This is a genomic window from Mangrovibacter phragmitis, from assembly GCF_001655675.1.
GTDB classification, from domain to species: Bacteria; Pseudomonadota; Gammaproteobacteria; order Enterobacterales; family Enterobacteriaceae; genus Mangrovibacter; species Mangrovibacter phragmitis.
Genome location: NZ_LYRP01000001.1, coordinates 346,030 through 576,715 on the forward strand (window position 1 = coordinate 346,030; position 230,686 = coordinate 576,715).

Here is a 230,686-nt window from a genome sequence, read left to right on the forward strand (position 1 = left end):
ACGAGCGTACCCATTGCTCAAGGGAGTCAAGTGAATTACAGGCATAAGCAGCACCAACCAGCGAACCAATAGAGCAACCGGCAATAATATCCGCATGGATACCTGCCTGTTCAAGGCCCCGAATAACGCCAATATGCGCCCATCCTTTTGCTGCGCCTGAACCTAAAGCCAGCCCAATCTTAGTTTGTCTCATCTGTTTATCTGGTGTCCCCTGGTAACATGCCGTAGCATCACACCTCACTACGTTAGTATATTATTTAACTGTCACTTAATTGTGAATGTATGTTTAAAACAGGAGTATTTTGTGTCATCGGTATGTCCTTGTGATAGCGGTTTGGAGTATAGCGCATGTTGCGGCCCCTACCTGACTGGAGGTGTATTCGCACAAACACCGGAACAATTAATGCGCTCTCGCTATTGTGCTTTCGTGCTTAAAAATGCGGATTACCTTATTAACACCTGGTACCCGGATTGCCATGCAGAGCAATTGCGTAATGATATACAGGCAGGTTTTGAGCATACTCAGTGGTTAGGGCTGACGATTTTTGCCATACAGGATGGCAGCTATGATGGCGAAGGATTCGTCAGTTTTGTCGCCCGTTATCGCGACGAGCAACATGACAGCGCAATAATCGAACGTTCCAGGTTCTTAAATCAAAACGGTCGGTGGTATTATATTGACGGAACACGGCCTGAATTTGGCCGTAATGACCCGTGCCCTTGTGGTTCCGGGAAAAAATTCAAGAAGTGTTGTGGTCGCTGATTCGTACTAACAATGCTCATTTTATGCAAACACCATTCAACAGGATTGACCTTGCGATGCAAGCGCTACAGCGAAAAGTACTGAGAACTATTTGCCCGGACCAGAAAGGTCTGATCGCCCGTATTACCAATATTTGCTACAAACACGAACTGAATATTGTTCACAATAATGAGTTTGTGGACCACCGGACCGGGCGTTTTTTCATGCGTACCGAACTGGAAGGTATATTTAATGACTCAACGTTATTGGCCGATTTAGACAGCGCATTGCCGGAAGGTTCTGTGCGCGAACTCAATCCAGCAGGGCGCCGACGTATTGTTATCCTGGTTACCAAAGAAGCGCATTGCCTTGGTGACCTGTTGATGAAGGCAGCATTTGGCGGGCTGGATGTAGACATTGCGGCAGTAATTGGTAACCATGACACCTTACGCACACTGGTTGAGCGTTTCGATATCCCTTTCGAACTGGTTAGCCATGAAGGTGTGACACGCGAAGAGCACGATAAACTGATGGCTGACGCTATTGAGGCTCATGATCCTGATTATGTGGTTCTGGCTAAATATATGCGTGTATTGACGCCCTCGTTTGTCTCCCGTTTCTCAAATAAGATAATCAATATTCATCACTCCTTCCTTCCTGCATTTATTGGTGCGCGTCCCTACCACCAGGCTTATGAGCGTGGGGTTAAGATAATTGGCGCTACTGCCCACTATGTAAATGATCATTTGGACGAAGGCCCGATAATTATGCAGGATGTAATTAATGTTGATCATACCTTCACAGCCGAAGAGATGATGAAAGCGGGCCGGGATGTAGAAAAGAATGTGCTGAGCCGTGCGCTGGATAAAGTGCTGTCTCAGCGCGTCTTTGTTTACGGCAACCGCACAATTATTCTCTGACGACTAATAATGAACTGTTTGGTTTTAAAGCTTTATGGGCAAAAAGCATGCAAACAGTTCATTTTCATGAAGCCGAAGCTTTACAGCGCCGTTTCTTTTGATATGATGCGCCCCGCTTCCTTATCAGGAAGCAGGCCAGTGGTGGGGTTCCCGAGCGGCCAAAGGGAGCAGACTGTAAATCTGCCGTCATCGACTTCGAAGGTTCGAATCCTTCCCCCACCACCATCTTTCACTTGACTGTTAAGTGATGATGTCGAGTTTTATTTTATCGTTGGTTAGTTTTCTACAATTTGGTGGGGTTCCCGAGCGGCCAAAGGGAGCAGACTGTAAATCTGCCGTCATCGACTTCGAAGGTTCGAATCCTTCCCCCACCACCATCCTCGCCAATTCATCCTTATTAAATCCCAATAAATATTTTTGCATATTCTCCCGTCCGGGGAAGGATGAGAACCTTCGATTAAGGTTCGACCCGAACGTATGTGAGGGAACGTTGCTTCAGCAACGGCCCGCAGGGCGAGGAACGCAGTGACGAGTTATCCTTCCCCCACCACCATCCTTGTGAAGTCATCCTTATTAAATACCCAAACTCATTTTTGCATATTCTCCCGTCCGGGGAAGGATGAGAGCCTTCGATTAAGGTTCGACCCGAACGTATGTGAGGGAACGTTGCTTCAGCAACGGCCCGCAGGGCGAGGAACGCAGTGACGAGTTATCCTTCCCCCACCACCATCCTCGCCAATTCATCCTTATTAAATCCCAATAAATATTTTTGCATATTCTCCCGTCCGGGGAAGGATGAGAGCCTTCGATTAAGGTTCGACCCGAACATATGTGAGGGAACGTTGCTTCAGCAACGGCCCGCAGGGCGAGGAACGCAGTGACGCGTTATCCTTCCCTTCTACCCGACGCTAATGTGATTTTTGTCGCATTATATTATCTTCCTTAAGATTCCATAAGAAAGATTAAGCGCCAGAAAGAATAAAAATGGTTTTATTTTTCATATTGTTAAGCAAAACATTAGTCATATATTAAATACCTCGCTACCGATTTTGTGCACTGAACATAACTCTTCCGGGGTATGGGTGAGTGCGACAATATCATTCACAATCATACACAGTTGATGTTCATGCTGAGGCCAGTATTAATATGCCCGTTCCCCGTGTAAGCACAAAGCTGAGCCAGTTTATGGTGCCGCTCATTATGTTGCTGGCTGTGCTCGGCGCGACCGGAATGGCCACATGCGTATGGTTAAGTCAGGAAATCGTTACCAGCAAATCAGGGATTAAAACAACGGACATCATTCACACAAAGACATGGCAACTATTACCTTTAATTCCCCTTGCCGAAACCAACAGCCGGAAACTGGCTGAAATCCAGAGTATCTTGTTTTCCACCAGCCTTGGTAAAGCTGCACGCCATGACAACCAAAAACATCAGTTGGATACATTACAGACTGACTGGCGTTCTTCTTTGTTACCTGCGCTGTTATCTGCAACATCCCCCCAGGCAGTTACTCCGCAACTTGAAGCTTTCGCAAAAAAGGTTACAGACCTTAATCAGGTTTTTGATGCTCATGCTGCTCAGCACATAAAACAAGCTATTTTGATTCAAAAATGCCTCGCTGTAATGCTTGCGTTACTTGTCGTGCTAATCATCATGCAATTGCGCATTACCCGCTATGGCAGCAAAAAAACCAGGCAATCACAGTTGCTCCCCCCTGAGCATGCATCATTTATTAATAACGCAACGGTTCTCTATCGAATTAACCAGATTCTGAATGGTGAAGGTTCGATTTGCCAACGCATCCCAGGCATTTTATATGAGTTGCAGTCAGTTACGCCGTTACAGAACCTGCAACTGCGTATTTATGAACATGATGAGAATCAACACTATTATGAAGTCAGCTATACGGCACAAAAAGAGACAGATTGCCTGAATTGCCCTCGAGGTATTAACCCGGCACCGCTAACTGGTACACCTTTATGCTGGCGCTTACATAATCGCCAGCATTTTTACGGTATTTTGCTGGGTGAGTTGCCTGAGTCGGATGAATTATCTGGCGAACACTCGCAATTAATTGAATCTGCAGCATCAGCGATTACAGCAGCTCTCGCTGTAGAGCAACATCAGGTTCAACAGCAACAATTTCTTCTTATGCAAGAACAATCTGATCTTGCCAAAAACTTGCATGACTCACTGGCCCAGTCACTGTCCAGTATGAAAATGCAGGTGGGTGTACTACAAATGCAGAGCAATACACTCGACAACGATGCTCAGACACTTGTCGGCCAGCTACGTCATGAATTAAACAGTTCATGGGTACAGATGCGCCAGTTATTGAGCACTTTCCGCCTGAACCTGAATGAACCGGGCCTGAAGACAGCACTGGAAGACTGTTGTGAAGACTTTAGCCAGCAGTTGGGTTTTCCCGTTTCACTCAATTGGCAGGGTATATCTTCACATATTGCGGAACACCAAATACTCCACCTGATTCATATTGTTCGAGAAGGGCTGAGTAATGTAGTGCGCCATGCCGATGCAACCGAGGCGAGCATTACTGTTGAGGAGAATAATGGTTGGGTAACACTAACACTCTTTGATAATGGTTCAGGTATTCCTGAGGACATCAGTGAAAATAGTCACTATGGAATTTTGATTATGCGTGACAGAGCACAAAGCCTGAACGCAAAGTTATCCCTTCAGACACCACCTTCTGGTGGCACAAAAATTACTGTTCATTTCCGGGCAGCCAAACGCCACTTGCCCGTTTCGACGCAATAAACGTTTAATCACGACTTTTCAGAAACTTCTGCACTGAATCCGGCATGTTTTCAATCCGGTGCTAAACTGGCTTTAAGCACTTGTTCACTGGATGATTATGTGGAGAAAATAATGGCTGAGGAACCCGCAACTATTCTGTTGATTGATGACCACCCCATGCTAAGACGTGGTGTAAAGCAACTGATTGGCCTTGCCCCTGATATTCAGGTTATAGGTGAAGCCAGCAGCGGTGAGCAAGGAATAGCAATGGCAGAATCTCTGGATCCGGATTTAATTCTGTTGGACCTGAATATGCCTGGAATGAATGGACTGGAAACGTTGGATCATCTGCGCCAGAAATCACTCTCCGGCCGAATCGTTGTATTCACCGTGTCTAATCTTGAAGAGGATGTGGTCCAGGCACTGAAACGCGGAGCAGATGGTTACTTACTAAAAGACATGGAACCCGAGGAATTACTGGTCGCATTACAACAGGCGGCTGCCGGTGAGATGGTGTTAAGTGAGACACTGACGCCGATACTCGCCGCCAGTTTGCGCAACAACCGTAATGGTGCAGAGCGCGATGTCAACCAACTGACGCCCAGAGAACAGGATATTTTACGGCTGATAGCACAAGGGCTACCCAACAAGTTGATAGCCCGCCAGCTTGATATCACCGAAAGTACCGTAAAGGTTCACGTTAAACACTTGCTGAAAAAGATGAAACTCAAATCACGGGTTGAAGCCGCAGTATGGGTACATCAGGACAGAGTCTTCTAATTTTCTTCTGGTATTAATTTATACGTCGTTGAAGTATCAGGAAGATCGGCGGTTACCGGTGGTGTCAGTTTAAGCGTTATCCAGTTGGAGGTAACTTTCTGTCCCTTGGTATCTTCAATGATAACTGACAGCCGCCACTGGTTAGTTGCACCTTCTGCATCGTCCCAGTGCGGCATTATTACCGTCCAGCCAGTAGTGCTGAGACGTTTTGCAGGCGCAGTCAGACTCAGTGCCTGGGTATCCCCCTGCCAGCTAATATTACGAATACTATAGCGGTTGCGTAGTTCAATCTTGAGGCTGACAGTCTCACCCGGCTGGAGATCCCACGGTGGAGTGGCCAGCCAGGCACTTAGCGTTTTACGCTGCTTATATTCCAGCACCGGAATATTATTACGTTCTGGCGCATCATAGCGGCTCCCGCGTAAAGACTGTACTGTCGCCACTTCATCTGCAGAAAGCTGCCTGCCCAGTGCCACACCAAACCGGTAGTTAATCTTCAGCCCCAGATTGTTCTGCACTTCACCATTTTCACCCTGCTTATGTTGGGCGGTTAATGTCAGTAGTGGCACAGGAGTATAATTCAGCCCAACATTAACCGCATAAGGGTTATGGTAACCGGTACCACTGTCGAACAGATCTACATGTTGACCAAAATATTGCTCAAAGCTCAGTGTAGTGCTGATGTGGTGATAAAAAGGTAACCATGCACGGGCATTGATATCATAACCCCGGGCAAGCCTGCGGCTTCGTGTAGCACTACTGTTGCTCCACCCGGTCAAGGGATAGTAATAATTAGCTGAAAGACGCAGAGACTGCCCCCAAAGTTCAGCACCCAACCCGCCACGTTGTGCGTGCCCGTGCATTAATAAATCATAAAATGAGTTATAACCAACCAGCCAGTTGCCTTCACTCCAGCGCTGCCCTATTCCGGCATTGCCCACCACGCCTTCATCCTGGTCGCTAATACTCAATTGTGTCCATGTCAGGCCTTGTGCATCTTCGTTCCACGGGGTAAACAGCGCCCCCTGAGTACCGGCAAAATTTCCGTCCTGATCAACCAACAGACTGAAACTTGCCTGCCCTGCCGGAGCAAGCAGACTTTGTGCTTCTTTTGCTACCCGGGAAGAAATGTAAGAACGCGCATTATCAAATGCCCAGTCTTTGAAAATAACCGATGAATTATCAGTAGACGTATCGCTCGCGGAGCTCAGCCCTTTAAGATACTGAGAGAGTGTTTGTTCAAATTCACTTTGAGAGGTAGTAGTACCACCGAGGTCGGGCAAATTTTCCCCGGCTGGAACACTCTGTGACCCCGTATAAACGGTTTCAGTCGCAGCGCCTGCATTACCTGCCCACCAGGGAAGGCCAGTCAGCAAAAAAGTCGAACAGAAAAAAGAATAAAAACGCATCAATCAGCTACAGCTGTAATCCAGCCCGTTATACCCGTTTTAAAGATAAAGGAAGAGTTCTTCACTTTTATGACTCCGCGTCAAAGTACCAGTTTACTGGCAAGGACTATCATCATGCCATACAGATAATTCCAGAAACAATGCCTGAACCAGAGGGAAGTGTGATGCAAAAGATTACCCTGATTGCAAATGGCGCTGCTTATGGCAGTGAATCACTGTTTAACTGCCTGCGCCTGGCGATTGCATTGAGTGAGCAACAATCGCCGCCAGCGCTTAAACTGTTTTTGATGTCTGACGCGGTTACCGCTGGTCTGCGCCAGCAAAACCCGGCAGAAGGCTACAATATTCAGCAAATGCTGGAGATCCTGACCGCACAAAACATTCCGGTACGCTTATGTAAAACCTGTGCCGACGGGCGTGGTGTAAGCGCATTACCGCTTATTGACGGTATTGAGGTCGGAACCCTGGTTGAGCTGGCAAAATGGGTGCTGGAGGCGGATAAGGTGTTGACTTTTTGAAGAAATGCTACGCAAGTAGTACACCTGGTACTACCAGAGAGGTCTCAAGTTTCCTTTAAAGTTGGCCGATACTATGCAAAACAACGCAGTAAAGGCCAACCAACATGATAAATTCAATTCGCGCAAGAATTTTGCTGGCTGCAACAGGATGTTTAGTTATTGCCCTGATATTAAATACGGTCATTAACTACCAGGTCACTCGCAAGGATAATATCAATCAAATAAACCAAATACTGCAGAGTACAGCGGACAGCCATACTTTGGCTATCCATGACTGGGTCAACAGCAAACTGACTATGATTTCATCCCTTCAGTCAGTAGCATTACAAAGTGATCCCCTGCCTTTTTTCCGGCAAGTCGCCGCTGCTGGCGGTTTTACCAACGTGTATGTTGGGTATGCCAATAAAACAGCGAAGTTTACCGACCCAACCGGTGTGCCAGCAGATTACGATCCAACTGCCCGCCCGTGGTATAAACAAGCTGTCGCCGCCAATGCACCTATTGTAACCGCCCCTTATGTTGATGCAGGTTCAGGTAAACTGGTGGTGTCTTTCGCCGTTCCCGTTAGTGCAAATGGCCAGATAGAAGCTGTCGTTGCCGGGGATGTTTCCATGGATACCGTTGTGAATAATGTTCGCAGTATTCACCCCACAGCTAACAGTTCCGGGATGCTGGTCAACCAGGACGGAACCTTGATTGCTGCCACCAATGCCAACCTTGCGCTGAAACCGTTCGATAACCTGGTTAGTGGTATTTCATTTGCCGCATTACGCCAGGCAAAAACCCTGGAACAGGGACGTATTGATGGTGCGAGTAAGTATTTATCGGCGGAGCAAATTGGCGGTACACAATGGTATCTGGTGGTTGCACTGGATCAACAGGATGCCACTGCGGGTATGAGGGCACTCTTGAAAGGCTCTGCACTGGCTTTACTGATACTGGCTGTGATATCTGCCGGGCTGATGCATACACTGGTTTCAACAGTATTAAAACGGTTATCTTCAATTCGTGATGCCATGCGCTCAATCAGCAATGGCACGAATGATCTTTCACAACGCCTGCCGGATACAGGTAATGATGAAGTGTCGCAAATTGCCCATGCTTTCAATGCATTCTGTGACAAACTGGCCGGGGCTATGGAACAAATCCGCGAATCCAGTGCATCAGTGAAAATCGCTGCCAATGAAATTGCCGCAGGCAATCAGGACCTGTCGACACGCACCGAACAGGCGGCCTCCAGTCTGCGTGAAACTGCCAGTGCGGTTGAACAAATTTCCGCATCAGTATCCAACTCAACAGATGCAGCAGCACAGGCCAACCAGCAAGCAACAGCAGCGTCTCAGGCAGCTGGCCGGGGCGGTGAGGTTGTCGCTCAGGCAATCTCAACCATGCAACAGATTGAAGATGCTTCCCAGCGTATTGGGCAAATTACCAGTGTGATTGATGGTATAGCATTCCAGACCAATATTCTGGCTTTAAATGCTGCAGTGGAAGCGGCGCGCGCAGGAGAACAAGGGCGTGGATTTGCCGTTGTAGCTGGTGAAGTACGTAGCCTTGCACAACGCAGTGCTCAGGCGGCAAAAGAGATAAAATCACTGATTGAAGATACAACACAGTGTGTTGAAAGCGGGGCGCATTTTGTAAGACTGGCAGGTAACAGCATGGAGGAAGTAGCAGGAGGCATTACCAACGTATCAGGAATTATGCGTGAAATCACCATTGCCACCAGCGAACAAATGCTTGGTATTCAGGAAATTAACCAGGCCGTTACCCGTCTTGATCAGATGGTACAACAAAACGCTGAACTGGTCGTCGAATCCGCCGCCGCCGCGGATGCCCTGCAAATGCAGGCTGGCGAACTGGCGGAAACAGCCAGCCTGTTCCGAATTAAATAACGTTATTCAGCCAGTCACTGGTGGTATTTTGCGCTGGCTGAATTGATTCAAGCATATTGTCATTAAAGTTTAAGCATTACATTTTTATTTGATCAAAATCAGAAATTCCCGGCGCACTCTTTGGTGTTATGAGGCGAGTGATTTGTGAGCAAACTCACGTATCGGGGGGACGAATCAGACACGGAGGTCTGTTAATTTATTCTGATGGGGTCAACTAATAATGGCTGTGGTAAAGACTACTTTGAAACTGTTTGGCGGCGATACTGTCATAGTACGTTGCTCAGACAATTGTCACATTCATCTGAGTGCAAATGATTGCGGGCGGACCGGGATTGATGCAGAGATCATGAGCGTTCAAAACCGTAATACTGCTTACCTTGCGGTACCTTTTAGCGGTATCTGGAATGTGCTGATTGACAGCCACAGCCAGTCGCTGGAGCATGCGATTAGCTACGTACCCGCTTAATCAGCGACCAGTATTACAGGCTTGCATGTGTTTCATGCCGGGGTGAGACCCGGCATTTTACTGTACAGGCACAGCGATTAAGCACCAGGCTGGTGCAATGCCTGCACAAGGTAATTAAGCCGCTCCATATTTTCATCAACAATACCCATTTTCTGGCACTGCTGTGCAAGGGAAAACAAGTATTGGGCGTTGGTTCCCAGCGGCCCACTGGCCCCCGCAATTAAAGGTGCAATTACTTCTGGCCGGGTATCCCCTTCAAACAACGGATGCTGTGCGTCCATGATGAAAACCAGGGCATCAATGTCACGCCCGTCATCCAGAGCAATATGGCACCAGGTTGGCAGATAACACCCGGTTATCATTTCCCGCTTCCAGAGTAGCGGTAGTTCAGCATCCAGTTCAGTTTCCGGGATGCGATAGGCCATACCTATGGTTTCGCCTCCTTCGCGCAGCGCCAGCATTCTGCCGGGTTTACAGGCAGTTCCGCGTCCAGCTGTAAGACGTAAACAAAATGCACGGTGCCAGCCCGTTAATTTGCCGGCGCGCACATCGTCAAATTCAAACGCGGGATTCCACATCAGAGAACCATAACCAAAGATCCACACAGCACCGCGTCCCGGGCGACGTGCCAGTGTCTCACATAGTGATGCCTGCCGCTGCTCACCCGTCCATAACAGTGTTTCATCAATATCACCGAACGCGGTACGGCAATCTGCTTTTAATAAAAAATCTCGCGTTAACACAATACCCTCCTACCACCAACTGCACAGAATCAACAAACTGCATCAAATAATCCTGTCGTTTCTGTTTACGCCATCTGTACTAAACAACTCTGCTCACAACGCTCCTGACAACTGTGTAAAATATGCAAAACACATACCCGAAATCAGACATCACTATGAGGAAGCGGTTTTAGTTGATATCGGCTTTTTTTTCTGCGCCTCCAGTGCGCTTAATCAAAAAAACACAGATACACTATCAAAACAGGGCAACGCGTTGAGACTTGATCGTTTTTTCATATTGAGCAGGCAGCGAAACCTTGCATTTGATCACTGATAACCATCAGGTAAAACAGAGTAAATATGGCAAATTTTCCCTGTCATTCTGTTAAGTTAGCGCTTTTTGCATGCGAATAAATACGGAACAAGATAATTCAATGTCCGGGCCTTTTTGTCACCTGCAATTGTCATGATACCGGGCCTGTGTCAGTCAGTTTTGGGTCCAACACGTTAAGGAAGTTAGTTATGGGAAACCAGGATGTAGTAAAAACCCGCCATAAAGAGACATCACTGCTGATGCCGTTAATTGCGGTTGGCGTGTTGTTTTTTTGGGGATCAACCACCAACTTAACTGCAATAATCGGCATTAACATGCTTGCCCTTGCAGGTATCCTGTTTAGTGCATTTAGTGTTGTACGCCATGCTGATGTGCTGGCGCATCGTCTGGGTGAACCTTTGGGTTCGCTGATCCTGACGTTATCTGTTGTTATTCTGGAAGTCAGCCTGATATCCGCGTTAATGGCTACAGGAGACGCTGCGCCAACGCTCATGCGGGATACGCTCTATTCCATCATCATGATTGTTACGGGTGGGCTGGTCGGTTTTTCCCTGCTGCTAGGCGGGAATAAATTTGCTACCCAACATGTAAACCTGTATGGCATTAAGCAGTATTTGATGGCGATACTCCCCCTTGCCGTCATTGTTCTTATCTTTCCTGCTGCATTACCCGGCGGTGACTTTACCACTGGCCAGATGCTCATCATTGCGTTAATCTCGGCAGCAATGTATGGCATTTTTTTACTGATCCAGACCCGCACACACCAGAGCCTGTTTGTCTATGAACACGAAGATGACAGTGACGATGATGATCCGCATCACGGTAAACCCTCTGCGCACAGTAATATCTGGCATGCCTGCTGGCTGCTCGTTCACCTGATTGCAGTTATTTCAGTCACCAAACTGAACGCCGTTCCTTTGGAAGGATTACTGACTCATCTGAATGCCCCTGTGGCTTTTACCGGTTTTTTAGTCGCGCTGTTGATTTTGTCGCCTGAAGGGCTTGGTGCTATCAAAGCGGTGCTGAATAACCAGGTTCAGCGGGCGATGAATTTGTTCTTTGGCTCAGTTCTGGCAACTATTTCTCTGACAGTGCCAACAGTAACGATCATTTCTCTGCTCACTGGCCACGCACTGACTTTCGCCCTCGGGTTGCCAGAAATTGTGGTGATGTCCACGGTGCTGGTGTTATGCCAGGTATCTTTCTCTACCGGGCGAACCAATGTGCTGAATGGCTCCGCGCATTTAGCGCTATTTTTAACCTATTTGATGACTATTTTCGCCTGAACATTCCCCGATAAAAAAACCCCGCCGGCAGGTGCTGTTGCGGGGTTTTATTTTGGATTTGAGCAGAACTTAGTTGCTGGTATCGAGTTCCGGGAAGCTTTTCACCAGATCGTCAATCGCTTTCATCTGCACCAGGAACGGTTCCAGTTTATCCAGCGGTAACGCTGACGGGCCATCACAGCGTGCATGTTCCGGATCCGGGTGCGCTTCAATAAACAGGCCAGCAATACCTGTCGCCATGCCAGCACGAGCCAGTTCAGTAACCTGTGCGCGGCGGCCACTTGATGCTGCACCAAACGGGTCACGGCATTGCAATGCGTGCGTCACATCAAAAATTACCGGTGAATTGCCAGAAACTTTCTTCATAACACCAAAGCCCAGCATATCAACAACCAGGTTGTCGTAGCCAAAGTTACTGCCACGATCACAAAGAATTACGTTTTCATTGCCGCCTTCACGGAATTTCTCAACGATATTTCCCATTTGCCCCGGGCTGATAAACTGCGGCTTTTTCACATTAATTACTGCACCTGTTTTCGCCATTGCTTCAACCAGGTCGGTCTGGCGCGCCAGGAATGCCGGAAGCTGTATTACATCGACAACTTCTGATACCGGTTGAGCCTGTTGTGGCTCATGCACATCCGTAATGATTTTCACACCAAATGCAGCTTTCAGCTCCTGGAAAATTTTCATCCCTTCGTCAAGCCCGGGACCACGATATGAGTTAATGGATGAGCGGTTAGCCTTGTCGAATGACGCTTTAAAAACGTAAGGGATACCCAACTTTTCGGTAACCTTGACGTAGTATTCACAAATACGCATCGCCAGATCACGGGATTCAAGCACATTCATGCCACCAAACAAGACAAATGGCAGATCATTCGCCACACTGATGTCACCAATGTTAACCACTTTTTGCTTCATATCTTCGCCTTATTGAAGGTTTAAGCCACAGCATGAACGTTAATGCAACGTCACTTGCTTGTGGGAAAGAGTATTTATTTGAGCGCGGATCATCTCGCTTACCGGGTCTTCAGGGCACTGTTCAACAAAATAGTTCAAATCGTTAAGTGCTATATGCTCACAATCAAGTTGTGCATAAATCAGCCCCCGGTCACGAATTTCATACGGGTCTTCCGGGTTGAACTGCAATAACACTTCGCTGGCCCTGAGTGCCAAAATCAGTTGCTGCTCTTCCATCAACGCAGTTTTCAGCGTGTAGAGCATTTTATTAATAACCTGCACATTATCCGCTTCGGTAAGGTCATCTTCGAATAATTGCGCCATGGGGCTGATGTTACCTTTAAGCCAGACATCCAGGGTATGCCGGTCCAGATGTTCACCGTTAAAAGGGTTAATCAGCATCATATCGCCGTCCATCCAGTCAGCCCGCAAGATAAGTTGAGTTGGGAACACAACCGGCATCAAAGGCAGAGCGAGTTGCTCAGCAAGCCATAGCAAAATAGCCCCCAGCGCCACCGCACTCCCCTGCCTGTTTTTCAGGACATTATCCAGCCACAATGCGTCTGACAGCCGATAAACACCGCCTGCATCTTTAAAGCCCCACTCACCGTAAAACAGAGCAAGCAATTTTTCCATTTGCCGATCGGCATCCCAGCCCATGCTAATTTCTTCGCGCGCCTGGCTAACCAGTGTATCGAGTTGTTGCTGAACTTCCCATGACGGAAAATCATCGCGTATTAATTGAGAAATCAGAATCATACCATCACATAACGAGGTGTGATTAAACTCGAAATTGTCTAACAACTTCATAATATCCCCAGCAGTGGTACTTGAGTGGTGGCAATTCGGAAAATGATATAAAGCACCACCAGTGCCAGCAAAAATGCAAACCAGCGAACCTGCGGGTTGCGTGGCCCACGGCCTAACGCAATAAACCCTAAAACAATGTAAATGATAACGCCAAATAGCTTTTCAGTCAGCCATGCGCCTTGTGGGGTAAATGGATAGAGATGCTTTAGCAGCATGAGCGCCACACCGCTTGCCAGTAGTAAAGTATCGTTTACATGCGGAACAATACGCACCCAACGCTTACCCATAACCGGAGCATTGCTGTGTAACCACCAGTAACGCAGTACAAACAGCCCAACAGAAATACATAAAGTAATAATATGCACCCGTAACACGACCAGCTCAGCCATTATTATTCCTCCGGCATACTGTAGCGCCCAAGAGTCAGGCGGTCGTTATTCCCATAATCTTTGACAGTTTCGACCTGGTTATAGCCTGCAGCACAGAACAACGCACGCACTGATTCCCCCTGCTTCCATCCATGTTCGAGTAATAACCAACCACCGGGGGTAAGGACGCCCCGGGCCTGCGACACCAGCTCAGCTAAATCAGCAAGCCCATTCTCTTTGGCTACCAATGCGCTGCGCGGCTCAAAACGCACATCGCCCTGCCCGAGATGTTCATCTGTTTCATCAATATAAGGGGGATTACTGACTACCAGACTGAACCGTTGAGAACTGACTGCGGAAAGCCAGTTGCTTTGCAAAAACTGGGCATTGGAAATGCCTGAACGGGCAGCGTTACGCCGGGCGAGTTCCACCGCTTCCGGAATCAAATCAACACCCGTGACCTGGCAGTCAGGGCGTTCACTGGCAATTGCCAGCGCAATCGCGCCAGTTCCTGTTCCTGCATCCAAAATCTGGCATGCTTCTGCCGGTATGCGCGCCAAAGCCTGCTCGACCAGGCATTCGGTATCCGGCCGCGGTATCAGCGTGTGTGGCGAAACATAAAGTGGTAGCGACCAGAACTCACGCTCACCCAGGATATAAGCAACGGGCTCGCCATTTTTTCGTCGGGCCAGCAATGTTTCAGCCTGATGGTACTGTTCCGGGCTTAGTTCAGTTTCACCAAACGCCAGCAAAAAGGTGCGCCCTTTGCCCGTTACATGACTGAGTAATATTTCCGCATCACGCCGCGGGCTGTCGCTGTCACAGAGATGCTCAGCCGCATGGGCCAGCCATTCACTAAAATCCATTATTCCTGCTCAGACAGTGCAGCAAGCTGGTCTGCCTGGTATTCCTGAATCACAGGCTCGATCAGCATATCCAGCTTACCTTCCATCACTTCGTCCAGACGATAAAGAGTGAGGTTGATTCGGTGATCGGTCACCCTTCCCTGAGGGAAATTATAGGTCCGGTTACGGTCAGAGCGATCACCTGTTCCCAACAAGTTACGCCGGGTTGTCGCTTCTACCTGTTGTCGGCGGGACTCTTCCTGTGCACGAATCCTCGCGCCCAAAACAGACAGCGCTTTCGCTTTGTTTTTATGTTGGGAACGTTCGTCCTGACATTCCACCACAATCCCTGTCGGTAAGTGAGTGATACGGATCGCGGAATCAGTGGTGTTAACATGTTGCCCACCCGCTCCGGAGGAGCGGAAAGTATCAATACGTAAATCAGCAGGGTTGATATCTGGCATTTCTGCTTCGGGCAACTCCGGCATAACCGCAACGGTACAGGCAGAAGTGTGAATTCGCCCCTGAGATTCTGTAGCCGGCACACGCTGCACACGATGACCACCGGACTCAAATTTCAAACGCCCATACACTCCGTCACCACTCACCCGGGCAATCACTTCTTTATACCCACCATGTTCACCGTCGTTGGAACTCATTATCTCAACCTGCCAACGGCGAGATTCTGCATAGCGGCTGTACATACGGAATAAATCACCAGCAAAAATCGCTGCTTCATCACCACCTGTCCCTGCGCGCACTTCCACAAAAGCGCTACGTTCATCGTCGGGGTCTTTAGGCAACAGCAATAACTGAAGTTGTTGCTCCAGGCTTTCCTGCATCTTGCGCGCCTGGTCCAATTCTTCCTGCGCCATTTCGCGCATTTCCGGGTCACTCAGCAGGCTCTCTGCGGTTTCAATATCTTCTGCGTTTTGCTGCCATTGCTGGAAACAACGCGATACATCAGCCAGTTGAGCATATTCACGCGACAGTGCGCGAAAACGCTCCTGATCCGCGATAGTCGCAGCATCACCCAGCAACGCCTGAACTTCTTCATGGCGCTCGTACAGGGCTTCCAGTTTGGCAACAATAGAGGGCTTCATGGATTGAAGATTACCTTTGTAAAAAGAGAAATGGGAAAAGAACTAATCCAGCCCGAGGCTGTTGCGCAGGAGTTGCAGGCGTTCTTCATCGCCATCACGGGCGGCCTGCTGTAAAGCTTTTGTTGGGGTATGGATCAGTTTTTGTGTCAGTTTACGGGCAAGATCCTGAATGACAGCATTCGCATCTTCGCCCTGAGCCAGAGCAGCAAGTGCGCGTTCAGCCAGATCATCGCGAACATGCTCAGCATGAGCACGGAAATCCCGAATCGTTTCTGTCGCGCTCTGCGCACGCAGCCATGACATAAACTCGCCTGTTTCCTGGGTAACAATGGCTTCAGCCTGCTGCGCTGCTGCCTGGCGTTGAGCCATATTATGCTCAATGATGGACTGAAGATCGTCCACACTATAGAGATAAGCATTAGGCACATTGCTGACTTCTGGTTCGACATCCCGCGGTACAGCAATGTCAACCAGCAATACTGGCTGATTTCGGCGTTTCTTCATCGCCCGTTCAACCATTCCTTTGCCAATAATAGGTAAAGGACTGGCAGTGGAACTGATAATGATATCGGCCTGATATAACCGCTCATCGACATCACCAAGGGTGATAACCTCTGCACCCACTTCCTGGGCAAGCAGTTGTGCCCTTTCCCGGGTGCGGTTCGCGATTATCATCTGTTTGACTTTATGTTCACGCAAATGCCTTGCGACCAGCTCGATGGTTTCGCCCGCTCCCACCAACATCACGGTGACAGAAGAGAGTGACTCAAAAATTTGCCGGGCAAGCGTACAGGCAGCAAAAGCGACAGAGACTGCACTGGCGCCGATTTCTGTCTCAGTGCGAACACGTTTTGCCACCGAAAACGACTTCTGGAACATTCTTTCCAGCTCGCCAGACACAGAGTGTTCACGTTGTGAATCTGCGAACGCTTTTTTAACCTGACCAAGAATCTGTGGTTCACCTAAAACCAGGGAATCCAGGCCACTGGCAACCCGCATTAAATGGCTGACTGCATCGTTATCTTTATGCCAGTACAGGCTTTGGCGAACATCAGCTTCATCCAGTTGATGGTAATCACACAGCCAGCGCACCAGTTGCTCTTGCAGGTCGCTTTGCTCTTCAACACTCAAATACAATTCAGTACGGTTGCACGTTGATAACACCACGCCACCCTGTACCTTAGGCTGCGCAAGCAAGCTATTAAGCGCATGATCAAGGGTCTCTGGCGTGAACGAAACACGTTCCCGCAAAGAGACTGGGGCTGTTTTATGGTTAATACCTAACGCTAATAGAGTCATTTCTGGCGAGTAGTACCGACATCACTATGGATTTCTGGATGCATCATACAATATGCGTCATATCAATTAAAGTAAGCTACCGCTTTCGGAGTAATAGATAATTTTATGATTTATGACAACTTGCCCATAGACGCTATGGCCTGTGGGCGATAGCATGCGTGCAACTGACCATAAAAGGGATGTCATTGTGATAACTTTTTCTTCTGCCCGGCTGTTACGCCTGGTCCCACTTGCCAGCCTGATGCTGACTGCCTGTGCACTTAACTCACCAAAACAACCGGGTAAAAGCCCGAACTCCCCACAGTGGGTTCAACGTGAAAGTGCAATTAAAGCGGTGACGCAATACCAGACCCGCGGCGCTTTTGCTTTTCTTACTGAGCAACAAAAGGTCTATGCGCGTTTTTTCTGGCAACAGACTGGCGCAGATAAATACCGCCTGTTGCTTACTAACCCACTTGGCAGCACAGAGCTGGAGCTGGATGCACAACCAGGTCAGGTGATTCTGGTTGATAACAAAGGCAAACGTTATGTTTCTGATAACGCCGAAGAGATGATTGAAAAACTGACAGGTATGTCGATTCCGCTGCAAAGCCTGCGCCAGTGGATGGTTGGGCTACCAGGCGATGCTACCGATTATACACTGGACGGGCAGTATCAGTTAGACACGCTCAATTACACAGTTAATGGCAAAACCTGGCACGTCACTTATTCCGGTTACAATACGAAAGTTACTCCTTCGATGCCCGACAATATGGAGTTAACCAATGGTGACCAGCGCATCAAGTTGAAAATGGATAACTGGATTATTAAATGACAACGTTGTGGCCAGCACCCGCTAAACTGAATTTATTTCTCTACATTACTGGTCGCCGGGCTGATGGTTACCACAACCTGCAGACTCTGTTCCAGTTTCTGGATTATGGCGATACGGTTGAGGTAACTCTGACGGACAATGGTCAGATACAGTTACAAACACAGGTAGCTGGCGTACCCGAAGAACAGAACCTGCTGGTGCGGGCCGCTCGTTTATTGCACAGCTACGCACTGAGCAAAGGACAGATTGCAGCGTCCTGTGGGGCGTTATTGTCAGTTGATAAGAAACTCCCGATGGGCGGCGGCCTTGGTGGTGGTTCATCTGATGCTGCGACAGTTTTGGTTGCACTGAATGCGCTCTGGCAAGCCAGTCTCACTGAAGATGAATTGGCCGCACTGGGTTTGCAATTAGGTGCAGACGTGCCTGTGTTTGTGCGTGGGCACGCAGCCTTCGCCGAAGGCGTGGGCGAGCAACTCACGCCTGCCACACCTGCTGAAAAATGGTATTTAGTGATTCACCCTGGCGTGAGCATATCCACACCATTGATTTTTACTGATCCGGATCTGCCCAGAAATACACCAGTAAGGTCTCTGGAAACGTTACTAAAATGTGAATTCAAGAATGATTGCGAAGTTATCGCAAGAAAACGTTTTCGCGAGGTTGATAGAGCGCTTTCCTGGCTGTTAGAATACGCGCCGTCGCGCCTGACTGGTACCGGTGCATGTGTTTATGCTGAATTTAACACAGAAGCGGAAGCCCGTCAGGTTCTTGAGCAAGCCCCGCAATGGTTACAGGGTTTTGTGGCTAAAGGGCAAAATCTTTCGCCGCTCCTTCGCAGCCTTCGGGGAATCTGAGTGCAGGTGACAACGTCACCCTTGTTCCAGACGTTGCATGCTGCGCTTAATTAATACACCGGATGGTGAAAAAACGGCCCCCATTAGTTACTTTCGCCATCCCACACTGGACGCATGCCTGAGGTTCTTCTCGTGCCTGATATGAAGCTTTTTGCTGGTAACGCCACACCGGAACTAGCACAACGTATTGCCAACCGCCTGTATACTTCTCTCGGTGACGCAGCTGTAGGTCGTTTTAGCGACGGCGAAGTAAGTGTACAAATTAACGAAAATGTTCGCGGTGGTGATATTTTCATCATCCAGTCCACTTGTGCTCCCACCAACGATAATCTGATGGAGCTGGTTGTCATGGTTGACGCCCTGCGTCGTGCATCTGCAGGCCGTATTACCGCCGTGATCCCCTACTTCGGATATGCCCGTCAGGATCGTCGCGTGCGCTCCGCTCGTGTTCCTATTACAGCAAAAGTTGTTGCTGACTTCCTCTCCAGCGTTGGTGTTGACCGTGTTCTGACTGTCGACCTGCATGCCGAACAAATCCAGGGTTTCTTTGATGTCCCGGTTGATAACGTTTTCGGTAGCCCGATTCTGCTCGAAGATATGCTGCAACTGGAACTGGATAACCCCATCGTGGTTTCTCCGGATATCGGCGGCGTAGTGCGTGCCAGAGCCATTGCCAAACTGCTGAACGATACCGACATGGCGATTATCGACAAGCGTCGCCCTCGCGCTAACGTTTCTCAGGTAATGCATATCATTGGTGATGTTGCTGGCCGTGACTGCGTACTGGTAGATGACATGATCGATACTGGTGGCACCCTGTGTAAAGCGGCTGAAGCACTGAAAGAACGTGGTGCAAAACGTGTTTTTGCCTATGCCACTCACCCGATTTTCTCAGGCAACGCTGTAACTAACCTGAAGAATTCCGTCATTGATGAAGTGGTAGTGTGCGATACCATTCCTCTTGCTCCGGAAATTAAAGCACTGCCAAACGTGCGTACTCTTACGCTGTCTGGCATGCTGGCTGAGGCTATTCGCCGTATCAGCAATGAAGAATCAATTTCTGCAATGTTTGAACATTGATAGCATAATTTACGAAAAACCCGCTCAGGCGGGTTTTTTTTGTTACCAACTCAATTTGTAATACTAATTGCCTCCTTCACTGGTTTGACCACCTTGTGATGCGCATCTGGGTGCTGGATTGTGAAACGATCAATTTTTTCTCACCTTATGCCGTTCTATGCATTAAAAGAAGCTTGCCTGCAGCAAAAGTACACACTGGCACGTTTTTACCGTGACCTGATAGCTGGTCTGACAGTTGGCATAATAGCCATACCATTAGCTATGGCCCTCGCCATTGGCAGTGGCGTTGCTCCGCAATACGGTTTATATACTTCAGCAATTGCCGGTATTGTAATTGCTATTACAGGAGGGTCGCGGTTTAGTGTCTCCGGCCCAACTGCAGCATTTGTTGTTATCCTCTACCCGGTATCACAGCAATTTGGTCTGGCTGGGTTATTGATTGCTACCATGCTCTCCGGGGTCTTCCTGATACTATTTGGGCTGGCTCGTTTTGGTCGGCTTATTGAATACATCCCGCTACCGGTTACTCTGGGTTTCACTTCAGGTATCGCCATCACCATTGCCACCATGCAAATCAAAGATTTTTTTGGTTTAACACTGGTTCATGTCCCTGAACATTACCTGAATAAACTCTTCGCACTGATAACTGCACTTCCTACCCTCAACTGGGGCGATACTCTGCCAGGAATTGTCACACTGGGTACGCTAATTATGTGGCCTCGCTTAGGGATCCGCTTCCCCGGCCATTTACCTGCACTGGTTGCCGGGTGTGCAGTAATGGCAGTGGTTAAAATGATGGGTGGAGATGTGGCAACAATCGGGTCACGCTTTCACTATCTGTTACCCGATGGCAGCCACGGAAATGGTATTCCGCAGGTTTTACCTCAACTAATGCTTCCCTGGACTCTGCCTGGTAGCAGTTTTACCCTCTCCTGGTCTACCGTTCAGGCCTTATTACCTGCCGCATTCTCTATGGCAATGCTGGGTGCTATTGAATCCTTACTGTGCGCCGTTGTGCTCGATGGTATGACCAGCACCAAACATAATGCCAACAGTGAATTACTTGGACAGGGCTTCGGCAACGTGATTGCGCCATTTTTCGGGGGAATTACTGCAACAGCAGCTATAGCCCGCTCTGCCGCCAATGTGCGCGCCGGGGCAACCTCACCTGTTGCAGCAATTATCCACGCAATCCTGGTTTTACTGGCAATTTTACTGCTCGCCCCCTGGCTTTCCTGGCTGCCACTGGCTTCAATGGCCGCGTTGCTACTGATAGTTGCCTGGAATATGAGTGAAGCCCATAAAGTCATTAACTTATTCCGCCGCGCGCCGCCGGATGACATTATCGTGATGTTGCTGTGTATGTCGTTGACAGTATTGTTCGATATGGTTATTGCCATCAGCGTGGGTATTGTGCTCGCATCTTTATTGTTTATGCGGCGCATAGCACAAATGACTCGTCTGGCACCCGTTGCTCAGCCGCTGCCAGAAACCGTCCTGGCAACCCGCATTACAGGCCCGTTATTCTTCGCTGCCGCAGACGGCATTTTTGAGCAACTGGTTGGGCAAATAGCAGGCAAACGCGTGGTTGTACTGAACTGGCATGGTGTCACCTTACTGGATGCCGGCGGGCTCGCTGCTCTTGAGCGTTTTATCAACCGCCTGCCGGAAGGCACTGAGTTACGTATTTGCGAACTGGGCTTTCAGCCATTACGAACACTTGCCCGGGCGGGAGTAAAACCCATCGCTGGCAAGCTCACATTCTTCCCCAGTTTTGAAGATGCAATCAAAGATATCCTGCAAACTCAATGAGGTAATAAAACAGTACGCCCCAGCCGGGAACCCGGCTGGGGCGCAAAATAAGAAGATGAAAGCGATTCAGCTGTGGCGATGCTGTTTACGCTGGCAACGCTTATCGAAGTGGCGAACCCACCAGTAACGGTCAGCAACCGCCTCATGTCCACTCACTCGCGCACCAACCAACCAAAGTATGGCACCCGCGAATATACCAAAGATAGCGCCATGACCCAGCATCTCAGAAATATTCAGTTGAGGTAACTGATTCAGGACGGACAAACCAACCCCGGCAACCATCACCACGAGACCAAACCCCATTAAAAAATTGCCGAGTAACGAAGCGTTTTTACGTTTCATATGTCACCTCCGGTAAAAAGTGGTTCGGTGGGGCTCCCCCCTCCTTTGATTAAAGTATAAGCAAAACATTCTGGCGCAGTGTGCGTACAGGATCACAATAATGGCGTTAACATGACATTCTTTTACAAATAACTATTTGAATAAATGTATTTTATAATGGTTACCCCTATGAATTATTCCTTTTTAGCCCTGTTATTTCCCCATGAGAACAGTATCTGACTGCGCAATAAAAACAGTCCTGGGTACAAAACAGCATTTCCTGATCGTGCTTTGTCATCTCCGTGCCGACCCGCTAAAATACAGCGCACTTATTTAATGCAGGAAGATGCATGTGGCTATTAAGTTAATTGTAGGGCTGGCGAACCCTGGCGCGGAATACGCCGCGACCCGCCATAATGCTGGCGCATGGTATGTTGATTCACTCGCACAACGTCATAACCAGTCTCTGAAAGATGACCCGAAGTTTTTTGGTTATTCTGCCCGTATTCAGGTTAATGGGAGTGATGTCCGGTTGCTGGTTCCTACTACGTTTATGAACCTGAGCGGCAAATCAGTGCTGGCGATGGCGAGCTTTTATCGCATTATGCCGGATGAAATTCTGGTTGCACATGATGAGCTTGACCTGCCGCCCGGTGTGGCGAAATTTAAAACAGGTGGCGGCCACGGCGGCCATAACGGGCTGAAAGATATCATTAGTAAACTGGGGAATAACCCTGGATTTCACCGCTTGCGAGTGGGTATTGGCCACCCTGGCGATAAAAATAAAGTCACCGGTTTTGTACTGGGGAAACCACCATTATCTGAGCAACAAGCAATTGATGCGGCTATTGATGAAGCCGTGCGCTGCACAGATATTTTATTCAAAGATGGCCTTACTCTGGCAACAAACCGCCTGCACGCCTTCAAAGGCTAGATGTTTGCCACACTCTGGTGCGGTTGAGCGGATTTCTTGCTGGCCGCGCCGCACATGCAATTGCCGCCCTTACATGGCGCTTTGTGTGTATAATAGCTATCAGACTATTTTATTCTTCATCAGGTTAATTATAACCCTTTGATTTAAGTGATTAAGGTGATCTAAACCATGGGATTCAAATGCGGTATTGTCGGCTTGCCGAACGTGGGTAAGTCCACATTGTTCAACGCACTCACTAAAGCGGGAATTGAAGCCGCAAACTTTCCGTTTTGCACCATTGAGCCAAACACTGGTGTTGTGCCCATGCCAGACCCACGCCTGGATAAACTGGCAGAAATTGTTAAACCACAACGGATTTTGCCCACCACGATGGAATTCGTTGATATTGCCGGCCTGGTTAAAGGCGCATCTAAAGGTGAAGGCCTTGGTAACCAGTTCCTGACGAATATTCGTGAGACTGAAGCGATTGGCCACGTTGTGCGTTGTTTTGAAAACGACAACATCATTCATGTGAACAATAAAGTTGACCCGGCTGACGACATTGACGTTATTAATACTGAGCTGGCGCTGTCTGATCTGGATACTTGCGAGCGCGCCATTCATCGCGTTCAGAAAAAAGCCAAAGGCGGTGACAAAGACGCCAAAGCTGAACTGGCTGCATTGGAAAAATGCCTGCCACAGCTGGAAAATGCTGGCATGTTGCGTGCACTCAAAACACTGACAGATGAAGACAAAGCGGCTATCAAATACCTGAGCTTCCTGACACTTAAGCCGACGATGTATATCGCCAACGTCAACGAAGATGGTTTTGAAAACAATCCGTATCTGGACACAGTGAAAGAAATTGCAGCTGCTGAAGGCTCTGTCGTGGTTGCCGTATGTGCTTCTGTCGAATCAGATATCGCTGAGCTGGATGATGCAGACCGTGACGAATTTATGGCTGAACTGGGCCTTGAAGAACCCGGCCTGAACCGTGTAATTCGTGCAGGTTATGAACTGCTTAACCTGCAAACCTACTTCACTGCTGGTGTGAAAGAAGTCCGGGCCTGGACTATCCCTGTTGGTGCCACCGCACCGCAAGCTGCGGGTAAAATCCATACCGACTTCGAAAAAGGCTTTATCCGCGCACAAACTATCGCTTATGAAGACTTTATAACCTATAAGGGTGAACAGGGTGCGAAAGAAGCCGGTAAGATGCGTGCTGAAGGGAAAGACTATATTGTTAAAGATGGCGATATTATGAACTTCCTGTTCAACGTCTAATTCGTTTCTGTTGTCTCATGCGATCTCAGTAAATCGCATGAGGACTGGAAAACCCCATAAAATCCACGCACTTGCGTGGATTTTTCTTTTCATAATGTCTCAACTCATCTCATAACCGCGCAGTCAAAAATGAGTACAGACATGAGTACAATCAGTTTTCATCTTCATTTTAGGTGAGTACAATAGCGGTATAAGAAATAGACAAGGACTCGCTATGCTCACTGATACGCAATGTCGCACTGCTAAGCCGAAAGAAAAACTCTATCGACTCAATGACTTCAATGGTCTCTACCTCGAAGTGAAACCCAACGGCAAAAAGGCATGGCGCTATCGGTTTAAACTCAACGGCAAATCCAGCATGTTCGCGTTGGGTGAGTACCCAACGGTCAAACTTGCCGAAGCTCGAGAGAAATGTGAGCAAGCGCGTAAACAAGTCGCGGATGGAGTTAGCCCGACACAGGCTCGCCAGTTAGATAAGATTCGCAAGGTCAACGACGCATCCAACACCTTTGAGCTGATCGCTAAAGAGTGGTTGCAGATGAAAGACTGGGCCGAAATTACCAAAACGCGGCGACTGGATATGCTCGAACGAGTGGTTTTCCCTGCAATTGGTAAGCTCCCAGTCAGAGAGATCACTCCACATCACATTCTTAAAATTCTTCAGGAAACGGCTAAGCGCGGCGCTCCGACCGTTGCCGCTGAAGCCCGCCGCACCATTTCATCCGTTTTTGAACTGGCGGTGGCGACGCTAAGAGCAGATAGCGATCCTGTCTGGCCAGTGCGTAAGGCGATTCCGGCGAATAAGACACAGCACAAACAGGCATTAAACCCACAAAAAATCGGGAAGCTGTTAAGCTGTTTTGATAACAGTCGTGGCTCATACCAGGTTAACTATTGCATGTGGCTCATGTGGTGGACGCTGGCGCGACCAGCCGAAGTAACTGAGGCTGAATGGACAGAATTCGATCTCGATAACGCACTGTGGACCATTCCGTCAACGCGAATGAAAGCCCGCAGAGAACACGTTATTCCCCTTCCCTCCCAGGCTGTCAACATGCTCAGAACGCTACAGGGATTAACCGGGCATCGACAGCACCTTTTTCCGGGCAGGGATAATCCGAAAGGTCCAATGACATCGCACTCCCTGCGCCAGCTACTTAAAAGCCTCGGCTGGAGTGGCATTTATAGCCCCCACGCTACAAGAACTACAGGAAGTACGCGTTTAAACGAATTGGGCTATCGACCTGATGCTATTGAGGCCCAACTTGCGCACGCTGATACCAACAATGTTCGTCGCACATACAACCATGCAACTTATCTTGATGAGCGAAAGGTTATGATGCAGGAATGGGCTGATAAGCTTGAAGAATGGGTAGGAAGCGCGCGCAGCACTATTGATGTATCGTAAACCATGATGCATTGGTGTTTTATTATTGATTAACATAGACATTTATTGAAATTTAATTAAAACCTACAATTCAACCTATAGTATATGCAAACAGTGCATACGAGATGCTCATAGTTTTCGGGATCTTTATTCATGGCGCATCGCCAGATACTTACAAGCCCTATAAGAACCCCCTGACCTGCCCCAAATGTTGCGACGTTCGTCGCGCCAGATGGCTGGCATACCCGTACATGCAAAGGTTGTCTGAGCACGAAGGCTTAAGAAGTCATAGAAAAAAACAGTCATAAACCGTTCAAACTGAGGACGCATGTCTCAAATCATCATGAATGAGAACGCGCTATGTAGATGGCACTGAATGCATTAAATGATTCAGAAATAGGTAGACTCCACCTCCACTGGATCTTTCAGTACAGAACCAGCATCTGTTCCCAAGAATAACAGACATATCGTCCGAAGACGCCACCTCTCAGGCTTCGATGGCATTGGCACGTGATCACCCGAAGGCGCTTCTCTCAGATCACTCGGTACACACTGGTACTGAAGCATTGGCAGTTGTCCCATGAACAACGGTGTTACACAGGGATAGTAGATCAACGTTTATTATGAGATCAAGAATTACCTTACATTAACGGAAGTCCTTTTCGCTGACTGACAATTGCTGATAATATGACTAAAAAATGAGATAGGGATGAGCCCATAAATGGAAAATAAAGCAGACCACGCTCTTTCATTGATGATAAAGTTTTGCCTGTTTGAAGAAGATTGTTTTCCTGTTCTGAAGAACCATTTTGGCAATGACTGCTATAATAGTGCATTGAGCAATTATCAATCAAACTACAAAAGATACGTTCACCGGTATGTCGCCTTATCACATATTTATCACTCTTTAATAAACTGCTCATCGCTTTTTGATATGAACGTGAGATTGTATCTCAGGAAACAAATCATCGTCAGAGAAGAACAACTGGACAGATTTTCCAGAGCGATGCACGAAAGTTTTGTTCAACAGCTTTTCATTCAATATGCCAAACTTGCTGAAGCATTAATCGATGATATCCCTGACGATGGCAAGGACCCGGCTTCACACCACGACAAATATCGTGATTTAATTACCAGAAATAATCTTGAAGAAGTTTACTCACCTTTATTACGACTACTGAAAAAAATAAAAGACAGCAGCATTCAAACTTTACGCAATAAAATATTTGCTCACCCTTTTAAAGATACCAGGAAAGTTATTGCATTTTCATCACACATTGCCGTTGAAGAAATATACAAGACATTGAGGGTTCTTTGTGACGAAGACAAAAAAGACCAGTATGACAAAGAAGAAAGAAAAGTTCTTTTCTTTACAAACAGTCATATTATAAAAGGGGAGAAATCCAAAAAACACCTGTATATCATCTATGAATTTATGAAAGAGCTCAGAATGAATGCCTTTCTCAATATCGACCCATACATCAATCTGGAGCGTCAGGAAGCCATTGATATGATAAAAACATCACTGCTGATAAACACGCCGCTCATTGTACAACAAAAACAAAATACACTAAAACTCCAGTGAAATTCATTCAATATGATGCCGATGGTATCAACCCATCAGCATCACTATAACCAGTTGATGGAGATGGCACTCCACAATGGTTATCAGACCTTGTGCAAGGCGCCATTCTTTTTAATATAAACAGTGATATCCGGAAATTTTGATTTTACCTCTGTCAAATCAAAACGCTGATACCCCTGATCATCTGATATATGTTCATGAATGTTATCCAAACAGAATGCTGGCATCATAACCGGAATAGTTTTAATACCCATTTCATGTGCAATGAGGGATCTGTTTCGCCCCTGGTAAAACTGAACGGTGTGTTTCGCCAGACTTGATATCTGGGGAAAGTCAAATCGCGCCCCCGCCTGGTATCTGCCCCTCCATTCACTCTGTTTCACTAAACACTTATCCGGAACGGGCTCGCCTATTGCGTTTGACGCATGCTCCGCTAACCATGCCGTGTCCACAAACGCAATCACTGCTGTACCGTTAATAATTGTGGGCTGCATATCTCCCAGCAAGCCAATATCGATAAAGCAGTCATCCTTTCTCACGCACGTATATTCGAATGAACATTTGTACTTCACAACAGACTCCTCATATATTTCTGTAACCCCCGGCACAACCGGGCCAGTCAATTAACTTACCGCCCAGACCTGAATTCACGGCTCCCCGAAAACAGTACGACAGATTTAGCCCCTCTTGAGAGAGCCACATACAGATTGCTGGCACTCATGCTGCCGGCATCCAGTATCAGGGCATGATCACACTCCAGCCCTTTCAGAAGGAGTGTCGAGCCAATAGATCTGTGAGTAATTCGTCTGTCTCCCTGGTACCTTCGCTGCTCCCGAACCACCGAGGCAGCCTCATAAATACTCATCTCAGGGGAACTGACAGACAAACTTAGCGCATCCTTCAGGGCCTGACAGGCTCCGGAGCGGAAAACACGTGTTCCCTCTTTTTCCTCCAGATGCTGTAGTGCAGAGCGAGTATTATGCCGGGAAGGCTCTCTGACAAGCGTAACCAGCGCATTTTCAAGCAAGGAGGCAGCGGTGCGATTTCTGCCCGCCAAAATGCGACTGACGCGACGTAACGTCAGGTTTACTTCCACATTCGTCATCATTTCAGTCGCAATACGCAGTATTCTATCCAGCATACCGGAGCCAGTATCTTCGCTATCCAGCCCCTGCGCCATTCTCATCACATCACTCAGATCGACGGGTTCAACCACATCAATTCCATTTATGCGCTGCGCAAACTGGTGTCTGGACGTGACTCTGCGGGAATCACCCAGCACCAGAAGTGAGTCATCAGGATATTGCCGCAACAGCGCGTAATATTCCTGTTGCTGGCGTACAAGGTTTGCATTCTGATCGCGCGTCAGTGAATGGAAACGGACAAAATCAGGACAGGACGCCAGGTCAATACTCTCATCGTTGAGCAGTTTTTCCCTTACATCCAGAATCCATTCACCCAGCGCAGGAGCATTCACATTATTCCAGCGCCATGGGGTATCTAAGGTTGTCAGAACCGGGAAGCTCACCTGAACCGTATCTCTCCAGTGAGGCATCGGGCCACTGAAGCTGAATATACACTGCATGGGATCGCCAAACACGACGGTGGGCAGAAGATGAGATAAGGCAACGGTCATCTCATGTTGCAGAACATTACAGTCCTGGTATTCATCGACCAGCAGACGTGAATAGGAAGCTCTGACGGCTTCATTGATATTACCCTCCCGGAGCAGCGCAAGCACTGATCGCCGAAGCGAGGGGTAGAACTGGTTAGGCACTTCCGGCCCAACATCCACAGGACACAGGCCTGGAAAACTGCCTGCAATTCTTAGCGCCCACCCGTCAATGGTTGTCACAACATAGTTCTGTGAGGGGACAGAGAAGCGTTTAAGCCGTTTCTTCAGCGCGGTAACCCCGGCAGTGGTGTGTGTTAGCACAAGATAAGGCTTATGCTGGGCAACACTGAGCACTTCGGTTATCAGATGTGTTTTCCCACATCCGGCCGGGGCAACAACCAGACCTCTGCGGGCACCCAGCACGGCCTCAATGCTCATCCCTGATCTCCATGATTAGCCGCCCAGTTACGCAATCCCCTTATCTTGGCACGGAACGCCTCATCGAATAAGCGGATATGGGGTGCGATAATGTTTTCAGCAAGGATCTCAGCTTTTCCAATGGATTTAAACCAGCCATATTTACCTGCGGCTTTCGCCACCGGAATTCTCATTCCATCTTCAGGCGCATGGGTACAGTTCTCAAAACCATAAGCATTCTGAGAATAGTTCTTAATATTTTGGTCAACTCTTTCTTCACCATTAAGCTCAGCGGCAAGCATAACAATATCGCGTATCATTTCGACCGGACACCATCTCAGGAGAGCTCCTTCTGTTGAAAGTTCCTCCCCCCACTCGAAAACAGTGACTCCACTACGGCGGCAGGCTTCAGTCTGCTGCCTGTGCGCCTCTTCCGTAATATCAGAATCTTTAAGTAACGCGGTTCTGTAACCCAACTGAGCAAATACGCGGGCCCGCTTAAAATAATTGTCACCCCCACTGCCATCTACGGCAAAAACCCCCCGTTCCTGAAATCCAGGGTGTCTGTTACGCTGCCAGATGAGATCAATTCCACGAATGAACCCGACCTCTGTACTCCCTTCCCCCACGATGACCGCTTTACTGAAAAAGGCTTCTGCGCAGGCACGTAGCGTGGCCTGTTCCTGATCGTCGCCAGTTAACGTCAGAAATGCATGTGATGGGGCCGGAAACCCGGCGTCAGATTTACGCATAACGCAAAGTTGTGTTGCCTTCAGCTCACGAAGTACGTAGGGAGAGTGCGTGGTAATAAAGACTTGTGCCAGAGGCTCAGCGTCACGGGACCCTAATTTATGCAGGAGCCGACTGATCCTGTATGGCTCAAGCCCATATTCAGCTTCATCAACCAGTATTATCCCGGGGTTACCCACCGCTTTTTGCAGGCCGGCAACAAGCAGCCGGGATGATCCGGTCCCCAGCATTCGTAATGGCGTGCTGTCACTGTTATGCAGGCTGATGGCGCTATTGGACAGCGAAACACCATTCACATCGAGAAGCGCCTTTAATTCACCGAGTGGAACACCGAGCTCATTCGCTATGGTCTGCACCTCACCCAGAATGCCCTCAAGCTGCGGCATCTCCTGTGCAGCAAAGTTTTGCCGGGTCTGACGAGAGAGTTCGGCCAGGGTTGAGGTGACATTGAAGGTTTCTTCAGAAAGTTTATGAAGCACCGAGCGGTTACCCCAGGCCAGATGATGATGGGCAACGGTTCCTAGGCGTGTAGGATGAAGGCATTCTCTGTGCTTCCACTGAAGTCTTTTCTCTATCCCCTCTTCCGCCGCCCGTTCAGAAAACAGAAACCAGTCAGGTTCAAGATCTTCGTTGACCATCAGTTTCAGCGTAATGACCATCTCATCATTTTGCTCAGGCTCGTCATGAATTTCGCGAGTGTTTAGATCAAACCCGCGAAGAAACCGGCCATAATGCTCCAGATTGAGTATGCCATCATCAAGCTTGCCGAGAGTGGCGCTGATAGAGATGGGATCACCGGTGTTCATCAGATGGAAATCAGCATCGCTAAATGAACAGGAACGTCTGGCCCCCAGCACCAGGTCAATAGCATCAAGAAACGTGGATTTCCCAGAATCCCCCGGGCCGATAAGACAATTAAAGCCCGGGCCGGGATACCACTCTGCCTGTCTTATTGACCTGAAATTTTCGATACTGATATGCCGGATCACTGCCATCTACTTTCTCCCTGCGCAGAAATGCTCGCGCTTTATAATCTCACATGGAAAATATCATGGCATAAGATGAGGGACATTTTTATGATACAAGTGGTTATCCGGGAAAAATGAGCAAAGGCGAATTTTTCGTTTGCCGCTAAGCGCTTAATGGAACGAGAGCCTTATTGTACTTTATGCTTTGGGGCCACGTTGGCTTCCCCACATCAGCTCACGTATTTCAATCTGTTCCGGGGTTATAGGGGAGGCTTTAGGTATTTTGCCCTGTCGTTCATCCCGCAACTGCTTTACCCATCGCGTCATGGTAGAAAGACCCACATCCATAGCACTGGCCGCAGCTGCAACGGCGTAGTTCTGATCAAGGACCAGTTGAGCGGATTCGCGTTTAAACTCTGCGCTGAAATTTCTTTGTTTCATTGAGGCACCTGTAATGTTCTGAGGTGAGCATATCACCTCTGTTCAGGTGGCCAAATTCAATAAACCACTACAAATGGCCCTTTAATGCTTTTTCTCTATCAAAAGATATGGATGGGACCGGTCCGTTACCTCTTCATAAGAAACAAACCCATCGTGCTCCAGTGCACAAACCCCCTTATGGCCGGTAACGTAATCGTATACAGCCCGGCTTTCCAGGCCCTGTAACATGTGCGACAGCAGTTTACGTCGCATCACATCTGACTTCCTGCGTTTACACGCTGCCACATCTTTGTAGGTAATGTTGAAAGATTGCCCTACCGCGTTAGTAACGCATTTGCCATAACGGTTGGTTTTAGCAGTGCCTTCATAATGATCCAGCAGTAAAGCCAGATCTCGTCTCAGGGGTTTCAGAAGGTGCTTCCAGCGTTTCAGTACTCGCTTTGCTTCTGCCTTACCTAGCTCACGATTCAACAAGCGTCGGGTACTGGATTTAAGCGATAGCGTAACGAACCCAGCGTTGAATACGCTAGAAAACCTGAATTGTTTCACCAGTTCTTCAGCAATACGCAATACCCGGCAGATATATTGAGTTTCCAGCATCTCCAGCGACTTGGCCGGAATGCCAATACTCAACAACTCATGTCGTAGTATCTCAAGCTGGCATCCCTTGATGTCATAGTTGTGACCACGTGCCAGGCACGCCCATTTCATGTTAGACGGCAGACTTTGAAAGCCAGTGCCAACCTCAAAGGATCTTCCGCCAATGTACGCGGTTTTATACGACTGCCTGTAAGAAACCGTTAGCGGTGATTCCTTCACCAAATCCACACCTGTTTCAGCCAGTCGCGACAGGAAGTTGAAAATGAATATTTTGTTCTTCTTCGTGGAATTCTCGTTATAGTAATCCAGCAATGCATCCAGATTGATTTCAAGTGGTTCAAGTTTGTTCCAGACACTCACTACCAGCTCCCTGAAGGCAACGTTAGGGATATCGCGTTTAGACTGCTGATGTTTAGCGTTCTGCCCACGGTCGATTGCGACTCCAATCATTTCATCAAATGAGTAGCTTTTACGCTTGGTGAAAATATCCGACAGATAATGGTAGCGATCCTTACGGCTAAGGTATGCCTCGCGGTCGTTGCCAAACAACTTACGCAGGAAACGTTGAGAAACAGCATATTCCCGGCAAGAACTTTGAGCATTGGAATACCCGGTTAGTTTTATGATCCCGGCATTTTTCAGTGCTTCCATTGCACGCTCATTGGTCGCCCCACTTTTCTTAAATACTCCGGGAAGTTTCTCCCAGCCTAATTTAAATGGAACAGGCACAGAATAAGACCATTTTTTATTCGCTTTAATCTTTGCTTTTTTCTTGTTTTTACGACTACAGGTCGACACACATATAACATGCTGAAGAAATACTGCTATATTACGATAAAATGGACGCCGAAGACTTGGCACACCATTATAAGGAATACTGAAAACGACCGACTTGAAATAGTCCAGCGTTGAATCTGTCACTAGGATATTGTTATGCGTAATATATGGTTTCATAATTCACCTGTATATATAGGCAGAGCACCATGCCCTGACCCCATTTATTTACAACTGAATTACTCAAATCTTGTGTGAACCCAACAAGGTTCAGATGCTGGATAATGATCATAATATTGGAGGCTGGAGCCTCGTGATAGCTGATACTGGATAATGGCTATAGTATGTAATGACATATATACAGTAATATAGAGATAGAGTGTATACAGAGCATAATAGATACGTCTATATACCTTGTAGACGTAAATAGCGATTAAATATCAGCTTGGTCAGAATGGGATTAGCGGATACGTAAAACGTTACCGGTTATTAAGAGGTGCAACTCTCTCCCGGTGATATTGAATAGCGGTTGTAGGTGCATGTTATTCTCTGGTTTTATTCTTTTGAAACCTCGAATTTGCTCAAAACCGCCGCTCCTTGCAACTGTCAGAGTTAGGGAAAGCCATCGGCGGTTTTCCCCTACCATTGTACGAGATGCGAATCTGACACTAAACAGCAGCGGTAGCTAGCTGGTCTACTAGGTCAAAATCCGGCAACGTTGGGCGGTCTGGAAGGGTGTTTTTTTGCAGGTCACTCATTTCAGTTCTGCCTGTTAACCGATTAATCAGTGAAGTAACTGGCCTCTGAATCTGCCGGGCTGGTCTCCGTACAACAGGCTGATGACGAAGCGGACAGCATCCTTGCTTAGGGATGAATTGCTGGTGAAGGACAGCAACCCGACTCTGCGTTGAATGCAGAATTGCACAGTCAGAGACCAGGCTCGCCTACAAAGCCGCAATCACTAAATCACTTTTTTCAAAGCGCTAAATGTTTTCATCATAGTTAGCCTGCCAGTGCTGAGTAGTGTTGATCACCCATTTTCAACAACTGGGCGAGTTAACGCATCTACATCCCCTCCCGATATCCTCTTTGAGCGATTTCAGCGAAAAGCTCATCAACAAACCTTGTTGCGATTATGGGTATTCAGCGACAGAATAGTCATCACAATCGATCCGCATTTCAACAGATTGCGATCACTTACAACGTAAGGTTAAGAGGCCTATGAATACCGATTTGATGCCCAATTTCTGGAAGCTGTCACATGGCTGGAAGGAGTTCTCATTCCTGGATATGGTCGAATGTATTGATGAAAAGCTCGTCTACATTCACCGCACGACCGCTGGTAAAGGGCAGTCTTCCGTCAGCCAGGCAGAGGAGTTTGTAAACGCTCCGATTGGTGATTACTTCTACCTGACTCACGGTAATCAGGGTGTATACCTGCTTGGTCAGTTCACTGGTCCGGTTAACTACTTCACAAAACACAGTGATGGTTGGATGGACAGGCCATTCCGGCTGATTCACAAAGCCAATGCCAGAGAGGCGTATTATGGTGTCGAGAAATGGTGGACACCTAATCACAACTCTACCTTTGTTAAGGTTCCGCACCACGAATATGATTTATTTGAAGAACTGATATTGACGCCCTATTTCAATATTAACCTCAAAGAATTTTAACTTAAAAAGCGAGCAAATATGAAGGGAGTTTTAGAGAAATGTACTGTGGAAGACTTTAACTACATATCGGCCACTCTGGATAGCTATGTATCTTTCACAAACGATAAGCGCAGAAAAACACTATTATCTGCATATCAAAACAACCCAGCATTGCATGCTGAATTAATATCACTTATTGACACACAAATAAAATACTTCGGTTCTTCCGATTTAGCTTATCTGAAGAGGCATTTAATTAATGGGGAAGGTTCTATTCCGGCCACGGAGATCATTGATGATGTATGCAAAAAACTAAAGGTCAATGTTAAAGTCGGCGGCTCGATAGAATCAAAACTTGAAAAGCTGGTGCTCTCCGTTGTTGAGAAGGAACTATTAAGCAAGACGCCAGAAGAATTATCAAAATGTTTCAATGAACTGGGAGTAGGTGATATTGACAGAGAGGAGATAATCTCCCATATCAAAAAGAATGGCAAAGTGGCAATTTTACCTATTGTATTTCAGATCCTTGGCCCCAAAATTGCACTTGGGATCGTAGAAACCATTATCGTCAGTCTCATCGCTCAGATGATTGGAAGGGAGGCGGCGAAACAACTCGTCAAAGAGTTACTCAAGCGTAACCCCTGGATTAATAGCTTAGGACCCATTCTATGGGCTATATCTGGAGCATGGATTGCTTATGATCTGCAAGGTCCAGCCTATCGCAAAACCGTGCCAATTTGCCTGTATCTGGGGATCGTAGCTTTGCGTGATGGCGAAGAAATGTTTTAAGGTAAAAATGGAGTGGTTATCAGCCACTCCATTTAACCTTTACCATGCTGTAAAACTATTCTGTCATAAACTTATCGAACTTACTGCATACAAAACAGTAGCGACGACCAACTTGCTTACGCTTATAGATAATCTGAATAGTACTGTACTCCTTATTCGTATCGGATAATAATACCCCTTGCTTTGTTAATAATGTCAGAATGCCCTTACGCTGAGATTTCGGCAAGCAGTTATGTACCAGATCCTTATCAACTGCATATACCGTACGTCCTTTAACTTTGTGGATAATGACCGTTGCCTTTTTAATCGCCGTTTGAGTCACGCGATCATTTCCAATCAGATTTAAAAGATCATCCTTTTTGATAAAATCAATAATTGCATCAAACGAACGACCTAATGGTGACTTCATTACCTCAGGTTCAGATAAAACCACCTCAAGGGAGTCCAGGTAGCAGGTTGAGATCCCCTTCATCACATCCTGCTTTGTAAAGGGTAAAACACCATATTTCACAGCCATGGAACCTGCTACATAAGCGATGGCAAAACGTTTGGCAATACGTACCTGAATGCCGGAGTTACGATCGACCTGATGCTTGTTGAGGAAGAACTCAATGCCTTTTTCAAGCTTCCGTTTCACACTCTCACGATCATCCTGAATATCCGCTACCAGGCGCTTGAGAAATGCAGGTTTGGCACTACCGTAATATCGGTGAGTTGCATCCTTTATCGCATGAACAAGTTCGTTGCTGGAATTAATACCATCTGGCAGTGATTCGAAGATCCCCATTTCAGCACCAGCATCTGCATTAACGTCGATTACACGCACATTTTCGCCTTCAAGGCGCTCAACGTTCCCGGAAGCAGCAAGTTGTTGAAGACTGCACTCACCCGTACTGAAAATACTTACCTGCCATTCAGCAACTTTGTTCTCATACATTGCAGAGCGTGTTTTCCCTTTACCACCCGATAACGTATACACGCGGTTCTGCATGATTTTAGCGGCTGCCAGTACGTCTTTATCTAACAGCTTCGACTCATCGAGAACCAGGTAGCTGTCGTTATGGGCCACGGCAATCTCCTCAAGCCCTTTATCCGTATTGTTCCACAGTACGACAATGTCTTTCGGCGATCCTGCTAATGACGCCAGCATGTAGGCACTGGAGGTTTTTCCTATACTACTCATCCCCCATAAATGAAACCCGCCCCCTTCCATACCTGAAAGCTTAAGGAGAAAACCTGAAAATCCGCAGCACAGAGCTAACATAATACGCGAGCTATATAGTGCATATGGAGCGACATTCATTTTCCATAATTTTAATGTCTCCTGTTTATCCTCGACTGATAAATGATTTTTAGCACCAGGATGCAGTACAGGCTTATCCCCTTTAACTTTTCCAATAACTATATCGTTAACACGCAAATAAACATCACCATAAAAACCTGGCTTATAGCACAGTGTGATTATCTTATCGGTTTCCTTAATTACTTCTTGATGAGCTTGAATCCAGTATTCTTTAGTCACATTGGGATTATGCCCGCACGTTAATAACGTTTTTTTTAACTCCAATACACTGATAAGTGCCTTGGCTGGTACAAGCACACGGGTCGACTCCATCTCTTGAAAATCAGTGATTTTAATAAGTCGGTATGCAACTGGACATGATTCGGAAATTTTTGTACGAGCCAACAATGTAACAAATAGCTTTTCTTTTTTATTATTCAATATCTCTTTATATTCTTTCATTTATAGTTCCTTATCGTATTTAAAGATCACATCATAGTTGCAGTAATAAACATCAGAATTAAAGCATGAGAGTTCCCTTGTATGATTTCTCACACAACACTATTATTTTATTTAAAATTGCAGAAATAGTTTACAGCTGGTACATATCGCTAATAGATTATGACATTATTTTAATATTAAATGGTCGCCATACTTCCTTACTTTATACATAAAGGTTAATGTCTGTATTCCCTGCTTATCCATCATAACTAAAGAATGAGCATGCTGTTTCGGGCGTAATCTGAACTTCTTAGTTCGGCGCTTAGGTTTAATACTCTTATTGTTGATAAGTATAGGCTTGTTTTCTTTATACGATTCAACGCGCCACCATATAGCCTTGAACAAGTAACTTATTTGTTTCTCCGGGTTGTCTATTCCTGTATCAAACATTGGTCTGGAAATGACACTCTTTCTGGTCGACATATTGTGCTTGTTTTTCATTCTGTTCCGAAGTTTATTTAATGCCTCCTCTTCATTGAAAGTGATTAAGTGAAAATGAGGTAGCCACAATCCAGTGTCTATATGGTAATCCATTTCGAAACCACCAATCACCATATACTTGAATCCACATTCTTTTAACCACCGCCGGAGACGTGCAATCAGTGCATCTGGCGACCATATGGGTGCTTCTGCATCTGTGAACGCATCCTGGTAGAAAATCAAGGTCACACTACGCCATTTATGTGTCTTGTTGCATAATCGCAGGACTTCCCTTGTCATCTGTAGCCGGTATCGCCTATGGCATTCCGGGCATGCTGCGCTGTTACAGGGGTATTTCGGGTGGCATTCCGTTAATTTTTCACAGAGCGCTTTGTAACATGCTCCGGTATATGTGGATAAACTGGCAATCCTGAACACCCTTTCCTTCCTTGCCTGCTCTGGTGTTTCAAAGCCCGGTATAGATAACGCCAACATTTCAAGCTCCGGAGACAGACCGGCCAACGGGATTCGCTTATTCAATATCAACATTATTCCTCTTTTTTTGATGGCCTCTCATTAATCCATTTATAAATATCGGCCTCATACCATGCAACAGCACGGCCCCCTGTTACTGATACCTGAGGAGGAAAATTGTTGCTGGCGAGCATCCTGTATAATGTCGCGCGGGACATTGCACACAACCTCGTTACTTCATCTATTTTAATTAACCGACCTTTATTCATAAGTCCTCCTGCGTTTCGTTGAGAACATAATAGCGGATTGAATTTCGGTGGCAATATCCCTACCTAGTGCGAAAATATATGTGCTTCTCACTCTTTTTTCTGAAAGTGAATAATGATTGCTTTAAATCGGAAGATGGATTATTTATGTGAGAAGCACGTGGATGTTTTTTATGCAAACACAAAAACAATCATTTATTTTAATCTTGTAAAATTAATAATCACGGAGTTTTAAATGGAAACCAACAATTCTGACACTAATAAAAACAGAGAAACAGTTAGTTATGCTAAAAATTCAGAAGATCCGTCTAATACCACTCACACCAAAAAGACAAGAAAGTCCCGAAACGCCCGCTATAAGAGTAAAACGGAGTCAATTCATGAGAAATCGGGGTTCACAACGCTAAAGCTGCGTGTCGGGCAGGATGTCATGCAAAAGCTGGAGGAAATCTACCGGGATCATCGGGGCTATGAACTGAATGAAACCCGTAAAGATCTGGATGCCCTCAGCAAAGTCGTCAGCTACTGCGTGAGTAAGTTCTATAAAGAAATGTATTTGCAGAAAAAAAAGGGGGCATTGCCTGACATTCTTCCGGCAAAAACACCGCGCGCACAGGAGCTGTACGACCTGTACCAGGCCGTTACCCACAGGGCATTGTCTGGTATGCCCCATCAAATGATTGCCATTGAGATGGAACACGACAGATACCAGTCTCCTGCCAATATAATTGCCAGTCGACGGGGTTCACGCAAAACGCCATTACCCTGGAATGTTTCTCAGGTTGATGATCTGCTGAGCATTCAGTGGGTAAACGATGAAATCAAGAAGCTTAATGAGAAAGAGATTCATCATCCCCCTATCCAACCTGCTGCCGTGGATAATCTGAGTGATTCTGAAAAGTGACTGGTGGTGGATTGCCTCAGAACGTGTAATGTTACTGCAACAGCGACTAACGGGGAGATAAACAATGACATTTGATATCGACTATGACGCACTGCGGGCCTCAGTATTCAAACAGCATTATGTTCCTGCTGTTGAGTCTATCGGAAAAATTGGGCGTTACTGGTTTGGAGGAACAAGGCAGGCCGCCTCAATGGTGGCATCCTTGTTAAGAGAAAGTGGGATGTCGATCATCTTGCATAATGCACCACCTCGCTGGGAATTCGTGGTTTACCTGACAGAAAGTAACGTCGATAGTGACGACTTAGATGAAATTGCGCTTCGTCGACATGAGCTGATTGAACAAGGTGTTGCAGAACGGGATTTACCTCTTTAATCATCACCAGCACCGTAAACTCTGTGATGCTTTGGCTTTCATACCCTCACCACGATAGTCATAGCGCGTCGTCGTGGATATGTCGCTGTGGCCTGCCAACTGGCGGACGGTGTTGATATCCACGCCCTGTTCCAGCAAACGGGTGATGAAGGTGCGCCGCATATCATGCGGGGTAAAACGTGCTATGCCTGCCGTTTGCTGTAACTCAGCCAGGATACCCGTTAACCCGGTTGTTGTCAGAGGCTGGCTGGCGACCTTACCGTTGCGCTGGATACGGTTGAACAGTGCGCTGTCAGCTTCATCTGCGCCAACTTTCAGCCACGCGCGGATAGCCTTATCCACTGCATCCGCTACGTGAATTTCACGGTATTTGCGCCCCTTTCCTTGCCTCACTGTCAGAATGCCATTGTTATAGTCCCGGCGCTCAAGTTTGACCAGTTCCCCGGCCCGCAGGCCCGTTCCGCAAAGTGTCAGCACAATAGCGGCATCACGGTAGCGCCGTATCGGTTGCGGATGCTGTTTTGCGGCCTGAATCAGCGCGCGGATTTCCTGCCTGTCCAGCGCCCTTCCCTTGCGCTGGATATCGCCGCTCACGCGCTTTACTGACCGGATACGTGCCAGCGTTTCGGCATTCATACAATTGAGGTTAAAGGCCGTCTGCGCCACGCCCCGCAGTGCTGATAACGCCATGTTCACCGACGACACGGCGTAACCGTCATCCAGCAGTGCCGCTCGTACTTTAGCGACGGCAGCGTAGTTAAGTTGTTCCCACGGGTAGTTATCTGCACCCACACCGCGTTTAAGTATGCCGGCACTGCGGTTTAACAGGCTGGTGATACCTCTGCGCCCCGAGGGAGCCAGACCGGCAATATACGCATCAAACACGGTTGTTTGTACCACCGAAACGACCTGACGCAACGCAGCCCCGCTCATGCGCGTAACCCGCAATAACGTACATTAAACCAGGTAACTTTCAGCATCACACTAGCCCCCGTTCAGCCATTGATACCGTTTCCGTCCCCGCCACGATAAAGTGATCAAGTAACCGCACATCCAGCATTTCCAGCAACTCCTGTAGTTTTTTAGTCAACTTGATATCGCAACGGCTGGGTTCAGGCTCGCCGCTGGGGTGGTTGTGGACAAGGATGACTGCGGCGGCATTATGTTTCAGTACACGCTTAATAACTTCGCGGGGGTGAACGCTGACCGTGTTTAATGTGCCCCTGAACAGTATTTCACGGTGCAGCAGCTGATTCTGGTTATCGAGCAGGATGATGCCAAACTCTTCATGTTCAAGCGGTGCCAGCTCAACCATCACACACCGCCGTACATCATCAGGGGAGCAGAGTTGAACGCCACGCTGGTAGTACCGGCTGATAATATCACGCGCCTGGTCAAGGATACGGGTTTCATGCTGGGTAAACATGGTCATTTCAGAACTCCCGTTCAATGAAGTAAATAGCGTCGGGAAACAGCTGGCGGCGGGTTACGCCAGTACGCAGGGAGAAAGCTTTACGGGGCATAGTGGTTCGCCCGTTACTGTCGAAGAAACAGAGCGTTTCTTCGTCCATTTTGACCAGAAGGGACCAGTGAAACTGGTCGCTGAGCATAATTAGTCGGGAGTGGTCAGTAACGTCAAGAAACCGCTGCATTTCCCTGAACAGTCGCCCGTCTGTTACTCCCCGCTTCCCTGCAAAGGGTCTGGTGATTTGGACCGGGAACTGGCGGCTGTAGTGCCCTTTCTGCAACACCTGCGCTATCAGCCAGTCCAGACGCTCCTCTTCAATCCCTTCAGTCAGCCACTCATGCAAAGGCCAGCGCTGCTGGTAAGCCTGAATAAGCCGGTTCATTAACGGGCGTCGTTTCACTCTGCCGTCATACAGCCAGCTCAGCATATTAACCATGCAATAAGCACCGCAAAGACAGTCCAGTTCGCCCTGTTGAGACGCACGTATCCCTCTGTCAGTCGTCACAGATAATTCCTCATAAAGTAGTGATGGTTAGTGCAGAGGGATTAACTTTCCCACAGGACGGTAATGGTGTAGACGTTCATGGCGTGATACTGAATAAAGTTGGATTGCCAGAGTTCAAATAACTCCCTTCCGGCGTTAACAGGCAAATCACCAACATGGGCAAGAAAGACATATTGCTGACTCCAGCTGATATCAATTTCCTTTTCCAGTTCAGGATAAACCACTCCCATATAACTGAAGTCGGTGATGTAATCGAAACACCATTCGTCATTGCGAGAAATAAGCCGTATTTCGACAGGATGATAACCGCCCTTTTCAGCGCTGTAACTCAGGTCTTTAAATAACAGACTGACAGCGGCTATTCTGGCTTTATGCGGTGGGGGATTTCCTATCTCTTTAAATATGACGTTAATTAATTCCTGACTGACTGGCATAGTCAGCCCTTCCTGATGTATTTTATTCACTTTAATTCCATGTATTGGTTGACGGATAGTTCATTAACTTCACTCAATGGAGTGTCAACAGAATCAAGTCTGTGCAGATCATACTTATATGCCCATTCATTGACTGCCTGATAAGGACGAACACAATCAGTCCAGTATCTTTTCATATAACTTGCCTCACAAAAGGCAGTGTCGTTAATGTCTATGCCATAATACTTAATGAAGAGTTTATTAACTAACCTCTGCCATTGTAATAATGAATACACAATATCCCCTGTTAGATATAGTCAGACCTGTGTTCTTTAAATACAGTCAACCCTCCAGTGAAGGATTAACAAAATGAACGTTTAAAGAATGTGATGATTTAAATGGCTGGTTGCAATTAATAACACTATCCAGCAATGAAATTATAGCAAAAATATACTTTCATTGCAAATAATAACAACGAGAAACAAGTTCGTAATTCAGAACGGAAATAACTGAAAACAGATTTTTATTCATTAATAAGTAATGGCATACTTTACATTCCGCCATGTCAGACGGGCCAGGGTTCCGGGGTGGTTCCTTCTGTCTGACATGGCGGAAAACTGACGCTATCACACCTTCCCGTTCAGCTTTTCACAGAGGCGCTTACGCTCATCTTCGGGCAGCTTCATGATTTGTACCGCCAGTTCAGAAACATTGGGCCCCTGAGACATCAGATCGTCCTTTACCAGCCTGAGGGCCTGCTCCATCAGTTGCGCCCGCGAAGCTGGCGACATATTGCGATACAGCTGCACCCAGAGGCTTAGCTGGCGATCACTGTCGTTGAGAGTAAACGCTTCGCCCTTAGCCCTGTTTCTCTCATCATCAAGCGACATTGTGGCTGCGCTAATATGGTAAACAACGCCTTTCCCGGCAGTCCTTTTACGACGTATTTCCGGGTGCAGGGATGCCAGCTTTTCCAGGCGCATCCTGGCGCCACGCGCAGTGCCCGGCATCCCCTCAATATGAGTGAATTCCTCTGCTGTCAGCCAGTCTTTAGCCTCTTCAACAGAAGCTTCAGGATGAGTAGGTATAACCGAAACTGTTCTCTTACTGCTCATATAAATGTCACCAGATATCAATGCGTTAATATGAAAACCAATAAATAGATACCAAAAGAACTTGAAAGGTATCTTTTATTCGCATTTAATATCCATGTACTGATTCCATGGAGTTAATACTGTGCGTAACTCAACAGCATCGCAGAAAAAGCAGAGCAAAGGAAGTTCAGGGAACTGGCATCGTGCCGATATTGTGGCAGCACTTCACAAGCGAGGGTTAACGCTGGCGTCACTGTCACGCAGTCACGGCCTTGCGCCACGTACATTAAATAATGCCTTAGAGCGTCATTACCCCAGAGCTGAGCGCATTATTGCCGGGGCTCTGGATACGACACCGGAAACATTATGGCCGGAAAGGTATGCCCTTAAAAATGGACCTAATAGCAGGTAAAGGATGCAGTCATGGCAACCACCATCACTGAAATAACGGAATGTTTTGAGTATTTTTTCAGTTCTCTTTATCGCAGGGAGTTCGTCAAAACCCTGCGTCTGAACGAATGTAGCGAGCGGGAATTACTGCCTCTGGTACGTTGCTATTTGCTGGGTTGGTTTGCAGATAATGTCTCACCGGAAGTGAAAAGCAAGCTGCCAGGAACTGTATCCGGACACGGTTACATTGATTTTGTCATTGATGATGTAGCCGTTGAGTTTGCAGTACGTAAACCAACTGCGGCACGTTCCAATGTCTCCGCGACCGTCAACAGTAGAGAAGTAAAGAAATTGATGAAGCACGATGGCAAAGCCTTGCTTGTGCTGTTTGACTTCTCTGACACGCCTTATTCAGAAGAACAGATCGAATCCTTCCGCAACTGGCCTTCTCTTGGTCGAGGGAATCATCGCAAGTCCGCATTCAACGTCGTTTATTTCTTTGTGGAAAAACGCAGACCGCTGGCACTGGGGAAAATCACCAAAAACATCCGTATCACTTAGCAGGGAATCAAATAATGAACAGAAAACTGTTGGCCTTATTGATGGCAGCCATAACGCTACCTGTCGCAGCAGAGCAGTACGTAAAACCCGGAGCGGTTCTGACCCTGAATCCGGAAAAGGGCAATGCTGAATTCAGCATTAATGCCTCAACAGGAGATGGCTCGGGCGTATGCAATATTGAGGGGACGGCACAGCAAATAGCTGCCGGAGAAAGTCAGAAGCGTCGCTGGGTCTGGAATGACAATACCAGCCAGTGTGTTGCAGTAATTAGTACACTGAAAAACGGTAAGGCCAGTGTTATGACTCGTAGTTGCGAGGGATACTGCGGGGCTTCTGCGGCAGGCGCAATGGATGGTCTATTTAATAAGAAGTAATAAATGCCTAAATTAACGAAGGAATCTAATATGAAAAGAACAATGCTTCTGGTATTAATAGCAGCTGGTTTGCTGACTGGTTGCGGCGAGAAAACGCCAAAATGTAGTAGTGACGATGCAAAAAATCTTGTCGTAGATATTGCCAGAAAGACAATCGAGAAAGGTATGACGCTGGATAAGGATGTGCATATTTCTGTAGAAAATGTCAGAACAATTAGCCACGAATCAGGTCTGGATGTTTATCAGTGCGCGGCTGATTTAACGTTCACAAAACCAGACTTACAAAATTCTTTGCCAATCACCTACCGGATACAGAAAACTGATGATAATAACGGCCAGTTCTACATAAACGTATCAGGCCTATAGTTATCTTCACTACGTATGGATTCCTTTTGGGTGATACTAATGATAATTTACCCAAAAGGAAAAATTATAAACATGATCATTATTTACACCCTCAATTCTATTGTTAGAATTCATTGATTGACAAGCCAGCATTCAAGTAAAATAAAAAACAACCTTCTCATTAATGCCCTTTGATTATTAGTTCAAACCAGCAAAACAGATGAACGATTGCTAATATATATATAATTGTTGAGAAGAAAGCACATTCCACTAGTAGCGCGCACAAACTTTGTATATTAACTAATAAACGGCCTTTAAGAAACTTTAGGCCGTTTATTTTTTAATAGCTATTAACTTCATATTCTTAAGCGGTTTGTTACTCCACCTTATCAGCCCCCAAATTTAGGAAAAATATAACCTGAGCTATTAAATAATATTTCTCATTTTCATCTATTCACTCCAAATTATCACTAGAGTTGAGGTTACTGGGCACTTCTATATTTCGCATCTTATACATCATATTTGCGTTTAAGCGAGCTTGTTCATTAACACTGAGAAAATCAATTCGCCCATTCGGTAATTTTCTAACTTTTAGCACTCCCTCCATGGATACATTTGGTCCCACATGAAACTTACCTTGTTTCATAATGTTGTGTAAACAGTAAAATCGAAGTTCGAACTCCGATCTTGTCTGCGGTGTCTCGAATGTATCAAAATTCATATATTCTCCAATGTTATTGGAAAGAAACTAATCCAATAGGTTTTAGATCTAACTCAAATACCCAAATCAATTTAAAGCCATGCGGTAACTTGAGAGCATTTACATCAATAGAGAGATAGCAACCCTCATTGAAAGGCGCTCCTTCATATGTTTCTTTTAGTCGTCCTGACTTCCACCAATTTCGTTTTAAATTTGAGCTAGTTGCTCCAGTGATCCTCATGAAATGCGTTGTTGGTATTGCAGGTGTAAAGCTACCAAAATACGCAGGTAAAGCTTCAACATTAGCACAAGTGTCAATCACGCAAGTATTATCCAGTGAAGGCTTATCTAGTGATAAGAAGCGCCCTGAAGGAAGAGGAAGGTTTTCTGGCTTATCAGATAAGTATGCAGTTAGTCTTACTAACCTCATTTTACCTTCAAACCAAACCCTTTCACAATAATCTAAGTAAATACTATTCCCATGCAACGGTGTTGGTTTCTTAGTAAGAAGCCATTGTAAAGCTGGAGAGTCAAAGTTTGTAATCCTCAAGTTATCTAAACGAGTAGGATTATATTTTCTAAAAATATTTTCAATATGTTTGTATTCTGATTCGTTTGCAACACTATGTAATGCTACTTGAAACGCGTTACAAACTCTATCCGACCAGCGGTTAGGGCATTTTGCATTCCCATAATAACCTTCAGCCAACAATTGTTCCAACTCCAAACATACTTCTATAGATAATGGTGAGCATGCCTCTTCCAATAGTGACTTGGCTTGGGCCACTATACTGGCGCTTGTTAAGTTTAGTTTCTCAAGTCTTGACCAATTAGGTTTAATGCATTCAGCCCATGGAGGTAAGTCAACATCATTCGATCTGCCGTTATCAACCTTATTACAAAAACGATCAGTTAGCGTATCCAAAGCTTCTGCTGCAGATTCAAAACCTTTCATGGCAGCTTGTCTAGCAATGTGTATTAGAGTTGCATATCTTCCAACATGCTTACAGCCCTGTTTTATAGAGCTAAAGTCGAGTTCTTGGGCCAGTGTCTCCCAAATTTGCTTTGTTGTAGACATTTGCTTAAGAACACCGCAAATGACATCAGGATGAATGCCCATATCCATTGAAAAAGCTTTGGCCCCAAAAAGTCGGACAAATTCTGGGTAACTTTTTGATAACCAAATCAGCATCTCAGACGCTTTTTCTCGCCTTAACCATATAGGGTGCTCAATCGCATGAAGAAGCAAAGAGGCTAAGCAATGAGATAATTCGTTATTATCACTCTCTTCTAGAAACATATAGCCAGCAGTTTCTTTGTCCGCAGCACCAACCATGAGGCTCGTGTGCTCGTTAGTTACTTGAAGAAGTTCTGCTTGCTCCTCATCAGAAGAATGGCTCGCTAGCCACTCTATTAAGCCGTTTGCTATTCGCCAACTTTCCGAATGGCGTTCATTGAGTATTAAAGGTGAATACAGCTTAACTAAATCAGAAACTGAGCTATCTGTGTTCAAAAGTAGAGATTGCCCATCCGTGATCGCAGAAACCTGACCTGTCCATATTGGCCATCCACCACTTTGAATATCCATCAATCCTGTAATGATTTCTTTTTGTGCTTCCGAAAAATTACGGCGTCGTAGATATCTCTCAGCTTTGGATAAAGCTGTAGTGGCTTCAGCGATTGAACTTCGAGAGCCAAAAAGTCCCGGCATATAGATAGAGTCGTAATCTTCTTCATGCTTATTTTCTCGATTCTCGTCCTTAACTGTACTTTCTTCAGGTATTGTAACTGTTGTTTTTTTGGTCTCGGGTGAAATCGTATATGTAGCGAATCTAGCTTCAAATGTCTCTGTGTATCGTTCTGGTATGGATGAAGCAATCAATACGATAAATTCTGAACAATCTTTTTTATTTTCAAATTCAGATTCACAAATAATTTCTAATCGGTCCATGATCATGGTGAGGGCGTTATCGACATCAGAAACCTTATCAATCAAAAGATTGTAGGCTTCGGCAAATCTATTAATATAGCGAGAGTCACCAAATTGAAAACTCTCTAATAACGCCCAACAAAGCTGCCAATTAGCACTTGAGATTAATGGTTTAATGAGGGACAGAATCGAATCCTGCTCATCCAATGCTCCTCCGGGAAAACGAGTTCCTTTTAATGCAGATATTCTATCTATGTCACCTTTAGTTACCTCCTGATGCATCTGCTCTAAAGTTCCATAGGTTTGTCTTATAAAATATTTAATCGCACTGGAAAAGTCATTACGTGAACATAAAGCACCGAGGAAATCACGTTTAGCGTATCGAACGAAGCGCTGAAACGTCATCTCTCCAGCCGCTGCATCAAGCAGACCAGCAATTTTACTAAGTTCACCTGATGCTAAACTTGATGTATGGTTTAGAGACTGAAGAACGTTGACGCTTAGCCCAAACTGATCTTCTTTATACCAGCTCGGTCCCATTGAGAATGATAAAACAAGTTGATAAGTTTTTATTGCTTCGTCTGAGGCATCCAATTTGGTATAAAATGGAACTATGCTCAGCAACTCTGGAACAAGTTCATATCTATTCTCTAAGTTAGAAACTACGAACTCTTTCCAGCGATCCACCAGGACGAACACTTGATCTTCTACATTTGGGTCCATTGGCTTACTAACAATATTTGTTAGAACTAGCTTTATAATTCGTCTAAATCCTTCAGAGTAGATGCCACATTGGGAACTAAATTGGTTCTCGACAAAGTCAAGCAAGTTACCAATCTTATCAGGATATACATCAGTCATTAAAATCGTTAATGATTGATATATTTGGGGGACTATGCTTTCTGGTAAACCGTAGGCGTCCTCCCATTGGATACGCTGTGCAAGATTAAACTTTAAATAGTCAAAAACATCCTGATTTAAAATCCCCCAGACTTTTTGCAAGCCTACATCGTCCTCAACTTCTTTGAATCTTCTAGCAGCACCATCACACCAAGCTACGACGCTAAATATTGAATTGAGGCCATTTAACCAAGTATGTGGAGATATATTAACTAAGCCAGGGTAGGTAAATTCAGGGTCAATAAACGCTTTAAATCTCCACGCTGCCATTCCGTTCTCTAATTTTTCGTAATCAACAGAAATATTGTCGTCTGCAATGCATGCTATCGGTGTAGGCTTGTTACTAGGCATTTCACCTAAAGCAACAATAATGTTTTTAGGTGCGCCCTGAGACACAAAACAATCGATTATACTAGGATGCACTTTCATTTCTTCACTGCACCCCTCTGAAATTAAGATGTTTATGTCAGAGAATACTTGATTAAGTAGAGCCTTTTCAGTATTTACACCGTATCTCTCACATAGCCCTTGATATAGCGGGGCTGCAAAAACAATTGGCTCTGCCACCTCCTCTAATGGTCCGTTATAAAACCCTTTCAATTGACAAAGGGACATATATTTTCCAGTTAAGCACATAGATGCAGCTTGCAAGTAAGCTGCCATCTCTCTTATAAGAAGCTTACTAACTTCCTTATCTTTTGAAGTTCTTTTGATATTTTCCATCCAATAGCATTGGAAATTAGTAAGTGAAGTGCGTGAACTATTGTCTCCAGCGCGAATCCTTAGAAAGTACTGCTGTAATTGAAGGTCATAAATATCCAAGAATTCTCTATAAGAAAGCCCATTTCCGTTATACACTTTTTCAAGTTCTTCAGTTAAGTTCTTATCTACAATTCTTAATAACTCTAAAGCTTCCCTATAGCTGTGAGAATCAACTAGCTTCAATGCAATTGTCAGTGCTTCTTCCAGCGGAATAATTAACTGCTTATATCGACTTACATGTTGCAAAACATCTTGTGCTTTTCCTATAGAGATCAAAGCATTTGCTGTTAAATCAGCCGATTGAGCAAATAGAGTGTTATACCGAAATCGAATTCTTTGGTTAAGCAGAAGGATTCGTACCGTTTCAACTAAACTACCTAGCTCAGTTGCTACTCTCAAAACACCTTTAAGATCTTCGAGGATAGTGTCGGGCTCAACCCCTTGGTAAACGCAATCATCAACCCAGTTTTGAGTACATAAAGTTACCAAGCGTGCTTTATCTTGCCCATCAGCTTTAAGTCCATGGTAGATTAAGTTAAGTACACAATACTTTTCGTTTGTTTGCTTTTTACAGTGCTCAACAAGCCTCGATTGAACATCCTGCTCTCGTAATGCTGTCTTCTCAAGTAGAAAGTCAGAAAATGAAGAGTGATAGATTGTTGTCTGATTTGGAGACAACAATAAGTGCTGTATTCTTGCTAAAGTGCTAATCAATATAGACTGTTCGTTTGGGTTCAAAATTTTAGTGAAGTGGTTAATAGGGATACCCCAACGCAAACGAACAGCAATTGCGAGTAAATTTATGGCATCATTATCTTCCATCAGCTTCAGCCATAGTAAGTCATAGTATTTTCGAATACTGCCATCAATTAACGGTAATTTACTGAGTTCATCATTACTCGTGCCGGAGTTGGCGAGATCGATTAAATAGCGAAGATATAATGGGTGTCCCTGGACTCGTTCGCAGATTAAGTTTACAGTTTTTGAACTTACGTGATCCCCTGTAAGGGCTCTGTAGCAAAAATCTTTAACAGCATTATCTGTAAGAGAGGGCATAGAAATACATGCTTCACTTCCAAGTCTTTTACCTAATCGAGTTGCAAATTGCTCATAGTTTGGTGCGGAAAGCACGATTACCAACCCAGGAAGTAATGACATAGGTAACAGTCCAACAAACTTATTAAGAGCTTCAGCATCTTGACGTTCAACTTCATCTAATCCGTCAATGAACAGCACTCCTTTCACATTTCTTGAGGAGAACACGTCACTCAGTTTAATTAAAAGTTGTTCTATCTTAGTTATTAATTCTGGATAATCACCATTTTCTATACGTCCAGGTGACCCAGTGATGAAAATCGAAACTTGCATATTTAACCAATTGAAGAACTCTTGTGGCTGGGCTAACTGGGTGGCATTCTTGGGGCTTTTCAAGGGTGTAAAACTGTATGTACCGAAATGTTCTAAAGTAGTGTCTATAGGTTTGTATGTTTCACAAAATGTTGACTTACCTATACCATGTGCGCCATTAATAAATAGGTAGCTGTTGTTTTGCTCAATAGCAAATTTATCAAATTGCTTAATAAATGAATTTCTAGTGGCTAAATCTTGTCGCTTATAACCATCATCATTAGTTTCGACATTAAATCCATATACTTTCAAAAAGTTGCGTATGCTATATATAGAAACAACACCAATTGTTTTTTCTACGGAAACTCTAATAACGCCCACACAAGTGCCGTTACAAACCACTGAAGCTCCAGAAAATCCTTTGTAGTCATCTAAAGATAATGCTTCATCTATGCTGATCTCTATATCAGATCGTAGTTTAGGCCTGTCAAATATCTGAACAATTGTTCCCTCTAAACGGTGCCCCATTGTTAATTTATCAACAGGCCACCCGTAGGAGTAAAATCGGTTCCCCCCAAAAGGCAATATGCCACTAAGTTTGATTGGAGAAATATCACAATCAGTTTCTAATTCTACTAAAGCGATGTCTAACTTTGCGTCATGACCAAGAATATGAGCTTTTATTACTGAGGGGGAGGAGTTAAAATTAAATGCTACACTAATCTCCGAATCACTATCAATTGCATTGGCTACGCAATGCCTCGCAGTTAATATTATTCTCGGTGTTATTAGTGAGCCTGTACCAGATTCATCACCACATTCAATCTTACAAGTCGCTACTTTCATTTCTGTATCTAACATGATTGTTCCTTTGTGATCTCTATCCAACCAGTCGCGTTTTCTTCAACAATGAAAGTTGCGCCCGTAGTTGCTTGGAAATCTCTAATTTCTCTCGATTCCGGGGTCGAATAGTTAAAATAGAGAGTCCTTGTAAAACTCGCTTCCCTATCTACTATTGCTCGAAGAAGTTCAATATCAGGATGATTGTGTTTGCTACCATCCGAGGAAATGAAATACCTTGGGGCATCTATAACACTGAGTAGTTCAGGGCTAGTGTTGTAGTTACTTCCATGGTGAGATATTTTGATTGCATCAAACATCATGACCTCTCCTTGAGACTTCAGTCTCTGGACCTCCATCAAAATATCTTCTGCCAATGCATCTGCAAGCATTAATAATCGAATTCCATCTAGTTCTATAATAGTTGCAATAGAACTAGCATTAGTCGGTGAGTCATCCGGTTTGTATATCTCCTCAAGGCTTTTATTGCACCCGGCAGATATGAGGATTTCTCCTTTTGCCTTCATTTTATTGCTGTGCTCAAAGTTAAGCTCAAAAGCATCGTCAATAGCTTGGTTTGTGCCTACAGGCCCCGTAAAACCATAGCGCCTTAAGTCTTGTTGCCAAGATTTAATTAAACTGTTCAATCGAGCTCTTGACGGTGTAAGTACCCTTACTAAACCATCTTGAAATTGCTTAAGTTGCACGGAGTCGGTACAAATGCTTTGTGTGCCATCCGTTCGATTCCACACATACCCTCCAGCTTTGATCAAAGTTGCTAATGTCGAACCTTGTCTGGCGCTGATCTCATTAAAGCCTGGGAGGGAACTGAACTCTTTCGGATGACCTCGCTTAATAATGGCGTCAATCACTTCAAGGTCTTCAGGTGGTAGAGCAGTTTGATTTACTGAAGTCAAGCTTCGTAGACTGTTGTGCCAAACATCTTCAATAGAAATAATGTTTTTAACATTTGAATCACCGTTTGAGGCCAGAAGGCGAATGATCCCCCCAATGTGATCAGCATCGATATGAGTGATGATAACTAAATTTAAACATGCATTTCTAGCTGCTAACTCTTTGAGATCTTTATGTATGTATGAATTGAAGGTACTGGGGTACCCACCGTCTATAAGGATGTTAGTTCTATTGGTACTTAGAAGAAAGGCATCTCCATTTTGGGCTGGGTACATTTTGATTCGCACGTTAAATCCTTGGGGCCGTTATGATCCTACAACTAAGCCAAGTATAAGCAATTTATCTCAAAATTACAGGATTTAACAGGATTTGGTACGCAATTTGTATGAAATAAATCATGATGTTATGATTAGTTCAGTTGTATTCACTTACTGATATACCCTCATAGTTAAGGCCCGCTATCCAGGCTTTCCATCGATTGACGTATCAATGGCATTCGAAATGCCCGTTACCAGCAAAAATCGCTCTGTCAAATAAGATATATTCCTGTGAAAGTGCTTACAATTACACTTCCACTTATTGAATACTCGACAATCCCATCGAATCTATTCATTGATAAAGAAAAAGCCGTATCACACAATCCGGGTGAACAAGAATTGGCTGTAGCTGTGATAACTAGCCTCAGTTGATAGCATCAGCTAAAGTGAGTACAGACATGAGTATATAAACAACATTAAAAAATTAAAAACATTAAATATCAATTAAATAACAGAAAAATCACGGCTCAACGTCTAAATAAGCTTTGTTGTCTCATGAGATGTCAGAACATCTCATGAAGCTCACAAAACCCGCTAGAATCCACGCAATTGCGTGGATTTTTATTTTTATGAAGGCTCATGAATCTTGCTACAGCGCAGTTAAAAACGGCAGAATTACCTGCCAGAGTATTGCCAGGCACCAATTTAACAAACAAGTAATAGTGCGCCTCCATAACCGACCAACTTCTCAGTATGTTTTGCTCAAGCTGACCGCTATGGCTCTTCACCAACGCTACAGTGTTTACTACTCATGCGACCCTGTGAACTGATGATTTCAGGAACAATGGAATCATAATTCATGTACACACGTTGGTGGGCAATAAAGCTATTATTTGAGTATTGTTGATCAGGTGATGTTGATAGCAACCAGCACACAAATGGCATATAAAATGTGATGTTTAGAGTAACACCCTGCTTGCCAACAGTTAATGCTTAAAATATGACCAGCCTCAGAGATACACTAAATTTTGATGTTTTGTTCAACACTTTCGCGATTAGATTGAAAGATCGATTTTTGATGAAACCCGCAGGGCACCTGAATATATAACTCATTGATTTAAAACAATAAAATTAAATTACATACCCCCACACTCTTATTTTGAATATAAATCGACTCAGTAATTACCGCACCAACAAGTAAAAACCACTCATATAAATTAATATTAAATATCGTGAACTAATATTGACCTGATATTAAAACTGGCGATACTCAATATGGTTAGTGATAAGAATGGGTTTAGTGATTAAAAAGACGCCACAAATTCAATTGAGTTAACTATAGGAAATTTTATTTCCCGAAAACTGTTCTGGCCGTTACCATGAATAAAACGCTCTCATTGATTCAGTTGTTTATATTTTCTTCTTCCTCTTAATTCTATCTATAGATAGACGTCTTGATCTCATTGTTTTATAGTGCATTATAAAACAAAAAATAGCGAACAAAAATAATAACACCACGACAACGAGGAAACCAATAACCATATTAACCTCCCAGAAAAAACTATTACTACAAACTACCAATAGGTGTATTAAGTGTCAATTCACTAATTTTAAATAAGATTTAACTCAATATATCCATTCATTACTAATAAATATTTTTTATAAAAAACACGATAACAAACACATAGTGTGTTTATTTTAAGCACCAGACATCATTGGAGCCAGTGAATTTATGAATACGCCGCCACACATGAAAATATCACACATCACTAAAATAAACGCAGCGATTCTTATGGATTTATACAATATGAAATTGATATAATAAATCATTTAACTCGCATCGACTTACCATTTAAGAAATGAGAATAACCTCAGTAAAAATAACCAAACGAATAGGATATACCTTACACATTGCAGTTTCTATAAATGCGCTTCTATTTATTTATTAGCACCTTGCATGAAAATTAAAAATAAGAAATTCCCCAATTAACAATTAGTTATTATTGTGTTAAAGATCTAGAGCAAGAAAAATCTTATGCCTCTGGAGAGTTGCTTTGTTACTCTGCGTGAGGTAATGAACTTTTCTTTTGAAGTCACTTTTATTATTACACACAGCAACCGGGATACGAGGGCGTTATGGAAAGAAAAATAAATGTTTATTTATATAAAATATCCTGCAATTATATACGACAAGGTATCATTTCCATCCTTCATGAAAACATTGATTCTAATGTAAGAATAAATTTTGACTCGTGCATAATAAACGGTGACTCGTTAGTGATAACAAAGGGGAACTTCACTCCTTTCACAACACAAGATGGGAGGTTTATAGTAATACCAGAAAGAGTAACCATTGACACTTTTTTGGATATTATAAAGAATTTCATCTATGGAAGAATCAGTGATGAAGTGAAAAATATTAGCTTAGGTAATAGAGAACTAGAAATCCTCTCAGGGATAATTTCAGAAAGGAGTGATGATGAAATATCAAGATCAATGCAAATACAAAAGAAAACTGTATCTTCTCATAAGGACAATATAAAAAGGAAAATCGCAGCAAATTCAAGAATAGATCTTTTCTATGCATTTAGTTTTTTTGATTTCAACGACCACAAAATGAAAATAAATGAACTTGAAATAATTCACAATAGAAACATGCAAAATAAAAAAAATCAAAGTAATAGCATTGACTTCTACATGTAATAAGAAAAGAGCTAAGAAAAGGACTTCTTAGCTCTTCCATAGGAATTCACAAAATCATTAAGCACAGCATCTTCTATTGGCGTTGATATTAAATACCCCTGAAAGAACCCCACACCCATAGTTCTCAACATGTTTAATTGATTATTATTTTCAACTCCCTCAGCCACGCAAACAGCCCCTGTCAACGAGCAAAAATAGATAATTGTTTTTATCAAAGAAATGCATATTTCACTATTTTCAATTTTATCTACAACGTTTCTGTCAATTTTAACCCCATTAAACTTTATAACCTGAAGAGGGTATATCGTACTATCATAAGAAAGTATATCATCAAGGTATAAAGTACAACCAATATCTTGTAGAGTATTCATAACCCCGGCTATTCTTACATTGCCATTCAGTTTTATCTTTTCAGAAAACTCTATTGCCAATAATCTTATCCAATCCGCTGAAAAAAGTTTTTTTTGGGAATTAATAATCATTTCAACGAATCTTTCGTTGATTACCTCAGCGCCTGATATATTAAATGAAAAGAAATAACAGCCTTGATATGCATTAATTTTATTCACTGCAATATTAATAAGATAATCAGCTAATGCTAACCACGTTTTTTTGCTTTTAATCATTGGTAAAAATGCATCAGGCAGCAGTATCTGGTTATCATTTTTCCAGCGTATCAAGATTTCAAAACCAATCAGCCTGTTAGTTCTATTAATAACAGGCTGAAATACTGCGTAAACAGAACCATCACTCAGACCAGCTAAAAAGAGAGTATCTGTATCATTCATTGGTTCACCCTCAAGAAATACATCCAATATTCTTTACGTTTTATTCATTATAGATTTCATAAAAAAAAGCCCAACCTGGTTGGGCAATAAGTAAACCAGTAATAGTTTATTGTTATGAAGAAACTGATAATTTCCTGTTGATTATGATCATAAGCACAATCAACAGAATTGAAAATTATCGCAAAGTCAAAAATTTCGTTTTTTATTTAATGTGATGGCGTAGTGGTGGTGGTTGTTGTGGTTGTCGTTGATGTATTTGATGCATTCGACCCGCTCCCGCCCATGGATAACAGCATTACACCTGCCACGGCAACGACAACAGAGGGTACTATTATAGCTGAGCTACCAACCCCATAAAGTGGCGCGTTGGAACCAGCCGCGGTACCATAACTTTTCACTGGCTGTGGGGTAGTGTTCGCAGGTGTAGCTTCAGCAATATTCAAACTAGCTTCTTCAGGTTTTACCACCTCCCCATAAATATCTTTTTCAGCTATATTAGAATTCGCCCTCGCGCTCTCCAAAAATACTTTATCTGGGGATGCAACATAATCCTCCCGCGCTGCATATGCAGAATTAGCCAGCATTACAAGCATCACGCAAATAATTTCTTTCATATGTCACCATCAGTAGATAATCTCGCCACAAAAATAATCTACCTGAAATTAACGCTCATTTTCTTAAAGTAAGAAATTCCTCGTTTAATAATCAAAATAAACAAGACAAATCCCAACCTTCAATAAAAAATGAGATTTTTTCCATTCTTTATTGAAGTTTCCCCTAAACCGTCAGCAAGCGAAAACATATAAACACGCTGGTATAATTTCAGGCACAGTGACCACTCATGGCCTGTGTACAGGTATTACTGAGTAATTTAGTCATCATCTGAATTGGTCGGGGGGATTAGCTAATCAGCGTACAAGCTGCATGCGTGATATAATATTTAGGACGACACATTGCCGGATAACAGTTGAATGGCCAAACAGAATAGATTAACCCTCACCTCTGCGAATTAAAACAATACGGCTACACAAGCATCATCGCCCGGGTCTTTTCTGCCACACGCTGCAAAATTGCCTGCGCCTGTTCAAATGACTGAATGTTGGTATAGCCAATTAACAGACCATAACGTTTCTGTTGCTGCATATACCAACTGGAGAGTGGCCGCACACAGAGTTCATGTTGCCTCCAGAGCTCAGCCAGCGCGATATCCTGCATACTGCATTTCAGAAAAGCGACAATATGCATACCACCGCCAGTCAGTTCAAACTCAAACAGGTCTGGAAACACAAACTGGATGGCATCCAGCATCAAACGGCGGCGCTGCTGGTAGAGAATGCGCATCTTTTTAAGGTGTCGGTAAAAATGCCCTTCGTTGATAAACTGCGCCAGAATTTTTTGCGGTAGCAGAGGCAAACCGGTTTCCAGTATTTGTCCCAGTTCGCTGAAGCGCCTCAACGTTCCCAGTGGCATCACCAGGTAGCCAATACGCATTGCTGGCATTATGGTTTTGCTGAACGTTCCGGTATAAATTACCCGTTCGTGTGTATCCAGGCTCTTCAGTGCCGGGATCACTTTCCGTGTATAGTGAAACTCGCCATCGTAATCATCTTCAATAATCCAGCTATTATTTTGTTGTGCCCATTCCAGTAATTGGTGTTTTCGAGGTAATGACAGGCTGACTGCCAGCGGGCTTTGATGGGTAGGTGTAACAATGGCAAAGCGCGCATCAGCGTGATTGCACTGTAGATAGTCAACATTAATACCCTGCTGGTCAACCGGCACATAATGCAAATTAGGTGCAATGTGTTTTAGTAATTGCTGGCCGAGGAAGAAGCCCGGGTCTTCAAATACCACTTTATCATTCGGCTGTGCCAGTACCGACAAAATTAGTTGCAGGCTGGCACGATAGCCGCTGGTGATAAAAATTTGTTCAGCCTTGCAGTTCAACCCACGTGAAATATTCAGATAGTTTGCGATAGCTTCACGTAGCGGCTGATACCCCATCACCGGCGGCACTACCATCTCTTCAGGCCGCAGGCTGCGAGCCACTTTACCCGAAAGCAACAGCCATTTTTTATGTGGGAATGCATCCAGTGCCGGAATACCCAGCCGCAGTTCACTTTTGCTTTCGCTTGTCGGAGAACTGGGCACAGGAATTGGCACAGCAGTAACAATACTGGTCATAGCGGGCACATGGAGAGCAGGGTTGACACGCGTACCTTTCGCCCCCTGGCTAACAAAATACCCTTCACCAGTCAAAATCTCATATGCGGCTTCCACCGTTTTGCGGGCTACCTGTAGCTCACTCGCGAGCACACGAATGGCCGGTACACGGTCACCTGGTTTTAACCTTCCATCCAGAATCTGCTGGCGGTAGCGCCCATAGATCTCTTTATATCCCGTCATCGACTCTATATGTCCTACTTGTTTTATCTAATTTTGACCCTTTTTAACCAGACATACCAATTTAAAATGCCGTCACCAACTCAACAAATGAGTACAGGCCGAGATGAGAATTGCACATTACGACACACCAGAAGAGCTCGCCCGCTGTTATACGCTTATGTGCGAACTGCGCTGCAAGCTTAAGAGTAAGGCTCAGTTTATCAGCCAGGTACAACGCCAACAGAAACAAGGCTATCGGCTGTCTGGCATGGAACAAAACGGCAAACCAGTGGCGCTGGCAGGTTACCGCCTGCTGGAAAATTTTATTCATGGCCGTTTTTGCTACGTAGACGATCTGGTAACTGCCCGGACAGCCCGCAGGCAGGGTTTTGGCGCAGACTTGCTGAATAACCTGGCAGTTGTTGCTCGTGAATACGGCTGTAGCCGGATGGTGCTTGATACCGCCGTCAGCAATACACAGGCGCAGGCGTTTTATCAGTTCTCAAGCTATAGCGCATGTGGCCTGCATTTTTATCGGGAACTCAACTGACAAAGCAAGCGTTATACACAGCACACCATTCACTGTTTACTTTAAAATAGGAATACATCATGTCGTCACGCGTTGATCATTTTCAAACTATCCCCGCGCTCATTAAAATTCTGAGCGATGCTTCGGTTGCATCAGGAAAAACAATGCCGGACAAAAAGCTCCGTCATCTGATGGATATCCGTGCCTCGCAATTAAACCATTGTGCGTTTTGCCTTGATATGCATGTCAAAGAAGCAAAATTGCATGGGGAGCGTGAACTTCGCCTTTACCATGTGGCAATCTGGCGTGAATCCCCCTTGTTCACTGCTAAAGAAAAAGCCGCTCTGGCACTCACTGAAGCCCTGACCCACATCGACAACCGGGGTGTAAGCGAGGCACTTTATAGCGAGTTGAGTGAACATTTTACACAAGAGGAAATTTCAGCGCTGACCTTCAGCATTGCCATGATTAATGCCTGGAACCGCCTGCAGATATTGTCCCGGGCGGTACCTGGTACACTCGACAGCGCTTACGGTCTGGACCGGGCTGATTTAAGTTAATTTTTAACCGCCAGTGGTTCTGTCACTGGCGGTTTTATATCAACATTGTTCTGCAAAAATACACCGGAGTGGTAACGCTAATTCATATTCTGCTCCGCATTATCTGAAACGATTTATGACTCAAGCGACTATACCATCTGCTTTACCACACAATCTGCAAAGCCAGCTATCATGGACGCGAGGGTTTCGGGTACCTCCAGTGGTAACAGGTGCCCGGCACCAGAAATGACATTCAGCCTGGCCTCTGGTATCCGGGGTAAGAGTTCTTCCTTGAGTACATTGAGGCGCTCTACTTTATCCTGGTCACCGGATATCACCAGGGTTGGCACGCTGATTGCGCTTACGCAGGCCGTAATATCTTCTCTCATTGCTTCGTCCGGCCACGCTTTTTTTGCCTGAATACTTCCCTTCAGGCTGTCCTCAATCACTTGTTTGCGGTGTTCTGCACTGAGTGTTTTGGCAGTCAGCACATGATCAATCACATATTCCACTGATTCACATGACGAATAAGCACTCTTCAGCACCGTGCGCTCTTCATCAGAAAGGTGCATCGGTGTAGGGGGTGATGGTGCGACTAAGATTAACCCTTCAAGCCCTTGCGGTTGGCGTGATGCAATCAACTGTGCCACTTTTCCCCCCATAGAGTGCCCAACCAGAATGTAACGCTGTATGCCCAGTTTCTTAATCACTGCTTCTGCATCTGCAGCCAGCCCCGCGATGTCATAGCCATCTGTCGGCTTGCCAGACTCCCCCCATCCCCGGTGATCATAAGCAATAGTCTGGTAGTCATTGGGTAAAATGTTAATCACGCTCTCCCAGGTACGCGATGAGCCGCCATAATAATGTAGAAACACCAGCGCAGGCACTCCCTCCCCCCGTTGTGTTACGTGAAGATGCGTATCATTGATATCGAGTTTCATTGTCTGTCTCCTCTGGTTGAATGCCTGTAAGGATAAATTCAACATCAAGGATTGATAATCCATAAAAAACTATCGACAATCGATAACACAGTTATTGAATGGGATAATAAATGGACCGGTTAACAAGCCTTGCGGTTTTTGTCGCAGCCGTTGATGAAGGTAGCTTTGCAGCTGCTGCCAGACGTTTTGGGCTATCTCCAGCCATGGCAGGAAAGCATGTCAGCGCTATTGAAACCGAGGTGCATGCACGGCTTTTGCAACGCTCAACCCGCCAGTTAAGCCTTACCGATGCCGGATTACTCTATTACGAACGCTGTAAACAGATTCTCGAAGCCTACGACGAAGCAGTCCGGGAAGCGGGTGATATCCAGACGAGTGCGCGGGGTACCTTGCGGATTGCAGCACCTGCCACATTCGGGGAGATGCATGTGTCGGGTATTGTGGCCCGATATTTGACAGATAATCCTTATGTGAATGCAGAAGTGTTGCTGGGAGACCACTACACAGACCTGCTGGATATCCGTGTAGATGTGGCGATACGTATCGGTAGACTAACCCGTTCACAGTTAGTCACGCGCAGGCTGGCACCATGCCGTATGGTGCTCTGTGCATCCCCAAACTGGCTTGCGCAAAATGGTACGCCATGTAAACCTGAAGACTTGCATGATGCCCCCCGGCTTGCCTTTAGTGAGGCCGTCTCTGAAGGCAACTGGACACTTATTGATGCGCAACAGCAAGCCTTCACACTCAAAGGCCCTTGCCGATTACTGGCGAATAACACGCAGTTTCTCGTTGCATCGGCACTCGCCGGCATGGGGATTGTTTACGCACCCACATTTGTGCTGGGTGAGCATATCCGCCGCAAGACGCTAATTCCGTTACTGCCTGGCTATACCCCCAGCGAACTGGTTATTCAGGCGGTATACCCCAGCGCATTACATATTCCGGCTAAAGTACGGCACTTTGTCGATTACCTGGCACAGGCTTTTGGTGATAATCCTCCGTGGGATAAACCTGAATGAAGTCTGCACACCGGTATCCCGAGTTTATGGCTCCTGGTCCTTCTGGCCTTCGGGGTAAAAAAGGATGTGTCAGGGATTAAATATGACAGAGCTTTCGAAGAAAACCGGGAAGGGGTTATTGCGCAACACCCATGCGAACCAGCCTTTAAAGGAAAGATAATTGCTGCTCTTTATAACGGGATTAAAGAAAAGCGCGGACAACCTTTGGCAACGTCAAAACAGATGTGATTACCGATACACAACCAGAGTTCGTGCGCGGGAACTTCTGCAAGAACATACCCCCGCCCCTGAGGAAAGAATACATACCCGGTAAAATGACGAAGCACATATTACCATTAGCTGTTTCACCTGATCTGGCAGTAATTCTCGCAGTATTGCCTGAACTACCATCACGCCACACCATAATGTGGCGTGATTTTACTGAGCGCAACACTGGTTAGCAGCCAAATAAACTAACAACTGCTTATTTCAACAAGCGTACTTTAACGGATTTCCCTTTGATTTTACCTTGTTGCAATTGCTTCCAGGCGTGACGCGCAACGGACTGTTTCACCGCAACATAAGCATGCATTGGGTGGATGGCGATTTTACCAATATCGGCTCCGTCCAGCCCAATATCTCCGGTTAATGCCCCCAGAATATCACCAGGGCGCATTTTTGCTTTTTTACCACCATCAATCGCCAGGGTTGCCATTTCAGCTTCAAGCGGCAATACCTTGCCAGTGGCAGGTTGTGGGCACCAGTTAAGCGTTATGTGAAGCATTTCTTCCAGCACATTTGCCCGGGTGGCTTCTTCTGGCGCACACAGGCTCACTGCCAGGCCACTTTCCCCGGCTCGCGCAGTACGTCCAATGCGATGTACATGGACTTCCGGGTCCCAGGCCAGTTCAAAATTCACCACCATTGCCAGTGCTTTTATATCAAGCCCGCGCGCAGCTACATCGGTTGCCACCAGCACACGGCTGCTGCCATTAGCAAAACGTACCAATGTCTGGTCCCGGTCGCGCTGCTCCATATCGCCATGCAACGCCAGCACACTCTGGTTACTGGCGGTCAGGGCATCGCACACTGCCTGGCAGTCCTTTTTGGTATTACAAAACACCACACAGGATGCTGGTTTCTCACGGCTCAACAGAGCCTGCAGTACAGCAATTTTTTGATTGCGGGGTACTTCATAAAACTCCTGTTGTATCGCCGGGAGCGCTTCTGCTGTATCTATTTCTATCGCCAGAGGTTCATGCTGGTAGCGTTGGCTGATTGCCGCAATGGCCACAGGCCAGGTGGCAGAAAACAGCAGCGTCTGGCGCTGAGCGGGGGCAAATGCGACCACCTCATCGATAGCTTCAGCAAACCCCATATCCAGCATGCGATCTGCTTCATCCAGCACCAGAGTACGTAATGCAGACAGGCTCACGGTCTGCTTGTTCAGGTGGTCCAGTAATCGTCCGGGCGTTGCCACGATAATATGCGGTGCATGGGTCAGTGAATCACGCTGCGCATTAAATGGCACTCCGCCACAGAGTGTCAGCACCTTAATATTTGGCGTGGCACGCGCCAGACGGCGCAGTTCACCTGCAACCTGATCGGCTAATTCGCGTGTCGGGCAAAGCACCAGAGACTGGGTAGTAAATTGTGTCGCATCAATATGCTGCAACAAACCAAGACCAAAGGCTGCTGTTTTACCGCTTCCGGTTTTTGCCTGAGCCCGGACGTCTCTTCCACTAAGAATGGCTGGCAATGCCGCGGCCTGAACCGGCGTCATCGCCAGGTAGCCGAGCGTTTCAAGTGTCGCGAGTTGTTGGGAAGACAGAGCGTTAAGTTCAGCAAATGAGGTCACAGTAATAATTCCGGATAAAAGCCAGTGGGCGGCAATAATACCACCCCTCACCTGAATTGCATGGCGAATTATTGACTCAGGAGATGAATGCTTATGGGCTGCGCAACGCGTGGCTCCGAACGTGCCTCAATAAAAGAGTGCTGTGTCTGTCATATTGTGAAATTTATGAGTCAAACTGCATAGTGTATTCAAGAACCCGCTATTATCGTCGCTGCCCAAACGCCGTAACATCGACTGGTTAATTAAAGAAATGGGAGATGTCATGGAGAAGCGAATACTGGGTAACAGCGGGCTGGAAGTTTCAGCTCTGGGCCTGGGCTGTATGCGCATGAGTTTTGCCGACAAACCTGCAAATAAACAAGAAATGGTAACCCTGCTCCATCAGGCCGTGAGTCTGGGAGTAACTTTTTTCGATACAGCCGAAGTTTACGGGCCTTTTACTAATGAAACGCTACTGGGTGAAGCTTTTGCCTCTGTGGATAAAAACAAACTGGTATTAGCAACCAAATTTGGCTTCAAACACAACCCTGAAACTGGCCCCTCACCTGCTGAAGGGTTTGACAGCCGCCCGGAGCAGATCAGGCGTGTTGCCGAGGCTTCACTGAAACGCCTGAATGTTGATTGTATTGATTTATTTTATCAACACCGTGTTGACCCAAACGTGCCGATTGAGGATGTCGCCGGTGCAGTGAAAGACCTGATTCAGGAAGGAAAGGTAAAGTATTTTGGTTTATCTGAAGCCAGCGCCGATATTATTCGCCGGGCTCACAGTGTCCAGCCTGTCGCCGCACTGCAAAGTGAATACTCAGTATGGTGGCGTAATATCGAGCAGGAAATTTTACCCACTTGTGAAGAGCTCGGCATTGGTCTGGTACCTTACAGCCCGCTTGGACGGGGCTACCTCACAGGGACAATTACTACAGCAACCACTTACGATAAAAGTGATTTGCGCAGCCACAACCCGCGTTTTACAAAAGAAGCTATTGACGCAAACCAGGTGGTTGTCGATCTTCTGGTACAAATGGGAAAACATTACCAGGCGACACCAGCACAAGTCGCTCTTGCCTGGTTACTGGCACAAAAACCCTGGATTGTGCCCATTCCCGGGAGCCGCTCTCTGCCACGGCTTCAGGAAAACCTGGCGGCAGCCAACTTGTCACTAAGTGAACAACACTTGAAAGAAATAAATCAGGCGCTGTCTGCCATCAAAGTGGTTGGCGACCGTTATTGATTTATCCGTTGTCTTAAGCAAAAGCCAGTACATTTTTTGCTGGCTTATTTTGCACAAACTATTCGGGCTGGCTTGAGCATTCGGGCGAATAGCGCAGCGCCTCAATCAGTTTTGCAAATGCAGCGGTATGTTGTTTACGGCTTGGATAATAAAGAAAATAACCCGGGAATGGGTCGCACCAGTCTTCCAGTACAGCAATAAGCTCCCCTGATGCAATACCTTCACTTGCAGTATCTTCCGGAATATACGCCAGCCCAAAACCACTTTTTGCCGCATCCACGCGTGACGCCAGGGTATTTAAAGTCAGTTGCCCTTGCACCCGAACTTTGATTTCCTGTTCCCCACGCATAAATTCCCATGCATACAACCCACCAAGCGTGGGCAGGCGCATATTTATGCAGTTGTGTTCCTGTAATTCGTAAGGTGTTTTCGGTTTACTTCGTTTAGCAAAATAGCCAAGTGACCCAACTACCGTCATGCGCCAGTCCGGGCCGATACGCACGGCAACCATATCGCGAGCCAAATGTTCACCCAACCGAATTCCTGCATCAAAACGCTCACTGACAATATCCCGCAGTCCGTTATCAATGGTCATTTCCACATTCACATCGGGGTATTGTTCAAGGAACGCTTTCAGTGCTGGCCATACTGTAGATTCGAGCGCATGTTCACCCAACGTCAGACGAATATTCCCGGCGACTTTATCGCGCATGTCCGTGAGTGAAAGCAGTTCAAGTTTTATCTCATCCATATGTGGGCGAATAGCATTGATCAATTGCTCGCCTGCTTCCGTTGGCGCTACACTCCGGGTGGTTCGGGTTAACAAACGAATACCCAGGCGTTCTTCGAGCCCTCTTATGGCATGGCTCAGGGCCGATTGAGAAATGCCCAGTTGTGCTGCTGCCCGTGTGAAACTACGCTCACGGGCTACAATTATCAGGTAATAGAGGTCGTTAAAATTGTCTTTCAGCATCCGGCACGCCTTTGCTCACTGTTTTCCAAATTTTGCCAGAGAGACAGGGTAACGTCATTTTTAACCTGAACATACGAATTCGTGCGCCAGCCAGGCTCCTGACACTCATTCTTTTGGTGAATGGATGCTGTAACGAAATGCATCAAAGGTAAATTTTCCGGAAATTTCCTTTTTTACACTGATAACTGTCTGTTCTCTTTTATAATCAATTAAGATTTTCATATGGTTGAATACAGTTGATGGCAATAATCAGGAGGAGATCGGTTGATGATGAAGTCCGTTCTGCGTCGCCCAAGAACGCTTTTTCTTGCCATCCAGGTTGCCCTCAGTGGCGCAATACTTGGTTTAAGCCCCGCCCCCGCCCTGGCAGAAGAAGGGCTGAATAATTATCCACAAACCCCTGACCAAACGTTGGGGCCACTTTTTGCCGAAGTGCAGCGTTCAAAATTGTTTGCGGATCAAAAAACATTTACTGATGCGGTGGCCAAAAGCGATCCGCTGATGATCCTTGCGGATTACCGCATGCAACAACATCAGTCCGGGTTTGATTTACGCCACTTTGTTGCGCTCAACTTCGTGATGCCCCATGAGAGTGAGAAATACGTGCCCCCCAGTGGACAGTCGCTACGTGAGCATATTGACAGCCTTTGGCCTGTACTGACGCGCAGCACCGATAATGTTGATGAACGGGACTCATTATTGCCGCTTCCCAAACCTTATGTTGTGCCTGGCGGCAGGTTCCGTGAAGTTTATTACTGGGACAGTTATTTCACTATGCTGGGGCTTGCCGAAAGTGGGCACTGGGATAAAGTGCGCGATATGGTGGAGAATTTTGCTTCGGAGATAGACAAGTGGGGGCATATTCCTAATGGCAACAGAACGTATTATCTGAGCCGTTCGCAGCCTCCGTTTTTCCCGCTAATGGTGTCATTACTGGCAAGCCATGAAGGCGATGACGCATTGGTTAAATGGCTGCCCGAAATGAAAAGAGAGTACGCATACTGGATGGCGGGAAGCGACCAACTGGCACCGGGTGAAGCACACCGCCGGGTGGTTAAACTGGCAGATGGCGCGGTTCTTAACCGCTACTGGGATGATGAAGATACGCCTCGCCCGGAGTCCTGGCTGGATGATGTAACAACAGCGAAGCACTACCCTTCACGACCAGCCACAGATATTTACCGGGATTTACGGGCTGGGGCTGAATCTGGCTGGGATTTTAGTTCTCGCTGGATGGATGACCCGGAGCAGTTAGGTTCAATTCGTACCACCAGCATTGTGCCTGTCGACCTGAACGCAATGATGTTTCTGATGGAAAAAACGCTGTCCCGTGCCAGCAAAGCAGCTGGCGACAACGCCGGGGCCAGTCGCTACGACAGCCTTGCAGATAAACGCCAGCAATCTATTGAGTCCCATATGTGGAATAGCAAAGAGGGCTGGTATGCCGACTATGACCTCAAAACCCACAAAGTGCGCAGCCAGTTAACAGCCGCTGCTCTTTTCCCGTTATATGTCAAAGCGGCAGCGACTGACCGCGCCCAGAAAATGGCGAAAATAACGGAAGAAAAACTGCTCAAGTCTGGCGGTATCGCCACAACACTGGTGCGTAGCGGGCAACAATGGGACTTGCCGAACGGGTGGGCACCTTTACAGTGGGTAGCGGTCGAAGGCCTGAAGAATTACAACCAGTCAGGGCTGGCGACGGAGATAACCTGGCGTTTTCTGACAAATGTCCAGCACACCTACAACCGTGAGCACAAATTACTGGAGAAATATGATGTCACCACAACCGGTGTCGGGGGAGGTGGTGGCGAATACCCACTCCAGGATGGCTTCGGATGGACCAATGGTGTAACGCTTAAAATGCTGGACTTGCTATGTGGTAAGAAATCGCCGTGTAATGATGTCCCAGAGACTCGCCCGGCCACAATTACAAACACAAACATGAGTACTGGACCTGCCAGCATACCTGTCGCCACGCCAGCCACTTCAGCCTCCCCGCTACCGGAGGCAGCCAATCCGGTGGCGGCAGGGAAATAATCCATCCACCACCCGCACCCCGCAGATACTGTGCGGGGTGTTATAAATACCTGAAGTCTCACCCGTACCTTTCGTTTGTACTTATCACACACCATTTCTGCCTGACAGGCTCGCCTGCAAGGGCTGGCAACTTTACACTTTTACATTAATACTTATTAATACACAGCTATGCGTAAGTTTGCCTTAAGTTTCTGGCAACTACGCCGATAACGAAAAAACATCTGTCAGGTGTAACTACAAGGAAATACCGGTGGGTAATTACAGTGAACAATTTTTAAAGCAAGGGCAGCTCGCTGTTCTTGGTGTGCTTAAGGATTTAGTAAAGTCCCAGTCGCCTGTGTGCGTGTCATGGTCTAAAGGGCAATTTATCAGCCGGATGTTATCGGTTGATACTGGAGGGTTGGTTATAGACTATGGCAGCCAGGACAAGGAAAACCAGGAAGTATTAAAAGCCACGTCTGTAACCGTGACGGCTGAAACTCAGGGTGCCAAAGTCGAATTCACACTTAATGGTATGACTTCTGATATTTATCAGGACTTACCGGCTTTTACCAGCTCTTTACCCGACAGCCTGTGGTATGTTCAGCGCCGCGAATTTTTTCGTATTACCCCGCCTGCTCACCCGCCTTATTTCTGCCACATTCTGCTTCCCGGTGAAGAGAAATTTTCAGGGATGATTCAGGATATTTCACTTGGCGGCATGGGAATTTTATTACGCCAGGCATTACCTGCCAGTATTACTGAGGGCATGATGATTCCGCAGGTTGAAATTGATATGCAGGAGTGGGGTATTTTTAAGTTCGATACCCAACTACTGGCTTTGTCAGAGCGCAAAATTATTGACAATAAAAATGAAACGGTCACTATGCCGCGCCTGAGCTTTCGTTTTTTGAACCTGGGGCCAGCTCAGGAGCGGGATTTACAGAAAGTTATCTATGAACTCGAGCGGGCAGCCCGGCAGAAGGCTGACCGCGTGAAATAGGTTACATCGCATCCAGCGCTTTGTTGATTTTCCACAAATAACGCGGCGCCTGTGCAGCAGGGTGTTTTTTTACCACATGCTGGAAAAATGCGTCGCGATCCAACTTGTTGATTTTCTCAATCGCTGTGGCTCTGTCTGAAGAAAACGAACGTAATAGTGCTCCCGCTCCATTTGCATAGGAGACAGCCAGTGCGTCCTGCATCACTTCCGGGTTCTGGATACCTGCCAGCGGCCCTTTCTCGAGAATGCTGAGGTAAGCGGCGCCAACCGAGATATTCCGTTCCGGGTTTTTCAGTTCACTGTCCGTGGGTTGCCCTGCCCACCCCATCCGTCGCCAGACATCTTTTCCAGCTGTAGAAGCTTTGATCTGCATCAGACCGACTGCATTAGAAGCACTGACAACATTCGGGTTACCTCCCGACTCAACAGCAATAATTGCCGTAATTAACTCCGGGCTGACACCCCATGCGCTTCCTGCCTGCTGGCTTATGGGCATCCACTGCTTTGCCCGTGCCACAGGCAACGTCGGGTCCCAGGGTTGTTGCTTGTATTCATGGCCTGAACAGCCTGCCAATAAGACTATTAAAAACAGTAACCACCTGGACTTCACATACCGCATCCGTCTTCCCTTCATCCTGTTTATAATTACACCAACCACGCTGGCGACGAACACCTGTTGATGACAACGCAAGGTGTACGCGGCATCATACTCAAATACATCGCCAAGTCAGCAAGGAATTCGCATGCCAGTTATTCATCTGATTGCCCCTTCAGGTTATTGTGTTAAGCAAGAGGCCGCACTTCGTGGCGTTGAAAGGCTGGTCAGCGCCGGACATGAGGTAGAAAACCAGGCAGTCATTTCGCGTCGTTTCCAGCGCTTTGCGGGTGATGACAACGCCAGGCTTTCCGACCTTTCCGAAATCGCCCAACTGGGTAACAGCACGGATATCGTTTTAGCGGTTCGGGGGGGATATGGCATGACCCGGCTGCTTGAGTCTATCGACTATGGCGCAATTGCACACCGCCTTGAACAGGCACCCCTGGCGATTTGCGGGCACAGCGACTTTACTGTGTTCCAGTTAGCTTTGCTGGCCCGGCATCCACAAGCCATCACATTCAGTGGGCCAATGCTCGCAGGTAATTTTGGCTCTGAAGATCTCAACACTTTCACCTGGAACCACTTCTGGCAGGCGCTTCAGGAGCCTGAATTCACATTACAATGGGTAAGTGACAGTACGCCATTTGAAGCCAGTGGCACCTTGTGGGGGGGCAATCTGTCCATGATTGCTTCCCTAGTTGGCTCGCCATGGTTACCCAATATTGAAGGCGGCATTCTGGTTCTGGAAGACGTGAATGAACACCCTTTCCGGGTGGAACGCATGCTAATGCAACTACTGCGCGCCGGTATTCTCAACAAGCAGCGGGCCATTATTCTCGGGAGTTTTAATGGTACTACCCTCAATACTTATGATGACGGCTACAATTTCGATGTCATGTGTGATTTTCTGCGCAGCAAGTTGACTGTGCCGCTGGTCACCGGGCTTAATTTTGGTCATGAAGCCCGCACAGTCACTCTGCCTTTGGGCGCTGCTGCCCGGTTATCTCATCAGGGTGACATGGCAATGTTGACACTTTCTGGCCATCCCGTTTTACGCCGGTAAAAATAAACGCTATTTCACAGTTTTCATTAGTGAAAACTGTGATAGCGTTTAAGAAACAAATGCTTTACTGCAAGGAGACAGGTGGTCTTGGACGCTGATGTTATTTTTAAGCTTTTTATCCTGGGGTCGTTACTGGTTACCTGTAGCATTTTACTGAGCTCATTCTCATCACGTCTTGGCATTCCTATTCTGATTATATTCCTGGCTATCGGGATGCTCGCCGGAGTGGATGGTATTGGTGGGATCCCGTTCGATAACTATCCTCTTGCATATCTCATCAGTAACCTTGCTCTGGCCATGATTCTGCTGGATGGCGGAATGCGCACCCAGGCAAGCTCATTCCGGGTTGCGCTCTGGCCTTCTCTTTCCCTCGCAACTGTTGGGGTACTGATAACCTCAGGCTTGACAGGTATTGCCGCAGCCTGGCTGTTTAACCTCGATTTAATGCAAGGGTTGTTGATAGGAGCGATTGTCGGCTCGACTGATGCAGCCGCAGTGTTTTCTATGCTCGGAGGTAAAGGGCTAAACGAACGTGTCAGTTCCACGTTGGAAATCGAATCCGGCAGCAATGACCCAATGGCTGTGTTTTTAACCATAACGCTGATAGAAATGATCCAGCGCCACCAGACCGGGCTTGACCTGATGTTTCTGGTACACATTATCCAGCAATTTGGTTTGGGCATTATCCTTGGGTTGGGCGGTGGCTGGGTATTACTGCAGACCATTAATCGTATCACCCTGCCGCACGGGTTGTATCCATTACTGGCTCTCAGTGGCGGGATAATGATTTTCGCCATCACCACAGAACTCAATGGCAGTGGGATCCTCGCCGTTTATTTATGCGGTTTCCTTCTGGGTAACCGGCCAATTCGTAGCCGCTTTGGTATTCTGCAAAATTTCGATGGCCTTGCCTGGCTGGCACAGATTGGCATGTTCCTTGTGCTGGGGTTGCTCGTCACGCCATCTAATTTGTGGGCTATTGCCCTGCCCGCCTTGTTATTGTCTCTGTGGATGATTTTTTTCGCCCGCCCACTGTCCGTACTGATTGGTTTGTTACCCTTCCGGGGTTTTAATTTACGTGAACGGGTTTTCATCAGTTGGGTAGGCTTACGCGGTGCTGTTCCGATTATTCTGGCCGTCTTCCCCATGATGGCAGGTCTGGACAATGCGTCACTGTTCTTCAATGTGGCCTTTTTTGTGGTACTGGTGTCACTCTTTTTGCAGGGCAGTACACTGGGGTTTGCAGCAAAGAAGGCCAAAGTTATCGTGCCACTGACTGGCTGGCCTATTTCACGCATCGGGCTGGATATTCACCCACGTAATCCCTGGGAACAGTTTGTCTACCAACTCAGCGCCGAAAAATGGTGCATCGGAGCAGCACTGCGTGACTTGCAAATGCCGCCAGAGACCCGAATAGCCGCGCTGTTTCGCAACAATACCCTTCTGCACCCTTCCGGCAGCACCCGGCTTGAAGAAGGTGACATCTTATGTGTGATTGGTCGCGAACGCGATTTACCTGCCCTTGGGAAATTATTCAGCCGCACACCTCCTGAGTCGGTCTCACTGGATCAGCGCTTCTTTGGTGACTTTGTCCTGGATGCCAGCGCTCGTCTGGGCGATGTTGCGGTCATCTATGATTTGGAACTGTCTGGCGAGACAGACCACGAGCAAAGTGTGGGCGAGATGTTTGTTCACATACTGGGCGCGGAACCTGTGGTGGGTGACCAGATTGAATACGCAGGTATGATTTGGACCATCGCTGAGAAAGAGAACAACCGTATAAGCAAACTCGGGTTACGCTTCGCTGACGAGGAGCAGCAATAGGATTCTCTGTCAGCCTGTCGCTCCCCCGGCATGAAGACGCCATATCCCGGAGGAGCGACAAGAATCTAACCAGTAAGTTACACTGTCACAACCGGGACGCGTGGTGCAAGTGCACACAACAACTCATATCCAATTGTTCCTGCTGCCTGTGCGACATCATCTACCGGTACATTTTGCCCCCACAGTTCTACAGGCGAGCCAATATTCGCATGTGGACAAGGGGTTAAATCAACGGCCAGCATATCCATGCTCACGGCCCCGGTGAGCGTTGTCAAAACCCCATCAACCCAGACGGGCGTGGCATCAGGTGCCGTTCTTGGGTAACCATCAGCATAACCTGCAGCAACAATACCGATACGCTGCGTTTTTGTTGCATGATAACGGCAACCATAACCAACAGTATCACCGGCGTTCAAATGCTGAATACCAATTATCTGACTTTGTAATGTCATTGCCGGCCGCAGGCCAAAGGGGGCGATATCTTGTGGCCTTGCTGATGGTGAAGCACCATACAGAATAATTCCGGGTCTGACCCAGTCATAATGGGTTTCAGGGCACCATAACACAGCGGCAGAATTTGCCAGTGAGTGGGGAAGGTTCAGACCTTCTGCAGCCTGCCTGATTAACCGCATTGCGTCGTCTGTTCCACCTGGCTGGTCAGCCTTAGCGAAATGTGCCATCAGTGTCACTTCCCCTACCTGCGCCAGGGACCGCAATTGCTGCCAGACAGCATTCACTTCTTCCGGGCGAAATCCGAGGCGGTTCATCCCACTGTTCACTTTCAGATAAACATTAACGGGTTTACGGGCCGGGCTGGCGGCCAGCATAGCCAGTTGCCAGTTACTGTGAACACAGGTTGTTAACCCGTATTCATGGCACAAAGCCAGTTCACCTGCATCAAAAAAGCCTTCAAGTAGCAGGACAGGCCCGTGCCAGCCCGCCTGTCTTAGCCACAATGCATCTTCAATATTCAGCAAAGCAAACCCATCAGTACCCGAAGCCAGTGTCGACCAGATACGCTTCAGCCCATGCCCATAGGCATCCGCTTTCACAACACTCCAGACTTTCGCATGGCCGGCCTGCTGGCGAACCTGGTGCAAATTATGGCTGATGGCCTGTAAATCAATGGTGGCATTAATTGGGCGGGTCATGCGCCCTCCCCGTGGTGCACACCAGGATTGACCGATGAATGGGCAGGCCTCACTTGAAAGCCTGGCTGATAACGTACAACCCCAAGGTCGGCTGATTCGATATCGGGCTGGTGACCGGAAACCAGGTCAGTGATAAGCTTTCCTGACCCACATGCCATCGTCCATCCGAGCGTACCATGCCCGGTATTAAGCCACAGGTTACGCAACCGGGTTGGCCCAATCACCGGTGTCCCGTCTGGTGTCATTGGGCGCAACCCCGTCCAGAATGTGGCCTGTTCTACATGACCGCCTCGTGGATACAAATCGCGCACAACCATTTCCAGTGTTTTACGTCGCCGTTCTGGCAAGTCCAGATTGAAACCAACAATCTCTGCCATACCGCCTACCCGAATGCGCTGATCAAAGCGGGTAATGGCAATTTTGTAAGTTTCATCCAATACCGTTGAAACTGGTGCACCTGACTCACTGGCTATAGGGATAGTCAGCGAATAACCTTTCAACGGATAAACGGGAATAGACACTATCTCACTAAGCAGTGATGTAGACCAGGCACCCAGAGCCAGTACCCAGGCATCCGCCTGCAATACTTCATTGCCACAACGCACTCCGGCAAGTTTGTCACCTTCTACCAACAACTGGTCAATTGCCGTATTGAACCTAAAATTCACTCCGGCATCCTGCGCCATTTTGGCAAGATTTTTCGTGAAGAGCTGGCAGTCGCCGGTTTCATCATTTGGTAACCGCAGGCCTCCAGTTAGCTTATGCGCAACTTCCGCCAATGCGGGTTCAACTGCCCCCAATTCAGCTGATTCCAGTAGCTGATACGGTACCCCTGCCTCCCGGAGCACAGCTATATCTTTTTCTGCGCTGGCAAATTGTGCGGCAGTGCGAAACAACTGCAGAGTCCCTGCCTGACGGCCTTCATACTGAATCCCGGTATCTTTACGCAAAGTTCGCAGGCAATCACGGCTGTATTCAGCAAGACGTACCATGCGCGCCTTATTCTGCGCGTAGTGCGTTGCATCACAATTACGCAGCATCTGCCACATCCACCGCAGTTGTGCCGCAGAGCCATCAAGGTGGATAGCCAACGGTGCATGGCGCTGAAACATCCATTTAACTGCTTTCAACGGAATACCCGGTGCAGCCCAGGGAGCTGCATAACCAGGTGAAACCTGCCCGGCATTACCCGCACTGGTTTCTTCTGCTGCCTCTGGCTGACGGTCAACCACGGTGACATCGTGGCCTGCCTGGCGTAAATACCAGGCACTCGCTACTCCAACCACTCCACTACCAAGCACCACCACTCGCATATCCAACCCCAATAGTCGATAAAGAATAATCATCTAGTCACAAATTGATAACCCAGATGAAAATGTTATTCAACATATGACTTTTTTATGGTGAGCACTGTCACAACCTCACATACCAGCCAGATGTAGCGCTAAATTCTAAAAAAATATTGCCGTTGTTCTTTTGCAGAGGAAAATGCTGTCAGCATGCAATTAACCACAAAAAATTGTGTTTAACTGATGATGAAAAATATAGGCCAGCTCACCCTAAGTTGCTGGTGTGATCTATGCTTATGGAGACGGTTCCTTTTATTACCGGAACTGAAACTTGAGGGCGCGCTTATGGTCACATTGACAGCATCCGAAACACGGAAAGAGAAACGTCTGAGTGATGGACCCGACTGGACGTTTGAGTTACTGGATAGCTATTTGCAAGAAATTGACAGAGTTGCCAGGCATTACCGGCTTAGCACCTATCCACACCAAATCGAGATTATTACCTCAGAACAAATGATGGATGCCTATTCCAGTGTCGGTATGCCTATCAATTACCCTCACTGGTCGTTTGGTAAAAAGTTCATTGAGACAGAGCGAATGTACAAACATGGGCAACAAGGGCTTGCCTATGAAATAGTGATTAACTCCAATCCCTGTATTGCTTACCTGATGGAAGAAAACACGATGACCATGCAGGCGCTGGTCATGGCACATGCCTGTTACGGGCACAATTCTTTCTTCAAAAACAATTATCTGTTCCGTAGCTGGACAGATGCCAGTTCTATTATTGACTACCTTATCTTTGCCCGAAAATACATTACGGAATGCGAAGAGCGCCATGGTGTGGAAGAAGTGGAGAAACTGCTCGATTCCTGCCATGCCCTGATGAACTATGGTGTGGACCGCTACAAACGGCCGCAGAAAATCTCGCTTCAGGAAGAAAAAGCGCGCCAGAAAAGCCGTGAAGAATACCTGCAAAGCCAGGTGAATATGTTGTGGCGTACATTACCACGCAAAGAAGACGAAGAAAAACTGGCTGATACCCAGCGCCGCTTCCCTGCGGAACCACAAGAAAACTTACTGTATTTTATGGAGAAAAATGCGCCGTTGCTGGAACCATGGCAGCGTGAGATTTTGCGCATTGTCCGTAAAGTCAGCCAGTATTTTTACCCACAGAAGCAAACACAGGTCATGAATGAAGGCTGGGCGACATTCTGGCACTACAGTATTTTGAATCACCTGTATGACGAGGGAAAACTCACCGACCGCTTCATGCTGGAGTTTTTACACAGCCACACCAATGTTGTGTATCAACCGCCTTATAACAGCCCCTGGTATAATGGCATCAATCCCTATGCTCTTGGCTTTGCGATGTACCAGGATATTAAGCGTATTTGCCAGTCGCCTACTGATGAAGACAAATACTGGTTCCCGGACATTGCCGGCAAAGACTGGCTGGATACCCTTCATTTCGCCATGCGTGATTTTAAAGATGAAAGCTTTATCAGCCAGTTTATGTCACCCAAACTTATGCGTGACTTCCGTTTCTTTGCGGTACTGGATGATGACAGAAATAACTTCCTTGAAATCTCCGCTATTCACAATGAAGAAGGATACCGCGAGATACGTAACCGCCTTTCCGCACAATATAACCTGAGTAACCTCGAACCTAATATTCAGGTATGGAACGTAGATTTACGGGGCGACCGGTCACTGACATTACGTTATATTCCACAGAGCCGTGCTCCACTGGATAAAAGCCGCCGCGAAGTAATGAAACATGTTCACCGATTGTGGGGCTTTGATGTCATCCTGGAGCAACAAAACGAGGATGGCAGCGTTGAGTTACTGGAACGTTGCCCGCAACGTAGTACTTAATACGTATGAAGTCGCCAGCCAGATGATGCAAGACGCCAGCTTCTGCTGGCGTTTTTATTTTACACAAGATACGTAAGCGCCACGCTTAAACCAGAATGACCATAGTTCAATAATCACCTGTTTAAGCCTGTACCCCAATGAACACTTAACGTGTTACTGGCGCCCGCGAATGGCGAGGTCACCAGGCATAGTTTTATGCATCCGGTGCCAAATCTCACCACTCTCACGCCCATAGGTACGTACGACATCATAAACCTGATCCACCAATCCGTCTTTACAGATAGTAGCCAGTTTATGGTAGAAGCCAAGGGCAAGACTGCGGGCTTCAGGGCTTGAGAAATAGTGGCGACCGATCCGGGTATACAGCCCTTTCATCCCGTTAAGGATCAAACCATAAATAGGGTTACCGGAAGCGAATGCCAGACCACGGAAAATATTGTAATCCAGGTCGGCAAAGGCATCAGCATGGTCTTCAACTGCACTGGCTTTATCCAGCACCTGCGTAGCCTGATCCGGATGCTGGCGAAATGCAGTACGAATAAAAATGGTGGCGATATTAGTGCGAACAGACAGTAAGTTATCAATCAACTGTGGGACACTATCGTGATCTAGACGGGCAAGGGTTTCCAGAATATTAAGACCGGATGTTTCCCAGAAATTGTTCACTTTTGTCGGCTTACCATGCTGAATGGTTAGCCAGCCATCACGCGCAAGACGCTGGAGTACTTCGCGTAAAGTAGTTCGGGTTACACCAATAAGCTCTGATAGTTCACGTTCTGCCGGTAAAATTGAACCGGGAGGAAACCGATTATTCCAGATACTTTCAATTATGTACTCTTCAGCGAAACCCGCCGGGCTTTGCGCCTTAATGACCATAGAGTGATTTCCAGTTACACAAGTTCTGCAAAATAGACTCATCATACCAGATGCCACAAACGCCAGGTACCCTGTCACCAGAGGAAAAAAGGGATCACGGTATTATTTTTGCCAACTTTACATTGCTGCCAGACAGGCTTCGCCCTTGATCCAGCGGTGGCTGCCGGGTAACCTGATGAAAGTAAAAAAGCAACTTAGTATTTTATGTCGAGGAATAACATTTAATCCATGGAAATATCTATTGGTCGTGCGTTATACCGCAATTTTCTGGGGCAGTCCCCAGACTGGTATAAGTTGGCGCTACTCATCTTTCTGGTTGTTAACCCGCTCTGCTTCTTTCTCATCAGCCCTTTTGTTGCGGGCTGGTTATTAGTTGCAGAATTTATCTTCACCCTGGCGATGGCTCTCAAATGTTATCCATTATTACCCGGTGGTTTGCTGGCGTTTGAAGCGCTGGTGATAGGTATGACAACACCAGAGCGAGTACAGCATGAAATTGCGGGTAACCTGGAAGTCATTCTGCTGCTGATTTTCATGGTGGCGGGCATCTACTTCATGAAACAATTACTGTTGACGATTTTCACCCGGTTACTACTGGGGATTCGCTCTAAGGTTATCTTGTCCATGGCTTTCTGCCTGGCAGCAGCATTTATGTCTGCATTTCTTGACGCCCTTACAGTAGTCGCCGTTATCATCAGTGTGGCCGTTGGTTTTTACGGTATCTACCACAGGGTGGCATCCAACAGTGGAGAAGAAGGTAACATTCTTGATGACAGCAGTCTGGAAACAGACAGCAGATCTATTCTTGAACAGTTCCGAGGCTTTTTACGCAGTCTGATGATGCATGCCGGTGTCGGAACGGCTCTCGGCGGTGTAATGACGATGGTTGGCGAACCACAGAACCTGATCATCGCCAGTGCCGCTGGCTGGCACTTTAAAGACTTTTTACTGCGTATGGCCCCCGTTACCGTTCCAGTACTGTTCTTCGGAGTCATCACCTGTATTCTGTTAGAAAAGACCCGCACCTTTGGCTATGGTGACAAGCTTCCTGAAAAAGTTCGCCAGATCCTCCACGACTATGAACTGCGCAGTAGCAAAAAGCGAACTCGTCAGGATAGAGTGCGCCTTGTAGTACAAGGCATTATTGCGGTATGGCTGATTGTGGCTCTGGCCTTCCACCTGGCAGAAGTTGGCCTGATTGGTTTATCGGTGATTATTTTCGCTACTGCGCTGTGTGGGATAACCGATGAGCATGCGATTGGTAAGGCTTTTACCGAAGCACTGCCTTTTACCGCATTGCTCACTGTTTTCTTTTCAGTGGTCGCGGTTATTATCGACCAGCATTTATTTACTCCGATTATTCAGTTTGTACTCAATGCCAGTCCCCACGCTCAGCTCTCCCTGTTTTATTTATTTACTGGTGTATTGTCATCAATCTCAGATAATGTGTTTGTTGGAACGGTTTACATTAACGAAGCCAAAAGCGCACTTGAAGCAGGTGTCATTACGCTTAAGCAGTATGAACTGCTGGCGGTCGCCATTAATACCGGGACTAATCTGCCATCCGTCGCTACGCCAAATGGTCAGGCCGCGTTTCTGTTTTTGCTTACTTCAGCACTGGCACCGCTTATTCGCTTATCTTACGGACGAATGGTTATAATGGCATTGCCTTATACTATTGTTCTGACACTGGTTGGGCTGTTCTGTGTTGAATTTACACTGATCCCCATGACGGAGTGGATGCAGGTACACCACTGGTTTACTGCCCCGACTTTGTCGATGGTGGAATAACAAAGAGCCAGTCAGACCCAAAGGACCCCGGATACTATACGGGGTTCTTTCGCTGGTTCAGATTTTCTTACGCTATTATTTTATATTTTGCTGGCGCTATCAGTAAGTTGGGGTAGACTGCCACACAGTAATATATCCGGGATAAAAATTATGTTGCGATATTTAAACCAGTGTTCGCGAGGTCGTAGCGCCTGGCTATTGATGGCGTTCACGGCATTGGCGCTGGAATTAACGGCGCTTTGGTTTCAGTACGTCATGAAGCTACAGCCCTGTGTTATGTGCATTTATGAACGTTGCGCCTTGTTTGGTATTTTAGGTGCCGCACTGCTTGGTGCTATTGCGCCCAAGACACCTTTGCGCTTTGTGGCGATGATTATCTGGGTTTACAGCGCCGTGCGTGGGTTACAGTTGTCATGGGAACATACCATGCTGCAACTTCACCCTTCGCCATTTGCCGTTTGCCCTTTCAGGGCTGACTTTCCAACCTGGTTACCCCTTGATAAGTGGGTACCGCAGGTGTTTGTCGCGACAGGTGACTGTTCAGTACGCCAGTGGGAATTCCTGACACTGGATATGCCGCAATGGCTGGTAGGGATTTTCGCAGCTTACCTGGTTGTGGCCGTCCTGGTTATTATCGCGCAACCTTTTAAACCAAAACGTCGCGACCTGTTTGGCCGTTAAGCAACAGTACATCAATTTAAGGGGGGCACACTGGCCTCCCTTTTTATTTGCACCATTCACAGGGAATTTATCTGTGGCGATGATTTCTCGCCTCGAGATTACGGAGTGTGGTTATTACATCAGCTACAATGAAACACATTCCGATAATAATACTTACGGCTGCAACCGGGATCAGTGGATACGGGTCATGTAATATGCCAGCAGCATCAGCTACGGGAGGAAAAGCATAATACGCAGCCAGAAACGCGACAGTGGCCACTAAAAACGCGAACAGCCAGATACCCCGAATCCACTTTTGCATGCTATTCAACCCTGAATGTGTCAAAACAAACAAAACAGTAACGCTACCGGAAAACTCATAGGCCAGGTTGCGCCAATCAGCAATGCACTTAATCCCCGAATCACTGGCCTTTCCTTTGCCAGTAAAAAAGTAATCAGCGCACACACAAATGCCATTGCGCCATAAAAAACCAACATTTTTTGATAAATCGTCATAATTTCACACAAAACGTCACTTGACTTGCTGGCGTAATATGCGCGTTTTATTGATACAGATCAAGCTTATCACATTGAGATTTATGACATGCAGGCGGCAGGTAACGAAAGAAGCAGGAAACAAACGGTTCGTAACAAACTGGTGGCATAGAGAGATATCAGCCACCAAAAAATAAGCATTAACTGTTGCCTGAAACCGGGGTTACTTTGCCCACCCAGGCTTATTCAGAATATGATCTTCCCAATCGAGTACATCCGACTCACGTACTGCAATATGGCGTACTGAAATACGCTCACCATGCATGGCGGCTTTAGAACCGGTTCGCAGCGGGTGCCAGACAGGCAGTGACTTGCCCTCACCTACCAGGCGATATGCGCAAGTTGGTGGCAACCATTCAAACTGCGTTAAATTTTCGCGCGTGAGCTTGATACAGTCGGGCTCATACTCAAAACGACGCGAATAGTTACGGCACTGACAGGATTTAATATTCAGTTGCTGACAGGCGACATTAGTAAAATAAATCTCGTCAGTCTCTTCATCCTGCAATTTGTGAAGGCAACACTGCCCACACCCATCGCACAACGACTCCCATTCAGCATCACTCATTTGCTCCAGGGTTTTCACTGCCCAAAATTCTTCTGCCGCCATTATCTCGCCCAATATCAAAAATAAGCTGCACCTTATAAACACTCTGCCCACAGGATGCAAGTTTTATAAGGTGACCAATGCGCTATAGCACTCGGGTAGACACGGACTTCCCGTCAAACACCACTTCCAGGTTATCACCACTGTTTAATGGCCCAACACCTTCTGGGGTGCCCGTGAGTATTACGTCACCGGGACGCAGAGTGAAATATTTGCTCATATAAGCAATCAGCGGAATAATCGGTGTGATCATATCTTCCGTATTGCCTTGCTGGCGCCACTCACCGTTAATTTTTAAGCCCAGAACCGTATTCTGCGGGTCATTGGCAAAATCTTTTGCAGGAATAAAACCGGAAACTGGACATGCGTTATCAAATCCTTTTGCTTTTTCCCAGGGGCGCCCGGTTTTTTTCAGTTCAGCCTGAACCTGACGTAAAGTCAAATCGAGCGCGACACCATAACCCGCTATCCCCTGAATCACTTGATCAGTTGTCGCCTGACGCAAGGTGGTACCAATGAGTACGGCCAGTTCAACTTCATGATGAATTTCACCCAGCCCTTGCGGTAACGCCAGCGGTTGTTTCAAATCGCACAATGCAGTTTCTGGTTTGATAAAAAGTACAGGCTCTTGCGGCGTTGCGCTGCCCATCTCTTTAATATGCTTTGCGTAGTTACTCCCCACACAAACCACTTTATTTACTGGATAATCGAGCAAACAGCCCTGCCAGTCATGATGCTGATACATGCTAATCCCCTGTAAATGTTATTACCTTGTTGATAAAACAACTATTACGGTCAGCAGGAAGTGTGTCAACGACAAAATAGTAAGGTGTTGAAAGAAAACAGGCAGCGGTGAAATACGCTGCCTGCCAGGGGGAATATTAATTTTCACCCTGTTCTTCGCGGTGCTGTTTCAGTAAATCTTCCACAGGCGGTGGGATCTGTAAATAATACCCCTGGGTTTCAAGGGCTTCTCTTACGGTCTCAATATTGGCATTCGCCAGTTTTTTATTGCCATTAAGCGGTAAAAGCATGGTCATAATTGGTTTACCAAAACCGGCCATTAGCGCTTCCGGCACCCTTGAAAAATCGTCTTTTTTTTCAACATACAGATAGGTCTGGTCGCGCTTGCTACTTCTATAGATCACACAAAACATGTTTTTTACTCTGAATCATTCGCTGGTGACTTGCTTCAACATATTCAGGACTATAACATGCCTGCTATGCTTGGGATATCATCCCGTATTTTCGGGAATTTAAACTGAATTGAGTAAGGCCAGGATGTCAAATTCTCCCATTGAACTAAAAGGCAGTAGTTTTACACTCTCCGTGGTTCATTTGCATGATGCAAACCCCGCGCTTATCCGCAAAGCTCTTGAAGACAAAGTGGCCCAGGCTCCGGCTTTTTTAAAAAATGCCCCCGTCGTTGTGAATGTCGCCGATGTTGATGGCGCAATAACATGGCAACAGGTTAATGAAGCAATCAGTGCATCGGGTTTGCACGTTGTTGGTGTCAGCGGTAGTAAAAACCCGCAATTAAAAGCGCAAGTTGAAATGGCTGGCCTTCCTTTGCTAACAGAAGGTGTTAAACCTCCTCGCCCTGCTCGTGAAGCAAAGCAAGACACGCCCTCCGCCTCTGTTGCCCCCGAATCCACTGTTTACAGAACTCGCCTGATTGATACCCCGGTCCGTTCAGGGCAACGTATCTATGCGCAGCACAGTGACCTGGTTGTCACCAACCATGTTAGCGCCGGCGCTGAATTGATTGCCGATGGTAATATTCATGTTTATGGCACCATGCGCGGCAGGGCTCTGGCGGGTGCTGCGGGTGATAAAGACGCGCAAATTTTTTGTACTCACCTGGTTGCAGAACTGGTTTCAATTGGCGGTGTTTATTGGCTGAGTGACCAGGTTCCAACTGATTACTATGGTAAAGCGGCGCGGCTGAAACTGGTCGGCGGCGCTTTGACGGTTCAACCTTTATACTAAATAAGCCCTTTAACAAGGAACTCCTCTATGGCACGCATTATTGTTGTTACATCGGGTAAAGGGGGCGTTGGCAAGACTACGTCCAGCGCGGCCATCGCTACTGGTCTGGCCCAAAAGGGAAAAAAGACCGTTGTTATCGATTTTGATATCGGTCTGCGTAATCTTGATCTGATAATGGGTTGTGAACGCCGTGTGGTTTATGACTTCGTAAACGTGATTCAGGGTGATGCCACGCTCAACCAGGCGCTGATTAAAGATAAACGTACTGAGAACCTGCACATTCTTCCTGCCTCGCAAACGCGCGATAAAGACGCGCTCACCCGTGAAGGTGTGGGGAAAGTGCTTGATGAGCTTAAAAAAATGGAGTTTGATTTCATTGTCTGTGACTCCCCTGCCGGCATTGAGACTGGAGCATTAATGGCTCTCTATTTTGCCGATGAAGCCGTTATCACCACCAACCCTGAAGTCTCTTCTGTTCGTGACTCTGACCGTATTCTCGGTATCCTTTCATCTAAATCACGCCGTGCAGAAGCGGGGGAAGACCCTATCAAAGAGCACCTGTTGCTTACCCGCTACAACCCAGGCCGGGTTAACAAAGGTGATATGCTGAGCATGGAAGATGTGCTGGAAATTCTACGCATTCCGCTGGTCGGTTTGATTCCTGAAGACCAGTCTGTTTTACGTGCATCAAATCAGGGTGAACCTGTGATTCTTGATACAGAATCAGATGCAGGTAAAGCCTATGCCGATACGGTAGACCGCCTGCTAGGCGAAGAACGTCCTTTCCGCTTCATTGAAGAAGAGAAGAAAGGTTTCCTCAAACGCCTGTTCGGAGGATAAATTATGGCATTGCTCGACTTTTTTCTTTCGCGAAAAAAGAATACCGCCAATATTGCAAAAGAGCGCTTGCAGATAATTGTGGCAGAACGTCGCCGTAGCGAAATGGAACCTCAATATCTGCCCCAGCTAAAACGCGATATTCTGGAAGTGATTTGCAGATACGTGAAAATTGATCCTGAGATGGTCACCGTACAGTTAGATCAGAAAGGTGATGATATTTCAGTGCTGGAATTGAACGTAACACTACCCGAAACGGAAGAGACCAAATAACACCGTCACTGTGCCCGGCGATACAGGGCTCCAGCCGTGACAGGCCCGAAAGAACCTGTCACGGCTGTGTTTGTTGCGGGTTAATACTGTGTCAGTAAAGACCTGAGTGATTCGCCCAGTAAATTTGCCCGCCAACCATTGGTCAGTTCCGGCGTTAACCCCGGTTTCAGTTGCCAGTGCCAGTTCAGTAGCTGGTTTATCTGGCGCCGTGAGGCCAGCAACTCAGGACTGAGCCCACACTCTTCTCCCACCTGCTGTACAACGGTTTTAATCGCCTTAAAGGCTTTACGGTAGCCAGGCATGTCTATCAGGCTGCTGATTGGCTCTGGCAGTTCACTTTCAGGCATTGCCTGAGCCTGTTCAACAAGGCTTAGCAATGTTTTGCCATGATAACGAATTTCACTGCCATTCAGCCCCATGCCATCCAGCTCACCCAGAGTACCGGGTAAATAACGGGCTACTGACAACAGGTTTTCTTCTCTTACAACAAAGTTAACCGCGAGATCACGCTTACGGGCCTCACGTAAACGCCAGGCTGCCAGAAGCTTCAAACAGCCCAACTGCCGTGGACGCAATTGCCATGCGTTGCCAATATCACGCCAGGCTTCATCTGGTTCAGTGACATCACTGCGACGCTGCATCATAAGCTGGCATTCGTCCAGTGCAGCGGGCAGCCAGCCACTGCGCTGCGCTTCCTGGTACAGTTTCCCCGCCAGTGGGAGTAAATACCAGACATCAGCTGCCGCATAGTCACACTGTCTGGTGCTGAGTGGGCGTGCCAGCCAGTCGGTCCGGGATTCACTTTTATCCAGTACTACACCGTCATATTTCTCAACAAGTTTGGCAAAGCCAGTGGAAAGTGGCATCCCGGTGAATGAAGCCAGCACTTGCGTATCAATCATATTGACCGGCATGGTACCAAAACTGTGAAGAAACACTTCAAGATCCTCACTGCCTGCATGGAGATATTTGACGATATCAGGGCATGTAAGCAGCGCGATAAAAGGTTGCCAGTTAGTAATAGTGAGCGGGTCAATTAACGATAAACGTTCCCCGTCAAACATTTGTACTAACCCCAGTTGAGGGTAATAAGTCCTGGTGCGGACAAATTCAGTATCAAGCGCGAGGGTTGTGTGGACTGCTGCTGCCTGGCACACATCTTCAAGGGATGAATCACTGGTAATTATCTGATAGTTCAAAACAATTTCTCTATCTTTAGCGCATTACCCAAAAAAAACGCCAGGATCACCCGGCGTTATGGGAGATGGATTAAATTCTCAGGGCTTATTGTCACCTGCCTTCAGCACTTCGTCACGTAATTCTCGCCGTAAAATTTTGCCTACATTTGATTTGGGCAATTCCGTGCGGAACTCAACCTGCTTCGGCACTTTATAACCTGTGAGCTGGCGGCGACAAAAGGTTATCAGAGCTTCTTCCGTTAATGACTCTTCTTTTTTTACCACAAAAAGCTTCACCATTTCGCCGCTGGCCTGTGAAGGCACACCTACTGCTGCTACTTCCTGTACACCGCTATGTTGCATCACAACATCTTCGATTTCATTCGGGTATACATTAAACCCAGATACGAGGATCATATCTTTTTTACGATCAACAATCCGCAGGAAGCCTTCGTCGTCCATCACAGCCACATCGCCAGTCCGCAACCAACCGTCCTGCATAATTTCTTCTGTAGCATCAGGACGGTTCCAGTAACCTTCCATAACCTGCGGCCCTTTCACACACAGTTCTCCCGGCTCACCAGGCGCAACACACTCGCCTTCATCGTTCACCAGGCGTACATCAGTTGAGGGGACTGGCAGGCCAATGCTACCACTGTGATAGTCAATATCATGCGGGTTTACACTCACCAGAGGAGAACACTCTGTCAATCCGTAACCTTCAAGCAAGTAATGCCCGGTCAGTTTTTCCCAGCGCTCTGCAACTGCGTGCTGTACTGGCATCCCTCCTCCCGCCGCCAGATGCAGCGAAGAGAAATCAAGTTTCTGAAATTCCGGATTGTTCAGCAATGCATTAAACAATGTGTTCACTCCGGTCATGGCGGTGAACGGGTATTTCGCCAGTTCTTTTACCAGGCCAGGAATGTCACGTGGATTGGTGATAAGCAAATTCTGCCCACCCAACTCAATGAACAGCAGGCAGTTCATCGTTAAGGCAAAAATGTGATAAAGCGGCAGCGCCGTTACAACTAATTCTTTGCCATTGAATAAGAGCGGCCCATAGGTGGCTTTAACTTGTTCAATATTGGCCAGCATATTGCGATGAGTAAGCATCGCCCCTTTCGCCACGCCAGTGGTGCCGCCGGTATACTGCAGAAATGCCAGTGCCGAGTTTTCGATTTCAGGTTTCACATATTGCATGCGATAGCCCTGATGCATGGCACGACGAAAAGAGATGGCATCCGGCAGATGATACTTCGGTACCAGCCGCTTCACATATTTTACGACAAAGTTAATTAACGTACCTTTTGCCGTGGAAAGCTGATCCCCCATACGCGTCAGGATCACATGCTTCACCGGGGTATTTGACACAACCTTTTCCAGTGTGTGAGCAAAGTTTGAAACAATGACGATTGCGCTGGCGCCGCTGTCTTTCAGTTGGTGTTCCAACTCCCGCGGCGTGTAGAGTGGGTTAACATTCACCACCACCATGCCTGCCCGCAAAATACCAAATAATGCGACAGGGTATTGCAACAAATTGGGCATCATCAACGCAACCCTGTCACCGGGGTTCAGACCAAGGCCTTCCTGGAGATAAGCCGCAAATGCCCTGCTGCGCTCTTCCAGTTTGCGAAATGTCATGGTTTCACCCATGTTAATGAATGCCGGTTGGTCTGCATAACGCACACAGGAGTGTTCAAATAATTCGACCAGGGATTGGTAACGATCAGGATTGATCTCAGCCGGTACATCTTCCGGGTATCGGTTTAGCCAAACCTTCTTCAACGCATCACCTCTGTATGTTGTATTTATCGTCATCTCAACCCCAAAAAAACAAACAAAGAATTAACATTATATTAACTCAGCGTACCAGTTAACTCTGTTATGCTGTTTGCAGGTTGCGAAGCGCGTCACTAATTATTTTTCCGTCCATGAAAACAAAGAAACAGCGACAAAGTCACTGTTTCTAAATACTCAAACCCGGACTTCTGTTTAACCGATTATTCAGTCACTACTGATTCGACACGCGCCGGACCATAGTTGTAATACCCCCAGGGTGCCGGGCGCATGCGCAAATGGTAGCCTGAACCCCACATCCATGGGTCAACAATATCAGGTGGGCTGACCACTTGCTGAACCACTCTCCAGCGTTTGAACCCGGTCGCTTTCATGACCATCCAGGTATACTGGCTCTGGCCAATTTTACCTTTTTCGGTTCCGGTAATCGGCCCGACAACAGTAATAAGATGCCCCCGGTAATCAACCGGGTCGAGGAAACCTGTGACATCGGCGTAAATGCGCCCTATGGACGCCTGCCCCAGTACTGGCCTGGCGCCATCATCCAGCGGCATCACCGCAATCTCAAGGCGAGTTTTACCGTCCAGATTCTGCAACCCAATAACTTTGCCACCAAAACGCGCCTCTTCACCTACATACAAAGAAGGTGCATTCATCACTCGCACTAAATCCATTTGCGGAGTTGGGCTGGTGCCTTTGATAGCATCCGGCACACTCACACACCCGGTTAACAGCAGGCAGGCCACTAACCCCAGGCCATAAATACCACGACGCACTGAACCACCAGCCATAAAAAACTCCTTACTCCGCAAGCAGGTGCTCTTATTCCCGACCTGGTAATTTTTTCCAGGCCACTTCATTTCTAAGGTATACAGGTTCAGCCTGTTCAACTGCTATCGTTTTTTGTTGCAGAACGGCCTGTATTGCAAACGGCAACATATCTTCAGCCATCGGCAAAGAAACACCTCCAGGTATCACGGACAGGCCAGTATCTTTCGCCATTTCAGGCCAGGCTTCCCACCCGGTTCCTACAGTAGCCCATTCACCATTGAGTTGTTTTAAACGCGCAGTTACCGCCTCAGGCTTGCAGACACGTTCAGTTTTTTCTCCGTGCCACTGACCTGCAGCGTCGCGCTGATATTCGGCCCAGTAAACTTCGCCCATGCGAGCATCAATAGCACACAAGACTCGGGTTGCCCCTGACAGACGAAACGCCCCCTGTGCCATTGTCGCCAGTGTTGATACACCAGCCAGAGGCAGTTGCGCACCAAGCGCCAGCCCCTGTGCGATACCAATACCAATACGCACGCCTGTAAAACTGCCCGGCCCACGGCCAAAAGCAAGAGCATCAACGTCAGACAAAGAAACACCGCTCTGGTTCAGTAATTCCTGCACCAAAGGGAGAATACGCTGCGTATGCTCGCGAGGGCACAATTCAAAGTGGGCGTATGTTTTACCGTCGTTCCACACGGCGACAGAACATGCTTCGGTGGCGGTATCAATAGCCAAAATTCGCATGGGTGGTACTAACCTCAGGACAAAGATAATTACAAAATGGCGCGCATTCTAGCACACCCCAGGGCAAATTACTCCGCCGGCTGTTGGCGCAAAAATGCCGCCGCACGTTCAATATCCCTGGTGCGTGGTGCGTCAGGCAGGCTACCGAGAAATATCTCGCCATAAGGCCGCATCACCAGCCGTGGGTCGCAAATTACTAACACGCCACGGTCACTGGTATCACGAATCAATCGCCCCACGCCCTGCTTAAGGGTAATCACCGCTTCAGGCAGTTGCACTTCATCAAAAGGCTCACCACCCCGTAACCGACAATCTTCCATACGCGCTTTCAGTAACGGATCATCGGGAGATGTGAACGGCAGTTTATCGATAATGACCAGGGAAAGCGCATCTCCCCGAACATCAACGCCCTCCCAGAAACTGCTGGTCGCCACCAGTAAGGCATTACCTGCTGAAATAAATTGCTCCAGCAACTGAGCCTTACTGGTTTCGCCCTGCAGCAATACTGGCAATGTCATCGTGGCACGAAATTGCTCAGCCAGGTCGCGCATCATTGCGTGCGAAGTACACAACACAAAACAGCGCCCGTTATTCGCTTCTATTAGTGGGCGAAGCATAGATGCAAGCTTGCGCCCGGCCCCGGGCTTGCCCGGTTCTGGTAACCCCCGCGGGACACATAACAGTGCCTGATGAGCGTAATCAAATGGGCTTGGCAAGAGTAATGTCTGCGCATCATTCAACCCAAGGCGGTCAGTAAAATGGTGTAAATCATCATTTACTGACAGCGTCGCAGAGGTAAACACCCAGCACCCTTTTTTCTCTTTAATCACTTCAGTAAATTTATCTGCCACACTGAGCGGTGTCAGCGCCAGAGTAAAGTTACGGCTGGTGCACTCATACCAGTAGCTATAGCCTGTCTGGCTGGTTTCCTTGAGGCGCTTCAGACGCGCCCGATACAGTGTGACACGTTCAAAAGCCGCATCCAGTAGTGCTGAACGACCCAGAGATAATTTTGCCACGTCATAACACAGCTCAAGGGAGTCATCTAACAGCAACAAAGCGCGTTGCACTGCTCCATCAGCCAGTAAGTCCCTCAGATTGCCACGAAAACCCGGCTCTCCTAACTGCAGGCGGAAATCCAGCGTGCTCTGGGTGAGTCTGTCGGCACACTTCATTAATTGTTGGGTATCTTTGACTTCAGTTCGATAAGCAATGGCAATATCTTTGGCGACATCAAGCAACTGGCGGCTTGAAAGGGACTGACCAAAGTACTGACTGGCGATGTCAGGTATCTGGTGCGCTTCATCAAAAATGGTAACATCGGCATCGGGAATGAGCTCAGCAAACCCACTGTCTTTGACTACCATGTCGGCCATAAACAGGTGATGGTTGACGACCACAATATCGGCATCCATCGCCTTTTTGCGGGCTTTTACCACATAGCACTCTTTATAACGCGGGCAGTCAGCCCCCAGACAGTTATCATTGGTGCTGGTCACCAAAGGCCAGACAGGCGCATCTTCCGCCACACCACGGCAGGTGCTGGTGTCTCCGTCTTCAGTTTCACTCACCCACTGGCGCAGAATCATCAGATCGCTCAGGGTTTGTACCGGCAAATCGCCACCAGCCAGCACTTGCTGCTCCAGCCGTTCAAGGCATAAATAGTTGCTGCGCCCTTTCAGCAACGCCTGCCTGCCAGTGTAGCCCAGCGCACGGGCAATGGTAGGCAGGTCTCTGCTGAACAGCTGATCCTGCAAGGCTTTTGAACCGGTGGAAATAATCACCTTTTTATCTGCCCGCAAGGCAGGAGCCAGGTAAGCATAGGTTTTACCCGTTCCCGTACCTGCTTCAACGACCAGTGAATGGCTGCCGGTAATCGCTGCACTTACAGCCTGTGCCATCTGCCTTTGTGCTTCGCGCGGTTTAAAACCGCTGATAGCCTGTGCAAGTTGCCCATCTGACGCAAAATCGTCTGCCACGTTTCTTCTCCCTAATGCCTGGCTGGCAGGCGTAAAGTGATGCCGATTATGTCAGGGGTGGCAAAGTTGTGCCAGTCATGGTGATTCTGACAAAACATTGTGGCACTCTGTGGGATTGTTTAAGAGTTATCGAGGAAAAAAGATGACGATTGTACGCCTGAATGCTGAGGACCGCTGGTCTGACGCCATCATCAATAATGGAACGATGTATTTTACCGTAGTCCCGGAAATTGAAGGGACCGATGCACAGCAGCAAGTTGAAAACTGCCTTCTGCAAATTGAGGCTATGCTGCAGGAACGCGGGGGTGATAAAACCCGCCTGCTTGATGTTACCGTATTCCTTGCAGATAAAAACGATTTTGCCGCACTTAACCGCGCGTGGGACGCCTGGGTAGTGCACGGCAAAGCGCCGGTACGCACAACCGTTCAGGCTCTACTGATGAAGCCAGACTGGAAAGTAGAAATTAAAGTTGTTGCTGCGATTTAAATCAGACCCTTCACAGGGCCTGTTACCGGGCCCTGTCAGCTTTGCGGTTCGTCATCGTCTTCAAAACGAACCGGAATTGCTTCACCAGTAAACGTTTCACGTATTTCTTTCGCGACCAGAGCAATAGCCTCGCCACTACTCATGCCCTGAGCCATTAAGGACTGAATACGTTCAACAGCCTTTTGTTGCTCTTCATGGCTTAACGCGGGTAAACCTGCAAACATAATCAACTCCTGATAAATTAACGGCTGATTATTTCATGCTACCCGGTACAAAGCCAGATAACATGAATGCTGTTATTCTATTAATATTGTACTGAAGACGATTACCATGCCTGCTAAGTTGCACCAACTGACTCTCCCCTGGCACGCAGATGCCATTACCCACTATTTTGCAAAGCTGAGCAATAAAACCTGGGCAATGTTGCTCCATTCCGGGAATGCTGATCACCCATACAGCCGGTTCGATATTTTGGTTGCAGACCCTTGTGCCACTCTGGTAAGCCGACATGGTTTATCTGAGTGTTATGATGGGCAGAACACGACTTCACTTCATGGCGACCCACTGGCACACCTGGATACGCTCCTTGAGCGTTTTCCGTTTACTCCCAATGTGGACGAATCACTTCCTTTCCAGGGCGGTGCGTTGGGCCTGTTTGGATATGACCTTGGTCGCCAGTATGAGCGGTTGCCTTCGCATGCACAGGCTGATTTACACACACCTGACATTGCTGTCGGCATTTATGACTGGGCACTGATTGCCGACCACCAGCATCAGGCGCTCACACTCATCAGTTGGCAGGATGTCAACGCACGCCTCGCCTGGCTTGAATCTCAGAAGCCAGACAACCCAGTTCCTTTTAAGTTGACCTCGGCCTGGCAGTCAAACATGACACAAGCTGAGTACCGCCAAAAGTTCAACCAGATTCAGCACTGGTTGCACAGTGGCGACTGCTATCAGGTTAACCTTGCACAGCGTTTTTCCGCACGTTACCAGGGTGACGAGTGGCAGGCGTATCTGGCGCTGACTGAAGCGAACCGGGCTCCATTCAGTGCCTTCTTACGCCTGCCCGGCAGTACTATACTCAGTGTTTCACCTGAGCGGTTTATTTACCTGTATGACAAACACATTCAGACGCGCCCCATTAAAGGAACGCTACCGCGCCTGCCAGACCCGGAGGCTGACAAGCGCCAGGCAGAGCGGCTGTTGGCTTCCACCAAAGATCAGGCAGAAAACTTGATGATTGTCGATTTGATGCGTAATGATATTGGTCGTGTGGCTGTTACAGGGTCTGTACGTGTTCCCGAACTCTTTGTTGTTGAGCCTTTTCCGGCGGTACACCATCTTGTTAGTACAGTAACTGCCCGTTTACCTGATGATAAACGGGCATGTGATCTCCTGCGCGCCTGCTTTCCTGGTGGTTCTATCACTGGTGCGCCGAAAATCCGGGCTATGGAAATTATTGAAAGCCTGGAGCCTCAGCGGAGGAACGCATGGTGCGGCAGTATTGGCTACCTGAGTTTTTGTGGCTCGATGGATACCAGTATCACCATTCGCACACTGACTGCCGAGCAAGGTTATCTGTACTGCAGTGCCGGTGGGGGTATTGTGGCTGACAGTGAAGCAGACGCGGAATATCAGGAAACATTTGATAAAGTCAGCCGTATTCTTGGCGTATTAACGGAGTAACTGATGCACTTCAATGAGTTATCCATGGAGATGTTTTTATCGCGCTTTCAGTTATTACAACCCGGCACTGGGGAAATGTCACGCAATGCTCGCCAGGCCGCAGTACTGGTGCCGGTGGTCCGCCGTCGACAACCGGGTTTATTGCTGACACGCCGCTCTCCCCGCCTGCGTAAACATGCAGGCCAGGTTGCCTTCCCCGGGGGAGCCGCCGACAGTACAGACCCATCTCTGGTAGCAACAGCATTACGCGAGGCCTGTGAAGAAGTCAGCATTCCTCCTGATGTGGTTGATATTATTGGCGTGCTCCCTGCAGTGGACAGTGTCACTGGTTTCAGTGTTACACCTGTTGTCGGCGTTATTCCTCCCGGTATTCATTACCACGCCAACCAGGATGAAGTCGCTGATGTGTTCGAAATGCCGCTGGCAGAAGCATTGCACCTGGCCCGCTATCACCCACTGGATGTTTACCGCCAAAACAACGCGCACCGGGTTTGGCTTTCCTGGTACCAGCACTATTTTGTCTGGGGAATGACCGCCGGGATTATCCGCCAGGTGGCGTTACAAATCGGCATGGACACCTGAATGAATGGCAAGGCAGAAATCCTACACTGGCAGGCTTTCCTATTAGCGAAATTGAGCGTATTCATTAGTTAAATTCATGTGAATAGTTTCCTACCGGTAGCGATAAACTTTTACACTTAGCCCAGTTTTCTGCCATATATCAGCGTTTATTCAGGAGTGAATTCGTGATTAGTGTCTTCGACATGTTTAAAGTGGGTATCGGCCCGTCCAGCTCTCATACTGTCGGCCCCATGAAAGCGGGGAAACAATTTGCCGATGACCTCGTCACGCTCGGGCTGATTGACCGGGTAAGCCGTATTGCGGTTGATGTCTATGGTTCCCTGTCATTGACTGGTAAAGGGCACCATACCGATATTGCCATTATTATGGGGCTGGCAGGCAATCAGCCGGATAACGTTGACATTGATTCCATACCTGCATTCATTCGCGACGTTGAAAATCGTGGAAGGCTCTTGATCGCTGGCGGTCAGGCTGAAGTGGATTTTCCAAAAGATGATGGCATGCGTTTTCATAGTGAGAACCTGCCTCTTCATGAAAATGGGATGCAAATTCATGCCTGGGACCAAACCTCGCTGATTTACAGTAAAACCTGGTACTCTATTGGTGGGGGTTTTATTGTTGATGAAGAACATTTTGGCCAGGCGGATGTCTCCCCTGTCACCGTTCCCTATCCATTTGATTCAGCCAAATCACTGCTCACCCACTGTAAAGAAACCGGGTTATCGCTGTCTGGTTTAGTGCTTAAAAATGAGCTGTCTTTGCATTCACGCAAAGATATTGATGACTATTTTGATGTTATCTGGCACACCATGCGTGCCTGTATTGACCGGGGCATGAATACCGAGGGTGTGTTGCCGGGCCCATTGCGTGTTCCCCGCCGGGCATCCGCACTGCGTCGCTTACTGATGTCCAGTGGTAAACTGTCCAATGACCCAATGAATGTTATTGACTGGGTCAATATGTTTGCACTGGCTGTGAACGAAGAAAATGCCGCTGGCGGACGTGTGGTGACAGCCCCGACAAATGGCGCCTGCGGTATTGTTCCCGCAGTATTGAGTTACTACGACCATTTCATTGAATCGGTAAGTCCGGATATCGCAATCCGTTACTTCCTGGCTGCCGGTGCAATTGGCACATTGTTCAAAATGAATGCTTCTATTTCTGGCGCAGAAGTCGGTTGCCAGGGTGAAGTGGGTGTTGCCTGTTCTATGGCTGCTGCGGGTCTGGCTGAATTATTGGGTGGCAGCCCTGAGCAAGTTTGTGTTGCCGCAGAAATAGGAATGGAACATAACCTTGGGCTGACTTGTGACCCGGTGGCAGGCCAGGTGCAGGTGCCCTGTATTGAACGTAACGCTATCGCGGCAGTTAAAGCTATCAATGCCGCGCGCATGGCTCTGCGTCGCACTTCCGAACCCCGCGTTTCACTGGATAAAGTTATCGAGACAATGTACGAAACCGGCAAAGATATGAATGCTAAATACCGGGAAACATCCCGTGGTGGGTTGGCAATCAAAGTTCAGTGCGACTGACTGCCCATACACCTTCTTTTCAGCCAGCCGGCTCACGATACAGCACGGCTGGCAACCTTAGCCTTATAATAATAAGAACAAATCCTGGATATTTTTTTAACCCTGTAACTATTTCCACTACACTAAAATTATTCTGCATTACCATCAGGTTACTTAAGGCAAACGGCATGCTCAGCGCCCAACGGATGGTTCATCAGCATCAGCGTAAACGGATTATTCTCTGCCTGGTTCTCGGTTTTGTGGTAGTAGTGGCGACACTTTCTGTCTGCTTCTTCCTGAATAAGACAACGCATCAGGCTGCACGCCTCACCTTGCAACAACAGGCGCGCCACGCACTGGATACCACACTTACGCCATTAATGGCATTGCAACTGCCCGCTTCGCTTTTAACTGCCAGTTGCCAGGATGCCTCACTAAAATTACGCGAGTACGTTGTTGCCCGGCCCTCTTTGCGAGCCATCGCTCTGGTACATAATGGTGAGGTAACCTGCTCAAGTTTGTTTGGGGAGCGTCACGTTCCACTTAAAAGCCGGCAGCCCTGGTTCCCGTCTGTATCCAGGCATATCTGGCTTGAGCAGGACAGGCTATTACCACAACATGATCCCGTTCTGGCTATTTGGTTACCCACGTCAGCAGATGGGATGAGTGGCAGCCTGCAAGTGGTGAATGTAGGCTACCTGGCTGATTTACTCTGGGTCACACAATCAGATTCTGGCGCTAAACTTGCCATCGATGTTGGGGATACCTGGTTTATCCATGGTAAAGGGCTTAGCCAGAAACTGGCACCGCAGCCTGGCGAGTCCATATCCACTACACAGTTGTCTATCCCTGGCATTTCCATCTCACTAATTGGCCCGTCAATAACTCGTCTTGCCATCAGGGATCTGCCTTCTCAACTTCCTCTGGCATTATTGTGTTCACTGTTTGCAATGTGGGCAATTTTGATAACGACGACTAAACGACTGAGTTTCACCCGCGAGCTGCAAACCGGAATTGCAGCTAAAGAGTTTGAGATTTACTGCCAGCCATTATTTAACTCTGCAACGCTAAAATGTACTGGTGTTGAGATACTCTTACGCTGGGATAATCCCCGTCAGGGCCCAGTCTCACCAGAAACATTTATCCCTATTGCTGAAGAAATCGGCCAGGTTGCCAGCCTCACACGCTATGTGTTGTATGAAACGGCTATTCGTACTGACTGTTTTCCCGAAGAAGCTGATTTCCATATTGGTATAAATGTCGCTGCAAACCATTTTCAACGTGGCGAGATACTCGACGACATTAAGCAATACTGGAGTGCACAGAAGCCCGTGCAACAACTGGTGATGGAACTGACAGAGCGTGACAGGCTGGAAGATGAAGATATCCAGTATATATCAGCAATGAAAGCATTGAGCGTTAAACTTGCTATCGACGATTTCGGTACCGGACACAGCTCATTACAGCGTCTGGAAATGCTTAAACCGGATATTCTTAAGATTGATAAAAGCTTTGTTGCAGCCATCGGTTCAGATGCAGTAAACACGCCTGTTATTGATTTGATTATTGCGCTCGGGCATCGCCTGCATATTGATATGATTGCTGAAGGTATCGAAAATCATGAACAGGCAAAGTACTTGCGCGAACATGGAGTATCAACGCTGCAGGGTTTTCTTTATGGCGAGCCAATGCCCGTTGAGGAATTCAGTGACTGGCTGGCCCGGTATGAACAGGCCGGCCCGTCACCGGCAGGAGAGTAATGCCTTACCCGGACAGGCTGCCTGTCAGCATTGGGTCACGCGCAATGTGCACCTGCTCCACCCGGTACGCATTCACTTCAAGGATAGTAATCACCAGGCTGGCAATGTACAGCTTATCGCCAGCCTGCGGCATTTTGCCTTCGTTGGCAATAACCAGGCCAGCAACCGTCGCCACACCGTTCTCCTCAGTCAGGCGTTCTTCCAGGCCAAGGTAATTTTCCAGCGCATGTAAATCCGTACTGCCTTTCACCAGCCAGCCATTTTGGTCTGGCTGAATATCCAGGGTCTCATCCGCGTCCGGAAACTCGCCAGCAATGGCTTCCAACACATCCAGCGGCGTCACCAGCCCCTGGATAACACCAAACTCATTACTGACGATAACGAAACTCCCCCGGGCACGACGCAATATACCCAGCAAACTGATGGGATCCAGTGTTTCCGGCACTACTATACCCGGAGAAGAGGCTGCGACAGCGGCAATATCTTCACCTTTGTTTAGAGCTGCCAACAACGACTTCGCGGTTACTACACCAATAAGTTCATCCAGTTCACCGCGGCAAACAGGGAACAGACTGTGGGGCGATGACATCACCTGGTCACGCACATCATTCGCCCCACGCGTCGCATCCACCCAACTAATGTCATTGCGAGGCGTCATGATAGTGCGTAATGAGCGCGATGACAGACTCAGTACGCCATTAATCATATAACGTTCTTCGTCAACAAACAGTTCTTCCTGACGTTCGGGGGGTTCATGTTCTGCCACATTGCCAGATAGACGGCGTTTGCCCATCAGCCCCAGAATTGCGCGGGCAGTTCTGGCGCGTAAAGGTAGATGAGCATGCTGGCGCACCGCATTACGGTGTGCTATCTGGTTGAAACTCTCAATTAAGATAGAGAAGCCAATTGCTGCATATAAATAGCCTTTCGGGATATGAAAACCAAATCCTTCCGCCACCAGACTAAGGCCAATCATGAGCAAAAAACTCAGGCATAACACCACTACTGTCGGATGCGCGTTAACAAAAAGCGTCAGCCGACGTGATGCCAGTAACATGATGACCATTGCGATGACGACCGCCGCCATCATCACGGGTAGGTGATTAACCATACCCACGGCAGTAATTACCGCATCAAGCGAGAACACCGCATCCAGTACAACAATTTGCAGTACCACAGCACTAAAACTGGCATACCCTTTCCCGTGGCTGTCATCATGTGGGCGGTTTTCCAGCCGTTCGTGTAACTCAGTGGTTGCTTTGAACAGCAAGAACAGCCCTCCCACCAGCATTATCAGGTCCCGCCCAGAAAATGACCACGATGCCAGACTAAACAGTGGCGTGGTAAGTGTCACAACCCAGGAGATCAATGACAGCAATAACAGGCGCATCACAAGCGCAAGCGACAGGCCAATAACACGAGCCTTATCCCGTTGCGCCGGAGGTAATTTATTTGCCAGGATAGCTATAAACACTAAATTGTCGATACCCAGTACAATTTCAAGTACCACCAGTGTCAGCAATCCCACAATGACAGACGGATCCATTAACATTTCCATCAATGACTCCTGTAACCCGAGGCAGATAACAACGCTTTAGTGCTGGAGCATTTTTTTTGCGGCTCACCACCAGACTGGTGTGAGGTTGAATAAAGAACACCCGACTGGGCAGTTCGAGAGGTAAAGAAACGTCGGTGACGATCCATAAAGTAGGGCTTACCCTGCACTCCAAATGTAAAAAGGATGTTTATCCTAACAATAAATTATAACTATTGGTTAATTTTTACCTAAGCTTGCAATAAAACCCTCATTTTTCTGCAGGATAATTAACAATGCAATTGAAAATTAAGTTATCCGTAAATTAACGACCTGAGTCACATAATTTATTTTTTTACTATCTAAAATAAATCTCGCTGATGATTTCATTATTTAATCAATTCATAACGTTGAAATTTTGCATCCCCATAGTGTTTACAAGGGCGAACAGGAGGTAGCAAGTGACCATTGCTATTGTCATAGGCACACACGGTTGGGCAGCTGAGCAATTGCTCAAAACTGCCGAAATGTTGCTAGGCGAGCAAGAAAACGTTGGCTGGATCGATTTTGTTCCCGGTGAAAATGCGGAAACCATTATCGAAAAATACCAGGCTCAATTAGCAAAACTGGAAACTGGGAAAGGCGTCCTTTTTCTTGTGGATACCTGGGGTGGCAGCCCATTCAATGCTGCCAGCCGAATTGTTGTTGACAAAGAAAACCACGAGGTCATCGCCGGGGTTAACATCCCGATGCTGGTCGAAACGCTGATGGCGCGTGATGATAATCCTTCATTTGATGAACTGGTTAATATCGCGGTGGAAACAGGCCGGGAAGGCGTTAAGGCACTTAAAGCTCAGCCCGTAGCTAAACCCGCGAAACCAAAACCCGCTGCAGCACCGGCGAAACCCATGACAGACGCCGACTATATGGTTATTGGCCTGGCGCGTATTGATGACCGCCTGATTCACGGACAGGTTGCAACACGCTGGACGAAAGAGACCAACGTCAACCGTATTATTGTTGTTAGTGATGAAGTGGCTGCTGATACCGTCCGTAAAACGTTGCTCACCCAGGTAGCCCCGCCCGGGGTAACTGCCCATGTTGTGGACATTGCAAAAATGATCCGTGTCTACAATAACCCAAAATATGCCGGTGAACGTGTCATGTTGCTGTTCACTAACCCAACAGATGTTGAACGCATTGTTGAACAAGGGGTGAAAATCACAACCGTCAATATTGGGGGTATGGCTTATCGGCAAGGGAAAACTCAGGTAAACAACGCCGTCTCCGTTGATGAGAAGGATATTGAGGCATTCCGCAAACTAAATGCACGGGGTATTGAGCTGGAAGTACGTAAAGTCTCTAATGACCCGAAACTCAAGATGATGGAACTCATCAACAAAGTCGGTAAGGAATAATCACGCCCAGGGCCGTCCGCCTTGTGACGACGGTTTCGGTATTCAGTCTGTTTACGTTATAGGAGAAGTACAATGGAGATTACTACTCTTCAAATTGTGCTGGTGTTTGTTGTCGCTTGTATTGCCGGTATGGAATCCATACTGGATGAATTCCAGTTTCACCGGCCTCTTATCGCCTGTACCCTCATTGGGGCCGTACTGGGTGATATGAAAACCGGGATTATCATTGGTGGTACGCTGGAAATGATTGCCCTGGGGTGGATGAACATTGGTGCAGCAGTTGCGCCTGACGCAGCACTGGCATCAATTATTTCAACCATTCTGGTTATTGCTGGTCACCAAAGTATCGGTGCAGGTATTGCTCTGGCAATCCCTCTGGCTGCTGCAGGGCAGGTACTGACTATCATTGTTCGTACCATTACAGTGGGTTTCCAACATGCAGCAGACAGCGCGGCTGAAAAAGGTAACCTGAGCGCACTTTCCTGGATACACGTTTCAGCTTTACTGCTTCAGGCGATGCGTATCGCTATTCCGGCCGTTATCGTGGCTATTTCTGTCGGAACCAGTGAAGTTCAGCACATGCTCAACGCACTGCCAGAAGTTGTCACCAGTGGCCTTAATATTGCCGGTGGCATGATTGTTGTAGTTGGTTATGCGATGGTCATCAACATGATGCGTGCAGGTTATCTGATGCCGTTCTTCTATTTGGGGTTCGTCACCGCTGCATTCACCAATTTCAACCTTGTTGCACTGGGCGTAATTGGTGCTGTAATGGCAATTCTCTACATCCAGCTCAGCCCGAAATATAACCGCTCTGCGGCTGCACCTGCGCATACATCTGGCGCAAATGACCTTGATAACGAACTGGATTAATAGGTGAGCGATATGGTTGACATGACTAAAACGACTACTGAGAAAAAACTCACTCCAGGGGATATTCGTGGCGTATTCATTCGCTCCAATCTCTTCCAGGGGTCATGGAACTTTGAACGTATGCAGGCGCTCGGTTTCTGCTTTTCGATGGTGCCGGTGATTCGCCGCCTGTACCCAGAAAACAATGAGGCACGCCGCCAGGCAATCAAGCGACATCTGGAATTTTTTAACACCCATCCTTATGTTGCAGCACCGGTACTCGGCGTTACGCTGGCAATGGAAGAACAGCGTGCCAACGGTGCGGAAATCGACGATGCTGCGATTAACGGCATCAAAGTGGGTCTGATGGGACCACTGGCAGGTGTAGGTGACCCGATATTCTGGGGTACCGTTCGCCCGGTGTTTGCTGCACTCGGCGCCGGTATTGCTATGAGTGGTAGTCTGCTGGGGCCTGTACTGTTCTTTGTACTGTTTAACCTGGTACGCCTGCTTACCCGTTATTACGGTGTGGCTTATGGTTACCGCAAAGGTATTGATATTGTTAAAGATATGGGCGGCGGCTTCCTGCAGAAAATGACCGAGGGGGCGTCTATACTGGGTCTGTTTGTCATGGGTGCGCTAGTTAATAAATGGACCCATGTAAATATCCCCATGGTTGTGTCAAAGATAACCGACCAGACAGGTGCAGAGAAAGTTACGACGGTACAGAACATTCTTGACCAGCTAATGCCAGGCCTGGTGCCGCTACTGCTCACTTTTGCCTGTATGTGGTTGCTACGCCGTAAAGTTAACCCACTGTGGATTATTATTGGGTTCTTTGTAATTGGTATTGTTGGTTACGCTATTGGTCTGTTGGGCCTGTAACTGTAAGACACAAGGCCGGGGTGCGCCCCGGCCTGCATGCAGACAGGGATAACCTATGTCGTTTACGGATATCGTCATTCTGGTTTTAACGCTTGCCTTTTTCGCCTTTGCTCTTTACGACGAAATACTCATTAACCACCTCAAATCCCCCACTCTGCTCTCGATTCCTTTGCTACGCCGTAGCCGGGCTGACGGAATGATTTTTGTCATTCTGGTCGCCATCCTTATTGGAAACAACATCCATGCTCATGGCTCAACCTTTACCACATGGTTATTAAGTGCGCTGGCGCTGGTTGGTTTCTATATATTTTGGATAAGAACTCCCCGGATTCGGTTCAAAAAAGCAGGTTTCTTTTTTAGTGGGTTTTGGACTCCCTACTCGAAAATAACTGCGATGAATTTATCTGAAGATGGAGTACTGGTTTTTCAGTTAGGCGAACGCCAATTATTGATCTGCGTCAGAAATATAGACGATCTTGAAAAGATATATAAATTTATTGTTAATAATCAATAAATTATATATATAGCCTTGTCTATGTATTATACCGTAATGCATAACAAGGCTTATTTTTTATTCATATTCTGCTGCCGATTCAGTCAACTTCATTAATAGACTATTCTTATTTACTCACAATTGAAAATAGTTATCATTTTCAAGAAAATATCAATATTGTTTTACTCCCTAAAATTATGTTAAGGTGCGCGCATCATTGGGGAGTAGCTGATTTCCTTTATTGGGAATGTACGTGTCAACATACTCGTTTAAATAACGTGGCGCGTACGGGCTGTGATCAGCACAGTCAGGCGAGACCAAAGACAGTTATCGGCGCTGTTTACTGGGGGCGCTGTGCTGGTCTTTGTCAATTCCCCGGTCAGGATGCTTTATGAATCTTTCAGCAATGATTCTTCTCGCCCTTGGTATGTCAATGGACGCATTTGCGGCAGCAATTGGCAAAGGGGCAACTCTCCATAAACCCAAATTCAGCGAAGCGCTGCGTACCGGTATTATCTTTGGTTCTATAGAAACACTGACTCCCCTTATTGGTTGGGGATTAGGGCTGGTCGCGAGCCAATTTGTTCTCACCTGGAATCACTGGATTGCCTTCCTGCTATTGCTGTTTCTTGGTGTGCGCATGCTTATTGAAGGGATCCGTGGCGAAACCGATGATGACGCAGAGCCAATTGCACGCCATAGTTTTTGGCTTTTGGCTACCACCGCTGTGGCAACCAGCCTGGATGCAATGGCTGTGGGTGTGGGCCTGGCTTTTCTTAATGTCAACATCATCCACATGGCGCTGATGATTGGTTGCGCCACTCTGGTAATGTCCACACTGGGTATGATGGTTGGCCGCTTTATAGGCCCGCTACTGGGTAAACGGGCTGAAATCCTTGGTGGTCTGGTGCTGATTGGTATCGGGTGTGAAATTTTGTGGGCCCATTTTGCGGGTTAAACCACCTGCTTCCGTTGCCATACCTGAACCAGGAAATCTGCTTTACAGGTAAACGATGCTCTGTCAGCTAACTCAGCTTTGGTTTCTTCACTGGCATGCCAGGCAAATGGGGTCATCTGTAGCAGCGACCAGGCTTGCAGGCCAGTTAGCTGCAAATTTGTCTGTAATGGCAGTGATTCTGCCAGCCGGAACCCCGGCAACTGTTCGCTGTGTTCCGGATGCAAACGCACCTGCGGGTAAATCAGTGCCTTAAGTTCATACAAGTGTTTCGGGCCCGGTGTGGCGGTAATGACGACACCACCGGGTTTGACTACCCGCTGTAACTCCTTACTGTTACAGGGCGCGTAGATGCGCACCACTCCATCCAGGCTGTTCTCTTCAAATGGCAGGCGCTGGCTGGAGGCGACACAAAAGTGAACAGAATCATAACGTTTGGCAGCCATGCGAATAGCTACTTTTGATACATCAAGCCCGTAGCAACTGCCCTGCCGTTCGTTGACCCACTGCGCAAACTCACTGGTGTAATACCCTTCGCCACAGCCAATATCCAGCAAAGCGGGCGCGTTTTCTGGCAACCAGTGTGCCAGTCGACTGGTGATAAACGATCGCAATGGCTGATAATGCCCGCTGTCCAGAAATTCACGCCGGGCCTGTATCATTTCGGTGTTATCACCAGGGTCTTTTGACCGTTTGTGATGAACCGGTAATAAATTGATATACCCCTCACGCGCCAGATCAAAACGGTGGCCGGCACTGCATACCATACTTTTATTCTCGCTGTGTAGTTTCGTGTGGCACAGCGGACACAAATACAACATAACCACTCCTGTCAAACTTACTGTGCGCAGTTTACCTGCAAGCCTGCGCGCAGCAAATGGTTTTACAAGGCGGGATGGCTGTCATCACTGTGCCCAAGGACTATCAGATTAGGATCACCGGCAGGTATACCATCAGGTTCAACATTCTCAAGGCGCAAAACATCACCCATTATCTGGCTGAATACCGGGGCTGAGACCGCACCGCCATAATACTGGCCGTTTGAAGGGTTATTGATTACCACAACCAGTGCAAAACGCGGGTTACTTGCAGGTGCAACCCCGGCAGTGTATGCGATATAATTATCAATATATTTCCCGTCAGGGCCGATTTTTTTCGCCGTCCCCGTTTTAACCGCAACCCGGTAATTTTTGACTGCGGCCTTAATACCTCCACCACCAGGTAAAGCCACACTTTCCATCATGTGTTCTACTTCATGAACAATCTTTTCTGGCATTACGCGTGTACCAACAACCGGTGGGTCGACGCGGGTTATGGAAAGCGGTCGGGAAATACCAAAGCTGCCTATCGTGGCATAGACATGAGCAAGTTGTAGAGGTGTCACCATCATGCCGTAACCAAATGAGAACGTCGCGCGGTCCAGTTGGCTCCAGAAACGCCGGTTTGGCATGTAGCCTGAACTTTCCCCAGTCAATCCCAGACCGGTGCTTTGCCCAAAACCAAAAGCCTTATAAGTGGTGATCAAATCCTTTATTGGCATTGCCAGTGATAAGTGCGATACCCCGGTATCACTCGACTTTTGCAAAATACCCGTTAGTGATAATTCCGGGTACCAGCCAACATCACGAATACGGTGGCCATCGACAACATAAGGGTGGGTATCAATCACATCATCAGGTTTGACAATACCCGCTTTTAAAGCAGTCATTATCACCATTGGCTTGACTGTAGAACCGGGTTCAAATGTGTCGCTAATAGCCCGGTTGCGGAAATCATCCAGTTTCGCGCCGTCACGATTATTTGGGTTATAAGTTGGGTAACTCGCCATAGCCAAAATTTCCCCAGTACGCACGTCAATCAGCACTGATGCCCCCGAATCGGCTTTATTCCAGCGAACAGCGTTACTCAACGCATCTTCAGTTACTGTCTGCAACCGTTTGTCGATGCTGAGAATAATGTTATGGGCTGGTGTGCCTGGCACCTCAGTGATATTTTCCACCACATGCCCATAGCGGTCTTTACGCACCAGCCGCTTTCCTTCTTTGCCGAGTAACTGGCTATTAAAGCTTTTTTCCACACCTTCAATGCCCTGCCCATCTATATTGGTAAAGCCCAACAGGTTTGAGGCGATATGTCCGGAAGGGTAAAAACGGCGCGACTCTTCCCGTAAATTAATTCCAGGAAGATTCAATTTATCTATCCAGCGAGCCTTTTCAGGATCAACCTGACGGGCAAGGTAGATAAAGCGCCCTTGTGGATCACGGTTGATCCGCCGTGACAGCGTATTAAGCGAAATTTTAAGGGCACTGGCCAACGCCTGCCAGCGGTCATTCACCTGAACACCGCCTTTTGCTATAACCGTCTTGGGATCCGCCCAGATTGCTTCCACCGGAACACTAACTGCCAGTGGGTCACCGTGACGGTCTTCTATCATGCCACGCGGCATGACAATGGGCTCCTCCCGTAACGAACGCATATCTTCCTGTTGCACCAACGGCTCGGGTGAAATGATTTGTAACCAGCCAACCCGGCCAAGTAGCAATACCAGGCTCAACAATATAGCAAAGCACAACAACCCGAAACGCCATGAAATGAAGTTACCCGTTGGCAACACAGGATTTTTCTTCACGCATATCCCTTCTGAAACGATAAAAATGACGATGAAATTAAAACCTAACCACAATCAGAAAGGGAGAAAACTGTGCTAATACCTTCACGATATTGCAACAAGACACAAACAGAGGCACGCTGTGAAATATTTTGTAACATACGGCCAAACAATAGAAAGATAAAAGCCCCGCTATAAGCGAGGCTTTTGAATTGTGGTGTACTTGCGTGGCTTGCGCCATGCAACTTACAGTGCTACAACGTTAACCGCTGCCGGGCCTTTCTGACCATCCTGAATTTCGAACTCTACGTTCTGACCTTCAGCCAGAGTTTTGAAGCCATTACCCTGGATTGCAGAGAAGTGCACAAACACATCTTTACTGCCATCAGCTGGAGTAATGAAACCAAAACCTTTTGCTTCGTTGAACCACTTAACTTGACCTTTGATCTTTGCCATTTCTAAATTTCCTTAGTTTGTTTCTACGCCCACAGGCATACCTGAGATAAAACAGAGACATTACTGCTTGAGGCACTAATAAAAGGTTCGGCAGAGAAGTGGTATTCAACGACAACGTGTTTACTCAAAACTTCTTTACTGAAAATGCCACACATAAACAGAACTGTACCTCGTTTGACTCAAAGTGTTATCACATACAACGTTTATAATGGCAAGCCATTTTTAAACTTGCATCGATCTACCGCACAAATTCAGTAAGTTAGTTTTCATGAGTGCACAGTTATGCGCAAATACTCATTAAACAAAACTTATGGTCACGGTTAATTCTGTGACTGTGCAGCTATATTTATGTGACTTTCCTAACATAGACCAATCAGTTCCCTGCGTCCAGCCACTCTCTGAAAATAGATATAGAAAATTCTACTGGATGATTACAGCGCATACCTATGCAGTTTCAATTTGCTTAACAATACCCGACTCAACGCAATAATGTGATTCAGATTCCATTCTGGAACATGCACCAAAATAATGACAATTTAATGAACCTGCATCAAAATAATGCAATTATTTCTTTATCCATGAATAAAGAAAATCAGTTCAGCCGCCAACTGGAAATATAGAAAAAAGAATATAATTATAATTAGATGTTATTTTTAATTAACTCATGGTACTGACCTATTCTGCAGCATTGGAAATATTTCGAATCTTCTCCTTTATTTTTCAATGCTTGCAGTAGTTTATCGGGTGGTTCATCAATGGATTCATCGCCAAGTTCAAATACTCCCCAATGGACAGGGATAGCATATGGCTCGCCGATTTGTTGCCATACTGAAACACTTTCTTCGGGCGACATGTGATGCGGATGCATGAACCATTCTGGTGCATAAGCGCCGACAGGTAAGGCAACCATATCCGGCTGACCAATGCGCAATACAAAATCAGACAGTTGTGGAAAGTAGCCCGTGTCACCACTGAACCAAAAACGGCAATGGTCGCTTTCAATAACCCATCCACACCACAAGGAGCGGTTACGGTTCCAGGGCGTCCTCATGCTCCAGTGTTGGGCTGGTACTGCGGTTAGTACCAGCCCCTGCCAGGTATATGACTGCATCCAGTCGAGTTCCACAACCTGCTGAATGCCTCGCCGCAAAAACCAGTTTCCCAACCCGAGAGGAACGAAATAACAGGCCTGAGGATGGGTACGCTTTAACTGGCGGATAGTCGTACTGTCGAGATGGTCATAATGGTTATGAGAAATAACAACAGCACCGATTGGCGGTAACTCAGAAACAGATGTGCAGGGAGGTGTTTTACGCACCGGCCCGGCAAAAGAGACCGGTGATGCTCGCTGAGAAAAAACTGGATCAATGAGGATATTAATGCCATTCAGACGGGCAAGCATCGAAGCATGACCCAGCCACCAAATCCCATCTTTCTCTGTCGAGAAATCGGCACGCTGCCACCAGGTATGAATAAACGCATCGTAACCTGAGACTGGGGGATGAGGTAACTTCGCCCGTTTGCGTTCTGCTCGCCATTTATCAAGGTCACCGGGGCGGTGGCTGGCAGCAGAGCCGAGATTCACAAAACCATCAATGCGGTGATGTGCTTTCCGGTCGTTAAACCAGGGATTTATCCAGGTCATACTGTCAAATGCCACCGCTCACAGTGCTCAATACTTAACGTTCAGCAACCAGACTGATGAAATCATCATCATTTTCTTGTGCTGCTACTTGTGGAGCTGCCCCAGAACCAGAATCTTCATGACTGACTTCAGCCTGTTCATTGGCATCACACAAGCGGCGCAGTAACACAATTTGTCGTTTCTGCTGTTCAACCAGTGTATTGAGTAACGCGATTTGCTGGTTAGCTTTGACACTGGCACGGTTAACAAAAAACCAGAGAACAAGACCGAGGATAACCATTATTGCCGAAATCACCAGGGGCATGAGTGTCACTGTGCCCGGGTTCATTACATTTTCCATCTTACCACCTCAAAAAAACCATTATACCACCAGCACCACAGTGAAAGGCCAGCGACATAAAATTTACCAGGGGATGTACTTATTAATTGTACAAATACCGCTGAAAAACTGGACATCCTGGTCGCACATCACGTTAAAAACCTGTAACCACACCAGCAACGAGGCTAACAGTAGTAACACCAGGAGTACCCATCGGTATTTTCTCACCATCTTCTCCAGTCATCGAACATTGGTAATAAGGTAGCATGCTAATCTTAAACCAAGCATCTCTACAGAAAGGATACGCTTTTCAGATTCATCATATTGTCATATTCCCCTTAAGAATTGATGATACTGGAATAATATCAATGAGAAAGAGGTTTTATGCGTCTGATTATTCGGTTAGTTATTGCTCTTGCGGTATTGTGGGCAGGTCTGCTGGTGAGTGGGTATGGTTTATTAATTGGTTCACATGAAAATGCCGCCGGGCTTGGCATTAAGTGTAACTACCTGACGGCCCGGCATATTACGTCTGCGCAGTATCTGCACCTTGACAACAATTTTTTTGGTGTCGCCAGTTGCCCTCTGTTACGTAAAACTGACGAAGTTATCGATACCGGGCGATAATCAACAACGCACCGACTACCCGGTGCGTTTATCACATCTCAGAGCTGTTCAGAATGGGTAGTCGTTATAACCCATTTGTTGGGAAATAATGCGCGCAGCATTGTGCAGCATGCTGACGTATTCATGCAGTTTATCTTCAGAGAAACGCAACGTTGGGAACGAAATACTCAACCCGGCGATCACCACACCAAAGCGGTCAAATACCGGCACAGCGATACAACGCAGCCCTTCTTCCTGCTCTTCGTTATCTTCCCCAAAGCCTTGTTTGCGGACCACCTCCAGCACTTCAAGTAACTCTTCGGTACTGGAAATTGTCCGCTCAGTGCTGCGGGTATATTCGACATGTTCAAGAATCGACAAGACTTCATCGCGATCGCGCCAGGCCAGCAGCACTTTCCCAATGGCAGTACTGTGTAACGGGTTACGGCGGCCAATACGCGAATACATGCGCAGATTGTACATTGAATCGATTTTATGGATATAAACAATACTGTCTTCGTCCAATGCACCCAGGTGAATCGTTTCTTTCGTTAAACGGGAAATTTCCCGCATCTGCAGATCAGCGCTACGAATGAGGTCGACGTTTTGTAACGCTTTTGCCCCCAGTTCAAACAGCTTAAGGGTCAGAGAATATTTTTCAGACTCCCCTTCCTGGGCAACATAACCCAACGACTTCATGGTCTGCAAAAAGCGGTATACTGTGCTTTTTGACATCATCACGCGTTGCGACAGTTCAGTGATACCAATCTCTCGCTCCTCACCCAGCGCCTGAAGAATACCAAACACCTTCAGCACTGAAGATACAGAATCAGGCTGTTTATCCAGATCTGCCACTGACATTAATCACCTCTATCGCGCATGTTTTATAAAATTCAGAACCTTTTTTTAGTATATGTGGATGACAACTTGCCCGCAACGAGTCATCGCTTATTCGTTACAAATCTGCGACATATAGCAGATATATAAATGTTATAATGTGCACTATCATTACAATGTCGGTACAGCTCACATTTTTCTATGGAAAAAACACTTTCTGATGGCCTGCCACTACCCCAGCGTTACGGCGCAATAGCCACAATAGCGATTGGTATCATGATGGCCGTCCTGGATGGCGCAATTGCCAACGTTGCCCTGCCCACCATTGCCCGTGACCTGAATGCCTCTGAGGCGGCCTCTATCTGGATAGTCAACGCCTATCAAATCGCGATTGTCATTAGTTTACTCACATTCTCCTTTTTGGGTGACATGTTTGGTTACCGCCGGGTCTACAAGGCCGGGCTGGTCTGTTTTACTGCCACATCGTTTTTATGTGCCCTTTCACCCAACCTTGAAATGCTTGCAGCAGCGCGTGTCCTGCAAGGAATTGGTGGCGCAGCTCTGATGAGCGTAAACACTGCACTGATTCGGCTTATTTACCCACAGTATCAGTTAGGGCGCGGCATGGGGATTAATTCGTTTATTGTCGCAGTCTCTGCGGCGGCAGGACCAACTGTCGCTGCGGCAATACTCTCCGTCGCCAGTTGGCACTGGCTGTTTTATGTCAACGTTCCATCCGGAATTATTGCCCTGTTGCTGGCTATCCGTTTTTTACCCCCCAATCCGCAAGGTGTCAGAAAACAAAGCTTCGACTTACCCAGTGCAATCATGAACGCTCTGACATTTGGGTTGTTGATTACCGCGTTAAGCGGGTTTGCGCAGCAACAGGCGGGGATTATTACCCTCACGGAACTGGTTGCCGCGCTGCTAATCGGGTTCTTTTTCGTTCGCCGCCAGTTGACGCTCACCGTGCCTCTGCTGCCAGTTGACCTGCTGCGCATTCCGCTGTTCACATTATCGCTGTGCACTTCTGTATGTTCCTTCTGCGCACAAATGCTGGCTCTGGTAGCACTGCCTTTTTACTTACAGTCGACCATTGGGCGCAGCGAAGTTGAAACCGGGTTGTTATTAACACCATGGCCACTGGCAACCATGGTGATGGCACCACTAGCCGGGCGCCTGATTGGTCGTTTCCATGCTGGTCTGCTCGGTGGCCTGGGTATGCTTCTGATGCTGACAGGGTTGTTTGCGTTGGCCTTCTTGCCTGGCACACCAACCGATGTGGATATAATCTGGCGAATGGCCTTGTGTGGCGCTGGTTTCGGCTTATTTCAGTCGCCTAATAACCATACCATTATTGTTTCAGCCCCGAAAAACCGCAGCGGTGGTGCCAGTGGCATGTTGGGCACGGCAAGACTCCTTGGGCAAAGTAGTGGTGCTGCGCTGGTTGCGTTAACACTGAATCTTTCTGCAACTCAGGGAACCCAATATGCACTGATAATGGCTGGTTGCTTTGCCACCGCCGCATGTATTGTCAGCAGCTTGCGCGTCACACAGACATTACCCGAAAGCTGACAGTTGCCTTGTTTCCCGGTAACAGAGCTGGTGTCAGTTCACTGGCTGTATATGTAAAAAAGGCGTGCCCAAAGCACGCCTTTATGTTGAACCCTATAGCGGAATTATTTCAGGTACTGGCCGGTACGCAGCGCTTCAATACGTTTATCCAGTGGTGGGTGAGACAAAAATAATTCGCTTAATGTTTTTGACTTCCCGTTAATGCAAAACGCCATCATGCTGCTCGCTTCCTGAGGCTCGTAACTGGTTTTCAGTCGCTGGAGCGCCGCAATCATTTTTTCACGGCCAACCAAACGCGCTGATCCGGCATCTGCATGGAACTCACGATAGCGGGAGAACCACATCGTGATAATGCTCGCCAGGATACCAAACACCAGTTCGAGCACCATTGAAACCGCAAAATAGATCAGCGGGTTGCCATTTGTCTCTTCGCCGTCATCACGGTTCCCTGACAGGAACCCGGCTGCAATTTGCGCGAGAATACGCGAGATAAAGATAACAAAGGTATTTACTACCCCCTGGATAAGCGTCATGGTAACCATATCACCATTCGCGACGTGGCTTATCTCATGAGCAATAACCGCTTCAGCTTCATCACGGCTCATATTTTGCAGCAACCCGGTACTGACAGCGACCAGTGACGCATCGCGACGGGCACCCGTTGCAAATGCATTAATATCCGGGGCGTGATATACCGCTACTTGCGGCATCGCAATCCCCACTTGCTGTGACTGCCTACGGACAGTTTCAAGTAACCAGTGCTCGGTTTCATTACGGGGTTGCTCAATCACCTCCCCACCGACAGAACGTAACGCCATCCATTTTGACATCAGCAGCGATACAAAAGAGCCACCGAAGCCAAACAGCAGGGCCATAATCAATAACCCCTGGACACTGCTTGACTGAATTCCGGTCAGACTCAGCACCAGCCCGAAAACCACCATAACGGCCAGGTTGGTTAACAGGAAAAGCGCAATTCGCATCATATATTTATTTACCTCGTTTTAACAAAACGCTCTACGCGATGAATCACATCGTAGGGGTATCGTGTACATTTTCAAGAGCCATATGCTGGCAAGTGCTTAAAAAAACATAACTTTACATTTTGTCTTAATTTACTGACGAGATACATAACAAACTCCACGAGTTTTGTGTCGGGAAAGCTGGCTCCACAGAAATCATTTTTGACCAACATATTTGCAACACCCACATCATAGCCCGTGCATATCATGGCCAGAGAACAATAGAAGAATGTGACTAAATAAAAGGCACACGAATGTGTGCCTTTAGGGGGATTAATGTATCATTACTTCTGTGCAGCAGGCTGCTTACCAGCTTCCATATTGGCAAGGTCGATTGCAATATGGACAGTTTCATCTAAATAGGGATCCGGTTCCTGATAATCTTTCGGCAAATCATCAAGTTTTTTGAGCAGTGGTTTGCCTTCGCGCTTCAGGCGGTCATTGATTCGTGCCAGGCGCAGCGCATCATCTTCCTGGTTCTCTTTCTCACGCTGAGCAAGATTCAGTGACACAATATTCCTGTGATCCTTATTGGCGTTAAACCGTGCAATATCTTTCATAATATACTGAAATTCCGGGTTTTTCGCGATCCGAGCCTGGTGCAACTTCAGTAACTCAGGTTCGAAAGGTGCCAGGTTTCCGGTTTTCGTATAATGCGCGGCTTTAATGCTATCCCAGGGTAAGGCGTTATCTTCATACTTCTCGCCTGTTTCAGTATTTTCCGTTCCGGTCGGCATCATGATATCGGGTGTAACACCTTTTAATTGCGTACTGCCACCATTAATGCGATAGAACTTCTGGATAGTGTACTGAACAGAGCCAAGAGCAGGCCATTCAGGGCGCAACATCTGGTCATAAATGCGGTTGAGCGAACGATACTGCTGAACGGTCCCTTTACCAAAGGTTGGTTCACCCACTATCAGTGCCCGGCCATAATCCTGCATAGCAGCGGCAAAAATCTCTGATGCGGAGGCACTAAAGCGGTCAACCAGCACCACCAGCGGACCTTTATAGTAAGTAATCCCGTCGGTATCACTGTCTTCACGCACTTTACCATTATTATCCCGCACCTGAACAACCGGGCCAGAAGGAATAAACAGGCCAGACAGTGACACCGCTTCTGTGAGCGCTCCACCACCATTACTGCGTAAATCAATGATGATGCTATTGACGTTCTGTTTCTCCAGTTTTTGCAACTGAACTTTAACGTCATCAGTCAGCCCAACGTAAAAGCCTGGGATATCGAGCACGCCGACTTTTTCGTTGCCAACAGTTTTTACAGACATCTTCACTGCCCGGTCTTCAAGGCGAATACGTTCGCGTGTCAGCGTCACCGTTCGGGTTTTGCTGCCTTTACCGGCTGGTAAAATTTCAAGGCGAACTTTACTACCTTTAGGGCCTTTAATCAGGGCCACGACATCATCCAGGCGCCAGCCAATAACGTCCACCATGGCTTTACCTGGCTGGCCGACCCCAACAATACGGTCGCCAACACTGATGGCCTTGCTCTTCGCCGCCGGTCCTCCCGCCACCAATGAATTAATCACGGTGTAATCATCATCCATTTGCAACACAGCGCCAATCCCTTCAAGAGAGAGGCTCATCTCGGTATTGAACTGTTCGGTGTTACGGGGAGAAAGGTAGTTAGTATGTGGGTCGATTTCATGCGCAAAGGCAGTCATCGCTAATGAGAAAACGTCTTCGCTACGCGTCTGCGCCAGGCGGCGAATAGCAAATTTATAACGCCGGGTAAGCGTTTCACGAATCTCTTTGTCAGTTTTCCCTGTGAGCTTGAGATTCAGCTCATCATATTTGACTTTCGCGTCCCAAAGTTTATCTAATTCAGCCTCTGAAGTCGGCCAGGGTGCTTTACGCCTGTCGAGGTTAATTGTTTCATTGCTGGAAAAGTCCATCGGCCGCTGCAACACTTGCAACGCATATTCATAGCGCTCAAAGCGGCGTTTTTGTGCAAGATTGAACAAATCATAAAACAAATCCAGTTTTCCGCTACGCAGCTCGTCACCAATGGTACCCTTGCGGCTCTCAAATTGCGTAATGTCACTGGCTAACAAAACATTGTGACTGTAATCGAGAAGATTGAGGTAGCGGTCGAAAATTTTGCCAGAAAACTCAGCGTTCAGGTCAAACTGGCGGTAGTGAGAACGCGTAAAACGCGAGGTTACTCGTTCACTGACGGTGGGGTGCTGAGGTTCCTCTTTCAGGACTGGAAGCTGATCAACGCGCGTGATGTCTTCTACTGCAAGCGCATTGCCCACCAACAGAAAAAGCCCGGCAAAAGCCGAAAGCCTGAAAATTTTGTTCATGCCTGGGTTGACCTCCGTCTCAGAACAGCAAATGTTCTGCGCGCACTATCATTGACATACCTGAAGCCAGCGCCACACGGACACCGTCTTTGGTAATTTCCTGTACAGTCGCATCCATTGCCGAATTACCCGCTTTAACCTTAATTGTCTGACCCAGTTTCAGCACTGAAATGTCAGTTACAGGTTTATGGTTAGCTTCCTCTGCTGGTCGTGGTTTTTTGTTCACGGGCGCTTTGCGGGGCGCATTTTCTTTGCGACGAGGCGCAGAAGCAGGACGAGGCTTACGTTCACGGCGTGCAGCAGTAGCTTCTCCGTTTTCCCCTGCAGCAGCGGCAGCAGCACGTTTTTTCGCCTGTTGCTCATTACGCTGCGCCTGGACACGCGCTTTTGCTTCTTCCAGTTGTTTGCGGGCATGTTCTACATGCTGTTCTTCCAGCTCACCACAAGGATTGCCATCCAGGTCAACTCGCGTTGCACCAGGCTTAATGCCATACAGGTACCGCCAACTGGAGGTGTACAAGCGTAACGCAGAGCGTAACTGCGTTTTGCTGAGGTTCTGTTCCCCTTCCACTCGTGCGACAAGATCCTGAAAAATACCGACTTTCAGGGGCCGGGCTTCACCTTCGGCAGTGAAACAGAGCGGGAAACGCTCAGCAAGAAATGCGATAACTTCTTTACTGCTATTCAACTTAGGTTGATTTTCCATGAAATTTCCTGATTACAACGGACTTTGCCAACCATCACAGGCACGAACAGGCGTCATTATAATGACGCCATTTGTAATTGCTACGTTATCCGTTGATTATCATGCATCTGTTAGAAAGAATTTTTTGAAATCTGTGCCAGAGAGAAGCTTTTCCAACTCTGTGACCAGGGTTTCCAGTCCGCGTTCGTCTTCTTCATCAAAGCGGCCATACTCGGTACTGTCAATATCAAGCACACCTAACTGACGCCCGCCGACTGTTATCGGAAAGACAATTTCTGCATTGCTGGACGCATCACAAGCAATGTGGCCGTCAAACGCATGAACATCTTCGACGCGCTGTACTTTACCTGTAGCAATCGCCGTGCCACATACACCTTTACCTGTCGGTATACGCACACAAGCTATTTTGCCCTGAAACGGCCCTAAAACCAGCAAGTCCCCTTCCAACAAATAAAACCCGGCCCAGTTGACAGACGAAAGACGTTCAAACAAAAGCGCGCTGGTATTTGCCAGCACAGCGAGAAAACTGGTTTCCCCTGCCAGCAGTGCTGAAAAATCCCGGTTCAACTCTTGATAAAATAGCTCTTTATTCATTAATAGTTCACTTAGTTGTATAACGTTACTGCCTGGACTACTAAAATAAGCAATAAATGCCCCGGGGCTCAAGATGAATCCTTTTTCAGGGTAAACTACTCCATCAATTTGACAGGCAGAGTTCCCGATGCACCTTAAATTGCGAATAGCCCGGCTGCTTTCTTTTCCAGCAAGAAGTGAAGTCTTGCCAAAGACAAGTGACGCACATTATCAGCGTTGTCACGAATGTGACATGCTTTTTTTGTTACCTTCGCTTACGCGTCGGCACACAGCTTATTGCCCTCGTTGCAATGCGCATGTTGACAGTGGCCGCGACTGGTCGATGAAACGGCTCACTATAATTGCTGTCACCATGCTGATTCTGATGCCCTTTGCCTGGACATCTCCGTTGCTCAGTATCTGGTTATTAGGTGCGCGCATTGATGCCAGCCTGATGCAGGGAGTCTGGCAGATGGTGAAACAGGGGGACGTGATAACTGCCTCGCTGGTCACGTTCTGTGCAGTCGGAGCCCCTGCAACCCTGGTCGCCGCCATTCTTTACCTGCGAATTGCCCCTCGTATTGGGATGAACGTCCGCCCGGTGTTACTCATGCTCCACCGTTTGAAAGAGTGGATAATGGTTGATATTTACCTGATAGGTATCGTTGTCGCCACCATAAAAGTACGTGACTATGCATTCATTCAGTGGGGCGAGGGACTGGTGGCTTTTATCGCGTTGGTCATACTCAGTATTCTGACCATTATCTACCTCAATATTGGGCAATTGTGGCAGCGCTTTTATCCCCAGCCATTCCAGAAAACGGCCAATCCTCACGCCCGTGTTTGCCTCGCCTGCCACCATACCGGGGAGCCAGACGAACGAGGGCGTTGTGTACGTTGTCATGTTCCCTTGCGCTACCGGCGCAGGCACAGTTTGCAGAAATCCTGGGCGGCACTGATTGCCTCACTGATGTTTTTAATCCCGGCTAACCTGTTGCCTGTTTCCATTATTTATGTGAATGGAACACGCCAGGAAGATACTATTCTTTCCGGCATTATCTCCCTTGGGCATGGCAATATTTTTGTTGCTGCGATTGTATTTATTGCCAGTATTCTTGTGCCCTTTACCAAAGTTATTGTGCTGTTTACCCTGCTGCTGAGCATTCATTGCCGTTGCGAACAGGGTATTCTGGCCCGGATGAAAATGCTGCGTATTATTACCTGGGTCGGGCGTTGGTCCATGCTGGACTTGTTTGTCATTTCGCTCATGATGTCACTGGTTAACCGCGAGCAACTTTTGACCTTTACTATGGGACCAGCTGCACTCTATTTCGGTGTGGCTGTAGTATTAACTATGCTGGCTGTTGAATGGCTCGACAGCCGGCTTTTCTGGGATGCTTATGAGTCAGGAAAACATGACGCCACCTGAAGCGACAGTGAAAGTCAAACGCCGCATTTCTCCTTTCTGGCTCCTGCCATTTATTGCCCTGTTGATTAGCGGCTGGCTGGTCTGGAACTCCTGGCAGGAGCATGGCACCACAATCACCATCGATTTTGTTTCTGCCGACGGTATAGTTCCTGGGCGAACCCCTGTCCGTTATCAGGGCGTTGAAGTTGGTACTGTGCAGGATATTCAGCCCAGTAAAGATTTGAGTAAAATCGTGGTGACGGCCAGCATAAAACGTTCCATGCAGGACGCCCTTCGGGCTGGCACTCAATTCTGGCTGGTCACCCCGAAAGCTTCTCTGGCGGGCGTTTCCGGCCTTGATGCGCTGGTAGGTGGAAATTACATCGGTATGATGCCAGGCCCTGGCAAAGAAGAAGACCATTTTACCGCCCAGGATTCACAACCCCGCTACCGGGAAAACAATGGTGCCCTGATGATTCATCTCCAGGCGCCGGATTTAGGTGCACTCAGTAGCGGCTCAAAAGTGTATTACCGCAAAGTTCCGGTAGGCCATGTATATGATTACACGCTGAGCAAACAGGGGGTTTCCATTGATGTGTTGATCGACAGGCGCTTTGCCAGCCTGGTCAAACATGACAGCCGTTTTTGGAATGTTTCCGGATTGAAAACCAACTTCAGCTTTAGTGGTGCATCCATTCAACTGGAAAGCCTTGCTGCACTGGTTAATGGCGCAATTGCATTTGATTCACCACCGGATGACAAACAGGCACCACAAAATGCCCAATTCACCCTGTACCCGGACATCGCACAAAGCCAGCGTGGCGTGCATGTCTCACTTTCGCTGCCGGGCGGCAGCGGGTTAAAGAGTAACAGCACGCCACTGATGTACCAGGGTTTACAGGTTGGCACCTTAACAAAAATAGCCCTTGATAACGATGGCACGGTAACTGGCGAGCTGACTGTTGACCCAAGCGTAGTCAATTTAATGCGTGAAGGTACACGTATTACACTTGCCCAGCCAAAAGTGTCGCTCGATAACCCTGACCTGAGTGCACTCCTTACAGGAAGTACCCTGGAGTTGCACCCGGGAGAAGGTAAGCCGCAACATCATTTTGATGTAGTGCCTGAAGGTGAGGCCCTGCTTGACCAGGCGAATGCGTTGTCATTGACACTTACCGCTCCCGACAGCTATGGCGTAAGCCCTGGCCAGCCAGTATTGAGCCGGGGTATTCAGATTGGCCAGGTGGTTACCCGTACACTTACCTCAGAGGGTGTAAAATTTACCGTCGCGATTGACCCAACCTACCGTTCACTGGTGCGCGCTGACAGTAAATTTGTTGCTAACAGCAGGCTGGATATGAAAGTGGGCCTTGATGGTGTCGAATTCCTTGCAGCACCACCGGCGCAATGGGTCAATGGTGGTATTAATCTGCTGGCTGGCAACCACGGTAATGCTAAAACGGATTACCCACTGTTTGCCAATATCCAGCAGGCAAAAGACAACCAACAAAACGATGTTCTCACCGCCACCCTCACATTAACTGCTGATAACCTGCCTGATATTCAGCAAGGTTCTGTTGTCCTGTATCGAAAATTTGCAGTAGGGCAAGTTATCAGTATCACGCCACATGCCGGGTCTTTTGATGTTGGTGTCTATATTGAACCGCAGTACCGCAAGTTGCTCACCCCAGACAGTGTTTTTTGGGCTGAAGGTGGCGCCAAAATTCAGTTAAACGGGCACGGTCTTACAGTTCAGGCATCGCCGCTCAACCGGGCTATTCGTGGGGCGATTAGTTTTGACAACCTGCCAAGCTCGGCAGATTTATTACCTGTAGCAGAAAAGCGTAAATTGTGGCCTTCAGAAACGGCGGCTCGTGCTATTGGCGGTCGCATTACACTTCATGCATACAGTGCAGACAAGCTGGCCTCGGGCATGCCGATTCGTTATCTGGGGATTGATATTGGCCAGGTAGAATCATTATCACTCATTACTGAACGCAATGAAGTACAGGCTCAGGCGGTACTTTATCCCGAATATGCCAATACCTTTGCCCGAAAAGGAACCCGTTTCTCTGTTGTTACACCACAAATTTCCGCAGCAGGTGTTACGAACCTCGATACACTGATTCAGCCCTATATTAATGTGGAACCCGGCAAAGGCGGACGCCAGCGTGACTTTGATATCCAGATGGCGACAATTTCTGATTCCCGGTACCTCGACGGACTGAGTATTACCGTCGAAGTGCCGGACGCCGGGTCGTTGTCGGTTGGCACTCCTGTTCTGTTCCGGGGGATTGAAGTGGGTACGGTGACCGGTCTTGGTCTGGGTACACTGTCTGACCGGGTGATGGTTTCACTGCGCATTGGAAAGCGTTACCAGAACCTGGTTCGCAGCAATTCGGTGTTCTGGCTGGCATCCGGCTACAAGCTCGATTTCGGTCTGGTAGGTGGTGTAGTAAAAACCGGGACATTCAATCAGTTTATTCGCGGCGGCATTGCATTTGCCACCCCACCCAGTACTCCGCTTTCACCCAAAGCACGAACAGGCCAGCATTTCCTGCTACTGGATAACGAACCTAAAGACTGGCGTGACTGGGGTACCGCTATACCCCGTTAATATTTCAACACAACACCGCCAGCGTGTGCCGATCTGTCGGTCGGCACACGGTTTTGTGGTAAACTACCGCATTAACTTTGTAACACAGGGACACAACGTGGCCGCCTCGCACAATCTTTTTCTTCCGCCTGAATTTCTGCAACTGATGAGTGACACGCTGCCAGACAGCACAACTCTGGACACCTTTCTTGAATATTGTGCGAAACCGCTACGCCGTAGTATTCGTGTGAACACGCTGAAAATTTCAGTTGCTGACTTTCTTGCCCTGACGGCCCCCTACCACTGGCAACTCACACCAATCCCCTGGTGCAACGAAGGTTTCTGGATAGAGCGGAACGATGAAGATGTGTTGCCACTGGGCAGCACCGCTGAACATCTGAGTGGGTTGTTTTATATCCAGGAAGCCAGTTCAATGCTGCCAGTGACAGCATTACTGTCACAGTGTGAAACTCGTCCCGCCAGCATGATGGATATGGCTGCGGCACCAGGCTCCAAAACAACGCAACTGGCTGCATGCATGGGCAACCAGGGCTTTATCCTGGCGAATGAGTTCTCCAGCAGCCGTGTAAAAGTCCTGTATGCTAACCTGAGCCGTTGTGGCGTCATTAACACTGCACTGACCCATTTTGATGGCAAAGTTTTTGGTGCAGCGTTGCCAGAAACATTTGATGCAATTTTGCTTGATGCCCCCTGCTCTGGCGAAGGTGTTATCCGTAAGGATGCCGATGCCCTGAAAAACTGGTCAACGGAAAGTATGCACAGCATCGCCGCAACCCAGAAAGAACTTCTCGAGAGCGCTCTCCATGCATTGCGCTCTGGCGGTACGCTGATATATTCCACTTGTACGCTGAACAGGCATGAAAACCAGGAAGTTTGCCACGCGTTACTTGAGGCGTTTCCTGAGCAACTCGCTGTTTTGCCACTGGATAACCTGTTCCCGGGAGCAGATAAAGCCCTCACTACTGAAGGTTTTCTGCATGTATTTCCACAATATTATGACAGTGAAGGTTTTTTTGTCGCTTGCCTGCGTAAGCACGCCAGCCTGCCTGCACCAGAAAAACCGTCATTTAAGTTAGGAACCTTTCCGTTCAAACCCGCCAGTCGCAAAGACAGCCTGTCAATACAACAGGCCGCGGCAGAGGTGGGGTTATCCTGGCCTCAATTACATAACCTGTGGGTGCGTGACAACGAGTTGTGGTTGTTTGCTCAAAACATTGAGCCGTTACTTAATAAAGTGCGTTTCTCGCGCTGCGGAATCAAACTGGCAGAGCGCCATAATAGAGGCGTGCGCTGGCAACATGAAGCGGTCATTGCGCTGGGCAATGCCAGTGCACCAAATGCCTTCGAGATTAATGGTGAACAGGCACAGGAATGGTATCGCGGCAGAGATATTTTCCTTAGCAACCCACCACAGGCCAGTGAAGTTCTGGTGGTGTTCCAGGGGCAGGTTTTGGGGCTGGCGAAAAAAGTATCCAGTAAATTGAAAAACAGTTATCCACGCGAGTTGGTCCGGGATGGCATTTTGTTCAGTGCTGCAGAATGATGTGACCTGGCCAAAATTTACGCATTTTTTGATTTGGCAATTTGTGTCATCTTCACTACGCTTCATAGGTATGACCTTATCTGGTCATACCACCTGCAAATAAATCATGGAGCGCACGATGACCAAAACCAGTGTTCGTATAGGAGCTTATGAAATTGATGATGCCGAATTGCATAGTGGGAAAGAAGGGACAACCCTGACTATTCCCTGTAAATCCGACCCGGATTTATGTATGCAACTCGATGCATGGGATGAACAAACCTCAATTCCGGCCCAAATGGATGGAGCCACATCGGAGCTTTACCGTCAGGACTACGACAAAACCACTGATGCATGGGTTATGCGGGTGGAATAGTACCAGAAATAGTGCAAGAAACAGGGAAAGGGAATTAGTGTAAGGAACTGACTGCAACCGGTCCCCTTAAACAGGAAATGTCTCTCTTCCTTTTTCAGGGTTACGGAATAAACCGATAATCAGATGCCATAACCTTTTTGGATAACCAGTGCTTCTGGATAACCAGAGACATTGTTATCGCGACACTTTCCCGCCCCATGGCGGGCTTATTTTTCTATCAGGTATTTCCCAGCCTTAATTCCCTCCCCTACACTTAATACACAGTGCCACGATGGACGTGAGGGACCCATGTACACGCTTGTGCTTTTTGTTTGTTATCTCAATGGTGGTTGCAAAACACTACCGATAGAAAATTTCACCACTGAAGAACAGTGCCTGTACGCAATGAAAGACCAGGGCATTCGCCACGGAGGATGTTACCCTTATGAAACGAAATACCGCATGAAAGGTTTGCACCCGGCAAGGCAACATAGCGACTTATGGTTACTGCACAGCCACTAACGTCAGGGTATTACCAAATACTGCCCCGGTATCAATGTAGTGCTGGTTAAAAAAACGCAGCGGTGTTTTTAGCGGTGTGTGCCCAAAGTAAAAAGCATCAGCACCTTCAATAGGTTCGCCTTTCCCCTGAATATTCCGTTGTAACCGCTCACGGCTCCAGACCACAAGCCCCGGGTCAACATCAGCCTGCCACACCCAGTGTGCTAAAGGGTAATCAGCATGCGCAATAATGATGCGTTTATCCTGCACGAGTAATTCGATAATAAGAGGGAGGTGTTTACAGCGCTGAAAGAGCTTTTCTGCTTGTTGTTTTTGCACTTCATTTAATTGGCGAAACCATCGGCCACCATTCATTTCCCATAAAAATCCGCTTTCGGTATCGTAACCGGTATCATTGAGCGAATTCAGCGCCATCACCTCGTGGTTACCCTGAACAGCACGAAACCAGGGTTTGCCAATCAGTGCCAGGCAACCGGGGCTGTCCGGGCCACGGTCAATTAAATCTCCCACAGAAATAACCAGATCCTGCCAGGGATCAAAGCAAACCTTGCGTAGTTGCCCGGCAAATTGTGCCAGGCAACCATGCAAGTCACCCACCAAATAGATGTGTCGCCAGTTACGTCCATCAATGCGTTGATACATAAATCCCCCCAATGCACTCAGTATAGCTGGCACCAGGGGCTGACAGGTCAGAAGCTTTCCCACTGACCGCCACTGTCACTTGTTAGCTCTGGTTTATGCTTGTCGACTAAAGACGGGCGTACGGGGGTTGGTCTTTGGTGTTGTTGTTTGGGAACGGCAGTAATCCTGAACATGTCCACCAGCCCGGCCAGGCGGCCAGCATCTTCTTCCAGAGCACCAGCATTATGCGATGAATCAACCACCATTGATGCATTCTGCTGTGTCGTCGTATCCAGTTCAGATATTGCATGGCTTATCTGGTCGATACCCCGGCTTTGTTCATCCGATGCCGACGCAATCTCCTTCATAATGTCATTCACATGCGACACGGAAGTGAAAATGTTCTCCATAGTTTTTCCGGCTTCATAGACTTGTGAAGACCCTGTTTGCACCCGCGATACAGACTCGGTAATCAACGTTTCAATCTCTTTTGCAGCCTGGGCACTGCGGGAAGCAAGCATACGAACCTCTCCTGCTACTACCGCGAACCCACGCCCTTGTTCACCGGCTCGCGCAGCCTCCACTGCCGCATTCAGGGCCAAAATATTGGTCTGGAAAGAGATACCATTAATTACATTAATAATTTCGGAAATTTTTTTCGAACTGTCGGTAATACTCTCCATGGTTTTAATTACACCGCGCACAATGTCGCCGCCTTTGCCAGCATCCTGTGTAGCGCCTGTTGCCAGTTGGCTCGCCTGATGAGCGTTTTCAGCATTCCGTTTCACTGCAGATGTTAACTCTTCCATACTCGCCGCAGTTTCAACTACCGCTGCTGATTGCTGCTCGGTGCGCGAAGCAAGGTCATCATTGCTGGCAGCAATTTTTCCGGCAGCCCCCACTACATGTACAACACTGTCCTGAATATCACTGATCATTTTGTGCAACCGAGTGTTCATTTTTGCCATTGCGGCAGTCAATTGCCCGAGTTCATCATCACTTGCCGGTTTAATGTGTTGTGTAAGATCACCATCAGCAATGTGCTCAGCGAGTTGCAGGTTTTCTTTAATCGGTTTAGTTATCAGGCGAGTGATATACCAGGCAGCGAGTAAACTAAACATAATGGCAACTATTGAAATGACAATCATCACACTAATGGTATGAAAAATAATGGACCTGTTTTTTTCAGCTTCAAGATCATTTAATACCTGTACTGCCTGGCTCAGGGATTGTGCAGAAGCACTCAGTACATTTGTTGCCTGCACACTTTGCTGGTAAATATGATAGTAACTCTGCAAGTTTTTCATAAACTGGCCAAAATATTGCCAGGCAGGGTCTATGATATTAAAAGGCAGATCCGACTCATGGGAGAAGTTACTATACATTTTCTGTGCCTGTGCCATTTTGGCTGACGCCTGATCGAGATAGGTCTGCTCCCCATGCATTTGCACATCGTGAGCGATATCACGCACATCACTCAGCAATAGCATAAAACTGAACAACTTATTTACCTGCGCCTCTGTCAGTTGTGTGTTTTGAATAGCATTATAATAGTCATCTAATTTTCCCTGACTGATATCCTGGCTTATTCCTTCAAGCATAGACTGACGGTCTTTTTCTTTTTGATAAACCTGCTCATAACTGTTCTGGTAGACCGCAAACTTCTGTTTTATGGTTTCAAGAAGAGGAAGATCATCTGACTGCCAGGATAATTTGCTATTACTTTCAATCAAGCCTACAGTTCTGGCCAATTCCTGACGATTCTTCTCAAGTACTGTCAGGTCATTAGTTGCAAGATAGGTAAGCCGGGCGCTTCTCAACTTATCAAGCTCTGCTGACAAGTTGTTTGCAAAATCATTCTTCGTCGTGTGATTTTTGATATTAAACAAGGCATTAATACCAAACGCTGAGACTAAAACCACAATAATCATAGCAACAGAAAATCCAAGATATAATTTCGCGGTAATTTTTAGTTTTGTAAGGCCTAACAGTTCCAGAAGCATATGGCTGTTCCTTATTTAATACAGAGCGATTTTTAACGTAAGTAAATATCACTTCAAATAAGAAGTGATTAACCATAGTGTAGCTATCGGCAATACAGAGAAGACTTTTATAGCGTATTAAATTAAAGTCAGGCCTTTATCTAAAAACAAGCACATTTATTGATCTAAACAATATATTTACAAACAACTGATTGATTGTATTCGATAATTTTTTAATTTCCGACCAAGAATTCAGTAGAAATTAAATATTAATACAGTGACATTAATATTCTTATAATAAATTCACCAGTAGTTATTTGCTAACCAGTTGTTCTCTTTTTTAATTTACCTGCACTCCATTTTCCCGTGATTACACCTGGCAGGTTAACCAGTCCGTGCTGGTTAAATTTTGCTGGCTGAAACACAACATGGCGAGTATCCTGCTGCAAGGTTAATGTGTGTAACATCAGTTTCAGGAACAGGAAATGAAGAGGTGTTTTCCGCTGTTAGCAAGTATTCTGCTAACACTGACCTGCCACGATGCACTGGCAGCCAGCGGTTTTCGCGACATGGATTTTGGTAGTAGCCCGGATGTCATTAAAGAGCATGCACATTGCACGATGACCGGCCCTGTGAAAGTTGAAATCGGGGAAATGTACCAGTGCACAGACTTCCCGTTCGAAAGTAGCGTAACCCATGCCGAGTTTTTCTTTGCCGGTAACCAGTTTATTCGCCTGGGTATCCGGGTACCTGTAGACAACACAGCCGAAACAATTAATTCACTGACGAAAAAGTACGGTCTGGTGAGTGCACCTGGAGAAGACCAAATTGTCGCCGTGCGCACCACGCCTGGCCAGTCGGTTATGTTCACTTTTGACGATGGCAATATTGCACTCTACTTTGCCAGCGACAGCCAGGGCACTACCAGTACGGTATTGCTGTTCTCATCCCCTGATGCCAAAGCCCTGCAGGATGAACATGCTGATGACCTGTAACCAGTCACTACAGGCAGACCTGAGCTCACTATCTGCGCTAATGTTGCAGGTTGTTAGCATTTAATCCTCAGGTTTTACATCATTGTGCCGATAATACTTTAACGTGGGTATTTTTTGCCCATGTTACATTTTCGCCGATTAGGGTTTACCCTTATCATGTCCTGTATCGTTCCGATATCTCTCAAATCAATCAGGATATTAAGATGGATGTATCACAGATTGCTGCACTTTCTACCGGCCTCAGCACCATGCAAACCAATAATGAGGTAAGCACGTTAATGCTGAGAAAAACGCTGGATAACCAGGAGTCAGTTGCTACACAGTTGATTAACGCGGTACCTTCACTCCCGGCTAACCCGGCAGTTGGCCGTAATATCAATACAACAGCCTGATACAAGCAACCTGTTCAGGTACTTTCCCCTATCCCGGCACCTGCCGGGATAGTTATTTCATGCCTACGGATCAGTGATGCTTGTCGGTTTCTCCCAGGAAATAGAAACCAAACGGTAAAGACCCAATAATAGTGAACATCAGCGTGTAGATAAGCACCCATGCACTTTGCATAAAGTACATAGAAACCGACCATTCAGACATTGGCATGTTGTATTCATCCACCACACCACCAAACGTTGCTTTACCAATCACAGAAAGTGCAACAACGAAGACCAGTGCGACACACAGCAAGAATTTTTTACCATTACGAGTATGAAGTTTTTCGAACATAGCGCCTCCTGAGAAATGTAGATTCAATGCGCTGAATGTGTGAATAATCTGTTATTTCTACCATATTCAGGCTGCCGGGTGAACCCATATTGCTCGCAGAGCTGTTTCCGGTTGATGGATAACTACTCTTCCCAGGGTATATGACTTACAACCTCACTAAACTGTGCCCTGACCTGCAAACAACGAATAATTTTCCCCAGAGCATTTCCTACGGTAAATCTTGCTGCAACCCTGCCGATAAATCATTTACGACTTTTTATTGGCGCAATAAAGCTCTCTGAGCACACTGAAATGAAAACAGTATGAATAAAAATGTGCTTAACGCCGTAAATACATTTCCCCTTGCAGATAGCAGGGGAATAGTCAGACGGACTCTCATTGCCATGATAGTCATGATCAGTGCCATTTTCGTGGCGGTTATCGTTACATTGTTCTCTATCGCCAACACACTGAACACACAGGCGGACCTGCAAAATAAGCATTTGATTTTAAAAGCCCTTCATGCCCGACAGGAGTCAATTCGTTCTCACCTTGATGATAACGCAAACTGGGGTGAAGCCTACACCAACCTTCATGTCAGAATGAATACAAACTGGGCCTGGGTTCAACAAAACCTGGGGAGCTCCCTGTATACGACCTTCCAGTTAGAGGGAGTATTCGTATTAGGGCCGGATGATATCACTCGCTACAGTGTCATCAGCGGACATTTGTCGCACACCTCCTTTCAAAACTGGCTTAAAGTACCTGTGTTGCCCATGCTTCACCAGAAACTTATCGAATCTGGCGGCAAAGCCATCTCACAGTTTACTGTCGTGGATAACACGCTGGTTCTGTTGGCTGCAGCCTGGATTGAGACCGGTAGTGACAACACTATCAAGCCGGTTCCCGGTCCACCATCAATCATGATTTTCGTTGACCGACTGACTCCGGCGAAATTACGTGCTATGGGCCAGGATTATGGTGTGGTTAATACTCATATTCATACCCACGCAAGGCAAGTTGACTCAGACAAACGTGAATATGGTTTTCCCTTGCACACCGGTACGGGTTTCATCAGTATTGAATGGACCAGCGCAAATCCCGGTGGGGCACTGTTAACCTGGGTGTTACCCTCGCTGGTATTCCTCTTCTTTGCCACACTATTTCTGACGCTGGCTTTAATGCGCCACGCGATGCTCAGAGCACGGGTGAATGATGAAAGCACATTTTTACTGGAACAGGGCAGACTGGCTCTGGCTGCCAGTGAGCAACGCTTTCGCGATGTTGCGGAAACAACCAGTGACTGGATTTGGGAAACCGATGACAAATTGTGTTTTAGCTGGATTTCAGGTCGTTTCCCTGTAATAACAGGTTGCCCACAGCACGAATGGATTGGCCGTCCACTAACTGCCTTCTTGCTGGATTCTCACTCGATTTATCGCCTTACTCAATGGGCCAGTTCCACCTCTGTCGGCAGCCATCTTTCTCTCATTCAGTGCCTGTATTTTTCCCCTGACAACCAGCCACATTTTTGCAATCTGGTTATCAAGAAAGTAAAAAAATCCGACGGTCGTCCCGGCTTCAGGGGAACCGCAAATGATGTTACGCAGGAAGTACAAACGCAGGCAAGAATGCGTTACCTGTCGGAACATGATGAGCTGACCGGGTTACCAAACCGTGTGCAAATGCGCCAGTTTTTGGATAGTCACTCCCTGAATCAGCTTACTAATAATCAACAAATTGCCGTATTGACTATAGATTTGGATAAATTCAAGCCAGTTAACGACCTGTATGGGCACTCAGTGGGTGACAAGATTTTGCATGATGTCTCCGCCAGGCTACGTGAATGTATGCCTGAAAATGGTCTGGTGACCCGATATGGGGGCGACGAATTTATCGTTATCTTGCCCACAGTAGAAGGGGCGCACGAACCAGAACGCCTGAGCGATGCTTTGCTATCCCGTCTCACTCAGGCATTTCATCTTGAAGATACTGACGTATACATTGGTGCCAGTATCGGTATAGCCATCGCTCCTCAGCATGCTACTGACGCGAATGATTTACTACGCTATTCAGATATTGCTCTCTATCAGGCAAAGCATGACGGGCGCAACTGTTGGCGTCTTTACCACCCTGCAATGGAAGAACAAATTGTTCAACGCCGCGAGCTTGAAAATGAACTTCGTGTTGCCATTCATGCCAACCAGTTGCAACTGGTTTACCAGCCTCGCTATGACGTACGCACCGGAAAAGTGACAACCATTGAAGCACTGATTCGCTGGCAACACCCCAGACTTGGTCTGCTGACGCCGGATCAGTTTATTCCTCTGGCGGAAGATACCGGCCTTATTTTTCAAATGAGTGACTGGGTGCTGACTACGGCCTGTCAGGATGCCGTGGAACACTTTGGCTCACTTTCCGTTGCAGTGAACATTTCTGCCATCGAATTCCGTGTTTCCGGGTTTGTCTCACGCATTCATCATGTGCTGACCACATCAGGGCTTTCACCTTCACAGCTTGAAATTGAAATTTCAGAAAATACTGCGCTTAGCGACCCGGAAAGAGTCACTGACATTATGCTGTCTTTGAAAAGCATTGGGGTGCGCTTTTTGATTGATGATTTCGGCGCCGGTTATGCTTCACTGAGTTATCTGCATGCCTTCCCGTTCGATGGAATTAAGCTGGATAAATCGTTCGTGATACCAACAGATACATCTGAAAATGCCCGACGAGTTGTCGAGAATATTGTGGGTTTGGGCAAAGCTTTTTCATTGCATATTACAGCTGAAGGTGTGGAGACAAAAGAACAGCAAACTTATTTCGAGTCTTTAGATTGTGACGCGCTACAAGGGTACTTTATTGGACGCCCGGTATCATTGGGGGAATTAAAACAGCATCTTTCCAGGCAGACCGCCAGCGAAGGAGACGGCAGACTCACAGGAAGACGAAACTGAAGAACCACATACTTTGTTTATACCCCCGAATAGTTTCGATAAAGAATACATATGCAACGAATAACTCAAACCTTGTACTATAAAACCTTCAACTCAGGATATAACCTGAAACGGCTTCTTAGTTATGGAAGCCGTCATTACACAATAAGAGAGTACCTCACATAAAAAATGTTTAAGAGATTGCCACTATATTTTCACTCCATAACCCAGCACATTCCAGTTTGAGCTACTTACTTGAGATTAATTTTTCGATAGAAGCACTTAGTTCAGTTAGACAACGTGGCACAAGCAGAACCACCGGACAGGTTAGTAAAACCATAAGCAACAGCATTATCACTGCAGATCATTTGCCACTAAGTTCAATGGATTTTAAAGAGTAGTAATTTATGCAAAAAAATCATGTGCATTGAAAGCTTCAGCACCCATTAAAACGAGTAACCAAGACCAACAACCCAGGTATTGGCTTTAAACGCATTAAGTTTTGTATATTCCCAGGAGACATCAACAACAACTTGTTTAGCTACATGAGCCTGTATACCAGCACCTACAGCAATGTTATTAGCTGAATCAGTATAGTAACTTTTTTCTCCAGATAATAAGTCGTAAGAACTCACCTTCCCATTTGCCCAACCGAGAAACCCATATCCGGAAACAGAGTCATTAAAACGATATGATGGACCAATACTAATATTGGTATACTTGAGGTTTAAATCAATACGGTTTTCCCTGAATGTCCTTTCAGTATGAGTGAGTGATGCCACAACTCCCCAGCCATCGACAACTTCACGATTAACCTTAATATTTAAACCTTGTGGGTCATCGCGTAGATTTCGCCCAGAATACTTAGTGTGACTCTGTGCATAACCAGCAGATAATATTGTTTTTCCATCATCTGCAATTGCCAGTGCAGGAAAACCAGTAACGCTAATCGATAACACTAAGGCAAGTAACTTCTTGTTCATAAGTAAATTCAAACTCCGTTGAATAAAAAACCTCAAGAATTATATAGCTGCAAAATAAACCAAGCTTAAACACTTGTAGAAATATAATGACGATATAAAAAAAACATGCAGTACATCACATCTAACCTATCTTGCTTATGCAACCAGATCTGCTTTTCTTATCAGCTCCGGCATCAGGGAAAACAGCCCCGATGGTTCAGTACATCCAGAATGGCCTAAGAAACGGCAAAATTGTTCTATTGAGAAAAATCACGCAGGAAGCGAAATTTCCCCGGTTATCACGCAATCAGGACAACTACGTAATGACTTAACGGCATCAATGTATTTCCGTCTCAGCTACATAACCGAGCATCAGTTAAAACGCCCAGTACACGACCGGACTGTCAACAGCAAAGCCGCGGGCTGACTGCTGGCAGCTGGTGGGCTATATATTGGTAATATTGAAGGCTTCCGGCGTACTGCCGAGCAGTTAGGCGGCGATGCTGCAAAAGGATATGATCAGGTACTCAATCAAACGCCCTCAGGATTGCTAATATCGGCAGCATCACTTCTGGTCGTAAGAAAACCAATAGCAGCAGAAGAACTTACGAGTTATCTTGGGAAATACAAGCATGCCCATGTTCTTTTGGATGACATGAATTTGCCTAAACTGACTTCATTATTACCTTGTTCCGCCTCACCAGGGAGTAACCGCTCTGTCCCTGTGCTGAAAGCTGTGCTCATCTGTGGGTCTGAAGTCGGAAACAGTTAAATCAGAGCGGTTTAATAAGAATATTCTTAGAATAGGCAACAGAGTATTGAATGACTTGTTAAATCAGACCTTAGTATTAGAATGTGAACACCTGCCTGGTTAGCCTGGTGATTAACCCATTATTTTTATTTAAAAAATCATCGACGGCGTTGACTCGTATACCTGACAGGAAAGATATGTTGTTTCAACTTCATCAGTAAAATATCGAGACAGAGAGAATATTGATGGCAAGGACGTATACACCCGGTTATTGCGTTGTTGAACAACCAGGAACGCTGGATTTCCAGGCCAGAATGTTATTCCAGGATTACAAGAGCGAGGCCGCTAAACAGTTCATGCAGGTTAACGCCGACACACAGTGGCTTAAACCCGGCGAGATACTGGCCATAACGGATCCCAGTGCGCCAGTGACGGCATCAATACTTAATCAGTTCAGACAGACCAAACATAAAGTTAATACTGCCCTGGTTGGTGTAAGTACAGATGAAGCCAGTTTTTTACAGCGAAACTATGGCCTGATTGCAACCATAACCAACGCAGGTGATAAAATATTTAGCTCTGTCGGAGATGCCGGGGAAAAATACTTCAAAGAAATAGAGCGCGTTCTGATAAAAATCGAATCCACCTATCGGAATCAATTTATCACAAAGGGCTCTTTGATAAGCCAGGAGTTTTTCGCTGAAAGATCTACACTTTTTAATCAGTTAAAAGAACTGGTAAATAAGCCGTTGTTAAAAAACCTGGCAAGAAGGACATTAAAACTTGCTGATTATGAAGATATGCGAAAGGCATTGAGATTATCAAGCAAGTCTATTGTACATGAGTGGTCCACAGTCGGTTTGGTTGGTATTCCTGGTTATGCTGATTATGTTGATGGAGCTGCCAAAGCGGCAAAACTATTAAAAGCTGGTGGCTATATTGGAACAGCTTTCGCCTTTGCCAATACAACAAATGATGTTATCCAGGCTTGCTCAGTAGGCAGAGAAGATGAGTGTGAAAGAGTGGCATTCCGGGAATATACTAAGTTTGGTATGGGTACAGGCGCTTCTTCTCTTGGAGGCTATTACGGCGGTTCCATCGGTTCCAGTGTATGTGTTGCTCTTGGTATAATTACTGCACCAGAAGGTGGTTCAGGTGCTTTAGCATGTGCTGCAATTGGTTCTCTTGTCGGTGGTTATGCTGCCGGAAAAGCTACAGATGCCGCGATGGATAAATTTTTCAAATGACGATAGAGATTTTTTCTAAATATGTGTCTTATGCAGGTTTACTGTTCGCCTGGATTTGCATTTTTTGTTTGATTATTAGCTTTGTTTATTTTGGAATACATAAAAAAAAATATGAAACTCTTTTAGAGAAATATAAATCAACAGGCGCTCCTCTTCCAGGTGCATATAGTTTTCATTCAATGATGGGATTTTGGGGTGCATTCCCCATGGTATATTTCTTTCGTTGCCTTACAGTTGGTAAAAAGCCTCGGGGTTGTTTTGGCGGGAGAGTATACACAGGAGATTTATTCATGAAAATTCCTGCCGAGCAAAAAAAATGGTTAAACACATACTACAACATAAACATAATAAACACAGTCTCGATTATACTTTTTTTTGTTGCAGGTGGGATAAAATACATCTTAGATATCTTTCCATAAAGTCTTTATGGAAATTTAAAAAGCAAAATGATTACAATGCTCCACACAAATAAAATAGAAAAACACAGATTATCGTTCAAAAGTAAAATTTAAAGTTGCTTGTATTTTCGCTGAATCATGACAGTGAAAATACAAGCTATTCATCGCGCAGATAACAGCAGTAAATTACAGGTGGTTTGCTGAATATCAAATCTCACAAACCAGTTAATTACCGTCTATTAATCTTGCATGGTATTGATAAACGAATCAGTAAGTGCATTTATATCAGAAAGCCAAAATTCATCCTTTAACCATGCCCAATGCGGCGCATACACCCTCAGCCATGTACTCCGGTTCACCTCAAGCATTCGCGCCAGTGCAGCGCCAGAGTAATCACGGTACGTATCATTACCGAGAGATATCGCCACTTCTTGCCCGGCCATCCATGACGGGCGGCTCCATGTAACCCAGATTAAAACCGGAGCAATGCTGGCAATACCGCTTTCGCTGGAAATTAGCAGTACGCGCCTTTCCTCTGTCATTGACCGGTGCAGGTTGGTAAGCCGTTCTGCTTTTCTTATCAGCTCCGGCATCAGGAAAAACAGCCCAGATGGTTCGGTACATCCAGACAGCCTAACCAAAGGCTTTGTTAAAGCCCGAAATAAGTCCGGGATCCTGTTTAATGACAACCCGCCGAGTTTTCATGAAATCAGGAGCTTATCTGGCCGACTTCACGAAGAACAACGAGGCAAAGATTTTGCGCAAAAGTTGTTCGGGCATCGTTCAGAAAAAATGACAGAAAAATATCTTGATGTGCGTGAGAAAGTGTTTACTCTGGTTTGAGGCGAAAGACCGGATATGCAATTTCGTGCATTTTCGTGCAATCACCTCTAAGTCATTGATATATAAGGCGATAAAAAAAGACCGAATACGATTCCTATATTCGGTCCAGGGAAATGGCTCTTGGGAGAGAGCCGTGCGCTAAAAGTTGGCATTAATGCAGGCTATTTGCCTTGCCTTTTAAGAATAGATTACCGCGTCAGCTTTTCCAGTGTTTGGCAAAACTGGAGTATAAAAAACATTAACTGACCGGGACTGGTCGCGAAAAAGCCGTAACAGAACAAACTCTGTTACGGCTTTTCTTTTATTTATGGCATCAAAAAATCAACCAGTTAACCACAGAGGTGGCTTGCCCGTTCGATAAAGGGCTGTAATGACATTTTTTTACCTGGATGTTGAGGATCATCTATTCGAATGGTCGAAATTGGCTGCCCCGACACTTTCCCTTCGGCCACTTGTTGCTCAGCAACCTGATTCAGAGGATATTGCACCAGTGTGCTGGGATTAATGACATACAGCGCATTACCTGGTCGGCAAACCAGCATCACTTCTTCACGGTTGAATGCCCATTTATCCTTGCCCACCTGAAACCGGCTTACCGTCTGTATTTCAGAAGACGCCTGTGCGACAAATGCTGTGCCCAATAACATCAGCCCAATCGTTAATTTTCTCATTTTGCGTGCTGCTCTCTTCAAGCCCGGGAAGCTGAGGAACTCAGAAAGCCCGGTTTGTTACCCAACAGAAATTTTTACCAGACTATAACGATTATTCACCGGCTGCGTCACTCTTGATGCGGTAAAGAATTTCTATGTAATGTATAAGGCTGCTGCAACACTTCGCGTTATCCCCGGGTTTATGATTCATCTATTACAGGGTACACTTCACGCATTATCAGGAGACTATATGAACACTAACCTTGCAAATCTTCCTCAAGAAGACATGGATAAAATCAATGTAGACCTTGCAGCCGGAGCGGTTGCGTTTAAAGAACGCTACAACATGCCCGTTATTGCCGACCAGGTTGAGCGCGAACAACCCGAATCTTTGCGTCCATGGTTCCGTGAGCGCCTGGCTGCCCATCGTCTGGCATCAGTAAATCTTTCTCGCCTGCCTTATGAACCAAAGTCGAAGTAATGATTACATCCAGTAGCAGTTAGTTACGTTCTGTCCGTTACTCTTCCTTATACAGATTTTCCTGATTGAAATATCTCACCCTGGCCGTGCCGGGGTGGTTGTGTAAGAAGTGTACTATGCATCAATGGAGTGGTGGTCTGTTGCCGAAATGATGAAATGTGGCAGGGAGAGACTCTGCCACTGGTTAACTGAAAACGGACAGGCTAACCAAGCCGTTGTTCAGCAAGTCCAATAAGGAAAGCGCACTCAAGTGCCACGGTATCGTAATACTGATAGCGACCTGATTTACCACCATGGCCAGTATCCAGGTCAGTCCACAATAACAGAAGGTGGTCATCTGTCTTCAGTTCTCTTAACCGGGCCACCCACTTTGCAGGTTCCCAATACTGAACCTGGGAATCGTGTAGACCTGTGGTGACCATCATATGCGGATACACTTGAGGTGTGACCTGGTCATAAGGGCTCCATGCCTTGATGGCCCAGTAATCTTCGGGGATATGTGGGTCGCCCCACTCTTCATATTCACCGGTCGTTAGCGGCAGAGATTCATCGAGCATCGTGGTCACAACATCAACAAATGGAACTTGTGCCAGAATGCCACGGAATAATTCAGGCCGCATGTTCGCCACGGCCCCCATCAACAACCCCCCTGCACTTCCGCCCATCGCATACAACTGCCCAGGTGCGCCCATTCCCCGGACCAGCAACGCTTCACACACATCAATAAAATCATTAAATGTATTAGGTTTGTGCGATAACTTGCCCTCTTCATACCAGGATTGCCCCAGCTCACCGCCGCCCCGTATATGAGCTATGGCGTATACAAAACCGCGGTCGAGCAAACTGAGCCGTGTAGTGCTGAAATCAGCGTCGATACTCTCGCCATACGCACCATAGCCGTATACCAGTAAAGGGTTCTGCCCCATTCTGAACTTATCTTTACGCCAGACCAGGGAAACCGGCACCTTAACCCCGTCCCGTGAGTCAATCCAAATCCTGTCGCTCTGGTAATTCTGCGAATCAAACCCGAACACTTCCTGCTGCTTCAATAAACGCCGTTCGCCAGTGAGCATATTCATTTCGAATACTGTTTGTGGGCGGGTCATTGAGGTATAAACATAGCGCAGCCATTCATTGTCTGGCTCATGATTATTACTGGTCCAGACAACCCAGGCAGGGTCATCAAGTACCAGTCGCTGCTGGCGGCCATTTCTGTTGTCAATCAGGCGTAACTGCGTCAGTCCATTTTCACGCTCCTCAATAACCACCCAGTGAGTAAAGAGCGTAAAATCCTCGACCATTACGGTATGGCTTGCAGCCTGCACAACTGCCCATGTATCCCGTTTTGTTTCCGGACTGCAGTACAACCCAAAATTTTTGCCATCCTGGTTTGAACGTACCCAAAATTGCCCCTGGAAATGGTCAATGTCATACTCATGCTGCGTTTTACGTGCAAGAAAACATTGCGGTATGGCGGATGAATCATTGGCATCCAGTAACCAGGCTTCACTGGTTGTGGTGCTGTGCAGGGCAATAATCACAAATTCCGTTGAGCGAGACTTATAGATGCCAACATAAAAACGATTATCTTCCTCTTGATAGACCAGTTCGTCATTTTCTGTCGCGTCACCCAGCCTGTGGCGCCACACCTGGTAAGGCAGCAAAGTCACTGAATGCTTTTTGACATAGTAAAACGTGGCGGAATCATTCGCCCATACCACACTACCAGAAAGCTCAGTGACAGTGTCATTCAGCCATATGTCATTAGCCAGGTCTTTCACATGTAATTGATACTGGCGGCGAGAAACCCGGTCTTCCGTCACTGCCATCAGACGATTATCCGGAGAGACACTTAGTGCGCCCAAGTCGTAATATGCCCCTCCCTGAGCCCGCCTGTTGCAGTCGAGCAAAATATGCCACTCATCGTCAACATTCAGCTCTGCTGGCTGACGTTGCCAAACAGGATACTCCGCATTTTCATCAAAACACTGCCGGTAGCGATACCCGTTACGTTGCCAGGGAACACTGCTCTCTTTTTTGGGCAGACGGGCAACCATTTCCTCATAAAGGGCCTGCTGAAATTGCTCAAGAGGAGCCATAATTTGCATACAGTAATCATTCTCAGCACGAAGATACCCCAGCACTTCGTGTGACTGACGTGAATCATCCCGTAGCCAGAAGTAATCATCATGCCTGACATCGCCATGCCGGGCTAACAGGTGCGGGCGCTTTGCTGCCCGGGGAGGGATAACTGGCGAACGAGCCATAATAACTCCTGAAAATGGCACAACTGCCGCACAGGATATCACGCTAACTGCGCGTGGAGAGGAATTGCCTGTCATTATGAGGACATGCAAACCAGCTGTACAATAAACCCACTATTGTTTACGTAAAACCGGGCATATATATGCCCGGTTATTCAGCCTAACGCTGGTAATCTGCATTACCTGCTTTGCAATCCACTGTTACCTGGTAGTGCAAATCTTGTTTTTGCCCCCGGACAACTAATGGTACAACCCATGTATCGCCATTGTGGTGCATGTCTTTGACATTGACCCAGGCCACGGGGTCATTCTGCCCCAAGGCTTTCTGGTCGTCAGACCAACGCTGTAACCGGTTTTGCAGGTAATCATTTTTAACTGTTGCGGCAATATTTTCCGCTTTCATGTTCTCACAGGGAATGAGATTTACGCGTTTGGTTACCGCATTCGCCGCAGCGGATACAACCATCACAGTAAATGCCACCATACACCCTGTCAAAAAGCCTGTTTTATTCACATGCCACTCCGTGATTTATCAAGTTGTGAGAAAAGCATGGTACAAAACAGGCAACCTGCAAGTCGGTTCAGGCAACTTTCACTTTCTTTTCAACGGAAACTGGCAGGTTTTCGGTAACATCTGGTAACCTACCGGAGCGCAAAATACCGCTCAGTTCATCTTTATGTTCCGCAAGCCATAAGGCAAGCTCTTCGCGCAGCCCTCCTTCCAGCAAGACCGGAGAACTTTCCAGATAGTCAGTCAGGCATTCCGCCAGATCTAACATTTTGTCATAGGCATCGGCCTCTTTTTTGCTGACAAAAGACATTTTTTCCTCACCGTCTCTCACGACAACATATTTAACTACGACTGCCATCATGCTGCTCCAATTACTGTATTTATATCCAGTATACGTTAAAACTGAGCTAAAATGCAAACCCGCTGCCAACGCAAACGTTTTCGTATATACTGCCGCTGTTTTTCTCACATCAGGTACTGCGATATGGCTATTTTAGGAACTGCGCTGCGTCCGGCAGCAACACGCGTAATGCTTCTTGGCGCTGGGGAACTGGGCAAAGAAGTGGCGATTGAATGTCAGAGGCTGGGTCTGGAGGTTATCGCCGTAGACCGGTATGCCGATGCCCCTGCAATGCACGTTGCTCATCGTAGCCATGTAATCAACATGCTCGACCCACAGGCACTGAAAAACCTGGTTGCAGAAGAAAAACCTGATTATATCGTGCCGGAAATTGAGGCGATCGCTACAGATATGCTGGTTGAACTGGAAAACCAGGGCCAAAAAGTTGTTCCCTGCGCCAAAGCCGCACGCCTGACAATGAACCGTGAAGGTATCCGCCGGTTGGCTGCAGAAGAATTGGCCCTTCCCACGTCCACATACCGTTTTGCTGATACGAAAGCAGATTTCGTTGCCGCAGCAGAGGAAATTGGTTTCCCGTGCATCATTAAACCGGTTATGAGCTCTTCCGGAAAAGGGCAAAGTTTTGTTCGTGATGCCAGCCATCTGGATAAAGCATGGAGCTATGCGCAGGAAGGCGGCCGTGCAGGTGCAGGCAAAGTGATTATTGAAGGTGTCGTTGCGTTTGATTTCGAAATTACACTACTGACGGTGAGTGCGGCGGATGGTGTACATTTCTGCGCCCCTATAGGCCACCGCCAGGAAGATGGCGATTACCGTGAATCATGGCAGCCACAGGCAATGAGTGAGCTCGCGCTGAGCCGGGCACAGGCCATTGCTGAGAAAGTCGTTCTGGCGCTGGGTGGTTATGGCTTGTTTGGTGTGGAACTGTTTGTTTGTGGTGATGACGTCGTGTTCAGTGAAGTATCGCCTCGCCCGCATGACACCGGTATGGTCACCATGATCTCTCAGGATTTGTCAGAATTTGCACTGCATGTTCGCGCTTTTCTGGGGTTACCTGTTGGCGGTGTTCGCCAGTACGGCCCTTGTGCTTCAGCTGTCATCCTGCCGAACCTGACCAGCACAGATGTACGTTTTGGTGGTCTGGAAAATGCACTCAGTGCAGGCATACAAATCCGCCTGTTTGGCAAACCTGAGATTAACGGTACTCGTCGTATGGGGGTTGCGCTGGCAACGGGTGAAACGACAGAAGATGCAGTCGTCCGGGCAAAATCAGCATCCGGGAAAATACACGTTAAGGGTTAATCCCCGGCTCCAACAACAAAGACGAAAACGGCACCTCAGGTGCCGTTTGTATATGACTCAACCAGTTAACTGGCCTGATTATTTCGCGCCTTCAACAGCTTCACGGGCCAGGCGGGTAATACGGTCATAGTCGCCAGATTCCAGCGCATCAGCCGGAACCAGCCAGGAACCACCGATGCACAATACGCTTTTCAGTGCCAGGTAGTCGCGGTAGTTTGCCGGAGAGATACCACCCGTTGGGCAGAAACGCACCTGAGAGAATGGGCCAGCGATGGCGGATAAAGCTTTGGTGCCACCGTTAGCTTCTGCCGGGAAGAATTTGAACTCACGCAAACCGTAATCCATACCCAGCATCAGTTCAGAAACAGTGCTGATCCCAGGGATCAGTGGAATGGTACCTTCGGTTGCGGCTTTCAACAGGGAGTCAGTCAGACCCGGGCTGATAGCAAACTGCGCACCGGCTTCGGTCACTTCTGCCAGTTGTTGTGGATTGAGCACGGTACCAGCCCCAACGATAGCATCCGGCACTTCTTTTGCAATCAGACGAATAGCATCAATAGCGCAGGCAGTACGCAGTGTAACTTCCAGTACACGTACCCCACCGGCAACCAGTGCTTTTGCCATTGGCACTGCATGCTCAAGTTTATTGACAACAATAACCGGCACAACAGGACCTGTTTTCAGGATTTGTTCCGCACTTGTTTTCCAGTTTTTCATCAGAGAATGTCTCCCGACAACGTTTAGTCAGCGTTACGGCGCAAATGCGCCGGGTGTTAGAATGAAATACAGGTTGCGCCCTGTTCCGCCCCGGATAAGTTCTCGCGCAATGCACCGAATAACTCACGACCAGTCCCAACACGTTGAGCGCTGAGGTCCGGGTGGAACGGTTCACGTTCTTGTAGTTCCGCGCCGTCAACCAGCAAGGTTAGCTCGCCAGTCTGCCCGTTTACGCGGATCATGTCGCCATTACGGACTTTAGCCAAAAGCCCACCAGCATAAGCTTCCGGTGTCACATGAATTGCAGAAGGTACTTTACCGGAGGCACCGGACAAACGGCCATCCGTCACTAATGCAATTTTGAAACGACGGTCCAATAATACACCAAGTGGCGGCATGAGTTTATGTAATTCTGGCATTCCATTCGCTTTCGGGCCTTGATGGCGGACAACGACAACGCAGTCCTTATCAAGCAAACCCGCTTCAAATGCTGGAACGACATCGTGCTGGCTTTCAAAAACAATGGCAGGCGCTTCAATAATCTGATTTTCCACAGGCACTGCAGAAGTTTTCATCACTGCGCGCCCGAGGTTGCCACTCAATACTTTGGTGCCGCCATGTTGGGAGAATGGTTTATCAATAGAGGCAATAATATCGCTATCCAGTGATTCAGTTGCCCCTTCTCGCCAGTCAAGTTTGCCTTCATTCAGCCAGGGCTCCATGGTGTAATGTTGCAAACCAAAGCCCGCAACTGTATTGACATCCTCATGTAACAAACCGCCTTTAATCAGTTCGCGCATCAGAACCGGTACACCACCCGCAGCCTGAAAGTGATTGATGTCCGCCGGGCCATTGGGGTAAAGACGCGCCAACAACGGAACAACCGAAGAAATTTCGGAAAAGTCATCCCAGTTAATAATAATGCCTGCGGCACGCGCCATTGCGACCAAATGCATAGTGTGATTAGTGGAACCACCTGTGGCCAGCAGTGCGACGATGCCATTGACCACCACTTTCTCATCAATCATTTTGCCCAGTGGCATCCACTCATTCCCATTACCGGTAAGGCGTGTTACCTGACGTGCGGCTGCGCATGTCAGCTCTTTACGCAGAGGCGCATCCGGATGGACAAATGACGACCCGGGTAACTGCATCCCCATGAACTCAATCACCATCTGGTTGGTGTTCGCTGTACCATAAAATGTGCAGGTACCCGGCGCGTGGTAAGAGGCAGCTTCAGATTCAAGTAATGCTGCACGGTCAACTTTCCCTTCTGCATACAACTGACGAATACGCACTTTTTCTTTATTAGCCAGCCCGCTCGCCATTGGGCCTGATGGCACAAACACCGACGGCAAATGCCCGAATGACAGTGCAGCCATCGCCAACCCGGGCACAATTTTGTCGCACACACCAAGGAATAACGCGCCATCAAACATATTATGAGACAAGCCCACCGCCGCTGACATGGCAATCACTTCACGACTGAGCAGCGAAAGCTCCATTCCATCCTGGCCTTGCGTCACACCATCGCACATAGCCGGAACACCACCAGCCACCTGGCCTACTGCGCCCACGGAGTGCAGTGCCTCGCGAATAATTTGTGGATAAGTTTCATAAGGTTGATGCGCAGACAGCATGTCGTTATAGGCTGTAATGATGCCAATGTTGCTGCGCAGCATATTTTTTAAAGAGGCTTTATCTTCTGCCTGGCAGGCAGCAAACCCATGAGCCAGATTGCCACACGCCAGTTCTGCACGGTGCACTGTTTTACTTTTCGCCTGTTCAACGCGGGCCAGATAAGCTTCCCGGGTTGCGTGTGAGCGTTCAATAATTCTATTTGTTACGCGTAACAATACAGAGTTCATAAAAGGTCCTCATAGTTCTGTCTGCCATCGGCAGTTTTGTCGGATATATCAGTGAGATTTAAAATAGCTCTGATTCCTGATATACCGCACTCCAGGGGCAAAATCGCTTCAGTTAGTGTAAATAAAAAAGCCCCGCTGGTGAATCCAGTCAGGGCTTTAATTTAAAAAAAATTACCTGCTTTCTGTGTTAGATCATGTTACCGGTAAAGTTACAGCTAACTGCTCCCCTGCAGAACTTACTCGAACTCGTTCCAGGAACGGCCATCACGGGTGATCATGGCGACTGAGGCTACAGGCCCCCAGGTCCCGGCCTGATAAGGTTTTGGCGCTTCATTATCAGCGGCCCAGGCTTCGGTAATGGAGTCAACCCATTTCCAGGCCTCTTCCACTTCATCGCGGCGCACAAACAGGGCCTGAATACCACGCATTGTTTCCAGTAGCAGGCGCTCATAAGCGTCTGCCAGGTGGGTTTGGTTAAAGGTTTCGGAGTAGCTCAGGTCAAGTTTTGTCGTTTGCAGGTTGTGCTTATGATCAAGACCTGGCACTTTGTTCAGAATCTGAATATCAACGCCCTCATCAGGTTGCAGTCGAATAGTCAGTTTATTCTGTGGTAACTCCTGCCAGGACTCTTTAAACAGGTTCAGTTCCGGATTCTTGAAGTAAACAACTACCTCAGAGCATTTAGCCGGTAAGCGTTTACCGGTGCGCAGGTAGAATGGAACTCCCGCCCAACGCCAGTTATCGATATCAACACGGATGGCGACAAAGGTTTCAGTGCCACTGCTTTTGTTCGCTCCTTCTTCTTCCAGGTAACCTGGCACTTTTTTGCCCTGTGCAAAACCAGAGGTATATTGACCGCGCACCGTTTTTTCACGCACATTTGAGCGATCAATGCGGCGTAGCGATTTCAGTACCTGAACTTTGGCATCACGGATGCTGTCCGCCGTCAGGTCAGATGGTGGTGACATGGCAATCATGCACAAAATTTGCAGCAGGTGGTTTTGAATCATATCGCGCATCTGCCCGGCTTTATCAAAATAGCCCCAGCGCCCTTCAATCCCCACTTCTTCTGCTACGGTAATTTCCACATGGTCAATGGTCCGGTTGTCCCAGTTATTAACAAACAATGAGTTGGCAAAACGTAGTGCCAGCAGGTTCAGTACCGTTTCTTTCCCTAAATAGTGGTCAATACGGTACACCTGGCACTCTTCAAAATATTTCCCAACCTGGTTGTTAATCTCCTGAGAAGTTTCCAGAGACGTACCCAGCGGTTTTTCCATGACAACACGCGCAGGTTTGGCATTCAGTTTCGCCTCGCCCAGCCCTTTGCAAATAGCGCCAAAAGTGCTGGGTGGCATAGCGAAGTAGTTAATGGTGGTACGGTTTTTCTGATCAAGCACTTTACCCAACCGGGTAAATGCTTTGGTATCGTTGACATCCAGGTTACAGAATTCCAGCCGCGCGCTGAGTTTGTCCCACAACGCTTCGTTGATTTTCTCTTTCATGAAGGTTTCCAGCGCTTCACGAATCACTTTGGTGTACTCAGCTTTGTCCCAGTCAGCACGCCCTACGCCAATAATGCGCGTGTCGTCATGGAGTTGGCCCGCTTTCTCCAATTGATACAGGGAAGGCAACAGTTTCCGGCGCGCCAGGTCACCTTTCGCACCGAAAATAACCAGGTCACATGCCTGAGCTGTTTGCGTTACCGCCATCTTTGTCTCCTCGTTATGTCTGGCCTGATACTCAGCCAGGCGCTTATCTGTAATTTTCTTTCATACTAATGTACTGTGTTTACATCTTTAACAACACTGTACAGATGCCAAAAGGCATTTTATTGACTAAGTTTTAAAGAATTGTCAGTTTTACGCCTCGTCTGGCTTGTTTCTGCGGGCAAACAAGGCACGGTAAAGCAGATTTTGCTGTTATGAAAACAAGACTCTGATCATGTTATGAAAAAAAACAACAACATCCTGCCAGAGGTTGTATCCAATATCTGCTGCAAAAGCGTATATTCATCACAAAATTGACACGGTATCACCAGATGGCGAAATCGTCCTTATCAATGAGTGTGCTGTAATCTATGAACATGCTGGACAAAATTCAGTCTCAACTGGAACATCTTAGCAAGTCGGAGCGAAAAGTTGCCGAAGTAATTCTTGCTTCGCCTTCAGGTGCCATGCACTCGAGTATTGCCACTCTTGCCAGCGAGGCGGGCGTGAGCGAACCGACAGTAAACCGTTTCTGCCGCCGCCTGGAAACACGCGGGTTTCCCGACTTCAAGTTACATCTTGCCCAGAGCCTTGCCAGCGGGACCCCTTATGTCAACCGTAATGTCGATGAAGACGATACGGTTGAAGGGTATACAGCCAAAATTTTCGAATCAGCCATGGCAAATCTGGACCATGTGCGCCAACAACTTGATATGCAGGCGGTTAACCGCGCCGTAGACCTTCTTACCCAGGCAAAACGCATTGCATTTTTCGGGTTGGGCTCATCGGCAGCCGTTGCGCACGATGCCATGAACAAGTTTTTTCGTTTTAATGTCCCGGTCATCTATTCCGACGATATTGTTGTTCAGCGCATGAGTTGCATGAATTGTAGCGAAAATGACGTTGTTGTGCTGATTTCTCATACTGGTCGCACCAAAAATCTGGTCGAGCTCGCACAACTGGCTCGTGAAAACGATGCCATCGTCTTATCAATCACAACCAGCGGCTCTCCACTTTCCTGGGAATCAACACTTGCAATTCTGTTGGATGTTCCTGAGGATACCGATATTTATATGCCAATGGTTTCACGGCTTGCACAACTTACTGTGATTGATGTTCTGGCAACCGGTTTCATTTTGCGCCGTGGCGCAAAATTCAGGGATAACTTGAAGAGAGTCAAAGAAGCCCTGAAAGAATCGCGGTTTGATAAAGGTTTGATGGTACCCGGTGATCAGCATTGAAATTATAACTAAAGCTGTATCAGTCGGTTCGTTCGGTTAATGTTGTCTTTGCGTTACCAGGCGTGCAGAAATACCGGGTTTTATTCACGCAACACCAAGTTGTTTCAGTCAACGGAGTAATAAATGTCCAGACGGCTACGTAGAACCAAAATTGTCACCACGTTAGGCCCGGCAACTGATCGCGATAATAACCTTGAAAAAATTATCGCGGCAGGCGCTAACGTTGTGCGCATGAACTTCTCTCATGGCACCGCCGAAGATCACCAGATGCGTGCAGATAAAGTACGCGAAATAGCAGCCAAACTGGGGCGCCATGTGGCTATTCTTGGCGACCTCCAGGGGCCAAAAATTCGTGTGTCCACGTTTAAAGAAGGCAAAGTCTTTCTTAATATCGGCGATAAATTCCTGCTGGATGCGAACCTGGGTAAAGGCGAAGGCGACAAAGAACAGGTTGGTATTGACTATAAGGGCCTGCCTGCTGATGTTGTCCCGGGCGATATCCTGTTGCTTGACGATGGCCGAGTGCAGCTAAAAGTGCTGGAAGTTCAGGGGATGAAAGTCTTTACCGAGGTGACTGTCGGTGGCCCCTTGTCCAACAATAAAGGGATTAACAAACTCGGAGGGGGTTTATCTGCTGAAGCCCTCACAGAGAAAGACAAAGCTGACATTATTACTGCTGCAAAAATTGGTGTTGATTATCTCGCAGTGTCCTTCCCTCGTTGTGGTGAAGACCTGAACTATGCTCGTCGCCTGGCGCGTGATGCGGGCTGTGACGCTAAAATTTGTTCCAAAGTTGAACGTGCTGAAGCTGTCGCAACAGAAGAAGCAATGGACGACATCATTTTGGCGTCTGATGTGGTTATGGTCGCACGCGGTGATTTGGGTGTTGAAATTGGCGACCCGGAACTGGTTGGTATTCAGAAAACACTGATTCGTCGTGCCCGTAAACTTAACCGTGCAGTAATTACCGCTACGCAGATGATGGAATCGATGATTACCAACCCGATGCCAACGCGTGCTGAAGTTATGGATGTGGCTAACGCAGTGCTTGATGGCACTGATGCCGTTATGTTGTCAGCAGAAACTGCTGCCGGCCAGTATCCGGCAGAAACCGTGGCCGCAATGGCACGCGTGTGTGTCGGCGCGGAAAAAATCCCCAGCATTAACGTTTCCAAACATCGCCTTGATGTTCAGTTCGAAAATGTTGAAGAAGCCATCGCTATGTCTGCCATGTACGCGGCAAACCACCTTAAAGGTGTGACCGCAATTATTACCATGACAGAATCCGGGCGTACAGCACTGATGACCTCACGTATCAGCTCTGGTTTGCCAATTTTCGCCATGTCACGCCATGAACGTACACTGAACCTCACCGCTCTTTATCGTGGGGTAACACCTGTGCACTTTGACAGTGAGCTTGATGGCGTTTCTGCTGCGAACGATGCCGTTAACCTGCTGCGCGATAAAGGCTACCTGATGTCTGGTGATCTGGTTATCGTTACTCAGGGTGATGTGATGAGTACTGTGGGCACCACAAATACCACACGCATCCTTACTGTTGAGTAATATTTTCACTCTCAACTGACGCATAAAATAAAGGGGCCTGAAGGCCCCTTTAATATTTCTGCCAGACAAACAGTATGTTATCTGTGCGGACATGAAAATCTCTGTTACGCTTTGCCTCGCGGGAACAATTCTTTACGCCGGTAAGGTTCTGTCTCACCGGGTTTGCGTGTTTTCAGTAATTTCAGTATCCAGGTGTACTGCTCCGGATTTGGCCCAACCAGTTTTTCCACTTCATCATTCATGCGCCGTGCAATCGTAACATCGTCTGCTTCACGCAAGTCGTCCATCGGTGGGCGCAGGTAAATATCCAGCTTATGGGTTTGTGCGTTATAAACCGGGAACATAGGAACCACGCGTGCACGGCAAACCTTCATCAACCGCCCAATTGCAGGCAAGGTTGCTTTATAGGTAGCAAAGAAATCAACAAATTCACTTTGTTCCGGGCCGTGATCTTCATCGGGCAAGTAGTACCCCCAGTAGCCCTGCCGAACAGAACTGATAAAGGGCTTTATGCCATCATTACGTGCATGCAGCCGGCCACCAAAACGCCGCCTTACAGTGTTCCATGCAAAATCGAATACCGGGTTACCCTGGTTATGAAACATTGCAGCCATATTGTTGCCCTGAGCCGCAAGTACCATAGCGGGTATATCGACAGCCCAGCCATGAGGTACCAGAAAAATCACATTTTCGTGCCTGGAACGCAGTTCCTCGATGATTTCCGCATGATGCCACTGAACACGTTTTTGCACATGCTCAGGGCCACGCAATGCTAATTCGGCCATCAGAACCATAGATTGTGGTGCAGTGGCAAACATCCGGTCAATGACAGCTTCACGTTCTGCTTCCGGCAAATCCGGAAAGCAATAGAATAAATTGATACGAGCCCGGCGGCGCGCCCCACCTGCTAACCGGCCTGCTTTGACCCCAATAAAGCCCAGAAAAGGATCACGTAATTTAGGCGGTACCAGCGCCAGAGCGGCAAATGCACCCACACCTAACCATGCTCCCCAGTAACGTGGATGCAGGAATGCGCGGTTAAACTCAGGGATATATTCATTATTCGCTTTTTTGCTCATTTCCATGCCGTTATCAGCCAGTCCTCAGGATTACTTTTATTTTAGCGGGCTAAATCTACCAGATAAAAGAAAAGCCGGCACTTGATTAAGCACCGGCTTTCAGGCTGGCAAACAATTTAATTAAAGACTAATTGTGGTCTGATTTCACGAACCTGCGCCAGATAAGTGCGGCGATCAGCACCGGTCAGTCCTTCAGTACGCGGAAGTTTCGCCGTCAGCGGGTTTACCGCCTGCTGGTTAATCCATACTTCAAAGTGCAGATGTGGCCCGGTTGAACGCCCGGTGTTGCCAGAAAGCGCAATACGCTCACCACGTTTCACTTTATCGCCTGGTTTCACCAGTAGTTTCTTCAGGTGCATATAGCGTGTTGTATAGGTGCGTCCATGACGAATAGCAATGTAGTTCCCCGCAGCACCATCGTGTTTGGCTACAATCACCTCGCCATCACCCACTGACAACACTGGTGTGCCCTGTGGCATCGCAAAATCCACACCACGGTGCGGGGCTATGCGCCCGGTAACCGGGTTCAGGCGGCGAGGATTAAAGTTTGATGATACCCGGAACTGGCGACTGGTCGGGAACCTTAAGAACCCTTTGGCCAGACCATTCCCATTTTGGTCGTAGAATTTGCCGTCAGCGGCACGGATAGCGAAGTAATCTTTACCACCGGTTTTCAAACGCACGCCCAATAAATGACTCTGACCACGCTTGCCATCAAGCTGTTCGCGTGAAATTAACGCAGAGAACTCATCTCCTGCTTTCAGTTTGCGGAAATCCATTTGCCACTGTAACGCTTTAACGACATCGTTAACTTCATTGCCACTAAGCCCTGCTGCTCTTGCGCTGGCAACAAAACTGCCGCTAACTTTGCCCTTGATAACCCGGTTGACCCACTCGCCCTGCTGTACTTCAACATTGCGCTTGAAACCGTTATCAGTACGGTCATAAACACGCGTTTCGCGTCGCGAAACATCCCAGGACAATTGCTGTAAGTTACCATCGGGGGTGAGCGTCCAGGAGAGTTGCTGGCCGATTTTGAGATTTTCCAGGTCCTTATCCGTGCTGGTTAACTGACTGATTTCTCCCATATCAATACCGTATTGATTAAGAATACTGCTCAGCGTATCACCGGTAGAAACCACATAATCCTGAACACCATTGCTGGACGTTGTCTCATCGCTGCCATCCTGTGTCGTTGTGTCATCAGGTGGTAACGCAACATCCACATCATCTGCCGATGTTTGATCAATTGGCTCGCTGGCATCCGGCATCAGCGTATGGACGGGCTTGTTGTCATGAAGATCCAATGCTTTCACAACAGGTGTGGCATCGGGATGGTAAACATAGGGCCGCCATACGGCGACCGATAAAGTGAGTACTGTCAGGGACCCCAGCAAAACGCGATGGGGTCTGGGCAGGCTGTTAAAAGCCATAGCGACAGAGCGGGCTATCTGTTGCACGTACAAAAATCCTCGTTAATCTCCTTCCAGACAGCTCGTGTACTGATGAGACAAGTGGGTTAAAAACTGCATGTAGCTGTCTTTACCCAACGCGATACCACTTCCTAACGGGTCCAGGGTCCCAATGCGCACCCCTGTACCACGGGCAACGGCCTCGACAACGGCTGGTCTGAATTGTGGTTCAGCAAAGACACACACCGCCTTTTGCTCAACCAACTCTGTTCTGATGTTATGTAAACGCTGTGCACCCGGTTGAATTTCAGGGTTTACGGTAAAGTGCCCGAGAGATGTCAGACCGTACTGTTTTTCAAAATAACCATACGCATCATGAAAAACGAAATACCCCTTCGTTTTCACCGGTGACAGCTCGTCTGCAATCTGCTTGTCCGTGCGGGCTAATTCTGCCTCAAATTGCTGCAGGTTTGCGTCCAGTTTGGCTTTATTTTTCGGCATAAGTTCCACTAATTTATCGTGAATTGCAACCGCTGCCAGTTTTGATATTTCAGGTGAAAGCCAGATATGCATGTTGTATTCACCATGATGGTGATCATCATCACTATTTTCGTCCTGTTTGTCATGATGTGCAGCATCACTCTGTACATGTTCATGGTCGTGATCATCGTCATCACCACCTTTCATGAGTAACGGTTTCACTGCTGCCAGAGTGGACAAGGCGATGTTTTTATCACCCGCCTGTTGAGCCACTGGCTTTTGCATAAAGGCCTCCATATCCGGGCCAACCCATACCACTAAGTCACTGTTTTTTAATTTTATTATGTCACCTGGTTTCAGCGCGTAATCGTGTGCGGAAGCGCCATCCGGGAGTAATACTTCTGTCTTAGTTACTCCATCAGCAATCGCGGATGCGATAAAACCCAGTGGTTTAATTGAGGTGACAACATCGGCCTGAGCCACTACAGTGGTGCCCGCCCAAAGTGCAACTGTAAAGCCCGCGCAAAGAAATGTCTTTTTATGTAACATAATGCGTTATTCCATCATCATTCCAGCGAAGTTTGTGATATTATAACATTCGTTAACTTCTGCAACGTTTAAATCCATGAACAATCTTGTCTCACTGGAAAACGTGTCTGTGTCATTCGGGCAACGGCGTGTTTTATCAGATATTTCATTCTCCCTTAAGCCTGGGCGTATTCTTACGCTTTTGGGGCCAAATGGGGCCGGTAAATCCACTCTGGTGCGTGTCGTGCTGGGTCTGGTAGTTCCAGATGAAGGAAGAATCAACCGGGACCGTGGGCTGCGTATTGGCTATGTTCCACAAAAACTCCAACTGGATGCCACTCTGCCGCTTACCGTAAGCCGGTTTTTGCGCTTACGTCCGGGGGTAAAAAAATCAGACCTGCTCCCTGCTCTGAAACGGGTTAACGCTGCTCATCTGCTTGAAGCGCCTATGCAAAAACTGTCCGGTGGGGAAAACCAACGGGTTCTGTTAGCAAGAGCTTTAATGAATTCTCCGCAGTTATTAGTACTGGATGAACCGACCCAGGGCGTGGATGTCAACGGGCAACTGGCGCTCTATAACCTGATTGACCAGTTACGCAAAGAACTGGATTGCGCTGTATTGATGGTTTCGCATGATCTGCACCTGGTCATGGCGAAAACCGATGATGTGCTGTGCCTTAATCATCATATTTGTTGCTCCGGCACGCCAGAAAGCGTGTCTATGCACCCAGAGTTTATCGCGATGTTTGGCACCACAGGTGCAGAGCAACTCGCGGTGTACCGCCACCACCACAATCACCGCCATGATTTACGTGGTCGCATTGTATTACGCAAAGGGAATGGCGCTTCATGATAGAAATTCTGTTACCCGGCTGGATTGCGGGTGTGTTACTGGCCTGTGCGGCCGGGCCCCTGGGTTCGTTTGTTGTCTGGCGGCGGATGTCTTATTTTGGTGACACACTGGCTCACGCCTCCTTGCTGGGCGTGGCTTTTGGTTTATTGCTTAATGTCAGCCCATTCTATGCCGTTATTGCAGTAACACTGGTTCTTGCAGCAGGGTTAGTCTGGCTTGAGAAACGGCAGCATCTTGCTGTTGACACGTTGTTGGGCATTCTCGCACATAGTGCACTGTCGTTAGGCCTGGTGGTGGTCAGCCTGATGGCCAATGTCCGGGTCGATTTAATGGCCTACCTGTTTGGTGATTTATTAGCGGTCACCCCAACAGATTTAGTGACGATTTCACTTGGCGTGTGTGTCGTTATTGGACTACTTGGCTGGCAATGGCGTAGCTTGCTGGCGATGACCATAAGCCCGGAACTGGCGTTTGTCGATGGTGTCCGTATCCAGCGGGTAAAACTGCTGCTGATGCTGGTTACCGCACTAACGATAGGCGTTTCGATGAAGTTTGTCGGCGCTTTAATTATTACATCGTTGTTGATTATTCCGGCTGCGACTGGCCGCCGCTTTGCCCGCACACCGGAGCAAATGGCAGGTTATGCCGTACTGGTGGGCATTCTGGCGGTTACTGGCGGTCTGGCCTTTTCCGCCTTCTATGACACACCAGCCGGGCCTTCAGTGGTGTTATGTGCCGCCTGCCTGTTCATGTTCAGCATGATGAAAAAGACGGTGGTATAATTGCGGTTCCCGTGAATATATAAGCCCTTGTCTGGTTTTGCCCGACAGGGGCTTTACTCTACATAGTAGTTGGTGCCGCTTTGAGAAAGCGCACCACAAGTAATCAGCCGTTCTCCGGTGGTGTAATCCCGAAGTGTTGCCAGGCGCGATTTGTGGCCATACGCCCACGGGGCGTTCGTTGAATAAACCCTTGCTGGATCAGATAGGGTTCAAGAACGTCTTCAATCGTTTCGCGCTCTTCACCAATCGCTGCGGCCAGGTTATCCAGGCCGACCGGGCCACCCATAAATTTGTCGATAATCGCCAACAGTAATTTACGGTCCATATAGTCAAACCCCTGGACATCGACATTCAGCATATCCAGAGCCTGGCTGGCAACATCAGCACTGATCACACCATTATGGCGCACTTCCGCGTAGTCTCTGACCCGGCGTAATAGCCGGTTAGCGATACGTGGTGTACCTCTTGCCCTGCGTGCCAGCTCCAGAGCTGCATCCGCCGCCATATCCAGCCCCATAAACCCGGCGCTGCGGGCGACGATATGTTGCAGGTCACTTACCTGATAAAACTCCAGGCGCTGCACTATCCCGAAACGGTCACGTAAAGGCGAAGTCAGAGATCCAGCCCGCGTGGTTGCCCCCACCAGCGTAAAGGGTGGCAAATCAATCTTGATTGAACGTGCAGCCGGCCCTTCACCTATCATAATATCCAGCTGATAGTCTTCCATTGCCGGATACAGCACTTCCTCCACCACCGGAGAAAGTCGATGGATTTCATCGATAAACAACACGTCGTTAGGTTCGAGATTAGTCAGCATCGCCGCCAGGTCGCCTGCTTTTTCAAGCACTGGTCCGGAAGTGGTACGTAAATTCACGCCCATTTCATTCGCAACGATATTTGCCAGCGTGGTTTTCCCAAGCCCCGGCGGGCCAAAAATCAACAGATGGTCGAGCGCTTCACCACGCAAACGCGCTGCTTCAATGAAAATTTCCATCTGCTTGCGCACTTCTGGCTGGCCAATATATTCCTGCAGCATTTTAGGGCGAATAGCCCTGTCGATGTTGTCTTCCGGGCCCTGGTTGTCTGGCGAAACCAGACGGTCGGCTTCAATCATTATTTACCTCACAGCACTGCGCGCAACGCTTCACGAATCAATGTTTCACTATTCGCGCCAGATGTTGCCACTTTCGAAACCATACGGCTTGCTTCCTGAGGTTTATAACCCAAAGCCACCAGTGCAGCCACGGCTTCAGCTTCAGCGTCATCGGCCGCGGCACTCGCGGGCGCACTCAAGACCAGATCAGCCGCAGGTGTGAACAAGTCACCGTGCATGCCTTTGAAGCGGTCTTTCATTTCAACCACCAGGCGTTCCGCTGTTTTTTTACCGATACCCGGAAGCTTCACTAGTGAAGCCGGTTCTTCCCGTTCAACAGCATTAACAAACTGCTGTGCCGACATCCCTGACAAAATAGCCAGAGCCAGTTTAGGGCCGACACCATTTACTTTGATTAACTCACGAAACAGTGTGCGTTCCTGCTTATTATTAAACCCAAACAGGAGTTGCGCATCTTCTCGTACCACAAAGTGCGTGAACACCACCGCTTCTTTACCTACTTCAGGCAGCTCATAGAAGCAGGTCATTGGCATATGGATTTCGTAACCCACGCCACCTGTTTCCAGCAATACCTGAGGCGGTTGCTTTTCCAGCACAATCCCTCTGAGTCGGCCTATCACACTTTGCTCCTGATCTTTATTGGACGGAATTAATGGTACCTATAATATAAAAAAGGCTGGATAAATATCCAGCCTGATTTATCGCAACCTGCCTCGCGCCAGGTTAAGGCGTGCGGACCCTGCCTGAATGGCATTCTGGCTGATGTGGCAATGTGTAATAGCAATCGCCAGCGCATCCGCTGCATCGGCCTGCGGATTAGAAGGCAGGTTGAGCAACCGGCGCACCATGTGCTGAACCTGCGCTTTCTCAGCACTGCCAATCCCGGTTACTGTTTGTTTAACCTGCCTTGCAGCATATTCAAACACCGGTAAGTCATGGTTAACAGCAGCAACAATAGCCACTCCCCGGGCCTGCCCCAGCTTTAACGCTGAGTCGGCATTTTTCGCCATAAAGACTTGCTCAATGGCGAAATAATCCGGTGCAAACTGGGTGATAATTTCGCTGACGCCAGCATAAATTAGCTTCAGCCGGGACGGGAGGTCTGTCACCTGAGTGCGGATACATCCGCTCCCAAGGTAACTCAGTTGCCGTCCCGCCTGCCGTATTACTCCATAACCAGTGATGCGGGAGCCGGGGTCAATACCCAGTATAATGGACATCGCCCGCCTCCGGCATATGGCGTATTAGCGCAATAATCAAAGGGTCGCTGCGACTTCGTCGGAGATCTCACCGTTATGGTAGACTTCCTGCACGTCATCACAGTCTTCCAGCATATCGATAAGGCGCAGCAATTTCGGCGCTGTTTCCGCGTCCATATCGGCTTTGGTTGACGGAATCATTGACACTTCTGCTGCATCGGCTTTCAGGCCTGCCGCTTCCAGTGCATCACGGACTGCGCCCATTTCTTCCCAGGCAGTGTAAACATCGACAGCGCCATCGTCGTAGGCAACAACATCTTCCGCACCCGCTTCTAATGCCGCTTCCATGATGGTGTCTTCATCACCTGTTTCAAAAGAGATAACCCCTTTTTTGCTGAACAGGTAGGCAACAGAACCATCAGTACCCAGATTACCACCGGTTTTAGTGAAAGCATGACGCACTTCGGCAACCGTACGGTTACGGTTGTCACTCAGGCATTCAACCATAACAGCTGTACCGCCAGGGCCATAACCTTCATAAATGATGGTTTCCATGTTTGTGTCGTCATCACCCCCCACGCCACGCTGAATCGCGCGGTTTAAGGTGTCACGCGTCATGTTGTTTGCCAACGCTTTATCGACAGCAGCACGCAAACGCGGGTTAGACCCCGGATCGCCGCCACCCAAACGGGCAGCCGTAACCAGCTCGCGAATAATTTTGGTAAAAATTTTACCGCGTTTGGCATCCTGTGCCGCTTTGCGGTGCTTCGTGTTGGCCCATTTACTATGACCTGCCATAACTTTCTCCAAAAACGCCTTATTCAGGCGGCATCGATTACAAACTCTTCAATCGCCTGCCGGTTACTCCAGGATTTAGTGAGTACCGCTGCATCTGTCGCGTTCACCCATTTCCAGTCCAGATGCTCTGAAATCACAACAGACCGTTCGTGGGGCAGAGCCAGGCAAAACCAGGACTCTACATTACGCACAATGCCCGGGGCATAGCGATGACGTAAATGTGTAAATATCTCAAACTCCACACGCCGCTGGCAGTCGATCAAGGCCAGTTGCTCATTGGCAACATCAATGGCGACCTCTTCCTTTACTTCGCGAAGTGCGGCATCCACGGCGCTTTCCCCCTCTTCCAGGCTGCCTGTCACAGACTGCCAGAAAGTGGGGTCATCACGCCGTTGTAACATTAACACCCGGCCAGTGTCCTGGGCATAGATCACCACCAGGACAGAGACAGGCCGTTTAAATGCCATGTTACTTATTCTCCTGAGCGTTCTTTTTCACCACTTGCAGGCTTAACTCTTCCAGGGCGGCCGGGTTAGCGAAGCTGGGTGCCTCAGTCATCAGGCAGGCAGCGGCTGTCGTTTTCGGGAACGCGATAACATCACGAATATTTTCCGTCCCGGTAAGCAACATGGTCAGGCGATCAAGGCCAAATGCCAGGCCTGCATGAGGTGGCGTACCAAATTTCAGCGCATCCAACAGAAAACCGAATTTTTCGCGCTGTTCATGCTCATTGATGCCCAAAATACCGAATACTGTCTGCTGCATTTCGCCATTATGAATACGCACCGAACCGCCACCAACTTCATAGCCGTTAATCACCATATCGTAAGCATTGGCAATCGCAGTTTCTGGTGCGGTTTTCAGTTCAGCCGGAGACATATCACGCGGTGAGGTAAACGGATGGTGCATTGCCGCCAGACCACCTTCACCATCTTCCTCAAACATGGGAAAATCGATAACCCATAACGGAGCCCAGGCTTTATCATCGGTTATTTGCAGGTCTTTACCTACTTTAAGACGCAGCGCACCCATGGCGTCAGAAACGGTACGGGCTTTATCAGCGCCGAAGAAAATCATGTCGCCGTCCTGCGCTCCGGTGCGGGCCAGGATGGCTTCAATAATTTCTGCTGTTAAGAATTTTGCCACCGGGCTATTGATACCTTCGGGACCGGCATCACGCTGGTTAACTTTGATATACGCCAGGCCTTTAGCACCGTAGATCTCAACAAATTTACCGTATTCATCAATTTGTTTACGGGTCAGATGTGCTCCGCCAGGAACACGCAATGCCGCAACACGACCTTTGGCATCATTGGCCGGGCCCGCGAACACTTTAAATTCAACAGATTTTACCAGGTCTGCAACATCAACCAGTTCCATTGGGTTACGCAGGTCTGGCTTATCAGAACCGTAGCGCCTGTCTGCTTCAGCAAATGTCATCACCGGGAAGTCACCCAGATCAACACCTTTGATTTCCAGCCATAACTTACGGATCATCGCTTCCATGATTTCGCGTACTTGCTCTGCGGACAGGAAGGAGGTTTCCACATCAATTTGGGTAAACTCAGGCTGGCGGTCAGCACGCAGGTCTTCGTCGCGGAAACATTTAACGATTTGATAGTAGCGATCGAAGCCAGACATCATCAGCAGCTGTTTGAACAACTGGGGAGATTGTGGCAACGCATAAAACTTCCCTTTATGAACACGGCTGGGAACCAGGTAGTCACGCGCGCCTTCCGGGGTAGCTTTGGTCAGCATGGGCGTTTCGATATCCAAAAACCCGTGCTCATCCATAAACCGACGCACAAAACTGGTGATTTTTGCACGCGTTTTCAGGCGTTGGGCCATTTCCGGGCGGCGTAAATCCAGATAGCGGTATTTCAGGCGCGCTTCTTCAGTATTAACCTGATTGGAGTCCAACGGAAGCGGCTCTGAGCGGTTGATGATATTGAGGTCAGTGGCGAATACTTCCACTTCGCCTGTTGCCATATCACGGTTTACGTTCTTTTCATCACGCGCGCGAACAACACCCGTAACCTGAATGCAAAACTCATTACGCAATTCAGCCGCAGCACCAAAGGCCTGCTGACGATCCGGGTCGAAGAAAACCTGCACGATGCCTTCACGGTCGCGCATATCAATAAAAATAAGACTACCGAGATCGCGACGGCGATTAACCCAACCACACAGTGTTACCTGCTGCCCAACATGGGACAGATTGAGCTGCCCACAATAATCTGTACGCATGAGATATCCCTTAACTTCGCTGCACCGGTACTGTTTTCAGTTAGAGAAAAACACCGCGCAGCGTTGGCTGAAAGCCACAACTGGATGAAAAAAGGCGGCTATTATACTGGAAATTCCGCCTGCCGATAAGCCCATCACACCCTGGCTGATTGATTGCTGTGCACGGGCTTGCATCTACAGGCAAAATTTAACAAAAATAACTAGCCGGGTAACGGCATTAACACCTAAGGTGCCATTCTTTGTAACTTTTGCCATAACCGGTAACCCTGCGTAAATTGGTACGCTCCATTGCAAAGCTAAGCAGGTGCTAAACAGTTATGCTGTATATTGGTTTACCCCAATGGTCACATCCTAAGTGGCGACAATGGGGTATTACATCGCTGGAAGAATATGCGCGCTATTTCAACTGTGTTGAAGGCAACACCACGCTGTACGCTGTACCCTCTGCAGAAACAGTGATGCGCTGGCGGGCAATGAGCCACGATGATTTCCGCTTTTGTTTCAAATTCCCGGCCACTATCAGCCACCAGGCGGCTCTGCGCGACTGCGCCAGCCTGACTCAGGCATTTTTACAGCGGATGGAGCCACTGGCAGAGCGTGTTGCTCAATACTGGCTGCAACTCCCGGCAGCCTTTTCTCCGCAAGATCTCCCCGTATTATGGGCTTTTCTCGACAGATTACCACAAGGGTTCAACTGGGGCGTTGAAGTGCGCCACCCGGCATTTTTCGAAAAAGGTGATATTGAACGGGCGTTAAACCAGGGACTGCATGCCCGGGGCGTAAACCGGGTAATCCTCGACAGCAGACCTGTGCATTCTGCCGCAGCTTCAACACCCGCTATGGTCGAAGCGCAGCGCAAGAAACCACGGCTTCCGGTTCATGCGGTGCTGACCGGAACCATGCCTCTCGTACGGTTTATCGCCAGTGATGATATGCCGCAAAGCGCCGGTTTGTTCCATCACTGGATTAACCGCCTGTCTGGCTGGTCTGAGGACCATAACCCATTTTTGTTTTTGCACACACCAGACATTGGCGAGGTTCACCAAATTGTGACGATGTTATTACCGGTACTGCAGCGCCTGGTGCCTGATTTCACACCGCCGCCAGCCCAACCGGAACAGCCCACCTTATTTTGATAGCCTGGCGACAGAGCAGCACGTTCAGGCTATTATTGTTTCAGCTCACGACAGGTCAGGCAAAAAATGGAGTTTTTATGGTCAGTGCACTGTATGCAGTTCTTGGCACATTATTGTTGCTAAAGTTATCTGTTGATGTAGTAAGAATTCGCGTGCAGTACCATGTTGCCTATGGCGATGGGGGGTTTTCTGAGCTGCAAAGTGCTATTCGCATACATGGCAACGCAGTGGAGTACATCCCCATTGGCCTAATCTTGTTGCTCTTTTTCGAAATGGATGGCGCTGCCTACTGGATGGTGCATACATGCGGCAGCATTTTGCTTATTGGGCGAATCATGCACTATTACGGATACCGGCACCGGCTTTTCCCCTGGCGCAGGGCGGGCATGGCCTGCACATGGCTCTCATTAGTGCTGATGGTGCTGGGTAATCTGTGGTTTATGCCATGGGAGTTGGTTTTCTCGCTCCGTTAACGCACAATACGGCACTTTGTAATTCTCGGATTCCTCGTTATGTCTAACCGCGACATGCTGTTCTCTGCGCCTATCGCAAGCCTTGGCGACTGGACCTTTGATGAACGGGTTGCTGAAGTTTTCCCGGATATGATCCAACGCTCGGTACCGGGCTACTCTAACATTATTTCAATGATAGGCATGCTGGCCGGGCGTTTCGTCACGCCAGCGAGCCAGGTTTACGACTTAGGTTGCTCTCTGGGCGCAGCTACGCTTTCTGCCCGGCGCAATATCAATCATGCAGATTGCCGGATTATTGCTGTCGATAACTCAGCGCCAATGGTAGAACGCTGCCGCCGTCATCTTGACGCTTTCCGTGCAGCCACTCCTGTTGATGTCTTAGAAGCCGACATTCGTGATGTGCCAATTGAGAATGCCTCACTGGTGATTCTTAATTTCACTTTGCAGTTTCTCGCCCCCGATGATCGCCTGGCGCTGCTTAGCAAGATTTACCAGGGTCTGAACCCGGGTGGCGCGTTGGTGTTATCAGAAAAATTCAGTTTTCCGGACCAGCAAATGGGTGAACTGCTGTTTGATATGCATCTGGATTTTAAACGTGCCAATGGTTATAGCGAGCTGGAAATCAGCCAGAAGCGCAGCATGCTGGAAAACGTAATGCTGACTGACTCTGTCGATACCCACAAAGCACGGTTGCAGGCCGCCGGGTTCACACATTGCGAACTCTGGTTCCAGTGTTTTAACTTTGGTTCTCTGGTTGCCATCAAATCAGGAGAATCAGCGTGACGAACTTTGGGCAGTTTTATAGCCAGATTGCAACCGGCCCGCTGGCACACTGGCTGGAGACCTTACCAGCGCAAATCGCACAATGGCAGCGTGACGGGCAACATGGCCAGCTCAAACACTGGCAAAATGCTGTTTCTTTCCTGCCAGAGCGCGTTCCTGATCATATCGATTTGGTTAACAGCGTTAGTGCAGGCAGTACCACACCGCTTAGTGAAGGGCAAATCACCGGGTTAACCCGCCTGCTCCGGCAACTGATGCCCTGGCGCAAAGGGCCTTATCACTTTTATGGTGTCCATATCGATACTGAGTGGCGCTCTGACTGGAAATGGGACCGTGTCGCACCGCACATTTCACCGCTGGCTGACCGCCTGGTGCTTGATGTCGGCTGTGGTAGTGGTTACCACATGTGGCGCATGGTGGGTGCAGGTGCAAAACTCGCGGTAGGTATTGACCCTACACAGCTTTTTCTCTGCCAGTTTGAAGCGGTTCGCAAATTACTGGGAAATGACCAGCGCGCGCATTTACTTCCTTTGGGGATAGAGCAACTTCCTGCGCTGGAAGCGTTTGATACCGTGTTCTCAATGGGGGTGTTGTACCATCGCCGCTCCCCCCTTGACCACCTGTGGCAGTTGAAAAACCAGTTGGTCAGTGGAGGAGAACTGGTACTGGAAACGTTGGTGATTGAAGGTAATGAGCATGATGTGCTGGTGCCGGGCTCACGTTATGCACAGATGCGCAATGTCTATTTTATTCCATCTGCACTGGCGCTGAAAAACTGGCTCGAAAAATGCGGTTTTGTCGATGTGCGTATCGTTGACCATAACTACACAACGGTCGAGGAACAACGCCGTACCGACTGGATGGAAACTGAGTCGTTGGCGGATTTTCTCGACCCACAAAATCCACATCTGACCTGTGAAGGGTATCCTGCACCATTACGTGCGGTGCTCATTGCCCGCAAGCCCTGACATCCTGCGGCTGTATTACAAGGCCATAAAAAAACGCGCCCGGTTGCGATTCCGTTGCGCGTTTTCTTTTATCGACCGGCAGAATTGTCAGATCGCAATATCCGCCACCAGTTCATCTTCCACCAACTCGCCTTCTGGTAACGGCGCTGTCTGGGTTACCGGCGTGGTGTTATGCACCAGTTCAAGCACATCGCTGGTATAATCCAGAATGTGTTCCGCCATTGCGCTGTCCTCATCCAGTTGATGGCCAAGAGAAGGCAACATGGCCTTCAGTTTGACCTGCCAGTCTGCACTCAGCATTTTATCGGCAAACAGGCTGCGCATCACTTCAAGCATAATAGGCGCAGAGGTCGAAGCGCCAGGGGAAGCACCTAATAAAGCTGCTATTGTGCCCTGTTTGTCGCTCACCACTTCCGTACCCAACCGCAATACGCCGCCTTTCCTGGTGTCACGCTCAATAACCTGAACACGCTGTCCTGCCTGCCACAAGCGCCAGTCTTCTTTTTGTGCCTGAGGGTAATACTCACGCAACGCTTTCAGACGATCTTTATCAGACTGTACCACCTGCCCGACCAGGTATTTCACCAGGCTGAAGTTATCAAGCCCGACATGCACCATCGGCAGCAGATTAGATGGCCGGGTTGTTGAAGGCAAATCCCACAGCGATCCATTTTTCAGAAAACGGGTGGAGAATGTGGCAAACGGGCCAAACAACAGTACACGTTTACCATCCAGAACACGCGTGTCTATATGTGGAACGGACATAGGAGGCGCACCGACAGAGGCTTTTCCATAGACCTTCGCCAGGTGTTTATTAACCACTTCAGGCTTCTCACACACTAAAAATTGTCCACCCACCGGGAACCCTGCATAAGCCTTAGCCTCAGGAATACCCGATTTCTGGAGCAGTTTCAGTGCCGCTCCGCCAGCACCAATGAAAACCGTTTTTGTTTTCACCCGGTGTTGTGTTTTGCTGGCTTTTTCAAGCAGGGTTACTGTCCAGGTATTATCCGGGTTACGGTGTAAATCCCGTACTTCAGTTCCCAGACGCAAATGGAAATTAGCTTTTTTCTTCAGTGAGGCAACCAGCTGGCGGGTGATTTCGCCAAAATTGACATCGGTGCCGCCTTCCGTCCAGGTTGCTGCAACAGGTTGAGACGCATCGCGCCCTTCCATGACCAGCGGAGCCCAGGTTTTAATTTGTTCGTGATTTTCTGAATAGGACATACCACGAAACAGAACGCGGTCCTTCAGTGCTGTATAACGGGCACGCAGAAAATTAACGTTATCCTGCCCCCAGACAAAACTAACGTGAGGAACACTACGAATAAAGGAACGCGGGTTTTGCAACACACCCTGCCGAACCTGCCATGCCCAGAACTGGCGTGAAATCTGAAACGCTTCATTAATATCAACAGCTTTTTGGGTACTGACCGCACCGTTTTTATCAACCGGCGTGTAGTTCAGTTCCATCAGCGCGGAGTGCCCGGTACCTGCATTATTCCAGCCGTTGGAGCTTTCCTGAGCCACATTATCCAGACGCTCCACCATAGTGATAGACCAGTTTGGCTCCAGCTCCTGCAAATAGGTGCCCAGCGTAGCGCTCATAATGCCGCCACCAATAAGCAAAACATCTATTTCCTGCATTTTTGTTGCAGTGGCAGAGGAAGCCAATCCGTTGTTCCCTGTTCCCGGCTCATATTGCCCGGCAGCGATTTTTTTCATAACTTCATAGCCTTATAACTTTATTATCGCAATTGAAAGCGTTTTCAGAGATTCGGTATGCCATCGAGAGTGATGATGCGCAGGGTTTTGTAGAGGTTAAACGTTTCACGGACCATCACCTGAGTTATTACGTTAACACCAGGCAATGAAAATTTAAATAATTTTTAAATTATAAAGTTTTTTGTTTTATTAATGTTTCTTAATTGTAAAACGAAGCATTCCTGTAAAAACAATCGATTGCATAGTTTTCAAACAACCATTCCCGAGCAATCGACAATAGCATTACCTTAACGTTTGGTGCAACACTCCCTGCAACCTTTGATTTTCCACGCTATTGCCGGATACTGGCAGGTATCGCTATCGCGTTATATTTCATAACCAGAAAAATATGTGAGTGGAACCGCATTCATCATCAATGCATGGTTATGCAGTAAATAAAACTATTTTAATAACAATGATCTGGAAGAAACGCCTGGTCACAGGTAATTAAAAAACACCCGCCGGATTCAGGTGTATCTATAATTTTTGGTTATTTATTGCAGAAGCAGAAATCCAGGCATAAAAAAAGCCCCGACAAAAGATCGGGGCCTGGTACATGCAAACATCATATTGGGCGACATGATGTGCGGCAAAAATCAGTTCTCCTTGTGACCGGACAGAATCGTTTTCATCTCCGTTACCGCAGAAGCACTTACCCGATAACGACGAAATTCATCTGCGTCAGGGTCTGCTGACATGGATACCCCCTGATGCCGGTAACGCATAACCGATGGCACATATTCTCCGGCTGAGCTGTGCAGTTCCTGAATACCGCTCTCAACAAACAACCGTATGTTGGACGGGCGCACACCCGCTCCTGCCATAATAATTGGAGTTCCGGCAATCCCAATAAGTTCCCTCAGCAACGTAATTCCTTTCTCAGCGCTGGCTGCCTGCCCGGATGTCAGTATCCGTGCAACGCCCAGTTCGCCTAACTGGCACAGAGCTTGCTGTGGTGACCGGCACACATCGAAGGCTCGATGAAAGGTGACTGCCATGCTCCCTGCAGCCGACATCACTCGCGACATTCGCTGCAAATCAACCTGGCCATCCTCTGTCAGTACACCCGTTACAATGCCCGGGAACCCGGCATCACGCATCAGGGAAATATCATCCAGCATAATGTCAAAGGAGTGCGCGTCGTAACAAAAGTCGCCACCACGCGGGCGAACAATAGGATGAACGGGCAGTGAAACCAGGCGGCGAACAGCCCTTAACAGGCCTGCTGATGGAGTGAGTCCACCTTCAGCTGGCGCGGAACATAACTCAATTCGGTCAGCCCCAGAGCGTTGCGCCACCATGGCGCAGTCCAGGCTATAACAACAGATCTCCAACAACGCCATTGACATTCTCCTTTTTACTCTTAACCTGGTAGATATCCATTTTGTCATTAGTCTGATTTATCTTTTCAAGCAGGGCAATCATGACATTCAATTTCGATGAGCATACCGACCGCTATCACAGCGACAGCATTAAATGGAATCACTGGCCGCCCTCTGTATTGCCAATGTGGGTAGCGGATACCGATTTTCGCTCCCCGCCTTGCGTGATTGAGGCGTTGCAGGCCCGTGTTGCACAAGGTGTGTTTGGATACGGTAAACATCCGGATGGTCTGGCTGAGGCCGTTGTTAACTGGCTGGCTAACCGTTATGACTGGCATATTGAGCCTGAATGGCTGGTCTTTATTCCGGGTGTCGCAACCGGGTTGAATCTTGCCGTGCGTGCTTATTGCGGCCCGGACCAGGGAACGCTCGCGCCCGACCCCATCTACCCTCCATTTCGCAAAGCAGCGCGTCTGGCGGGGCACACTCAGTTAAATGCCCCCTTGCATCTGCAAAATGATCGTTGGGTGATGAATCTTGAAGAAATCGAACCACAGTTGTTGGGTAACGAACGGTTACTGATGTTATGTAACCCACAAAATCCTGGCGGGACGGTATACCGCCGCAATGAGTTATCAGAACAACTGGCCTTTGCCCAGCGCAATAACCTGATTGTCTGTTCTGATGAAATCCATTGTGACTTGCTGCTGGACGAAGGCGCACACCATATTCCCTTTGCCAGCCTGAGTGACGACGCGGCACAGCGAACAGTCACCCTCATGGCACCGTCCAAAACGTGGAATATCGCTGGTCTGGGCGCGTCTTTTGCGATTATCGCCAATCCGGTATTGCGCCAGCGTTTTGTTGCAACGCGGGCAGGCATTGTTCCTGAGGTGGATATTCTGGCAATTACCGCCGCTGAAGCGGCACTACGTGAGGGGGGCTCCTGGCTGGACGCGCAATTGCAGGTGCTGCGTAACAACCGCGATACGCTCTGCGCAGCCATAAACGCCCTTCCAGGTTTAGCCGTGATTCCTCCTGAAGGCACCTACCTCGCATGGGTCGACTGTTCAGGGCTGCCCGTTGATAACCCGGCGAAATTCTTCCTGGATGCCGGGTTAGGTTTTTCACCTGGACGCGATTTCGGTAATAGCAGCTTTGTACGCATTAATTTTGGTTGCACTCAGGAAACGCTCAACGAAGCTATTCTGCGCATCCAACGCGCGGTTAATGCGCTGTAGTGCTATTTATCCCGTTCACTGCTGATAATGACATCCAGTGGCCATGGGTGGAATTTAATAGTCACAGTGCCATCGGTGACAGCGAGCGTGGGGTTAGGCAAGCGCTCACCTTCACCTGTGGGGGAACTGGTTTTTATGCTGATGCCAGGTCTTGCCAGCCCGGCATCAGAAAGCAGCGCCACCGCACGGGCGTTTAACGTTGACGGGTCGCCGGGAAGAACAATTTCAATATGTTCCCAGCCTTCATGGGGGTAACGCTTTTCACCAGGCCAGGGCAATTCAATCAGTGTGAAAGCCCAGCCCCCGGCTTCCACGGGTTGCTTCAACCGGAACAGGCAAACAGGGCGCCCATTAATCAGCTTTTCAGACAGTAATTCCCCGCAACGCAGAAATCCCGTTTTCCAGCGTTCAGCTGTCGTATTCTGGTGGCAGCGCAACGAAATATGGTCTGCCTCCCGCTTGCCCAGTTCCAGGCCTAACTGGCCGGCCAGTTGCGCCAGAGCCTGCTCAAAACGCGGTAAATCGGCTTTAATATCTGCAAGTTCTTCAATGATCTGCCAGTCGTTCATCGCCCACTCCTGTAAAAAAACGCTACTCTACCTGTTTACCCGGTCCAGGCCAACGCTACTCAGGTGCATTTTTAGACAAACAATACCCCCTGAGCCTGGCACACCGTGGAATGGCGGCGCGCTTACTGACGCCTTCAGACAAATGCAGTATAATCGCGCCCTTATTTCTGTATGTACACGCTTCCTGTCAGGGAATCGCGCAGCTAAAAAAGGTATTCAGGTGAATATTCAGGCACTTCTTTCAGATAAAGTCAGTCAGGCACTGATTGCAGCAGGCGCAAGCACAGATTGCGAACCACAGGTTCGCCAGTCTGCAAAAGTTCAGTTCGGTGATTATCAGGCAAACGGTGTGATGGCCCAGGCCAAAAAACTGGGAATGCCTCCCCGCCAGTTGGCTGAGAAAGTGCTCGAAAACCTGGATTTAACCGGAATTGCCAGTAAAGTTGAAATAGCCGGTCCTGGCTTTATTAATATTTTTCTCGACCCGGTATTTCTGGCGGCCCAGGTTGAGCTGGCGGTCGTTTCAGAGCGTGCGGGTGTCAGCGCCATTGCAACACCAGAAACCATCGTCATTGATTACTCCGCACCAAACGTTGCCAAAGAAATGCACGTTGGCCACCTGCGTTCAACCATCATTGGTGATGCAGCCGCCCGTACGTTGAGCTTCCTTGGGCACAACGTCATCCGGGCCAACCATGTTGGCGACTGGGGTACTCAATTCGGGATGCTGATTGCATTTCTGGAAAAACAGCAGCAAGAAAATGCAGGTGAAATGGCACTCGCTGACCTGGAAGGGTTCTACCGCGAAGCCAAAAAGCATTACGACGAAGATGAAGCTTTTGCTGAACGTGCGCGTGGGTATGTCGTTAAGTTGCAAGGCGGTGATGAATACTGCCGGGAAATGTGGCGTAAGCTGGTCGATATCACCATGACCCAGAACCAAATCACTTATGACCGTCTGAATGTGACATTAACCCGCAACGACGTAATGGGTGAAAGCCTGTACAACCCCATGCTACCAGGCATTGTCGCCGATCTGAAATCCAAAGGCCTCGCCGTAGAAAGTGAAGGTGCCACTGTCGTGTTCCTTGATGAGTTCAAGAACAAGGAAGGCGAACCGATGGGCGTTATCATTCAGAAGAAAGATGGCGGCTATCTGTATACCACTACTGACATTGCCTGTGCCAAATACCGCTACGAAACACTGCATGCGGACCGTGTGCTCTATTATATTGATTCCCGCCAGCACCAGCACCTGATGCAGGCCTGGACCATTGTGCGTAAAGCGGGTTATGTGCCTGAATCCGTTCCTCTCGAACACCATATGTTCGGCATGATGCTGGGCAAAGATGGTAAGCCGTTTAAAACCCGTGCGGGTGGTACAGTCAAGCTTGCCGACCTGCTGGATGAGGCGCTGGAGCGTGCCCGTAAGCTGGTCAGTGAGAAAAACCCGGACATGCCTGCCGATGAGCTTAACGTACTGGCAAATGCTGTAGGGATTGGTGCAGTGAAATATGCTGACCTGTCCAAAAACCGCACCACCGACTACGTTTTCGACTGGGACAACATGCTCGCATTTGAAGGCAATACCGCACCCTACATGCAGTATGCCTACACGCGCGTGCTGTCTGTCTTCCGCAAAGCCGGTATCGATGAGCAGTCAATTACCGCACCTGTCGTGATTGGTAACGAGCGCGAATCTGCGCTGGCAGCCCGCCTGTTGCAGTTAGAAGAAACCCTTGCTGTAGTGGTTCGCGATGGCACCCCACATGTTATGTGCGCCTACTTATATGATGTCGCCGGGTTGTTCTCCGCATTTTATGAGCATTGCCCTATTCTCAGTGCCGAACAACCAGTGCGTGACAGCCGCCTCCAGCTCGCGCGCCTGACAGCCAAAGTGCTGAAAATCGGTCTGGATACCCTGGGTATTGAAACTGTAGAGCGGATGTAATACTGCCGTTTTTCGTTTACCTGAAGCAGCTGGCGGGGCCATATGTCCCGCCAACTGTATTAAAGCTGAACCATCAGGTTTTAAAAATAACGGCGCAGGTATTCTGTCAGGCACAAAATCGCCATCGCCTGTCCATAAGGCATTGATGTGAGCGGAATATCACGGTAAAAATCCAGAGTGCTGCCCATCCCGGTACCAAACGACACCTGCAACAGCTCCCCTTCCGGCGAGATATTTTTGACAATAGCCTGGACAGCACGCTCAGCAACTGGCAGATACTCAGCCGCTAAATAACGCTTGCGCACGCCTTTTAAAATACCACAGGCAAACCCTGCTGATGCGGATGCTTCCAGGTAGGAATGCGGGTCATCAAGTAAGGTATGCCACAAACCGGATTCATGCTGGCAGCCTGCCAGTGCCTTCACCTGGCTTTCCAGCACCTGGATAAGCCAGCGGTGCACCGGGTCATGTTCTGGCAAATTTAGCAACTCCAGAAAGTCAGGAATCACGATGGTCAGCCAACTGTTACCCCGCGCCCAGCGCGCCCTGGCAAAATTATGATTTCCCTCAAAGCTCCAGCCATGGAACCATAACCCTGTGGTTTTATCCTGTAAATGCTGAGTGTGAACCATAAACTGGTAAATAGCCTCATTTACCCATTCCGGTTTATGCAATAACTGGCCAATTTTCGCCAGCGGCAGCACGGTCATCATCAGCGTGTCGTCCCACATTTGCTGATGGTTTTCTTCCGCCAGAGTAATGTGCTGCATGCCCCCTTTTTGGGTACGCGGCATTTCGTGCATTGCCCACTCCCCCCAGGTTTCCAGCCAGGGCAATAACCGACTGTCGCCATTTTCCTGGTAACGCAATGCCAGAGTAAGAAACGGCGCCATGGTATTGACGTTTTTCGTTGTCGCGCCTTCCCTGAACCGGTCAGCAAACCAGTCATCAACGATATCACGCATCCGGGTATCACCTGTCTGTTGGTAATACTGCCAGAGGCCGTAAAGCCCCACACCGTGGGTCCATTCCCAGCCAGCCCAGCCTTTAGTGTCAATCACCCGCCCGTCATCCAGCCGCAGTAAAAACTCCCCCGTTTCATCCTGGATATTGACCAGGTTGTCCGTCACTTTGTTGATAAGCTGGCACAGTGTCGTGCGATCAATAAAACGTTCTGGTTGGCGTAACAATGGGCTGTGTTTTACAGGGTAGACTTTCATATACGACCTCAGATGTGTGAATTCCATATCAACCTGTGCCGCTAAAAACCGGCACCGGGTTACTGAAGGTAACGCTAGCGAATTATCCCTGGGCTAACCTTGCAATTTTTGCCAGCAAAGTTAATCCCGTGACAGTGATAAAAAGAGTGACGTCATCTTCATCACTCTTTTTATAAAATTATGTTTCTTTTTATTCAAACCGCATCTCTGGAAATGAGATGTGCCAGAAAAAGGGAGGGGAAATAACGAAAGGAAATCAGCGATAATTAACTATCACCTGGTTCGCACGTACACGCATTACCGGGTAGAGAACACCCTGTCCATAAACACCCCAAACAAAATAAAAAGGCTGATTCGCGGGCTGGCCAGCAAAAGCGCTGGTAACGCCTTGCTGCCCGTCAACAATAACGCACTGAGTCTGGGTGCAGAGTTTTACTTCCAGACGATCAGGTGGAATAGAAAACAGGCTATAGCGCCAGTATACCTGCGTAATCACACCTTTGACCTTGTGCGGTGGAGCCAGCGGTTTTGATGAAGCAACAACGCCCCGGTGGCTTAATGCCGCACCCATGCTTTCGGCCTGCCAGGAGCCTTCCCCCGCAGCCTGTACCAGCAGCGGGAGACACAACAGTGTGAAAAGGCTGTCTCTGACCCGCATTATTTACCACCAATGGTAGCTGTCATACGAATCTGGCGGTTATCTGACAACTCGAGATTTGACAACACAACCAGGTCCGGCAAGCTACGGCGCAAAAAACGAGCCAGTAGCGGGCGTAAAGCATGGTTGACCAGCAATACCGGAGGCGCGCCAAGCATCTCCTGGCGTTGCAGCGCTTCGCGGGATTGCTCCAGCAATCTGTCGGCAAGGCCCGGCTCCAGACCACCACCTCCCTGTAATGCCTGGAGTAACAGCCGCTCAAGGCCAGCATCAAGGCCTATCACTTTCACTTCGTCGTTACCCGGGAACCACTGCTGAGTGATTGCGCGGCCCAGGGCCACACGTAGCACGGTAGTCAGTTCTGCCGGGTCAGTTTGAATAGGAGCATGCTCTGCCAGTGTTTCCAGAATAGTGCGCATATCACGAATAGGCACTTTTTCCGCCAGCAAGTTTTGCAGGACTTTATGCAGCGTGGTCAGTGTCACCACGCCCGGCACCAGGTCTTCAGTCAACTTCGGCATTTCCTGGTTAACACGGTCAAGTAACTGTTGCGCTTCCTGGCGGCCAAACAATTCTTGTGCATAGAGGTTTATCAGGTGATTCAGGTGGGTGGCGACCACGGTACTGGCTTCCACCACGGTGAAGCCCTGAATTTGCGCCTGCTCTTTAAGCGCACTTTCAATCCAGACAGCTTCCAGTCCAAACGCCGGGTCAATCGTTTTCTCACCAGGCAAGTTCCCGGCAGCAGTACCCGGGTTGATAGCCAGCCAGCGTCCCGGATAAGCATCGCCGCTGCCAATCTCCACGCCTTTTAGCAAAATACGATAGCGCGCGGGTGGTAAATCCATGTTGTCACGAATGTGCACCACTGGCGGCAAAAAGCCCATTTCCTGGGCGAATTTCTTACGAATGCTACGGATACGCCCAAGCAACTCCCCATCCTGTTGCGAATCAACCATGGGAATCAAACGGTAACCTACTTCCATGCCCAGCGTATCTTCTAACTGAACATCGCGCCATGATGCTTCCACCGCCTGAGGGTTTTCTGCTACCACAACGGGCTGCGCTGTTTGTGGTTCGGCCATTTGGCGACCACGCACCCACCATGCCAGGCCCAGCAACGCTGCTGTAAATAACAGGAAGACAAAGTTAGGCATCCCTGGAACCATGCCCAGCAAGCCAAGTACCCCGGCACACAACAGCATAACCTGCGGGTTAGCAAACAGTTGAGTCACCATCTGCTCGCCAACATCCTGGTCTGAACTTACCCGGGTAACGATAACACCCGCTGCAGTCGAAATGACCAGAGAAGGAATTTGAGCAACCAGACCATCACCAATGGTCAACAGGGTATAACTTTGTGCTGCGTTGCCAACCGGCATACCATGCTGAACTACCCCTACCAGTAAGCCTCCGATAATATTGATAGCCATGATAAGCAGGCCAGCAACCGCATCCCCGCGCACAAATTTACTGGCACCATCCATTGAACCATAGAAATCGGCTTCCTGAGTGACTTCAGCACGGCGGCGCTTTGCCTCATCTTCACCAATTAACCCCGCATTGAGGTCAGCATCAATCGCCATTTGTTTGCCGGGCATACCATCCAGAACAAATCGCGCACCGACTTCCGCAATACGCCCTGCACCTTTGGTGATAACCATAAAGTTGATGATAACCAGAATGATGAACACCACGATACCAATCGCGAAATTACCGCCGACCAGGAAGTGGCCAAATGCTTCAACAACCTTACCTGCTGCAGCCGCACCTGTATGCCCTTCCATCAGGATAATACGTGTTGATGCCACATTCAGCGCAAGACGCAGCAACGTGGTAAATAACAGAATGGTCGGGAATGCGGCAAAGTCCAGCGTCCGCTGGGTAAACATCGCCACCAGCAACACCATTACAGACAGCGCAATGTTAAAAGTAAACAATAAATCCAGCACAAACGCGGGCAACGGCAGTACCATCATGGACAGAATCAGCATGATAAGGACTGGCCCGGCGAGGATTTGCCATTGCCCGGTTTTCATATTTGCGGGCAGACGCAGCATTGCGACCAAATTAGCCATCAGTGTCGTTCTCGTTCAAAAAGTCCAGTGACGCTGGCACAGGGAGGTTGTCAGGTTTCTTCGGCGCAACGCCACCAGCCAGACGCCAGCGACGAAGCTGCCATACCCAGGCCAGCACTTCTGCCACTGCTGCATAAAGCTGACCCGGAATTTGTTGCCCAATTTCGGCATGGCGGTATAACGCGCGTGCCAGTGGCGGTGCTTCCAGCACCGGAATACGGTTTTCTGCTCCGATTTCGCGGATCCGTAGTGCGACCAGGCCCGCGCCTTTGGCAAGTACTTTGGGAGCGCTCATCGTTGATTCGTTATATTGCAAAGCAACTGAATAGTGAGTCGGGTTGGTGACAATAACATCTGCTTTTGGGACATCTGCCATCATGCGCCGTCGGGCCATGGCCCGCTGTTGCTGACGAATGCGACTTTTAACGTGCGGGTCACCTTCCTGCTGCTTGAATTCATCCCGAATATCCTGGCGGGTCATACGCAACTTTTTAAAGTAGCTGTATAGCTGGAAAAAAATATCGAACCCGACCATCGGAATAAGCCCGAGAATAACCAACAGACAACAGGTTGCGACCATATTCATTGCCGTCGCCATGGCATTAACTGGCGACTCACTAATTAAGTGGAGCATATCCGGCCAGTTGTGCCACAAGTACGCCCCGGTAACGATGGCAACACAACCTACTTTCAACATTGCTTTTGCCAGTTCTGACAGCGCCTGCATAGAAAACATGCGCCCAAAACCGCTTATCGGATTGAGCTTACTGAATTTAAATTCAAGAGATTTACCACTAAAGACCAGGCCACCCAGGAACAGCGGTGCCGCAATTGCCACCACAACCAGGCCACCGATCAATGGTAAAATTGCCCACATAGCGGTTTCGAGGAGTTGACCAACCTGGCGGATCAGTGCTGAGGGATCATTGATTATGCGATGGTCGAAACGTAGCCCGTCAGACAGCATTCCCCCCAACTGATGCGCCAGAGTAGTGCCGCCCACCCAGATGATACTCATGCCAGCGAGCACCATCAGCACCGAGGTCAGTTCACGGGAACGGGGAATTTGCCCTTCTTCGCGCGCTTTCTGGAGTCGGTGGGGTGTGGGGGCTTCTGTTTTTTCCTGGTCGCTATCTTCAGCCACAGGGAAACCTCTATGAACATAATGACCATTGCATCATGCCAGAGGCACGCACAACTAATCCTGCAAGTAGCGCGTTAAAATAGGGTTTGTTTTGACGATTCAGACAGGTGGGTTCACTGTTAGCAGAAAAGCCTCAACAGGATGAGTATGACAATAGCGCCCGACACAGGCCGGGCCAGTGTTGCCAGCTGGCCTCTCTGCAACCAGAGAGACCAGTCTGTTAAAAGCCGAGGCTGTCCAGCAGGTCGTCAACCTGATCCTGGCTGGCAACCACACCTGCCGCAGTTGCATCCACCTGTGGCCCATTAAGCAGGCCTTCATTTTCACGCTTCTTACGGGCTGCAGGTTCTGGCATATTTTCCAGCAATACCATCAGCAATTGGCGCTCAATCTCCTGTACCACATCCATCATGCGCTTAATCACCTGCCCTGTCAGATCCTGGAAGTCCTGAGCCATCATGATTTCCAGCAATTGCGCATTGGTGAATCCGGTATGCTCAGGCACATCAGCCAAAAACTTACGTGTATCAGTCACCAGTTCTTTTGCATCGCCAAGTTCAATGGGGCTTTCAAACCACGCATCCCAGCGTTTGGTCAAATCTTTGGCTTCAGACTCCATCTGCATTTGATGGGGCTGCGACGCCTCAACACAGTTTAACGCACGTTCCGCGGCCTGAGCCGTCATCGTGACAACATAGTCGAGGCGATCACGTGCATCTGGAATAGCTTCTGCAGCCTCAGCAATGGCCTGATCGAGCCCCAGTTCTCGCAGGCTGTCACGCAACATACGTGTCAGACTACCAATCCGGGAGATGATGTCCGTTGCTTGTTGGTCATTTGAAGATGTCATCATCTCCTCCTTACATACCCAGTTTTTCGAAGATTTTGCTCAGTTTTTCTTCCAGTGTGGCTGCTGTAAAGGGTTTCACAACATAGCCACTTGCCCCTGCCTGGGCTGCAGCAATAATATTTTCCTTTTTCGCTTCTGCCGTAACCATCAGTACGGGCATGTTTGCCATTCCCGCATCAGCCCGGATAGTTTTCAGCAACTCCAGTCCATCCATATTTGGCATGTTCCAGTCAGAGATGACAAAACCAAATCCACCTGTCTGCAGTTTGTTCAGTGCGTCAACACCGTCTTCAGCTTCTTCAACGTTGTTAAAGCCAAGCTCTTTTAGCAAGTTGCGCACAATTCGACGCATGGTGGAAAAGTCATCCACGACAAGAAATTTAAGATCTTTATCGGCCATAAACTCTGAACTCCTCAATTAAATGCGTATTGCCTGTCCGGCACTAATTTTTGCCAGCATCTGCTGGCTGATTTGGCTTAAATCGACCACTTCGCTGACGCCACCGGTATTGATGGCCTCACGCGGCATGCCGAACACCACACAACTTGCTTCATTCTGTGCAATGGTCCAGGCCCCCGCCTGGTTCATCGCCAGCATCCCTGCTGCACCATCATTCCCCATACCTGTCAGGATAACGCCCACAGCATTACGTCCAGCATGTTTCGCCACGGAGTGAAATAATACGTCCACTGACGGGCGATGACGGTTCACTGGCGGGCCGTCATGAAGTCGAATCTGGTAGTTTGCACCACTTCTGGATAGCTCCATATGTTTATCTCCCGGCGCAATGTACGCGTGTCCCGGCAGAACCCGTTCGCCATCCTCTGCTTCCTTCACACTTATCTGGCAAATCTTATTCAGACGCTCAGCAAAAGAGCGGGTAAACCCCGGGGGCATATGCTGCGTAATCAATACTGCCGGGCTGGTCAGTGGCAGTGGTTGTAGCACATGGCGAATAGCCTCTGTGCCTCCGGTTGATGCGCCAATCACCAGCAATTTTTCTGAACTAAGCAAAGGACCTGATTTCAATACTGCGGGTGGTGGTGCTGTTGATGAACGAACTGACAATTTTGCCCGCGCCGCAGTACGAATCTTGTCAGCAATCATTTCACTGTATGCCAGCATGCCTTCACGAATTCCCAGTTGCGGCTTGGTAACAAAATCCACCGCACCCAGTTCCAGAGCCCGCAATGTCACCTCTGAACCCCGGCTGGTCAGGGAAGAGACCATCACCACTGGCATCGGCCGTAGCCGCATTAATTTTTCCAGGAAATCAAGACCATCCATACGTGGCATTTCCACGTCCAGCGTCAATACATCCGGGTTGAACTTTTTAATCAGATCCCGGGCAACTAAAGGGTCTGGCGCCGTTGCCACCATTTCCATATCGCTATGACGGTTGATTATCTCTGTCATGATTTGGCGCATCAGCGCTGAATCATCTACTGACAGCACTTTGATTTTCGTCATATTTTATCCTTACTTAGTCCATAAACAGTCTGACCACGCAGCCAGAACTCACGGCTGATATTACTGAAATTCTCAGAATGTCCGGCAAACAACAGTCCTTGTGGTTTTAGCAGTGGTACAAAGCGATGCAGAATATCCTGCTGCGTATTTTTATCGAAATAGATCATCACATTACGGCAGAAAATGGCATCAAATGGCCCCGGAACCTGATATTGTTTATCCAGCAGGTTCACGACATTAAACTCAATATAATTTGCCAGTTCCTGGCGCACCCGGACTAACCCCTGGTGCGGGCCAGTGCCACGCATAAAATAGCGCTGTAATTGCTGTGGTGATAATGTCTTAAGCTCATCCAGCCGGTAGATGCCTTTACGTGCCTTTTGCAGCACTTCAGTGTCAATATCACTGGCAAAAACTTTCCAGCGCCCAGGAGTCTGGCCCAACACATCAGCCAGAGTAATAGCAATTGAATAGGGTTCCTCACCTGTTGAAGCGGCGGCGCACCAAATTCGGTATTCACCTGTACGCTTACGTGCATGGTCCGCAAGTATTGGGAAATGATGCCCTTCGCGGAAAAACGCAGTCAGGTTTGTGGTGAGCGAATTGATGAACGCCTGCCACTCAGAGGTATTCGGATCCGCCTCAAGCATCCCCAGATACCGGCCAAAATCATCAAGTCCCAGATCACGCAAGCGCCGCACCAGTCGGTTATAGACCATGTCACGTTTGTGCTCTGCCAGCACGATACCTGCCCGCTGATAAATAAGCTGGCATATACGACGAAAATGCGCATCTGACAACGTCAGGCGTTGAGCCATCTGTATCAAGGGCGATGGTTGCCCTTTCGGCACAGGTGAGGTCATAGGGCCTTCTTCTATTATTATCAGGGTGAAACCGGCACCACAGAGAGTGCTAAGGTTGCTGACGGTTGCTCCGGTTCTACAGCCGCCAGTTGGAACACAGCCATCAACGTATCCAGATTTTCCGCCTGCTGACCCAGACTGCTGGTCAATGAGGAGGAACTCTGCACTAACGCGGCGTTTTGCTGTGTCACTTTATCCATTTCAGTGACTGCCTGCGCCACCTGTTCAATACCACGCCGTTGTTCATCAGAGGCAGAAGCGATTTCCCCCATGATGTCATTCACTTGTTGAACTGAATGAACGATATCGGTCATGGTGCCCGCCGCTGTATCTACCAGAGTGGAGCCGTACTGCACTCGCTCTACTGATTCTTCTATTAACAGCTTAATTTCTTTGGCAGCCTGAGCACTGCGTTGTGCCAGATTACGCACCTCACCCGCTACAACCGCGAAACCACGGCCTTGTTCACCAGCTCTTGCTGCCTCAACGGCGGCATTAAGCGCCAGAATATTAGTCTGAAACGCAATACCATCAATCACACTGGTGATATCGCCAATTTTCTGGGAACTTTCAGCGATATCCTGCATAGTTTTGGCAACATGGGCTGCCTGATCCCCACCACGGCGAGCAGTTTGCGCGGCCTGGTTTGCCAGCCCTGAAGCCTGCCGGGCATTGTCTGCGTTTTGTCCTACCGTGGCCGTCAGTTGTTCCATGCTGGCTGCCGTTTGCGCCAGAGCTGAGGCCTGCTGCTCAGTACGTGACGACAAATCATTATTTCCTGCGGCCATATCAATAATGGCACTACGCATTTCCTGGCTGCCAGAAACGACCTGGCTCATCGTGTTACGTAGCGCTTGTCTCATCGCATCAAGGCTATGGAAGATTTGCCCAATTTCGTTACGTCCGGTAGTTGCCATGTCTTCACACAACTTACCGCTGGCGATAGCATCAAAATGACCACGCAACACAGCCAGTGGCATCACCAGTTGGCTACGCAACCAGTGCAAAGCACCCACAACCAACAGTACTGCCAACAAGGTCACTGCCACAAACACCAGTGCCGACAAGTGGTAATTCTTTAACCCTACAGCCTGTGTGGCCGAGAGATTGTTGTTAATCTCCTGCTGCCAGACCATAAATTGCTTATCAAACGAAGCCTGAGCTTCTCCCACTGGCGCGGTCAAAAAATCTGACAACTGGTTGTTCTCAAGCCAGGTTGCCTGGTGCGCCAGTGCATCACGCCAGGCGATATAGCTTGCTCTGGTCTGTTTTGTGAGACTCGCAATATCGCCGACGGACTTCACCGCCAGAAACCCTGCAAATAAGGTGTCCGCTTTTTTTAATTGCTGGCGTGCGGACACCATCAGGCCTTTGATATCTTCCGGCGGGTAACTCAACGCCGTTAATGTGCCTGCTTTGCCTAACTCTGAACTGGCCTGCAGCAATGCTGCCCGGGTTTGCGCAAGGGAGTCGCGTTGTCGGTTGTTATTTTCAACCTTAGTAAAATTCTGGTAATCCCCACGAAACGCCCAAAATGACAAACCATTACTGCCAATCTGTAACACGCCACAGAGAATCAAAATCAAAAAAAGCGTGGTCGATATACGAATATTACTTAACATCCACTCTCCCTTATCCGGCGAAAAGAGCCGGTATTAAACGCTAATTAAACAATCAAAAAGTTTCCCAGTTTTCATTATTGACACTATGCTCTTGCTTTTGTGGTAATAATGCTGCTGCTTTTCTGGCCGCAACGACTGATGTGCTGGCAATACTTTGCGTGCCTGTATTGGTGGTAGTGGTGGCCGCAAGACGAAATGCTGCAACTGCCTTAGCCAATACACTTGCCTGCTCTTCAAGCGCAGCTGCCGCAGTTGCCGACTCCTGTACCAGTGATGCGTTCTGTTGTGTCACCCGGTCCATCTCTGATACCGCAAGGGCAACCTGGTCGATGCCACGGCTTTGTTCATCTGACGCCGAGGCTATTTCGCCCATAATGTCGGTGACTCGGGTCACGGCACTGACAATTTCGTCCATAGTCTCACCGGCGCTTTCAACCAGTATCGACCCAGTATCAACGCGAGAAACTGAGTCATCGATAAGTGACTTAATCTCTTTAGCGGCCTGGGCACTGCGTTGTGCCAGATTACGAACTTCCCCGGCAACTACAGCAAAACCACGGCCCTGCTCACCTGCTCTGGCGGCTTCAACAGCAGCATTCAGCGCCAGAATATTGGTCTGAAACGCAATACCATCAATGACACTGGTAATATCGGCAATTTTGCGTGAACTGGTCGAGATGTCCTGCATAGTCGAGACAACATTTGCCACCACTTTTCCGCCCTTCTGTGCGGTCTCTGATGCATTGAGAGCAAGCTGCGACGCCTGACGCGCATTTTCCGCGTTCTGTTTTACAGTCGCAGTCAGCTCTTCCATACTGGCAGCCGTCTCTTCAAGTGCGGACGCCTGTTGCTCTGTGCGGGAAGACAAATCCGTATTACCCGCGGCTATTTCAGACGTTCCGGCGTAAATAGCATCAGACCCATGGCGTACTGTTGTCACCGTACCAATCAGCTCCGTTTGCATATGCCGTACCGTGTCAGTCAGTTGGGTTATCTCATTACGGCCCGCCACAATAATTTGCGTGGTCAGATTTCCCTGGGCAATTTCACGAATATGTTCAATTACCCGGCTGAGCGGTTGTAACAAGATTCGGCGGATACCGAACCACACCATAATAATCACGGCTATCAGCAGTACTGCCAGTGCTACCATTTGCCATTTCGCAAATAAATAATTCGACTGTCCCTGCTCCCAGGCACTCTGATACAGGCGGTCATTTTCATTGACATACTGGCGGTACGCTTTTTCCATCGCATTCTGGAAACCCTGGGTGGGTTGTGCGAAATAGGCATCCATACGCCCATTTTGTAAATCATCCACCAGTTCGACCAGCGCCTGGTGATACTGGCGATATGTCTCATCCACACTCACCACAGCTTTATCAACATCAGGAGAGATGCTGCCAACGTTTTTAAATGCCGCATAGTGAGCCTCAACCTGGGCCAGGGACTGTTTGGCACTTTCCAGTAAGGCGTTTTTTGCACTGCTTTGCTGATTGTTGGGATCCATCATCATGCGAGCAGACGAACGGCTCAGGTTAATGCGCGTTTGCAGCATTAATACCCACGCCTCATTGAGTTCAGATTGCTGCTGGCGTAGCGCCCGGTATGTTGCAAAATCGTCCTGGTTATTTTTTAAAGCTGAAAAGAAGAAGCCACCGGAGATGAACTGCAGGCAGGCAAATATGCCCAGAACAGCCATCAGCAAAGTGACAATACGCATCCGGTTAAACATAAAGCAAACACCCTTTTACATTCTTGTTAAGGGGGTTATCGGCAATGGTTGCGGGAACTTTACGTTAGGGAACAGGTAAAAATACGCTATCAGTGTGTACAGACAACGGCTTAGTTGACATTGCTTATCCAGGCATTTCTCCAGGCTGCCCCCCGCTTTACAGAGAATTTTCGCCCTTCGCTTACAAAAAGAACAAAACGTAAAAATATGTTGTATAAGTGAGCCTTATACTTCAATTTATAGCACTGAAGCAGCATGATTGATTATAAAAACGACAAAAAGTCAGCATGTTGTATTATTGTTAAATATGATGGGGTAAATTTCGTGGCAAGTAGTAACAAACTGACAATGTTTATTGTCCTGTTTATGATTGCGGGCATCCTGTGCGGTGCGGCAGTTCATGAATATGCTTCAACTGACAGCATTACCGCCTGGGCAACTAATATCACTCTGTTTACCGACATTTTTCTGCGGCTGATAAAAATGGTGATAGCACCATTAGTGTTCAGCACATTAACGGTGGGCATTATGCGTATGGGGGAAACCTCTACTATCAGCCGGGTGGGCAGTAAAGCTATGGTGTGGTTTATCTCATCATCTGTGCTATCCATTCTGGTTGGGTTACTCGTAGTCTCTCTTGAGCACCCAGGGCGGGGGCTCAACCTGACAGTTCCAGCCGGTAGCGTAGAAACAGGCCTCGCAGTCAGTGGCATGAGTCTGAAGAACTTTATTGCACATTCCATTCCTACCAGTATTGCCGATGCCATGTCCCATAATGAGATCCTGCAAATTGTCGTGTTTTCGATGTTTTTTGGGATTGCCGGCGCGTCATTAGGTGAGAAATTTAACGCACCACTGGTTGCTGCTCTGGATGTCGTTTCCCACATAATGCTGAAAGTGACGGGTTATGTAATGCTGGTCGCCCCACTGGCAATTTTTGCAGCTATTTCCAGTGTTGTGGCAACTCAGGGTCTTGGTATTCTGCTGAACTATGCTTCTTTTATTGGCGGGTATTATGTCGCTATATTACTGACCTGCCTGGTATTGCTGGGCGTCGGGTATATGGTGCTGAAAAAATCCACCTTTACTCTGCTGAGTATGCTGAAAGACCCCGTTCTGGTGGCTTTCACCACCAGCAGTTCCGAAGCCGCCTACCCTAAAACGCTGGATGTGCTGACACGTTTTGGTTGCTCACGTAGCATCGCTTCATTTGTTCTGCCTATCGGTTATTCATTTAACCTGGTCGGCTCTATGGTGTACTGCTCGTTTGCATCAATGTTTATTGCTCAGGCGTATAACATCCACCTCACTTTTTCAGAAATTGTGGTACTGATGCTGACCCTGATGCTGGCTTCGAAAGGGATTGCCGGGGTTCCCCGCTCTGCGCTGGTTGTACTGGCCGCAACCATTCCCAGCTTTAATATTCCGGTCGCCGGTATTTTGCTGTTAATGGGTATTGATCATTTCCTTGATATGGGCCGCTCCGCCATCAACGTATTAGGGAACGGCATTGCCACGGCAATGCTGTCCAAAAACGAAGGTGAACTGGATGCCGCTGTGGCGAACACTACCACGGAGCAGGAAACTCAGGTTGAAGCCTGACAGTAAACACAAATGATAAAGGGCCGCAATGCGGCCTTTTTTATTGATGAAAAAGAAGGATAAAACGTGGTATTTCCTTCTTTTCAGTTAGCAGCCGAAATTCAATGAATTGATTTTCTATATTTTTTGGGTGGCATCCTCTCGTCTCGCGCGAACATGAGGTAGATAAATAGCCAGCCCATAAAAAACAAGCCCCCCGCACAAAAGCGCGGAGGGCTATGCAGACAACCTTGCTCTGGGTGTTATCAGGCAACCCGGGCGGCAGCGTTATCCAGCAGCGCCATTTCTTCGCTGTTAAGCAGTTTTTCGATATTTACCAGAATCAGCATACGCTCACCAACCGCGCCCAGACCGGTAAGATATTCGGTTGATAAGGTCACAGCGAATTCAGGTGCCGGGCGAATTTGGTCTGATGTCAGTGACAACACATCAGAAACACCATCCACCACAATACCCACCACGCGTTGCCCCAGTGTCAGAACAATAACGACGGTATTTTCGTTGTAAACAACATCAGATTTAGCGAATTTGATCCTCAGGTCAACGATAGGGACAATTACACCCCGCAGGTTGGTTACCCCTTTGATGAACGGTGGTGTATTCGCGATACGGGTTACCTGGTCATAACCACGGATTTCCTGGACTTTCAGAATATCAATGCCGTATTCTTCATCACCCAGGGTGAAAACCAGGAATTCCTGCCCCGACGCCTCGCCATCCAGGTTTGTGACATTATTTGTTTCGGCCATGTTGTTACCTTTATCTAATCCAGTGGAAATCAGGCGGCAGTTTGCGCCACACGTTGTTCACGGTTTAAACCTTGCAGCGCTGATACATCAACAATCAACGCTACGCTGCCATCACCAAGAATTGTCGCTGCGGAAATACCCGGAACTTTGCGGTAGTTACTTTCAAGGTTTTTCACCACAACCTGGTGCTGACCAATCAGTTGATCCACCAACAAGGCATAACGGCGACCTGCACTCTGCAGAATAACGACGATGCCTTCTGTTGCTTCCGTTTTCGCGCCATCAACTTCAAAAATTTTCCATAATTCAACTAATGGTAAATATTCACCGCGCACTTCCAGCACCCGCTCACCACCAGCAAGAGGATAAAGGTCTTCTTCTCGTGGCTGGAGAGACTCCATTACTGCATTAAGCGGCAGAATAAAGACTTCTCCACTAACCTTAACGGACATACCATCAAGGATAGCCAGTGTCAGTGGCAGTAAAATACGAATTGTCGTTCCGGAGCCCTGTTTGGACGCGATTTCAACATGCCCCCCCATCTCCTGGATGTTCCGCTTCACAACATCCATTCCGACACCACGGCCAGATACATCAGTAACCTGTTCAGCGGTAGAGAAGCCAGGTGCAAAGATGAGCATACCCACTTCATCATCGGTCATATTATCGTGAACAGGTAACCCCGAAGATGCCGCTTTCGCCAAAATACGTTCACGGTTAAGGCCAGCGCCATCATCAGTGACTTCAATACAAATATTGCCGCCCTGATGTTCCGCAGATAACAACAAGTTACCCACCACAGGCTTACCTGCCGCCACACGTTTTTCAGGTGACTCAATGCCGTGGTCAAGGCTATTACGCACAAGGTGAGTTAATGGGTCGATAATGCGTTCAATCAGGCTCTTATCCAGTTCAGTTGAACTACCAGAGAGTGTCAGCTCAACTTGTTTACCCAGCTTGCCGGCCAGGTCGCGAACCAGGCGAGGGAAACGGCTGAATACATATTCCATCGGCATCATACGAATGGACATGACGGATTCCTGCAGATCACGCGCATTACGTTGCAACTGACTCATGCTGGTTATCAAATCACCATGGATAACCGGGTCAAGCTCATTAGAACGCTGAGCCAGCATAGATTGCGTGATGACCAGTTCGCCAACCAGGTTAATTAACTGGTCCACTTTTTCTACCGCAACACGAATACTGCTATTTTCACCGCGTGAGGCTGGTTTTGCACCTGATTCAGCTTTCGCCGCGGCACGAGGCGCAGCAGCTTTCGGAGCTTCTACCGGTTTAGCGACTGGAGCCACAGGGGCTGGAGACGGTACGGCAGACTCTTCTGTAGCAACAGATTCATCCCCAGAGGAGGACTCCACTTTAATCTGGTCGGTATCAATCACAAAGCACAGCACGGCAACGATGTCGTCTTCGCTGGCTGTGGTATCCAGTACCACATCCAGCACATCGCCTCGCTGCTCGCTGTGCACCACAGTCCCCAGATTTCCCAGTTCCTCAAGCAGCAACTCATGTTCTTTTTCTTTCAATTTGCTCAGAACAATGTGAAGACCAGCCGGTTTGCCAACTGCAGGCGCACTTTCAACTGGCTGCTCAGAAGCGACTTCAACAGATGCGGCAGGACTCGCTGCCGGGGAGGACTGACCTTTAGCTTCCAGCGCCAACTGACGTAATGCCTGACAGATATACTCGAACGAGGCGGCATCAGGCTCCTGGGAACTTTTATAAGCGTCAAGCTGTTCCTGCATAATATCTTTGGTTTCCAAAAACAGGTTGATGATATCGGTGGAGAGTTGCATCTCACCACGTCTCGCGTCGTCCAGCAGGTTTTCCATTAAGTGGGTCGTTTCCTGCAGGATTTTGAAGCCAAATGTTCCTGCGCCCCCTTTAATAGAGTGTGCTGCCCTGAATATGGCATTGAGCTGTTCGGAGTCCGGCGCCTCAGGCGACAACCCTAATAAGTGCTGCTCCATATCCGCCAGTAACTCATCGGCTTCATCGAAAAATGTTTGATAAAAATCGCTGATATCCATACTCACGCTATCACCTCGTACCTGATTGTGGTGGTATTGAGTTCGCTGCAGGAACCGCCGTTGTTGGGCCGGTTGCCGCCGGTTTCGGGGCCTGCCCCGATGCCACAGGTTGCGTTGCCGCTCCTTGTGGCGAAGCGCTTCCCTGTGCGCCAGTTGGCGCTACAGGTGTTGCTCCACCCGGTGTTGATGGCGCAGCATGTTGTGATGCCGGGCCAACCGCTGGCGTTGCCTGTCCTTGTGGCGACGTTTCCTGCTGTTTCAGAACACTTACTGGCGCATTCTGGCTCTCAGCGTTCTCATGAAGAATCGCCTGCTCAGTCTGTTTATTCAGAACTAACAAGCTGATTCGACGATTCATTGCATCCCCCGCGGTGCTGCCAGGCAAACGCATTGTTGCTGCCATACCCACCACACGTAAAACCTTACCTTCATCCAAACCGCCTACAACCAATTCACGCCGGGATGCATTGGCGCGGTCGGCAGAAAGCTCCCAGTTACTGTATCCCCGTTCCCCCTGCGCATACGGAATATCGTCGGTGTGCCCGGAAATACTAATTTTGTTCGGTATTGAATTCAGAATTGGGGCAATACCACGTAAAATATCACGCATATAAGGCTCCACTTCCGCACTACCCCGTTTAAACATCGGCCGGTTCTGGCTGTCGATAATCTGAATTCGCAAGCCTTCCTGCACTAAATCAATCTTCAAATGTGGGCGCATTGCTTTGAGTTTTGGATCAGCATCAATCAGTTGATCCAAATCGCCTTTCAGCTTCAACAGACGGCTACGCTCCATCCTGTTTTTCAGTTCATCAATTTTTGGTTCTTTTTTTACTTCACCCTGCTTTTGGGTAACATCATCACCGCCACCGGGAATCGGACTCGAGCTGTCGGCGATACGTTGACCTCCCGTAATCGCCTGAGCCAGCGGTGTTCTAAAATATTCGGCAATTTGCGTCAGCTCTTTAGGGCTGGATATTGATATCAGCCACATAACCAGAAAAAATGCCATCATGGCGGTCATGAAATCGGCGTAAGCAATCTTCCATGAGCCATGAGCGCCTTCATGACCTTTATGTTTTCGCTTCTTAACGATAACAATAGGATGCTTATCATGCTTCATGCGTCTTCAGTCGCTTTTTGTTGGTTAGGTGAACGCACTGCACGCATATGTTCATCCAGTTCAACAAAGGATGGTCGCTCAGTGGAGTAGAGTGTTTTACGCCCAAACTCCACCGCAATAGGCGGCGCGTAACCATTGAGGCTGGATAACAATGTCACTTTGACGCATTGCAGCATTTTTGTTGTTTCAGCACTGCGCTGACGTAATACACTCGCCAGAGGCGAGATAAACCCATAAGCCAGCAAAATCCCAAGAAACGTCCCTACCATCGCGTGGGCTATCAAAGCCCCAAGTTCCGCAGCGGGCCTGTCAGCCGAAGCCAGAGCATGCACCACTCCCATCACTGCCGCGACAATACCAAAAGCAGGAAAGGAGTCGCCCATTGCTGCAATACTGCCTGCAGGAACTTCACTTTCTTGCTCATGCGTTTCGATTTCCTCATCCATCAATGCCTCTATTTCAAAGGTATTCATGTTGCCGCTGATGATTAGCCGGAGGTAATCGACAATGAAATCTAACATGACAGGGTCAGCGAGAATCCGTGGATAACTGGCAAAAATCTCGCTCTCTTTGGGGTTTTCAATATCACGTTCCAGAGAAAACATACCCTGTTGACGCGATTTCGCCATCAGCCGGTACAGCAGTGCCAGCAGATCCATATACATGCTTTTGGTGTATTTTGAACGGCGGAACAGGACAGGCAGTGCTTTTAAAGTGCCTTTGATTGCTTTACCGTTGTTGCCGACAATGAATGCACCTACCCCGGCCCCACCAATAATAATAAACTCAGAGGGCTGGTATAGTGCGCCAAGGTGCCCACCCGTCATGGCGTATCCTCCAAAGACGGTAGCAAGCACAACAATATAACCGAGTAAAATTAGCACGACATCACCTTTCCGCTGTGTTAAAAGTCAAGGATAACAGTAGGTTACGTTGCATTCAGGGTAAAAAAAAGCAGCGGCACTTTCGTGTCCGCTGCTGGATTTACGAGCCTGTTACGCTACACAGCCTGTCCGATCTGTTCATCCAGCAGTTGTGGAATAATATCGGCAGCATTTTCGGAAAGTTTACGCCTTTTTACTGCTCTGGAAGGCGGCTGGCACAGGCTGCACACAAAGCTGCCCACTGGCTGATGCGCATGGGTGATAAATTTCCCTTTGCAGCAATTACAATGGGATAGCTCCAACATACCGCTTTCAACAAACCGCACTAAAGTCCATGCACGAGTCAATGCAAGTAATGGGCCATTTTCATCCTGAGGACATTGTTCCAGGTACAAACGATAGGCTTTAATAACTGCATCAACACCATTACATAACCCGGTCTTGAGCAAATACTGCCATGCATTGCAGAACATCGACGCATGAATATTTTGCTCCCATGTCATAAACCAGTCGGTTGAGAAAGGCAGCATCCCCTTTGGAGGCGGGCTACCACGCAACTCTTTGTACAACTTGATGAGGCGACCCCGGCTCAGGGTCGTTTCGCTTTCCAGCATCTGAAGGCGCGCGCCGAGCGTGATAAGCTCCATAGCCAACTGAATTTCGCGTGCTTCCTGGACAATACTTTTATCACTCATAATCAGGCCCTTTTTTTCCGGGCTCCGTCTTCACCGGAGGCCTCACTCAGCAAACGACTCGAAAGCAATATTCCGGTGTGGACTTGTTGTAAATCATCCACTCGTGAGTCCTGCGTAAGACGCGTGATTGTATTGTGATCGCTGAAGCGGAACTGACATACCAGCTGATTGGTTTCAGCCAGTTTAACCATTTGTGGCAATGTCAGTTCACCCAGTGTTTGGGCCATTTCCTCGGTCACGCCGAGACGGAACATTGCAGAAGCTTTGTCCTGAGCTATCAAACGCTGAGCAAGCAGCAAATAGGATAAGTTGATATCGTAGATATGTTTCAGCAACTCGGATGTATGCATTTTTCCCATCCCGAATAACCAATTATTATGTTATGCGGTAAATCCGCACCCCGTGATGTCGCCGGGTAAACCCCGGAAAAATAAAAAAAATATAAAAGGCTAAAATGCATTTATTGAATCAGGCTCTGACACCGCGCTCCCAGGTTAGCTACCCCTGCCTTGCAGAGTGCGCTTCAGTCATCTCAGTTCGCTCCGAAAAAAACTAAGAATTTTCCTAATCCAAGGAAACTGTACTCGCCAGATGCCAATCGCACAATCTGGCTTGAGGTTCCTTTTGAAAAAAATGTGATGCGCGTCACACTTTTTATCTTAATATTTACAATAAATCAATCAGCATCACTTTTATGTTGCTCAATAATTAATCAAACATATTGTTCGACTCATGCAATTCTGCGATTGCCCATTCATGTTTATGTGCTATGCGTCATAAAAAATTAATTGAATAAACATCCACTGTTAATGCTTAGCAGACATACTTTACCGTAGGATATTGAGCGATATTTTTAATAAAACTATTTTTAATCAATAAGTTAAGTTAAAACAATCAATTCTATTCAAATTTGGAATATATATTCCAAAATGCATTACCACCAGGAATATAAACACTTAATGGTGTTTTATGACCACTCTTTTATGCAGAGCAAGAAAAGTTATTTCATAAGAAATATTAATGTTTGGGCAATAAATTCACTTTTAGCGTATGATGCGCAACTGAAATTTCGAGTTGATAAATAGTGTTGTTCTGCCAGGCATACGAAAACGTTTGCGGTTCACTCAACCTGAAACGTGCCAGTCGCAATTGCTGGCGCACGATGCAGTGAATCACTGTATCACCGGAGTAATTGTTGATACCGAGCGCTTAACCGCACCACCTCATGAAGCTTAACAGGGAATAGTAGCGCCCAGAGGAAGTTGTTCTGTCACACAAACATACAGTGGAAGAGCCTTCCCTGGCTCCCTGTAAATCAGCTAAGGCATTGAACAACCAAGTGATGCAGAGGTGGAATCATTCTGTGTGCTACGTGTCTTTACTTGCTTTAGATCCCGAATAAAGGCCTCCTGCCAGGCGTTAATGTCCTGGTGACGTAACACCGCCATCATTTCGCTGTGGCGGGCAATACGTTCCTCTTTGGGCATAATCAGTGCCCTGTGCAAAGCATTGGCGACATCATCACGGTCATAAGGATTCACCAGCACCGCAGCAGAAAGCTCATTAGCCGCACCAGCAAATTGTGATAAAACCAATACTCCGGGATCACGCGGATCCTGAGCCGCAACATACTCTTTCGCGACCAGGTTCATGCCATCACGTAGTGGTGTGACCAGGCCAACATTGGTGTGACGAAAGACTTTCAGCAGCACTTTGCGGTCAAAATGTTGGTTAAGGTAATAGAGTGGTGTCCAGCCAAGCTGGCCAAACTTACCATTGATTCTGCCTGCTTCTGTTTCGAGTTGATGGCGTATATCCTGGTAGGCCTGCACATCCCCACGCGATGTTGGTGCTATCTGGGTATAACGAATTTTCCCAATATGTTCCGGGTATTTTTCCAGCAATGTCTCAAACGCCAGGAAACGCTCTGGCAGCCCCTTGGAGTAATCCAGACGTTCCACAGAGAAAATATTCTGTACCCGCCCCAGCTCGGCTTTAAGCTGCGCCAGTTTGGTTGGTAGTGGCCCTTTGGCCTGCTCGACAACATCTTCCGTCTCAATCCCAATAGGATAAACATGGGTCTGGAAAGATTTACCATCCGCCATGTGGTGACCATCCATATAGGTTGTTACCTGAGTTTGTAACCCCAGACTGTCGATAAACGCCTGGCGGTCACCTTCAGTCTGGAACCCTAACAAATCATAATCCGTCATTTGTTCCAGCAGCGTTTTACCTGGCGGTAGCGCTGTAAATATCTCAGGTGTCGGGAAAGGAATATGCAGGAAGAAACCGATACGGTTATTAACCCCCAATCGGCGCAGTTCACTTGCCAGCGGCAGCAGGTGGTAATCATGAATCCAGATAATATCACCACGTTGAATCAGAGGAGCCAGTTGCTTCGCCATAGCAACATTCACTCGCAGGTAACCTTCCCAGGCCTCACGGGTAAAGTCCACCAAGTCCAGCCGGTAGTGAAAAGCTGGCCAAAGAACCCCGTTAGAAAACTGGCAATAATACTGCTCATAATCCTCTTCATTGAGATTAAAGGTTACCCATTGAATGTTGCCCTGGCTGACCTTCTTTAGCGGGTCATCAATCTCCCCAGTTTCCCCACTCCAGCCAAACCACACCCCGCCTGAATTCTTTAATGCCCCAAGGATACCGACAGCAAGCCCACCAGCCCCATTTTTCTTCCCATCGGGCAAAGCGACCCTGTTAGAGACTACGACTAAACGACTCATAATCAGCCCTCCTCGACGTTATTGCTCGTTGTTGTTCAAAATAAGCGACCTGACCAGATAACCAGGCCCAGACAGCGGGTACATCTTCCAGCCGCCAGCGCGCACAGGTTGCTTCCTGACCAACTTTGATGCTGACTCCATGATACTGATTGACTGCGTCAAACCCGGCTTCATCGGTTAAATCATCACCCAGAAAGACAGGTATTCGCCCGGAAAACGGTGGCTCAGCCATAAACTGATGCACCGCCTCTCCCTTATTGACTCCACCTGGTTTAATTTCAACCACACATTTCCCTTGTTGCAACGTCAAATCTGCGTACTGTGCAACTATCGCCTCAGCGCAATCATGCACCCAGGACTCACGGTCAGGGGCATGCCGGTAATGCAACGCAAATGCCATCGGCTTCTCTTCAATTTGCACACCATCAATATCAGCCAGCCAGGACTGCAACTGCTGGCGTATCGCGTTCATCTGGTTTGTGGGAAGTGAAAGTATAAATTGCTGACCATTGATATCACGACGTTCCGCACCATGAACCCCTGCCACAGGGTAGTGCTCAGGTTGAGTAAACTTGTCCAGCTCGTTGATTGAGCGCCCTGAAATCAATGCCAGCGCACCCTGGCTAAGATCAGCCAGTTTGCGTAAATGGTGCTGTACGTTATCCGGAAGAGTGACTTGGCTGGGATGCGGTTTTAGTTTGACCAGAGTGCCATCAAAATCGAAGAAGAATGCATACTGGCCGGTCAGTAATGGCGGTTTATTTAATGCAGCTTCCACCCTCTGCCCTCCTTTTAGCTGTTGGTACCTTTTATATTCCAGGATGAGTTTTTGTGCTTTTCAGCCACACCTGCAGACTGGATTATTATTGGTATGATATTTTTGCGTATTTATCACCTGTATAAATGATTAGCTATGTAAGTATAGACAGCATGATGAAAAATGCCACCGGGTGAGCTGCCGCCCCCCGGTAGCTGTAATAGCCTGGTCAGATAAAACCCGCAACCAACGCGGAAATCGCAATGCTTCCCATCAGCAGGACGAACAGGTGACTTTTCCCTTCGCGCCAGCGTGCCATAGCCGGAACGGTGTAAAGTGCATAGACAGGCATAATAAATAAGATAGCGGCAATTACCGGACCACCCAAAGATTCAATAATATTTAAAATCCCCGGATTCAATGTTGCCACCAACCATACAGATCCAAAGAAAAACAGCACAATAGCACGCCGGGTCATGGTTTCATTAATACCCACACCCCGCAGTTGTGCCAGTTTAACAATCACGCCATGCAACCCTTCCCGCGCCCCCAAATAGTGCCCAAAAAATGAGCTGGAAATAGCCAGAATTGCCACCAGCGGGCCAAAGAATGAAATCAACGGGTTATCAAACTTATTCGCCAAATAACTCAGCATAGAGATATTTTGCGCTTTGGCCGCGACCAGGTCGTCGGGGGTGACGCTAAGCACACAACTAAACACAAATAACATAACAAATAGCAGCAGAATCCCTGACGTATTGCGCAATATACGGCTGGCCTGCTCAGCGGCAGTGTCCGGATACGCTTTTCCCACAGCCAGTGAAAAAGATGAGATTGCGGGGGAATGATTAAATGCAAACACCAGTACCGGGATTGTCAGCCATAAAGTCACTGAGAAGTCCTGTAACGCAGGCACCTCTTTAATTGCAGCCAAATTCCAGTGAGGAATAAGATACAGTGAAAGGAATATCAGAATGGCAACCAGTGGGTAAACAAGCCAGGTGGTAATGCGCAACATGCGCTGCTCATCAAGTAACATCACCGACATCAGCAGCCCGACCAGCACAAATGACAGCAACGCTCTGGGCAGAGATGCCATTCCTAACTGGTTCACAATTAGCGAATCAACAGTATTAGTGATACCTACCCCATAAATGAGCAAAATGGGATAAATCGCAAAGAAATAGAGCAATGTGATCAAAATACCAGCACGCTGGCCAAAATGAGCTTCAACCACCTGTGTAATGTCACTGCCTTTCGTATCAGAAGATAAGACAAACCGGGCGAGACCACGATGCGCGAGCCATGTCATTGGCCCCACCAGCAACGCAATCACCACTAACGGCCAGAAGCCTCCCATACCAGCATTGATAGGCAAAAAAAGCACACCAGCGCCCACAGCGGTACCAAACAGGCTTAACGTCCAGGTGCGGGAAAACCGGTGATGGGGAGGTTGTGTTGAGGGTGAGTTTTGATATTCGATTTCCTGACTCATTGAAATATATCTCCATGTTAAATATTTCATGCGGAAATTTATTTCAAAACTGACAAATATAACGTGATAAAAAACTGGTTTTTTAGCCAAAAACCATCAGTTAACCAATGAAAAACGCCAGCTGTTTAGCTGGCGTTAATCCTGGACGATTGCACTACTCAGGCAACGCGCTGCGCTTTCTGTTTGTAACGGTCAAAAATAACTGCTGCAAGCAGGATCAAGCCACGTACCACGTACTGAGCAAATGGCGAGATATTGAGCAGGTTCATCGCATTTTCCACCGTCCCCAATATCAGCACCCCGGCCACCACAAACGAAATTTTACCAATCCCGCCTTTCAGCGAAACCCCACCCAGAACACAAGCAGAGATAACAATCAGTTCATAACCAATTGAGGTCATTGGCTGCCCGCTGGTCATACGCGATGCCAGAATAATACCTGCAGCAGCCGAAACCAGGCCAGACAACACAAAAATAATGATTTTAGTGCGAACTACGGGTACCCCGGCAAGGCGGGCAGCATCTTCGTTGCCACCAATAGCCAGCGTGTTACGCCCGAAAGTGGTTTTATTCAATAAAAAACCGAACAACACAAAACAGACAATGGTAATCCAGATAGGTGCAGGGATCCCGAACCAGTTTGCATAACCCAGTTCAAAGAAGCGTTCATCTTCAATCCCCACCGCTTTACCATCAGAAATGATATAGGCCAGACCGCGGACTATCTGCATCGTAGCAAGTGTGGTGATAAGCGCATTGATCTTCAGACGGGCGATAACAAAACCATTCACAAACCCACTGACAGCCCCCAGTAACAAACCTGCAAAAACCCCTATCCACAGGCTTTCAGTCAGGTTAATCACCACGGCGGTAGTTACCCCTGCACAGGCAATAACCGAAGCCACAGATAAATCAAAATCACCCGAAGCAAGGCAAAACAGCATACCGCAAGCCACCATACCTGACATCGATACGGCAAGACCAAGGCCTTTCATATTGATAAAGGAGGCAAAATTCGGCACAAAAATAGCGCACGCCAGAAACAGCACTGCAAACACCACCAGCATTCCATACTGGTCCCAAATCCGGGAAACTGACAACCCGGCGCGACCGGTTCCTGATGTAGTTAATGAAGACATAAAAAGACTCCTCAATTAGGCAACGGCCTGGCTGGCTTTCGGCATAGCAAGGCTCAGTGCCTGCTTTTCCGTCGCCCCATCATGTGTTAACTCACCCGCAATCTCGCCCTCACACATCACGATAATGCGGTCTGCAACGCCCAGGACTTCAGGCAGGTCACTCGATGCAAACAACACCGCCACCCCCTGAGATGCCAGGGTATAGATAACGTTGTAGATTTCATGTTTTGCGCCGACATCAATCCCACGGGTCGGTTCATCAAGCAGAATCACTTTCATCTCCTCCGATAACCAGCGGCCAAGGATGGCCTTTTGCTGATTCCCACCGGATAGATTCATGATCAATTGATCAGCCCCGGGAGTTTTGATATTGAGCGCACGAATATGGTGGCCCGCATTTTCACTTTCCCAGAGTTTATTGATAAGGCAGCCAATACTGATATGCTTACGCCGTGCACTGATATTGATGTTCTCCTGCACCGAATGCACAGCAATAATACCGTCTGCTTTGCGGTCTTCAGGGCACAGCATCATGCCTGCTTTTATGGCATCTGAAGGTTCACGAATCGTGACCGGGTTGCCATCAATCAACACTTCCCCGCCGGTAATACGTGTACCACCAAACAGCCCTTTCATCAGCTCGCTACGCCCGGCACCCACCAGGCCAAACAAACCTACAATTTCTCCACTTCTCACCGTTAAATCCACCGGTTTGCGAACGCCTGGCGCTTTGACATTATTAAGTGTCAGGCGGGCTTCGCCATACGGTCTGGGTTTCCAGCCGTAGATATCGCCAATATCACGGCCTACCATCGCCTGAACGAGTGCATCATGGTCCACTTTCTGCATATCATCAAAAGTACAGACATACCGCCCGTCTTTAAACACAGTGATAGCGTCACTTAGTGCAAAAATCTCTTCCATGCGGTGAGAAACATACAAAATGACCCGGCCTTCTTCACGCAATTCACGAATAACGCGGAACAGATTTTCGATTTCACGCGCAGACAGAGAACTGGTTGGCTCATCAAACGCAATAACCCGGGCATTGCGTGCCAGCGCTTTAGCGATTTCCACCATTTGCCACTGGCCTATTGATAAATATTTAAGTGGCGTTTCAGGGTCAACATCCAGGCCGAGATGCTCCAGTTGCAAACGCGCTTCATAATTGAGGAGCGACCGGTTAACAATGCCGCCTTTATGCGGAATCTGACCGAGATAAATATTCTCAGCCACACTCATTTCCGGCACTAAATGGAGTTCCTGATATATGATAGCAACGCCCGCGTCCAGCGCCGCGACCGTATTGGCAAATGAAACTTCCTGACCTTTTAAGGTAATAGAGCCGGTTGTCGGCGCATAATTACCACTCAGAATTTTTAATAATGTGGATTTCCCTGCGCCGTTCTCTCCCATCAGCGCGTGCACCTGTCCGCTATAACAGTCAAAGCTGATATCCTGCAGCGCTTTTACGCCCGGAAACGTCTTTCCAATACCACGGAACGAGAGATACGGTGTTTGTTGTTGCATATAGCCTCCAAACCTTCCCCGGTAAACGGGCGTTCTGCACGCCCGTTATCTACCTGGAACGATTACTTGCCGCCCAGGCCTTTTTTAGCCAGTTCTTCTTTGAAGTTGTCACGCGTTATCAACACAACATCGGTGACTTCGGTAAATTTCGGTGGTTCAACGCCTTTGGTAACCCAGTTGTAAAGCATTTGGCTGGATTTATAACCATGCACATCCGGGCTGGGAAGCAGGGAGCCATAGAAGCCGGTTGCTTCTGCTTTAGACAGTTCGTTAACTGCATCCACCCCGTTGATACCGATACCAATTACGTCCTTCGCTTTGAACCCCTGGCCTTCAGTTGCCCGCACGCCGCCAAGTACTGTATTGTCGTTCATCCCGACAATCAGCCAGTGTTTAACTTCCGGGTGCTGCACTAATAATGAGTTACCGGCATCAAAAGCCCCCGGGATATCATTAGATTTTGTTGGCACCTGGTAAATTTGTTTAGCAGGGAAACCCGCTGCTTTCAGTGCATCCATTGAGCCAGTAGTTCTGCGCCGGGCAGTGTCAAGTTCATTAGCAGTGATAGCCATCACCCCAGTTTTACTGACATCCCAGCCACGTTTCTGCATCTCTTTGTACAATTCCTGCCCCTGGCGCTCACCAATTTTGGTTGCCGCCATCATAACCAATGGAACAGAAGTCATCGGTTTACCTTTGGCATTCACAAACTGGTCATCCACAGCAATCACTTTCATACCGTAGCCGCGAGCTTTTGCCACAATGGCAGGGCCCAGTTTTGGATCAGGGGTACAAATAACAAAACCTTTCGCGCCATTTGCCGCCAGGCTGTCAATAGCATTCAGTGTTTTCTCACCATCTGGCACGGCAATTTTAATCACTTCAAAGCCAAGATCCTTGCCTGCCTTGTCAGCAAAACGCCACTCAGTCTGGAACCAGGGTTCTTCCGGCTGTTTTACCAAAAAACCCAGTTTCAGATTTTCCGCCATAGCGGATTGTGACATAACTGCAGCAAGGCCAATTGCCGCCAGCGCTTTAGTAAATTTGTGCATGGTAAACTCCAGCATTTATTTTCTTGTGTGCAGGGTTGTGAACAGAAAATGTTCTTTTTTTCAAACGGTAACAGCGAAACAAAGTTTTTTAGCCCGAAACGCTGATAACGCAAAATAGTTTTAGCGGGAAATTAAAAATCCATAAGAGAGCAAAATCACACAGCTGAATTTTAGTAATTCTGTACATAGATTCAGCAAATAAAGGCATAAAAAAACGTCAATATGTATGACAAATAAGAACATGCTGAGCAGAAAAATCCATATGCTCAGCAACGAAATCCCTGTTACGTGTTACTCACTAGCAAACCTAATCTGTTCCTTGCTTCAGATTAGGTTTGCATATATTGACCACAAGAACGCGCACAATCATCTGCAAGATATTTCTCATAATAATTAATTAAATTTTTACAAAAAATTATCATTGATACAGAGAAAAGCTTTTCAGCACATTATATTTTACCGCGCGAATTTCCATTCTGTTTTATAAGCAAAACACTGCGGCATGGCACAGACGCATACAGGATAATAATGTTAACCAGAGTTAATTTATTTATTACGGTGGCTAAAACACTTTAATAATAAACAAACAACAAGTAATAGCCTACTCAAATAATCAGAAAATATCAGCAACCAGAAAGAAATAAACTAATTATTATCAATACGATACAACACAAAGCACACTTGCATTACAACAACACACTCACTTATTAGCCCGCGAATAGTACACCGAGTAAATAAAGTAATTAATCGTAAAAACTCACATTGAGAGTATCCTTATTTTAAATATGGCTGTATGCTAAGAAGAGTTAAACAAGGAATAACTGCTGATATGCATTATCCAGTTATGTTGAGGGCGATGGTACAGTGAACTGTTATGCCATTGCTCAGGCGATGATGTTTAAAATAATGCCGTAAAAAATAGATTCAGCTGATGATAAGCCTGCAGCATTTATTCAGTTTCTTCGTGAATTAGCAAAATCACAGGTTTCCAGAAAATAAGGATATTGTTATGGCCGTAACTGATATTGTTTCGAAGTTGAATGTACAAATGAACCGTGAGTTTTACTCATCTAACCTTTACCTGCAATTAAGTGCATGGTGCATTGAGCACGAACTGAACGATACTGCGCACTTCCTGAGAACCCAGGCGCAGGGGACGGTAACACTGATGATGCGTTTTTTCGATCATTTGAAAAAAATGGGAGGAAATCCGGTAGTGCAACCAATACCGAGTGGGCTAAAACCCGGTTGCAACTCACTGGCAGTGTTGTTTGAAAAAATGTTAAATGACTACCGTTTCCGTGCCGAAAACCTGGTTCAATTGCAGGATGAAGCAGTAAGCATCAATGATATGTCCACGCTGTTATTCTTGCAGGAAGTTGAAAAAATCCAGCGTAAAAACGGTGCAGTGTTAGTAAAAATGCTCGCGATGGTGCGCGAAGCTGATGCATCGGGAATGTGCCTCATGCAAACCGACCATATTCTGGCTAAGGCTGCAACGGCATGAAGCATGATATGTAAAATGCCATAAGCAGTAGTGCAGAACACCCTCACTTAATTCCATCAGGCCAACCCCAAACCTCTCCCCGGGGTTGGTCATTTTCAATACAACCTGCCAGCAGAACACCCCTTATAACCCAGGGCTTTAGTGCGCATCGGTTGAGCGGGAAAACTTAAGTTCAATCAATGCAATGGCTTTTTGTACCGCACGCAATGTAACCGGATCAGCTGAGGGGTGACCAGCAAAGTCAATAGAACGAAGTTGCGTTGCCATTTTTTCCCGAACTTCCACAGGAGCGATAACATCAATGACATCCAGTATTTGTTTAATCACTAACTGGCATGCAACCACATCAGAAACCAGTTCATCTTCTTTGCTAAAGGAGCCAGACATTATTTTTTCCTCGTAAAAGCGCATATGGTACCGGGATACGGGTCAAAACGGTAGTTCAGCAGGAGAAATCCGTGTGATGGCAGGATAATGTCGGTATTTAGTTGAAGCAGTTCGCTAACAAGTGAGTGGAATGGCGGTATTTTTATTTCTTTATTGCGTATTACAACATAACCCAGCTACGTTCGCCGGGTTTAGCAGGCGGGAAACTTGAAGATATCAGCCCGGAAGCCCTCCGGGTAATTGAACAGAGGGTCGGCTACCCTTATGAGAATTGCTGGGGTAAAAGCAAATTGCTCAGTAAAGATAAGGCAAATACTACTGGCTCTGCATTCGCCGCTACGTCGGCTGTTTCATCACGCCATTCGTACCCTGTGATGCAAGCCGGGCATAAAAAAACCTGCTTCATGATGGAGCAGGTTCTTTTTATCAAAACATTGCGCCCGGCGGGACGTCTTTGAATGTTTTGCAGTAGTTTTCAAACATGCTTTTCAGAATGCGACGCAGACGCAGCTTCATGGTCAAACCTCATATATGTTATGCAGGTGTTGCTCTATCCGCACATATAATATGACCACCATCACAAAAATCAACTGATTTGTGATGCGCATCACAAAAAACCTCAAACTACACTATGCAATATTATTGTGACGGTACTGAACCATGAAAATCGCTAACAGAGAGCATATGACAAGGTATAGCTTTTTATCAGGTAGCAAGCCGTACTCAATACCAGGCACAACTGCATAACCACGCGGCTTCGAATGATTGTTTGAGGCATGAAAAAAGCCAGCATAAGCTGGCCTGCGAAATCATCGTATTGTTACTTAGCCAAGGAGTTCACGAACAAACGCTTCAATTTCTTTATCCTGGCAATGCTCAAAGAAACATTTCTGGAAACGTTCGCCAGACACCGCTGTTTTAACCAGTTCAGGATCCACTGCGCGTAAACCTTCCAGGTAATCTTTTACTAAAGCACCTTTCACCTGGTTGAGAATACCAGCGTTACGCACTTGTGGCTCTTTACGCTCTGGTGGGTAACCTTCACCTTTACGGCCAGTGAACGCTTTTTCAAAAATAAAGCGCACATTCAGTTCAGCACCCCACCCAAAGCCTTTAGCGAAAGGTAAAGAAAGCGCGTTACCATTGTTGATCTGGGCAAACAAGAAAGCATCTGCCGGATCAATACAGTAACCGCAAACCACTCCCGGGTGAATGTTCAGCGACATCAATGCGCCCTGGCCTGTGCCACACCCCGTCACAACAAAATCAACCGCTTTTGAGTTCAACAGCAGGCTTGCCATAATACCTAAATGAATATAGGTCAGGTGGTGGTCTTGTTCATCGCTCATGCCCACGTTGAAAACTGACAGACCTTTTTCATCAGCAACCGCGTTCAACTCGTTAAGGACGACGGCATTCTTGCTTGCCTGACTGTTTTCCATCATCAGTGCAACTTTCATTCTATTCTCTCCTGAATCGTAGCGTGGTTAACCCACCAGATTTGCGACTTGATGAGTTAACAATACTACTCCATGAACATACTTTCAAATTTAATAAAATATTGTTTTAAAAATTACAATCTGGTTCACAATTTACTTCCATGATACCGGTAATGCAAGCCATTTACGCAGAACAGACTGTCATGTTGCCTGCCCTATCACTCACGGAAAACACCTGCTTTAACCTGTTCATCAGGCAAGGCACAACGCCCTGATGCCTGCTCCACAGCCATCACATATTGAGTAATAACTCACTGGCAGAGCCCTTTTCCCCTTTATTCAGTCGATTGCCCCGACTGCCAGTCACCTACAATCTTTTTTATTTGTCACAGGCACTCGGCATGAGAACAATAATTTTAGCGGTTTTATGTGGGTTGGTAGCGGGTTGTACCATAACGAAGACACCTGAATTTGTCGGCGGTGACCGCACCAGTGGAGTTGTCCGCCTGGCCTATGACCTGCCGCCACTGCAAAACGCTCGGGTAGATCAGTACATGGCGCAGAATAACGCGAACAGGGCCTGCCAGGCATGGGGTTATGCCACAGCGCAGTCATTCGGTAACCCAATAACCACCTGTACGACAACCAGTGCGTCTGAGTGCCTGAATGAACAAGTAACAACATCCTGGTTATGCCAGGGACAATTGATTCAGAGTAATACAGCAGGATATTAAGAGAGAATACCCGCTTCCCGTCACCAGGTAGTGGGCACCGCTCCGTGGCTAAGCACCGTTATAACCCGCATTAGTCACATTTTCTGAATGTTATCCGGTTTACCCGGGGATAGCACGGAAGCACTAAAGCAGTGTGTTCTTTTAAATTGTGGACCTTATCAGCCACACTTTACCCACGGCATCTATACTTAAACCTGTCCAGGGAAGTCGTTTTTCAGGTCTGATGACATTAAAAAAATCATTATGTTACAAGCCGCATTACGGCCCGGATGACGACATGAATGAAGATAATGAACGCCAGAAATTCTACTTACTAGAAAGGAATAAGCTCCTTTATGGCAATGCCTTTAACGGGCTGGCAATTAGCGGGTTGGCAGCCCTTACGCTGACACTGAGTTTTCTTACGCCAGAAAACCGCGCGGGAAAAATCACCTGGCTTACCGTGATGCTGGTTATTTTGGGTTTACGCTGTATTGGTATTTTTATCTGGCGTCATCTTCCGGCAGATCAACAAGGTGAAAGGCGTTACCACCGGCGCTTCAGTATTGGCGCCTTAATTACTGCAACCGTCTGGTCTGCTTACAGTCTGTGCTTCTACCAAAGCTTCAGCTCGGAAGAATTTACCTGTCTGGTGATTATTTTATCCGCCATGGCAGCGGGGGCAACCTGCATACTCTCGGGCCATCCATTGCTGGCGATCTTGTACTCCTGCATAATGTTACTTCCCTGCTCACTGATTCTGTTGATGTTTTCAGACAGTTATAAAACTCACCTTGGGTTCCTTGGTATTTTCTTCACGCTGGCAATGGTGTTTTCAGCGCTTACAGTCTCCCGTTATATTCGCAACGCAATTTTTCTCAAATACAAAAACCAGACCATGCTGGAACATATGGAAGACCTGGTGCGCCAGCGCACTCAGGATTTATACAAACTTTCAAGGATGGACCCATTAACAGGTCTGTATAACCGCTCAACTTTTCTGGAGCAGGCAAACCAGTTGACGGCACTGTTCCACCAGCAGCGTATTGATGGTTATAGTGTTTTTTTTATTGAACTGGATAGTTTTAAACAAATTAACGATACCCTCGGACATACATACGGCGATGCGCTCCTGCGCAAATTCAGTGACCGCTTACGCGAATTTTCCGATGACAATACCTGGTTTTGTCGTTGGGGCGGCAATGAATTTATCTTTGCCACTGCGCTGACCGACCCCGGCGAATTATACTGGATAGCTGACGCTATGCTGGTGCGGTTTAGCATGCCATACCGCGTTAATGAACAACAGATTACCCCTCGTTCAACCATTGGTATTGCCGTCTGCCCAGAGCATGGCGATAACATAAACAAGTTGATTCAACTGGCCGATATTGCGATGTACGCGCAACAAGATCACGTCCATGAACGTATCGCGTTCTACAACAAGTCACTGGAGCACAACCTGCTGCGCCGCACAGCGTTACTTGAAGCGTTGCGCTCAGCACTGGCGGTCGGGTCCCTGAGCCTGGCATTACAGCCTATTGTCAGCGCAGACAGCCAGCGTATTGCTGGCTTTGAGGTGTTACTACGCTGGAAGCACAATGGCGAAAACATTTCTCCGGCGGAATTCATTCCGCTGGCGGAGCAAAGTGGATTGATTGTCCCTGTCGGCTATTGGGTGCTGGAGCAGGCCTGCCAAATATTGACCGTAATACCTCACGCCACCGCCAGTCTGTCAGTCAATGTTTCCGTTATCCAAATACAGGATCCACATTTTGTCACCAATGTGGAACAATTGCTTAATAAACATAATATAGCGCCCTGGCGACTGCACCTGGAAGTGACAGAAACGTTCTTTCACCAGGCGCAACATGGTGTGAAAGAAACAATCAGCCGTCTACACCTGTTGGGAGTGAAAATTTCTATTGATGATTTTGGCACGGGCTACTCCAGTCTTTCCGTGATTCAGAACCTCAATATTGATTACGTAAAAATCGACCGCGCCTTTGTAGCTAACATCTTCGAGAAAGGTCAATCGATTGTTGCCGCAGTAATGACCATTGCCCACGGGCTTAATTTTCAGGTGGTTGCTGAAGGTGTGGAAACGCCTGAACAAGCCGCGCAGTTGGCTAAGCTTGGCGTCCATTTTATGCAAGGCTATTACTTCAGCAAACCCGTTCCCGTGAAACAAGCGCTGGCGTTATTACCACAACAAAGACAAGACAGTGCCTGATGCAGGTTGTTGATTTGATGAGCAGACACACCACAATAGCATGTTGAGGAGCAGATTTGTGTTATATTCCGCATTCTTTATTGTCAGCGTTATTGGCTTTCCTTTCCGAATGACGCGCTGTTTTATGGCATGACGCAGCTATGCAAATCTCATCACGCACTAAAATTGTCGTTCATTTATGTGGTTTTCTGGTTCTCCTTTATAGTCTTTCGATGATCCCTCCCATGCTGCTGGCCCTGATTGATAAAGACCGCAGCCTGTTTGCATTTTTAATCACTTTTGTCTGTTTTTCCGTGCTGGGTGGTTTTTGTTGGGTTACCACGCGCCAGGAAAATGTACAACTTAAAACACAGGATGGCTTCATTATCATCGTCCTGTTCTGGTTACTGTTTTCGGTCATCAGCGCCATGCCTTTATGGCTTAACGACAGTCTGCATATCAGTCTTGCTGACGCATTGTTTGAAGGTGTTTCCGGAATAACAACCACGGGTGCATCGATATTCAATAATGTCAGTCTGTTACCCCGTTCCATACTGTATTATCGCGCCCAGTTGAATTTCATTGGTGGCCTGGGCGTTATCGTACTGGCTGTTGCTGTACTGCCTTTACTGGGTATTGGGGGAATGAAACTTTACCAGTCGGAAATGCCCGGCCCATTTAAAGAAGAACGGCTGACACCAAGGCTCGCCGATACATCACGTAATCTGTGGTTTACCTATTTGCTGCTTGGGCTGGCCTGCACCATTGCCTACATGTTTGCCGGGATGCCGTGGTTTGACGCACTGTGCCATGGCTTATCGACCGTCTCGCTGGGAGGGTTTTCTACCCGTAGTGAAAGTATTGGTTTTTTTGACAACCAGACAGTCGAACTGGTGGCCGGGGTTTTCTCACTACTGTCAGGAATCAATTTCACCCTCTACTTTGTTGCCATAATACGCCGCAGTATTCAGCCTTTTCGCCGTAACCCTGAATTGCGTTTTTACTTTACTGTTGCCGCTATTCTGGTCACCATCGTGGCCTTCGAAGTCTGGCGGGCCGGGATGTACTCACCAGGAGACTCGCTGGTTCATGCCTTTTTCCTCACCAGTTCAATGCTTACAGATAATGGTCTGGCTACCGGGGATTATGCCCACTGGCCCACGCACACAATCGTGTTACTACTCTGTGCCAGCTTTTTTGGCGGATGTGTCGGCTCTACCTGTGGCGGGCTGAAAATGATGCGCCTGCTGATTTTACTCCGCCAGAGCCGCCATGAATTACACCAACTTGCCCATCCGCGCGCGCTAATCAGCATTAAAGTAGGAAAAACCGTAATGAGCGACCGGGTTGTTCGCTCTGTGGGGAGTTTCTTTTTTCTCTACGTGGCCTGTACCTGTCTGTTCATCTGGTTACTGAATTTAATGGGCTACGACTTGCTCACTTCATTTGCGACCGTCGCCGCCTGTATCAACAACATGGGCCTGGGTTTTGGAGCGACGGCCAGCGGGTTCGGCGGGCTGTCAGAGGGCGCAAAATATTTGATGTGCGCTGCAATGCTGCTTGGCCGCCTGGAAATCTACCCGGTTCTTATCTTGTTTTCACGCACCTTCTGGCGCAGTTAATGCCCCCGGCTGGCTTTGCGTTGCCAAAGGTAGCGTAAAGCGGAAGCAGGCTCCCGGGCAGGGAACCAGCTCAATCCGGCTACCATGCAACTGCAGAATTTGGTGAACCACCATCAACCCCAACCCGCCCCGGGACAAGCTTTCCCCTTTCAGCAATGCCGGGCGGGTAAACAACTGGCTACGTTTCTCTGACGGTATACCTGGCCCGTTGTCAGCAACCTCAATCGTAACATTTTCTGATGACAGCCAGGCGCGGACTGCAATTGTGCTCCTCTCCGGCGTATGGCGAATCGCGTTATCCAGCAGGTTCGTCAGCACACGTTCAATCATGCCCATATCCGCACAGACCACTGGCAGCCCGGCAAGTGGCTCAACCTGCAAACGCTGGTTACGTGTTTGCGCCGCCAGCGTCATTTTTTGCATCACATCCTGTACCAGATCTTCCAGAGAGAACGGCGTTTTATCCGGTGTTATCACGCCGTACTCCAGGCGAGCCAGCTCAAACAACGACTGCGCCATTTGGCTCACTTTGCGGCTTTCTGACAACGCGATTTCCAGATACTGACGTTTCTCTTCATCCGAAAGGTTGTCACTCAGCAACAGGATGGATTCAATATAACCGTGGATGGCGGTAAGCGGTGTGCGTAAATCATGAGAGACCGTTGCCAAAAATGCCCGACGTTCCTGGGTCTCCTGGGCAAGCTCAGCCCACTGACTGGCAATTTTCGCCTCCATCAGCGTGACCCCTTGCCACAGGCTTACCAGTTCCTGCGCCATACTACGGGTATCAGGTTCTTCAGCCGGTGTAACGCGTGGTTGCGCCAGACTGATTTGCCTGACCCGCCTCTCCAGCGCCCTGACGGGCCTGGCAACCCAATGATAAGTCGCGCCCCCCAGAATCAGCAGCATAATAAGCAGTAACACCAGAGAAGCTGCAACCATGACACCAATATTATGCTGCCAGGCCATGGCATGCAGTGCGCTGTAATGCTCTCCTTGCAGGATAACGTAGACATACCCGCGAACTTTACCCTGGGTAATAAAAGGGGCTGCACTGAATACTTTTTTCCCGTGTAGTTGACGGGGATCATCACCATAAACCGGGAACGGGTCGCCATGCAAAAAAGCAGTTACCGGCTCAACAGACACTTTCTGGCGCTTAAGATGCCCGGGTGGTGCGGCATCGTTAATGATCATCCCCTGGGGGTCTATCAGGTATAACTCCACATTTGGGTTAACCGCCATCAGGTTATTAAACAGCGCCCGGGTTTGTTCCCCTGCCATACCTTCATCCGCAAGGCGGGGATACTGGCGTACCAGATGTTGTGCCAGCCCGGCAGAAAGCTGCTGAACAACTGCATTACCGTAGTTACGCGTCAGCGAAACCTGAACACCAGCCAGCAATGCGCCGCCGGACACTAATAATAAGAGAAATAGCGCAGCCAACCTGCGTGATAACGTGCCAAATAGCCGGGTCATTCTCAACCCTCACTGCCTGGCGGCAGAAACTTATATCCCTGCCCCCATACAGTGACAATTAACTGTGGTTGTGACGAGTCAGTTTCTAATTTAATACGCAGGCGGTTAATGTGCGTATTCACCGTGTGTTCATAACCTTCATGCTGGTAACCCCACACCTGGATCAATAAATCCAGCCGGGAAAAAATTTCCCCAGGATGACGGGCGAAGAAATAGAGCAAATCGAATTCACGCGGTGTCAGATCCAGCAACTGTTCGTGCTGTGTTGCCTGGCGGCTTAGTGGGTCCACCGAAAGCCCGGAGAAATGCAACACCCCGGCGTCGCGTTTGAGTGTATCGCTCATGGCTTGCTGACGGCGAAACAGCGCATTAAGGCGGGCTAACAATTCAGGCGCCGAAAACGGTTTAGTCACGTAATCGTCAGCCCCCAGATTCAGCCCCTGAATGCGTTCAGTTTCCCCTGAGCGGGCACTGACGATGATAATGGGCATATAGCGTGCCTGAGTCCGTGCCTGGCGGCAAATCTCAAGGCCATCAATTTCAGGTAGCATCAGATCAAGAATCAGCGCATCCCAGCCGCCGCGGTTAAGTAACTGCACGCCACGCGCTCCTTCAGTTGCGAGCGTTGTTTCATAGCCCGCGTTGCGCAAATGTAGTTGTAACAAACGGGCAATATGGGGGTCATCTTCAATGACTAATACGCGCCTGGTCTCACTCATGAGGCCTCCTGCTTACCAATATCCCCTGAGTTTACACAAATCCTCATCGCAGATTTATCACATTTTATTTAACTTTACGCCAGGTCGCTTATGCGGTTGCCTGGCGAAAAAATGCCATTTATTCCCCACACAACCGGGAAATAAATGCATCTTATTCTTTTTTTATTTTATGAGTCATTATCAGTCCCACCGATAATGAACAGGTGTCTGTGGCAATAACCACGCAGGATTATCCGATATTAACTTCCTGCAATGGTATGTTGCTGAACAGGCCGAGGAAGAGAAACTATTTAAATCTGTTATTGATAAACTACGCCTTGTTGGCAACAGCGGTGAAGGGTTGTAATTCATTGATAAGGAACTGGCCACGCTGGATACCCAAGCCTGCTTCATAGCATAACACGATGCCAGTAAGATGATACTTGTGGGCATCGTAGTTTTACAGGTATGCGACCATCCCTTGTTTTGCGTTAATGCATTCTTAATGCTGGCAAATTTTATCCGGGCTTGTGGTAAAGCCCTGCCCTTCATCAATGAACTTCCCTTTCTGCGCCAGAAAAGCGACCAGGGCTTCAGCATCAAGGCCACGGGCAGAACAGGTGTGATACCGAGTCTGCTCGCCAAATTTTTCTTTGATTGCTGCTACCAGCGTTGCTGCAGTCCAGGCTGTTTCTGACCCCAGCATCATCTTCAATACTTCATGACCATGAACAGATTCCATCAAATATGCCTCATCAAAAATGAAGGATTTTACGTAATAACACCGACTACAGCGTTGCGCCAGAACAAAGAATGAAAGAATGGAGAAAACCCGCCAGTGTAAAAATTTCCGTTAGGTTATAAAATACAGAATGGAATATGGGGTGTTTTTTAAATAAAAAAACTGGCAGTTCGACATCGAAACTGCCAGCCAATCACAAACAGAGATATTGAGTAGGCTCTTCCTTAAGTCGAACTATTTATACAGCCTGACACCATACAGGTTCAACAAAATATTTTTGTGCCATAGCCTGATTAATCAAATTAAAGAAATTTGACCATAAAAAACATATGGTTAAATACAAAAAGCAATATAGGTATCACTATATAATCAATAAGAGGTATTGTGTATCCCACTAATGTTTTATCAGCCATTATCATTCATTGCGCTTACATAAAAAACAAACCAATAATCACATAATATTTAATCTGCAAGTAATCACAGGCGATATCATTTTAATCATTACTTAATGCCCATCTACATAAATTATTCAGGGCACAGAAGTGCCCCGGAATACAATGTGACTAAAAGCAGCTTTACCACCGGAGCAACGCCATCACAGCCTGAATATCAGTCAGTACATTATCTGCCACGGGTTGAAGTGGTCGGGGAAGACCATCACAAGGCGTTATTCCGGCCAGATGTGCCATAGCGGCGACTACTCGCAAGCTGCCATGCTGCCGGAACAGCTGCCATACAGGTTCAAGCTGCCTGTTTATCTCCTCTGTTTCTGCCTGAGCGCTGCGAAACAATGCCTGGCTAATCGCCGGATATAACCCGGCAAGTACGGAATACCAAATATCAAAACCCCCCGCTATTGCAGCCCACGCATGAGCATCGCCGCTAACGCCTAAAGTGACCCGCTCAGGTAACAGACCACGCCAGTACTGTGCAACACGGTTAGCTTCACATTGTTCTGCAGCGATACCCGGTAATTTAATCGAAGCAATATTGGGCAACCGGGCAATTTGTGTGAGCAGCTCATCACTAAAATCAAAATGAGTGGTACGTGGGTTAACGTAGACACAAACAGGTACAGATGACGCCTGGCTTACTGTTTCATACAACCCAAATACTTCTCTGTCGGATAAGGGCTGGTAAGATAACGGAGCAAGCAGAACAGACGAAGCTCCTGCATGTTGGGCGTCATAAAGGTGTTGTAAAACATCACGCTGGCGATTGGCCCCAATTCCAACCATCACAGGGGTACCTTGTGCGGCTTCAACCGCCAACTTCACCAACAGAGCTCGCTCTTCGCGATTAAGATAGGCGTAGCTTCCTGTCGAACCCGCCACACAGATACCATCAATTTTCGCCGCAGAGAGTTGGCTAATAATCTGTGTAAATGCCCCTAAATGAAGTTGTTGTTCATCAAGTGGTGTTAATGGAAATGCGTACAGACCTGACAGCATAGTAACTCCTTCATTCAAGGTTACCCTTCGTCAATACGGCGAAAAGAAATCACATACAATTGCTGCTCACCCGGATATATCTGGCTGATAACATCCTGTAATTCTGCCAAAGACATATTTTCCTGCCTGGCATGGTCATTTGTTAAATCTCCAGGGGCGACAGGCACAACAGAAATGACCTCGATAGTGCAAAAAATGCTGCTATCGTCTTCGTACCCTACACGTAATTGTTCACCAGGGTGAAAATGTGATTCTGTTTTATCGCGAATAGTAATTATTTTCTTATCGCTTAAGATATCGGCGGCAAAGCGCCGGTAAAAAGTGATATCAGGTTTCATCGTTATCCTTATCAGGCAGACTCAGTCTATTCCGGCGAGTTTTATTACGTAATTACACTATGTTACGCCACTTTCATCTCTGCCGACGTACAAATTATGTAAATAATAATGCCTCACATTGTTAAAATAACCACTTATTTTGTGAGGATGTTCACGGTTATCCTTGCTTAATCCCTTTACATTGCGTGGGCATGTTCAGCCAGCGTTGCTGCTATAACGCAAATATTCTCATTTAAAACAGTGGGCTGCATAACTATTGCCGCAGTAAAGCAATAGCTGTAACTCAGTTTGCAACAGCATCCGGCCTGGGATTTTTGCTAACAACGGAAGGTACCGCTGCCTGTGCACCATGTTATTACTCTCATTAATGAACAGGGGAAGATCAATGTCGACATATTATTTCCTGCCCACCCGTAATGTATTTGGCGAAAACAGTGTTCAGGAAGCCGGGGTTCTGGCAAAAACACTAAATGTTAAAAAGATCCTTATTGTTACCGATGCTTTTTTAGCCAAAAACGGGATGGCAGACAAAGTTGCGGCCATTTATAAAGATGCCGGAATTGATGTGCATATTTTTGGCGGCGCAGAACCCAACCCGACTGATAAAAATGTGGAAGAAGGCATCACCTGTTATCGCGAACATGGATGTAACGCCATTGTTTCTCTGGGTGGCGGTTCTTCTCACGATTGCGCAAAAGGCATTGGGTTGCTTGCAGCAAATGGTGGCAATATTCGTGACTACGAAGGGGTTGATAAATCCAAAAACGACATGATCCCGTTAATGGCGATTAATACTACGGCAGGTACTGCCTCGGAAATTACACGTTTTTGTATTATCACTGATACAGAACGTAAAGTGAAAATGGCCATTGTTGACTGGCGTGTCACCCCGCAAATTTCTATTAATGACCCGGTACTGATGGTCGGCATGCCTCCTTCACTGACTGCTGCAACCGGTATGGATGCCCTGACCCATGCTATTGAAGCTTATGTGTCCACTATGGCGAACCCACTGACAGATGCTGCGGCGCTGAAAGCCATCACCATGATCACCCAGTACCTGCCTAAAGCCGTCGCTAATGGCGAATATATGAAAGCCAGAGACAATATGGCTTATGCGCAATACCTGGCGGGTATCGCATTCAATAATGCCTCTCTGGGATATGTGCATGCTATGGCTCATCAGTTGGGAGGTTTTTATAACCTGCCTCACGGGGTATGTAACGCTATCCTGCTGCCTTATGTCGAATCATTCAATTTGATCAGCAACCTGAACCGATTCCGTGATATAGCCGAAGCAATGGGAGAATGCGTTGAAGGCCTTTCTACTGATGAAGCCGCGGCAAAAGCTATCACAGCAATTCGCCGTCTGAGCAAACAAGTTGGTATCCCCGACTCACTTAAGAGCCTGGGTGTTAAACCAGAAGATTTCGCCATTATGGCTGAGAATGCGAAGAAAGATGTTTGCCAGTTGACTAACCCGCGTAAAGCCACCAAAGAACAGGTGATTGAACTTTACCGCCAGGCGTATGAAGGCGAATAACCCGAATTCTGTACGGGCTTATTACCTATGATAATAAAAAGACCTGATGCCTGGCGTCAGGTTTTTTATTATCTTTGACTTTACACCTCCACGACATATCAATATTTTCTACTAATTAGCAAAGTTATAACGAAATAATAAAGATATATACATCATCACATCCCAGTTTATCGAATTTTATTCGACTTTCATAAACAACAAGAAGTACACTTACACGCTTATAGTTAGTTCGCGTTACTAACTGTATGCAAGAATAAAGTACATAGCAATATTGTCTTATAATAAGAAAGGATGCTAAGAGTGGGTAAATTGTTAAGAAATTATATTATTTGTTTAAAAAAGTATTTCACCTTTAAAGGCCGTGCCCCACGCGCAGAATTTGTAACATTTACATTAGCCAACCTGGTGCTGGAATCAGTCCTCAAATTGTATAGTCCGGATTATTATATTCTTTTGGATATCTTTCTGTTCATTCCAGGATTAACTGTATCCGTTCGCCGCCTTCATGATCTCAATCAGTCAGGATTACTCATCCTCGGGCCAATAGGTTTTGCCTTTGTAGGTTTTATTGCTTTGTTATTCAGTTATTCTTCGGCCACCAGTATCCCAGGAACCGTTATGCTTCTTCTGTCTGTCGTATTCACTCTGGGTTTGTTCATCTGGTCGCTGTTTTATCGCGGTACCAAAGGGAATAATCAATATGGTGAAGATCCGTTACAGTGTTAGGGGAATCCCCCCGAACAACCAGTGCTGCAGTAAGTAGAATTTCCCCCAGGGCTGAATGCAGGAGGCTGATCTGAGGAATATTCTTGTGCTACAGCCGATTATTGGGTACAGCACGATAATAATGGCAATGCGATATGCACACTTTGCCCCAATTCACCTTGATGCTGCAGTAGCGTTAAATCCGTTTGGTAGTATTTCAGAAAGTGCAGTGTTGGAAACCGATAATTAGTATCGCCACACTGCCCTGCCCCCGTAGCGGGAGATTGCCCCCGCCACCTGCGCGCATCACACTTGCGTGTTTTTGTGCAGTGGTGGAACTGGTCGCGGGCAGCGCCAGTGCAGGCGGTGCGGGTGCTCTTCGGGGGTAAAAAATTGTGCAATTCTGTGCACTATTGCGCTACAGAAAAAGAAAGCCTGGAGGGAAGAAAAGCCGCCTCAAAAGACAGCTTCTCAGATTAGTGGGGGATTAACGGAAAGTCGGCGCAAAACAGAAGCAATATCACCGCTACTCAATGATCCCATCGCTGCGGATACTGTCAGCTCTTCAAGTTCGTCACCTTCATCTCGGATATCAATGTCGTTGCGCTTTAAAAAAGCCATCGCAACGAAAAAGGCAGTTCGCTTATTGCCGTCATTGAAGATTTGACCACGGGAAATAGCGACAAGATACGTTGCAGCGAGTTCGTGAATATCCTCAACGCCTTCATAGTAAAGCTGGTTCTGAACACGATAAATGATCGCTTCTGCTCTTCCCGGCTCTGGCATTCCCTGAACGCCAGGCAAAGCTGCAAGCAGACGGTCATGAAACGCTATCACCTCCTGAGCGCTAATCCATTTCATCTGTCGGCCAGCGCCTTAATAGTACGACCATGCCGCCCCATAATTTCGGCAAATTCAGCATCCAGCTTTGCCTTCTGCCACGCGTTGAAATCATCCCGACTGATAAGCACAGCGGCAGAGCCATCGCGACGAGTTATTTCTACAGGCTCGCCAGCCGTAGCCGCTTCCATTACCTCGGCAATATTTTGCCGGGCCTGAGATGTGGTATAAGTTCGCATATAACCTCCTTTGATGTACGTTTTAAATGTACAACATAGATGTACAACATAGATGTACAACAGGCAACGGTAAAAAATATTACTCAGTGTCAACCTCGTTAAGCGCCACCATGATCGCCAGCCTTTCAGCATGCGGAAGGGCTGAATATTTCGCGCACCAGCGCTCAACCTTGCGCTTTATACGGTGCCGATCGTTGTAGTCTTTTCCGGCAAACGTGTGGGAATATGCGCGCCCTTCCGGGTAGTTCATCCAGATTTTTTCTGTTCTCACGCCGCCGCGTGTCTTGGCTCTTGAGCCCCGTAAGGACTACAGAAATTACTCGTCTAAAGTGCATATCCTTTTAGGGAAAATGAAATCTGAAAATATAAAACCTGAACATATCAGGCAGTATATGGATAAGCGGGGAGTTAAGAGTCGTGTACAGGCTAACAGGGAAAAAGCATTTATGTCGCGGGTAGTTAGGTGGGCATATGAGCGAGGTAAAGTGAAAATGAATCCATGCCAGGGAGTAAAGCAATTTAAAGAACAGGCCTGGACAGAACACCTGCATAAAGCAATTCAATCTGCTGAGTTACTGCTGCTGAACGCTGGAATGAGCAGTATTTATGTACTGCACCAACCGTCAGGATTGCGTTATACAAGAGCCGCATTCAAGGCGCAGTGGATGAAAGCTAAGAAAATGGCTAAAGAAAAATATCGGGATATGGATTTCCAATTTACATGCCATGATCTGAAAGCTAAGAGTATCTCCGATCTTAGTGGTTCCCTGAATGAAAAACTGGAAATATCAGGCCATAAAAATGTAAACCAGACTGCTCGCTACAACAGGAAGATTTCGATAGTGCCGATGATCGGGGGGCTGTATTGCAATCTTACAGTGACGAAATCGAATGGCGAAACAATGGTGCATTGAGATTTGAGCCATAAAAAAACCGCCTGCTCGGGCGGTTTTAACGACACTGCTTTTCATTGATTTTATTCTTGATTTTCCCATGGTACCCGGAGCGGGACTTGAACCCGCACAGCGCGAACGCCGAGGGATTTTAAATCCCTTGTGTCTACCGATTCCACCATCCGGGCAGGGAAATTGGAGGCGCGTTCCGGAGTCGAACCGGACTAGACGGATTTGCAATCCGCTACATAACCGCTTTGTTAACGCGCCAAATTTTTGCCTTTATAGCTGATAACCGCTTTCGCCATTATCGATAACTGGAGCGGGAAACGAGACTCGAACTCGCGACCCCGACCTTGGCAAGGTCGTGCTCTACCAACTGAGCTATTCCCGCACATCGAAATAAGATAATCATTTGATTTTCTTACTAACCGGCGAACCGTGCCGCCGTTCGATGCGTTGCATTCTACTTACCTGACGCACTGAGTCAACGAAATTTTCTCATTCCCTGATCGTTTGCTGAATTTTGCGCCGAATAGATCACGGTTCGAGCAAATCGCCGCGCGCAGCGTTCAAATACTGGAACATTGACCAGAAAGTCAGAATGGTGGCAATGAACAGCAACCCAATACCGGTATATTCGACCCAGGCATTTGGCCGCCAGAGCATACCAATCAGCGCCAGCATTTGAGCCGTAGTTTTGACTTTACCTACCCATGAAACAGCAACACTGCTGCGCTTACCAATTTCTGCCATCCACTCACGCAAAGCAGAAATAATAATTTCCCTGGCTATCATCGTCGCCGCTGGCAGTGTTACCCACCAGCAATGGTAATACTCCGCCACCAATACCAGTGCTGTCGCCACCATGACTTTATCGGCCACTGGGTCAAGAAACGCGCCAAAGCGTGTACTTTGGTTCCAGAGACGGGCAAGAAAACCGTCGAACCAGTCGGTCACTGCGGCGAGGCAGAAAATAAATGCACACAAAAATGGTGCCCATTGGAACGGCAAATAGAACGCCAGAACAAAAAACGGGATCAGGATGACACGAAACAGCGTCAATAATGTTGGTATATTAAATCGCATAGCGTCGCTAACTGTTTGTCGTAAGTGAGAATTTGCTCTATGTTGCTACAGAGGCCCTAATGTTTCAATGCATAGAAAATCTTTTCTGCCAGTGCGTCTGATATTCCTGGCACTTTTGCAATCTCCTCAGCTGACGCATTACGCAAAGGCTGCAATCCACCCATGAATTTAAGCAACATCTGCCGCCGTTTTGGGCCGATCCCTTCAATAGATTCAAGGCTACTGGTACTTTTTACTTTCGCCCTTTTTTTACGATGCCCACTAATAGCGTGATCATGTGACTCATCACGAATGTGTTGTATCACATGCAATGCCGGTGAATCCGGTGGCAACGAAAAACCTTCCCCTTCGGGTTCGAAAAATAAAGTCTCCAAACCCGCCTTACGGTCACTTCCTTTTGCCACGCCCAACAGTAATGGATGCGTTTTATCCCAGGGGACATCCAGTTCAGCAAACACCGTTTTTGCCTGACGCAATTGTCCTTTTCCACCATCAATAAAAATCACATCTGGAATTTTGCTGTCATCAATCGCTTTACCATAGCGCCGGCGCAGTACCTGGTTCATTGCAGCATAATCATCGCCTGGCGTGATGCCGGTAATATTGTAGCGCCGGTAGTCGGCTCGTAATGGCCCACTGGTATCAAAAACCACACATGATGCGACAGTTTGCTCCCCCATAGTGTGGCTGATATCAAAACATTCCATTCGTTTGATTTTGGGCAACTTCAGAACTTCAGCCAGTGCGGTAAGGCGCTGGTGAATGGTTGACTGTTGTGACAGCTTAGTGACCAGTGCTGTCGCAGCATTAGTACGGGCGAGTTTCAAATAACGCGCCCTGTCACCGCGTGGACGTGTTTGTACATGTATTTTACGCCCGGCAAGTTCCGACAGAGAATCACTCAGTAACCCGGGTTCAGCCAGATTGAAATCCAGCAATATCTCACCAGGTAAAGTACGCGACTGACTTCCCTGCAGGTAAAACTGCCCAACAAAGGTTTCCACCACTTCGCTCAGCTCTGTACCACCCGGTACTTTCGGGAAATAACTGCGGCTTCCCAGCACCTTGCCCTGGCGAATAAACAGTACATGGACACAGGCCATGCCAGCATCAAATGCCACGCCAATTACATCCAAATCATCGCCAGTATTGGAAACAAATTGCCTTTCAGTAACCCGGCGTACAGCCTGGATCTGGTCTCTTAAGCGCGCCGCTTCTTCAAATTCAAGCGCCTGGCTGGCGGCTTCCATTCGCGCCACCAGCATCCGGATAACCTGGTCGTCTTTGCCAGACAGGAACAAACGCACATACTCAACTTGTTGCGCATAATCTTCATCGCTGACAATGCCTTTAACACATGGCCCCAGGCAGCGGCCAATTTGATATTGCAGGCAAGGCCGCGAGCGGTTGCGATAAACATTATTTTCGCACTGGCGCACAGGGAACACCTTTTGCAGTAACGCCAGAGTCTCGCGAACGGCATAACCATTCGGGAAAGGCCCAAAGTACTCGCCTTTAGCATGCTTCGCCCCACGATGCATCGCAAGCCTTGGGTGATGGTCGCCGCTCAGAAAGATAAAAGGATAAGATTTATCATCACGCAACAGCACGTTGTAACGTGGCTGATAAAGCTTGATGTAGTTGTGCTCAAGAAGAAGAGCTTCTGTTTCTGTATGGGTGACAGTGACGTCAATTTGGGCTATTTGAGCTACCAGCGCTTCGGTTTTTCGGCTGGAGACCTTAGTACGGAAATAACTGGATAACCGTTTTTTCAGATCTTTCGCTTTCCCAACATAAATGACTGTAGCCTGGTCATCATACATCCTGTAGACACCAGGCTTGTTAGTCACGGTCTTTAAAAAGGCTTTTGCGTCGAAATATTCACTCACTGACTTGCCAAAGGCTCCGTGTTACAAAGACCATGACGGATCGCCAGGTGGGTCAACTCGACATCGCCACTGATATGAAGCTTGCTGAACATCCTGTAACGGTAGCTGTTCACTGTTTTTGGGCTGAGGTTGAGTTGCTCTGAAATTTCATTCACCTTTTGTCCGCGCGTTATCATCAACATAATTTGCAATTCGCGTTCAGATAAAGAAGCAAAAGGTGATTCTGTTTTCTCCGGCTCTATCTGGCTGAGCGCCATTTGCTGAGCAATATCTGAAGCAATATAGCGTTGGCCTGAGTTCACGAGGCGAATGGCATTCACCACTTCTTGTGGTGCGGCACCTTTGCTCAAATAACCTGAAGCCCCTGCCTGCATAACTTTTGCGGGAAGCGGGTTTTCAGTATGGATTGTTAACATGATGACTTTAACTTCAGGCGTGGCGCGCACAATTTTACGGGTGGCTTCAAGTCCACCAATGCCCGGCATGTTCATGTCCATCAGGACAACGTCCACCGGGTTAGCACGGCAGAACTTAACAGCATCTTCACCACAGGCAGACTCACCCGCAATACGAATGCCTTTAACATCTTCCAGAATGCGTCGTATCCCTGCGCGCACCAGTTCATGGTCATCAACAAGAAACACGTTGATCAAGGGAGTATCTCCAGAAAAGGGATAACGCTTCATGCCCTTCACATTTCCAGTTGCCTGTACTGTGTATTGCCAGCACACAGGCTGTTGCCCTCAGCAACTCGATTTATTCCGGGTATATACATCATTTACTGTTTCATAGTACCGGGTTTTACAGCAACTTGAAATTGCTAAAAGAGACAACATCAGTTTTTTATACCAATTGTGAAATTTTATCATGAGGCATAAGATAAAAATGCAACATAGTGGTTAAAAGCAACACAATTATGTAAGTTTGTAACACCAGGCACAAATTTGCCTTGTCAGGCTTTCCTCCACTCTTTTTTTCCTGCGCCTGTGTGAATGTTTTCCCCGCACTTACACATATCTGCGCGCATTTGTTCGTCAAGATGAAAGAAAACGATTATCGTTTATTGGATTAAACATGTTGAGATACAGTTTTGCTGACAGAAGGAATATAACTTTCGTGAGCTATGCTATAATGCGCGCCTTTCGTCACATATTGTGATTGATACATTGTATCATTTTTATGAGGTATCCAATGAGCCAACCTGATTTATCCACTAGTGAAAACCTCCAGGAAATTGCACTGGAAATCACCTGCCTGAAAGCAATGGTCACCCAAATGCTGAAAGCTATGGGCCAGGCCGATGCAGGGCGCGTGATTATTAAAATGGAAAAGCAGATTGCAGAAATGGAAGATCCGGCTCAGGCGGCCGTATTCACCAATACAGTTAAGCAAATTAAACAAGCTTATCGCCAGTAACCCTCTGCCATAAAAGAAAAGGCCGGTGGATATTGAGATCCCCTGCCGGCCTTTTCGCTTCTGTCTGCACGCAGAACAATGTTGCCTTTCAGATAAGCCCTGTTGCCGCGGCATAACAGGCTATTTGGGTTTTATTCGGCGCATTAAACTTCTTCTGCATATTTTTTTGGTGAAAATTTACTGTATTTTCTGAGATAGATAAAATCATGGCAATTTCTGCAGAGGTTTTACCTTCCGCAGTCCAAAGCAAAATCTCCCTTTCCCTTTTGCTCAGCTTGTACTCAACAGACTGCTGTACCTGTTCATCAAGACGATTAAGGGTAACCATGCTCAATTCAGTCAGTAACTGAAGATGCAATGATGTTTCATCATCGCTCAAAGCCTGTTTACGCTTACATTCCGTTGATACAGACAAGAATCCAATGGCCCTGCTCGGCGCAATCAGGCACTGGGTGACGCCAAATCGCAGGCCGTGCGCCTGCGCAGATGCCCAAAACTCGGGGACATCGCGGAACAGTGACTCATTCCACGGCAGATAGCCAAGATTATAGTTCTCTGGCCGTAACACCGGGTCTATATCAAAGTAGTTATTCGAAATATATTCATTCTGCCATTCCTGACTGTAAGTTGAATAAACAGTTAGCTTAGGTCTGGTAAAAGGAACCGGATAGCGAATACACAAAGCGAAACAATCATAACCTATCAATTGAGTCTCTTCAGTTAACAAATCCCACAGCTCCTGAGTTTGTTGTACTGAATTAAAGCGAGACTTCACTTCGCATCGCCAACTAAAGAAGTTGGTATTTCCCATTATTTTTCTACATCTCCTAATCTGCCACCTGGACCGACATGGATAAAATACCATACAAATAGGAAAACGTTAGTGTAAAAGGCATTTTTCTCAGGAAAAATCTTATTGATTATTGGGTGATTGTTCTACTCGCCTGTATTGACAGTATTTATACTCATCACGCTAATAATTACTCATATCGACAGTATTAAATCACTTAAGAGCCATCTTACCACTGCTTAATAATCTCATGCACACCACAGGCCATTTGCATTATGTACTGTTTGGGCTTCAGTATGACAAAGAGGAATAACCTATTGGCAGGCGAGTTGAGGGTGTCTGGTACGAGGAGGGAAATTGCCAATGGAAATGATACCTGGAGTCAATTCAGATAAAACCAGCGCACCAGCCGGCGCGCCGATAGTACTGGTTAATTGACTAAAAACTTTTCCAGAAACTGACGGGTTCTCGGATGTTCCGGATTGGAAAACAGTTGATGCGCAGGCCCCTGTTCAACGATGTTTCCCTGGTCCATAAATATTGCTCTGTCGGCGACATCCCTGGCAAACGACATTTCGTGAGTCACAATGACCATGGTGCGTTTTTCTTCAGCAAGCGCGCGGATTGTCGTTAACACCTCGCCCACTAGCTCTGGGTCCAGCGCTGATGTCGGCTCATCAAACAGAATTACTTCTGGTTGCATGGCTAATGCGCGGGCAATCGCCACACGCTGCTGCTGCCCACCACTCAGGCGCTTCGGGTACTGGTTTTCTTTGCCCGTCAACCCGACTTTTGCCAGCAGTTCACGGGCGACAGCAATGGATGACTCCCGCGATTCACCCTTCACGATAACCGGACCTTCGATAATATTCTCAAGCACAGTACGGTGAGGAAACAAATTAAAGTTCTGGAAAACAAAACCAACATGTTGGCGCAACTGACGTATTTTAGCGCGCTGGCGGCTGATGCCAGTCTGTGCATCAACCAGAATATCCCCAACTTTGATTGTGCCACTGTCCGGGATTTCCAGTAAATTGATACTACGCAACAAGGTTGTTTTCCCGGAACCACTTGGCCCGATAATTGCCACAACTTCACCGGGGCGGACATCAAAATCGATTCCGTGTAACACAGTCTGACCATGAAAGGTTTTGACCAGTTTTTTCACTTCAATGGCGCTCATTTAGGGTCTCGCTCCTGGCGGTTTAACTGGTTTTCAAAATAATTCTGCAGTGCAGACAGTACCGTAGCCATGACCCAGTAGATAACTGACGCTGCCAGGTACATAGTGAACACTTCCAGAGTGCGTGATGTAATTAATTGCGCCTGGCGAAACAGCTCAGGGACCTGAATGGTGGCAGCAAGTGATGTGTCTTTTACCAGGCTGATAAAGCTGTTACTCAGTGGCGGCAGAGCGACTCTCGCCGCCTGAGGTAAAATAGCGCGACGCATTGTCTGCCAGCGCGACATCCCAATACTTGCCGCAGCTTCCCACTGCCCTTTGTCAATAGAACCAATAGCGGCGCGCAAAGTTTCTGCTGCATAGGCCGCCGTGTTGAGTGACAGGCCAATCATAGCGGATGGTACAGGATCCAGCTCAATACCAAATTGAGGGAGACCGTAATAAATCATAAATAGCTGCGCTATCAGTGGAGTACCACGGAAAATGGAAATATAAGCCCGCGCCAGCCAGGACACAGGCCATACTGGCGACATTCTCATTAGTGCCAGTACAAACCCCAGAACCAGGCCAAAGAACATGCCACCGATACTGAGCTGAAGTGTAAATACCGCGCCTTTAAGTAGATAAGGCAGGGATTCCAGTATTAACTGAAGACTTTCTTGCATTATTATTGTTTACCCTGAAAAACGTTATACATGAGGATGATAGGCGAATAGCGCTGGCGCTCCACCGGTGTGAATAAACAGTACCGGGCCTTCATCTTTGAAGCGTTTCTGGTTGATACCGTCAATCAACCCTGCCATTGCCTTGCCGGTATACACCGGGTCCAGCAAAATGCCTTCCAGTTCAGCCACCAGTTTCACTGCATCATTGCCCGCCTGGTTTGGCATACCATATTCTGGAGCAAAATAGTCATCCCACAGTAAGATATCATCACTGACCTGGGTATCCAGCAACGTAGCCACGTCGTGTTGTAGTTTTACGACTTTGGGCCTCTGTTGCTCTGCAGTACGCGAAACTGTAACACCAATCAACTCCGTACCCGGCATGGCCAGTTCAAGCCCGACAGCAAGTCCCGCATGAGTGCCGGCACTACCCGATGCCACTATCACCGAAGAAATACGCGCGGCTTCATCACACTGCCCGGCAATTTCCAGCGCACTTTCGACATACCCCAGAGCGCCCAGCGCATTAGAGCCACCAACAGGCACAACGTAGGGACGAAATCCCTGAGCTTCCAGGCGTTCAGCAATTTCTGCCAGTTGTGCGTCAGGCGCATCCAGCGCGGCACACATTTCCACCTGGACATTAAAGAGATCCAGCAACAGCCGGTTACCGTTTGTCAGGTAGTTTTCTGCCTGAGTGCCGATGGGGTTTTCCAGTAATGCGACACAATGTAACCCCAGTTTTGCGGCAACAGCGGCCGTCTGGCGAACATGGTTGGACTGAATGGCACCGGCAGTCACTAATGTGTCGGCACCTTCACGCAGGGCTTCTGCCGCCAGAAACTCCAGTTTGCGCAATTTATTCCCGCCCATCGCCAGCGGCGTGGTGTCATCACGTTTGATGAAAATTTCCCGGCCAAGGTGGTCTGATAAACGTGGCAGGTATTCCAGCGCGGTTGGCGCACCAATCAGTTCAAGGCGAGGGAAACGAGTAAGATTTTGCAAGGACAAATTTTGCTGGAGCATAGTGCCTCCGGGTTACCGGTAAAAGAGTCATGTTATTGATTATGCTACAGGGATAAGCTAACCAACAGTTCCATAGCCAGAAACGATAAAAAAAGGTGCCAAAGGCACCTTTCAGAGATAATTCGTGCGGATGCGTCCTTACTTCGTGACGTCGGCACCAAACCATTTTTCTGACAGCGCTGGCAGGCTGCCATCTTTTTGCATATCGGCAATCGCACTGTTAATGGCTTTGAGCAAATCTTCATTACCTTTGCGCAATGCTACGCCAGACTCCTGACGGGAGAACGGCTGCCCGGTCACGGCCAGAGTATCGTGAGTTTTCTTGACCAAATCCAGTGCCGCCAGGCGGTCGACCAGAATGGCATCTATACGCCCTACACGCAGATCCTGGTATTTGGTCGGATCATCATCATAGGTACGGATATCAACACCCGGTACATGTTCACGCAACCATTGTTCGTAGTTAGTGCCCAGGCCAACGCCCACTTTTTTACCTTTGAGGTCTGCGGCGGTTTTAATTTCCCCGGCATTCTCTTTTTTCACCAGCGCCTGAATACCTGAAACGGTATAAGGCGTGGAGAAATCATATTTTTTCTCACGCTCAGGTGAAATCGTAACCTGGTTAATGACCACATCAATACGCTTTGCATCAAGGGATGCCAACATGCCATCCCATTTGGTCGGTTTCAGGTCAGCTTTTACGCCAAGGTGATGCGCCAGGGCTTTAGCAAAATCGACTTCGAACCCGGCAAGCTTGCCATCCGCATCCTGAAAACTGAATGGAGGATAAGTGCCTTCAAGCCCGACACGCAGGGTGCCGCGCTCTTTAATCGTGTTGAGCAGGTTTTCAGCGGCAAAAGTTTTCACACTCATACCAGCGACCAGCGCAACTGCCATCATTCCCATCAAAGCCTGTCGGCCGAAGGTTGTTAATTTCATTATTAATCTCTTCCCAATGTGTAAATTGTGATGCAGTTTAGTGCCTGATTCAGATAAATCAAACACACTCTGCTACAACTTATGCCTTTTTAATATATAGCGGAAGTCGATTTGTTTTCAGCCTGGCTATCCGGCAGCTGGTTTTTTTGCCGTAAATACTGTGCGTACTTACGCAAGGCGATACGGTAATTGTTCGGGCTGGTTGCCGGTAACCACTGCTCCAGGGCTTCGTCCGGCGTGAGATCACAGGCCAGCTCTTTTGCCACACCTTGCTCAGCCAGATGCGTCGCCAGGCGGCGCAGGCGCACAACATACTCGCGAATGGTGCCGTGGCTCATTTCAGTTTGTTCAAAAAGGTACTGTTTGAAGCCAATAATATCAAACCAGTCATTATGTTCGTTGCAATGCAAATCACTGCAAAAGCGGCACAATGCAATCCAGTCCTGTTTGACAATTTGCCATGTCGCTTCATCAATCAACGTATCCAGTTGAGCGATGGCGGTTTTATTGACGATTTCATCACGCCTGACCAGTGTTATTCTGTCCAGCAACTTGCCACAGTGAGCACAGTGGGTTTGCGAGTGTTTGAAATCTTTAAGATAGCGGCTTAGCGGCCGTCTTTTGGGTTGTTGCACCGTCATGATAACTCCCTGGTATTAAAGGTCTATGGGGCGGCTCTACCAGGATCATGACGGTGTGTCAGAATCTATAACTTACCCAGCTTAGTGCGTAATCGTTTAATCGCCTGACTGTGCAACTGACTTACCCGTGATTCACCGACTTCCAGTACAGCGCCAATCTCTTTGAGGTTGAGCTCTTCCTGGTAATACAGCGTCAACACCAGTTGTTCGCGTTCCGGAAGTGATTCAATGGCCTCAGCCACGCGCTCCCGTAAATCGCTGTTCAACAATTGTTGCAGCGGGTTCTCTTGCTGGTGATCATCAGTCACCAACTCAATGCTATCGCCATGCTCTTCACGCCACTCATCATAAGAAAAGAGTTGGCTGTTATTTGTGTCGAGCAGCATCTGACGATAATCTTCGAGCGAAATATTCAGGCGCTCTGCAACCTCGATTTCAGTTGCGTTACGCCCTAACTCCTGCTCCAGTTGCCCAATCGCCTGCGCGACTTCTCGTGCGTTACGCCGGACACTGCGCGGGACCCAGTCCCGACTACGCAGTTCATCCAGCATAGCACCACGAATACGTTGCACTGCGTAAGTGGTAAAAGCCGTTCCTTGCAGGGCGTCATAGCGTTCAACCGCACTCAACAACCCGATGCCGCCCGCCTGCAGCAAATCATCCAGTTCAACGCTCGCCGGCAATCGCACCTGCAGGCGCAATGCTTCGTGGCGCACCAGAGGTACATATCGCTGCCACAGCGAGTGTTTATCCATTACACCATCAGCGGTATAGAGTGAATTCACGATAAACAGCCCTGCGTTAATGAGTTATCGGCACCATTATCTGATTCTGGAGGGCATTTAATCCGAGGAATAGTGGGATAAATGGGGTTTTATTTGCGCCTTATCGATTTTAAGTGCGGGAATACCATAGCCAGAGTAACTTTTCTGCCCCCCGAGGAACAAATGAATGTCCTGATTTCACCTGCTGGTACAGAGATCGGAAGAGAAATCTGGCTGTCTCTACGGCATGAAAAAAATATCACGCTATTTCTCGCCGGGGCGGACTATGACAATCATGCGAGGTATTCAGACCTTCCGTATTATATCCTGCCCGGTGTCAATGAAGATGACTGGCTCCCGGCTCTGCAGCTATTCACTGAACAGCACCACATCGACTATATTTTCCCGGCGCATGACGATGCGTTACTTGCGTATGCTGAAAATCAAACAGTTATAGCAGCCAGAATCATTGCTCCTTCAGTGCAAACTTGCAAGTTAACACGCTATAAAAGCAAAACCTACGATGCACTGGCAGACGTTATCAATGTGCCAAAATGCTACGCAACCGCTGACGATATAGATAGCTGGCCTGTGTTTATAAAACCAGATCGGGGGCAAGGTTCTCAAGGCGCAAGGCGAGCGGATAGTCTGGCTCAACTTGGTAATGTATTTAATGGTTCTATGCTGGTTAGCGAATATCTCCCTGGCGCTGAATTTACTGTTGACTGTTTTTCCTCCCGAAATGGCGGGTTGTTATATTGCCAGGCACGAACAAGAGAACGTGTCAGAGCAGGGATATCCATGGGTTCTGAGTTTGTCTCTCTGGACGGCATAGAAATAATCGCAGAAAAAATCCAGCAGAAACTTCAAATTTTTGGTGTCTGGTTTTTCCAGGTTAAATATGCTCAAAACGGCCAGATTACCTTACTTGAAGTTGCTCCGCGTGTTGCAGGTACTATGGCACTAACTCGGGTTTCGGGCGCAAATCTCCCGTTGCTCGCACTGTATGAGCACAGTGAAATTCCAGTTACGTTGCTGCCACAATATAAGCATGTGCGCATCAGCAGAGCCCTGTCTAATGCCTTTACGCATAACATCACCTGGTCTCACGTCTATGTTGACTATGACGATACTCTGGTTATCAAAAATACGGTGTGCGTGAAACTGGTTGCATTTCTTTACCAGTGTATTAACCAGGGAAATCGTTGCCATCTGGTCACCCGCCATGCCGGAGATATTCACCAGGAACTGAACACACGGCGATTAGCACAGATTTTCGATACGGTTACTCATTTGACCTGTGGTGAGAAGAAATCTTCCGTCATCAAACAGCGCGATGCAATTTTTATCGATGATAGCTTTACAGAGCGCCTTGACGTTCACCAGACAATTGGCATTCCCACCTTTGACGTGAGCATGCTGGATTTATTGATTAAGGAATAACTCATGAAAAAAAATGTAATATTTATCCATCTGGAGAGCCTTAATCAGGCAATTTACAGCCATCGCCACTGGTTCCCCTGCCTAAATAGCATCGTGCCTCACGCTTACAGATTTAACAATTTTATTTCCAGTGCCACATCTTCATTTATGGCCGTCAGCGACCTGCTGCATGGGGACGGTGATGTCCTTGAGCACAATAATAATCTTGAACTTAATCTTACTGTTAAGCGCAAGACTCCAGCCTTATTCGACTACCTGAAAAAAAATCATTATGCCACCGCAGGCATTGGTTACCCAAAAAACTGGGCGAATTTTGATAAAATATGGAGTGAACGCGATTGCTATTACTGGGATGATTCATCTCATGAAATGCTTAACCGTGCAGAAAAATTTATCGCCAATAAAGACCAGCCCTTTGCACTTTACGTATGGAACCTGACCAGCCATTTATGTTACATGGATCAACATAAGTATTCTGGAAGTAATAGTTTTCAACGCTGGCAGCGCGGTTACGAAAGTATGGACAATACTGTGGGGGAAATCATGCGTTTGCTGGCCACCCACAAACAATTCGACAATACCATTCTGGTTATTTTTGGTGACCACGGTGATGATTTCTGGAACCATGGCTACTACGGTGGGTTTGCACATGCTTTGGAGCCATTCACTTCGCTGGTTCATACACCTGCGTTTATTTTTGACCCCTCGTTGAAAGGACAAGATATCAATCACCTGGTCAGCATGTTGGACTTGCGCAAAACAACGCTTCAGTTACTGAATATTCCCGATGATACACCGGCGTCAGTCCCTGCATGGAATGCGTTCACTGGTGATCGTAAATATTGCTTCAGCCGTAATTTATTTGCTGCTCAAACAGGTTCTGGTTCAGGTAACCCACTGAAGAAAGGATATTCCATCACATCCGATGACCTGCACTTGTTGCATGCCGATGGTCAGTACAAGATGTTTGCCTGGCAGGCCGATAGCGGTAACCACTTCGACCTGTTGCCATTATTAGTAAAAGATGGTCAGGGAAAAGTACATTATGATTACAAGACTCTGGGAGCTGGTCGTAACAATGGCCCTCACCCACATGTTGTCGCTTTCCTTGGTCAGGATTCAGAAGCCTTCCTGACAGAGCAGTTCCAGATACTGAAAGCGGAACTGGATACCTTTATTCAAGGGAAAAATAAACTCAGTTCAGTGCAGTAATTATTGTTGATTAACCATGACAGGCGCCATTGTGACATCCATGGCGCCTTTTAGTATGGAATAGCCTACAGCAGAACAAGCATTGACAAGTTCAGCCACTACCGGGCTATCGATAACATAAATATTGGTTACTAACCTATGTAAATAGAATTCAAACATTCTCATGAAAAATGATACTGTACGTTTCATTTCCATGTTCTGTTTCAAAAATGAACATATTTTCAACTATTATCTATTCTTCGCTATCTCAATAATTTCAGTTGTAGATATCGATGGTGTTCTTGGCAAGTAAATAACCTCACAAGCAGGTTTAACCCAGTCAAACCGCCCTTGCCAGTCATCACCCATGATCAAAATATCCGCATGATATTTTTTGATATATTCCAGTTTTAGCTCAAGAGACTCCTCAACAAAAACAGATGTCACACATTTCAGACCAGAAATTATTTTCACTCTGTCACGCTCGGAATAAATTGGATAACGATTTTTTTTAGAATAATTCAGCTCATCTGATGAAACTCCAACAATCAGTTGATCACCATATGTTGCAGCACGCTCCAGGATATTCAAATGACCAATATGGAAAACATCAAAGGTACCAAATGTAATTACTGTTTTCATATTTTCTCCAGACTGGCGATAACACTATCGCCAGCAGAATTTATGTGGTTCTCATGGCAATGTCGAAGTTGCCTGTGTAACTTTGGTGTTCTCTTTAATAAAATTAATAATTTTCATCTGGTCTTCTTCAGTTAAATCAGGGTAAATAGGTAAACAGAGAATTTTTTTAGCAACCTCGTTAGCAATAGGTAGTTTACTCTCATCTGCAGAAGGGAACCCCCGATACATGGAGAAGGAACTAATCAGTGGATAAAAATAACGCCGCGCATAAACATCAATGGTCTTAAATTGTTCATATAATTCATCTCTGGTTAAACCGTAATTACTTTCTACCGAAATTGGATAATACGGATAATTCCACTCAACACTCTCAGGTACGGAAAAAGACTCTATCCCATCAATTGCATCAAGATATTTACGATACCGCTGGTAAATTTCTTCACGTTTGGCCAACCCTGCATCAATGTGTTTAAGCTGAACCAGACCAAATGCCGCCTGAACTTCGTTCATCTTTGCATTGATTCCTGGTGCAACAACCGTGGTTTCATCCAGGAAACCAAAGTTCTTCAGGAAATCAATGCGTTGTTTCATTTTCAAGTCTGAGCAAATGATCGCCCCACCCTCAAAAGTGTTAAATACTTTTGTGGCATGAAAACTAAGCACGGATAAATCACCAAAATTCAAAATACTCTGGTTATCAACTTTAACACCAAAAGCATGAGCCGCATCATAGATAACCTTGAGACCCCAGGCATCTGCAATGGACTGAATGCGCTCAACATCACAGGGAATACCATAGCAATGCACCGGTACAATTGCCGTAGTTGCTGGGGTAATTAATTGCTCAATTTTACCCGGATCGATATTACAGGTATCAGGGTCTATGTCAGCGAATACAGGAGTCAGCCCATTCCATAACAGAGTATGTGACGTAGCAACAAACGAATATGGCGTGGTGATTACCTCGCCATGAATACGTAAGGCCTGGAGAGCAGTTAACAAAGCCAACGTTCCATTGGAAAAGAGGCAAATATGTTTAACGCCAAGATACTCCGCCAGCGTAGCCTCCAGTTGTTGATGAAAAGGACCACCATTGGTTAACTGCTTGTTCTGCCAGATCTCCTCCAGATAGGGTATAAACTCGTCTAAAGGTGCAAGTAAAGGACTTGTCACATATATATTTTTCATACCCTACCTCTTGGTGATAAATATTGCATAATCTTGTTATGTTTTTTATTCGCTAATAACCAAACGCTTAACGTCTTCACCGTTAACCCAGACTTTCCATGCCGCTCTTAATGCTTTTTCAAATGTATCGCTGACATTGTAGTCACTCAAACTGGTGATCATCTTTTGGCGCATGGTGGCACGAATCTCGGCCAACTCAGTTATATGAGATGCCCAGTACTCAGCTTTAGTAATATAATCATCGGCGTCATCAGCAATAAAATCATCCAACCCGTATTGATTCATAATTTCCATACCTTGTCGCCCGGCCATCGTGTCTCCACACAAAGTCAAGGTTGGCACCCCCATCCAGGCTGCATGGTTAGTGGTCGTACCTCCACTGTAGGGGAAGGCATCCAACAACAAATCGATATTATGGTGATACTCGAGATATTCATTCATTTTCATACGCTGTCTGAATATCAATTGCTCTTCCCGTGCCCCCAACTCAATCAGACGGCCTTTATAGAACTCAACCATTTTCTCACCGGTCATAAAGCCCATAATAAATTTTGCCCCAGGGTTACGTTTCAACAGTTTTCCCCACAGGTTCAGGACATTATCATTAATCTTTTTCGGCCGATTGAAACTGCCAAAAGTAATATATCCATTTGCCAGTGCTGGTAATAAATTTACGTCAGGCGATTTTGGGTTAGGCTCAAAAAGCTTTTTCATCGGCACATAGATAATTTTTTCCCGGAACTGATCATCGAGAATATTCCTATGTGCCAACTCACTCTGTTTGACAAAGCCTGTCGACATAATTCGGTAATCAATCTGAGTCAGCCCGGTAGTAGCCGGATACCCTATCCACGTCATCTGGACAGGTGCAGGTTTCAGCGCAAAAGTGGTCAACCGGCAATTAGTAGTATGACCAGAAAGGTCAATCAAAATATCGATTTCATCTTTATTTATCTGTTTTGCCAGCTCTACACTACTATATGACCTAATTTCCCGCCAAAGATTGCTGGTTGACTCAAAGTGGTCAGTCACTTTATCGTGAGTTTCTGAGTTATTATAACCTACAATAAAAAACTCTTGTCTGTTGATATTGTCCCAAAACGGACGCAGAAAATGGCTGACTGGATGATTGAAAAAATCCCCAGAGACAAACCCAAGGCGCAATTTTCTATCCGGATTTTTATCTCTGGAGTAGTTAAATTTGACACCGGCCTTATTCTGCCATTCTGTGGCTTTGTCTCCATAGCCACAATGCTCCTGAAAGCGTTCTTCAACTGAAGTGTTTGGATCGTGTGCCAACAGAAATAAATAGTTACTGTAAAATCCCAAATGGCCGTTGGAGATTTCTACTGCTCTTTTCATGTGGATTTTTGCTTCATCCACCAGGTTATTTTCACCAAGCAACGTACCGAGGTTAGTGAGATAGTGCGCAGTTTCAGGCTCACACTCTACTGCTTTTCTGGAACAAACCAATCCAGGGGCATACTCGCCAAAATCACGATACAAACAGGCAAGTAAATCCCAGGGGCGAGCTTGTTTTGGGTTAGCGCGTATAACTGCACGAATTACTCGACCAGAATAGAACGCTGATTTAGTTTTCATAAACGCATTAGCAAGATCGTAAAAATAATCCCAATTGGTGGCATGCAGTGACAGTAATTGTGCGATTAAAGGTAATGCGTCTTGATATGCTCCCGTGATCAGGCAGGCTCGTGTAGCGGCCAATAACAACCCAACACTCTTTCCTTCTTGATGTATCGCCCTGGCAGCAACTTCACGAGCTGTTTCATATTCACCCTGACTGATAAGGTCGTTCAGTTTATGTGCCGTTGCAGCCATTTTCTTGCCTGAGTCTGTCACAGCCTCTTTACCTTCAGACAAGTTATAAGCATTTGCTGGCATAAAGCCACCGGTCTCCGGATGACATGAGAATATCAGCAGGCTCATGATCATTTTTTTGAGCGTCCCAGGGTCACCAAGTGCAAGACATTCCTGGATTTTCTTTTTCCAGGCTATAGGCGAACCCTGCAATAATGCTTTTTCCCGTAAAGACATCAGGACGTCAATGTCACCAACTGTATCAATTTTTATTTGTCTATTTAGTAATTCCAGCTCTTCGCTGGTGATTTCGACGGTGATTCCCCAATAGTTTTTCCCTGTTCTGACCAGCACTGGGGGAGCTTCTGACTCATCATTTTCCTCGACAGGAGTAGCCTTAAGCGTCTCATCAAATGAATCAAGACCAATAATTGGCGCAATTGTATGTTGTTTACAACGGTTATATGGACCTGGCTGTGAAGAGTAGAAAAACCCCGGGATTTTTTTCATAAAAATTCCCTGAAGTGATTTTTTCACTTTTTCCCGATGATCTTCCGGGTCTTCTGGTAAAAAGGTACTAATTACTACTTGTTCAAACGAAACCGAATAGGGCCATGCATCACCCAGACAATCCATAACGCTAAGCGTCAATGCATCAGAAGTCGAAATGCAATGCTGTTGATAGTTATAATGGCCATTGCCCACTTCACCATCATCGGCGGTAAAGCGCGCGAAGTATCCGGCAAACTGCAAGTTTGTTATTTCATTAAGATCAGGAGTATCCCTGAGTTCCCCTGCATAATTTTCAGAAATTAACAAACTGAAACGTTTTGTCTTTTGAACTGCAAAATCGAAGTATTGTTGAACAATTATTTTATGCTTATTTTTTGATACTACATCCAACATTTGGCGGGTTTGCGTATCGTAATATTCACCCATTTCAGTAAAGGGCAATACATCGCCCACATATTGCAACCCGGCACGATTTACTTCACTATTAAAGTCAACCAGATATTCTGGATAGTTAAAGTTGTGTTTGTACTTTAATAACAATTCTTCATCTGAGCGAGCCTCTTCCTGAAGGATATATTTTTTCAGGTCGGCAGGGGTAGCAGTAGTCGATAAAAATGAGAAAATACCTCGAATTGAATTGATGTACTGTATATCGTTTTCCACTTCGATAGTGTGAAGTGCAATTGCATCCTGCAGCGTTTTCTCATGGCTACTACCTGGCAATGTCATCCATTCAAATGCAATAAGCCCATTCTCCGAAAGCTGGCTCTTGCACCAGGCAAGTAGCGCTTGTCTTGTTTCTCCCGGCAGAAGGCTATAAATACCATGAATAATAATAAAATCGAAACGATTGCCTTGAGTCTGAATAATCTCATCCAGAGAAATGCACCCAATGGCAATGTTCTCGCGGTGCATTTTTTCCAGCCGCAATTTTCCCCGTTCTATCGCCTCTTCATTCAGGTCGAAACCTAGACACTGGCTGTCCGGATAAGCAAGCGCATGAGACAGTAGTAGCTGCCCTTCGCCACATCCCAACTCCAGTACGCTGGCATTAGCAGGGTTGACATTGTGCACCCCGTAAAATCTGGCCATGGCAGAAATGTGCTCCAGAGTAAAACATGTTTCAGTATATAAATTATTCACAGTCAGGCTTCCGGTTCTGAAGTAGCGGGCAATGTATGAGCAAAATGGAATTCCGCCGTCAGTGCGTATTACGACGGTCTCATCGCATGTTAAGAACTTACCATTTCACTTGCCGAACGATAGGCAGAACAGGTCTAAAATACCTGCCCTATTTAGCCAATTGCACTTAGGGTTAGCAGCAATATTCACTCCAAAATTTCTTTATCATTTTCAATAGGTAATAGGTAAATCTTCGCAGAAAGATATGCGAAATTAAGCGTAATGAAGACGCTTTTGAAAATAAGCATTTAGTCTGCTCCCAATTTGAAACACTGCTGGGCATAACATAAAAATTCCCAGTACCACTTTTTTCCTATTGAGCCATATTAAAGGCAAAAAAAAACCAACCCGAAGGTTGGTTTTTGATGTACTTACTATTATTGCAGCAGAGACAGTGCACTCTGCGGTACCTGGTTGGCTTTGGACAGCACGTTGGTACCAGCCTGTTGCAGAATCTGCGCGCGGCTCATGTTGGATACTTCAGTTGCGTAATCGGCATCCTGGATACGAGACTGTGCAGCAGACAGGTTAGTCACAGTGTCATTCAGGTTGCTGATAGTTGAATCGAAGCGGTTCTGGATAGCACCGAGGTCGGAACGTTGGGTATCCACAGCCTTGATTGCTGCGTCGATATCTGCCAGGACGCTGCTGGACATAACGTCGAAGCCATTTACGCTCACGCTACGGCTGGTAACGATGCTGCTGGTAGTACCCGCAGTTGCCGTAGAGGTGTATTTGTTCCAGCCAGAGTTGCTGTTGATAGTGATACCGATAGTTTCACCATCGTTAGCACCCACCTGGATATTAACAGTAAGCGAACCAGAAGTGTTAGACAGGATTTTGATGCCGTTAAACTGGGTCTGGCTGGCAACGCGGTTAATTTCTTCCAGACGTTGGTTAACTTCAGACTGGATAGAGTCGATGTCTGAAGAAGAGTTAGTACCGTTCTGTGCCTGAACAGCCAGTTCACGAATACGTTGTAAGTTGTTGTTTATCTCATCCAGTGAACCTTCAGCGGTCTGCGCCAGAGAGATACCGTCGTTCGCGTTACGAGAAGCCTGAGTCAGGCCGTTGATGTTAGACTGGAAGCGGTTAGCAATTGCTTCACCAGCTGCATCGTCTTTTGCGCTGTTGATACGCAGACCAGAAGACAGACGCTCGATAGCGGTGCTCAGTGCAGCCTGTGATTTGTTCAGGTTGTTCTGAGTAGTCAATGACATCAGGTTAGTATTGATGACTGCCATAATTATTTTCCTTCATGAAATTGGGTCTAGGTTCGGTGCCTAACACTTGCGGCGTCTCTCACCGTCAACAAGGGTATCGGCGCACTTGCTGGCAACTTTAGAAATTTAGATCAAAAAAAATCATTTAATTGATTTATAAAGACTTATTTAATAAAAAAACACCGAGCCATTACTATTTTTCTACTAGGAATAATCCTGGAGAATTGACTGACAAATAACATAACGGAAATTATTTTTTTCTTTAATATAGGTCTTTCCAGATTTATGATTACGCAACTGGTCGGACAATCCCGCTATTAGCCACCTTCCCTGCCTTCTTTTCTGCGCATTATTTTTCTTTTTCGTACTGTAAACTTTTCTCATTCGGTGCCGATATGAGTCAGGACGACCATTGCTATAAAGGGAAAACCAATGACCACTATCAGTAACCTGGGGGTTGGCTCAGGCTTGGACCTGTCAACCCTGTATGACAACCTGCAAGCAGCAGAAGAAACCAAGCTGACCACCATTACTGATCAGCAAACTAAATACCAGTCACAGTTAAGCGCTTATGGTAAAATTCAAAGTGCTCTGACTTCGTTGCAGACGGCATCCGCGGCATTGG

General features: G+C 47.5%; 214 protein-coding genes, 5 tRNA genes, 3 other RNA genes, 4 pseudogenes and 1 riboswitch (2 of these 227 running past the window's edge). Of the genes and pseudogenes, 92 read left to right on the top strand and 134 right to left on the bottom strand.

Features of this window, described 5'->3' with window-relative positions; translation table 11 throughout:
• On the bottom strand, positions 1–193 hold the start of the coding sequence (rssA, locus tag A9B99_RS01500) for a patatin-like phospholipase RssA (protein WP_064593973.1). Its footprint begins 701 nt before the window's first position; the window shows 193 of its 894 coding nt (coding positions 1–193); it begins with the start codon at positions 191–193; its stop codon lies beyond the left edge, outside the window.
• Positions 194–304: 111 nt separating this feature from the next.
• On the opposite strand from rssA, the gene A9B99_RS01505 reads away from it, so the two are divergent.
• From A9B99_RS01505 to narL, 9 genes are all read left to right on the top strand, one after another.
• Positions 305–763 (top strand): YchJ family protein, encoded by a 459-nt coding sequence (locus A9B99_RS01505; RefSeq protein WP_074388748.1) that lies wholly within the window; start codon positions 305–307, stop codon positions 761–763.
• A 56-nt stretch (positions 764–819) separates the two neighbouring features.
• Positions 820–1,662: a formyltetrahydrofolate deformylase gene (gene purU / locus A9B99_RS01510; protein WP_064593978.1), complete on the top strand. Its 843-nt coding sequence runs from the start codon at positions 820–822 to the stop codon at positions 1,660–1,662.
• Positions 1,663–1,802: 140 nt separating this feature from the next.
• A tRNA-Tyr gene (locus A9B99_RS01515) sits at positions 1,803–1,887 on the top strand.
• 67 nt (positions 1,888–1,954) lie between these two features.
• Positions 1,955–2,039, top strand: a tRNA-Tyr gene (locus tag A9B99_RS01520).
• Between the two features lie 45 nt (positions 2,040–2,084).
• Positions 2,085–2,215: non-coding RNA, RtT sRNA (locus tag A9B99_RS01525), on the top strand.
• A 45-nt stretch (positions 2,216–2,260) separates the two neighbouring features.
• Positions 2,261–2,391: non-coding RNA, RtT sRNA (locus tag A9B99_RS01530), on the top strand.
• Positions 2,392–2,436: 45 nt separating this feature from the next.
• Positions 2,437–2,567, top strand: a non-coding RNA gene (locus A9B99_RS01535) — RtT sRNA.
• Between the two features lie 241 nt (positions 2,568–2,808).
• On the top strand, positions 2,809–4,443 hold the full coding sequence (locus A9B99_RS01540) for an ATP-binding protein (protein WP_064593980.1): 1,635 nt from the start codon (positions 2,809–2,811) through the stop codon (positions 4,441–4,443).
• 108 nt (positions 4,444–4,551) lie between these two features.
• Complete coding sequence (gene narL, locus A9B99_RS01545) at positions 4,552–5,202, top strand: two-component system response regulator NarL (RefSeq protein WP_156518994.1); 651 nt, start codon at positions 4,552–4,554, stop codon at positions 5,200–5,202.
• Here narL and A9B99_RS01550 read toward each other — a convergent pair.
• The gene (locus A9B99_RS01550) at positions 5,199–6,611 is read right to left on the bottom strand and encodes a YchO/YchP family invasin (RefSeq protein WP_082917802.1); all 1,413 of its coding nucleotides are present in this window, start codon (positions 6,609–6,611) and stop codon (positions 5,199–5,201) included. The two genes, narL and A9B99_RS01550, sit on opposite strands and share 4 nt — an antisense overlap.
• A gap of 164 nt (positions 6,612–6,775) precedes the next feature.
• Between A9B99_RS01550 and A9B99_RS01555 the strand changes: the two genes are divergently transcribed.
• The 3 genes from A9B99_RS01555 to A9B99_RS01565 all read left to right on the top strand — a co-directional run bounded on the left by A9B99_RS01555 (position 6,776) and on the right by A9B99_RS01565 (position 9,490).
• Entirely contained in the window at positions 6,776–7,129 is a 354-nt protein-coding gene (locus A9B99_RS01555; protein ID WP_064593984.1) for a DsrE/DsrF/TusD sulfur relay family protein, read from the top strand.
• Positions 7,130–7,233: 104 nt separating this feature from the next.
• Positions 7,234–9,024, top strand: a complete 1,791-nt coding sequence (locus tag A9B99_RS01560; RefSeq protein ID WP_064593986.1) for a methyl-accepting chemotaxis protein — start codon at positions 7,234–7,236, stop codon at positions 9,022–9,024.
• A gap of 220 nt (positions 9,025–9,244) precedes the next feature.
• Positions 9,245–9,490, top strand: coding sequence for a hypothetical protein (locus A9B99_RS01565; RefSeq protein WP_064593988.1), 246 nt, complete (start codon positions 9,245–9,247; stop codon positions 9,488–9,490).
• Positions 9,491–9,567: 77 nt separating this feature from the next.
• Here A9B99_RS01565 and A9B99_RS01570 read toward each other — a convergent pair whose 3' ends face one another.
• Positions 9,568–10,233: a gamma-glutamylcyclotransferase gene (locus A9B99_RS01570; protein WP_064593990.1), complete on the bottom strand. Its 666-nt coding sequence runs from the start codon at positions 10,231–10,233 to the stop codon at positions 9,568–9,570.
• A 501-nt stretch (positions 10,234–10,734) separates the two neighbouring features.
• Here A9B99_RS01570 and chaA point away from each other — a divergent pair.
• Positions 10,735–11,832, top strand: coding sequence for a sodium-potassium/proton antiporter ChaA (gene chaA / locus A9B99_RS01575; protein WP_064593992.1), 1,098 nt, complete (start codon positions 10,735–10,737; stop codon positions 11,830–11,832).
• 69 nt (positions 11,833–11,901) lie between these two features.
• Here chaA and kdsA read toward each other — a convergent pair whose 3' ends face one another.
• Genes kdsA through hemA form a run of 6 tightly spaced genes read right to left on the bottom strand, consistent with a single transcriptional unit; the run spans position 11,902 to position 17,220 of the window.
• A complete protein-coding gene (kdsA, locus tag A9B99_RS01580) occupies positions 11,902–12,756 on the bottom strand; it encodes a 3-deoxy-8-phosphooctulonate synthase (protein WP_064593994.1) in 855 nt (284 codons plus the stop codon).
• A gap of 39 nt (positions 12,757–12,795) precedes the next feature.
• Entirely contained in the window at positions 12,796–13,605 is an 810-nt protein-coding gene (gene sirB1, locus A9B99_RS01585; protein ID WP_064593997.1) for an invasion regulator SirB1, read from the bottom strand.
• Complete coding sequence (locus tag A9B99_RS01590; RefSeq protein WP_064593999.1) at positions 13,602–13,994, bottom strand: SirB2 family protein; 393 nt, start codon at positions 13,992–13,994, stop codon at positions 13,602–13,604. Before A9B99_RS01590 ends, sirB1 begins: the two co-directional genes overlap by 4 nt.
• 2 nt (positions 13,995–13,996) lie before the next feature.
• Positions 13,997–14,839: a peptide chain release factor N(5)-glutamine methyltransferase gene (gene prmC / locus A9B99_RS01595; RefSeq protein WP_064594001.1), complete on the bottom strand. Its 843-nt coding sequence runs from the start codon at positions 14,837–14,839 to the stop codon at positions 13,997–13,999.
• Complete coding sequence (gene prfA, locus A9B99_RS01600) at positions 14,839–15,921, bottom strand: peptide chain release factor 1 (protein ID WP_064594003.1); 1,083 nt, start codon at positions 15,919–15,921, stop codon at positions 14,839–14,841. Before prfA ends, prmC begins: the two co-directional genes overlap by 1 nt.
• Before the next feature lie 42 nt (positions 15,922–15,963).
• Complete coding sequence (hemA, locus tag A9B99_RS01605) at positions 15,964–17,220, bottom strand: glutamyl-tRNA reductase (RefSeq protein ID WP_064594005.1); 1,257 nt, start codon at positions 17,218–17,220, stop codon at positions 15,964–15,966.
• Between the two features lie 190 nt (positions 17,221–17,410).
• Between hemA and lolB the strand changes: the two genes are divergently transcribed.
• The 4 genes from lolB (at position 17,411) to dauA (ending at position 21,780) form a co-directional block, all read left to right on the top strand.
• Positions 17,411–18,034: a lipoprotein insertase outer membrane protein LolB gene (gene lolB, locus A9B99_RS01610; protein WP_269448058.1), complete on the top strand. Its 624-nt coding sequence runs from the start codon at positions 17,411–17,413 to the stop codon at positions 18,032–18,034.
• Positions 18,031–18,888 (top strand): 4-(cytidine 5'-diphospho)-2-C-methyl-D-erythritol kinase, encoded by an 858-nt coding sequence (gene ispE / locus A9B99_RS01615; RefSeq protein WP_064594009.1) that lies wholly within the window; start codon positions 18,031–18,033, stop codon positions 18,886–18,888. The genes lolB and ispE overlap by 4 nt, the downstream gene beginning before the upstream one ends.
• Positions 18,889–19,020: 132 nt before the next feature.
• Positions 19,021–19,968 (top strand): ribose-phosphate diphosphokinase, encoded by a 948-nt coding sequence (gene prs / locus A9B99_RS01620; protein WP_146211492.1) that lies wholly within the window; start codon positions 19,021–19,023, stop codon positions 19,966–19,968.
• Positions 19,969–20,088: 120 nt separating this feature from the next.
• Positions 20,089–21,780 carry a C4-dicarboxylic acid transporter DauA gene (dauA, locus tag A9B99_RS01625; RefSeq protein ID WP_074388749.1) on the top strand — a complete coding sequence of 564 codons (1,692 nt, stop codon included), beginning with the start codon at positions 20,089–20,091 and terminating at the stop codon, positions 21,778–21,780.
• Between the two features lie 66 nt (positions 21,781–21,846).
• Here the strand turns inward: dauA and ychH are convergent, their stop codons facing one another.
• Positions 21,847–22,122, bottom strand: a complete 276-nt coding sequence (ychH, locus tag A9B99_RS01630) for a stress-induced protein YchH (RefSeq protein ID WP_064594016.1) — start codon at positions 22,120–22,122, stop codon at positions 21,847–21,849.
• A 331-nt stretch (positions 22,123–22,453) separates the two neighbouring features.
• Between ychH and pth the strand changes: the two genes are divergently transcribed.
• The 4 genes from pth (at position 22,454) to A9B99_RS01650 (ending at position 27,270) form a co-directional block, all read left to right on the top strand.
• Positions 22,454–23,035 carry an aminoacyl-tRNA hydrolase gene (pth, locus tag A9B99_RS01635; RefSeq protein ID WP_064595445.1) on the top strand — a complete coding sequence of 194 codons (582 nt, stop codon included), beginning with the start codon at positions 22,454–22,456 and terminating at the stop codon, positions 23,033–23,035.
• A 168-nt stretch (positions 23,036–23,203) separates the two neighbouring features.
• Positions 23,204–24,298, top strand: coding sequence for a redox-regulated ATPase YchF (ychF, locus tag A9B99_RS01640; RefSeq protein ID WP_064594018.1), 1,095 nt, complete (start codon positions 23,204–23,206; stop codon positions 24,296–24,298).
• 214 nt (positions 24,299–24,512) lie between these two features.
• A complete protein-coding gene (locus A9B99_RS01645) occupies positions 24,513–25,706 on the top strand; it encodes a tyrosine-type recombinase/integrase (RefSeq protein ID WP_001515215.1) in 1,194 nt (397 codons plus the stop codon).
• A gap of 700 nt (positions 25,707–26,406) precedes the next feature.
• The gene (locus A9B99_RS01650) at positions 26,407–27,270 is read left to right on the top strand and encodes a hypothetical protein (protein WP_001515214.1); all 864 of its coding nucleotides are present in this window, start codon (positions 26,407–26,409) and stop codon (positions 27,268–27,270) included.
• A gap of 83 nt (positions 27,271–27,353) precedes the next feature.
• Here the strand turns inward: A9B99_RS01650 and A9B99_RS01655 are convergent, their stop codons facing one another.
• From A9B99_RS01655 to A9B99_RS01675, 5 genes and pseudogenes are all read right to left on the bottom strand, one after another.
• A complete protein-coding gene (locus tag A9B99_RS01655) occupies positions 27,354–27,842 on the bottom strand; it encodes a hypothetical protein (protein ID WP_064594022.1) in 489 nt (162 codons plus the stop codon).
• Between the two features lie 56 nt (positions 27,843–27,898).
• Positions 27,899–29,323, bottom strand: coding sequence for a UvrD-helicase domain-containing protein (locus A9B99_RS01660; RefSeq protein WP_001515212.1), 1,425 nt, complete (start codon positions 29,321–29,323; stop codon positions 27,899–27,901).
• Positions 29,320–31,047 (bottom strand): ATP-dependent nuclease, encoded by a 1,728-nt coding sequence (locus A9B99_RS01665; RefSeq protein ID WP_001515211.1) that lies wholly within the window; start codon positions 31,045–31,047, stop codon positions 29,320–29,322. Before A9B99_RS01665 ends, A9B99_RS01660 begins: the two co-directional genes overlap by 4 nt.
• A 204-nt stretch (positions 31,048–31,251) precedes the next feature.
• Positions 31,252–31,461: pseudogene (locus tag A9B99_RS23550) on the bottom strand (transposase); the annotation flags it as partial.
• Between the two features lie 81 nt (positions 31,462–31,542).
• Positions 31,543–33,015, bottom strand: coding sequence for a hypothetical protein (locus A9B99_RS01675; protein ID WP_064594024.1), 1,473 nt, complete (start codon positions 33,013–33,015; stop codon positions 31,543–31,545).
• Positions 33,016–34,056: 1,041 nt separating this feature from the next.
• Between A9B99_RS01675 and A9B99_RS01680 the strand changes: the two genes are divergently transcribed.
• Together A9B99_RS01680 and A9B99_RS01685 are read left to right on the top strand one after the other, a co-directional pair.
• Complete coding sequence (locus A9B99_RS01680) at positions 34,057–34,509, top strand: hypothetical protein (protein ID WP_001515207.1); 453 nt, start codon at positions 34,057–34,059, stop codon at positions 34,507–34,509.
• A 45-nt stretch (positions 34,510–34,554) separates the two neighbouring features.
• On the top strand, positions 34,555–35,277 hold the full coding sequence (locus A9B99_RS01685; RefSeq protein WP_231123714.1) for a hypothetical protein: 723 nt from the start codon (positions 34,555–34,557) through the stop codon (positions 35,275–35,277).
• Positions 35,278–35,332: 55 nt separating this feature from the next.
• Here A9B99_RS01685 and A9B99_RS01690 read toward each other — a convergent pair whose 3' ends face one another.
• The 3 genes from A9B99_RS01690 to A9B99_RS01700 form a co-directional block, all read right to left on the bottom strand.
• Positions 35,333–37,021 (bottom strand): DUF927 domain-containing protein, encoded by a 1,689-nt coding sequence (locus tag A9B99_RS01690; RefSeq protein WP_064594026.1) that lies wholly within the window; start codon positions 37,019–37,021, stop codon positions 35,333–35,335.
• A 165-nt stretch (positions 37,022–37,186) separates the two neighbouring features.
• Positions 37,187–38,029: a hypothetical protein gene (locus A9B99_RS01695; RefSeq protein WP_172949272.1), complete on the bottom strand. Its 843-nt coding sequence runs from the start codon at positions 38,027–38,029 to the stop codon at positions 37,187–37,189.
• Complete coding sequence (locus tag A9B99_RS01700; RefSeq protein ID WP_023277096.1) at positions 38,029–38,223, bottom strand: helix-turn-helix transcriptional regulator; 195 nt, start codon at positions 38,221–38,223, stop codon at positions 38,029–38,031. Before A9B99_RS01700 ends, A9B99_RS01695 begins: the two co-directional genes overlap by 1 nt.
• Before the next feature lie 232 nt (positions 38,224–38,455).
• Here A9B99_RS01700 and A9B99_RS01705 point away from each other — a divergent pair, with 232 nt between their 5' ends.
• Together A9B99_RS01705 and A9B99_RS01710 are read left to right on the top strand one after the other, a co-directional pair.
• Positions 38,456–39,124 carry a hypothetical protein gene (locus A9B99_RS01705; RefSeq protein WP_064594028.1) on the top strand — a complete coding sequence of 223 codons (669 nt, stop codon included), beginning with the start codon at positions 38,456–38,458 and terminating at the stop codon, positions 39,122–39,124.
• Positions 39,125–39,188: 64 nt separating this feature from the next.
• On the top strand, positions 39,189–39,497 hold the full coding sequence (locus A9B99_RS01710; protein WP_023277094.1) for a hypothetical protein: 309 nt from the start codon (positions 39,189–39,191) through the stop codon (positions 39,495–39,497).
• 3 nt (positions 39,498–39,500) lie between these two features.
• Here the strand turns inward: A9B99_RS01710 and A9B99_RS01715 are convergent, their stop codons facing one another.
• The 6 genes from A9B99_RS01715 to A9B99_RS01740 form a co-directional block, all read right to left on the bottom strand.
• Positions 39,501–40,430, bottom strand: coding sequence for a tyrosine-type recombinase/integrase (locus A9B99_RS01715; protein ID WP_042015114.1), 930 nt, complete (start codon positions 40,428–40,430; stop codon positions 39,501–39,503).
• Between the two features lie 46 nt (positions 40,431–40,476).
• On the bottom strand, positions 40,477–40,929 hold the full coding sequence (gene radC / locus A9B99_RS01720) for a RadC family protein (protein ID WP_016247051.1): 453 nt from the start codon (positions 40,927–40,929) through the stop codon (positions 40,477–40,479).
• 1 nt (position 40,930) lies between these two features.
• Entirely contained in the window at positions 40,931–41,392 is a 462-nt protein-coding gene (locus A9B99_RS01725; protein WP_032142065.1) for a hypothetical protein, read from the bottom strand.
• A 119-nt stretch (positions 41,393–41,511) separates the two neighbouring features.
• Positions 41,512–41,904, bottom strand: coding sequence for a DUF2787 family protein (locus A9B99_RS01730; protein ID WP_023277091.1), 393 nt, complete (start codon positions 41,902–41,904; stop codon positions 41,512–41,514).
• A 26-nt stretch (positions 41,905–41,930) separates the two neighbouring features.
• Positions 41,931–42,179 (bottom strand): TA system toxin CbtA family protein, encoded by a 249-nt coding sequence (locus A9B99_RS24455; RefSeq protein ID WP_024189826.1) that lies wholly within the window; start codon positions 42,177–42,179, stop codon positions 41,931–41,933.
• A 330-nt stretch (positions 42,180–42,509) separates the two neighbouring features.
• Complete coding sequence (locus tag A9B99_RS01740) at positions 42,510–42,998, bottom strand: hypothetical protein (RefSeq protein ID WP_016247047.1); 489 nt, start codon at positions 42,996–42,998, stop codon at positions 42,510–42,512.
• 121 nt (positions 42,999–43,119) lie between these two features.
• On the opposite strand from A9B99_RS01740, the gene A9B99_RS01745 reads away from it, so the two are divergent.
• The 4 genes from A9B99_RS01745 to A9B99_RS01760 are packed head-to-tail and all read left to right on the top strand — an operon-like array spanning position 43,120 to position 44,668.
• Positions 43,120–43,389 carry a helix-turn-helix domain-containing protein gene (locus tag A9B99_RS01745; RefSeq protein WP_001669504.1) on the top strand — a complete coding sequence of 90 codons (270 nt, stop codon included), beginning with the start codon at positions 43,120–43,122 and terminating at the stop codon, positions 43,387–43,389.
• An 11-nt stretch (positions 43,390–43,400) separates the two neighbouring features.
• Positions 43,401–43,928, top strand: coding sequence for a hypothetical protein (locus tag A9B99_RS01750; RefSeq protein WP_064594033.1), 528 nt, complete (start codon positions 43,401–43,403; stop codon positions 43,926–43,928).
• A 14-nt stretch (positions 43,929–43,942) separates the two neighbouring features.
• The gene (locus tag A9B99_RS01755) at positions 43,943–44,302 is read left to right on the top strand and encodes a hypothetical protein (RefSeq protein WP_016247045.1); all 360 of its coding nucleotides are present in this window, start codon (positions 43,943–43,945) and stop codon (positions 44,300–44,302) included.
• Between the two features lie 30 nt (positions 44,303–44,332).
• Entirely contained in the window at positions 44,333–44,668 is a 336-nt protein-coding gene (locus A9B99_RS01760; protein ID WP_016247044.1) for a hypothetical protein, read from the top strand.
• A gap of 433 nt (positions 44,669–45,101) precedes the next feature.
• On the opposite strand, the gene avs1c is transcribed toward A9B99_RS01760, so the two are convergent.
• The 3 genes from avs1c to avs1a are packed head-to-tail and all read right to left on the bottom strand — an operon-like array spanning position 45,102 to position 52,328.
• Positions 45,102–45,368, bottom strand: a complete 267-nt coding sequence (gene avs1c / locus A9B99_RS24400; RefSeq protein ID WP_064594035.1) for an AVAST type 1 anti-phage system protein Avs1c — start codon at positions 45,366–45,368, stop codon at positions 45,102–45,104.
• A gap of 13 nt (positions 45,369–45,381) precedes the next feature.
• Positions 45,382–51,147, bottom strand: coding sequence for an AVAST type 1 anti-phage system protease Avs1b (gene avs1b, locus A9B99_RS01770; RefSeq protein ID WP_064594036.1), 5,766 nt, complete (start codon positions 51,145–51,147; stop codon positions 45,382–45,384).
• Positions 51,141–52,328 carry an AVAST type 1 anti-phage system MBL fold metallo-hydrolase Avs1a gene (gene avs1a, locus A9B99_RS01775; protein WP_064594037.1) on the bottom strand — a complete coding sequence of 396 codons (1,188 nt, stop codon included), beginning with the start codon at positions 52,326–52,328 and terminating at the stop codon, positions 51,141–51,143. The genes avs1b and avs1a overlap by 7 nt, the downstream gene beginning before the upstream one ends.
• Positions 52,329–54,434: 2,106 nt before the next feature.
• On the opposite strand from avs1a, the gene A9B99_RS01780 reads away from it, so the two are divergent.
• On the top strand, positions 54,435–55,001 hold the full coding sequence (locus tag A9B99_RS01780) for a response regulator transcription factor (RefSeq protein ID WP_064594039.1): 567 nt from the start codon (positions 54,435–54,437) through the stop codon (positions 54,999–55,001).
• An 11-nt stretch (positions 55,002–55,012) separates the two neighbouring features.
• Here A9B99_RS01780 and A9B99_RS01785 read toward each other — a convergent pair whose 3' ends face one another.
• The 3 genes from A9B99_RS01785 to pdxR all read right to left on the bottom strand — a co-directional run bounded on the left by A9B99_RS01785 (position 55,013) and on the right by pdxR (position 58,195).
• Entirely contained in the window at positions 55,013–55,789 is a 777-nt protein-coding gene (locus A9B99_RS01785) for an EAL domain-containing protein (RefSeq protein ID WP_064594042.1), read from the bottom strand.
• A gap of 206 nt (positions 55,790–55,995) precedes the next feature.
• Positions 55,996–56,403: a hypothetical protein gene (locus tag A9B99_RS01790; protein ID WP_231889140.1), complete on the bottom strand. Its 408-nt coding sequence runs from the start codon at positions 56,401–56,403 to the stop codon at positions 55,996–55,998.
• 409 nt (positions 56,404–56,812) lie between these two features.
• The gene (gene pdxR / locus A9B99_RS01795; protein ID WP_064594044.1) at positions 56,813–58,195 is read right to left on the bottom strand and encodes a MocR-like pyridoxine biosynthesis transcription factor PdxR; all 1,383 of its coding nucleotides are present in this window, start codon (positions 58,193–58,195) and stop codon (positions 56,813–56,815) included.
• 103 nt (positions 58,196–58,298) lie between these two features.
• Between pdxR and A9B99_RS01800 the strand changes: the two genes are divergently transcribed.
• Positions 58,299–58,724 (top strand): GNAT family N-acetyltransferase, encoded by a 426-nt coding sequence (locus tag A9B99_RS01800; protein WP_064594045.1) that lies wholly within the window; start codon positions 58,299–58,301, stop codon positions 58,722–58,724.
• Positions 58,725–58,783: 59 nt separating this feature from the next.
• Complete coding sequence (locus tag A9B99_RS01805; protein ID WP_064594047.1) at positions 58,784–59,263, top strand: carboxymuconolactone decarboxylase family protein; 480 nt, start codon at positions 58,784–58,786, stop codon at positions 59,261–59,263.
• 128 nt (positions 59,264–59,391) lie between these two features.
• Here the strand turns inward: A9B99_RS01805 and A9B99_RS01810 are convergent, their stop codons facing one another.
• Complete coding sequence (locus A9B99_RS01810; RefSeq protein WP_064594049.1) at positions 59,392–60,183, bottom strand: alpha/beta fold hydrolase; 792 nt, start codon at positions 60,181–60,183, stop codon at positions 59,392–59,394.
• A 110-nt stretch (positions 60,184–60,293) separates the two neighbouring features.
• On the opposite strand from A9B99_RS01810, the gene A9B99_RS01815 reads away from it, so the two are divergent.
• A complete protein-coding gene (locus A9B99_RS01815; RefSeq protein WP_064594051.1) occupies positions 60,294–61,205 on the top strand; it encodes a LysR family transcriptional regulator in 912 nt (303 codons plus the stop codon).
• Positions 61,206–61,668: 463 nt separating this feature from the next.
• Here the strand turns inward: A9B99_RS01815 and dbpA are convergent, their stop codons facing one another.
• Positions 61,669–63,042, bottom strand: a complete 1,374-nt coding sequence (gene dbpA / locus A9B99_RS01820; RefSeq protein ID WP_064595449.1) for an ATP-dependent RNA helicase DbpA — start codon at positions 63,040–63,042, stop codon at positions 61,669–61,671.
• Between the two features lie 262 nt (positions 63,043–63,304).
• Here dbpA and A9B99_RS01825 point away from each other — a divergent pair, with 262 nt between their 5' ends.
• The gene (locus tag A9B99_RS01825; RefSeq protein ID WP_064594054.1) at positions 63,305–64,273 is read left to right on the top strand and encodes an aldo/keto reductase; all 969 of its coding nucleotides are present in this window, start codon (positions 63,305–63,307) and stop codon (positions 64,271–64,273) included.
• Positions 64,274–64,331: 58 nt separating this feature from the next.
• On the opposite strand, the gene A9B99_RS01830 is transcribed toward A9B99_RS01825, so the two are convergent.
• A complete protein-coding gene (locus A9B99_RS01830) occupies positions 64,332–65,246 on the bottom strand; it encodes a LysR family transcriptional regulator (RefSeq protein WP_064594056.1) in 915 nt (304 codons plus the stop codon).
• A 267-nt stretch (positions 65,247–65,513) separates the two neighbouring features.
• Between A9B99_RS01830 and treA the strand changes: the two genes are divergently transcribed.
• A complete protein-coding gene (treA, locus tag A9B99_RS01835) occupies positions 65,514–67,286 on the top strand; it encodes an alpha,alpha-trehalase TreA (RefSeq protein ID WP_064594058.1) in 1,773 nt (590 codons plus the stop codon).
• Positions 67,287–67,536: 250 nt separating this feature from the next.
• The gene (ycgR, locus tag A9B99_RS01840; protein WP_064594060.1) at positions 67,537–68,268 is read left to right on the top strand and encodes a flagellar brake protein YcgR; all 732 of its coding nucleotides are present in this window, start codon (positions 67,537–67,539) and stop codon (positions 68,266–68,268) included.
• 1 nt (position 68,269) lies between these two features.
• On the opposite strand, the gene emtA is transcribed toward ycgR, so the two are convergent.
• The gene (gene emtA, locus A9B99_RS01845) at positions 68,270–68,878 is read right to left on the bottom strand and encodes a membrane-bound lytic murein transglycosylase EmtA (RefSeq protein WP_064595451.1); all 609 of its coding nucleotides are present in this window, start codon (positions 68,876–68,878) and stop codon (positions 68,270–68,272) included.
• A gap of 133 nt (positions 68,879–69,011) precedes the next feature.
• Here emtA and ldcA point away from each other — a divergent pair, with 133 nt between their 5' ends.
• Entirely contained in the window at positions 69,012–69,929 is a 918-nt protein-coding gene (gene ldcA / locus A9B99_RS01850) for a muramoyltetrapeptide carboxypeptidase (protein ID WP_064594062.1), read from the top strand.
• An 87-nt stretch (positions 69,930–70,016) separates the two neighbouring features.
• Complete coding sequence (locus A9B99_RS01855; protein ID WP_064595453.1) at positions 70,017–71,753, top strand: potassium/proton antiporter; 1,737 nt, start codon at positions 70,017–70,019, stop codon at positions 71,751–71,753.
• Between the two features lie 77 nt (positions 71,754–71,830).
• On the opposite strand, the gene dadX is transcribed toward A9B99_RS01855, so the two are convergent.
• Positions 71,831–72,904 carry a catabolic alanine racemase DadX gene (dadX, locus tag A9B99_RS01860; RefSeq protein WP_064594064.1) on the bottom strand — a complete coding sequence of 358 codons (1,074 nt, stop codon included), beginning with the start codon at positions 72,902–72,904 and terminating at the stop codon, positions 71,831–71,833.
• Positions 72,901–74,217: a D-amino acid dehydrogenase gene (locus A9B99_RS01865; RefSeq protein WP_064594066.1), complete on the bottom strand. Its 1,317-nt coding sequence runs from the start codon at positions 74,215–74,217 to the stop codon at positions 72,901–72,903. Before A9B99_RS01865 ends, dadX begins: the two co-directional genes overlap by 4 nt.
• Positions 74,218–74,538: 321 nt before the next feature.
• On the opposite strand from A9B99_RS01865, the gene A9B99_RS01870 reads away from it, so the two are divergent.
• Positions 74,539–76,071, top strand: a complete 1,533-nt coding sequence (locus A9B99_RS01870) for a SpoVR family protein (protein ID WP_064594068.1) — start codon at positions 74,539–74,541, stop codon at positions 76,069–76,071.
• A gap of 153 nt (positions 76,072–76,224) precedes the next feature.
• Here A9B99_RS01870 and fadR read toward each other — a convergent pair whose 3' ends face one another.
• Entirely contained in the window at positions 76,225–76,947 is a 723-nt protein-coding gene (gene fadR, locus A9B99_RS01875; RefSeq protein WP_064594070.1) for a fatty acid metabolism transcriptional regulator FadR, read from the bottom strand.
• Between the two features lie 228 nt (positions 76,948–77,175).
• Here fadR and nhaB point away from each other — a divergent pair, with 228 nt between their 5' ends.
• Entirely contained in the window at positions 77,176–78,738 is a 1,563-nt protein-coding gene (gene nhaB, locus A9B99_RS01880) for a sodium/proton antiporter NhaB (RefSeq protein ID WP_064594071.1), read from the top strand.
• Between the two features lie 150 nt (positions 78,739–78,888).
• Positions 78,889–79,419: a disulfide bond formation protein DsbB gene (dsbB, locus tag A9B99_RS01885; RefSeq protein ID WP_064594072.1), complete on the top strand. Its 531-nt coding sequence runs from the start codon at positions 78,889–78,891 to the stop codon at positions 79,417–79,419.
• Positions 79,420–79,740: 321 nt separating this feature from the next.
• On the opposite strand, the gene A9B99_RS01895 is transcribed toward dsbB, so the two are convergent.
• The 4 genes from A9B99_RS01895 to A9B99_RS01910 all read right to left on the bottom strand — a co-directional run bounded on the left by A9B99_RS01895 (position 79,741) and on the right by A9B99_RS01910 (position 81,717).
• The gene (locus A9B99_RS01895; protein WP_064594075.1) at positions 79,741–79,914 is read right to left on the bottom strand and encodes a GhoT/OrtT family toxin; all 174 of its coding nucleotides are present in this window, start codon (positions 79,912–79,914) and stop codon (positions 79,741–79,743) included.
• 202 nt (positions 79,915–80,116) lie between these two features.
• Positions 80,117–80,563 (bottom strand): YcgN family cysteine cluster protein, encoded by a 447-nt coding sequence (locus A9B99_RS01900; RefSeq protein ID WP_064594077.1) that lies wholly within the window; start codon positions 80,561–80,563, stop codon positions 80,117–80,119.
• Between the two features lie 82 nt (positions 80,564–80,645).
• A complete protein-coding gene (locus tag A9B99_RS01905; RefSeq protein ID WP_064594079.1) occupies positions 80,646–81,305 on the bottom strand; it encodes a fumarylacetoacetate hydrolase family protein in 660 nt (219 codons plus the stop codon).
• A gap of 136 nt (positions 81,306–81,441) precedes the next feature.
• Positions 81,442–81,717, bottom strand: a complete 276-nt coding sequence (locus A9B99_RS01910) for a YcgL domain-containing protein (protein ID WP_064594081.1) — start codon at positions 81,715–81,717, stop codon at positions 81,442–81,444.
• Between the two features lie 124 nt (positions 81,718–81,841).
• On the opposite strand from A9B99_RS01910, the gene minC reads away from it, so the two are divergent.
• From minC to minE, 3 genes are read left to right on the top strand one after another with little or no spacing between them, the layout of a single operon-like run.
• Positions 81,842–82,549: a septum site-determining protein MinC gene (gene minC, locus A9B99_RS01915; protein ID WP_064594083.1), complete on the top strand. Its 708-nt coding sequence runs from the start codon at positions 81,842–81,844 to the stop codon at positions 82,547–82,549.
• A gap of 27 nt (positions 82,550–82,576) precedes the next feature.
• Complete coding sequence (gene minD, locus A9B99_RS01920; protein WP_036107324.1) at positions 82,577–83,389, top strand: septum site-determining protein MinD; 813 nt, start codon at positions 82,577–82,579, stop codon at positions 83,387–83,389.
• A 3-nt stretch (positions 83,390–83,392) separates the two neighbouring features.
• Positions 83,393–83,659: a cell division topological specificity factor MinE gene (gene minE, locus A9B99_RS01925; protein WP_064594084.1), complete on the top strand. Its 267-nt coding sequence runs from the start codon at positions 83,393–83,395 to the stop codon at positions 83,657–83,659.
• A gap of 80 nt (positions 83,660–83,739) precedes the next feature.
• On the opposite strand, the gene rnd is transcribed toward minE, so the two are convergent.
• The 5 genes from rnd to A9B99_RS01950 form a co-directional block, all read right to left on the bottom strand.
• Positions 83,740–84,858: a ribonuclease D gene (rnd, locus tag A9B99_RS01930; RefSeq protein ID WP_064594085.1), complete on the bottom strand. Its 1,119-nt coding sequence runs from the start codon at positions 84,856–84,858 to the stop codon at positions 83,740–83,742.
• 78 nt (positions 84,859–84,936) lie between these two features.
• A complete protein-coding gene (gene fadD, locus A9B99_RS01935) occupies positions 84,937–86,622 on the bottom strand; it encodes a long-chain-fatty-acid--CoA ligase FadD (protein ID WP_064594086.1) in 1,686 nt (561 codons plus the stop codon).
• Positions 86,623–86,837: 215 nt separating this feature from the next.
• Complete coding sequence (locus A9B99_RS01940) at positions 86,838–87,425, bottom strand: Slp/YeaY family lipoprotein (RefSeq protein ID WP_064594087.1); 588 nt, start codon at positions 87,423–87,425, stop codon at positions 86,838–86,840.
• 31 nt (positions 87,426–87,456) lie between these two features.
• Entirely contained in the window at positions 87,457–88,152 is a 696-nt protein-coding gene (gene tsaB / locus A9B99_RS01945; RefSeq protein WP_064594088.1) for a tRNA (adenosine(37)-N6)-threonylcarbamoyltransferase complex dimerization subunit type 1 TsaB, read from the bottom strand.
• Positions 88,153–88,220: 68 nt separating this feature from the next.
• Entirely contained in the window at positions 88,221–90,131 is a 1,911-nt protein-coding gene (locus A9B99_RS01950; RefSeq protein ID WP_064594090.1) for an ATP-dependent DNA helicase, read from the bottom strand.
• Positions 90,132–90,273: 142 nt separating this feature from the next.
• Between A9B99_RS01950 and A9B99_RS01955 the strand changes: the two genes are divergently transcribed.
• Positions 90,274–90,618, top strand: a complete 345-nt coding sequence (locus tag A9B99_RS01955; protein ID WP_064594092.1) for a RidA family protein — start codon at positions 90,274–90,276, stop codon at positions 90,616–90,618.
• Positions 90,619–90,653: 35 nt separating this feature from the next.
• Here the strand turns inward: A9B99_RS01955 and A9B99_RS01960 are convergent, their stop codons facing one another.
• Entirely contained in the window at positions 90,654–90,842 is a 189-nt protein-coding gene (locus tag A9B99_RS01960; RefSeq protein ID WP_064594094.1) for a YoaH family protein, read from the bottom strand.
• Positions 90,843–90,948: 106 nt separating this feature from the next.
• Here A9B99_RS01960 and pabB point away from each other — a divergent pair, with 106 nt between their 5' ends.
• From pabB to A9B99_RS01980, 4 genes are all read left to right on the top strand, one after another.
• The gene (gene pabB / locus A9B99_RS01965) at positions 90,949–92,307 is read left to right on the top strand and encodes an aminodeoxychorismate synthase component 1 (protein ID WP_064594096.1); all 1,359 of its coding nucleotides are present in this window, start codon (positions 90,949–90,951) and stop codon (positions 92,305–92,307) included.
• A 3-nt stretch (positions 92,308–92,310) separates the two neighbouring features.
• A complete protein-coding gene (locus A9B99_RS01970) occupies positions 92,311–92,889 on the top strand; it encodes a CoA pyrophosphatase (RefSeq protein ID WP_064594098.1) in 579 nt (192 codons plus the stop codon).
• Between the two features lie 164 nt (positions 92,890–93,053).
• Positions 93,054–94,418, top strand: coding sequence for an L-serine ammonia-lyase (gene sdaA / locus A9B99_RS01975; protein WP_064594100.1), 1,365 nt, complete (start codon positions 93,054–93,056; stop codon positions 94,416–94,418).
• 167 nt (positions 94,419–94,585) lie between these two features.
• On the top strand, positions 94,586–96,157 hold the full coding sequence (locus A9B99_RS01980) for an EAL domain-containing protein (RefSeq protein ID WP_064594102.1): 1,572 nt from the start codon (positions 94,586–94,588) through the stop codon (positions 96,155–96,157).
• 4 nt (positions 96,158–96,161) lie between these two features.
• On the opposite strand, the gene A9B99_RS01985 is transcribed toward A9B99_RS01980, so the two are convergent.
• Positions 96,162–97,715 (bottom strand): TerC family protein, encoded by a 1,554-nt coding sequence (locus A9B99_RS01985; RefSeq protein WP_064594104.1) that lies wholly within the window; start codon positions 97,713–97,715, stop codon positions 96,162–96,164.
• 437 nt (positions 97,716–98,152) lie between these two features.
• On the opposite strand from A9B99_RS01985, the gene manX reads away from it, so the two are divergent.
• The 5 genes from manX to mntP all read left to right on the top strand — a co-directional run bounded on the left by manX (position 98,153) and on the right by mntP (position 102,297).
• Positions 98,153–99,109: a PTS mannose transporter subunit IIAB gene (gene manX / locus A9B99_RS01990; RefSeq protein WP_064594106.1), complete on the top strand. Its 957-nt coding sequence runs from the start codon at positions 98,153–98,155 to the stop codon at positions 99,107–99,109.
• Positions 99,110–99,181: 72 nt separating this feature from the next.
• Positions 99,182–99,982, top strand: a complete 801-nt coding sequence (locus tag A9B99_RS01995) for a PTS mannose/fructose/sorbose transporter subunit IIC (protein ID WP_064594110.1) — start codon at positions 99,182–99,184, stop codon at positions 99,980–99,982.
• A 12-nt stretch (positions 99,983–99,994) separates the two neighbouring features.
• Entirely contained in the window at positions 99,995–100,846 is an 852-nt protein-coding gene (locus A9B99_RS02000; RefSeq protein WP_064595454.1) for a PTS mannose transporter subunit IID, read from the top strand.
• Between the two features lie 55 nt (positions 100,847–100,901).
• Positions 100,902–101,360 (top strand): DUF986 family protein, encoded by a 459-nt coding sequence (locus A9B99_RS02005; RefSeq protein ID WP_064594111.1) that lies wholly within the window; start codon positions 100,902–100,904, stop codon positions 101,358–101,360.
• Between the two features lie 186 nt (positions 101,361–101,546).
• A riboswitch (yybP-ykoY riboswitch) is annotated at positions 101,547–101,725 on the top strand.
• A 5-nt stretch (positions 101,726–101,730) separates the two neighbouring features.
• Complete coding sequence (gene mntP / locus A9B99_RS02010; protein WP_064594113.1) at positions 101,731–102,297, top strand: manganese efflux pump MntP; 567 nt, start codon at positions 101,731–101,733, stop codon at positions 102,295–102,297.
• On the opposite strand, the gene rlmA is transcribed toward mntP, so the two are convergent.
• From rlmA to mgrB, 7 genes are all read right to left on the bottom strand, one after another.
• The gene (gene rlmA / locus A9B99_RS02015) at positions 102,294–103,115 is read right to left on the bottom strand and encodes a 23S rRNA (guanine(745)-N(1))-methyltransferase (RefSeq protein ID WP_064594115.1); all 822 of its coding nucleotides are present in this window, start codon (positions 103,113–103,115) and stop codon (positions 102,294–102,296) included. The two genes, mntP and rlmA, sit on opposite strands and share 4 nt — an antisense overlap.
• A gap of 62 nt (positions 103,116–103,177) precedes the next feature.
• On the bottom strand, positions 103,178–104,923 hold the full coding sequence (gene ftsI, locus A9B99_RS02020) for a peptidoglycan glycosyltransferase FtsI (protein ID WP_064594117.1): 1,746 nt from the start codon (positions 104,921–104,923) through the stop codon (positions 103,178–103,180).
• 225 nt (positions 104,924–105,148) lie between these two features.
• Complete coding sequence (gene cspE / locus A9B99_RS02025) at positions 105,149–105,358, bottom strand: transcription antiterminator/RNA stability regulator CspE (protein WP_036107273.1); 210 nt, start codon at positions 105,356–105,358, stop codon at positions 105,149–105,151.
• A 23-nt stretch (positions 105,359–105,381) separates the two neighbouring features.
• Positions 105,382–105,513 carry a DUF2627 domain-containing protein gene (locus tag A9B99_RS23005; protein ID WP_074388751.1) on the bottom strand — a complete coding sequence of 44 codons (132 nt, stop codon included), beginning with the start codon at positions 105,511–105,513 and terminating at the stop codon, positions 105,382–105,384.
• A 485-nt stretch (positions 105,514–105,998) separates the two neighbouring features.
• On the bottom strand, positions 105,999–107,003 hold the full coding sequence (locus A9B99_RS02030; protein ID WP_064594119.1) for an MBL fold metallo-hydrolase: 1,005 nt from the start codon (positions 107,001–107,003) through the stop codon (positions 105,999–106,001).
• Between the two features lie 34 nt (positions 107,004–107,037).
• Complete coding sequence (locus tag A9B99_RS02035; protein WP_064594121.1) at positions 107,038–107,343, bottom strand: YebO family protein; 306 nt, start codon at positions 107,341–107,343, stop codon at positions 107,038–107,040.
• A 63-nt stretch (positions 107,344–107,406) separates the two neighbouring features.
• Positions 107,407–107,550, bottom strand: a complete 144-nt coding sequence (gene mgrB / locus A9B99_RS02040) for a PhoP/PhoQ regulatory lipoprotein MgrB (RefSeq protein WP_064595456.1) — start codon at positions 107,548–107,550, stop codon at positions 107,407–107,409.
• 156 nt (positions 107,551–107,706) lie between these two features.
• Between mgrB and A9B99_RS02045 the strand changes: the two genes are divergently transcribed.
• Positions 107,707–107,949: a YobH family protein gene (locus A9B99_RS02045; protein WP_064594123.1), complete on the top strand. Its 243-nt coding sequence runs from the start codon at positions 107,707–107,709 to the stop codon at positions 107,947–107,949.
• Positions 107,950–107,997: 48 nt separating this feature from the next.
• Here A9B99_RS02045 and kdgR read toward each other — a convergent pair whose 3' ends face one another.
• Entirely contained in the window at positions 107,998–108,789 is a 792-nt protein-coding gene (kdgR, locus tag A9B99_RS02050) for a DNA-binding transcriptional regulator KdgR (protein ID WP_064594125.1), read from the bottom strand.
• Between the two features lie 177 nt (positions 108,790–108,966).
• Between kdgR and A9B99_RS02055 the strand changes: the two genes are divergently transcribed.
• Complete coding sequence (locus A9B99_RS02055) at positions 108,967–110,340, top strand: MFS transporter (protein ID WP_064594128.1); 1,374 nt, start codon at positions 108,967–108,969, stop codon at positions 110,338–110,340.
• 104 nt (positions 110,341–110,444) lie between these two features.
• On the opposite strand, the gene htpX is transcribed toward A9B99_RS02055, so the two are convergent.
• From htpX to A9B99_RS02075, 4 genes are all read right to left on the bottom strand, one after another.
• A complete protein-coding gene (gene htpX / locus A9B99_RS02060) occupies positions 110,445–111,326 on the bottom strand; it encodes a protease HtpX (protein ID WP_064594130.1) in 882 nt (293 codons plus the stop codon).
• A 320-nt stretch (positions 111,327–111,646) separates the two neighbouring features.
• On the bottom strand, positions 111,647–113,686 hold the full coding sequence (gene prc, locus A9B99_RS02065) for a carboxy terminal-processing peptidase (RefSeq protein ID WP_064594131.1): 2,040 nt from the start codon (positions 113,684–113,686) through the stop codon (positions 111,647–111,649).
• A gap of 19 nt (positions 113,687–113,705) precedes the next feature.
• Positions 113,706–114,392, bottom strand: coding sequence for an RNA chaperone ProQ (gene proQ / locus A9B99_RS02070; RefSeq protein ID WP_064594133.1), 687 nt, complete (start codon positions 114,390–114,392; stop codon positions 113,706–113,708).
• Between the two features lie 99 nt (positions 114,393–114,491).
• Positions 114,492–114,986 carry a GAF domain-containing protein gene (locus tag A9B99_RS02075; RefSeq protein ID WP_064594135.1) on the bottom strand — a complete coding sequence of 165 codons (495 nt, stop codon included), beginning with the start codon at positions 114,984–114,986 and terminating at the stop codon, positions 114,492–114,494.
• A gap of 127 nt (positions 114,987–115,113) precedes the next feature.
• Between A9B99_RS02075 and yebS the strand changes: the two genes are divergently transcribed.
• The 5 genes from yebS (at position 115,114) to A9B99_RS23010 (ending at position 121,389) form a co-directional block, all read left to right on the top strand.
• Positions 115,114–116,394, top strand: a complete 1,281-nt coding sequence (gene yebS, locus A9B99_RS02080) for a membrane integrity lipid transport subunit YebS (protein WP_064594137.1) — start codon at positions 115,114–115,116, stop codon at positions 116,392–116,394.
• The gene (locus A9B99_RS02085; protein ID WP_064594139.1) at positions 116,366–118,990 is read left to right on the top strand and encodes a PqiB family protein; all 2,625 of its coding nucleotides are present in this window, start codon (positions 116,366–116,368) and stop codon (positions 118,988–118,990) included. The genes yebS and A9B99_RS02085 overlap by 29 nt, the downstream gene beginning before the upstream one ends.
• A gap of 97 nt (positions 118,991–119,087) precedes the next feature.
• Positions 119,088–120,533, top strand: a complete 1,446-nt coding sequence (rsmF, locus tag A9B99_RS02090; RefSeq protein WP_197499245.1) for a 16S rRNA (cytosine(1407)-C(5))-methyltransferase RsmF — start codon at positions 119,088–119,090, stop codon at positions 120,531–120,533.
• A gap of 118 nt (positions 120,534–120,651) precedes the next feature.
• A complete protein-coding gene (locus A9B99_RS02095; protein ID WP_036107246.1) occupies positions 120,652–120,888 on the top strand; it encodes a DUF1480 family protein in 237 nt (78 codons plus the stop codon).
• Between the two features lie 288 nt (positions 120,889–121,176).
• A complete protein-coding gene (locus tag A9B99_RS23010; RefSeq protein WP_074388752.1) occupies positions 121,177–121,389 on the top strand; it encodes a DUF1482 family protein in 213 nt (70 codons plus the stop codon).
• Here A9B99_RS23010 and A9B99_RS02100 read toward each other — a convergent pair.
• Positions 121,372–122,031, bottom strand: coding sequence for a metallophosphoesterase (locus A9B99_RS02100; protein ID WP_064594140.1), 660 nt, complete (start codon positions 122,029–122,031; stop codon positions 121,372–121,374). The two genes, A9B99_RS23010 and A9B99_RS02100, sit on opposite strands and share 18 nt — an antisense overlap.
• A gap of 47 nt (positions 122,032–122,078) precedes the next feature.
• Positions 122,079–124,013: a methyl-accepting chemotaxis protein gene (locus A9B99_RS02105; protein WP_064594142.1), complete on the bottom strand. Its 1,935-nt coding sequence runs from the start codon at positions 124,011–124,013 to the stop codon at positions 122,079–122,081.
• Between the two features lie 464 nt (positions 124,014–124,477).
• On the opposite strand from A9B99_RS02105, the gene A9B99_RS02110 reads away from it, so the two are divergent.
• Positions 124,478–124,987 (top strand): hypothetical protein, encoded by a 510-nt coding sequence (locus A9B99_RS02110; RefSeq protein WP_064594143.1) that lies wholly within the window; start codon positions 124,478–124,480, stop codon positions 124,985–124,987.
• Positions 124,988–125,190: 203 nt separating this feature from the next.
• Positions 125,191–125,379 (top strand): YjfB family protein, encoded by a 189-nt coding sequence (locus A9B99_RS02115; protein ID WP_036107226.1) that lies wholly within the window; start codon positions 125,191–125,193, stop codon positions 125,377–125,379.
• Positions 125,380–125,449: 70 nt separating this feature from the next.
• Here A9B99_RS02115 and A9B99_RS02120 read toward each other — a convergent pair whose 3' ends face one another.
• Positions 125,450–125,710 carry a DUF2534 family protein gene (locus A9B99_RS02120; protein WP_064594144.1) on the bottom strand — a complete coding sequence of 87 codons (261 nt, stop codon included), beginning with the start codon at positions 125,708–125,710 and terminating at the stop codon, positions 125,450–125,452.
• Between the two features lie 302 nt (positions 125,711–126,012).
• Between A9B99_RS02120 and A9B99_RS02125 the strand changes: the two genes are divergently transcribed.
• Complete coding sequence (locus tag A9B99_RS02125) at positions 126,013–128,643, top strand: EAL domain-containing protein (protein ID WP_064594145.1); 2,631 nt, start codon at positions 126,013–126,015, stop codon at positions 128,641–128,643.
• A 425-nt stretch (positions 128,644–129,068) separates the two neighbouring features.
• On the opposite strand, the gene A9B99_RS02130 is transcribed toward A9B99_RS02125, so the two are convergent.
• Complete coding sequence (locus A9B99_RS02130; RefSeq protein WP_064594148.1) at positions 129,069–129,605, bottom strand: Ail/Lom family outer membrane beta-barrel protein; 537 nt, start codon at positions 129,603–129,605, stop codon at positions 129,069–129,071.
• 975 nt (positions 129,606–130,580) lie between these two features.
• Between A9B99_RS02130 and A9B99_RS02135 the strand changes: the two genes are divergently transcribed.
• The 3 genes and pseudogenes from A9B99_RS02135 to A9B99_RS02145 form a co-directional block, all read left to right on the top strand.
• Positions 130,581–131,582 carry a hypothetical protein gene (locus A9B99_RS02135; RefSeq protein ID WP_064594150.1) on the top strand — a complete coding sequence of 334 codons (1,002 nt, stop codon included), beginning with the start codon at positions 130,581–130,583 and terminating at the stop codon, positions 131,580–131,582.
• Positions 131,579–132,001 (top strand): hypothetical protein, encoded by a 423-nt coding sequence (locus A9B99_RS23715; protein ID WP_156518970.1) that lies wholly within the window; start codon positions 131,579–131,581, stop codon positions 131,999–132,001. The genes A9B99_RS02135 and A9B99_RS23715 overlap by 4 nt, the downstream gene beginning before the upstream one ends.
• A gap of 420 nt (positions 132,002–132,421) precedes the next feature.
• A pseudogene (locus tag A9B99_RS02145) lies at positions 132,422–132,823 on the top strand (tyrosine-type recombinase/integrase); the annotation flags it as partial.
• 329 nt (positions 132,824–133,152) lie between these two features.
• On the opposite strand, the gene A9B99_RS02150 reads toward A9B99_RS02145, so the two are convergent.
• Positions 133,153–133,470, bottom strand: a complete 318-nt coding sequence (locus tag A9B99_RS02150; protein WP_369934880.1) for a YebY family protein — start codon at positions 133,468–133,470, stop codon at positions 133,153–133,155.
• 253 nt (positions 133,471–133,723) lie between these two features.
• Between A9B99_RS02150 and A9B99_RS02155 the strand changes: the two genes are divergently transcribed.
• Positions 133,724–133,954, top strand: a complete 231-nt coding sequence (locus A9B99_RS02155; RefSeq protein WP_064594158.1) for a DNA polymerase III subunit theta — start codon at positions 133,724–133,726, stop codon at positions 133,952–133,954.
• A 203-nt stretch (positions 133,955–134,157) separates the two neighbouring features.
• On the opposite strand, the gene A9B99_RS02160 is transcribed toward A9B99_RS02155, so the two are convergent.
• From A9B99_RS02160 to A9B99_RS02170, 3 genes are all read right to left on the bottom strand, one after another.
• On the bottom strand, positions 134,158–136,203 hold the full coding sequence (locus A9B99_RS02160; RefSeq protein WP_064595462.1) for a S9 family peptidase: 2,046 nt from the start codon (positions 136,201–136,203) through the stop codon (positions 134,158–134,160).
• A gap of 175 nt (positions 136,204–136,378) precedes the next feature.
• A complete protein-coding gene (gene yebF, locus A9B99_RS02165; protein ID WP_074388753.1) occupies positions 136,379–136,732 on the bottom strand; it encodes a protein YebF in 354 nt (117 codons plus the stop codon).
• A gap of 67 nt (positions 136,733–136,799) precedes the next feature.
• Complete coding sequence (locus A9B99_RS02170) at positions 136,800–137,087, bottom strand: YebG family protein (RefSeq protein ID WP_064595465.1); 288 nt, start codon at positions 137,085–137,087, stop codon at positions 136,800–136,802.
• Positions 137,088–137,213: 126 nt separating this feature from the next.
• Here A9B99_RS02170 and purT point away from each other — a divergent pair, with 126 nt between their 5' ends.
• The gene (gene purT, locus A9B99_RS02175) at positions 137,214–138,392 is read left to right on the top strand and encodes a formate-dependent phosphoribosylglycinamide formyltransferase (protein WP_064594160.1); all 1,179 of its coding nucleotides are present in this window, start codon (positions 137,214–137,216) and stop codon (positions 138,390–138,392) included.
• A gap of 78 nt (positions 138,393–138,470) precedes the next feature.
• Here purT and A9B99_RS02180 read toward each other — a convergent pair whose 3' ends face one another.
• From A9B99_RS02180 to zwf, 3 genes are all read right to left on the bottom strand, one after another.
• A complete protein-coding gene (locus A9B99_RS02180; RefSeq protein WP_064594162.1) occupies positions 138,471–139,109 on the bottom strand; it encodes a bifunctional 4-hydroxy-2-oxoglutarate aldolase/2-dehydro-3-deoxy-phosphogluconate aldolase in 639 nt (212 codons plus the stop codon).
• Between the two features lie 56 nt (positions 139,110–139,165).
• Entirely contained in the window at positions 139,166–140,977 is a 1,812-nt protein-coding gene (edd, locus tag A9B99_RS02185) for a phosphogluconate dehydratase (RefSeq protein ID WP_064594164.1), read from the bottom strand.
• Positions 140,978–141,213: 236 nt separating this feature from the next.
• A complete protein-coding gene (gene zwf / locus A9B99_RS02190; protein WP_064594166.1) occupies positions 141,214–142,689 on the bottom strand; it encodes a glucose-6-phosphate dehydrogenase in 1,476 nt (491 codons plus the stop codon).
• 368 nt (positions 142,690–143,057) lie between these two features.
• Here zwf and A9B99_RS02195 point away from each other — a divergent pair, with 368 nt between their 5' ends.
• Positions 143,058–143,927, top strand: coding sequence for a MurR/RpiR family transcriptional regulator (locus A9B99_RS02195; RefSeq protein ID WP_064594168.1), 870 nt, complete (start codon positions 143,058–143,060; stop codon positions 143,925–143,927).
• A gap of 123 nt (positions 143,928–144,050) precedes the next feature.
• Positions 144,051–145,493, top strand: coding sequence for a pyruvate kinase (gene pyk, locus A9B99_RS02200; RefSeq protein ID WP_064594169.1), 1,443 nt, complete (start codon positions 144,051–144,053; stop codon positions 145,491–145,493).
• Positions 145,494–145,597: 104 nt separating this feature from the next.
• On the opposite strand, the gene lpxM is transcribed toward pyk, so the two are convergent.
• The 3 genes from lpxM to znuA all read right to left on the bottom strand — a co-directional run bounded on the left by lpxM (position 145,598) and on the right by znuA (position 149,013).
• Entirely contained in the window at positions 145,598–146,572 is a 975-nt protein-coding gene (gene lpxM, locus A9B99_RS02205) for a lauroyl-Kdo(2)-lipid IV(A) myristoyltransferase (RefSeq protein WP_405027770.1), read from the bottom strand.
• A 116-nt stretch (positions 146,573–146,688) separates the two neighbouring features.
• The gene (gene mepM / locus A9B99_RS02210) at positions 146,689–148,032 is read right to left on the bottom strand and encodes a murein DD-endopeptidase MepM (RefSeq protein WP_064594173.1); all 1,344 of its coding nucleotides are present in this window, start codon (positions 148,030–148,032) and stop codon (positions 146,689–146,691) included.
• A 15-nt stretch (positions 148,033–148,047) separates the two neighbouring features.
• The gene (gene znuA / locus A9B99_RS02215) at positions 148,048–149,013 is read right to left on the bottom strand and encodes a zinc ABC transporter substrate-binding protein ZnuA (protein ID WP_064594176.1); all 966 of its coding nucleotides are present in this window, start codon (positions 149,011–149,013) and stop codon (positions 148,048–148,050) included.
• A gap of 76 nt (positions 149,014–149,089) precedes the next feature.
• Here znuA and znuC point away from each other — a divergent pair, with 76 nt between their 5' ends.
• Complete coding sequence (gene znuC, locus A9B99_RS02220) at positions 149,090–149,845, top strand: zinc ABC transporter ATP-binding protein ZnuC (RefSeq protein ID WP_064594178.1); 756 nt, start codon at positions 149,090–149,092, stop codon at positions 149,843–149,845.
• Positions 149,842–150,627, top strand: a complete 786-nt coding sequence (gene znuB / locus A9B99_RS02225) for a zinc ABC transporter permease subunit ZnuB (protein ID WP_064594180.1) — start codon at positions 149,842–149,844, stop codon at positions 150,625–150,627. Before znuC ends, znuB begins: the two co-directional genes overlap by 4 nt.
• Before the next feature lie 103 nt (positions 150,628–150,730).
• On the opposite strand, the gene ruvB is transcribed toward znuB, so the two are convergent.
• The 6 genes from ruvB to aspS all read right to left on the bottom strand — a co-directional run bounded on the left by ruvB (position 150,731) and on the right by aspS (position 155,985).
• Positions 150,731–151,741 (bottom strand): Holliday junction branch migration DNA helicase RuvB, encoded by a 1,011-nt coding sequence (gene ruvB, locus A9B99_RS02230; RefSeq protein ID WP_064594182.1) that lies wholly within the window; start codon positions 151,739–151,741, stop codon positions 150,731–150,733.
• An 8-nt stretch (positions 151,742–151,749) separates the two neighbouring features.
• Positions 151,750–152,361, bottom strand: a complete 612-nt coding sequence (gene ruvA / locus A9B99_RS02235) for a Holliday junction branch migration protein RuvA (RefSeq protein ID WP_064594186.1) — start codon at positions 152,359–152,361, stop codon at positions 151,750–151,752.
• 78 nt (positions 152,362–152,439) lie between these two features.
• Positions 152,440–152,961, bottom strand: a complete 522-nt coding sequence (ruvC, locus tag A9B99_RS02240; protein ID WP_064594188.1) for a crossover junction endodeoxyribonuclease RuvC — start codon at positions 152,959–152,961, stop codon at positions 152,440–152,442.
• 36 nt (positions 152,962–152,997) lie between these two features.
• Positions 152,998–153,738, bottom strand: coding sequence for a YebC/PmpR family DNA-binding transcriptional regulator (locus tag A9B99_RS02245; protein ID WP_064594190.1), 741 nt, complete (start codon positions 153,736–153,738; stop codon positions 152,998–153,000).
• Positions 153,739–153,761: 23 nt separating this feature from the next.
• The gene (gene nudB / locus A9B99_RS02250) at positions 153,762–154,205 is read right to left on the bottom strand and encodes a dihydroneopterin triphosphate diphosphatase (RefSeq protein ID WP_064594192.1); all 444 of its coding nucleotides are present in this window, start codon (positions 154,203–154,205) and stop codon (positions 153,762–153,764) included.
• A gap of 1 nt (position 154,206) precedes the next feature.
• Positions 154,207–155,985, bottom strand: coding sequence for an aspartate--tRNA ligase (gene aspS, locus A9B99_RS02255; protein WP_064594194.1), 1,779 nt, complete (start codon positions 155,983–155,985; stop codon positions 154,207–154,209).
• A gap of 317 nt (positions 155,986–156,302) precedes the next feature.
• On the opposite strand from aspS, the gene A9B99_RS02260 reads away from it, so the two are divergent.
• From A9B99_RS02260 to cmoB, 4 genes are all read left to right on the top strand, one after another.
• Entirely contained in the window at positions 156,303–157,121 is an 819-nt protein-coding gene (locus A9B99_RS02260; protein ID WP_064594195.1) for a DUF72 domain-containing protein, read from the top strand.
• Positions 157,122–157,198: 77 nt separating this feature from the next.
• Positions 157,199–157,594 carry an MAPEG family protein gene (locus A9B99_RS02265; RefSeq protein WP_064594198.1) on the top strand — a complete coding sequence of 132 codons (396 nt, stop codon included), beginning with the start codon at positions 157,199–157,201 and terminating at the stop codon, positions 157,592–157,594.
• 39 nt (positions 157,595–157,633) lie between these two features.
• Positions 157,634–158,377 carry a carboxy-S-adenosyl-L-methionine synthase CmoA gene (cmoA, locus tag A9B99_RS02270; protein ID WP_064594200.1) on the top strand — a complete coding sequence of 248 codons (744 nt, stop codon included), beginning with the start codon at positions 157,634–157,636 and terminating at the stop codon, positions 158,375–158,377.
• On the top strand, positions 158,374–159,345 hold the full coding sequence (cmoB, locus tag A9B99_RS02275; RefSeq protein WP_064594202.1) for a tRNA 5-methoxyuridine(34)/uridine 5-oxyacetic acid(34) synthase CmoB: 972 nt from the start codon (positions 158,374–158,376) through the stop codon (positions 159,343–159,345). Before cmoA ends, cmoB begins: the two co-directional genes overlap by 4 nt.
• An 87-nt stretch (positions 159,346–159,432) precedes the next feature.
• Here the strand turns inward: cmoB and mqo are convergent, their stop codons facing one another.
• Together mqo and cutC are read right to left on the bottom strand one after the other, a co-directional pair.
• Positions 159,433–161,070 carry a malate dehydrogenase (quinone) gene (mqo, locus tag A9B99_RS02280; RefSeq protein WP_064594204.1) on the bottom strand — a complete coding sequence of 546 codons (1,638 nt, stop codon included), beginning with the start codon at positions 161,068–161,070 and terminating at the stop codon, positions 159,433–159,435.
• A gap of 635 nt (positions 161,071–161,705) precedes the next feature.
• Positions 161,706–162,452 (bottom strand): copper homeostasis protein CutC, encoded by a 747-nt coding sequence (gene cutC, locus A9B99_RS02285; RefSeq protein WP_064594206.1) that lies wholly within the window; start codon positions 162,450–162,452, stop codon positions 161,706–161,708.
• 80 nt (positions 162,453–162,532) lie between these two features.
• Here cutC and A9B99_RS02290 point away from each other — a divergent pair, with 80 nt between their 5' ends.
• Complete coding sequence (locus A9B99_RS02290; protein ID WP_064594208.1) at positions 162,533–163,672, top strand: MalY/PatB family protein; 1,140 nt, start codon at positions 162,533–162,535, stop codon at positions 163,670–163,672.
• A 2-nt stretch (positions 163,673–163,674) separates the two neighbouring features.
• On the opposite strand, the gene A9B99_RS02295 is transcribed toward A9B99_RS02290, so the two are convergent.
• The gene (locus A9B99_RS02295) at positions 163,675–164,241 is read right to left on the bottom strand and encodes a VOC family protein (protein ID WP_064594210.1); all 567 of its coding nucleotides are present in this window, start codon (positions 164,239–164,241) and stop codon (positions 163,675–163,677) included.
• Positions 164,242–164,461: 220 nt separating this feature from the next.
• On the opposite strand from A9B99_RS02295, the gene argS reads away from it, so the two are divergent.
• The gene (gene argS / locus A9B99_RS02300; RefSeq protein ID WP_064595466.1) at positions 164,462–166,192 is read left to right on the top strand and encodes an arginine--tRNA ligase; all 1,731 of its coding nucleotides are present in this window, start codon (positions 164,462–164,464) and stop codon (positions 166,190–166,192) included.
• 80 nt (positions 166,193–166,272) lie between these two features.
• On the opposite strand, the gene bglB is transcribed toward argS, so the two are convergent.
• The 10 genes from bglB to A9B99_RS02350 all read right to left on the bottom strand — a co-directional run bounded on the left by bglB (position 166,273) and on the right by A9B99_RS02350 (position 177,833).
• A complete protein-coding gene (gene bglB / locus A9B99_RS02305) occupies positions 166,273–167,412 on the bottom strand; it encodes a beta-galactosidase BglB (RefSeq protein ID WP_064594212.1) in 1,140 nt (379 codons plus the stop codon).
• Positions 167,413–167,668: 256 nt separating this feature from the next.
• On the bottom strand, positions 167,669–168,070 hold the full coding sequence (gene flhE / locus A9B99_RS02310; RefSeq protein ID WP_064594214.1) for a flagellar protein FlhE: 402 nt from the start codon (positions 168,068–168,070) through the stop codon (positions 167,669–167,671).
• Complete coding sequence (flhA, locus tag A9B99_RS02315) at positions 168,070–170,148, bottom strand: flagellar biosynthesis protein FlhA (RefSeq protein ID WP_064594216.1); 2,079 nt, start codon at positions 170,146–170,148, stop codon at positions 168,070–168,072. Before flhA ends, flhE begins: the two co-directional genes overlap by 1 nt.
• Positions 170,141–171,292 (bottom strand): flagellar biosynthesis protein FlhB, encoded by a 1,152-nt coding sequence (flhB, locus tag A9B99_RS02320; protein WP_064594217.1) that lies wholly within the window; start codon positions 171,290–171,292, stop codon positions 170,141–170,143. Before flhB ends, flhA begins: the two co-directional genes overlap by 8 nt.
• Before the next feature lie 220 nt (positions 171,293–171,512).
• Positions 171,513–172,145: a protein phosphatase CheZ gene (cheZ, locus tag A9B99_RS02325; protein WP_369934736.1), complete on the bottom strand. Its 633-nt coding sequence runs from the start codon at positions 172,143–172,145 to the stop codon at positions 171,513–171,515.
• Between the two features lie 7 nt (positions 172,146–172,152).
• Complete coding sequence (gene cheY / locus A9B99_RS02330) at positions 172,153–172,542, bottom strand: chemotaxis response regulator CheY (protein ID WP_064594221.1); 390 nt, start codon at positions 172,540–172,542, stop codon at positions 172,153–172,155.
• An 18-nt stretch (positions 172,543–172,560) separates the two neighbouring features.
• Positions 172,561–173,613: a protein-glutamate methylesterase/protein-glutamine glutaminase gene (locus tag A9B99_RS02335; protein WP_064594222.1), complete on the bottom strand. Its 1,053-nt coding sequence runs from the start codon at positions 173,611–173,613 to the stop codon at positions 172,561–172,563.
• On the bottom strand, positions 173,610–174,476 hold the full coding sequence (gene cheR / locus A9B99_RS02340) for a protein-glutamate O-methyltransferase CheR (RefSeq protein ID WP_064594224.1): 867 nt from the start codon (positions 174,474–174,476) through the stop codon (positions 173,610–173,612). The genes A9B99_RS02335 and cheR overlap by 4 nt, the downstream gene beginning before the upstream one ends.
• Before the next feature lie 20 nt (positions 174,477–174,496).
• Positions 174,497–176,098 carry a methyl-accepting chemotaxis protein gene (locus A9B99_RS02345; RefSeq protein WP_064594226.1) on the bottom strand — a complete coding sequence of 534 codons (1,602 nt, stop codon included), beginning with the start codon at positions 176,096–176,098 and terminating at the stop codon, positions 174,497–174,499.
• A gap of 52 nt (positions 176,099–176,150) precedes the next feature.
• On the bottom strand, positions 176,151–177,833 hold the full coding sequence (locus A9B99_RS02350) for a methyl-accepting chemotaxis protein (protein ID WP_064594228.1): 1,683 nt from the start codon (positions 177,831–177,833) through the stop codon (positions 176,151–176,153).
• Positions 177,834–178,157: 324 nt separating this feature from the next.
• Here A9B99_RS02350 and A9B99_RS02355 point away from each other — a divergent pair, with 324 nt between their 5' ends.
• Entirely contained in the window at positions 178,158–179,435 is a 1,278-nt protein-coding gene (locus A9B99_RS02355; protein WP_064595468.1) for a dicarboxylate/amino acid:cation symporter, read from the top strand.
• 245 nt (positions 179,436–179,680) lie between these two features.
• Here the strand turns inward: A9B99_RS02355 and cheW are convergent, their stop codons facing one another.
• The 12 genes from cheW to A9B99_RS02415 form a co-directional block, all read right to left on the bottom strand.
• Positions 179,681–180,184: a chemotaxis protein CheW gene (gene cheW / locus A9B99_RS02360; protein WP_064594230.1), complete on the bottom strand. Its 504-nt coding sequence runs from the start codon at positions 180,182–180,184 to the stop codon at positions 179,681–179,683.
• A 29-nt stretch (positions 180,185–180,213) separates the two neighbouring features.
• Positions 180,214–182,235, bottom strand: coding sequence for a chemotaxis protein CheA (gene cheA / locus A9B99_RS02365; protein WP_064594231.1), 2,022 nt, complete (start codon positions 182,233–182,235; stop codon positions 180,214–180,216).
• Between the two features lie 10 nt (positions 182,236–182,245).
• A complete protein-coding gene (gene motB, locus A9B99_RS02370) occupies positions 182,246–183,358 on the bottom strand; it encodes a flagellar motor protein MotB (protein WP_082917803.1) in 1,113 nt (370 codons plus the stop codon).
• Positions 183,355–184,242 (bottom strand): flagellar motor stator protein MotA, encoded by an 888-nt coding sequence (gene motA / locus A9B99_RS02375; protein ID WP_064594232.1) that lies wholly within the window; start codon positions 184,240–184,242, stop codon positions 183,355–183,357. Before motA ends, motB begins: the two co-directional genes overlap by 4 nt.
• A gap of 116 nt (positions 184,243–184,358) precedes the next feature.
• A complete protein-coding gene (flhC, locus tag A9B99_RS02380) occupies positions 184,359–184,937 on the bottom strand; it encodes a flagellar transcriptional regulator FlhC (RefSeq protein ID WP_064594233.1) in 579 nt (192 codons plus the stop codon).
• Positions 184,938–184,939: 2 nt separating this feature from the next.
• Entirely contained in the window at positions 184,940–185,287 is a 348-nt protein-coding gene (gene flhD, locus A9B99_RS02385) for a flagellar transcriptional regulator FlhD (RefSeq protein WP_197499246.1), read from the bottom strand.
• A gap of 969 nt (positions 185,288–186,256) precedes the next feature.
• Positions 186,257–187,678: an alpha,alpha-trehalose-phosphate synthase gene (gene otsA, locus A9B99_RS02390; RefSeq protein ID WP_064594236.1), complete on the bottom strand. Its 1,422-nt coding sequence runs from the start codon at positions 187,676–187,678 to the stop codon at positions 186,257–186,259.
• Positions 187,653–188,456: a trehalose-phosphatase gene (gene otsB / locus A9B99_RS02395; protein WP_064594238.1), complete on the bottom strand. Its 804-nt coding sequence runs from the start codon at positions 188,454–188,456 to the stop codon at positions 187,653–187,655. The genes otsA and otsB overlap by 26 nt, the downstream gene beginning before the upstream one ends.
• Before the next feature lie 208 nt (positions 188,457–188,664).
• Positions 188,665–189,930 (bottom strand): aromatic amino acid transport family protein, encoded by a 1,266-nt coding sequence (locus tag A9B99_RS02400; protein WP_064594241.1) that lies wholly within the window; start codon positions 189,928–189,930, stop codon positions 188,665–188,667.
• Between the two features lie 158 nt (positions 189,931–190,088).
• A complete protein-coding gene (araH, locus tag A9B99_RS02405; protein ID WP_064594242.1) occupies positions 190,089–191,069 on the bottom strand; it encodes an L-arabinose ABC transporter permease AraH in 981 nt (326 codons plus the stop codon).
• 15 nt (positions 191,070–191,084) lie between these two features.
• Complete coding sequence (gene araG, locus A9B99_RS02410; protein WP_064594244.1) at positions 191,085–192,599, bottom strand: L-arabinose ABC transporter ATP-binding protein AraG; 1,515 nt, start codon at positions 192,597–192,599, stop codon at positions 191,085–191,087.
• Between the two features lie 62 nt (positions 192,600–192,661).
• Positions 192,662–193,651: an arabinose ABC transporter substrate-binding protein gene (locus A9B99_RS02415; RefSeq protein ID WP_064594246.1), complete on the bottom strand. Its 990-nt coding sequence runs from the start codon at positions 193,649–193,651 to the stop codon at positions 192,662–192,664.
• Positions 193,652–194,660: 1,009 nt separating this feature from the next.
• Between A9B99_RS02415 and A9B99_RS02420 the strand changes: the two genes are divergently transcribed.
• Positions 194,661–195,158 (top strand): non-heme ferritin-like protein, encoded by a 498-nt coding sequence (locus tag A9B99_RS02420; RefSeq protein WP_064594248.1) that lies wholly within the window; start codon positions 194,661–194,663, stop codon positions 195,156–195,158.
• 138 nt (positions 195,159–195,296) lie between these two features.
• Here A9B99_RS02420 and A9B99_RS02425 read toward each other — a convergent pair whose 3' ends face one another.
• The 3 genes from A9B99_RS02425 to A9B99_RS02435 form a co-directional block, all read right to left on the bottom strand.
• Complete coding sequence (locus A9B99_RS02425; protein WP_064594251.1) at positions 195,297–195,545, bottom strand: DUF2766 family protein; 249 nt, start codon at positions 195,543–195,545, stop codon at positions 195,297–195,299.
• Positions 195,546–195,971: 426 nt separating this feature from the next.
• Positions 195,972–196,055 (bottom strand): stress response protein AzuC, encoded by an 84-nt coding sequence (gene azuC, locus A9B99_RS23725; RefSeq protein ID WP_156518996.1) that lies wholly within the window; start codon positions 196,053–196,055, stop codon positions 195,972–195,974.
• A 314-nt stretch (positions 196,056–196,369) separates the two neighbouring features.
• Positions 196,370–197,005, bottom strand: coding sequence for an RpiB/LacA/LacB family sugar-phosphate isomerase (locus A9B99_RS02435; protein ID WP_064594256.1), 636 nt, complete (start codon positions 197,003–197,005; stop codon positions 196,370–196,372).
• A gap of 380 nt (positions 197,006–197,385) precedes the next feature.
• Between A9B99_RS02435 and yecR the strand changes: the two genes are divergently transcribed.
• The 3 genes from yecR (at position 197,386) to A9B99_RS02450 (ending at position 201,531) form a co-directional block, all read left to right on the top strand.
• Entirely contained in the window at positions 197,386–197,718 is a 333-nt protein-coding gene (gene yecR / locus A9B99_RS02440) for a YecR family lipoprotein (protein WP_064594258.1), read from the top strand.
• A 277-nt stretch (positions 197,719–197,995) separates the two neighbouring features.
• A complete protein-coding gene (locus tag A9B99_RS02445) occupies positions 197,996–199,930 on the top strand; it encodes a putative bifunctional diguanylate cyclase/phosphodiesterase (protein WP_064595470.1) in 1,935 nt (644 codons plus the stop codon).
• A gap of 140 nt (positions 199,931–200,070) precedes the next feature.
• Positions 200,071–201,531, top strand: a complete 1,461-nt coding sequence (locus tag A9B99_RS02450; protein ID WP_064594259.1) for a TrkH family potassium uptake protein — start codon at positions 200,071–200,073, stop codon at positions 201,529–201,531.
• Here A9B99_RS02450 and A9B99_RS02455 read toward each other — a convergent pair.
• Both A9B99_RS02455 and A9B99_RS02460 read right to left on the bottom strand, forming a co-directional pair.
• Positions 201,508–203,010, bottom strand: coding sequence for a sensor histidine kinase (locus tag A9B99_RS02455; protein ID WP_064594262.1), 1,503 nt, complete (start codon positions 203,008–203,010; stop codon positions 201,508–201,510). The genes A9B99_RS02450 and A9B99_RS02455 overlap by 24 nt on opposite strands.
• A 2-nt stretch (positions 203,011–203,012) precedes the next feature.
• Positions 203,013–203,729 carry a response regulator transcription factor gene (locus A9B99_RS02460; RefSeq protein ID WP_064594264.1) on the bottom strand — a complete coding sequence of 239 codons (717 nt, stop codon included), beginning with the start codon at positions 203,727–203,729 and terminating at the stop codon, positions 203,013–203,015.
• Between the two features lie 212 nt (positions 203,730–203,941).
• On the opposite strand from A9B99_RS02460, the pseudogene A9B99_RS24110 reads away from it, so the two are divergent.
• Positions 203,942–204,075, top strand: a pseudogene (locus A9B99_RS24110) (ferritin); the annotation flags it as partial.
• A gap of 135 nt (positions 204,076–204,210) precedes the next feature.
• Here A9B99_RS24110 and A9B99_RS02465 read toward each other — a convergent pair.
• The 3 genes from A9B99_RS02465 to yqfB all read right to left on the bottom strand — a co-directional run bounded on the left by A9B99_RS02465 (position 204,211) and on the right by yqfB (position 206,239).
• Positions 204,211–204,450, bottom strand: coding sequence for a YecH family metal-binding protein (locus tag A9B99_RS02465; protein WP_064594266.1), 240 nt, complete (start codon positions 204,448–204,450; stop codon positions 204,211–204,213).
• A 575-nt stretch (positions 204,451–205,025) separates the two neighbouring features.
• Positions 205,026–205,901: a dihydrodipicolinate synthase family protein gene (locus A9B99_RS02470; RefSeq protein WP_064594268.1), complete on the bottom strand. Its 876-nt coding sequence runs from the start codon at positions 205,899–205,901 to the stop codon at positions 205,026–205,028.
• A 20-nt stretch (positions 205,902–205,921) separates the two neighbouring features.
• On the bottom strand, positions 205,922–206,239 hold the full coding sequence (yqfB, locus tag A9B99_RS02475) for a N(4)-acetylcytidine aminohydrolase (RefSeq protein ID WP_064594271.1): 318 nt from the start codon (positions 206,237–206,239) through the stop codon (positions 205,922–205,924).
• A gap of 385 nt (positions 206,240–206,624) precedes the next feature.
• Between yqfB and A9B99_RS02480 the strand changes: the two genes are divergently transcribed.
• Together A9B99_RS02480 and A9B99_RS02485 are read left to right on the top strand one after the other, a co-directional pair.
• On the top strand, positions 206,625–207,782 hold the full coding sequence (locus A9B99_RS02480; RefSeq protein ID WP_064594273.1) for an iron-containing alcohol dehydrogenase: 1,158 nt from the start codon (positions 206,625–206,627) through the stop codon (positions 207,780–207,782).
• Between the two features lie 300 nt (positions 207,783–208,082).
• The gene (locus tag A9B99_RS02485) at positions 208,083–208,508 is read left to right on the top strand and encodes a DUF805 domain-containing protein (protein WP_064594275.1); all 426 of its coding nucleotides are present in this window, start codon (positions 208,083–208,085) and stop codon (positions 208,506–208,508) included.
• A gap of 450 nt (positions 208,509–208,958) precedes the next feature.
• Here the strand turns inward: A9B99_RS02485 and A9B99_RS02490 are convergent, their stop codons facing one another.
• The 3 genes and pseudogenes from A9B99_RS02490 to A9B99_RS02500 all read right to left on the bottom strand — a co-directional run.
• Complete coding sequence (locus A9B99_RS02490) at positions 208,959–209,348, bottom strand: type II toxin-antitoxin system death-on-curing family toxin (protein ID WP_064594278.1); 390 nt, start codon at positions 209,346–209,348, stop codon at positions 208,959–208,961.
• Positions 209,345–209,566 (bottom strand): type II toxin-antitoxin system Phd/YefM family antitoxin, encoded by a 222-nt coding sequence (locus A9B99_RS02495; protein ID WP_064594280.1) that lies wholly within the window; start codon positions 209,564–209,566, stop codon positions 209,345–209,347. Before A9B99_RS02495 ends, A9B99_RS02490 begins: the two co-directional genes overlap by 4 nt.
• 79 nt (positions 209,567–209,645) lie before the next feature.
• Positions 209,646–209,858 (bottom strand): annotated as a pseudogene (locus A9B99_RS02500) (DNA methylase); the annotation flags it as partial.
• A gap of 58 nt (positions 209,859–209,916) precedes the next feature.
• Here A9B99_RS02500 and A9B99_RS02505 point away from each other — a divergent pair.
• Positions 209,917–210,480: a site-specific integrase gene (locus tag A9B99_RS02505; RefSeq protein WP_064594285.1), complete on the top strand. Its 564-nt coding sequence runs from the start codon at positions 209,917–209,919 to the stop codon at positions 210,478–210,480.
• 80 nt (positions 210,481–210,560) lie between these two features.
• On the opposite strand, the gene A9B99_RS02510 is transcribed toward A9B99_RS02505, so the two are convergent.
• The 6 genes from A9B99_RS02510 to uvrY form a co-directional block, all read right to left on the bottom strand.
• Positions 210,561–210,647, bottom strand: a tRNA-Leu gene (locus A9B99_RS02510).
• A gap of 8 nt (positions 210,648–210,655) precedes the next feature.
• Positions 210,656–210,729, bottom strand: a tRNA-Cys gene (locus A9B99_RS02515).
• 48 nt (positions 210,730–210,777) lie between these two features.
• Positions 210,778–210,853, bottom strand: a tRNA-Gly gene (locus tag A9B99_RS02520).
• 146 nt (positions 210,854–210,999) lie between these two features.
• Positions 211,000–211,548 (bottom strand): CDP-diacylglycerol--glycerol-3-phosphate 3-phosphatidyltransferase, encoded by a 549-nt coding sequence (gene pgsA / locus A9B99_RS02525; RefSeq protein ID WP_064594287.1) that lies wholly within the window; start codon positions 211,546–211,548, stop codon positions 211,000–211,002.
• A 56-nt stretch (positions 211,549–211,604) separates the two neighbouring features.
• On the bottom strand, positions 211,605–213,437 hold the full coding sequence (gene uvrC / locus A9B99_RS02530; protein ID WP_064594289.1) for an excinuclease ABC subunit UvrC: 1,833 nt from the start codon (positions 213,435–213,437) through the stop codon (positions 211,605–211,607).
• On the bottom strand, positions 213,434–214,090 hold the full coding sequence (gene uvrY, locus A9B99_RS02535) for a UvrY/SirA/GacA family response regulator transcription factor (RefSeq protein ID WP_064595472.1): 657 nt from the start codon (positions 214,088–214,090) through the stop codon (positions 213,434–213,436). The genes uvrC and uvrY overlap by 4 nt, the downstream gene beginning before the upstream one ends.
• 538 nt (positions 214,091–214,628) lie before the next feature.
• Between uvrY and A9B99_RS02540 the strand changes: the two genes are divergently transcribed.
• Positions 214,629–214,853, top strand: coding sequence for a DUF2594 family protein (locus A9B99_RS02540; RefSeq protein WP_064594291.1), 225 nt, complete (start codon positions 214,629–214,631; stop codon positions 214,851–214,853).
• Between the two features lie 88 nt (positions 214,854–214,941).
• On the opposite strand, the gene sdiA is transcribed toward A9B99_RS02540, so the two are convergent.
• The 7 genes from sdiA to fliA all read right to left on the bottom strand — a co-directional run bounded on the left by sdiA (position 214,942) and on the right by fliA (position 220,882).
• Complete coding sequence (sdiA, locus tag A9B99_RS02545; protein ID WP_064594293.1) at positions 214,942–215,664, bottom strand: transcriptional regulator SdiA; 723 nt, start codon at positions 215,662–215,664, stop codon at positions 214,942–214,944.
• A gap of 409 nt (positions 215,665–216,073) precedes the next feature.
• Positions 216,074–216,826: an L-cystine ABC transporter ATP-binding protein TcyN gene (gene tcyN / locus A9B99_RS02550; RefSeq protein ID WP_064594295.1), complete on the bottom strand. Its 753-nt coding sequence runs from the start codon at positions 216,824–216,826 to the stop codon at positions 216,074–216,076.
• Positions 216,823–217,491, bottom strand: coding sequence for a cystine ABC transporter permease (gene tcyL, locus A9B99_RS02555; RefSeq protein WP_064594297.1), 669 nt, complete (start codon positions 217,489–217,491; stop codon positions 216,823–216,825). The genes tcyN and tcyL overlap by 4 nt, the downstream gene beginning before the upstream one ends.
• A gap of 24 nt (positions 217,492–217,515) precedes the next feature.
• On the bottom strand, positions 217,516–218,502 hold the full coding sequence (gene dcyD / locus A9B99_RS02560; protein ID WP_064595474.1) for a D-cysteine desulfhydrase: 987 nt from the start codon (positions 218,500–218,502) through the stop codon (positions 217,516–217,518).
• A gap of 153 nt (positions 218,503–218,655) precedes the next feature.
• Positions 218,656–219,456 carry a cystine ABC transporter substrate-binding protein gene (gene tcyJ / locus A9B99_RS02565; RefSeq protein ID WP_064594298.1) on the bottom strand — a complete coding sequence of 267 codons (801 nt, stop codon included), beginning with the start codon at positions 219,454–219,456 and terminating at the stop codon, positions 218,656–218,658.
• Between the two features lie 89 nt (positions 219,457–219,545).
• The gene (fliZ, locus tag A9B99_RS02570; RefSeq protein WP_064594299.1) at positions 219,546–220,097 is read right to left on the bottom strand and encodes a flagella biosynthesis regulatory protein FliZ; all 552 of its coding nucleotides are present in this window, start codon (positions 220,095–220,097) and stop codon (positions 219,546–219,548) included.
• Between the two features lie 65 nt (positions 220,098–220,162).
• Positions 220,163–220,882, bottom strand: coding sequence for an RNA polymerase sigma factor FliA (gene fliA / locus A9B99_RS02575; protein WP_064594300.1), 720 nt, complete (start codon positions 220,880–220,882; stop codon positions 220,163–220,165).
• A gap of 162 nt (positions 220,883–221,044) precedes the next feature.
• Between fliA and A9B99_RS02580 the strand changes: the two genes are divergently transcribed.
• Positions 221,045–222,304 (top strand): ATP-grasp domain-containing protein, encoded by a 1,260-nt coding sequence (locus A9B99_RS02580; protein ID WP_064595476.1) that lies wholly within the window; start codon positions 221,045–221,047, stop codon positions 222,302–222,304.
• 3 nt (positions 222,305–222,307) lie between these two features.
• Positions 222,308–223,516 carry a sulfatase-like hydrolase/transferase gene (locus A9B99_RS02585; RefSeq protein WP_064594302.1) on the top strand — a complete coding sequence of 403 codons (1,209 nt, stop codon included), beginning with the start codon at positions 222,308–222,310 and terminating at the stop codon, positions 223,514–223,516.
• Here A9B99_RS02585 and A9B99_RS23730 read toward each other — a convergent pair whose 3' ends face one another.
• The 5 genes from A9B99_RS23730 to A9B99_RS02605 form a co-directional block, all read right to left on the bottom strand.
• On the bottom strand, positions 223,517–223,705 hold the full coding sequence (locus A9B99_RS23730) for a hypothetical protein (RefSeq protein WP_156518972.1): 189 nt from the start codon (positions 223,703–223,705) through the stop codon (positions 223,517–223,519). It lies immediately after the preceding gene.
• 39 nt (positions 223,706–223,744) lie between these two features.
• Positions 223,745–224,137, bottom strand: a complete 393-nt coding sequence (locus A9B99_RS02590; protein WP_064594304.1) for an adenylyltransferase/cytidyltransferase family protein — start codon at positions 224,135–224,137, stop codon at positions 223,745–223,747.
• A gap of 51 nt (positions 224,138–224,188) precedes the next feature.
• The gene (locus A9B99_RS02595; RefSeq protein WP_064594306.1) at positions 224,189–225,325 is read right to left on the bottom strand and encodes a DegT/DnrJ/EryC1/StrS family aminotransferase; all 1,137 of its coding nucleotides are present in this window, start codon (positions 225,323–225,325) and stop codon (positions 224,189–224,191) included.
• Positions 225,326–225,370: 45 nt separating this feature from the next.
• Complete coding sequence (locus A9B99_RS02600; RefSeq protein ID WP_082917807.1) at positions 225,371–228,799, bottom strand: bifunctional class I SAM-dependent methyltransferase/glycosyltransferase; 3,429 nt, start codon at positions 228,797–228,799, stop codon at positions 225,371–225,373.
• A gap of 416 nt (positions 228,800–229,215) precedes the next feature.
• Positions 229,216–230,082: a flagellin N-terminal helical domain-containing protein gene (locus tag A9B99_RS02605; RefSeq protein WP_064594308.1), complete on the bottom strand. Its 867-nt coding sequence runs from the start codon at positions 230,080–230,082 to the stop codon at positions 229,216–229,218.
• 411 nt (positions 230,083–230,493) lie between these two features.
• Here A9B99_RS02605 and fliD point away from each other — a divergent pair, with 411 nt between their 5' ends.
• Positions 230,494–230,686: the beginning of a flagellar filament capping protein FliD gene (gene fliD / locus A9B99_RS02610; RefSeq protein WP_064594310.1), read on the top strand. Its footprint extends 1,238 nt past the window's final position; only the first 193 of its 1,431 coding nucleotides appear in the window; the start codon lies at positions 230,494–230,496; its stop codon lies beyond the right edge, outside the window.

Bases quoted from the DNA above. Each gene is read 5' to 3' on its own strand.
- ychF (WP_064594018.1), top strand. From the start codon at position 23,204: ATGGGATTCAAATGCGGTATTGTCGGCTTGCCGAACGTGGGTAAGTCC.
- A9B99_RS01740 (WP_016247047.1), bottom strand. From the start codon at position 42,998: ATGAGCAGTAAGAGAACAGTTTCGGTTATACCTACTCATCCTGAAGCT.
- cspE (WP_036107273.1), bottom strand. From the start codon at position 105,358: ATGGCAAAGATCAAAGGTCAAGTTAAGTGGTTCAACGAAGCAAAAGGT.
- A9B99_RS01960 (WP_064594094.1), bottom strand. From the start codon at position 90,842: ATGTTTGCAGGTTTACCCGCGTTAAGCCATGAAGAGCAACAAAAGGCT.
- A9B99_RS01825 (WP_064594054.1), top strand. From the start codon at position 63,305: ATGGAGAAGCGAATACTGGGTAACAGCGGGCTGGAAGTTTCAGCTCTG.
- A9B99_RS02595 (WP_064594306.1), bottom strand. From the start codon at position 225,325: ATGAAAAATATATATGTGACAAGTCCTTTACTTGCACCTTTAGACGAG.
- yqfB (WP_064594271.1), bottom strand. From the start codon at position 206,239: ATGAAACCTGATATCACTTTTTACCGGCGCTTTGCCGCCGATATCTTA.
- fliZ (WP_064594299.1), bottom strand. From the start codon at position 220,097: ATGACGGTGCAACAACCCAAAAGACGGCCGCTAAGCCGCTATCTTAAA.
- ruvB (WP_064594182.1), bottom strand. From the start codon at position 151,741: ATGATTGAAGCCGACCGTCTGGTTTCGCCAGACAACCAGGGCCCGGAA.
- A9B99_RS01870 (WP_064594068.1), top strand. From the start codon at position 74,539: ATGGTCACATTGACAGCATCCGAAACACGGAAAGAGAAACGTCTGAGT.
- flhA (WP_064594216.1), bottom strand. From the start codon at position 170,148: ATGGCTAATTTGGTCGCAATGCTGCGTCTGCCCGCAAATATGAAAACC.
- znuC (WP_064594178.1), top strand. From the start codon at position 149,090: ATGAACAATCTTGTCTCACTGGAAAACGTGTCTGTGTCATTCGGGCAA.
- A9B99_RS02345 (WP_064594226.1), bottom strand. From the start codon at position 176,098: ATGTTAAGTAATATTCGTATATCGACCACGCTTTTTTTGATTTTGATT.
- A9B99_RS01980 (WP_064594102.1), top strand. From the start codon at position 94,586: ATGCTCAGCGCCCAACGGATGGTTCATCAGCATCAGCGTAAACGGATT.
- A9B99_RS02590 (WP_064594304.1), bottom strand. From the start codon at position 224,137: ATGAAAACAGTAATTACATTTGGTACCTTTGATGTTTTCCATATTGGT.
- A9B99_RS02180 (WP_064594162.1), bottom strand. From the start codon at position 139,109: ATGAAAAACTGGAAAACAAGTGCGGAACAAATCCTGAAAACAGGTCCT.
- A9B99_RS01830 (WP_064594056.1), bottom strand. From the start codon at position 65,246: ATGCTGAAAGACAATTTTAACGACCTCTATTACCTGATAATTGTAGCC.
- A9B99_RS02075 (WP_064594135.1), bottom strand. From the start codon at position 114,986: ATGAATAAAGAGCTATTTTATCAAGAGTTGAACCGGGATTTTTCAGCA.
- A9B99_RS01805 (WP_064594047.1), top strand. From the start codon at position 58,784: ATGTCGTCACGCGTTGATCATTTTCAAACTATCCCCGCGCTCATTAAA.
- A9B99_RS01660 (WP_001515212.1), bottom strand. From the start codon at position 29,323: ATGAGCATTGAGGCCGTGCTGGGTGCCCGCAGAGGTCTGGTTGTTGCC.
- A9B99_RS02000 (WP_064595454.1), top strand. From the start codon at position 99,995: ATGGTTGACATGACTAAAACGACTACTGAGAAAAAACTCACTCCAGGG.
- A9B99_RS02335 (WP_064594222.1), bottom strand. From the start codon at position 173,613: ATGACGAAAATCAAAGTGCTGTCAGTAGATGATTCAGCGCTGATGCGC.
- A9B99_RS02245 (WP_064594190.1), bottom strand. From the start codon at position 153,738: ATGGCAGGTCATAGTAAATGGGCCAACACGAAGCACCGCAAAGCGGCA.
- minE (WP_064594084.1), top strand. From the start codon at position 83,393: ATGGCATTGCTCGACTTTTTTCTTTCGCGAAAAAAGAATACCGCCAAT.
- kdgR (WP_064594125.1), bottom strand. From the start codon at position 108,789: ATGTCAGTGGCAGATCTGGATAAACAGCCTGATTCTGTATCTTCAGTG.
- kdsA (WP_064593994.1), bottom strand. From the start codon at position 12,756: ATGAAGCAAAAAGTGGTTAACATTGGTGACATCAGTGTGGCGAATGAT.
- cmoA (WP_064594200.1), top strand. From the start codon at position 157,634: ATGTCTAACCGCGACATGCTGTTCTCTGCGCCTATCGCAAGCCTTGGC.
- A9B99_RS01800 (WP_064594045.1), top strand. From the start codon at position 58,299: ATGAGAATTGCACATTACGACACACCAGAAGAGCTCGCCCGCTGTTAT.
- A9B99_RS01760 (WP_016247044.1), top strand. From the start codon at position 44,333: ATGAAAAGAACAATGCTTCTGGTATTAATAGCAGCTGGTTTGCTGACT.
- A9B99_RS02420 (WP_064594248.1), top strand. From the start codon at position 194,661: ATGGCCGTAACTGATATTGTTTCGAAGTTGAATGTACAAATGAACCGT.
- radC (WP_016247051.1), bottom strand. From the start codon at position 40,929: ATGACCATGTTTACCCAGCATGAAACCCGTATCCTTGACCAGGCGCGT.
- ldcA (WP_064594062.1), top strand. From the start codon at position 69,012: ATGCCAGTTATTCATCTGATTGCCCCTTCAGGTTATTGTGTTAAGCAA.
- A9B99_RS02450 (WP_064594259.1), top strand. From the start codon at position 200,071: ATGCAAATCTCATCACGCACTAAAATTGTCGTTCATTTATGTGGTTTT.
- A9B99_RS01955 (WP_064594092.1), top strand. From the start codon at position 90,274: ATGACGATTGTACGCCTGAATGCTGAGGACCGCTGGTCTGACGCCATC.
- A9B99_RS23010 (WP_074388752.1), top strand. From the start codon at position 121,177: ATGTACACGCTTGTGCTTTTTGTTTGTTATCTCAATGGTGGTTGCAAA.
- yecR (WP_064594258.1), top strand. From the start codon at position 197,386: ATGAGAACAATAATTTTAGCGGTTTTATGTGGGTTGGTAGCGGGTTGT.
- nhaB (WP_064594071.1), top strand. From the start codon at position 77,176: ATGGAAATATCTATTGGTCGTGCGTTATACCGCAATTTTCTGGGGCAG.
- A9B99_RS01750 (WP_064594033.1), top strand. From the start codon at position 43,401: ATGGCAACCACCATCACTGAAATAACGGAATGTTTTGAGTATTTTTTC.
- A9B99_RS02130 (WP_064594148.1), bottom strand. From the start codon at position 129,605: ATGAACAAGAAGTTACTTGCCTTAGTGTTATCGATTAGCGTTACTGGT.
- A9B99_RS02470 (WP_064594268.1), bottom strand. From the start codon at position 205,901: ATGCTGTCAGGTCTGTACGCATTTCCATTAACACCACTTGATGAACAA.
- A9B99_RS01985 (WP_064594104.1), bottom strand. From the start codon at position 97,715: ATGGAAATGTTAATGGATCCGTCTGTCATTGTGGGATTGCTGACACTG.
- A9B99_RS01910 (WP_064594081.1), bottom strand. From the start codon at position 81,717: ATGTTTTGTGTGATCTATAGAAGTAGCAAGCGCGACCAGACCTATCTG.
- A9B99_RS01680 (WP_001515207.1), top strand. From the start codon at position 34,057: ATGAATACCGATTTGATGCCCAATTTCTGGAAGCTGTCACATGGCTGG.
- bglB (WP_064594212.1), bottom strand. From the start codon at position 167,412: ATGAAAGTCTACCCTGTAAAACACAGCCCATTGTTACGCCAACCAGAA.
- pgsA (WP_064594287.1), bottom strand. From the start codon at position 211,548: ATGCGATTTAATATACCAACATTATTGACGCTGTTTCGTGTCATCCTG.
- ychH (WP_064594016.1), bottom strand. From the start codon at position 22,122: ATGAAACGTAAAAACGCTTCGTTACTCGGCAATTTTTTAATGGGGTTT.
- tsaB (WP_064594088.1), bottom strand. From the start codon at position 88,152: ATGCGAATTTTGGCTATTGATACCGCCACCGAAGCATGTTCTGTCGCC.
- A9B99_RS23715 (WP_156518970.1), top strand. From the start codon at position 131,579: ATGACGATAGAGATTTTTTCTAAATATGTGTCTTATGCAGGTTTACTG.
- A9B99_RS02490 (WP_064594278.1), bottom strand. From the start codon at position 209,348: ATGAAATGGATTAGCGCTCAGGAGGTGATAGCGTTTCATGACCGTCTG.
- A9B99_RS01810 (WP_064594049.1), bottom strand. From the start codon at position 60,183: ATGAAACTCGATATCAATGATACGCATCTTCACGTAACACAACGGGGG.
- A9B99_RS01995 (WP_064594110.1), top strand. From the start codon at position 99,182: ATGGAGATTACTACTCTTCAAATTGTGCTGGTGTTTGTTGTCGCTTGT.
- A9B99_RS02125 (WP_064594145.1), top strand. From the start codon at position 126,013: ATGAATAAAAATGTGCTTAACGCCGTAAATACATTTCCCCTTGCAGAT.
- A9B99_RS01590 (WP_064593999.1), bottom strand. From the start codon at position 13,994: ATGGCTGAGCTGGTCGTGTTACGGGTGCATATTATTACTTTATGTATT.
- motB (WP_082917803.1), bottom strand. From the start codon at position 183,358: ATGAAGCATGATAAGCATCCTATTGTTATCGTTAAGAAGCGAAAACAT.
- sdiA (WP_064594293.1), bottom strand. From the start codon at position 215,664: ATGGGAAATACCAACTTCTTTAGTTGGCGATGCGAAGTGAAGTCTCGC.
- A9B99_RS02115 (WP_036107226.1), top strand. From the start codon at position 125,191: ATGGATGTATCACAGATTGCTGCACTTTCTACCGGCCTCAGCACCATG.
- prc (WP_064594131.1), bottom strand. From the start codon at position 113,686: ATGAACAAAATTTTCAGGCTTTCGGCTTTTGCCGGGCTTTTTCTGTTG.
- pdxR (WP_064594044.1), bottom strand. From the start codon at position 58,195: ATGACGGGATATAAAGAGATCTATGGGCGCTACCGCCAGCAGATTCTG.
- cutC (WP_064594206.1), bottom strand. From the start codon at position 162,452: ATGGCGTTGTTGGAGATCTGTTGTTATAGCCTGGACTGCGCCATGGTG.
- prfA (WP_064594003.1), bottom strand. From the start codon at position 15,921: ATGAAGCCCTCTATTGTTGCCAAACTGGAAGCCCTGTACGAGCGCCAT.
- mntP (WP_064594113.1), top strand. From the start codon at position 101,731: ATGAATCTTTCAGCAATGATTCTTCTCGCCCTTGGTATGTCAATGGAC.
- A9B99_RS02135 (WP_064594150.1), top strand. From the start codon at position 130,581: ATGGCAAGGACGTATACACCCGGTTATTGCGTTGTTGAACAACCAGGA.
- cheY (WP_064594221.1), bottom strand. From the start codon at position 172,542: ATGGCCGATAAAGATCTTAAATTTCTTGTCGTGGATGACTTTTCCACC.
- A9B99_RS23005 (WP_074388751.1), bottom strand. From the start codon at position 105,513: ATGTGTGGCATTTTCAGTAAAGAAGTTTTGAGTAAACACGTTGTCGTT.
- A9B99_RS01555 (WP_064593984.1), top strand. From the start codon at position 6,776: ATGCAAAAGATTACCCTGATTGCAAATGGCGCTGCTTATGGCAGTGAA.
- cheA (WP_064594231.1), bottom strand. From the start codon at position 182,235: ATGGATATCAGCGATTTTTATCAAACATTTTTCGATGAAGCCGATGAG.
- A9B99_RS01905 (WP_064594079.1), bottom strand. From the start codon at position 81,305: ATGTATCAGCATCATGACTGGCAGGGCTGTTTGCTCGATTATCCAGTA.
- A9B99_RS02445 (WP_064595470.1), top strand. From the start codon at position 197,996: ATGAATGAAGATAATGAACGCCAGAAATTCTACTTACTAGAAAGGAAT.
- dadX (WP_064594064.1), bottom strand. From the start codon at position 72,904: ATGACCCGCCCAATTAATGCCACCATTGATTTACAGGCCATCAGCCAT.
- A9B99_RS02105 (WP_064594142.1), bottom strand. From the start codon at position 124,013: ATGCTTCTGGAACTGTTAGGCCTTACAAAACTAAAAATTACCGCGAAA.
- mqo (WP_064594204.1), bottom strand. From the start codon at position 161,070: ATGAAAAAAATCGCTGCCGGGCAATATGAGCCGGGAACAGGGAACAAC.
- ruvC (WP_064594188.1), bottom strand. From the start codon at position 152,961: ATGTCCATTATACTGGGTATTGACCCCGGCTCCCGCATCACTGGTTAT.
- fadR (WP_064594070.1), bottom strand. From the start codon at position 76,947: ATGGTCATTAAGGCGCAAAGCCCGGCGGGTTTCGCTGAAGAGTACATA.
- flhC (WP_064594233.1), bottom strand. From the start codon at position 184,937: ATGAGTGATAAAAGTATTGTCCAGGAAGCACGCGAAATTCAGTTGGCT.
- A9B99_RS01725 (WP_032142065.1), bottom strand. From the start codon at position 41,392: ATGCTGAGCTGGCTGTATGACGGCAGAGTGAAACGACGCCCGTTAATG.
- minD (WP_036107324.1), top strand. From the start codon at position 82,577: ATGGCACGCATTATTGTTGTTACATCGGGTAAAGGGGGCGTTGGCAAG.
- A9B99_RS02150 (WP_369934880.1), bottom strand. From the start codon at position 133,470: ATGTTATTGGGCACAGCATTTGTCGCACAGGCGTCTTCTGAAATACAG.
- A9B99_RS01900 (WP_064594077.1), bottom strand. From the start codon at position 80,563: ATGGCGGCAGAAGAATTTTGGGCAGTGAAAACCCTGGAGCAAATGAGT.
- htpX (WP_064594130.1), bottom strand. From the start codon at position 111,326: ATGATGCGAATTGCGCTTTTCCTGTTAACCAACCTGGCCGTTATGGTG.
- minC (WP_064594083.1), top strand. From the start codon at position 81,842: ATGTCAAATTCTCCCATTGAACTAAAAGGCAGTAGTTTTACACTCTCC.
- A9B99_RS01940 (WP_064594087.1), bottom strand. From the start codon at position 87,425: ATGGCTGGTGGTTCAGTGCGTCGTGGTATTTATGGCCTGGGGTTAGTG.
- A9B99_RS02155 (WP_064594158.1), top strand. From the start codon at position 133,724: ATGAACACTAACCTTGCAAATCTTCCTCAAGAAGACATGGATAAAATC.
- pabB (WP_064594096.1), top strand. From the start codon at position 90,949: ATGCCTGCTAAGTTGCACCAACTGACTCTCCCCTGGCACGCAGATGCC.
- A9B99_RS01645 (WP_001515215.1), top strand. From the start codon at position 24,513: ATGCTCACTGATACGCAATGTCGCACTGCTAAGCCGAAAGAAAAACTC.
- cheZ (WP_369934736.1), bottom strand. From the start codon at position 172,145: ATGATGACATCTTCAAATGACCAACAAGCAACGGACATCATCTCCCGG.
- A9B99_RS02265 (WP_064594198.1), top strand. From the start codon at position 157,199: ATGGTCAGTGCACTGTATGCAGTTCTTGGCACATTATTGTTGCTAAAG.
- A9B99_RS01755 (WP_016247045.1), top strand. From the start codon at position 43,943: ATGAACAGAAAACTGTTGGCCTTATTGATGGCAGCCATAACGCTACCT.
- A9B99_RS23730 (WP_156518972.1), bottom strand. From the start codon at position 223,705: ATGAAACGTACAGTATCATTTTTCATGAGAATGTTTGAATTCTATTTA.
- A9B99_RS02005 (WP_064594111.1), top strand. From the start codon at position 100,902: ATGTCGTTTACGGATATCGTCATTCTGGTTTTAACGCTTGCCTTTTTC.
- A9B99_RS02580 (WP_064595476.1), top strand. From the start codon at position 221,045: ATGAATGTCCTGATTTCACCTGCTGGTACAGAGATCGGAAGAGAAATC.
- treA (WP_064594058.1), top strand. From the start codon at position 65,514: ATGATGAAGTCCGTTCTGCGTCGCCCAAGAACGCTTTTTCTTGCCATC.
- A9B99_RS02260 (WP_064594195.1), top strand. From the start codon at position 156,303: ATGCTGTATATTGGTTTACCCCAATGGTCACATCCTAAGTGGCGACAA.
- A9B99_RS02110 (WP_064594143.1), top strand. From the start codon at position 124,478: ATGAAGAGGTGTTTTCCGCTGTTAGCAAGTATTCTGCTAACACTGACC.
- tcyL (WP_064594297.1), bottom strand. From the start codon at position 217,491: ATGCAAGAAAGTCTTCAGTTAATACTGGAATCCCTGCCTTATCTACTT.
- A9B99_RS02495 (WP_064594280.1), bottom strand. From the start codon at position 209,566: ATGCGAACTTATACCACATCTCAGGCCCGGCAAAATATTGCCGAGGTA.
- dsbB (WP_064594072.1), top strand. From the start codon at position 78,889: ATGTTGCGATATTTAAACCAGTGTTCGCGAGGTCGTAGCGCCTGGCTA.
- A9B99_RS01705 (WP_064594028.1), top strand. From the start codon at position 38,456: ATGGAAACCAACAATTCTGACACTAATAAAAACAGAGAAACAGTTAGT.
- purU (WP_064593978.1), top strand. From the start codon at position 820: ATGCAAGCGCTACAGCGAAAAGTACTGAGAACTATTTGCCCGGACCAG.
- znuB (WP_064594180.1), top strand. From the start codon at position 149,842: ATGATAGAAATTCTGTTACCCGGCTGGATTGCGGGTGTGTTACTGGCC.
- flhD (WP_197499246.1), bottom strand. From the start codon at position 185,287: ATGCATACATCCGAGTTGCTGAAACATATCTACGATATCAACTTATCC.
- prmC (WP_064594001.1), bottom strand. From the start codon at position 14,839: ATGGATTTTAGTGAATGGCTGGCCCATGCGGCTGAGCATCTCTGTGAC.
- flhE (WP_064594214.1), bottom strand. From the start codon at position 168,070: ATGCGGGTCAGAGACAGCCTTTTCACACTGTTGTGTCTCCCGCTGCTG.
- A9B99_RS01785 (WP_064594042.1), bottom strand. From the start codon at position 55,789: ATGAATGATACAGATACTCTCTTTTTAGCTGGTCTGAGTGATGGTTCT.
- A9B99_RS02460 (WP_064594264.1), bottom strand. From the start codon at position 203,729: ATGAGTGAGACCAGGCGCGTATTAGTCATTGAAGATGACCCCCATATT.
- nudB (WP_064594192.1), bottom strand. From the start codon at position 154,205: ATGGCATTTAAACGGCCTGTCTCTGTCCTGGTGGTGATCTATGCCCAG.
- A9B99_RS02585 (WP_064594302.1), top strand. From the start codon at position 222,308: ATGAAAAAAAATGTAATATTTATCCATCTGGAGAGCCTTAATCAGGCA.
- sirB1 (WP_064593997.1), bottom strand. From the start codon at position 13,605: ATGAAGTTGTTAGACAATTTCGAGTTTAATCACACCTCGTTATGTGAT.
- A9B99_RS01565 (WP_064593988.1), top strand. From the start codon at position 9,245: ATGGCTGTGGTAAAGACTACTTTGAAACTGTTTGGCGGCGATACTGTC.
- A9B99_RS01865 (WP_064594066.1), bottom strand. From the start codon at position 74,217: ATGCGAGTGGTGGTGCTTGGTAGTGGAGTGGTTGGAGTAGCGAGTGCC.
- cheW (WP_064594230.1), bottom strand. From the start codon at position 180,184: ATGGCCGAAACAAATAATGTCACAAACCTGGATGGCGAGGCGTCGGGG.
- chaA (WP_064593992.1), top strand. From the start codon at position 10,735: ATGGGAAACCAGGATGTAGTAAAAACCCGCCATAAAGAGACATCACTG.
- A9B99_RS02400 (WP_064594241.1), bottom strand. From the start codon at position 189,930: ATGAGTCAGGAAATCGAATATCAAAACTCACCCTCAACACAACCTCCC.
- A9B99_RS02295 (WP_064594210.1), bottom strand. From the start codon at position 164,241: ATGAACGACTGGCAGATCATTGAAGAACTTGCAGATATTAAAGCCGAT.
- A9B99_RS02465 (WP_064594266.1), bottom strand. From the start codon at position 204,450: ATGGAATCTGTTCATGGTCATGAAGTATTGAAGATGATGCTGGGGTCA.
- A9B99_RS02350 (WP_064594228.1), bottom strand. From the start codon at position 177,833: ATGTTTAACCGGATGCGTATTGTCACTTTGCTGATGGCTGTTCTGGGC.
- A9B99_RS02435 (WP_064594256.1), bottom strand. From the start codon at position 197,005: ATGAAAGTTGCACTGATGATGGAAAACAGTCAGGCAAGCAAGAATGCC.
- yebS (WP_064594137.1), top strand. From the start codon at position 115,114: ATGCACCTTAAATTGCGAATAGCCCGGCTGCTTTCTTTTCCAGCAAGA.
- A9B99_RS02085 (WP_064594139.1), top strand. From the start codon at position 116,366: ATGAGTCAGGAAAACATGACGCCACCTGAAGCGACAGTGAAAGTCAAA.
- A9B99_RS01675 (WP_064594024.1), bottom strand. From the start codon at position 33,015: ATGAAACCATATATTACGCATAACAATATCCTAGTGACAGATTCAACG.
- avs1c (WP_064594035.1), bottom strand. From the start codon at position 45,368: ATGAATTTTGATACATTCGAGACACCGCAGACAAGATCGGAGTTCGAA.
- A9B99_RS02170 (WP_064595465.1), bottom strand. From the start codon at position 137,087: ATGGCAGTCGTAGTTAAATATGTTGTCGTGAGAGACGGTGAGGAAAAA.
- A9B99_RS01790 (WP_231889140.1), bottom strand. From the start codon at position 56,403: ATGAAAGAAATTATTTGCGTGATGCTTGTAATGCTGGCTAATTCTGCA.
- tcyJ (WP_064594298.1), bottom strand. From the start codon at position 219,456: ATGAAATTAACAACCTTCGGCCGACAGGCTTTGATGGGAATGATGGCA.
- purT (WP_064594160.1), top strand. From the start codon at position 137,214: ATGGCTATTTTAGGAACTGCGCTGCGTCCGGCAGCAACACGCGTAATG.
- A9B99_RS02055 (WP_064594128.1), top strand. From the start codon at position 108,967: ATGGAAAAAACACTTTCTGATGGCCTGCCACTACCCCAGCGTTACGGC.
- A9B99_RS02195 (WP_064594168.1), top strand. From the start codon at position 143,058: ATGAACATGCTGGACAAAATTCAGTCTCAACTGGAACATCTTAGCAAG.
- A9B99_RS02415 (WP_064594246.1), bottom strand. From the start codon at position 193,651: ATGCACAAATTTACTAAAGCGCTGGCGGCAATTGGCCTTGCTGCAGTT.
- A9B99_RS01540 (WP_064593980.1), top strand. From the start codon at position 2,809: ATGCCCGTTCCCCGTGTAAGCACAAAGCTGAGCCAGTTTATGGTGCCG.
- A9B99_RS02035 (WP_064594121.1), bottom strand. From the start codon at position 107,343: ATGGAAAATGTAATGAACCCGGGCACAGTGACACTCATGCCCCTGGTG.
- cheR (WP_064594224.1), bottom strand. From the start codon at position 174,476: ATGACCTCACCTGTGCCGAAAGGGCAACCATCGCCCTTGATACAGATG.
- A9B99_RS02455 (WP_064594262.1), bottom strand. From the start codon at position 203,010: ATGACCCGGCTATTTGGCACGTTATCACGCAGGTTGGCTGCGCTATTT.
- araH (WP_064594242.1), bottom strand. From the start codon at position 191,069: ATGTCTTCATTAACTACATCAGGAACCGGTCGCGCCGGGTTGTCAGTT.
- A9B99_RS01970 (WP_064594098.1), top strand. From the start codon at position 92,311: ATGCACTTCAATGAGTTATCCATGGAGATGTTTTTATCGCGCTTTCAG.
- A9B99_RS02425 (WP_064594251.1), bottom strand. From the start codon at position 195,545: ATGTCTGGCTCCTTTAGCAAAGAAGATGAACTGGTTTCTGATGTGGTT.
- otsA (WP_064594236.1), bottom strand. From the start codon at position 187,678: ATGAGTCGTTTAGTCGTAGTCTCTAACAGGGTCGCTTTGCCCGATGGG.
- avs1b (WP_064594036.1), bottom strand. From the start codon at position 51,147: ATGTTAGATACAGAAATGAAAGTAGCGACTTGTAAGATTGAATGTGGT.
- A9B99_RS02505 (WP_064594285.1), top strand. From the start codon at position 209,917: ATGAAATCTGAAAATATAAAACCTGAACATATCAGGCAGTATATGGAT.
- A9B99_RS02100 (WP_064594140.1), bottom strand. From the start codon at position 122,031: ATGTATCAACGCATTGATGGACGTAACTGGCGACACATCTATTTGGTG.
- A9B99_RS01700 (WP_023277096.1), bottom strand. From the start codon at position 38,223: ATGAATAAAGGTCGGTTAATTAAAATAGATGAAGTAACGAGGTTGTGT.
- ispE (WP_064594009.1), top strand. From the start codon at position 18,031: ATGACAACGTTGTGGCCAGCACCCGCTAAACTGAATTTATTTCTCTAC.
- A9B99_RS01550 (WP_082917802.1), bottom strand. From the start codon at position 6,611: ATGCGTTTTTATTCTTTTTTCTGTTCGACTTTTTTGCTGACTGGCCTT.
- rlmA (WP_064594115.1), bottom strand. From the start codon at position 103,115: ATGTTGTATTTGTGTCCGCTGTGCCACACGAAACTACACAGCGAGAAT.
- A9B99_RS02120 (WP_064594144.1), bottom strand. From the start codon at position 125,710: ATGTTCGAAAAACTTCATACTCGTAATGGTAAAAAATTCTTGCTGTGT.
- A9B99_RS01650 (WP_001515214.1), top strand. From the start codon at position 26,407: ATGGAAAATAAAGCAGACCACGCTCTTTCATTGATGATAAAGTTTTGC.
- A9B99_RS01560 (WP_064593986.1), top strand. From the start codon at position 7,234: ATGATAAATTCAATTCGCGCAAGAATTTTGCTGGCTGCAACAGGATGT.
- A9B99_RS02480 (WP_064594273.1), top strand. From the start codon at position 206,625: ATGTCGACATATTATTTCCTGCCCACCCGTAATGTATTTGGCGAAAAC.
- A9B99_RS01665 (WP_001515211.1), bottom strand. From the start codon at position 31,047: ATGGCAGTGATCCGGCATATCAGTATCGAAAATTTCAGGTCAATAAGA.
- A9B99_RS02045 (WP_064594123.1), top strand. From the start codon at position 107,707: ATGCGTCTGATTATTCGGTTAGTTATTGCTCTTGCGGTATTGTGGGCA.
- A9B99_RS02290 (WP_064594208.1), top strand. From the start codon at position 162,533: ATGACATTCAATTTCGATGAGCATACCGACCGCTATCACAGCGACAGC.
- zwf (WP_064594166.1), bottom strand. From the start codon at position 142,689: ATGGCGGTAACGCAAACAGCTCAGGCATGTGACCTGGTTATTTTCGGT.
- A9B99_RS01715 (WP_042015114.1), bottom strand. From the start codon at position 40,430: ATGAGCGGGGCTGCGTTGCGTCAGGTCGTTTCGGTGGTACAAACAACC.
- araG (WP_064594244.1), bottom strand. From the start codon at position 192,599: ATGCAACAACAAACACCGTATCTCTCGTTCCGTGGTATTGGAAAGACG.
- pyk (WP_064594169.1), top strand. From the start codon at position 144,051: ATGTCCAGACGGCTACGTAGAACCAAAATTGTCACCACGTTAGGCCCG.
- lpxM (WP_405027770.1), bottom strand. From the start codon at position 146,572: ATGAGCAAAAAAGCGAATAATGAATATATCCCTGAGTTTAACCGCGCA.
- A9B99_RS01815 (WP_064594051.1), top strand. From the start codon at position 60,294: ATGGACCGGTTAACAAGCCTTGCGGTTTTTGTCGCAGCCGTTGATGAA.
- A9B99_RS01710 (WP_023277094.1), top strand. From the start codon at position 39,189: ATGACATTTGATATCGACTATGACGCACTGCGGGCCTCAGTATTCAAA.
- A9B99_RS02095 (WP_036107246.1), top strand. From the start codon at position 120,652: ATGACCAAAACCAGTGTTCGTATAGGAGCTTATGAAATTGATGATGCC.
- A9B99_RS01695 (WP_172949272.1), bottom strand. From the start codon at position 38,029: ATGTTGATATTGAATAAGCGAATCCCGTTGGCCGGTCTGTCTCCGGAG.
- A9B99_RS01730 (WP_023277091.1), bottom strand. From the start codon at position 41,904: ATGCCAGTCAGTCAGGAATTAATTAACGTCATATTTAAAGAGATAGGA.
- A9B99_RS02605 (WP_064594308.1), bottom strand. From the start codon at position 230,082: ATGGCAGTCATCAATACTAACCTGATGTCATTGACTACTCAGAACAAC.
- A9B99_RS01780 (WP_064594039.1), top strand. From the start codon at position 54,435: ATGGAAAGAAAAATAAATGTTTATTTATATAAAATATCCTGCAATTAT.
- tcyN (WP_064594295.1), bottom strand. From the start codon at position 216,826: ATGAGCGCCATTGAAGTGAAAAAACTGGTCAAAACCTTTCATGGTCAG.
- A9B99_RS01690 (WP_064594026.1), bottom strand. From the start codon at position 37,021: ATGAAAGAATATAAAGAGATATTGAATAATAAAAAAGAAAAGCTATTT.
- A9B99_RS02540 (WP_064594291.1), top strand. From the start codon at position 214,629: ATGAGCCAACCTGATTTATCCACTAGTGAAAACCTCCAGGAAATTGCA.
- A9B99_RS01895 (WP_064594075.1), bottom strand. From the start codon at position 79,914: ATGACGATTTATCAAAAAATGTTGGTTTTTTATGGCGCAATGGCATTT.
- znuA (WP_064594176.1), bottom strand. From the start codon at position 149,013: ATGTTACATAAAAAGACATTTCTTTGCGCGGGCTTTACAGTTGCACTT.
- hemA (WP_064594005.1), bottom strand. From the start codon at position 17,220: ATGACTCTATTAGCGTTAGGTATTAACCATAAAACAGCCCCAGTCTCT.
- A9B99_RS02030 (WP_064594119.1), bottom strand. From the start codon at position 107,003: ATGACCTGGATAAATCCCTGGTTTAACGACCGGAAAGCACATCACCGC.
- edd (WP_064594164.1), bottom strand. From the start codon at position 140,977: ATGAACTCTGTATTGTTACGCGTAACAAATAGAATTATTGAACGCTCA.
- proQ (WP_064594133.1), bottom strand. From the start codon at position 114,392: ATGGAAAATCAACCTAAGTTGAATAGCAGTAAAGAAGTTATCGCATTT.
- aspS (WP_064594194.1), bottom strand. From the start codon at position 155,985: ATGCGTACAGATTATTGTGGGCAGCTCAATCTGTCCCATGTTGGGCAG.